General features: G+C 45.8%; 225 protein-coding genes, 6 tRNA genes, 1 other RNA gene and 1 pseudogene (1 of these 233 running past the window's edge). 140 read left to right on the top strand and 93 right to left on the bottom strand.

Annotation, left to right across the window (positions count from 1 at the left end):
• Positions 1–58 precede the first annotated feature (58 nt).
• The 5 genes from FD974_RS05565 to FD974_RS05545 all read left to right on the top strand — a co-directional run bounded on the left by FD974_RS05565 (position 59) and on the right by FD974_RS05545 (position 1,993).
• The gene (locus FD974_RS05565) at positions 59–439 is read left to right on the top strand and encodes a surface-adhesin E family protein (protein WP_215363144.1); all 381 of its coding nucleotides are present in this window, start codon (positions 59–61) and stop codon (positions 437–439) included.
• 14 nt (positions 440–453) lie between these two features.
• Positions 454–804 (top strand): hypothetical protein, encoded by a 351-nt coding sequence (locus FD974_RS05560; protein ID WP_215363142.1) that lies wholly within the window; start codon positions 454–456, stop codon positions 802–804.
• A 23-nt stretch (positions 805–827) separates the two neighbouring features.
• Positions 828–1,196 carry a hypothetical protein gene (locus tag FD974_RS05555; RefSeq protein WP_215363140.1) on the top strand — a complete coding sequence of 123 codons (369 nt, stop codon included), beginning with the start codon at positions 828–830 and terminating at the stop codon, positions 1,194–1,196.
• Positions 1,197–1,431: 235 nt separating this feature from the next.
• The gene (locus FD974_RS05550; protein ID WP_251374548.1) at positions 1,432–1,722 is read left to right on the top strand and encodes a BrnT family toxin; all 291 of its coding nucleotides are present in this window, start codon (positions 1,432–1,434) and stop codon (positions 1,720–1,722) included.
• On the top strand, positions 1,682–1,993 hold the full coding sequence (locus tag FD974_RS05545) for a BrnA antitoxin family protein (protein WP_215363136.1): 312 nt from the start codon (positions 1,682–1,684) through the stop codon (positions 1,991–1,993). The genes FD974_RS05550 and FD974_RS05545 overlap by 41 nt, the downstream gene beginning before the upstream one ends.
• A gap of 98 nt (positions 1,994–2,091) precedes the next feature.
• Here FD974_RS05545 and ffs read toward each other — a convergent pair.
• An RNA gene (gene ffs / locus FD974_RS05540) (signal recognition particle sRNA small type) lies at positions 2,092–2,189 on the bottom strand.
• Between the two features lie 32 nt (positions 2,190–2,221).
• Between ffs and dnaX the strand changes: the two genes are divergently transcribed.
• The 5 genes from dnaX (at position 2,222) to FD974_RS05515 (ending at position 5,507) form a co-directional block, all read left to right on the top strand.
• Entirely contained in the window at positions 2,222–3,886 is a 1,665-nt protein-coding gene (dnaX, locus tag FD974_RS05535; protein WP_215363133.1) for a DNA polymerase III subunit gamma/tau, read from the top strand.
• 60 nt (positions 3,887–3,946) lie between these two features.
• Positions 3,947–4,270 (top strand): YbaB/EbfC family nucleoid-associated protein, encoded by a 324-nt coding sequence (locus FD974_RS05530; protein WP_215363130.1) that lies wholly within the window; start codon positions 3,947–3,949, stop codon positions 4,268–4,270.
• 21 nt (positions 4,271–4,291) lie between these two features.
• Positions 4,292–4,906, top strand: a complete 615-nt coding sequence (gene recR / locus FD974_RS05525) for a recombination mediator RecR (protein WP_215363127.1) — start codon at positions 4,292–4,294, stop codon at positions 4,904–4,906.
• 113 nt (positions 4,907–5,019) lie between these two features.
• A complete protein-coding gene (locus FD974_RS05520) occupies positions 5,020–5,238 on the top strand; it encodes a ParD-like family protein (protein WP_215363122.1) in 219 nt (72 codons plus the stop codon).
• Between the two features lie 32 nt (positions 5,239–5,270).
• A complete protein-coding gene (locus FD974_RS05515) occupies positions 5,271–5,507 on the top strand; it encodes a type II toxin-antitoxin system RelE/ParE family toxin (RefSeq protein WP_256437841.1) in 237 nt (78 codons plus the stop codon).
• A gap of 49 nt (positions 5,508–5,556) precedes the next feature.
• Here the strand turns inward: FD974_RS05515 and FD974_RS05510 are convergent, their stop codons facing one another.
• Complete coding sequence (locus tag FD974_RS05510) at positions 5,557–5,763, bottom strand: hypothetical protein (RefSeq protein ID WP_215366894.1); 207 nt, start codon at positions 5,761–5,763, stop codon at positions 5,557–5,559.
• A gap of 10 nt (positions 5,764–5,773) precedes the next feature.
• On the opposite strand from FD974_RS05510, the gene FD974_RS05505 reads away from it, so the two are divergent.
• The 6 genes and pseudogenes from FD974_RS05505 (at position 5,774) to rlmD (ending at position 11,851) form a co-directional block, all read left to right on the top strand.
• Complete coding sequence (locus FD974_RS05505) at positions 5,774–7,294, top strand: TolC family protein (protein WP_251374547.1); 1,521 nt, start codon at positions 5,774–5,776, stop codon at positions 7,292–7,294.
• A 54-nt stretch (positions 7,295–7,348) separates the two neighbouring features.
• Positions 7,349–8,143: a 5'/3'-nucleotidase SurE gene (gene surE / locus FD974_RS05500; protein WP_215363117.1), complete on the top strand. Its 795-nt coding sequence runs from the start codon at positions 7,349–7,351 to the stop codon at positions 8,141–8,143.
• A gap of 29 nt (positions 8,144–8,172) precedes the next feature.
• Positions 8,173–8,796, top strand: a pseudogene (locus FD974_RS05495) (protein-L-isoaspartate(D-aspartate) O-methyltransferase); the annotation flags it as partial.
• Between the two features lie 17 nt (positions 8,797–8,813).
• Positions 8,814–9,563, top strand: a complete 750-nt coding sequence (locus tag FD974_RS05490) for a peptidoglycan DD-metalloendopeptidase family protein (protein ID WP_251374546.1) — start codon at positions 8,814–8,816, stop codon at positions 9,561–9,563.
• Between the two features lie 34 nt (positions 9,564–9,597).
• On the top strand, positions 9,598–10,419 hold the full coding sequence (locus tag FD974_RS05485) for a 3'-5' exonuclease (RefSeq protein WP_215363113.1): 822 nt from the start codon (positions 9,598–9,600) through the stop codon (positions 10,417–10,419).
• A complete protein-coding gene (gene rlmD / locus FD974_RS05480) occupies positions 10,412–11,851 on the top strand; it encodes a 23S rRNA (uracil(1939)-C(5))-methyltransferase RlmD (RefSeq protein ID WP_215363111.1) in 1,440 nt (479 codons plus the stop codon). Before FD974_RS05485 ends, rlmD begins: the two co-directional genes overlap by 8 nt.
• A 74-nt stretch (positions 11,852–11,925) precedes the next feature.
• Here rlmD and FD974_RS05475 read toward each other — a convergent pair whose 3' ends face one another.
• Positions 11,926–12,627, bottom strand: coding sequence for a Bax inhibitor-1 family protein (locus FD974_RS05475; RefSeq protein WP_215363109.1), 702 nt, complete (start codon positions 12,625–12,627; stop codon positions 11,926–11,928).
• Between the two features lie 304 nt (positions 12,628–12,931).
• Here FD974_RS05475 and ndk point away from each other — a divergent pair, with 304 nt between their 5' ends.
• The 15 genes from ndk to FD974_RS05400 all read left to right on the top strand — a co-directional run bounded on the left by ndk (position 12,932) and on the right by FD974_RS05400 (position 29,928).
• Positions 12,932–13,357 (top strand): nucleoside-diphosphate kinase, encoded by a 426-nt coding sequence (gene ndk / locus FD974_RS05470; RefSeq protein WP_215363107.1) that lies wholly within the window; start codon positions 12,932–12,934, stop codon positions 13,355–13,357.
• 77 nt (positions 13,358–13,434) lie between these two features.
• A complete protein-coding gene (gene rlmN, locus FD974_RS05465) occupies positions 13,435–14,574 on the top strand; it encodes a 23S rRNA (adenine(2503)-C(2))-methyltransferase RlmN (RefSeq protein WP_251374683.1) in 1,140 nt (379 codons plus the stop codon).
• Positions 14,575–14,587: 13 nt separating this feature from the next.
• A complete protein-coding gene (gene ispG / locus FD974_RS05460; protein WP_215366707.1) occupies positions 14,588–15,856 on the top strand; it encodes a flavodoxin-dependent (E)-4-hydroxy-3-methylbut-2-enyl-diphosphate synthase in 1,269 nt (422 codons plus the stop codon).
• Between the two features lie 9 nt (positions 15,857–15,865).
• Positions 15,866–17,224 (top strand): histidine--tRNA ligase, encoded by a 1,359-nt coding sequence (gene hisS, locus FD974_RS05455; RefSeq protein ID WP_371817135.1) that lies wholly within the window; start codon positions 15,866–15,868, stop codon positions 17,222–17,224.
• 60 nt (positions 17,225–17,284) lie between these two features.
• Positions 17,285–17,944, top strand: coding sequence for a tetratricopeptide repeat protein (locus tag FD974_RS05450; RefSeq protein WP_215363100.1), 660 nt, complete (start codon positions 17,285–17,287; stop codon positions 17,942–17,944).
• Positions 17,944–19,098, top strand: coding sequence for an outer membrane protein assembly factor BamB (gene bamB / locus FD974_RS05445; protein ID WP_215363098.1), 1,155 nt, complete (start codon positions 17,944–17,946; stop codon positions 19,096–19,098). The genes FD974_RS05450 and bamB overlap by 1 nt, the downstream gene beginning before the upstream one ends.
• Positions 19,095–20,459 (top strand): ribosome biogenesis GTPase Der, encoded by a 1,365-nt coding sequence (der, locus tag FD974_RS05440; protein ID WP_215363096.1) that lies wholly within the window; start codon positions 19,095–19,097, stop codon positions 20,457–20,459. Before bamB ends, der begins: the two co-directional genes overlap by 4 nt.
• Before the next feature lie 183 nt (positions 20,460–20,642).
• Entirely contained in the window at positions 20,643–20,885 is a 243-nt protein-coding gene (hfq, locus tag FD974_RS05435) for an RNA chaperone Hfq (RefSeq protein WP_215363093.1), read from the top strand.
• Positions 20,845–22,119, top strand: a complete 1,275-nt coding sequence (gene hflX / locus FD974_RS05430) for a GTPase HflX (RefSeq protein ID WP_256437832.1) — start codon at positions 20,845–20,847, stop codon at positions 22,117–22,119. Before hfq ends, hflX begins: the two co-directional genes overlap by 41 nt.
• On the top strand, positions 22,112–23,602 hold the full coding sequence (hflK, locus tag FD974_RS05425; RefSeq protein WP_215363091.1) for an FtsH protease activity modulator HflK: 1,491 nt from the start codon (positions 22,112–22,114) through the stop codon (positions 23,600–23,602). The genes hflX and hflK overlap by 8 nt, the downstream gene beginning before the upstream one ends.
• Positions 23,602–24,474, top strand: coding sequence for a protease modulator HflC (hflC, locus tag FD974_RS05420; protein ID WP_215363089.1), 873 nt, complete (start codon positions 23,602–23,604; stop codon positions 24,472–24,474). Before hflK ends, hflC begins: the two co-directional genes overlap by 1 nt.
• A gap of 19 nt (positions 24,475–24,493) precedes the next feature.
• A complete protein-coding gene (locus tag FD974_RS05415; RefSeq protein WP_215363087.1) occupies positions 24,494–25,657 on the top strand; it encodes an ATP phosphoribosyltransferase regulatory subunit in 1,164 nt (387 codons plus the stop codon).
• A gap of 40 nt (positions 25,658–25,697) precedes the next feature.
• On the top strand, positions 25,698–27,038 hold the full coding sequence (locus tag FD974_RS05410) for an adenylosuccinate synthase (RefSeq protein WP_215363085.1): 1,341 nt from the start codon (positions 25,698–25,700) through the stop codon (positions 27,036–27,038).
• A 105-nt stretch (positions 27,039–27,143) separates the two neighbouring features.
• Positions 27,144–29,357, top strand: a complete 2,214-nt coding sequence (locus FD974_RS05405) for a malate synthase G (RefSeq protein ID WP_215363083.1) — start codon at positions 27,144–27,146, stop codon at positions 29,355–29,357.
• 67 nt (positions 29,358–29,424) lie between these two features.
• Positions 29,425–29,928: a hypothetical protein gene (locus tag FD974_RS05400; RefSeq protein WP_215363081.1), complete on the top strand. Its 504-nt coding sequence runs from the start codon at positions 29,425–29,427 to the stop codon at positions 29,926–29,928.
• 121 nt (positions 29,929–30,049) lie between these two features.
• On the opposite strand, the gene FD974_RS05395 is transcribed toward FD974_RS05400, so the two are convergent.
• Positions 30,050–30,205, bottom strand: a complete 156-nt coding sequence (locus FD974_RS05395) for a hypothetical protein (protein WP_215363079.1) — start codon at positions 30,203–30,205, stop codon at positions 30,050–30,052.
• Positions 30,206–30,279: 74 nt separating this feature from the next.
• On the bottom strand, positions 30,280–30,771 hold the full coding sequence (locus FD974_RS05390) for a hypothetical protein (protein WP_215363077.1): 492 nt from the start codon (positions 30,769–30,771) through the stop codon (positions 30,280–30,282).
• 51 nt (positions 30,772–30,822) lie between these two features.
• Here FD974_RS05390 and FD974_RS05385 point away from each other — a divergent pair, with 51 nt between their 5' ends.
• The 7 genes from FD974_RS05385 (at position 30,823) to FD974_RS09790 (ending at position 36,843) form a co-directional block, all read left to right on the top strand.
• The gene (locus tag FD974_RS05385; protein WP_251374544.1) at positions 30,823–32,112 is read left to right on the top strand and encodes an MFS transporter; all 1,290 of its coding nucleotides are present in this window, start codon (positions 30,823–30,825) and stop codon (positions 32,110–32,112) included.
• A 21-nt stretch (positions 32,113–32,133) separates the two neighbouring features.
• Entirely contained in the window at positions 32,134–32,817 is a 684-nt protein-coding gene (locus FD974_RS05380) for a dienelactone hydrolase family protein (RefSeq protein WP_215363075.1), read from the top strand.
• Between the two features lie 41 nt (positions 32,818–32,858).
• Complete coding sequence (locus FD974_RS05375; protein ID WP_215363072.1) at positions 32,859–33,356, top strand: hypothetical protein; 498 nt, start codon at positions 32,859–32,861, stop codon at positions 33,354–33,356.
• 188 nt (positions 33,357–33,544) lie between these two features.
• Positions 33,545–34,021, top strand: a complete 477-nt coding sequence (locus FD974_RS05370) for a hypothetical protein (RefSeq protein ID WP_215363070.1) — start codon at positions 33,545–33,547, stop codon at positions 34,019–34,021.
• 409 nt (positions 34,022–34,430) lie between these two features.
• Positions 34,431–35,657: a TolC family protein gene (locus tag FD974_RS05365; protein ID WP_215363068.1), complete on the top strand. Its 1,227-nt coding sequence runs from the start codon at positions 34,431–34,433 to the stop codon at positions 35,655–35,657.
• A 137-nt stretch (positions 35,658–35,794) separates the two neighbouring features.
• Complete coding sequence (locus FD974_RS05360; RefSeq protein ID WP_215363066.1) at positions 35,795–36,175, top strand: hypothetical protein; 381 nt, start codon at positions 35,795–35,797, stop codon at positions 36,173–36,175.
• The gene (locus FD974_RS09790) at positions 36,172–36,843 is read left to right on the top strand and encodes a hypothetical protein (protein ID WP_305848951.1); all 672 of its coding nucleotides are present in this window, start codon (positions 36,172–36,174) and stop codon (positions 36,841–36,843) included. The genes FD974_RS05360 and FD974_RS09790 overlap by 4 nt, the downstream gene beginning before the upstream one ends.
• A 365-nt stretch (positions 36,844–37,208) precedes the next feature.
• Here the strand turns inward: FD974_RS09790 and FD974_RS05350 are convergent.
• Positions 37,209–37,295: transfer RNA gene (locus tag FD974_RS05350), tRNA-Leu, on the bottom strand.
• A gap of 143 nt (positions 37,296–37,438) precedes the next feature.
• Here FD974_RS05350 and rnr point away from each other — a divergent pair.
• Genes rnr through FD974_RS05335 form a run of 3 tightly spaced genes read left to right on the top strand, consistent with a single transcriptional unit; the run spans position 37,439 to position 40,839 of the window.
• Positions 37,439–39,832, top strand: a complete 2,394-nt coding sequence (gene rnr / locus FD974_RS05345; protein ID WP_215363064.1) for a ribonuclease R — start codon at positions 37,439–37,441, stop codon at positions 39,830–39,832.
• Between the two features lie 17 nt (positions 39,833–39,849).
• Complete coding sequence (rlmB, locus tag FD974_RS05340) at positions 39,850–40,614, top strand: 23S rRNA (guanosine(2251)-2'-O)-methyltransferase RlmB (RefSeq protein WP_215363062.1); 765 nt, start codon at positions 39,850–39,852, stop codon at positions 40,612–40,614.
• Positions 40,615–40,653: 39 nt separating this feature from the next.
• Positions 40,654–40,839 carry a DUF2892 domain-containing protein gene (locus FD974_RS05335; protein ID WP_215363060.1) on the top strand — a complete coding sequence of 62 codons (186 nt, stop codon included), beginning with the start codon at positions 40,654–40,656 and terminating at the stop codon, positions 40,837–40,839.
• A gap of 30 nt (positions 40,840–40,869) precedes the next feature.
• Here the strand turns inward: FD974_RS05335 and trxC are convergent, their stop codons facing one another.
• Both trxC and tal read right to left on the bottom strand, forming a co-directional pair.
• Positions 40,870–41,292, bottom strand: coding sequence for a thioredoxin TrxC (trxC, locus tag FD974_RS05330; RefSeq protein WP_215363057.1), 423 nt, complete (start codon positions 41,290–41,292; stop codon positions 40,870–40,872).
• A 28-nt stretch (positions 41,293–41,320) separates the two neighbouring features.
• Complete coding sequence (gene tal / locus FD974_RS05325; protein ID WP_215363055.1) at positions 41,321–42,289, bottom strand: transaldolase; 969 nt, start codon at positions 42,287–42,289, stop codon at positions 41,321–41,323.
• Positions 42,290–42,395: 106 nt separating this feature from the next.
• Between tal and rpiA the strand changes: the two genes are divergently transcribed.
• Positions 42,396–43,106 carry a ribose-5-phosphate isomerase RpiA gene (gene rpiA / locus FD974_RS05320; RefSeq protein WP_215363053.1) on the top strand — a complete coding sequence of 237 codons (711 nt, stop codon included), beginning with the start codon at positions 42,396–42,398 and terminating at the stop codon, positions 43,104–43,106.
• Positions 43,107–43,114: 8 nt separating this feature from the next.
• On the opposite strand, the gene FD974_RS05315 is transcribed toward rpiA, so the two are convergent.
• Together FD974_RS05315 and argA are read right to left on the bottom strand one after the other, a co-directional pair.
• Positions 43,115–43,396 (bottom strand): oxidative damage protection protein, encoded by a 282-nt coding sequence (locus FD974_RS05315; RefSeq protein WP_215363051.1) that lies wholly within the window; start codon positions 43,394–43,396, stop codon positions 43,115–43,117.
• A 42-nt stretch (positions 43,397–43,438) separates the two neighbouring features.
• Complete coding sequence (gene argA, locus FD974_RS05310; RefSeq protein ID WP_215363049.1) at positions 43,439–44,803, bottom strand: amino-acid N-acetyltransferase; 1,365 nt, start codon at positions 44,801–44,803, stop codon at positions 43,439–43,441.
• Between the two features lie 53 nt (positions 44,804–44,856).
• Here argA and hrpA point away from each other — a divergent pair, with 53 nt between their 5' ends.
• The 10 genes from hrpA (at position 44,857) to xth (ending at position 58,554) form a co-directional block, all read left to right on the top strand.
• The gene (gene hrpA, locus FD974_RS05305) at positions 44,857–48,894 is read left to right on the top strand and encodes an ATP-dependent RNA helicase HrpA (RefSeq protein ID WP_215363047.1); all 4,038 of its coding nucleotides are present in this window, start codon (positions 44,857–44,859) and stop codon (positions 48,892–48,894) included.
• 86 nt (positions 48,895–48,980) lie between these two features.
• Complete coding sequence (locus FD974_RS05300; protein ID WP_371817134.1) at positions 48,981–49,982, top strand: cytochrome D1 domain-containing protein; 1,002 nt, start codon at positions 48,981–48,983, stop codon at positions 49,980–49,982.
• A gap of 10 nt (positions 49,983–49,992) precedes the next feature.
• Complete coding sequence (locus FD974_RS05295; RefSeq protein WP_215363043.1) at positions 49,993–50,763, top strand: polysaccharide deacetylase family protein; 771 nt, start codon at positions 49,993–49,995, stop codon at positions 50,761–50,763.
• A 15-nt stretch (positions 50,764–50,778) separates the two neighbouring features.
• Positions 50,779–51,753 (top strand): sterol desaturase family protein, encoded by a 975-nt coding sequence (locus FD974_RS05290; RefSeq protein ID WP_215363041.1) that lies wholly within the window; start codon positions 50,779–50,781, stop codon positions 51,751–51,753.
• A gap of 28 nt (positions 51,754–51,781) precedes the next feature.
• Entirely contained in the window at positions 51,782–52,651 is an 870-nt protein-coding gene (locus FD974_RS05285) for an EI24 domain-containing protein (RefSeq protein WP_215363039.1), read from the top strand.
• Positions 52,644–53,504: a molybdopterin-binding protein gene (locus tag FD974_RS05280; protein WP_215363037.1), complete on the top strand. Its 861-nt coding sequence runs from the start codon at positions 52,644–52,646 to the stop codon at positions 53,502–53,504. The genes FD974_RS05285 and FD974_RS05280 overlap by 8 nt, the downstream gene beginning before the upstream one ends.
• 200 nt (positions 53,505–53,704) lie before the next feature.
• A complete protein-coding gene (gene glnA, locus FD974_RS05275) occupies positions 53,705–55,120 on the top strand; it encodes a type I glutamate--ammonia ligase (RefSeq protein ID WP_215363035.1) in 1,416 nt (471 codons plus the stop codon).
• 11 nt (positions 55,121–55,131) lie between these two features.
• On the top strand, positions 55,132–56,268 hold the full coding sequence (gene glnL, locus FD974_RS05270; protein WP_215363033.1) for a nitrogen regulation protein NR(II): 1,137 nt from the start codon (positions 55,132–55,134) through the stop codon (positions 56,266–56,268).
• Complete coding sequence (ntrC, locus tag FD974_RS05265; protein ID WP_215363031.1) at positions 56,265–57,716, top strand: nitrogen regulation protein NR(I); 1,452 nt, start codon at positions 56,265–56,267, stop codon at positions 57,714–57,716. Before glnL ends, ntrC begins: the two co-directional genes overlap by 4 nt.
• Positions 57,709–58,554 carry an exodeoxyribonuclease III gene (gene xth, locus FD974_RS05260; RefSeq protein WP_215363029.1) on the top strand — a complete coding sequence of 282 codons (846 nt, stop codon included), beginning with the start codon at positions 57,709–57,711 and terminating at the stop codon, positions 58,552–58,554. Before ntrC ends, xth begins: the two co-directional genes overlap by 8 nt.
• Here xth and FD974_RS05255 read toward each other — a convergent pair whose 3' ends face one another.
• The 4 genes from FD974_RS05255 to FD974_RS05240 all read right to left on the bottom strand — a co-directional run bounded on the left by FD974_RS05255 (position 58,555) and on the right by FD974_RS05240 (position 64,825).
• Positions 58,555–60,684 (bottom strand): M3 family metallopeptidase, encoded by a 2,130-nt coding sequence (locus FD974_RS05255; protein WP_215363027.1) that lies wholly within the window; start codon positions 60,682–60,684, stop codon positions 58,555–58,557.
• 62 nt (positions 60,685–60,746) lie between these two features.
• Positions 60,747–61,601 (bottom strand): bifunctional methylenetetrahydrofolate dehydrogenase/methenyltetrahydrofolate cyclohydrolase FolD, encoded by an 855-nt coding sequence (folD, locus tag FD974_RS05250; RefSeq protein ID WP_215363025.1) that lies wholly within the window; start codon positions 61,599–61,601, stop codon positions 60,747–60,749.
• A gap of 9 nt (positions 61,602–61,610) precedes the next feature.
• A complete protein-coding gene (locus tag FD974_RS05245; protein WP_215363022.1) occupies positions 61,611–62,258 on the bottom strand; it encodes a response regulator transcription factor in 648 nt (215 codons plus the stop codon).
• Between the two features lie 35 nt (positions 62,259–62,293).
• Entirely contained in the window at positions 62,294–64,825 is a 2,532-nt protein-coding gene (locus FD974_RS05240; protein WP_215363020.1) for a PAS domain S-box protein, read from the bottom strand.
• Between the two features lie 202 nt (positions 64,826–65,027).
• Between FD974_RS05240 and aceE the strand changes: the two genes are divergently transcribed.
• From aceE to lpdA, 3 genes are read left to right on the top strand one after another with little or no spacing between them, the layout of a single operon-like run.
• The gene (gene aceE / locus FD974_RS05235) at positions 65,028–67,724 is read left to right on the top strand and encodes a pyruvate dehydrogenase (acetyl-transferring), homodimeric type (protein WP_215363018.1); all 2,697 of its coding nucleotides are present in this window, start codon (positions 65,028–65,030) and stop codon (positions 67,722–67,724) included.
• Positions 67,725–67,737: 13 nt separating this feature from the next.
• Positions 67,738–69,048 carry a dihydrolipoyllysine-residue acetyltransferase gene (gene aceF / locus FD974_RS05230; protein WP_215363016.1) on the top strand — a complete coding sequence of 437 codons (1,311 nt, stop codon included), beginning with the start codon at positions 67,738–67,740 and terminating at the stop codon, positions 69,046–69,048.
• Positions 69,049–69,057: 9 nt separating this feature from the next.
• Positions 69,058–70,845, top strand: coding sequence for a dihydrolipoyl dehydrogenase (gene lpdA / locus FD974_RS05225; protein WP_215363014.1), 1,788 nt, complete (start codon positions 69,058–69,060; stop codon positions 70,843–70,845).
• A 37-nt stretch (positions 70,846–70,882) separates the two neighbouring features.
• Here the strand turns inward: lpdA and FD974_RS05220 are convergent, their stop codons facing one another.
• The 5 genes from FD974_RS05220 to FD974_RS05200 all read right to left on the bottom strand — a co-directional run bounded on the left by FD974_RS05220 (position 70,883) and on the right by FD974_RS05200 (position 77,125).
• Entirely contained in the window at positions 70,883–71,533 is a 651-nt protein-coding gene (locus FD974_RS05220; RefSeq protein WP_215363012.1) for a response regulator transcription factor, read from the bottom strand.
• Positions 71,534–71,551: 18 nt separating this feature from the next.
• Positions 71,552–73,816, bottom strand: a complete 2,265-nt coding sequence (locus FD974_RS05215; protein WP_215363010.1) for a nitric oxide reductase activation protein NorD — start codon at positions 73,814–73,816, stop codon at positions 71,552–71,554.
• 9 nt (positions 73,817–73,825) lie between these two features.
• The gene (locus tag FD974_RS05210; protein ID WP_215363008.1) at positions 73,826–74,629 is read right to left on the bottom strand and encodes a CbbQ/NirQ/NorQ/GpvN family protein; all 804 of its coding nucleotides are present in this window, start codon (positions 74,627–74,629) and stop codon (positions 73,826–73,828) included.
• Between the two features lie 85 nt (positions 74,630–74,714).
• The gene (locus FD974_RS05205) at positions 74,715–76,094 is read right to left on the bottom strand and encodes a ribulose-bisphosphate carboxylase (protein WP_215363006.1); all 1,380 of its coding nucleotides are present in this window, start codon (positions 76,092–76,094) and stop codon (positions 74,715–74,717) included.
• A 119-nt stretch (positions 76,095–76,213) separates the two neighbouring features.
• Positions 76,214–77,125 carry a LysR family transcriptional regulator gene (locus tag FD974_RS05200; protein WP_215363004.1) on the bottom strand — a complete coding sequence of 304 codons (912 nt, stop codon included), beginning with the start codon at positions 77,123–77,125 and terminating at the stop codon, positions 76,214–76,216.
• Positions 77,126–77,235: 110 nt separating this feature from the next.
• Between FD974_RS05200 and FD974_RS05195 the strand changes: the two genes are divergently transcribed.
• Genes FD974_RS05195 through ppc form a run of 10 tightly spaced genes read left to right on the top strand, consistent with a single transcriptional unit; the run spans position 77,236 to position 89,476 of the window.
• On the top strand, positions 77,236–78,297 hold the full coding sequence (locus FD974_RS05195; RefSeq protein WP_215363002.1) for a class 1 fructose-bisphosphatase: 1,062 nt from the start codon (positions 77,236–77,238) through the stop codon (positions 78,295–78,297).
• Positions 78,298–78,318: 21 nt separating this feature from the next.
• The gene (locus FD974_RS05190; RefSeq protein ID WP_215362999.1) at positions 78,319–79,191 is read left to right on the top strand and encodes a phosphoribulokinase; all 873 of its coding nucleotides are present in this window, start codon (positions 78,319–78,321) and stop codon (positions 79,189–79,191) included.
• A gap of 22 nt (positions 79,192–79,213) precedes the next feature.
• Positions 79,214–81,205, top strand: a complete 1,992-nt coding sequence (gene tkt, locus FD974_RS05185; protein ID WP_215362997.1) for a transketolase — start codon at positions 79,214–79,216, stop codon at positions 81,203–81,205.
• Positions 81,206–81,214: 9 nt separating this feature from the next.
• The gene (locus tag FD974_RS05180; RefSeq protein WP_215362994.1) at positions 81,215–81,874 is read left to right on the top strand and encodes an HAD-IA family hydrolase; all 660 of its coding nucleotides are present in this window, start codon (positions 81,215–81,217) and stop codon (positions 81,872–81,874) included.
• Complete coding sequence (locus tag FD974_RS05175; protein ID WP_215362991.1) at positions 81,871–83,055, top strand: phosphoglycerate kinase; 1,185 nt, start codon at positions 81,871–81,873, stop codon at positions 83,053–83,055. The genes FD974_RS05180 and FD974_RS05175 overlap by 4 nt, the downstream gene beginning before the upstream one ends.
• A gap of 17 nt (positions 83,056–83,072) precedes the next feature.
• Entirely contained in the window at positions 83,073–84,137 is a 1,065-nt protein-coding gene (fba, locus tag FD974_RS05170; protein WP_215362989.1) for a class II fructose-bisphosphate aldolase, read from the top strand.
• A gap of 20 nt (positions 84,138–84,157) precedes the next feature.
• Positions 84,158–84,871, top strand: coding sequence for an HAD-IA family hydrolase (locus FD974_RS05165; RefSeq protein ID WP_215362987.1), 714 nt, complete (start codon positions 84,158–84,160; stop codon positions 84,869–84,871).
• A gap of 27 nt (positions 84,872–84,898) precedes the next feature.
• The gene (gap, locus tag FD974_RS05160) at positions 84,899–85,909 is read left to right on the top strand and encodes a type I glyceraldehyde-3-phosphate dehydrogenase (protein WP_215362985.1); all 1,011 of its coding nucleotides are present in this window, start codon (positions 84,899–84,901) and stop codon (positions 85,907–85,909) included.
• A gap of 27 nt (positions 85,910–85,936) precedes the next feature.
• Entirely contained in the window at positions 85,937–86,632 is a 696-nt protein-coding gene (gene rpe, locus FD974_RS05155; RefSeq protein ID WP_215362983.1) for a ribulose-phosphate 3-epimerase, read from the top strand.
• A gap of 48 nt (positions 86,633–86,680) precedes the next feature.
• A complete protein-coding gene (gene ppc / locus FD974_RS05150) occupies positions 86,681–89,476 on the top strand; it encodes a phosphoenolpyruvate carboxylase (protein ID WP_215362981.1) in 2,796 nt (931 codons plus the stop codon).
• Between the two features lie 74 nt (positions 89,477–89,550).
• On the opposite strand, the gene FD974_RS05145 is transcribed toward ppc, so the two are convergent.
• On the bottom strand, positions 89,551–90,096 hold the full coding sequence (locus FD974_RS05145) for a phasin family protein (RefSeq protein WP_215362979.1): 546 nt from the start codon (positions 90,094–90,096) through the stop codon (positions 89,551–89,553).
• A 211-nt stretch (positions 90,097–90,307) separates the two neighbouring features.
• On the opposite strand from FD974_RS05145, the gene FD974_RS05140 reads away from it, so the two are divergent.
• Positions 90,308–91,195 carry a DMT family transporter gene (locus tag FD974_RS05140; RefSeq protein WP_215362977.1) on the top strand — a complete coding sequence of 296 codons (888 nt, stop codon included), beginning with the start codon at positions 90,308–90,310 and terminating at the stop codon, positions 91,193–91,195.
• A gap of 110 nt (positions 91,196–91,305) precedes the next feature.
• Positions 91,306–92,343, top strand: coding sequence for a serine hydrolase (locus tag FD974_RS05135; RefSeq protein WP_215362975.1), 1,038 nt, complete (start codon positions 91,306–91,308; stop codon positions 92,341–92,343).
• Positions 92,344–92,364: 21 nt separating this feature from the next.
• On the opposite strand, the gene FD974_RS05130 is transcribed toward FD974_RS05135, so the two are convergent.
• The 13 genes from FD974_RS05130 to FD974_RS05070 form a co-directional block, all read right to left on the bottom strand.
• Entirely contained in the window at positions 92,365–93,183 is an 819-nt protein-coding gene (locus FD974_RS05130; protein ID WP_215362973.1) for an IclR family transcriptional regulator, read from the bottom strand.
• 102 nt (positions 93,184–93,285) lie between these two features.
• Positions 93,286–94,320, bottom strand: coding sequence for a quinone-dependent dihydroorotate dehydrogenase (locus tag FD974_RS05125; RefSeq protein WP_215362971.1), 1,035 nt, complete (start codon positions 94,318–94,320; stop codon positions 93,286–93,288).
• A 9-nt stretch (positions 94,321–94,329) separates the two neighbouring features.
• Positions 94,330–95,076 carry an arginyltransferase gene (locus tag FD974_RS05120; RefSeq protein ID WP_215362969.1) on the bottom strand — a complete coding sequence of 249 codons (747 nt, stop codon included), beginning with the start codon at positions 95,074–95,076 and terminating at the stop codon, positions 94,330–94,332.
• Positions 95,073–95,810 carry a leucyl/phenylalanyl-tRNA--protein transferase gene (gene aat / locus FD974_RS05115; protein ID WP_215362967.1) on the bottom strand — a complete coding sequence of 246 codons (738 nt, stop codon included), beginning with the start codon at positions 95,808–95,810 and terminating at the stop codon, positions 95,073–95,075. Before aat ends, FD974_RS05120 begins: the two co-directional genes overlap by 4 nt.
• A 14-nt stretch (positions 95,811–95,824) precedes the next feature.
• Positions 95,825–96,385: an NUDIX hydrolase gene (locus tag FD974_RS05110; RefSeq protein ID WP_215362965.1), complete on the bottom strand. Its 561-nt coding sequence runs from the start codon at positions 96,383–96,385 to the stop codon at positions 95,825–95,827.
• 9 nt (positions 96,386–96,394) lie between these two features.
• Complete coding sequence (locus tag FD974_RS05105) at positions 96,395–98,233, bottom strand: bifunctional chorismate-binding protein/class IV aminotransferase (protein ID WP_215362963.1); 1,839 nt, start codon at positions 98,231–98,233, stop codon at positions 96,395–96,397.
• A gap of 23 nt (positions 98,234–98,256) precedes the next feature.
• Positions 98,257–98,832, bottom strand: coding sequence for a peptidylprolyl isomerase (locus FD974_RS05100; protein ID WP_215362961.1), 576 nt, complete (start codon positions 98,830–98,832; stop codon positions 98,257–98,259).
• A 70-nt stretch (positions 98,833–98,902) separates the two neighbouring features.
• On the bottom strand, positions 98,903–99,538 hold the full coding sequence (locus tag FD974_RS05095) for a 2-hydroxychromene-2-carboxylate isomerase (RefSeq protein WP_215362956.1): 636 nt from the start codon (positions 99,536–99,538) through the stop codon (positions 98,903–98,905).
• Positions 99,535–100,848, bottom strand: coding sequence for a replication-associated recombination protein A (locus FD974_RS05090; protein ID WP_215362954.1), 1,314 nt, complete (start codon positions 100,846–100,848; stop codon positions 99,535–99,537). Before FD974_RS05090 ends, FD974_RS05095 begins: the two co-directional genes overlap by 4 nt.
• Before the next feature lie 11 nt (positions 100,849–100,859).
• Complete coding sequence (locus tag FD974_RS05085) at positions 100,860–101,339, bottom strand: DUF3429 domain-containing protein (protein WP_251374543.1); 480 nt, start codon at positions 101,337–101,339, stop codon at positions 100,860–100,862.
• A gap of 36 nt (positions 101,340–101,375) precedes the next feature.
• On the bottom strand, positions 101,376–102,230 hold the full coding sequence (locus tag FD974_RS05080) for a 3-hydroxybutyryl-CoA dehydrogenase (RefSeq protein WP_215362952.1): 855 nt from the start codon (positions 102,228–102,230) through the stop codon (positions 101,376–101,378).
• 1 nt (position 102,231) lies between these two features.
• Positions 102,232–102,939, bottom strand: coding sequence for a glutathione binding-like protein (locus FD974_RS05075; RefSeq protein ID WP_215366695.1), 708 nt, complete (start codon positions 102,937–102,939; stop codon positions 102,232–102,234).
• Between the two features lie 46 nt (positions 102,940–102,985).
• Positions 102,986–104,188 (bottom strand): pyridoxal phosphate-dependent aminotransferase, encoded by a 1,203-nt coding sequence (locus FD974_RS05070; protein ID WP_215362950.1) that lies wholly within the window; start codon positions 104,186–104,188, stop codon positions 102,986–102,988.
• A gap of 67 nt (positions 104,189–104,255) precedes the next feature.
• Between FD974_RS05070 and yaaA the strand changes: the two genes are divergently transcribed.
• Together yaaA and FD974_RS05060 are read left to right on the top strand one after the other, a co-directional pair.
• A complete protein-coding gene (gene yaaA, locus FD974_RS05065; protein WP_215362948.1) occupies positions 104,256–105,032 on the top strand; it encodes a peroxide stress protein YaaA in 777 nt (258 codons plus the stop codon).
• Positions 105,033–105,043: 11 nt separating this feature from the next.
• Positions 105,044–106,255 carry a DUF2863 family protein gene (locus FD974_RS05060; protein WP_215362946.1) on the top strand — a complete coding sequence of 404 codons (1,212 nt, stop codon included), beginning with the start codon at positions 105,044–105,046 and terminating at the stop codon, positions 106,253–106,255.
• Between the two features lie 67 nt (positions 106,256–106,322).
• Here the strand turns inward: FD974_RS05060 and FD974_RS05055 are convergent, their stop codons facing one another.
• Positions 106,323–106,691, bottom strand: a complete 369-nt coding sequence (locus tag FD974_RS05055) for a hypothetical protein (protein WP_215362944.1) — start codon at positions 106,689–106,691, stop codon at positions 106,323–106,325.
• A gap of 12 nt (positions 106,692–106,703) precedes the next feature.
• On the bottom strand, positions 106,704–107,693 hold the full coding sequence (locus tag FD974_RS05050; RefSeq protein ID WP_215362942.1) for a malate dehydrogenase: 990 nt from the start codon (positions 107,691–107,693) through the stop codon (positions 106,704–106,706).
• Positions 107,694–107,839: 146 nt separating this feature from the next.
• On the opposite strand from FD974_RS05050, the gene FD974_RS05045 reads away from it, so the two are divergent.
• The 25 genes from FD974_RS05045 (at position 107,840) to FD974_RS04925 (ending at position 131,100) form a co-directional block, all read left to right on the top strand.
• Complete coding sequence (locus tag FD974_RS05045; RefSeq protein WP_251374542.1) at positions 107,840–108,583, top strand: GntR family transcriptional regulator; 744 nt, start codon at positions 107,840–107,842, stop codon at positions 108,581–108,583.
• Positions 108,584–108,726: 143 nt separating this feature from the next.
• The gene (sdhC, locus tag FD974_RS05040) at positions 108,727–109,146 is read left to right on the top strand and encodes a succinate dehydrogenase, cytochrome b556 subunit (RefSeq protein ID WP_215362938.1); all 420 of its coding nucleotides are present in this window, start codon (positions 108,727–108,729) and stop codon (positions 109,144–109,146) included.
• A 24-nt stretch (positions 109,147–109,170) separates the two neighbouring features.
• Positions 109,171–109,536 carry a succinate dehydrogenase, hydrophobic membrane anchor protein gene (gene sdhD, locus FD974_RS05035; RefSeq protein WP_215362936.1) on the top strand — a complete coding sequence of 122 codons (366 nt, stop codon included), beginning with the start codon at positions 109,171–109,173 and terminating at the stop codon, positions 109,534–109,536.
• 4 nt (positions 109,537–109,540) lie between these two features.
• Positions 109,541–111,319, top strand: a complete 1,779-nt coding sequence (gene sdhA / locus FD974_RS05030) for a succinate dehydrogenase flavoprotein subunit (RefSeq protein ID WP_215362934.1) — start codon at positions 109,541–109,543, stop codon at positions 111,317–111,319.
• Positions 111,320–111,335: 16 nt separating this feature from the next.
• Positions 111,336–112,040 carry a succinate dehydrogenase iron-sulfur subunit gene (locus FD974_RS05025; RefSeq protein WP_215362932.1) on the top strand — a complete coding sequence of 235 codons (705 nt, stop codon included), beginning with the start codon at positions 111,336–111,338 and terminating at the stop codon, positions 112,038–112,040.
• Positions 112,037–112,306 (top strand): succinate dehydrogenase assembly factor 2, encoded by a 270-nt coding sequence (locus FD974_RS05020; RefSeq protein WP_215362929.1) that lies wholly within the window; start codon positions 112,037–112,039, stop codon positions 112,304–112,306. The genes FD974_RS05025 and FD974_RS05020 overlap by 4 nt, the downstream gene beginning before the upstream one ends.
• Before the next feature lie 73 nt (positions 112,307–112,379).
• A complete protein-coding gene (gltA, locus tag FD974_RS05015; RefSeq protein ID WP_215362927.1) occupies positions 112,380–113,693 on the top strand; it encodes a citrate synthase in 1,314 nt (437 codons plus the stop codon).
• Between the two features lie 18 nt (positions 113,694–113,711).
• On the top strand, positions 113,712–115,121 hold the full coding sequence (leuC, locus tag FD974_RS05010; RefSeq protein ID WP_215362925.1) for a 3-isopropylmalate dehydratase large subunit: 1,410 nt from the start codon (positions 113,712–113,714) through the stop codon (positions 115,119–115,121).
• A gap of 10 nt (positions 115,122–115,131) precedes the next feature.
• A complete protein-coding gene (locus tag FD974_RS05005; RefSeq protein WP_251374541.1) occupies positions 115,132–115,341 on the top strand; it encodes a hypothetical protein in 210 nt (69 codons plus the stop codon).
• Between the two features lie 24 nt (positions 115,342–115,365).
• Complete coding sequence (gene leuD / locus FD974_RS05000) at positions 115,366–116,013, top strand: 3-isopropylmalate dehydratase small subunit (RefSeq protein ID WP_215362921.1); 648 nt, start codon at positions 115,366–115,368, stop codon at positions 116,011–116,013.
• A gap of 23 nt (positions 116,014–116,036) precedes the next feature.
• Positions 116,037–117,104 (top strand): 3-isopropylmalate dehydrogenase, encoded by a 1,068-nt coding sequence (leuB, locus tag FD974_RS04995; protein WP_215362919.1) that lies wholly within the window; start codon positions 116,037–116,039, stop codon positions 117,102–117,104.
• 38 nt (positions 117,105–117,142) lie between these two features.
• Positions 117,143–118,300 (top strand): aspartate-semialdehyde dehydrogenase, encoded by a 1,158-nt coding sequence (gene asd, locus FD974_RS04990; protein ID WP_215362917.1) that lies wholly within the window; start codon positions 117,143–117,145, stop codon positions 118,298–118,300.
• The gene (locus tag FD974_RS04985; RefSeq protein ID WP_215362915.1) at positions 118,300–119,685 is read left to right on the top strand and encodes a FimV/HubP family polar landmark protein; all 1,386 of its coding nucleotides are present in this window, start codon (positions 118,300–118,302) and stop codon (positions 119,683–119,685) included. The genes asd and FD974_RS04985 overlap by 1 nt, the downstream gene beginning before the upstream one ends.
• A gap of 6 nt (positions 119,686–119,691) precedes the next feature.
• A complete protein-coding gene (gene truA, locus FD974_RS04980) occupies positions 119,692–120,516 on the top strand; it encodes a tRNA pseudouridine(38-40) synthase TruA (RefSeq protein WP_215362913.1) in 825 nt (274 codons plus the stop codon).
• A gap of 34 nt (positions 120,517–120,550) precedes the next feature.
• Positions 120,551–121,225, top strand: coding sequence for a phosphoribosylanthranilate isomerase (locus FD974_RS04975; protein WP_215362911.1), 675 nt, complete (start codon positions 120,551–120,553; stop codon positions 121,223–121,225).
• Between the two features lie 28 nt (positions 121,226–121,253).
• Complete coding sequence (gene trpB, locus FD974_RS04970; RefSeq protein WP_215362909.1) at positions 121,254–122,447, top strand: tryptophan synthase subunit beta; 1,194 nt, start codon at positions 121,254–121,256, stop codon at positions 122,445–122,447.
• A gap of 38 nt (positions 122,448–122,485) precedes the next feature.
• Complete coding sequence (gene trpA, locus FD974_RS04965) at positions 122,486–123,283, top strand: tryptophan synthase subunit alpha (protein WP_215362907.1); 798 nt, start codon at positions 122,486–122,488, stop codon at positions 123,281–123,283.
• A 19-nt stretch (positions 123,284–123,302) separates the two neighbouring features.
• Positions 123,303–124,190, top strand: a complete 888-nt coding sequence (gene accD, locus FD974_RS04960; RefSeq protein WP_215362905.1) for an acetyl-CoA carboxylase, carboxyltransferase subunit beta — start codon at positions 123,303–123,305, stop codon at positions 124,188–124,190.
• Between the two features lie 5 nt (positions 124,191–124,195).
• Complete coding sequence (gene folC / locus FD974_RS04955; protein WP_215362903.1) at positions 124,196–125,521, top strand: bifunctional tetrahydrofolate synthase/dihydrofolate synthase; 1,326 nt, start codon at positions 124,196–124,198, stop codon at positions 125,519–125,521.
• Between the two features lie 3 nt (positions 125,522–125,524).
• Complete coding sequence (locus tag FD974_RS04950) at positions 125,525–126,325, top strand: SPOR domain-containing protein (protein WP_215362901.1); 801 nt, start codon at positions 125,525–125,527, stop codon at positions 126,323–126,325.
• Entirely contained in the window at positions 126,325–126,891 is a 567-nt protein-coding gene (locus FD974_RS04945; protein ID WP_215362899.1) for a CvpA family protein, read from the top strand. Before FD974_RS04950 ends, FD974_RS04945 begins: the two co-directional genes overlap by 1 nt.
• Before the next feature lie 4 nt (positions 126,892–126,895).
• The gene (purF, locus tag FD974_RS04940) at positions 126,896–128,434 is read left to right on the top strand and encodes an amidophosphoribosyltransferase (RefSeq protein ID WP_215362897.1); all 1,539 of its coding nucleotides are present in this window, start codon (positions 126,896–126,898) and stop codon (positions 128,432–128,434) included.
• A gap of 69 nt (positions 128,435–128,503) precedes the next feature.
• Positions 128,504–129,712 carry an O-succinylhomoserine sulfhydrylase gene (locus FD974_RS04935; RefSeq protein ID WP_215362895.1) on the top strand — a complete coding sequence of 403 codons (1,209 nt, stop codon included), beginning with the start codon at positions 128,504–128,506 and terminating at the stop codon, positions 129,710–129,712.
• Positions 129,713–129,740: 28 nt separating this feature from the next.
• The gene (locus tag FD974_RS04930; protein ID WP_215362893.1) at positions 129,741–130,361 is read left to right on the top strand and encodes a bifunctional 2-polyprenyl-6-hydroxyphenol methylase/3-demethylubiquinol 3-O-methyltransferase UbiG; all 621 of its coding nucleotides are present in this window, start codon (positions 129,741–129,743) and stop codon (positions 130,359–130,361) included.
• Positions 130,362–130,380: 19 nt separating this feature from the next.
• A complete protein-coding gene (locus FD974_RS04925) occupies positions 130,381–131,100 on the top strand; it encodes a Crp/Fnr family transcriptional regulator (protein ID WP_215362891.1) in 720 nt (239 codons plus the stop codon).
• Between the two features lie 64 nt (positions 131,101–131,164).
• Here FD974_RS04925 and FD974_RS04920 read toward each other — a convergent pair whose 3' ends face one another.
• The gene (locus FD974_RS04920) at positions 131,165–131,473 is read right to left on the bottom strand and encodes a high-potential iron-sulfur protein (protein ID WP_215362889.1); all 309 of its coding nucleotides are present in this window, start codon (positions 131,471–131,473) and stop codon (positions 131,165–131,167) included.
• 174 nt (positions 131,474–131,647) lie between these two features.
• Between FD974_RS04920 and FD974_RS04915 the strand changes: the two genes are divergently transcribed.
• The 7 genes from FD974_RS04915 (at position 131,648) to FD974_RS04885 (ending at position 135,655) form a co-directional block, all read left to right on the top strand.
• Positions 131,648–132,241, top strand: a complete 594-nt coding sequence (locus FD974_RS04915) for a rhodanese-like domain-containing protein (protein WP_251374540.1) — start codon at positions 131,648–131,650, stop codon at positions 132,239–132,241.
• A gap of 152 nt (positions 132,242–132,393) precedes the next feature.
• A complete protein-coding gene (locus tag FD974_RS04910; RefSeq protein WP_215362887.1) occupies positions 132,394–132,921 on the top strand; it encodes a YeeE/YedE thiosulfate transporter family protein in 528 nt (175 codons plus the stop codon).
• Position 132,922: 1 nt separating this feature from the next.
• Positions 132,923–133,489 carry a DUF6691 family protein gene (locus FD974_RS04905; RefSeq protein WP_215362884.1) on the top strand — a complete coding sequence of 189 codons (567 nt, stop codon included), beginning with the start codon at positions 132,923–132,925 and terminating at the stop codon, positions 133,487–133,489.
• A 22-nt stretch (positions 133,490–133,511) separates the two neighbouring features.
• The gene (locus FD974_RS04900) at positions 133,512–133,742 is read left to right on the top strand and encodes a hypothetical protein (protein ID WP_215366891.1); all 231 of its coding nucleotides are present in this window, start codon (positions 133,512–133,514) and stop codon (positions 133,740–133,742) included.
• A 5-nt stretch (positions 133,743–133,747) separates the two neighbouring features.
• The gene (locus tag FD974_RS04895) at positions 133,748–134,380 is read left to right on the top strand and encodes a hypothetical protein (protein ID WP_215362881.1); all 633 of its coding nucleotides are present in this window, start codon (positions 133,748–133,750) and stop codon (positions 134,378–134,380) included.
• Positions 134,381–134,393: 13 nt separating this feature from the next.
• Positions 134,394–135,371, top strand: a complete 978-nt coding sequence (locus tag FD974_RS04890; RefSeq protein ID WP_215362879.1) for a sulfurtransferase — start codon at positions 134,394–134,396, stop codon at positions 135,369–135,371.
• An 89-nt stretch (positions 135,372–135,460) separates the two neighbouring features.
• Positions 135,461–135,655, top strand: a complete 195-nt coding sequence (locus tag FD974_RS04885) for a DUF2892 domain-containing protein (RefSeq protein ID WP_215362877.1) — start codon at positions 135,461–135,463, stop codon at positions 135,653–135,655.
• Positions 135,656–135,688: 33 nt separating this feature from the next.
• Here FD974_RS04885 and FD974_RS04880 read toward each other — a convergent pair whose 3' ends face one another.
• Positions 135,689–136,798, bottom strand: a complete 1,110-nt coding sequence (locus FD974_RS04880; RefSeq protein WP_215362875.1) for an ABC transporter ATP-binding protein — start codon at positions 136,796–136,798, stop codon at positions 135,689–135,691.
• Positions 136,798–137,445: a molybdate ABC transporter permease subunit gene (modB, locus tag FD974_RS04875; protein ID WP_215362873.1), complete on the bottom strand. Its 648-nt coding sequence runs from the start codon at positions 137,443–137,445 to the stop codon at positions 136,798–136,800. The genes FD974_RS04880 and modB overlap by 1 nt, the downstream gene beginning before the upstream one ends.
• A gap of 119 nt (positions 137,446–137,564) precedes the next feature.
• Here modB and FD974_RS04870 point away from each other — a divergent pair, with 119 nt between their 5' ends.
• From FD974_RS04870 to mnmH, 16 genes are all read left to right on the top strand, one after another.
• Positions 137,565–137,906: a metalloregulator ArsR/SmtB family transcription factor gene (locus tag FD974_RS04870; protein WP_215362871.1), complete on the top strand. Its 342-nt coding sequence runs from the start codon at positions 137,565–137,567 to the stop codon at positions 137,904–137,906.
• A 40-nt stretch (positions 137,907–137,946) separates the two neighbouring features.
• Positions 137,947–139,347 carry a sulfite dehydrogenase gene (soxC, locus tag FD974_RS04865; protein ID WP_215362869.1) on the top strand — a complete coding sequence of 467 codons (1,401 nt, stop codon included), beginning with the start codon at positions 137,947–137,949 and terminating at the stop codon, positions 139,345–139,347.
• Positions 139,331–140,410 carry a c-type cytochrome gene (locus FD974_RS04860; RefSeq protein ID WP_215362867.1) on the top strand — a complete coding sequence of 360 codons (1,080 nt, stop codon included), beginning with the start codon at positions 139,331–139,333 and terminating at the stop codon, positions 140,408–140,410. The genes soxC and FD974_RS04860 overlap by 17 nt, the downstream gene beginning before the upstream one ends.
• Before the next feature lie 85 nt (positions 140,411–140,495).
• Complete coding sequence (gene soxY, locus FD974_RS04855; RefSeq protein ID WP_215362865.1) at positions 140,496–140,948, top strand: thiosulfate oxidation carrier protein SoxY; 453 nt, start codon at positions 140,496–140,498, stop codon at positions 140,946–140,948.
• A 55-nt stretch (positions 140,949–141,003) separates the two neighbouring features.
• Positions 141,004–141,312 carry a thiosulfate oxidation carrier complex protein SoxZ gene (gene soxZ, locus FD974_RS04850; protein WP_215362863.1) on the top strand — a complete coding sequence of 103 codons (309 nt, stop codon included), beginning with the start codon at positions 141,004–141,006 and terminating at the stop codon, positions 141,310–141,312.
• A 40-nt stretch (positions 141,313–141,352) separates the two neighbouring features.
• Positions 141,353–142,192: a sulfur oxidation c-type cytochrome SoxA gene (gene soxA / locus FD974_RS04845; RefSeq protein WP_215362861.1), complete on the top strand. Its 840-nt coding sequence runs from the start codon at positions 141,353–141,355 to the stop codon at positions 142,190–142,192.
• Positions 142,193–142,210: 18 nt separating this feature from the next.
• The gene (gene soxX / locus FD974_RS04840; protein ID WP_215362859.1) at positions 142,211–142,816 is read left to right on the top strand and encodes a sulfur oxidation c-type cytochrome SoxX; all 606 of its coding nucleotides are present in this window, start codon (positions 142,211–142,213) and stop codon (positions 142,814–142,816) included.
• 48 nt (positions 142,817–142,864) lie between these two features.
• On the top strand, positions 142,865–144,598 hold the full coding sequence (gene soxB, locus FD974_RS04835) for a thiosulfohydrolase SoxB (RefSeq protein WP_215366433.1): 1,734 nt from the start codon (positions 142,865–142,867) through the stop codon (positions 144,596–144,598).
• Positions 144,599–144,640: 42 nt separating this feature from the next.
• Positions 144,641–145,057, top strand: coding sequence for a DsrE family protein (locus FD974_RS04830; protein WP_371817133.1), 417 nt, complete (start codon positions 144,641–144,643; stop codon positions 145,055–145,057).
• A 20-nt stretch (positions 145,058–145,077) separates the two neighbouring features.
• On the top strand, positions 145,078–146,019 hold the full coding sequence (locus FD974_RS04825; protein WP_215366428.1) for an MBL fold metallo-hydrolase: 942 nt from the start codon (positions 145,078–145,080) through the stop codon (positions 146,017–146,019).
• Between the two features lie 59 nt (positions 146,020–146,078).
• Positions 146,079–146,396 carry a hypothetical protein gene (locus FD974_RS04820; RefSeq protein ID WP_251374671.1) on the top strand — a complete coding sequence of 106 codons (318 nt, stop codon included), beginning with the start codon at positions 146,079–146,081 and terminating at the stop codon, positions 146,394–146,396.
• Between the two features lie 18 nt (positions 146,397–146,414).
• Entirely contained in the window at positions 146,415–147,536 is a 1,122-nt protein-coding gene (locus FD974_RS04815; protein ID WP_215366425.1) for a YeeE/YedE family protein, read from the top strand.
• 12 nt (positions 147,537–147,548) lie between these two features.
• Positions 147,549–147,986 carry a YeeE/YedE family protein gene (locus FD974_RS04810; protein WP_215366422.1) on the top strand — a complete coding sequence of 146 codons (438 nt, stop codon included), beginning with the start codon at positions 147,549–147,551 and terminating at the stop codon, positions 147,984–147,986.
• A gap of 3 nt (positions 147,987–147,989) precedes the next feature.
• Complete coding sequence (locus FD974_RS04805) at positions 147,990–148,418, top strand: YeeE/YedE family protein (protein WP_215366418.1); 429 nt, start codon at positions 147,990–147,992, stop codon at positions 148,416–148,418.
• A gap of 50 nt (positions 148,419–148,468) precedes the next feature.
• Positions 148,469–148,813 carry a TIGR01244 family sulfur transferase gene (locus tag FD974_RS04800; protein ID WP_215366415.1) on the top strand — a complete coding sequence of 115 codons (345 nt, stop codon included), beginning with the start codon at positions 148,469–148,471 and terminating at the stop codon, positions 148,811–148,813.
• Positions 148,814–148,854: 41 nt separating this feature from the next.
• Positions 148,855–149,928 carry a tRNA 2-selenouridine(34) synthase MnmH gene (mnmH, locus tag FD974_RS04795; RefSeq protein WP_215366412.1) on the top strand — a complete coding sequence of 358 codons (1,074 nt, stop codon included), beginning with the start codon at positions 148,855–148,857 and terminating at the stop codon, positions 149,926–149,928.
• Here the strand turns inward: mnmH and FD974_RS04790 are convergent.
• A complete protein-coding gene (locus FD974_RS04790; protein ID WP_215366410.1) occupies positions 149,925–151,103 on the bottom strand; it encodes an acyl-CoA dehydrogenase in 1,179 nt (392 codons plus the stop codon). The genes mnmH and FD974_RS04790 overlap by 4 nt on opposite strands.
• 117 nt (positions 151,104–151,220) lie before the next feature.
• Between FD974_RS04790 and FD974_RS04785 the strand changes: the two genes are divergently transcribed.
• Complete coding sequence (locus FD974_RS04785) at positions 151,221–151,931, top strand: queuosine precursor transporter (RefSeq protein WP_215366407.1); 711 nt, start codon at positions 151,221–151,223, stop codon at positions 151,929–151,931.
• Between the two features lie 100 nt (positions 151,932–152,031).
• On the top strand, positions 152,032–153,639 hold the full coding sequence (locus FD974_RS04780) for an ABC-F family ATPase (protein WP_215366404.1): 1,608 nt from the start codon (positions 152,032–152,034) through the stop codon (positions 153,637–153,639).
• Here FD974_RS04780 and FD974_RS04775 read toward each other — a convergent pair.
• The 8 genes from FD974_RS04775 to FD974_RS04740 form a co-directional block, all read right to left on the bottom strand.
• Positions 153,636–153,890 (bottom strand): DUF1289 domain-containing protein, encoded by a 255-nt coding sequence (locus FD974_RS04775; RefSeq protein ID WP_215366401.1) that lies wholly within the window; start codon positions 153,888–153,890, stop codon positions 153,636–153,638. The genes FD974_RS04780 and FD974_RS04775 overlap by 4 nt on opposite strands.
• Complete coding sequence (locus tag FD974_RS04770) at positions 153,887–155,062, bottom strand: GNAT family N-acetyltransferase (protein WP_215366398.1); 1,176 nt, start codon at positions 155,060–155,062, stop codon at positions 153,887–153,889. The genes FD974_RS04775 and FD974_RS04770 overlap by 4 nt, the downstream gene beginning before the upstream one ends.
• A gap of 12 nt (positions 155,063–155,074) precedes the next feature.
• A complete protein-coding gene (gloA, locus tag FD974_RS04765; RefSeq protein WP_215366395.1) occupies positions 155,075–155,461 on the bottom strand; it encodes a lactoylglutathione lyase in 387 nt (128 codons plus the stop codon).
• Between the two features lie 90 nt (positions 155,462–155,551).
• Positions 155,552–156,346 carry a peptidylprolyl isomerase gene (locus tag FD974_RS04760; protein WP_215366392.1) on the bottom strand — a complete coding sequence of 265 codons (795 nt, stop codon included), beginning with the start codon at positions 156,344–156,346 and terminating at the stop codon, positions 155,552–155,554.
• Positions 156,347–156,401: 55 nt separating this feature from the next.
• Positions 156,402–156,686 (bottom strand): BolA family transcriptional regulator, encoded by a 285-nt coding sequence (locus tag FD974_RS04755; protein ID WP_215366389.1) that lies wholly within the window; start codon positions 156,684–156,686, stop codon positions 156,402–156,404.
• A complete protein-coding gene (locus FD974_RS04750; protein WP_215366386.1) occupies positions 156,683–157,231 on the bottom strand; it encodes a septation protein A in 549 nt (182 codons plus the stop codon). Before FD974_RS04750 ends, FD974_RS04755 begins: the two co-directional genes overlap by 4 nt.
• 26 nt (positions 157,232–157,257) lie before the next feature.
• Entirely contained in the window at positions 157,258–157,671 is a 414-nt protein-coding gene (gene msrB / locus FD974_RS04745; RefSeq protein WP_215366383.1) for a peptide-methionine (R)-S-oxide reductase MsrB, read from the bottom strand.
• A 40-nt stretch (positions 157,672–157,711) separates the two neighbouring features.
• Positions 157,712–159,178, bottom strand: a complete 1,467-nt coding sequence (locus tag FD974_RS04740) for a YdiU family protein (protein ID WP_215366380.1) — start codon at positions 159,176–159,178, stop codon at positions 157,712–157,714.
• Positions 159,179–159,232: 54 nt separating this feature from the next.
• Here FD974_RS04740 and FD974_RS04735 point away from each other — a divergent pair, with 54 nt between their 5' ends.
• Positions 159,233–159,715, top strand: a complete 483-nt coding sequence (locus FD974_RS04735; RefSeq protein WP_215366377.1) for a PaaI family thioesterase — start codon at positions 159,233–159,235, stop codon at positions 159,713–159,715.
• A 6-nt stretch (positions 159,716–159,721) separates the two neighbouring features.
• Here the strand turns inward: FD974_RS04735 and FD974_RS04730 are convergent, their stop codons facing one another.
• Positions 159,722–160,579, bottom strand: coding sequence for an NRDE family protein (locus FD974_RS04730; protein WP_215366372.1), 858 nt, complete (start codon positions 160,577–160,579; stop codon positions 159,722–159,724).
• 17 nt (positions 160,580–160,596) lie between these two features.
• Positions 160,597–161,598 (bottom strand): folate-binding protein YgfZ, encoded by a 1,002-nt coding sequence (locus tag FD974_RS04725; RefSeq protein ID WP_215366369.1) that lies wholly within the window; start codon positions 161,596–161,598, stop codon positions 160,597–160,599.
• 127 nt (positions 161,599–161,725) lie between these two features.
• On the opposite strand from FD974_RS04725, the gene mltG reads away from it, so the two are divergent.
• From mltG to FD974_RS04695, 6 genes are all read left to right on the top strand, one after another.
• Positions 161,726–162,700, top strand: coding sequence for an endolytic transglycosylase MltG (mltG, locus tag FD974_RS04720; protein WP_251374670.1), 975 nt, complete (start codon positions 161,726–161,728; stop codon positions 162,698–162,700).
• 5 nt (positions 162,701–162,705) lie between these two features.
• Positions 162,706–163,344, top strand: a complete 639-nt coding sequence (gene tmk / locus FD974_RS04715; protein ID WP_215366363.1) for a dTMP kinase — start codon at positions 162,706–162,708, stop codon at positions 163,342–163,344.
• Complete coding sequence (locus FD974_RS04710) at positions 163,345–164,493, top strand: DNA polymerase III subunit delta' (RefSeq protein WP_215366359.1); 1,149 nt, start codon at positions 163,345–163,347, stop codon at positions 164,491–164,493. It begins immediately after the preceding gene.
• A gap of 11 nt (positions 164,494–164,504) precedes the next feature.
• The gene (locus FD974_RS04705) at positions 164,505–165,290 is read left to right on the top strand and encodes a TatD family hydrolase (protein ID WP_215366356.1); all 786 of its coding nucleotides are present in this window, start codon (positions 164,505–164,507) and stop codon (positions 165,288–165,290) included.
• Positions 165,290–165,991, top strand: a complete 702-nt coding sequence (locus FD974_RS04700) for an ankyrin repeat domain-containing protein (RefSeq protein ID WP_215366353.1) — start codon at positions 165,290–165,292, stop codon at positions 165,989–165,991. Before FD974_RS04705 ends, FD974_RS04700 begins: the two co-directional genes overlap by 1 nt.
• Positions 165,992–166,067: 76 nt before the next feature.
• The gene (locus FD974_RS04695; protein WP_215366350.1) at positions 166,068–166,604 is read left to right on the top strand and encodes an ion channel; all 537 of its coding nucleotides are present in this window, start codon (positions 166,068–166,070) and stop codon (positions 166,602–166,604) included.
• A 9-nt stretch (positions 166,605–166,613) separates the two neighbouring features.
• Here the strand turns inward: FD974_RS04695 and FD974_RS04690 are convergent, their stop codons facing one another.
• The 4 genes from FD974_RS04690 to hyi form a co-directional block, all read right to left on the bottom strand.
• Positions 166,614–167,627 (bottom strand): DUF3108 domain-containing protein, encoded by a 1,014-nt coding sequence (locus FD974_RS04690; RefSeq protein ID WP_215366347.1) that lies wholly within the window; start codon positions 167,625–167,627, stop codon positions 166,614–166,616.
• Between the two features lie 7 nt (positions 167,628–167,634).
• Positions 167,635–168,222 (bottom strand): YqiA/YcfP family alpha/beta fold hydrolase, encoded by a 588-nt coding sequence (locus tag FD974_RS04685; protein WP_215366344.1) that lies wholly within the window; start codon positions 168,220–168,222, stop codon positions 167,635–167,637.
• Between the two features lie 3 nt (positions 168,223–168,225).
• Positions 168,226–169,122 carry a 2-hydroxy-3-oxopropionate reductase gene (locus FD974_RS04680; RefSeq protein ID WP_215364032.1) on the bottom strand — a complete coding sequence of 299 codons (897 nt, stop codon included), beginning with the start codon at positions 169,120–169,122 and terminating at the stop codon, positions 168,226–168,228.
• A 75-nt stretch (positions 169,123–169,197) separates the two neighbouring features.
• The gene (gene hyi / locus FD974_RS04675) at positions 169,198–169,986 is read right to left on the bottom strand and encodes a hydroxypyruvate isomerase (RefSeq protein WP_215366341.1); all 789 of its coding nucleotides are present in this window, start codon (positions 169,984–169,986) and stop codon (positions 169,198–169,200) included.
• Between the two features lie 158 nt (positions 169,987–170,144).
• Here hyi and FD974_RS04670 point away from each other — a divergent pair, with 158 nt between their 5' ends.
• From FD974_RS04670 to FD974_RS04660, 3 genes are all read left to right on the top strand, one after another.
• The gene (locus FD974_RS04670) at positions 170,145–170,741 is read left to right on the top strand and encodes a hypothetical protein (protein WP_215366339.1); all 597 of its coding nucleotides are present in this window, start codon (positions 170,145–170,147) and stop codon (positions 170,739–170,741) included.
• Positions 170,742–170,868: 127 nt separating this feature from the next.
• On the top strand, positions 170,869–171,597 hold the full coding sequence (locus FD974_RS04665; protein WP_215366336.1) for a M48 family metallopeptidase: 729 nt from the start codon (positions 170,869–170,871) through the stop codon (positions 171,595–171,597).
• A 77-nt stretch (positions 171,598–171,674) separates the two neighbouring features.
• Positions 171,675–172,733, top strand: a complete 1,059-nt coding sequence (locus tag FD974_RS04660) for a PolC-type DNA polymerase III (RefSeq protein WP_215366333.1) — start codon at positions 171,675–171,677, stop codon at positions 172,731–172,733.
• A 50-nt stretch (positions 172,734–172,783) separates the two neighbouring features.
• Here the strand turns inward: FD974_RS04660 and FD974_RS04655 are convergent.
• The 4 genes from FD974_RS04655 to gltX all read right to left on the bottom strand — a co-directional run bounded on the left by FD974_RS04655 (position 172,784) and on the right by gltX (position 174,590).
• Positions 172,784–172,860, bottom strand: a tRNA-Asp gene (locus FD974_RS04655).
• Between the two features lie 59 nt (positions 172,861–172,919).
• A tRNA-Glu gene (locus FD974_RS04650) sits at positions 172,920–172,995 on the bottom strand.
• A 34-nt stretch (positions 172,996–173,029) separates the two neighbouring features.
• A tRNA-Ala gene (locus FD974_RS04645) sits at positions 173,030–173,105 on the bottom strand.
• An 81-nt stretch (positions 173,106–173,186) separates the two neighbouring features.
• Positions 173,187–174,590 carry a glutamate--tRNA ligase gene (gltX, locus tag FD974_RS04640; protein ID WP_215366329.1) on the bottom strand — a complete coding sequence of 468 codons (1,404 nt, stop codon included), beginning with the start codon at positions 174,588–174,590 and terminating at the stop codon, positions 173,187–173,189.
• A 66-nt stretch (positions 174,591–174,656) separates the two neighbouring features.
• On the opposite strand from gltX, the gene FD974_RS04635 reads away from it, so the two are divergent.
• Positions 174,657–175,622, top strand: a complete 966-nt coding sequence (locus tag FD974_RS04635; RefSeq protein WP_215366326.1) for an Hsp33 family molecular chaperone HslO — start codon at positions 174,657–174,659, stop codon at positions 175,620–175,622.
• 13 nt (positions 175,623–175,635) lie between these two features.
• On the opposite strand, the gene ftsB is transcribed toward FD974_RS04635, so the two are convergent.
• The 4 genes from ftsB to FD974_RS04615 all read right to left on the bottom strand — a co-directional run bounded on the left by ftsB (position 175,636) and on the right by FD974_RS04615 (position 179,869).
• Positions 175,636–175,962 carry a cell division protein FtsB gene (gene ftsB / locus FD974_RS04630; RefSeq protein WP_215366323.1) on the bottom strand — a complete coding sequence of 109 codons (327 nt, stop codon included), beginning with the start codon at positions 175,960–175,962 and terminating at the stop codon, positions 175,636–175,638.
• An 18-nt stretch (positions 175,963–175,980) separates the two neighbouring features.
• Positions 175,981–177,267, bottom strand: coding sequence for a phosphopyruvate hydratase (gene eno / locus FD974_RS04625; RefSeq protein ID WP_215366320.1), 1,287 nt, complete (start codon positions 177,265–177,267; stop codon positions 175,981–175,983).
• Between the two features lie 67 nt (positions 177,268–177,334).
• Positions 177,335–178,198, bottom strand: coding sequence for a 3-deoxy-8-phosphooctulonate synthase (kdsA, locus tag FD974_RS04620; protein ID WP_215366318.1), 864 nt, complete (start codon positions 178,196–178,198; stop codon positions 177,335–177,337).
• 9 nt (positions 178,199–178,207) lie between these two features.
• A complete protein-coding gene (locus FD974_RS04615; RefSeq protein WP_215366315.1) occupies positions 178,208–179,869 on the bottom strand; it encodes a CTP synthase in 1,662 nt (553 codons plus the stop codon).
• A 325-nt stretch (positions 179,870–180,194) separates the two neighbouring features.
• On the opposite strand from FD974_RS04615, the gene acnB reads away from it, so the two are divergent.
• Entirely contained in the window at positions 180,195–182,780 is a 2,586-nt protein-coding gene (gene acnB / locus FD974_RS04610; RefSeq protein ID WP_215366313.1) for a bifunctional aconitate hydratase 2/2-methylisocitrate dehydratase, read from the top strand.
• Between the two features lie 77 nt (positions 182,781–182,857).
• Here acnB and FD974_RS04605 read toward each other — a convergent pair whose 3' ends face one another.
• From FD974_RS04605 to FD974_RS04595, 3 genes are read right to left on the bottom strand one after another with little or no spacing between them, the layout of a single operon-like run.
• Entirely contained in the window at positions 182,858–183,634 is a 777-nt protein-coding gene (locus FD974_RS04605) for a spermidine synthase (protein WP_251374669.1), read from the bottom strand.
• A 4-nt stretch (positions 183,635–183,638) separates the two neighbouring features.
• Positions 183,639–187,679 (bottom strand): phosphoribosylformylglycinamidine synthase, encoded by a 4,041-nt coding sequence (purL, locus tag FD974_RS04600; RefSeq protein ID WP_215366308.1) that lies wholly within the window; start codon positions 187,677–187,679, stop codon positions 183,639–183,641.
• A gap of 21 nt (positions 187,680–187,700) precedes the next feature.
• A complete protein-coding gene (locus FD974_RS04595; protein WP_215366305.1) occupies positions 187,701–188,381 on the bottom strand; it encodes an ABC transporter ATP-binding protein in 681 nt (226 codons plus the stop codon).
• Between the two features lie 90 nt (positions 188,382–188,471).
• Here FD974_RS04595 and FD974_RS04590 point away from each other — a divergent pair, with 90 nt between their 5' ends.
• Complete coding sequence (locus tag FD974_RS04590; RefSeq protein WP_371817130.1) at positions 188,472–189,056, top strand: arylesterase; 585 nt, start codon at positions 188,472–188,474, stop codon at positions 189,054–189,056.
• A gap of 5 nt (positions 189,057–189,061) precedes the next feature.
• Here the strand turns inward: FD974_RS04590 and FD974_RS04585 are convergent, their stop codons facing one another.
• The 9 genes from FD974_RS04585 to ispD form a co-directional block, all read right to left on the bottom strand.
• On the bottom strand, positions 189,062–190,525 hold the full coding sequence (locus FD974_RS04585) for a peptidylprolyl isomerase (protein ID WP_215366301.1): 1,464 nt from the start codon (positions 190,523–190,525) through the stop codon (positions 189,062–189,064).
• A 118-nt stretch (positions 190,526–190,643) separates the two neighbouring features.
• Positions 190,644–190,719, bottom strand: a tRNA-Val gene (locus tag FD974_RS04580).
• Positions 190,720–190,845: 126 nt separating this feature from the next.
• Entirely contained in the window at positions 190,846–193,278 is a 2,433-nt protein-coding gene (gene lon / locus FD974_RS04575) for an endopeptidase La (RefSeq protein WP_215366298.1), read from the bottom strand.
• Positions 193,279–193,456: 178 nt separating this feature from the next.
• A complete protein-coding gene (gene clpX / locus FD974_RS04570) occupies positions 193,457–194,821 on the bottom strand; it encodes an ATP-dependent Clp protease ATP-binding subunit ClpX (protein ID WP_215366294.1) in 1,365 nt (454 codons plus the stop codon).
• Between the two features lie 23 nt (positions 194,822–194,844).
• Positions 194,845–195,474: an ATP-dependent Clp endopeptidase proteolytic subunit ClpP gene (gene clpP / locus FD974_RS04565; protein ID WP_215366291.1), complete on the bottom strand. Its 630-nt coding sequence runs from the start codon at positions 195,472–195,474 to the stop codon at positions 194,845–194,847.
• Positions 195,475–195,507: 33 nt separating this feature from the next.
• Positions 195,508–196,845 carry a trigger factor gene (gene tig, locus FD974_RS04560; RefSeq protein WP_215366288.1) on the bottom strand — a complete coding sequence of 446 codons (1,338 nt, stop codon included), beginning with the start codon at positions 196,843–196,845 and terminating at the stop codon, positions 195,508–195,510.
• A gap of 57 nt (positions 196,846–196,902) precedes the next feature.
• A tRNA-Leu gene (locus FD974_RS04555) sits at positions 196,903–196,989 on the bottom strand.
• Between the two features lie 82 nt (positions 196,990–197,071).
• Positions 197,072–197,575 (bottom strand): 2-C-methyl-D-erythritol 2,4-cyclodiphosphate synthase, encoded by a 504-nt coding sequence (gene ispF, locus FD974_RS04550; protein WP_215366285.1) that lies wholly within the window; start codon positions 197,573–197,575, stop codon positions 197,072–197,074.
• 15 nt (positions 197,576–197,590) lie between these two features.
• A complete protein-coding gene (gene ispD, locus FD974_RS04545; protein WP_215366282.1) occupies positions 197,591–198,343 on the bottom strand; it encodes a 2-C-methyl-D-erythritol 4-phosphate cytidylyltransferase in 753 nt (250 codons plus the stop codon).
• Between the two features lie 23 nt (positions 198,344–198,366).
• Here ispD and mfd point away from each other — a divergent pair, with 23 nt between their 5' ends.
• Both mfd and serB read left to right on the top strand, forming a co-directional pair.
• The gene (gene mfd / locus FD974_RS04540) at positions 198,367–201,909 is read left to right on the top strand and encodes a transcription-repair coupling factor (RefSeq protein WP_215366279.1); all 3,543 of its coding nucleotides are present in this window, start codon (positions 198,367–198,369) and stop codon (positions 201,907–201,909) included.
• A gap of 8 nt (positions 201,910–201,917) precedes the next feature.
• On the top strand, positions 201,918–202,808 hold the full coding sequence (gene serB / locus FD974_RS04535) for a phosphoserine phosphatase SerB (RefSeq protein WP_215366278.1): 891 nt from the start codon (positions 201,918–201,920) through the stop codon (positions 202,806–202,808).
• A gap of 32 nt (positions 202,809–202,840) precedes the next feature.
• Here serB and FD974_RS04530 read toward each other — a convergent pair whose 3' ends face one another.
• The 7 genes from FD974_RS04530 to FD974_RS04500 all read right to left on the bottom strand — a co-directional run bounded on the left by FD974_RS04530 (position 202,841) and on the right by FD974_RS04500 (position 210,444).
• Positions 202,841–204,025 carry an acetyl-CoA C-acyltransferase family protein gene (locus FD974_RS04530; protein WP_215366276.1) on the bottom strand — a complete coding sequence of 395 codons (1,185 nt, stop codon included), beginning with the start codon at positions 204,023–204,025 and terminating at the stop codon, positions 202,841–202,843.
• 81 nt (positions 204,026–204,106) lie between these two features.
• Entirely contained in the window at positions 204,107–205,465 is a 1,359-nt protein-coding gene (rimO, locus tag FD974_RS04525) for a 30S ribosomal protein S12 methylthiotransferase RimO (protein ID WP_215366274.1), read from the bottom strand.
• Between the two features lie 2 nt (positions 205,466–205,467).
• Entirely contained in the window at positions 205,468–206,028 is a 561-nt protein-coding gene (gene phaR, locus FD974_RS04520; protein WP_215366272.1) for a polyhydroxyalkanoate synthesis repressor PhaR, read from the bottom strand.
• 115 nt (positions 206,029–206,143) lie between these two features.
• Entirely contained in the window at positions 206,144–206,884 is a 741-nt protein-coding gene (locus tag FD974_RS04515) for a 3-ketoacyl-ACP reductase (RefSeq protein ID WP_215366270.1), read from the bottom strand.
• A 23-nt stretch (positions 206,885–206,907) separates the two neighbouring features.
• Complete coding sequence (phaC, locus tag FD974_RS04510) at positions 206,908–208,539, bottom strand: class I poly(R)-hydroxyalkanoic acid synthase (protein WP_215366267.1); 1,632 nt, start codon at positions 208,537–208,539, stop codon at positions 206,908–206,910.
• A 104-nt stretch (positions 208,540–208,643) separates the two neighbouring features.
• Positions 208,644–209,420 carry a peptidoglycan editing factor PgeF gene (gene pgeF, locus FD974_RS04505; protein ID WP_215366264.1) on the bottom strand — a complete coding sequence of 259 codons (777 nt, stop codon included), beginning with the start codon at positions 209,418–209,420 and terminating at the stop codon, positions 208,644–208,646.
• Entirely contained in the window at positions 209,407–210,444 is a 1,038-nt protein-coding gene (locus FD974_RS04500) for an RluA family pseudouridine synthase (RefSeq protein WP_215366261.1), read from the bottom strand. Before FD974_RS04500 ends, pgeF begins: the two co-directional genes overlap by 14 nt.
• A gap of 20 nt (positions 210,445–210,464) precedes the next feature.
• Here FD974_RS04500 and FD974_RS04495 point away from each other — a divergent pair, with 20 nt between their 5' ends.
• Complete coding sequence (locus FD974_RS04495) at positions 210,465–211,337, top strand: outer membrane protein assembly factor BamD (RefSeq protein WP_215366258.1); 873 nt, start codon at positions 210,465–210,467, stop codon at positions 211,335–211,337.
• A gap of 43 nt (positions 211,338–211,380) precedes the next feature.
• Here the strand turns inward: FD974_RS04495 and alr are convergent, their stop codons facing one another.
• On the bottom strand, positions 211,381–212,505 hold the full coding sequence (gene alr, locus FD974_RS04490) for an alanine racemase (protein WP_215366254.1): 1,125 nt from the start codon (positions 212,503–212,505) through the stop codon (positions 211,381–211,383).
• A 50-nt stretch (positions 212,506–212,555) separates the two neighbouring features.
• On the opposite strand from alr, the gene lplT reads away from it, so the two are divergent.
• Positions 212,556–213,875, top strand: a complete 1,320-nt coding sequence (gene lplT, locus FD974_RS04485; RefSeq protein ID WP_215366251.1) for a lysophospholipid transporter LplT — start codon at positions 212,556–212,558, stop codon at positions 213,873–213,875.
• A gap of 5 nt (positions 213,876–213,880) precedes the next feature.
• Here lplT and FD974_RS04480 read toward each other — a convergent pair whose 3' ends face one another.
• Genes FD974_RS04480 through scpA form a run of 8 tightly spaced genes read right to left on the bottom strand, consistent with a single transcriptional unit; the run spans position 213,881 to position 222,981 of the window.
• Complete coding sequence (locus FD974_RS04480) at positions 213,881–214,429, bottom strand: DNA polymerase III subunit psi (RefSeq protein WP_215366248.1); 549 nt, start codon at positions 214,427–214,429, stop codon at positions 213,881–213,883.
• Complete coding sequence (rimI, locus tag FD974_RS04475; RefSeq protein WP_215366245.1) at positions 214,426–214,950, bottom strand: ribosomal protein S18-alanine N-acetyltransferase; 525 nt, start codon at positions 214,948–214,950, stop codon at positions 214,426–214,428. Before rimI ends, FD974_RS04480 begins: the two co-directional genes overlap by 4 nt.
• Positions 214,943–215,662, bottom strand: coding sequence for a tRNA (adenosine(37)-N6)-threonylcarbamoyltransferase complex dimerization subunit type 1 TsaB (gene tsaB, locus FD974_RS04470; RefSeq protein ID WP_256437840.1), 720 nt, complete (start codon positions 215,660–215,662; stop codon positions 214,943–214,945). The genes rimI and tsaB overlap by 8 nt, the downstream gene beginning before the upstream one ends.
• A 16-nt stretch (positions 215,663–215,678) precedes the next feature.
• Positions 215,679–216,143 carry a VOC family protein gene (locus tag FD974_RS04465; protein WP_371817132.1) on the bottom strand — a complete coding sequence of 155 codons (465 nt, stop codon included), beginning with the start codon at positions 216,141–216,143 and terminating at the stop codon, positions 215,679–215,681.
• 8 nt (positions 216,144–216,151) lie between these two features.
• Positions 216,152–218,176 (bottom strand): acetyl-CoA carboxylase biotin carboxylase subunit, encoded by a 2,025-nt coding sequence (accC, locus tag FD974_RS04460; protein ID WP_215366681.1) that lies wholly within the window; start codon positions 218,174–218,176, stop codon positions 216,152–216,154.
• A gap of 26 nt (positions 218,177–218,202) precedes the next feature.
• A complete protein-coding gene (locus FD974_RS04455; RefSeq protein WP_215366238.1) occupies positions 218,203–219,735 on the bottom strand; it encodes an acyl-CoA carboxylase subunit beta in 1,533 nt (510 codons plus the stop codon).
• A 10-nt stretch (positions 219,736–219,745) separates the two neighbouring features.
• The gene (gene meaB / locus FD974_RS04450) at positions 219,746–220,771 is read right to left on the bottom strand and encodes a methylmalonyl Co-A mutase-associated GTPase MeaB (protein WP_215366235.1); all 1,026 of its coding nucleotides are present in this window, start codon (positions 220,769–220,771) and stop codon (positions 219,746–219,748) included.
• Between the two features lie 14 nt (positions 220,772–220,785).
• Entirely contained in the window at positions 220,786–222,981 is a 2,196-nt protein-coding gene (gene scpA, locus FD974_RS04445; RefSeq protein ID WP_251374665.1) for a methylmalonyl-CoA mutase, read from the bottom strand.
• 96 nt (positions 222,982–223,077) lie between these two features.
• On the opposite strand from scpA, the gene FD974_RS04440 reads away from it, so the two are divergent.
• Entirely contained in the window at positions 223,078–223,716 is a 639-nt protein-coding gene (locus FD974_RS04440) for a GntR family transcriptional regulator (RefSeq protein WP_215366233.1), read from the top strand.
• A 65-nt stretch (positions 223,717–223,781) separates the two neighbouring features.
• Here the strand turns inward: FD974_RS04440 and FD974_RS04435 are convergent, their stop codons facing one another.
• Together FD974_RS04435 and FD974_RS04430 are read right to left on the bottom strand one after the other, a co-directional pair.
• Positions 223,782–224,126 (bottom strand): cytochrome c, encoded by a 345-nt coding sequence (locus tag FD974_RS04435; protein ID WP_215366230.1) that lies wholly within the window; start codon positions 224,124–224,126, stop codon positions 223,782–223,784.
• Positions 224,127–224,143: 17 nt separating this feature from the next.
• The gene (locus FD974_RS04430; RefSeq protein WP_215366227.1) at positions 224,144–224,509 is read right to left on the bottom strand and encodes a cytochrome c; all 366 of its coding nucleotides are present in this window, start codon (positions 224,507–224,509) and stop codon (positions 224,144–224,146) included.
• Between the two features lie 164 nt (positions 224,510–224,673).
• On the opposite strand from FD974_RS04430, the gene FD974_RS04425 reads away from it, so the two are divergent.
• Genes FD974_RS04425 through FD974_RS04415 form a run of 3 tightly spaced genes read left to right on the top strand, consistent with a single transcriptional unit; the run spans position 224,674 to position 227,231 of the window.
• Positions 224,674–225,531, top strand: a complete 858-nt coding sequence (locus FD974_RS04425) for a MoxR family ATPase (RefSeq protein WP_215366224.1) — start codon at positions 224,674–224,676, stop codon at positions 225,529–225,531.
• A 20-nt stretch (positions 225,532–225,551) separates the two neighbouring features.
• A complete protein-coding gene (locus FD974_RS04420) occupies positions 225,552–226,727 on the top strand; it encodes a VWA domain-containing protein (RefSeq protein ID WP_215366221.1) in 1,176 nt (391 codons plus the stop codon).
• Between the two features lie 45 nt (positions 226,728–226,772).
• Positions 226,773–227,231 carry a RidA family protein gene (locus FD974_RS04415; RefSeq protein ID WP_215366218.1) on the top strand — a complete coding sequence of 153 codons (459 nt, stop codon included), beginning with the start codon at positions 226,773–226,775 and terminating at the stop codon, positions 227,229–227,231.
• Between the two features lie 56 nt (positions 227,232–227,287).
• On the opposite strand, the gene parC is transcribed toward FD974_RS04415, so the two are convergent.
• The gene (gene parC / locus FD974_RS04410) at positions 227,288–229,660 is read right to left on the bottom strand and encodes a DNA topoisomerase IV subunit A (protein WP_251374680.1); all 2,373 of its coding nucleotides are present in this window, start codon (positions 229,658–229,660) and stop codon (positions 227,288–227,290) included.
• A 74-nt stretch (positions 229,661–229,734) separates the two neighbouring features.
• A protein-coding gene (locus FD974_RS04405) for a DNA topoisomerase IV subunit B (protein ID WP_215366215.1) crosses the window boundary here: on the bottom strand, positions 229,735–230,686 show its 3' end. Its footprint extends 1,037 nt past the window's final position; only the last 952 of its 1,989 coding nucleotides appear in the window; the start codon falls outside the window, past its right edge; the stop codon is at positions 229,735–229,737.

Below are 230,686 nucleotides of genomic sequence, written 5' to 3'. Positions count from 1 at the left end.
TTATTACGGAATCCATGAACTCTATGCAACAGCGCCCAACATTGTGTATTACCAAAGATTGAATGAGTTAAATGCCAGGTGGGAGAAGGTTGGAGAAACAGATGACTTTGCCGAATATTTGGATCCAGATCAAATCATCGCTAAGGATGATGCAATTTTTTATATAGTGGCTATGAGAAATTATTTTGATACGCAAAAAGGTGCCGAGGAATTGGATTACTTTTCAAAAATCTTAGAGGAGGAAATAGATTGCGTAAATCGCACTATTAAGCCTAAACAAGTCACTTTTTTTAAAGACAAATTAGCTAAAGGGGATTTTTCTGAGGGCCCTTTTGCGATGCGAGCAAAGGCATTTCATGTCTCTCCAAAGTCAGTCGGTAATAGAAAAATTGAATATGTTTGCAGTAATAAAGAAAACAAAGATAAGCAATTTATTTAGGAATAAACACATTTATGCGTGATTACACATTTTTTCAGGGCGCCCGTTTTTACATTAGCAATATTTTCAGAAGTGAGCGATTTGACGTAGATCGTCTTGATATGTCATGGGCCGATGATGAAAGGCCTGAATTTTGTAGAGGGCTACGGGTGATAGACCATCGCGAAGGTAATACAGAAATGGTTGATGGTGAAGAGGCTGATAGCTTGATTTATAGCCTGGCTTATATCAGCTCCAAAGATACAGATTCTGGGCCAGGAGTGGTTGATATCTATTTGTTAAATGCACTTAAAACAAAAGATTTTTTGGTGAGCAATCATGAAAAATTAGAAGTAGCAAAGCCTAAAGAAGATTTATTGCATTGATAGAAATAATTGATAAAGAGAATATGAGTAAATTGAACTGTAGTCCTGGTGATTTGGCAATTACTGTTAACTGTATTTGCCCAGAAAATTTGGGAAATATTGTGAAGGTTGTTGAGTACCTGGGCCTCAAAGATTGGGGCATGTCTGATGAGTCACTGCCTACATGGGAGGTTGAAATTCAGGTAGAGAATCGGTGGCTACTATATGAGCTAGATGGATATGCGCAGACCTCTAAGTCAGGGCCCGTCCCAGATCGCTGCTTGAGACGTATCGCCCCGCCAGATTTAATGGATGTTGATGAGGTGGACTTATCTAATTTGTTTGACAATGACTCTGATGGATCCTTGATGGTCGTAAGGCCCATCCATTTCCTACGCCCAAATCATCCCTAATAGCTGTTAAATCCCTTTCCAAACCTCTACGCTAAATCTTTCTGACTACCGGGGAGATTTGGAATGCAGGTTACTTTTGAGTGCACTCACAAGCAACAACGCTTATTTAGATTGGTGCTGGATTCCCGAGTAGTGCTTGTACTGCTGATCATCTGGATGATTTGGGGCATCCTGAGAGTGCTCCGCATTCTTTAATTGTTTGTTACTACAAATAATTACTTGAATGATCAATAATTTGTTATTACAATTAAATAATTCAATTGAGTTTGATCCCCAAAAGCGCGTTCAAACTCTTTTGGAGCGTGGTCTTGATTTTGCACGTGCTGGAGAGGTTCTTAGTCAAACTATCCATACATTTCAAGACTTACGTCAGAGCTATGGCGAATCTCGATTTATTACTTTGGGATTTTTAGATGGTCGATTGACTGTGGTGGTTTGGACTCAAAGAGGGTCAAGAAAAAGAATCATATCGATGAGGAATGCAAATGAGCGTGAAACGAAAGAATACAGCCGAGGAATGGATTGATCCTGATGATGCTCCTGAAGTAACAGCCGAGGATTTAAAGCGAGGTGTGTGGTCGATAGACGGAGAAGTCGTTTCCGAAAGAGACGGTCGAGAGGCCTTTGCCAAGAGGCTTCGCGGCAGACCAGTCGGAAGTGTGAGTAAGAACCCAAAGAAATTAACAAGCATTCGTTTGTCAGCAGAAGTCATCGAGCAATTTAAAGCTGCTGGATCTGGGTGGCAGACAAAAATTGATCTGGCCCTAAAGGATTGGTTGTTAACCCATCAACCTTAAATCACAACTATTGTTAGTAAAAATCTGTGCTGTTGCCAATAAGGCAATAAATGTTGCGATTTGAGCAATATGCTGAAGTAAAAAATCTACAGGGGAAGGTGGACGAGCCCGACCCCCGGCACTGACAGAATTGGGTTTGGCTGCTTCGTTCCCGACCTGACCAGGTTATCCAAACCGCCATGCGGGGAGGCCCGTCCAATTCCATTTTAGCTTGTTAGAATGGAGTCCATGACTTCATTGGCTTTAGCCCGTTTGTGGCGCCCTAAAACTTTCTCCCAATTGGTAGGACAAGACCATGTGGTTAAGGCCTTAACCCATGCCTTGGACCAAGGTCGCCTACACCATGCTTGGCTCTTTACAGGTACACGTGGGGTCGGAAAGACCACCATTGCCCGAATTATGGCCAAAGCCCTCAATTGCACTGGCGAAGATGGTCAGGGTCGCATGACTTCAGAGCCTTGCGGAAAATGCCCAGCTTGCCTAGAAATCGATGCAGGACGCTTTGTTGACTATATTGAGATGGATGCTGCGAGTAATCGTGGTGTCGATGATATTGCTGCCCTTTTAGAGAAAGCAGCTTATGCCCCAAGTAATGCGCGTTACAAGGTTTACATGATTGACGAGGTGCACATGCTCACCAATCATGCCTTTAATGCCATGCTTAAGACGCTCGAAGAGCCGCCAGAGCACGTCAAATTTATTCTAGCTACGACAGATCCACAAAAGATCCCGGTAACTATTTTGTCGCGTTGCCTGCAGTTCAACCTCAAGCAAATGCCGGTGCCACTCATTGTTGAGCATTTAGAAAAAGTACTCGCCGCTGAAAGTGTCGAATATGAAACCAATGCACTACGTGTTTTGGCAAAGGCGGCGCAAGGCTCAATGCGTGATGCTTTATCCCTAACGGATCAAGCCATTGCCTATGCTGCTGGAAAAGTCTCAGAAGAATCTGTGCGCGGTATGCTGGGTACTTTAGACGACGCCTATCTCATTCGCATTCTGGATGCCTTAATTGCTAAAGATGGCGCTACCTTACTGGCGATCTCGAACGAGATGGGTGAGCGAAGTATGTCTTTCTCATTGGCACTCGCTGATTTATCTAGCCTCATTCAAAAAATTGCTGCTGCACAAATCGTCCCTGAATCCGTTTTAGAGGATTGGCCAGAGGCAGCAGAGATTCGTCGCTTGGCTGATGCACTAACAAAAGAAGAGGCGCAACTCTTTTATCAAATTAGCATTACCAGTCGCCCCGATTTATCACTTGCTCCTGATGAGCAAACCGGCTTTGCTATGACGCTTTTGCGTATGTTGGCTTTCCGTCCCGGAAATGATGGCGTTAGAGCGGGTGGCAATAGCGCACCTCCAGTAGCCAGTGCTCCAAGACCAGCTAATACAACTGTAGCGGCGCCAGCACGTAGCGCTCCTACTGCCTCATCATCTGCTGCTGCTTCGGCTTCTCAGTCTGCAGCTCCAGCTGCCCCTTCAGCACCGGTCGCTGCTAGTGCCGCAGCTCGCCCTGACTGGCATGCCTTGATGCGCCAATTACCGGTTAAGGGTTTAGTGCAGCAGTTGGCCTTTCAGACAGAGTTACAAGACTGGAATGATGCAGCCACTGGGGTGCGTGCAACGATCGTGACACCTATGCCCCAACTCGCTTCAGAGGCTTCAGTAGCACGTCTTGCCGATGCGTTGACGGCTCACTTTGGCAAGCCTGTGAAATTGCTGATCGAAAAGGGTGAAGTAGAGGGCAAAACCGTAGCAAAAGTGGATGCCCAGATTCATCAAGAGAAAAGACAGAATGCAGAGCAAATGATTGCGCAAGATCCTTTTATTCTGCAATTAGAAAAAGAGTTTGGAGCCAAGGTAGTTGGTGGCTCTGTGAAGCCTTTGTGATGAACTCGCACTGACTTCAATGATTAATTAATAAACACGTATTCATAAGGAAATAAAGCGATGATGAAAGGTGGCCTTGCAGGTTTGATGAAACAAGCCCAGCAGATGCAAGAGAAGATGAAGGTGGCACAAGAGCAGTTAGCTGCCTTAGAAGTAACGGGTCAAGCTGCCGGCGGACTAGTGAAAGTCACCATCTCTGGTAAATATGAAATGAAGCGTGTACAAATCGATCCCAGCGCGATGGACGATCGTGAAATGCTCGAGGACCTATTGGTAACTGCCTATACCGAAGCCTTTAAGCAAGTAGAAGCTGCTAGTGCACAAGTAATGTCAGGCGCTACTGCTGGTATGCCGATGCCTCCAGGCTTTAAGTTGCCGTTTTAATTATTCATTGAAAAATCATTAATGGCACGCCATGAAGCTCCGCAAGATGCACTCGGTCGACTGATCGAAGCATTACGCGTTTTACCTGGTGTTGGCCCCAAGTCAGCCCAGCGTATGGCTTTTTATTTACTGCAGCATGATCGTAATGGCGCAGCGGTATTGGCTCAGTCACTTGGTGAAGCAGTTGAAACGGTTGGTCATTGTGCGCGTTGCAATACCTTCTCAGAGACTCAAATCTGTAGCACTTGTAGTGACGATCGTCGCGATCCTTCGCTGCTGTGTATTGTGGAAACCCCTGCTGACCAAGTGATGGTTGAGCAAACTTTGAGTTTTAAGGGAAACTATTTTGTCTTGATGGGGCGCATCTCTCCGCTCGATGGCATGGGTCCTAATGAAATTCATTTTGATCGATTGCTCAGCCGGATTGAGGTGCCTGATACCGGTGTACCGGTCAGAGAGGTAGTGCTCGCTACGAATTTCACGAGTGAGGGTGAGGCTACAGCCCATTACATTGGTGAAGTACTCAAAGCCAAAGGTATCAAAGTCACCAGAATTGCTAGAGGTATCCCTGTGGGAGGTGAACTTGAATATGTTGATGCAGGCACCTTAGCCAGAGCGCTGATGGATCGCCGATAAGCACCTAAGGTGCAGTTCCTTTTCTAACTATCCTATGTTTTGTGCTTATTGTAAAAAGGTTACTTTTTGCAACCTTTTGTATTAAATTGATCCAAGTTAAATGGAAGCTCATTATGGCAATAGCAATTAAGTTATCGGATGTATTGGTGGAAGATGCCAAGCCTTATGCTCAAGCAATGCATCGATCCGTGCCTAAGCAAATCGAGTATTGGGCCCGTTTGGGCAAGGTGGCTGAAGAAAACCCTGATCTGCCCATCACCATGCTTCAAGATATGCTGGTGAGTATTGAAGAGGTAAAGGCTGGAAATTTATCCCCTTATAAGTTTGGATGAACGTATTAACAACGCCCTGATTTGATAGGGCAATTAAGAAAATTTCACTAGCAGAGAAGCAAGCCCTTGATTCTGCAGTCAAGGCGATTGTCTCTGAGCCAGCTCTAGGTGAGATGAAAAAGGGTGATTTAACGGGTGTTCAGGTATATAAATTTCGATACCTAAGGCAGCAAATGTTGTTAGCCTATTCAGTTAGTCTTGATGGAGCCAAACTGGTATTAATGGGTTATGGAGTTCATGAAAATTTCTATCGAGATCTAAAGCGATAGGATCTTGGATAGTTCTCCAGAATCAACCGTCACTAATTGGGCATAAATTTTAGGTAAGTAAGCCTGCACCAAATGAATTTAATTCTTCAGCGCAGCCAATCTTTCCGGCAGGGTCAGTAGCTTGCCGAGTCAAACGATCTCGTATTCGCAAGAGCGAATTGGTGAGCTTTACTACAACGCTATAATCACCAAAACCCCCTGTAATCGATGGGAAATCTACCTTCGGGATGAAAAATAGCGTTTTTAAAAGTGTCAAGGCAGCTAATTTGGCTAACAATCTAGCAAAAGTGAATCAGCACTCTATTGTGGTGGGGCCGCGCTCCTTAAAGCGAGCTGCATTTGCTATTGCCGCAACGGCACTCGCACTACCACTGCATGCTCAAACAGTTACTCCTAATCTTCCTGGTCCAGCGACCGTCACTGTTCAGGCAGGTCAGGAGTCATCGTCTTTAAGTAATCCACCGAGCTTACGTGTACAAGCTAATGAAGTGCTGAAGCAGCCAGTGACAGAAGCTAATACGCCAAAAATATATACCCAAGGAATAGCATCTTCAGCTGAGCAGATGGATTTGCGTCAGCTGTGGCTAGCCCTAAAGCTAAACAATCCTCAGTTATCCTCTTTGCGTGAGTCTTATTTGTCTGCCAAGGCAACAGTGCCACAGATCAATGCGCCAGCCAACCCCCAAGTGGGTTTAGTGTGGTCTGGTATGCCACCGAATTCTCCGTTTGCATTGGGGGGTGCTAATGCCCCAAGTGCTACTTATCCTCAAGGTATTAGTAGCAATAATGGATTTTCTTTTGCACAACCATTTCAATTTCCAGGTAAGAAAAGTCTTGCCTCAGAAATCGCCAATACCAATGCTGAAGCTTTACTTGCGCAAAGCGAATCCACTTATTTGCAATTGGGGGCGCAACTATCCACCCTTTTTTACAGTGCTTTAGCTTATCAAAAAGAGTTGCAGGTATTAAAGAACGCCGCCATGCGTTTGGAGAAAATTAAAAACTTGGCTAAAGCGCGCAATAATAAACAGACAACTTCCAATGTTGAATTTCTCAATGCACAGGTTGCGCAAAATGCTGCTCTAGCCGATCAATTTTTGATTGAGCGTCAATTGCATGTTGCAATTAAAAATATTAATACACTCATCGGACGACACTCTCGTGAGAATTTGGTATTAGTGGGGAATATGCATCGCGCAATGACGATGCCTAGCTTACTAGAGCTGGAAGACTTTGCTGAAACCAATCATCCTTCATTAAAGAGTTCAGCGCTACAACTTGAGGCGGCGCGTAAAGGTGTTGACCTGGCTAAAAAGGCCTATTTGCCAGACTTCCAGGTGATAGGCTCCTCTTTTACTCCGCGCGGACCATTCTCTGCCAACAATGGGGCAATGTACTATCAGTTCGAGTTAGATCTCATTATTCCGCTGTATTTCTTTACTAAAGAAAAATATGGGGTAGAGCAAGCTCAGCGTAGTCAAGCGGCTGCCGAAGCGGGGAGCGTTTCTAGTCGTCAGCAAATCGTATTGGCAGTTAATAGTGCCTATGCCTACTATGATCAAGCCAGACGACAGGCACAATTTTTAAAAGAACGTCAGTTGCCTCAAGCAGGTGACGCTTATCAGGTTAGCTTGACCCAGTACTCCAATAATGGACGAGGTTTTAATGATTTACTCATCGCCCAAACCCAATTACGTAGTCTGGAAGTGCAACTGGCTTTAGCGGAAAGCAATCTCCTGCAAGCGCAAGCTGTATTGTTGGCTACCGCTGGTAAAGAGCCCTTTTAATTGTATTTAGGCGGTCCTATCTGATTCAGAGAGAGATAAAGGTAAAGTAGAGCTATGAACGAACCCCTAAAACAACCCCATATCCTCATTTCTAATGATGATGGATATTTAGCTCCTGGCCTCTTGGCTTTGGTCAATGCCATTCGACCATTGGGCAAGGTGACTGTTATTGCCCCCGAGCAAAACCATAGCGGGGCCTCTAACTCCTTAACACTTTCTAGGCCTTTATCGATTCATCGAGTGGCTGGTGGAGAGCGTGACGGCTTTTTATTTGTGAACGGCACACCAACTGATTGTGTGCATATCGCCATGACTGGTTTCTTGGATGAAAAGCCAGATTTAGTCGTCTCTGGAATTAATCAGGGTGAGAACATGGGTGAAGATACCCTGTACTCTGGAACGGTGGCAGCAGCCATTGAAGGGGTGATGTTTGGCGTACCCGGAATTGCTTTCTCACAAATCGATAAAGGTTGGAGTCGCATTGAAGATGCAGCAAAAGCTGCGCACGATATTGTTGCGCAAATGCTGGTCTCTAAATTAGCGCATTCAGAAGGCGTTGCTACTTTATTGAACGTTAATATTCCAAATCGCCCTTATGCGGATTTATACCGTTGGCGGGTCACGCGTTTAGGTAATCGTCATCACTCACAGCCAGTGGTCATGCAAAAAAGCCCTAGGGGCGAAGATATCTATTGGATTGGCGCTGCTGGCCATGCTAAAGATAGTTCTGAAGGTACGGACTTTCATGCGATTGATGAGGGTTGCATCTCCATTACACCAATGCAACTGGACCTAACGCACCATGCGCGTTTGGCTGCCATGCGTGAGAATGGTTGGACGCGCGGTTGAAGTCAGCGGCAGAGCGCAATGCCGGTCATCGGCAAGCTTTAGCGGCTAAAGTGTTAGCGGCCGGAGTCAAGCACGGCAAAACTTTAGAGGCTATTGCAACCGTTCCACGGCATGCTTTTATGGATGCTGGCATGCATCCCCAGGCTTATGAAGATACGGCATTACCCATTGGACATTCACAAACGATCTCCAAGCCATCGGTTGTCGCTCGCATGATTGAGTTATTGCATAAGCCCCGTCACAAACTGGGTAAGGTATTAGAGATTGGGACTGGCTGTGGTTATCAAGCCGCTGTTTTAAGCTTACTGGCAGATGAGGTGTATTCCATTGAGCGCATTCGTCCCTTGCACGATATGGCTAGAGCAAAACTGCGCCCATTTCGTATTAACAATCTACGCTTAATTTATGGCGATGGGATTTTGGGGTTACCGCAGGCTGCACCATTTGATGGCATTATTTTGGCGGCAGCCGGTTTGGGTATTCCTGACGCCTTATTAGATCAATTGGCGATTGGTGGCCGTTTAGTGGCCCCAGTAGCTAAAAATGAAAAAGAGCAGCAACTCATTATGGTTGAGCGAATGAGCTCCCAGCGCTATCAGAGGACGGTTTTGGACGAGGTCTTTTTTGTACCCTTACAATCAGGGGTAGTATGAAATCTCCCATATATTCAATGACTAAATACTTCTTATTGCTCCTTGCAGCTAGCGCCGTTCTTTTAAATACGGGGTGTTCGACTCCTCGTACTAAGCCTGCCAGTGTGATTGATCGCAGTGGAGGCGGCAATGAGCCAGTGCCTGCTGGTTATTACCGCGTTAAACGGGGTGATACCTTAGCGCGTATTGCTTTGGATAATGGTCAATCCCCTCGTGATTTAGCCCGCTGGAACAACCTATCCAATCCTAATTTGATTGAAGTAGGCGATCTCATTTTGGTCAGACCACCTGAAGGCAGCAAGATGACTGTCAAGCCAACTCCAAGGTCTTCTGGAGAAATGAGTAAAGGCGAGGTTTCAAAGGCTGAGACACCTAAAACAGAGGCTGCGAAAGAAGTTGTTGCTGAGCCAGGTATTCGTTTAGAGTGGCCAGCCAAAGGTAAAGTAGTTGAAGAATTTAGCGAAAAGACTAAGGGTATTGATATTGCTGGCAAGTTAGGCGAGCCAATCACTGCCGCTTCAGATGGTAAGGTGGTTTACGCGGGTAATAGTTTGCGAGGTTATGGAAATCTCGCGATTATTAAGCACGACAATACTTACTTAACGGCATATGCCCATAATCGCAATTTACTCGTCAAAGAGGGTGATGCGGTTAAAAAGGGTCAGAAAATTGCTGAGATGGGTGACACTGATACCAATTCAGTGAAGTTGCACTTTGAACTTCGCGTCAATGGCAAGCCAGTAAACCCAATGCCATACCTGCAGTAATAGCGTCCCGCTAAACTGCCCATTATTTTCTAGCATGGCAACCGTTCTCGTTTTTGATATTGAAACGATTCCAGATGTTGCTGGTTTGCGTCGCCTAGATGATTTCCCGGCATCAATGTCGGACAGCGAAGTGGCTAGTAAAGCGATGGCTGATCGTCTTGAGAAAACAGGCAGCGAATTTTTGCCCCTATATTTACAGAGAATCTGTGCGATTTCTTGTGTGATTCGTAGAACGACCAAAGAAGGTACTCCGCAAATTAAAGTGGGTACGCTGGGCACTGTACAAGATGACGAGAAGGTTTTAATACAAACCTTCTTTGAGTTGATTGAAAAATACACACCACAATTGGTCTCCTGGAATGGCAGTGGCTTTGATTTGCCGGTGCTGCATTACCGTGCGCTAGCTAATCACATTCAAGCTCCACGCTATTGGGAAATGGGTGAGAGTCAAGAAAATGACAGCCGAGAATTCAAGTGGAATAACTACATCAGTCGTTACCACATGCGCCATTTAGATCTTATGGATCTATTGGCTAAATTCAACGGCCGTGCAAATGCGCCTTTAGATGGCTTAGCTAAACTGTGTGGTTTTCCAGGCAAGATGGGTATGGACGGCAGCCAAGTTTGGCCTGCCTACCTCGATGGGAAACTTGAAGACATTCGGCGCTATTGCGAAACGGACGTCGTCAATACCTATCTCATGTATTGTCGTTTTCAGCTCTTACGGGGTGGTTTTTCACTGGCTGAATATGAAGAAGAAATTGCATTTGTGAAAACCTATTTAGAGGGTTTATCCAAAGAGCCCAATGGTGCACAGTGGCAAGAATATCTTTTAGGTTTTTCTCAGGATGCGTAGAGGAGAAAAGCCCATTCACCTAGTGGTGACTGAGCCAGTGATCGTAGAGGCTTTAGATTTAGACGCACAAGGCATAGCCCGTTTGGCTCCCAATGAAGAAGAGGCTGCCCAAGGTCAAAGTGGCAAAGTGATCTTTATTCAAGGCGCATTACCCACTGAACGCGTAACTTATGTAATCACCCGAGATAAAGCTCGCTTTAGTAAAGCCAAGGTTCTCGATATCCTCAAGCCTGCAGTCTTTAGGGCGCAGCCTAAGTGTGCTGCGTTTGGTGTATGCGGGGGATGTTCCATGCAGCATCTGGATATTCGAGCACAAGTAGCTATGAAGCAACGAGTGCTTGAGGATGATCTGAAGCATATCGCCAAAGTAGCCCCCGAAGAAATACTGCGCCCGATGGGTGGCCCCACATGGGAATATCGTCACCGCGCACGCTTAAGTGCGGTCAATCGCTCCATTAAAAAAGGCACGGTCTTAGTTGGCTTTCATGAAGGCAAGAGTGCCTATGTTGCGGATATGACAGCCTGTGAGATCTTGCCAAGCAAGGTCTCACAATTGTTGCCCGAGTTGCGTAAGTTAGTGATGGGTTTATCTATCGTCGATCGCATGCCCCAGATTGAAATCGCGGTAGGGGAACCTGAGGACCCGCAGTCTTCCGACCCCCAAAAACATCAGGCAGTTATTGCTTTGGTGTTTCGCACGCTCTTGCCTTTAACTCCAGCAGATGAGCAATTGCTCAGAGATTTCGCTGACCTACATCAGGTATGGATTTGGTTGCAACCAAAGGGTGTTGAAACTGTAGCACCGTTTTATCCCTTAACCGGAAAGCTTTGTTACCGCTTGCCGGAGTTTGAAATTGAGATGCCGTTTAAGCCTGCGGATTTCACGCAGGTGAATCACATGATGAATCGCGCTTTAGTCAGCAAGGCCATTCGCCTGCTAGAGGTCAAGCCTTCTGACCGAGTACTCGATTTGTTTTGTGGAATTGGTAACTTCACTTTGCCTCTGGCTAGAAAAGCAAAAAGTGTTTTGGGAATCGAGGGTTTAGAAAGTCTCACCATGCGAGCAAAGGAAAATGCTATTCATAATGGCCTGGCAGAGAAGGCAAGCTTTATGCGTAGTGATTTGTTCGAGGTGAGTGCAGAAACGATTGCATCATGGGGTCAAGCCCAACGTTGGTTGATGGACCCACCACGCGAGGGTGCCATGGAAATTTGTTTAGCATTAGCCCAGTTGCATCAGCAAAACAGCCCTTTGTTACCGACTCGCATTGTGTATGTGTCTTGCAATCCTAAAACGCTTGCTAGAGATGCGGATATCTTGTGTCACCAGGCTTCTTATGTGCTCAAGAGTGCTGGGATTGTGAATATGTTCCCGCACACCTCCCATGTGGAATCGATTGCAGTGTTTGAGCTTGAGTCTAGAAAGCAATAGAACAAGGTAGCAAAAAAAAGGCGCTACAAGAGCGCCTTTTGAGTAAAAACTACAGGACTAAAAATTTCTGATACTTAATCTCTATTACCGCCAGCAATGCCAAGCAATGCCAGTAGGTTGGTAAAGATGTTGTAGACGTCTAAGTAAATAGCTAAAGTCGCCATGACGTAGTTGGTCTCGCCGCCATTGATGACGCGTTGAACGTCAACCAATATAAAGGCGGAAAAAATCGCAATTGCCAATACCATCACAGTGAGCATCAGGGCGGGTAACTGCAACCAGATGTTTGCGAGAGAGGCTACGATCAAGAGCAAAACGCCAACCATCAACCATTTGCCCATGCCAGAGAAATCACTCTTGCTAACACTAGCAATGGTTGCCATGACAGCAAAGATTGACGCGGTGCCACCAAACGCCAGCATGATCAGTGTTGCACCGTTGCTGTAACTATTGAGGGTGTAACCAATCAAGCCGGACATCATGATGCCCATGAAGAAGGTGAAACCCAACAATAAGAGAACGCCTAAGCCGCTATCCTTGTTTTTTTGGATTGCCCAGAAGAATCCAAAAGCAATCGCCATAAAGACGATAAAGCCCAGGAATGGATTGCCGGCCATGAAGTTCAAGCCAAAGGCAACGCCTAACCAAGCGCCAATCACGGTAGGGACCATGGAGAGCGATAGCAGGGCATAAGTGTTGCGTAATACGCGGTTACGTATTTGCGGGGTGCTAATCGGACGAGATTGCCCAAAGCCGTAAGAGTTCAGATCACTCATATTGACTCCTTTTCAGTAATAATTTCTTGAGCCCACCAGGGGCTGTTGTCATTAAGTATAGACAAAAGAGGGTAATTTCAAGGGCTTGGGGCAAATAGAGTGAAAAAGACCACAAAGTGAGGGGTTATGCCCTGTAAATTCAATGGCTTAGCAGGGCTCAGATCAGGGTAAATACGGTCAGCCGATGTATAATTCGGGGGTCGCTGAAATCGTAGAGCGCTATCAGAATTGGCAAGGCAAGCCTTGTTGAGCCTTTTAAGCACTGTTTTGGCATAAACCTTTGAAATTACTACTGGAGTTTTGCATGGCTATTGAACGCACCCTTTCTATTATCAAACCTGATGCTGTGGCTAAAAATGTTATTGGCAAGATTTATGACCGTTTTGAATCTGCTGGTTTGAAGATTGTTGCTTCCAGAATGGCTCATTTGTCACAAAGAGAAGCAGAGCAGTTCTATGGCGTTCACAAAGACCGTCCTTTCTTCAAAGATTTGGTGAGCTTCATGATCTCCGGTCCTGTCATGATTCAGGTATTAGAAGGTGAAGGCGCAATTGCTAAGAACCGTGACTTGATGGGCGCTACTGATCCTAAAAAAGCAGACAAAGGCACAATCCGCGCAGATTTTGCTGACAGCATTGATGCCAACGCTGTTCATGGCTCAGACGGTCCTGAAACAGCTGCTGTGGAAGTTGCTTTCTTCTTCCCTGGCATGAATGTTTTCAATCGTTAATTTTTAATCCTATTTATACATAAGTAGGCGCATTGACCTCCCCGCGCGTAAATCTCTTGGATTTTGACGCTGACCAAATGGCAGCGTATGTCGCGGGGTTGAATGAAAAGCCCTTTCGGGCAAAACAACTCATGCAGTGGATTCATCAGCGTGGTGTTGCTGATATCAATGACATGAGTGACTTGGCAAAAAGCTTTCGCGCAACCTTGCTCGATAAAGCCCAAGTACTCTCCCTCCCGGTCATTAAAGACGAGCAAGCTTTTGATGGCACTCGCAAGTGGTTATTAGATGTTGGTGCTGGCAATGCTGTGGAATCGGTATTTATCCCCGAGGATGATCGCGGAACCTTATGCATCTCTTCTCAGGCTGGCTGCGCAGTGAATTGCCGCTTTTGCTCAACCGGGCATCAAGGTTTCTCCCGCAATTTAACTGCCGGAGAAATTATTGGGCAACTTTGGTTTGCTGAACATTTACTCCGCAATGATCCCAATGCAGTTCGTCGTGTAGAGGAATATCCAACGCCAGGTTGGGAGCATACCGGCCGAGTGATCTCGAATGTAGTAATGATGGGTATGGGCGAGCCATTACTCAATTACGACAATGTAGTGACGGCATTGCGCTTGATGCTCGATGATCGTGCTTATGGTCTGTCGCGTCGTCGCGTGACTGTTTCAACTTCCGGCGTTGTGCCGATGATTGACCGCTTGGCTCAAGATTGTCCGGTAGCTTTAGCGGTATCTCTACATGCTCCAAATGATGCCCTGCGTGATCAACTTGTTCCGCTCAATCAAAAATACCCTTTAAGAGAATTGCTTGCGGCATGCGAACGATATTTACCGTTTGCCCCAAGAGACTTCTTAACGTTTGAATATTGCATGCTTGATGGCATTAATGATTCTGATATTCAAGCTAAAGAATTGGTGCGCCTGTTGGCAAACATCAAGTGCAAAGTGAATTTGATTCCCTTTAATCCATTCCCTGAGTCGGGATTAAAGCGCTCCTCAGCGCAACGTGTGAATACTTTTGCCGGCATTCTTTTAGATGCAGGAATGGTGGCGACAGTGCGCAAGACCCGCGGCGATGATATTGCTGCAGCTTGTGGCCAACTGGCGGGTGACGTTGTGGATCGTACGCGAGTGCGTGAGCGTGCTGTGCACGATGGTGACATTGTGATCCCTGAGAAGCCAGTGCAGTGGCTCAATCGTTTAGATGATTAAACCATTAGATCAAATGAGTCATTCCACTAAAACGCTTCCCAATCTGCCTTTAGGTCCTGCGCCAAAAAGAGCAACTCGCCAAGCTAAAGTTGCTTGGAAAACCAACATCATTACTGTAGGTGGTGATGCTCCGGTGAGGGTGCAATCGATGACTAATACTGATACTGCGGATGCTATTGCCACAGCTATTCAAGTAAAAGAATTGGCGCGCGCAGGATCAGAGATGGTGCGTATCACGGTAGATACACCAGCGGCTGCCGCCGCGGTTCCTTACATTCGCGAGCAGTTAGACAAGATGGATGTATTGGTTCCCTTGATTGGTGATTTTCATTACAACGGCCATACCTTGCTCAATGACTATCCAGAATGCGCTAAAGCCTTATCGAAGTACCGCATCAATCCTGGAAACGTAGGCAAGGGTGCTAAACGTGATCCGCAGTTTGCGCAAATGATTGAGGCTGCATGCAAATATGACAAGCCCATTCGCATTGGTGTGAATTGGGGTAGCCTTGATCAAGATCTGTTGGCGAGCATTATGGATAGCAATGCAGCACTGGCACATCCAAAGACCGCCCAAGAGGTCATGATTGAAGCCTTGATTCAGTCAGCATTACAGTCGGCAGAAAAAGCCGTTGAGCTGGGCATGAATCCTGATCAAATTTTGCTCTCCTGCAAAGTGAGCAAGGTGCAAGACTTGGTGGCCGTGTACCGAGATCTATCACGCCGCTCAGATTACCCCTTGCATTTGGGTTTAACCGAAGCGGGTATGGGTAGCAAGGGCATTGTTTCCTCTACAGCTGCCATGGGCATTCTGTTGCAAGAGGGTATTGGTGACACGATTCGGGTTTCCTTAACACCTGATCCTGGCGCGCCTCGTGAAAACGAAGTGATTGTGGCTCAAGAGATTTTACAGACGATGGGCTTGCGTAATTTCACACCAATGGTTATTGCCTGCCCAGGTTGCGGACGAACTTCCAGCACCACCTTTCAAGAGCTAGCAGCCAACATTCAGTCCTATCTGCGTCAGCAAATGCCAGTTTGGAAAAAAACACACCCTGGCGTAGAGGAAATGAACGTTGCTGTGATGGGTTGCATTGTCAATGGCCCAGGTGAGAGTAAGCACGCTAATATTGGAATCTCATTGCCAGGAACTGGTGAAACACCTGCGGCACCCGTATTTGTGGATGGCGTTAAAGTCAAAACCTTACGGGGCGAAAATATTGCGCAAGAATTTCAGGTCATTGTGGATGAGTACGTGAAGCAACATTACGCGCCGAAGTAAGCAATCAAAATAACAATAAGTAAAAAAAATACAGCAGATAATCACACTATGACTGAACCAGTTAAAGCCCAAAAGATTCAAAAGATTAATGGCGTGCGCGGCATGAATGATCTTTTGCCAGCAGATGCTGCCCAGTGGGCGCATTTAGACCATGTTCTGCGTGATCTCACGCGTGCCTATGGCTATGAATTTTTACGCACGCCGATTGTAGAAGCGACAGCAGTATTTCAGCGGGGTATTGGTGAAGTAACCGATATTGTTGAAAAGGAAATGTACTCCTTTGAAGACCGTTTAAATGGAGAGCAATTAACTTTGCGCCCTGAAGGAACTGCCGCCTTAGTGCGCTCAGTTATTGAGAATAATTTGCTGTACGAGGGGCCAAAACGTCTTTGGTATACCGGGCCTATGTTTCGTCATGAGCGACCACAACGTGGCCGCTATCGACAGTTCCATCAATTTGGTATCGAAGCCTTAGGATTTGCTGGTCCTGATATTGATGCTGAGATTATCTTAATGGGGCAACGCCTTTGGGATGAGTTGGGACTCAAGGGTGTTCGCTTGGAGATTAATTCTTTGGGGCAAGCTAATGAGCGCGCCGAACATCGCGCTGCTTTAGTAGCTTACTTTGAGAAGCACCAAGCGCAGTTGGATGAAGATTCACAACGCCGTTTGCTGACCAATCCTTTGCGTATTTTGGATTCTAAAAATCCTGCAATGCAAGATTTAATAGAGGGCGCTCCCAAATTATTAGATTTTTTGGGTGACGAGTCTCTTAAGCATTTCGAAGCGGTTCAGGCTTTACTCAAAGCCAATAACATCCCTTGCAAAATCAATCCTCGCTTAGTCCGCGGGCTTGATTACTACAATCTCACTGTTTTTGAGTGGATTACTGAAGAGTTGGGTGCTCAGGGGACGATTGCTGGCGGTGGTCGTTATGACCCCTTAATTGAGCGTATGGGCGGTAAGTCCGCACCTGCTTGCGGCTGGGCCATGGGAATGGAGCGTGTTCTAGAGCTCATGAAAGTTTCGGGCTCTTTGCCGGAGCCACAGGCTCAATGTGATGTGTTTGTTCTGCATCAAGGAGGCGAGACCTTAACGGCTGCCATGATTATTGCTGAGCGCCTGCGTAGCGCCGGTATCGATGCCATCTTATTTTGTCCTCCAGACGGGCAATCAGCCAGCTTTAAGTCCCAAATGAAGAAGGCAGATGCCAGTGGAGCAGCTTATGCAGTCATTATTGGACCGGATGAATTGGCTAAAAATGAGGCTCAATTAAAGGATTTGCGTTCCAGTGGTGAACAAAAGGCAGTTGCCCTAGATAGCGTAGTGGAGGCAGTAATTGATGCCATCGTGGGCTCTACCGAATAGAATGAACTGATTGCCGAGTAAAGTCGTAACCCATTATTGAATTTATTAGCTTGGATTGACATGCCTTTAGACCTAGAAGAACAAGAACAGTTAGATCAATTAAAAGCCTTCTGGCAAAAATACCGCAACCTCATTACAGCCGTAGTGACGGCAGTCTTATTTGCGTATGCTGCCTATAGTGCTTATCAATGGTGGCGCGTTAGTCAGGCTGCTGATGCATCGCAACTGTATGAAACGATGGTGAGCGCGATTGAAAAGGGTGATAAAGATCAAACCTTGCGCGCAGCAGATGATTTGCAAAATCAATTTGCCAGAACGCCCTATGCCGCTATGTCTAGTTTGGTTGCTGCCAAAATTGCTTCAGATGCTGGTGATGCCACTAAGGCAACGAATTATTTGCGTTGGGCTTCCAAGAATGCATCGGATCAAGGTTATCTGGCTTTGGCGAAGTTGCGTTTGGTGTCCCAATTAATTGAGCTGGGTACAGAAAAAGATTTTGCTGAGGCTGATGCCATCCTGAATGAAAAACCCATCGCGGGATTTGAGGCGCTATGGTTAGAGCGTCGTGGTGATTGGTATTTAGCGCAGAAGAAAAATGCCGATGCTCGCAAGAGTTATGAGGCAGCCTGGAAGCAGTTAAACCAGAGTAAAGAGTTTACGGAAGAGGCTCGCCGTCTTCTGAAAGTGAAATTAGACGCAGTTGGAGGAGTTGCTCAGTGATGACCCATTGCAAACGTATAGCAAAGCTAGTTAGTACAGGCTTGATTATCGGTACTGCCGTGGTAGCTTTAGTTGCCTGTTCTGGTAACTCTCGTGTTCGCAAGCCCGCAGAGTTAGTGCCGGTTACGAATCAATTTGATTTACAGCCAGTTTGGTCTACCAGTCTAGGCTCATCTGAGCCCTTTAACTTTCATCCGACTGTGGTGGGCGACGCTGTCTACGCAGCTTCACAGAGTGGTAAGTTGTACAAGATTGATTTGATGAATGGCAACAAGATTTGGGAAGTGTCTGTACCAGAGCGTTTATCTATTGGACCTGGCTCTGATGGTCGTACTACTGCTGTGGTTTCAACCGAAGGCGATGTTTATGCCTACGACGATACTGGTAAGCAAATGTGGAAAGTCAGCGTGGGGAGCGAGGTATTAACCGAGCCTGTGGTTGCTGGTGGGATTGTGGTAATTCGTGCGCTAGATAACCGTTTTATTGGATTGGATGCGCAAACTGGTGCTCGTAAATGGACCTATCAGCGCCAGCAGTCAGCCTTATCGTTGCGAGTAGGTTATGGCATGTTGCCCATTGGCAATGAGGTGATTGTTACCGGCTTTGCTGGTGGACGTTTTGGCATGATCGCGATTGCCAACGGTGGATTGGTTTGGGAAACACCAGTGTCCTTTCCAAAAGGATTTTCTGAGATTGAGCGTTTAAATGACGTTACAGCCCGTCCTAGCATGGAAGGCGAGATCATCTGCGCGGTCTCCTATCAAGGGCGAATTGGTTGCGGCCAAGCGCGCACCGGTAATTTGATTTGGTTTAAAGATTACTCTAGCTACACAGGTACGGCCCAGAGTGCCAGCATGGTGTTTTCTGCGAATGAAAAATCTCATGTCACCGCATTTGCAACGAAAGACGGATCTCCAGTCTGGGAAAATACGCAGCTGACTTTTAGAGGGCTAGGTGAGCCTTTAGCAATTGGTAAAGTAGTACTGATGGGCGATGCGCAGGGTTATGTGCATGCGCTCTCACAAGCGAGTGGCGAAATGCTGGCACGGGTTCGTCATGACAGTAGTCCCATCACCGCCGCACCCATTGCGGTTGGCGGCCTCATCTTGGTTCAGTCTCAAGGTGGAAAACTAGCGGCGTACAGTCCAAAATGAATCCAGTAATTACTATTGTCGGTCGTCCCAATGTCGGTAAATCGACGCTCTTTAATCGTCTCACGCGTTCGCGCGATGCGCTAGTCGCAGACTTTTCGGGCTTAACCCGTGATCGTCACTATGGCAAGGGACGAATTGGTGAGCGTGCATTTATTTGTGTGGACACCGGTGGTTTTGAACCCGTTGCCAAGACAGGTATCGTGGCCGAGATGGCCAAGCAGACCAAGCAGGCTGTAGCTGAATCGGACATCATTATTTTCTTGGTGGATGGCCGTTTGGGTATGGCCCCACAAGATCGTGTTATTGCCGATTTTTTAAGAAAGACTGGCAGACCAGTCATTCTTGCCGTCAATAAGACAGAAGGAATGCAAGCTGGGGTTGTGACTGCAGACTTTCATGAGTTGGGTTTAGGTGAGCCATTTCCGATTTCATCTGCCCATGGTGATGGTGTGCGTGGCCTGATTGACGATGCTTTAGATTCACTAGGCATTCCTGAGCCTGAACTCGAAGAAAAAGAAAACGATCCCAATCGCCCCATGAAAATTGCAGTGGTGGGCCGCCCGAACGTGGGCAAATCTACTCTAATTAATAAGCTGATTGGTGAAGAGCGGGTCATTGCTTTTGATATGCCGGGTACAACCCGTGACGCCATTGAAGTGCCTTTTGAGCGCAATGGTAAGCCTTACATCTTGGTGGATACCGCAGGTTTGCGTCGTCGTGGAAAAGTATTTGAAGCGATCGAAAAGTTCTCTGTGGTGAAAACACTGCAAGCTATTGCCGATTGCAATGTGGTGATTCTGATGCTCGATGCCCAGCAAGATATTTCTGAGCAAGATGCCCACATTGCGGGATTTATTGTCGAAGCAGGGCGGGCCTTAGTGGTTGCTGTTAATAAATGGGATGGTCTTGATGCGTATGTCAAAGAGCGCGCTCGTTTAGAGATTGCCCAAAAGTTGCGTTTCTTAGATTTTGCAAATGTGCATCCAATTTCAGCGAAAAAGGGTACGGGTTTAAAAGAGCTCTTTAAGGATGTCGATGCAGCATATGCGGCAGCCATGGCCAAATTACCAACTCCGAAATTGACCCGGATTTTGCAAGAAGCTATTGAGCACCAGCAGCCTAAGCGGGTTGGTATGGGTCGTCCAAAACTGCGTTACGCCCATCAAGGTGGCATGAATCCTCCGATTGTGGTGATTCATGGAACTTCGCTCAGCGGGGTGACGGATAGCTATAAACGCTATCTTGAAGGCCGTTTTAGGGATGTTTTCAAGTTGCGCGGGACTCCTCTAAGAATTCAGATGAACACAGCTAAAAACCCATACGTTGATGCTGATAAGGGCAAGAAGAGCAAAAAGAAGTAAAAAGGGTTATAAAAGCAATAACGGTTAATTGGTTTAAGTGGGGATATTGGGGCTTGATTTTCATTCAATCTGCCCCCATATTGATGAGGTAGACAGCAAGAAGTAAGCAGTAGATTTAAGTAATTAAAAAAAGCAAGACTCCCAAGATATAAAAAAGCTTATAAAAATTCATTAAGGAGCGGTATGAACAACAGTAAAACTCAATTGCTTCAGGATCCATTTCTCAATGCTCTTCGCAAAGAGCATGTTCCTGTTTCGATCTATCTGGTGAACGGCATTAAGTTGCAAGGCAATATTGAATCATTCGATCAATATGTTGTGCTCTTGCGTAACACCGTGACGCAGATGGTTTACAAGCACGCCATTTCCACGATCGTTCCTGCCCGTGCAGTGGATTTCCGTACGGAAGAAATTAGCTCTGTATAAAACAGGTGTAGATGCCGCGCGTGCCGTCCTTGTTGGTGTAGATACAGGACGCGAGGATTTTGCAGACAGCATGGCTGAGCTCAGTCTCTTGGCCGATAGCGCTGGCTCTATTCCTGCAGCTAGCGTGATTGCACGGAAAGGGAAAACTGATCCTGCGCTCTTTATCGGCTCAGGCAAGGCAAATGAATTGCAAAAGGTGATGGAAGAAAACGGTGCAGAGCTTGCCATTTTCAATCATCCACTATCCCCAACACAGCAGCGTAATTTGGAGCGACATATTGGTTTTCATGTGATGGATCGCACCGGTCTGATTTTGGATATCTTTAGCCAACGAGCCCAAAGTCATATTGGTAAAACCCAAGTAGAGTTGGCGCAAGTGCGTTATCGCATGTCCAGATTAGTGCGCGCATGGAGTCACTTAGAGCGACAGCGTGGCGGTATTGGTGTGCGTGGCGGGCCTGGTGAAACCCAAATGGAGCTTGATCGCCGGATGTTGGCGACCAAAGCCAAGCGCCTAGAGAATGAGCTGGAAAAGCTCCAGCGCCAACAGCGCACTCAGCGACGCGCCAGAAATCGTAAAGATGTCTTCTCAGTTTCCTTGGTTGGATATACCAATGCTGGTAAATCCACTCTATTTAATGCCCTTACAAAGGCTGGGACTTATGCTGCTGATCAGCTATTTGCCACTTTAGATACCACTTCTAGAAAAGTCCATTTGGATGAGGTTGGGTCAATTGTGGTGTCTGATACCGTGGGCTTTATCCGTGAATTACCCCATCAATTGGTAGAGGCCTTTAGGGCCACCTTAGATGAAACGATCCATGCTGATCTGATCTTGCATGTGATTGATGCCTGCAGCCCCGTAGCCCGAGAACAAAAGGCCGAAGTAGAGGCGGTTTTGCAGGAAATTGGTGCCCAAGACATCCCCAGAATTGAGGTAATGAACAAAATTGATCAGATGCCGCAGACCTTTTACCGGGGAGCTGCTCTAGAGCGAGACGCTCAGGGTGTTCCTAGTCAGGTTTTTCTATCCGCCAAAACGGGTCAGGGCTTGGATTTATTGCGCACAGCCCTCGCAGAGTGCTCGCAAATGACTGATAGAATAAGGGTCGAACATAACCGTGCCAAGGTACAAATGGCCCCGGATGAGTTTTTAGCACCTTTACCTGAGCGACCAGAGTCTTCTGAATTTAACCCTATACCAACCCGAAAATATTCACCTAACGATGCCTAAATTTCTTGAGCTGTTTTCGGTCAATGACCCAGGCTGGGGTAATAGTCACCCCGGCAACGGATCAAAAGACGCCAAAGAGGGTCAAAGCTCTGACCAAGCCCCTAAAGTCGATCCCTCTAATCCAGAGGTAGATAGACCTGTAGAAACGCAACCTCAAAATCAGCCTGCTAGACCAAATGGTCCACCGGACTTGGATGAGCTATGGCGCGACTTTAATGATCGTATTGGTAATTTATTTGGCGGCAACAAAAAGCCAGGCTCAAGCGCTAGACCAAGTAATAAGCCAAACAGTTCCGATATTCCTCCGCCCTCTCAACGTGGCGGTGGTGGAGGTGGCGGCATGGGCGTTCCCAATCTCAATTTCAATAACCCGTTTAGCTCCAAAAACGGCATTCTTTTTGCATTTGGCGGCATCATTTTAGTTTGGCTCCTCAGTGGTTTCTACATGATTCAAGAGGGTCAGTCTGGTGTAGTGACTACTTTTGGTAAGTACGATTACACCTCCGGTCCCGGCATTAACTGGCGTATGCCTTGGCCAGTGCAGGCTGAGCAAACCGTGAATGTTTCTGGAGTTCGCTCTGTAGAAGTTGGTCGTCCCATTTTGATTAAGGCGACCAATCAAAAAGATTCCTCAATGCTTACTGAGGATGAAAATATTATTGACGTTCGTTTTGCTGTTCAATACCGCCTAAAAGATCCCACTGATTATTTGTTTAATAATCGCGATCCAGATGCAACTGTAGTGCAAGCCGCAGAAACTGCCGTTCGTGAGATCGTAGCGCGCAGCAAAATGGATACGGTTCTTTATGAGGGCCGAGAGAAAATTGCAATTGATTTAGCCGCCTCGATTCAGAAAATTCTGGATAGCTACAAGACCGGTATTTTTGTCACTAGTGTCACCGTGCAAAACGTTCAACCTCCTGAACAGGTTCAAGCAGCATTTGACGACGCAGTTAAAGCAGGGCAGGACCAAGAGCGCTTAAAGAGTGAAGGTCAAGCTTATGCTAATGACATCATTCCGCGCGCCAAAGGAACGGCTGATCGACTCATCCAAGAGGCTGAAGGTTACAAGGCGCGTGTTGTTGCGACAGCAGAGGGTGATGCGAATCGCTTTAAGCAAGTCCTGACTGAATACGCCAAGGCTCCCGGTGTGACTCGTGATCGTATGTACATTGATAGCATGCGCGAGATGTACAACAATGTCACCAAGGTATTGGTAGACACTACCAAGAGTAATAGCATGCTGTACTTACCTTTAGATAAGATCGTTGCCCAAGTTACTGCTGAAAGTGCACAGGTAGCTTCAGGTCAAGCAGCCGGTGCTACGCCTACTGGGTCAGTTACAGTTGGGGGCGCGACAGGTAATCCAGCCGCTCCATTTACTAATAATGCAACTTCAAGTTCTACGAATGCGCCAAGCTTTAGTGGCGCTGCTGAAAAACGTGATGGCTTGAGAAGTCGTGATAGAGGGGATGCTAGATAATGAATGCCAATCGTCTCTTAGCCGCAATTGCTGGCTTTATTGCCTTAGGGTTTGTTTTATCTTCAAGTATTTTTGTTGTAGATCAGCGCAACTTCGCCGTCGTTTTTGCTTTCGGGCAAATTGTGCGGGTGATTGAGCAGCCTGGCCTTCAATTTAAATATCCTGCACCTTTTGAAAGTGTGCGCTTCTTTGATCGTCGTATTCTCACGATTGATAATCCAGAGGCAGAGCGTTTTATTACTGCTGAAAAGAAGAATCTTTTAGTCGATTCTTATGTCAAGTGGCGCATTGTGGATCCTCGCAAGTTCTTCGTGAGCTTCAAGGGGGATGAGCGTTTAGCGCAAGACCGCTTGACGCAATTAATTCGTTCAGCTTTGAATGAAGAGTTCACCAAACGCACTGTCAGAGAGATCATTTCAGATCAGCGCGAACAGGTCATGGAAGGCATCCGCAAAAAAGTTGCAGATGATGCTGCAGATATCGGTGTAGAAATTGTAGACGTTCGTCTCAAGCGGGTCGATCTCTTGGCTGAAATTAGTGATTCTGTCTATAGACGAATGGAAGCCGAGCGTAAACGTGTTGCTAATGAACTGCGTTCTATGGGTGCTGCTGAGTCAGACAAGATCAGGGCCAATGCAGAACGTCAGCGTGACACGATCTTGGCAGAAGCCTATCGTGAGGCTCAGAAGATCAAAGGTGCTGGTGATGCCAAAGCAACTGCGCTCTATGCTGATGCATTTGGTCGTGATCCACAGTTCGCCCAGTTTTATCAGAGTCTTCAGGCATACCGTAGCTCCTTTAAAGACAAGAAGGATGTGATGGTGGTTGAACCTAACGGCGAGTTCTTCAAGTTCTTGAATAAGAAAAATTAAAAAGTGAATTTGGTAGATCATGAATCGTTGGTTACTTCCTGAAGATATTGCTGATGTTTTGCCAGCTGAGGCTCGCAAGGTAGAAACACTGCGTCGTGCAATTTTGGATTTGTACCAATCTTATGGTTATGAATTAGTTGCCCCGCCTTTACTGGAGTTCTTGGACTCTTTGTTAACTGGCACGGGCACTGATCTTAATTTGCAAACCTTTAAGCTAGTAGATCAGTTATCTGGACGTACCCTAGGTCTGCGGGCGGATATGACGCCGCAAGTAGCTCGGATAGATGCGCACCTACTCAACCGCAAGGGAATTACACGACTTTGTTATGCAGGCTCTGTAGCCCATGCGCGAACACCCGTAGGAAGTGCTGCCCGTGAAGAGCTCCAGCTGGGTGCTGAGATTTATGGCTGCGCTACTTGGGAAGCGGATTTTGAAGCAATTTCTTTATTGCTCAAAACATTAAATCTTGCGGGCCTAAATAAAGTCTATCTTGATCTTTCGCATGCTGGTGTATTGGCAGGAATTTTAGATGGGCAAAATCTCGCGAAAGAAGATGTCGCTGGAATGTATAGCTTGCTTCAAAGCAAAGATCGACCACGCTTGGCACAGTGGGCTCAGTGCTTGCCTGCCAAAACTATGCAAGCTTTGATGGCTTTAACGGAATTAAACGGTCCTTGTGCCCAAGTGTTAACCAGTGCAAAGAGTAAGTTACCTAAGCACCCAATCATTGATGATGCCTTGGCACAACTGGATAAGCTGGTAGCAGCAGTTGCTGGCTTATCTCAAGATGTTGAGCTCAGTATTGACTTGGCAGATCTGCGCGGTTATCAGTATCACAGCGGTGTGATGTTTGCTGCCTATGTTGATCAATTGCCGCAACCGATTGCCCGTGGTGGTCGATATGACCATGTCGGCCAAGCCTTTGGACGCTCACGTCCTGCAACGGGATTCTCGCTGGATCTGCTTACCTTAGCCAATCTTGCACCGATCGCAAAGCGCAAGTCAGCGATCTTGGCGCCATGGAGTGCTGACCCAGCCTTATCAGCTAAAGTTGCCGAACTGCGCAATGCTGGTGAAGTGGTGATTGAGGGTATACCGGGTGAAGCTGTAGAAACTGCGGAATATATATGTGATCGAGAGTTGATCAAACAAGCGAATGCATGGAATGTCGTCAAGAAATAATTAATTAACTGATTTTGTAATTACCTTTTGGATTTTCATTATGTCTTTAAAGCAAGAAGCTCATGGCCGTAACGTCGTTGTCATTGGAACCCAGTGGGGTGATGAGGGCAAGGGCAAGGTAGTAGATTGGCTGACCGACCATGCACAAGCCGTAGTACGCTTTCAGGGCGGACATAATGCGGGCCATACCTTAATTATTGGTGACAAGAAAACAATTTTGCGATTGATTCCTTCAGGAATCATGCATAAGAATGTGATTTGCTACATTGGTAATGGCGTTGTTCTCTCTCCAGAGGCGCTCTTTAAAGAAATTGGTGAATTGGAAGCTGCGGGTTTAGATGTTCAGTCTCGCCTCAAGATTTCAGAGGCAACCACTTTGATCCTGCCGTATCACGTTGCCATTGATCATGCCCGTGAGAAGAAACGCGGAGATGCCAAGATTGGTACCACTGGCCGTGGCATTGGACCTGCTTATGAAGATAAAGTAGCTCGTCGTGCTTTACGTGTACAAGATTTGTTTTACCCAGAAAAGTTTGCTGCGCAATTGCGTGAGAATTTGGAATATCACAACTTCATGCTCACAAACTATTACGGGGCTGAGCCAGTAGATTTCCAAAAGACATTAGACGAGGCGATGTCATACGCAGAGCGTATCAAGCCTATGGTGGTAGATGTATCAAGCGCCTTATATGCTGCCGAACAATCTGGGCAAAACTTATTATTCGAAGGTGCGCAGGGGACTTTGCTAGATATTGATCATGGTACCTATCCTTATGTCACCTCTAGTAACTGCGTTGCTGGAAATGCGGCTGCAGGCTCTGGCGTTGGCCCTGATTCATTGCAATACATTTTGGGTATTACGAAAGCCTATTGCACGCGTGTTGGTGCTGGACCGTTCCCTAGCGAGTTGTATGATTTTGATAACCCGGCCAAGCAAGACCCAGTTGGAGTTCGCTTAGCTGAAGTTGGTAAAGAGTTTGGCTCAGTCACTGGTCGCCCACGTCGTACCGGTTGGTTAGATGCGGCTGCATTGAAGCGTTCGATTCAGATTAACGGCTTATCGGGTCTTTGTATTACCAAGCTCGATGTACTTGATGGCTTTGAAACGATACGCTTGTGCGTTGGCTACAAGCTAGATGGTCAAAAATTAGATGTGTTGCCCCGTGGCGCTGAAGCGGTTGCCCGTTGCGAGCCGATTTATGAAGATTTCCCGGGCTGGAAGGGTACTACTTTTGGCATTCGTGAGTGGGATAAGTTGCCAGTAGAGGCTCAAAAATTCTTGCGCCGTATCGAAGAGGTGGCTGGCAAACCGATTGCCATGGTTTCAACAGGACCAGAGCGGGATGAAACGATTCTCCTGCAGCACCCATTCCAAGCTTGAGTTTTTTGAAGAAATTCTAAAAATGATGGATAATTTGTGCATAGCAATACCGCATTTTATTCGTCCTCAATATAAAAAAATTGTTTAAAAACAAAGGTTTACAACATGACCGCACGCACTACCTGTAACAGCCTTCAAGTGGCTACGCCCTTATATCGCTTTATCGAAGATAAAGTCTTGCCTGGAACAGGCATTAAAAGTGCGGACTTTTGGAAGGGTTTTGATGAGATCGTTAAGGATCTCACCCCTAAAAATGAGGCTTTATTAGCCAAGCGTGACCATTTGCAAGCTCAAATTGATGATTGGCATAAGGCTCATCCAGGCCCAATCAAAGATATGCCGGCTTACCGTCAGTTTCTAGAGAAAATTGGCTATATCGAGCCAGTTTCTGCAAAAGTTACAGCAGATACCAAGAACGTTGATGATGAATTAGCGCTCCAAGCAGGCCCTCAGTTGGTCGTTCCTTTGCTCAATGCCCGCTATGCTTTGAATGCTGCCAATGCACGCTGGGGCTCACTCTACGACGCTTTGTATGGTTCAGATGTGATCTCCGAAGAAGAGGGTGCTAGTAAAGCAGGTGGCTACAACCCTGTGCGTGGTGCAAAAGTAGTTGCATATGCACGTCAATTCCTGGATCAAGCTGTTCCGTTGGCAAAGGGCTCCTATCAAGATGTTGTTGCTTATTCAGTAGATGGCAATAAGTTGGCAGTCAAATTAAAAGATGGCAGTACGACTGGCTTAAAAGATGAGAAGCAATTCGTTGGTTATCAAGGCAACGTTTCTTCACCAAGCTCTTTATTGCTGCGTAATAACGGTATTCATATTGATATCCAAATTGATAAAACCAAAATCATTGGATTAAGCGACCCTGCTGGTGTGAATGATGTAGTGGTTGAAGCTGCACTATCAACCATTCTCGACTTAGAAGACTCGATTGCTGCAGTCGATGCCGACGATAAAGTGCTTGCTTATGAAAACTGGCTAGGTATTCTTAAAGGTACTTTGGTTGAAGAAGTCAGTAAAGGTGGAAAGACTTTTACTCGCGAATTAAATCCAGATCGTAAGTACACAGCAGCGATTGGTGCCGTGAATGCTAAGGACGGCATCGTAACTTTGCATGGCCGCTCACTTTTATTCTTGCGTAATGTCGGCCATTTAATGACCAACCCTGCAATTATCACAAGTGAAGGTAAAGAGATTTACGAAGGTATCTTAGATGCGGTAGTAACCGTATTAATCGCTTTATACGATATCAATCGTCCTGCAAGTCAGTCGATTGGTAATACACGCAAGGGCTCGGTTTACATCGTGAAGCCAAAAATGCATAGCGCAGAAGAAGTGGCGTTTGCTGGTGAACTTTTTGGTCGTGTTGAAAAGCTGCTGGGCTTGCCAGAGAACACAGTTAAGCTTGGCATCATGGATGAAGAGCGTCGCATGAGTGTCAACATTAAAGCTGCTATTGCTGCGGCAGGATCTCGTGTTGCATTTATTAACACTGGCTTCTTAGATCGTACTGGCGATGAAATCCATACTGGTATGCATTCTGGTGCTATGGTGCGTAAAGGCAAAATGAAAGTCAGCAAATGGTTTGGTGCATATGAGCGCCGTAACGTTTTAGCTGGTCTTGATTGTGGTTTACGTGGTCGCGCACAAATTGGTAAGGGGATGTGGCCTGCTCCAGATCTCATGAAAGAAATGGTTGAGCAGAAAATTACTCACCCACAGGCAGGTGCAAATACTGCTTGGGTACCATCACCTACCGCAGCAACTTTACATGCCTTGCATTATCACCAAGTCAACGTTGCTAAGATTCAGGAAGAGCTGGAGAAGCAAGATACTGCTGCTGAGTATGAATCTTTAACAGATGATTTGTTGACTGTGCCTGTTGCCTTATACCCAGACTGGACTAAGGAAGAAATTCGTGAGGCCTTGAACAACAACTGCCAGGGTATCTTGGGTTATGTGGTTCGCTGGATTGATCAAGGTGTTGGCTGTTCTAAAGTGCCCGATATCTACAACGTCGGACTTATGGAAGATCGCGCAACTCTGCGTATTTCTAGTCAGCACATTGTTAATTGGATGTTACATGGCATCATCAATGCTGCGGATGTTGATGAAGCATTGCAACGCATGGCTAGCATTGTTGATGGACAAAATGCCAGCGATCCTTTCTACAAGCCAATGATGCCCAACTATCAGGACTCGTACGCTTATAAAGCAGCACGCGATTTGATTTTCAAAGGTCTCGAGCAGCCAAACGGTTACACCGAGCCTTTGTTGCATGCATGGCGTCTTGAAGTGAAAAAAGCCAACGCATAATTGCTAGGCAATCTTTTGCTAATCGAGTGGATTTGTCGCAAGGCAAGTCCACTTTTTTCTTCTAGTGATGTTTAATTTCCTCAAACTCTTTTCTGGCTCACCAAGTGCAGTCCGACAAGGACTCCCTTTTGTTTTTAATGACGGAGGTAGGGCAGCAGCTGGCTACCTGGGGAATGCGGGAGATTGTGTAGTGCGTGCGATCGCAATCGCTACTGGTTTGCCGTATCAGCAGGTTTATAAGGATTTAGGGGATGCCAATGCTGGCTATGCCCAAACGCGTAATGATAGATTGGCTAAAAGGCTTCATGCCAAGGGCTCATCTCCAAGGAATGGCAACCATCGCAAGGTCTTTCATGATTACATCTTGAGCCATGGTTTTACTTGGGTGCCAACCATGCAGATTGGGCAGGGATGCCAAGTCCACTTACGAGCAAGCGAGCTTCCAAAAGGAGTTCTTATTGTTAAGGTTTCCAAGCACTTAAGTGCAATAGTTAACGGAGTTATTCAAGATACCCATAACCCTTCACGTGGGGGAACTCGCTGTGTATATGGCTACTACATCAAGCGCTAAGGTGGGCCTAGCTAAATCCTCTGAGATTTAGACCCCCAATAAATAAAGCCCCAGTAATTGTCTGGGGCTTTTGTCAATTTAGGTTAATTTCGACCTAAAAATAAGCTAAATCAGCCAATATTTACCAACTTCCGCTGGTTTTTCTAGTTTCTTGCTCTAGCTGTCTAGCTTCTGCAAGGGCGCTAGCCAAGAGGGCAATATAGTTTTTTAGGGCTACAAATGCCTTAAAACTAAAAAATGAAGGTTGTTGAATGCTAAGTGTGTTTGAGTGTGTCATAGAAAGCTCCTTAAGGGTTAACCCTAATGATACTCTCTATTTTTATATATTGTTAGCTTTTTGGCATAAATTGATTAGTCAACATCAACTTGGCCGTATTTCAGGTTCCAGGCGTTTTTGTAGGCAGTGGTCATGCCAATCATGATGGAGGTTGTCCATGCAAGTGAAAAGAGACCTGTGAAGGAGATAAAGAAGGCTAATGTTTTCCAGCCATCAGGAAGGTAATCGGATTCAAAGCCCGCTGTGGTGTAGCAACTGCCAGCAAAAAGGATGGCCCTGACTGGATCGCTAATGAGGTTAAGGCTAACGATCAATACGGACCAGAAAAGAATCTCTAAAACGTGTATTAACGCAATAAATGCAAATGACGCATAAAAATGAAAAAACACACGGTTGTATTGGCTCGTGGCTAAATTCTGACGAGTGAGTTTCTCAAAGCGCATGTAGACATGGTTAATTGCACTGCCATGAAAGAATAAAACGAAAAGGAGGCCCAGAGTCCCCCAAGCCGCATCTCTTAAAAAAGGCTCTATCGGAAAGTTGGCTAAGTCTGTTAGGGTATTCATTTAAAAGGTCAACGTGGGATGCTAAAGCACTCGAATAAGAGTGCGTTGATAATGACATATCCACCACATCAAGTAAAGAAAACATTGCCCAACCACCACATGCTAGGAGATCAACGTCATGAGCGTTTCTTCTTGTTCTCTCTAGCGGGAATCCAGTTCACCCATATTTTGGATTTCATGATCATGATGCCGTTGGGCCCAGAGTTTATTCGTGAGCTCAATATCAATACTCATGAATTTGGTCTATTACTCTCGTCGTATACATTTGCTGCGGCAATTGCTGGAATCTTTGCCACTTACTTTGTTGATCGATTCGAGAGGCGCATTCTCTTACTTAGTCTATACGGCTGCTTTATTGTCGCCACCTTGATTTGTGGCTTAGCACCAGACTATCACTCCCTTTTTGTTGCCCGTGCTTTTGCGGGTGCATTTGGCGGAATTCTCGGGTCGCTGGTGCAAACCATCATCGCTGATTCCATTCCTTTTGAGCGAAGGGGCAAAGCGCTTGGTACCGTAATGGCAGCCTTCTCAGTCTCCACTGTGGCTGGTGTACCCCTCAGCTTATTTTTAGCCAACAATATCCCTGTATTGGGTTGGCGTGCCCCCTTTATTTTTATCGCCTTGATTTCCACTCTGATTTTGTATTTGGGGTATCGCAACATCCCTAAAATTACTGGCCATCTTGATCATATTCATGAGGGTAGCCGCCTAAGCCAAATCTGGACGATCTTTTTTGCTAAACAGCATCTAAGGGCATTTGTATTTATGGGCTTCATTATGTTGACGGGGTTTTCTGTCATTCCCTATATTGCTCTTTATTTGACAGCCAATGTGGGCATTGATAATTCGTACATCTCTCTCATTTACCTATGCGGTGGGCTTGCAACTTTGCTCAGCTCTAGAATGATTGGTCATCTGGCGGATAAATATGGCAAGGTCAAAGTGTTTAGAGCTTTGGCGATCATCAGCCTAATACCACTATTGGTCACAACGAACTTGATGCCAGTTCCCTTATGGGTAGTACTGGTAAATTCCACGGCTTTCTTTGTGCTGGTTTCTGGTCGCATGATTCCAGCAATGGCCATTGTGAGCCAGGTAGTCGACGCCAAGATTCGTGGGACCTTTATGAGTTTGGTAGGGTCGGTGCAGATGCTGGCTTCAGGCTTGGCATCGGTCATTGCGGGTATGGTTGTGACTATTGGATCTGATGGCAAAATGGATCACTACAACCTCGTCGGATATGGGGCGGCAATCTGTGGCTTGCTTACTTTCTATTTGGTGGGATATATTCATAAGGACTCGCAACTGCCCAAAGTAGCAGGGCACTCTCAAACCCCTTAATTGATCGAAAAAGAAACGGTGATGATTACTTTTAATAGACCTGATGGACAATCAGTCAATGCCTATTTAGTTGAGCCAGCAAATGCAAAGGATGCCCCTGGCGTGGTGGTTATTCAAGAGTGGTGGGGCTTAGATGATGAAGTAAAAGCAGTGGCCAATCGTTTGGCTGAAGCTGGCTATCGCGCTTTAGTACCAGATCTCTATCGAGGTAAGGTGGCTCTGGAGGCCAATGAGGCAGAGCATTTAATGAATGGTTTGAACTTTGGTGATGCCGCTAGTCAAGATATTCGTGGTGCAGTTCAGTATCTCAAAGCTACTGGCAGTGCAAAAGTGGCAGTGACTGGTTTTTGTATGGGTGGCGCATTAACCGTCCTATCTGCAGGCTTAGTTCCTGAGTGTGATGGCACCATTGTTTGGTACGGTTACCCCCCATTAGAGTATGTGGATGCCAGCGCTATCAAAAAACCAATGTTGGCGCACTGGGCTTTACATGATGAATTCTTCTCAATTGCTGGGGTTGATCAACTCGAGGAAAAACTCAAGCAAGCTGGAGTCAATTATGACTTTGAGCGTTACGACGCTAAACATGCTTTTGCTAATCCTAAGTCGGAGCAGCGCAACATGCCGCCTCTCCAATACAATCCCGCTGCAGCCCAACTAGCCTGGCAACGAACTTTGGATTTCTTAAAGAAGAACATTGCTTAGTTTTTATTGACCAAGTTTACAAATACTGAACAAAAAGCCTCATGCATCTCTTTTCTGAAAACCTCGCTGTAGAAATCACTGCGTATTACCGTAACTTAGCGCTTGGCCATGGGGTGATTCCCAAGGTGTTTACGTTAGTCAATGCACAAGGCAGTCAATATCTTTTCTTTATTGATCATTTACCGCTGAAAGAGGATGAGGTTGATCAGTTTTTATCTTTTATCGTTCAAGAGCATGATGCAGTTTGTTATGCACGAGGGACCTTAGTGATTCTTGAAAAAGCAGATCAGCTCATTGAGTTTGCCGTGATTGACCAAGATGATGATCAAGCAATCGTATGCTCAGCTCAATTAACCAGAGATGTTGATGGCAAGCCAATTGGGCTGAGTGAATTTGAAAAGATCTTGGCACCTAAAAAGACGATCTTCTTTGGCGGCTTATTCAATCCAGTGACACTTTCTGCCGATAAAGCTGATGAGTTCGAAAGCCTTTGGGATGAGATGAGACCCAAGATCTTGCATCGAACGATGGGAATTTAAACGCCAGGCAGAAGAAGAGACATAAAGGCTGTTTGGCGAGCCATAGAAGAATGGCGGTGTGACAACTGCTATGCGTCGCTAGGATCCACGACCAAAGACATAACCCCATATGGCATCGCGAAAGACTGGGCGGGGAGTGGTGTTATATTCAGCATATCTACCCACAACCTCATTAAAAGATAATCACCATGAAACTCAAACCCCTGGTATTAATGATTGGCTTAATGCTTGCTCTAGCGGCGAATCAGGCTGCGGCTGAAGTCATTCTTTTTAAGGCTCACCAGGCTGAGCGTAATGGAGCGGGGGCGGAGGACAGTAATTCAAAAGACAAGACAACTCCGCCAAAGCCTGATGCAACCATGTCAAGCCCAGTGCCACCTGTGAGCGGGACTGCTAATCCGCAAGCGCCTAATGGCGCCACTAACCCGACTGCGATTCCGAAATCTGCTGTCGGTATACCGCCACCACCCATTCGCGTAGAGATACCCGGTCAACCGGGACAGTCTTCGATTCCGCAACCTGCTGTCGGTTTGTATCCGCCAGCCATTCGCTCATTGGATCCTCACCAAGTGCCTCCCATGCCAAAAGTAGAACATCAAATACAAAGAGGCACTCCAGCGGCAAATGTAGGGCCTGGACCACAGAACCCAAATGTCGGCAGATAATCCATAACAAGAGGCACGTAAATCAGGCTCAAATCACTATTGTTAGTTATTGGCTTGGTGCCTCTTCTTCTCGCGGCTCAATCGAATCGACCCTACAAAAATCTTCCTGACAGTGAAGAGTTTTATTCCTGGCATACCTAGGCAAGTTAACGCGCATCCACCTGCAACGGGCTATCTTCCAGAGGAATGGGCCACAACCCTAAGAAGTGATTAATCTAATCATGCAGATTAGACCTCATAGGCTCGGGGCAGGTCTTAAGCTTTGACCAGACCTCAATCTAATGTAGCTTGCATCCCCAGCAAATCCTCATAATCGCCCCCCAAATGCTCTTCGGGTAATGGGCTATAGCCGATTGTCAGCCATGCGTGATAATGGACTTATTCCTAATTCGTTTAAATATGCAGATTTATGTGCAAACCATTAATTCGTTTGTTAGCCACTCTTGGCCTCGCTGTATTTGCTAGCTTTTCTTTTGCCCAATCGTCAGTTTCTGGGCTAAATGAATACACCCCCATTCCTTTAGCGCAATATCTGCAAGTTGTTAAAGAAAATAATGCAATTATTGGCAATAGAAGGCTTAGTAAAGAAACTGCTGCCGCAATTAAAGATTCATTGGCCCTTTATCAATTTAGACCTATTATCAGTTATACAAAGGGAACTTTTTATCAGCAGGTTCCTTACACCCCATACACCAGTCCAACATCTAATACCTATGGAGTCAATTTCAATCTCGAAGGTTGGGGCAAAAGGGCTGCTAGATCTGAGTATGGTGATGCAGAAATTGGCAGAAGTGAAACCGATTACCTGGCTACCGAAGCAGATGTTCAAACTATTGCCACGCTGGGTTATATCGATGCCTTAAGAAATCGTTTGCTGTTTAACTCTTACGCTAGAGCAGCAAAAAGAATATCTACACTGCCAGTAAATGCGCAAACCAAAGACTCGACTCAATTTTTAAGTTATTACGAAAACGCAAGTGCTAAAGATTTGCAATTTACCTCCTTGAGTCTTTTGAACTATACCGGCGGCGCTTTAAAAAATCTTCCACTGCCTATTGGTAACTTAAATGTACGTCCACAGGCCTTTGAGCCAGATAAGCAAATCAATCAAGCGCTTATGAGTCGTTCTGACATATTAGTCTTGCAGGCAGCTATGAACTCAGCTGAGAAAAATATTAACATGACCAAAGCTAATCGCAATTGGGATGTAATGCCTTATGTTTCATACACTGCAACACCGCAGTACGACTCGGGCGGTTATACCTATGCCCCACAAAGCGGCTATTCTGCTGGTATACAAATACCTTTCCCAGTGAATAACTTTTTACAGAATGCCGATATTGTTCAGGCCTCTAATCAAAAGCTGGGTCTTGAACTACAGTTACGTGATCTCAAGGAGCAGGTTCGTGTACAAGTCATGCAGGCCTTGTTGCAGTACGAGTCCGCAAAGCAAATATTGGCTCAGGCAAATGATGGTTTGAATAGCGTTTCAAAAACTGCTGATCAATCGAGTGTAAAGGGCATTATGGATGTACGCGATAAGGAGGGGGCTTTAATTGATGCCCAGACAAATCATGTGAAGGCACTCGTGAATGTTTTGCGTCAATCTGGAAACTACAGTGCGCCTCCACTATGAGAAATATCCTTACCCAAATTCTGATACTCGCACTGCTCTCATCAAATAGTTATGCGAGCCCGCTAGTCGATAGAAATCGCCCAGATATCAGGCCAGACGTAAGGCCAGGACAGAGGGGGTCTATTGCCCAGGAGGCCATGGGCTCACCCCATAATCAGTTTTCGCTCTTAAACCCTGGGTCGAATCAGTCTGTCTTGGTGCGTAACAATATCCTCTTGCAACAGCAGTATGAAAATAATGTCAATTCAAACGGTTACATGACTTTTAATCCACAAAGCTCTTTGCCTGGTAGTGGAGCTACCACCTCCCTTGATGCAATGGCAAAACATTTATTGGAAACAAATGGTGGCAATGCCCTGCTTAATAGAGTTGCATCGGATCCATTTGCTTCAAAGATTGCGAAGAGTCAAACGCAGGGCATGGTATTTATTAAATCCGCCAATGAATCCCAAACGGGTTTGCTGCCAAATGTGATTAAACAAAGTAACAATGAATTACAACCAAGGGTAAGCAAATGAGATCAAAACTCTTCATCACTTCATTGAGCCTAATAGCGTCATCTACTTATGCTCAGCCATCAGTACCCTCTGTTGGTCTGCCGCCCCCAACAGTAAGAGCGGAAATGCCTCGTGCAGCAACACCATCTATGCCTCAACCAGCAATGCAAAGACCTGCAGAGGGCGCTCATCAGCCTGTCATGCCAGCGCTAGTTATTCCGCCGCCAGCATCTCAACAGAAAGTGGGGGGAAGTCAGGGTACGAATGACTGGTACTTCCCAACAACAAGCACTGCAGGTTCTGCGCCAGCTAGCTATAGCGGTGTAGGTCCATTACCCGCGAATGATGCAAAAGGTCCAGCTAGTGTTGGTGCTACTGGTGGTAATGGTGGAGCTGGAGGCGCTGGTGGAAATGGTGGTACTGGTGGACGAGCATTTATGGTGGGTACGGGCGGTAGTGGTGGAAATGCAGTACCACCTTTGTCCCCCATGTCCGGGAGCAATGTGAAAGCCCCCGTAGGTGTTGGTGTATCGCCGCCGCCAATGCCGCCCATTGAAATGCCTAGGCCCATAATCAATGGGGCAGAAATGATAAAAAATAATGACCGGACGCGCGTCATGAGCGGTGTTCCCGCCGAAAAGAAAATTGAAGGTGCCGAGATGCGCAAGACGAACGATGCGAATAAATGATTCTAAAAAAATTTGCAACCAATGATTGACTTGCTGAGGTAATAATATCTTTTTCAGTACGTGAATCATTGGATCCCATGCTTATATCTGGGCTTTTGTCTCGACTTTTTGGCAGCTAAAGAGGGTAGAAAGCCGTTTATTTAAAACTGCGTGAACTTGAAGTCTCGGGTTACCCCCTGAGAGTTCAGAAATGGTAAAAGGCACTAGCTGAATTTTTATTGATACCCGGATTTATTGTCCGCTTAAGAGGGGGTAAATCCGGATATTTGGTGGCTTCATTTGGGTTCAAAGCTAAGCACACCGAGATTGCATTAACCCTGACGGCCTGTATAATCAGGGTGTGGCGGATCATACATAAGAATAGATGGTGCCCAGGAAGGGACTCGAACCCCCACAACCTTACGATCGCCAGCACCTGAAGCTGGTGCGTCTACCAATTTCGCCACCTGGGCATGGCCTTATTATAAAGGTATGTGCCTATTGGCCTCTTTTCCAACCCCGTTCGGCTTTTTCCCTTCAGACCTAGTGGTTTGATACAGTAGCCTAATAAATTGTAATTATTGATATATAAGGCAAGTATTGCCGAAGGAATTAAATGCGTAAAGCAAAAGACTTGGTGCCACGAGAGGCTGACCGACTAGGTACAGTCCAGGGTCACCGAGATGGATTTGGATTTGTGATCCCAGATGATGGCGGTGAAGATATTTTTCTTTCAGAGAGAGAAATGTCACGCGTCATGCATGGTGACAGAGTCAATGTCAGAGTATTAGGAACAGATCGACGTGGAAGACCTGAAGGTCAAATCGTTGACGTCGTTTTACATGCTAATAAAGTTGTTATTGGTCGCCTCTTAAACGAGAACGGTGTTTTGATTGTTGCGCCAGAAGATAAGCGTATTGGTCACGATATTTTGATTCCACCTAAAGGGCAGGGCAACGCTAAATTAGGGCAGGTAGTCAGTGTTGAAATTATTGACTACCCTGATAGTTATCGTCAGGCGGTCGGCAGAGTAGTTGAAGTGCTTGGTGAGATTGATGATCCTGGCATGGAAATTGAAATCGCTGTCCGTAAGTATGGCGTTCCCCATGAGTTCTCAGCAGCTGTTAAAAAAGAAGCGAATGCGCTGCCAGATACCGTTCAGCAGTCTGATCTTGAGGGTCGTGTTGATCTGAGAGATGTACCGCTTGTCACAATTGATGGTGCTGATGCACGCGACTTTGATGATGCAGTCTATTGTGAGCCGGTGATGTATGGCAAGAGCAAAGCTTGGCGCTTGATCGTGGCGATTGCCGATGTATCCCATTACGTCAAGCCAGGTCAACCACTCGACGATGAAGGCTTACTACGCGCTACTTCCGTGTATTTCCCGAGAAGGGTAATACCAATGCTGCCAGAGAAGATATCCAATGGTCTCTGCTCTTTAAATCCAGGGGTTGATCGCCTCTGTATGGTCTGCGACTCTGTGGTGGATGCTAACGGCGTAGTGCTTGCCTATCAGTTCTATCCAGCGGTGATGCATTCTGCACAGCGTTTTACCTACGACACTGTTTGGGAAATTCTGTCTAATAGCAAAGGCCCTGAGGCAACCCGTTTTGCCCAGTTCCGTCCGCTATTAACCAATTTATATTCCTTGTACAAAATTCTGCTTGAAGCTCGTCATAAGCGCGGGGCGATTGAGTTTGAAACTACTGAAACCCAAATTATCAGTAACGAGCTTGGCAAGATTTTACGAATTGAACCACGCTTGCGTAACGATGCCCATCGTTTAATTGAAGAGTGCATGTTGACGGCCAATGTGTGCGCAGCCGATTTTATTGAGCAAAATAAGCACTTGAGTTTGTATCGTGTCCATGGTGAGCCTTCTGAGGAAAAGTTAGTAACCTTGCGTCAAGTACTTCGTACTTCAGGGCTATCTCTTGGCGGCGGTGAAAAACCAAAGCCCAAGGATTTTGCCAAGCTCATGCGTGAAATCAAAGACCGTCCTGATGCCAATATACTGCAATCCGTGGTTCTCAGAGCAATGCAGCAGGCGATGTATCAGCCCGACAATGAAGGCCATTTCGGTTTAGCTTATCCGGCTTATTCGCATTTCACTAGCCCAATTCGTCGCTACCCTGATCTATTAACGCATCGGGTAATTAAGGCAATCTTGGCGAAAAAGCCTTATGCGCCTGTCTTGCCGCCAAAGGTGCCTCTAAATCTAACTTTGCCTCGCAAGGGTAAGGGTCGTGAGAATGCAGTCAATGCTAAAAAATCACACCAAGATGCTAAGGACGCGAGCGCCAAGGGCACCCGTTTAGCTAAAGGTGCCAATGCTGCACTCCCGATTTGGGGTCAACTTGGTGTCCATTGTTCTTCAAATGAGCGCCGTGCCGATGAGGCTTCACGTGATGTGGAAGCTTGGCTCAAATGCTATTACATGCGTGACCATCTGGGTCAGGAGTACGCTGGAACCGTTACTGGCGTAGCTAGCTTTGGTTTATTTGTGCAGCTCGAGAGTTTGTTTGTTGAAGGAATGATTCACGTCACTGAACTGGGCGGAGATTATTTTCAATATGATGAAGCGCGTCAGGAGTTGCGTGGCGAGAGAACAGGTATTCGCTATCGCTTAGGTGATCGGGTTCATGTATTGGTAAGCCGTGTTGATCTGGATGCTCGTAAGATTGAATTTAGCCTAGTTAAATCGGTTGGGCTAGAGCCAGGTGGCACTACTAACCGTCGCCAAATTATTCTAGCCAGTGACACTGGTCGACCGAATAAAAAGGCTGCCCCTAAAAAAGGCCGTACCAGTAGTAAAGAGCCGCAAAAGCATGCTGGAGTGAATGTCAATGCCGCTAAGTCAGCTGGTAATTTAGGCGCCAATCAATCTAAAAGTAAAGCGGGGCGAACTGCAAGTAAGGTTGCTAAATCAGGTAAGCCAAATCGGCCTACTGGAAAACCAGCTGGAACTAAGCCTCCAGTGCGAACCACTAAAGCGCGTCGTAAATAATTCGAGATCAAGTAAAAATGAAGCAAATATTAGTCGGTTTTCATGCAGTACAGGCGCGCTTAAGGGTTGATCCCGACAGCCTGAAGTCAGTCTATTTTGATCCTAGCCGACGTGACCGCCGTATGGGTGATTTTTTAAAGCAGGCAGAAGAGATTCTAGGTGAGCGATTGCATGCTGCTGATGCGGAGCGCCTACATAAATTAACGGGACACGATCGCCATCAAGGTGTAGTTGCTTTGGCTGAGAAGATGACCGTAGCGCGAACTATTACTGAAGTGGTAGAGGATGCACAGGGTAGTCAAGATAAAGTGATGTTCCTAGTGCTTGATGGTGTTACCGATCCCCATAATTTTGGAGCATGTTTGCGGGTAGCAGATGGCGCTGGAGTTGATGCGGTTGTGATTCCTAAAGATCGCTCAGCATCGATTAATGCTACTGTAAGCAAGGTTTCTAGTGGTGCTTCTGAAGTGATGCCGGTTATTACCGTGACGAATTTAGTGCGCAGCATGAAAGAAATGCAAGATGCTGGAGTGTGGTTGATTGGTACTGATGATGAAGCGCAGAAGTCTATTTACGATCTCGATCTCACTGGCCCCATTGGTATTGTGATGGGGGCAGAGGGTGAGGGTATGCGTCGCTTAACGCGAGAAACATGTGATAAGTTAGTGCGCATTCCCATGCAAGGAGTTGTGGAAAGCCTGAATGTTTCTGTTGCTAGTGGCGTATGCTTGTATGAGGCGTTGCGACAGCGCTTACTAAAGACCGAAAAATCATCCACTTAATTTTTTATTTCTTTTGAATTTATTTACTGAGAGCTGATTATGAAATGCAATATTGGACACACTGATCGCGTAGTACGCATGACCGTTGGCGTCACGTTGATGGGCTTAGCAGGTTTTGGCATTACTGGTGCCTGGGCATGGATTGGAATCATTCCTTTAGTCACTGGAATGATTGGCAATTGCCCGGCGTACAGTATTTTAGGTATTAATACCGCTAAAAAGTAAGGGCGGTTGATTTATTGGCGGATAAGCTGGTTAGATGGCCAATTGATTAACAAACTGCTCTAGCTGGGCAGGGGGTAGAGCCCCGCTGACGCGATGCACTTCCTTGCCATGCTTAAAGCCAGCAAGGGTAGGAATTGAGCGAATGTTAAATTGCGCCCCAAGCATCTGTTCTGATTCAGTGTCTACTTTGACAAATAGCACCTGATTGGCATGTGCAATAGCGCTTGCCTGAAAGGTGGGGGCAAACATCTTGCAGGGGCCGCACCATGGTGCCCAAAAATCGACAATGACTGGCAGCGAAGTTTGGGAAATGAGTTCCGAAAAGTTAGCTGTCGTTGCGTTTATTGGCAAAGAGAGCAAGTCCTGCTTGCAAGCTCCACAGGTGGGGCTTTGATTAAGTTTTTCGGCGGGAACGCGGTTTCCCTTGGCGCAATGTGGGCACTGAATAATCATCTGATCTCCTTCATCTATTTCCTAAAAATCATGCACTCAAGAGCGCTTCTAACTTTTCAGTATCAACGCAAAAATTACGAATACCTTCGGCCAACTTTTCAGTAGCCATTGCATCATTGTTTAGTTGTAGTCTAAAACTGGATTCATCCAATTTCAACTGGGTGATATTTTCATCAGCCAAGGCTTTGCTCGCATTGGCGCTGCTTAACTTCTCAGCAACAATCATTGTGCTGTCTTGTAGTTCGCTTAAAAGCTCAGGGCTGATGGTCAATAGATCGCAGCCTGCTAGCTCTAAAATTTGGCTGGTATTGCGAAAGCTAGCACCCATAATTTCAGTATTGATTCCAAAGTGCTTGTAATAGTGAAAAATTCTTTTTACTGAAGTAACGCCAGGGTCATTCGCACCACCATGATTGGCATCATTCCAATTGGCCCCTAGTTTTGCTTTGTACCAGTCCGTGATCCGACCAACAAAGGGTGAGATGAGTTGCGCTTTGACCGAGCCACAGGCGGCAGCCTGCACCAAGGAAAATAGCAATGTCATATTGCAATGAATCCCTTCAGACTCCAAAGCCTTGGCTGCCTGAATACCTTCCCAGGTTCCAGCTAACTTAATGAGGACACGCTGACGATCAACACCGTGAGACTCATATAAGGCGATGAGATGTTTAGCTTTCTGAATCGTGGCGGCAGTATCAAAAGAAAGGCGTGCATCTACTTCGGTAGAAACTCTTCCCGGAACAATCTTGAGGATCTCGAGACCAAAGGCAACCAAGATATAGTCCGCAAGCTCGCTTGGTTTCATTCCTGGATGCGCAGCTTTGATTCTTTGAACGAGCGCTTGATAATTGGCCTGTTGAGCCGCCTTGAGAATCAAGGATGGGTTGGTCGTGGCATCTTGAGGCTGAAATTTCTGCATCCGCTCAAAATCACCGGTATCAGCGACAACGGTGGTTAGTTTTTTTAATTGCTCGAGGGTGGAGTGGCTAGATGTCATCAGATTTCGTAATTTCAGTGAAGATTAATCGCAATGTAGAACTCAATATCATATGATAGACGGGTAAATCATCATATTCCAGCGTAAAAGGGTAGGTTAGTAAGCTATGAATCAAGATCAACTAAAGCAATTGGTGGGTGAGGGAGCCAGAGATGAGGTGCTCAAGTTGCCTGCTGGGCAAATTCTCGGGGTAGGAACTGGCTCAACTGCGAATTGTTTTATTGATGCTTTAGCGCCCCATAAGGACCATTTTGCTGGAGCCGTATCGAGTTCTAATGCCACTACGGAACGCCTGCTTAAACATGGCTTCACAGTTTTAGATCCCAATGATGTGAAAGATTTGCCAGCCTATGTGGATGGTGCTGATGAAATTGATTCTGCCGGAAACATGATTAAGGGTGGCGGAGGTGCTTTGACTCGGGAAAAAATCATTGCTTCGATGGCTCAGCAATTTATCTGTATCTGTGATGCTTCCAAGCAAGTCCCTGTATTGGGCACATTTGCCTTGCCAGTAGAAATCATTCCGCTCTCAAGAGGTGTTGTTACTAGAGAATTGGAAAAGCTGGGCGGTACCGTGAGCTTGCGCCTGTCTAAAGAAACTCGGTCGGATTTAGGTCAAACCCCCAGTCAAGCTTTTGTGACTGACAATGGGGGGTGGATCTTAGATGTAGCTGGTCTCAGAATTAGCGATCCATTAGCGCTTGAAGCGCAAATCAATCAAATCGCTGGGGTGATCACGGTAGGTCTATTTGCCAAAGAGAAGGCGGATATTCTCTTGGTGAGTAATGCGTCAGGCGTCAGTCGCCTGACTTTCTGAACTAGAGATTATTTCGCTTCATCTGCTGGTGGAACGTAGCCTTGCGCAGTATCTGCGCCACCTTCAAAGAAATACTTTTCAACTTGCTTGAGAAGGTATTGACGTGCACGTGGATCTGCCATATTGAGGCGGTTCTCATTGATTAGCATCGTTTGCTGTTTTAACCAGGCAGCCCAAGCTTCTTTGGAGACTTGATTCCAAATCTTTTTACCAAGGTCGCCAGGCAAGGGAGCAAAGTCCATCCCTTCAGCTTCTTTATTGAGTTTGATGCATTGAACCATGCGTGCCATCTGTAATACCTTTCAAAATCTGTAAATTGCAAATAGAAATACTTAGAGGTCTTTAGTAAGAACCATTGACTTGCGATCCCAGTTATAGATTTGCTTTCTTTCTTCGGGCAAATCATCGACTGAGGCGCGCTTAAAGCCGCGCTTGAGAAACCAGTGCTCAGTTCTGGTAGTCAGAACAAATAATTTCTTAATGCCTTCTTGTTTAGCTCTCATTTCAACCCGCTTAAGAAGGCGCTCTCCATCCCCAGAACCTTGAACATCTGGATCGACTGCCAAGCAGGCAAGCTCTCCCACACCATTGGGGAAGGGGAAGAGGGCTGCACAACCAAACAGCACCTTGTCGTGCTCGATGACGGAAAAGCGCTGGATATCACGCTCAATAACGTCTTGACCGCGGGCTGCCAAGATACCTTCTTCTTCTAATGGGCTGGTCAATTGCAAAATGCCACCCACATCATCTTGATTTGCTTCACGTAAATTCTCAATATCGGAGGAGGCTAGCATCATGCCAATACCATCATGGGTAAAGAGCTCTTCAAGCAGTGCACCATCCTGATTGCAGGGTAAGAAGTGAACACGGCTAACGCCGGCCCGAATAGCCCTACCAGCAATGTTGAGCAGGCTCTTCATGCCAATATCCATATCCTTATGCTGAGCAATGTATTCATGTAATTGCGGCATCGATAATTCGGTGATGTAGTCGCCCTCATTATCCTTGAGGCCTTGATAAGGACTTAAGAAAATCAACTTGTCTGCTTTAAGTGCTGCTGCAGTAGAAGCGGCTACATCTTCAAAGGCGAGATTAAATGCTTGACCTGTAGGCGAGAAGCCTAAAGGTGATAACAAAACGATCTTATTACTATCGAGCGATAACTTGATAGAGGTGGAATCTACCTTGCGAACTAAGCCGGTATGGACATAATCGATGCCTTCAACGACACCAACAGGCATAGCAGTAATAAAGTTGCCTGAGATGACAGAGATCCGGGAGCCTGCCATTGGAGTATTTGGTAGACCGCGGCTAAAGGCGGCCTCGATATCAAGACGTAACTCACCAGCAGCTTCTTTGACGCACTCTAATGCGGCAGCATCTGTAATCCGATAGCTGTGCATTGCACTTTTGCCGAACTGGCTTTTAATATTTCTGAGAGTAAGTTGCTCTTCAATCTGAGGGCGAATGCCATGCACCAGCACAATTCGCATACCCATCGCGTGAAGCATGGCAATATCTTCAATGAGGTTCTCAAGGCCGATTTCTTGAACGAGTTCGCCTGCAAAGGCAATGACAAAAGTCTTCTCGCGAAAACTATGAATGTAGGGAGCAACGTCACGCAACCATCCTACAAACGGAAAGTTAGAGCTTGATATTTCAGGGTTTGAGGGCGGGTTTGGTGCGTTTGTCGGCATAGTGAGAAAATTATAGGGTGCAAGAGCCTATAAACCAACAAAAACTCAAATCCATGGCTGCGACTGTGCCTGCTTCCAACACCCCACGATCTCTAGAAATTCGCTTTCCTGAGGAGTTGCCTGTCTCTGGGCAGCGTCAAATCATTAAAGATGCCCTAGCTACTCATCAGGTGGTCATTGTTTGCGGGGAGACTGGCTCCGGAAAGACAACCCAATTACCAAAGATTTGCTTAGACCTTGGTAGAGGCACCATCAACGGCGGCCGACTCATTGGCCATACTCAGCCTCGGCGCATAGCCGCGACCGCTACAGCCAAGCGTATTGCCCAGGAGCTGGGTTCCCCGATTGGTCAGGATGTTGGCTACCAGATTCGTTTTGCAGATAAATCGAGTCAAACAGCTTCAATCAAATTAATGACCGATGGAATCTTGCTTGCCCAGACTCAGCGGGACCCGCTGTTGAAGGAATACGATACCCTCATCATTGATGAAGCCCACGAACGTAGCCTCAATATTGACTTTCTCTTAGGCTATCTAAGGCAGCTTCTTCCCAAGCGCCCTGATCTGAAGCTCATCATCACCTCGGCAACCATTGATGCTAAGCGTTTTTCTGAGCATTTTGCGATTGGCGGCAAGCAGGCCCCTGTAATTGAAGTGAGTGGCAGATTATTTCCCGTGGAGCAGCGCTACGCTCCCTTAGAACCCGATGCCAAGCCGGATGGGAAAAAGGAGTCTAAAGAAGTATTGGAAATTCCAGAAGCCGTTGCACAGGCAATTGCCAATGTCTGGCGCGAAGGAGCGGCAGGCGCTGGAGATGTTCTCGTGTTTCTTCCTGGTGAGCGGGAGATTCGGGATTGTGCTGAAGCTCTGCGCAAGGATCCTATTTTGCAGCAGCGCTTTCACCCCGAGATTTTGAGCCTATTTGCTCGCCAGTCAGTATCAGAACAAGAGCGTGTATTTAATCCGGGCAATGGACGCAGAATTATCCTCACTACCAACGTTGCCGAAACATCCTTAACCGTCCCCAATATTCGTTATGTGGTTGATAGTGGTTTAGCTAGGGTTAAACGCTACTCTTATCGCAATAAAGTCGAGCAATTACAAATAGAGCCAATTTCTCAAGCGGCTGCCAATCAAAGGGCTGGGCGATGCGGTCGTGTTGCAGATGGTATTTGTATTCGACTCTACAGCGAACAAGATTATTTAAGTCGCCCTAAATTTACTGATCCCGAGATCCTTCGCAGCTCACTAGCCGCAGTTTTACTGCGCATGAGTTCTTTGCGTTTACCAAAAATTCAAGATTTTCCCTTCATTGATAAACCCCTTGGTAGAGCCATTGCGGATGGCGTGCAGCTTTTAGATGAGCTAGGGGCAATCGTCTATGAGGATAGTGAAGTTGGTCAGGATAGGGATGAGGGCAAGCACTTTAAGTTAACCGCCATTGGTAAGCAACTAGCTGACCTTCCTCTCGATCCCCGTATCGGCCGGATGTTGCTTGCTGCAAAAGATCAAAACGCCTTACGCGAAGTGACCATTATTGCTTCAGCCTTGGCTACCCAAGATCCACGTGAGCGCCCCATGGAGCAAACTGCTGCAGCCGATCAAGCGCATCTCCAGTTTGCTGATGAGCGTTCAGAATTTCTGAGTTTTGTGAAATTATGGGATTGGTATCAAGATGCTTTAAAGCACAAACATAGCAATCGCCAATTGGAAGCTGTGTGCCGCTCTAAGTTTTTATCCCCAAGACGCTTGCGAGAGTGGCGCGATGTGCATGGTCAACTGCATACGATGTTGGGTGAGAAGGGGTGGAAAGAAAATGCTCTGGCTGCTACTTATGAGCAAGTACATTTATCTCTTCTTACTGGCCTTCTCGGTTATGTCGCGAAAAAAGAAGAAGATGAAAAGTCTCAAGAGCGCGGCAGTAAAACAGGTGGGTACATCGGTGCACGAGGAATTCGTCCATTTATTTGGCCAGGCTCTACTATTGGCAAAAAAGCAGGAGCATGGATCTTAGCTGGTGAGCTTCAGGAAACCAATCGCATGTATGCCAGAACGATTGCAAAGATTGAGCCGCAGTGGGTAGAAAAGGTCGCCGCACACCGTCTGGTGAAATCCTTGAGCGATCCCTTCTGGGATAGCCGCCAGGGTGAAGTCATGGCATTTGAGCGTGGCACTTTATATGGCCTGCCCATCTATCATGGACGACGAGTTCGTTATGAGTCTCACAACCCGGATGAAACCCGTGAGTTATTTATTAAATATGCTCTAGTACAAGAAGAGTTATTTGGACGCATGGATTCTCCAGCCTTAATGCGCGAAACAGAGGCGAGTGCTAAAAAACAATATCCAGGGTTCTTTGAATTTTTCTGGCATAACCGTAGGCTTATAAAGGAAATTGAGGCGCTTGAACACCGTTCACGTCGACCTGATGTGCTGGTAGATGATGAGCTGTTATTTGCTTTTTATGACTCGCGTATTCCAAAAGAGGTGCGCAGTAGAGAGTCGATGAAGGCCTGGCTAAAGCATACCAATCAATCTAGCGCTGACAACAAACCAAGTCCTGATTTGGAATTACGCCTTGCGAAAGCCGACCTGATGCGTCATGAGGCCGCAGGAATAACAGTAGATCGTTACCCCAAAAAAATGATGGTAGGTGGTGGCGAGCTCGCTTTGACATACCACTTTGAGCCCGGAAGTCCTAAAGATGGGGTAACACTCATTATTCCTCTAACGCTCCTTAATCAAGTGGATGGCCGACGTTGCGAATGGCTGGTTCCCGGTATGTGTGAGGAGAAGGTACAACTACTCCTCAAATCCTTGCCGCAGAAATTGCGCCGTCATTGTGTGCCTTTACCTGAGTATGCAAAATCGTTCTTAGAGCGTGCGCTCGAAGAAAAGCGGTTTGGAGTTGGAGACTTCTTGGATAGCCTTATCAGTGATATTCGTAAAGAACTTGGGCTTGAAATCAAGCGTACCGACTTTAGACCAGAATCTTTACCCCTGCATTTATCCATGAACTTTCGTTTAGTGGATGAGCATGGTCGTCAACTCGAGTTGGAGCGTAACCTTGCCAGGTTGCGTTCTGAGTACGGGCAAACTGCGAGAACTGCATTTCAGGCAATTGCCCAACAAGCCGCCCAAGAAGAGTTGGGAGTAGACATTGCACCTCCTAAATCACACCCATCGGCAAATAAGACGACGACTTCTGCAGTAAGAACAGTGGAGCAGGGTGGCTATCGCAGCTGGGACTTTGGTGAATTGCCCGAAACTCTGGAAATCCAAAAAGGAAATCGCACCCTTTTTGGCTATCCCGCTTTAGTGGATCGTACAGAGTTCTGTGACCTCGAAGTATTCGATGATCTTGTGGAGGCCCGCAAGCATCATTGGCAAGGCCTACGCCGTCTATTTGCACTCTCAAATAAAGATACTTTAAAAGCACTGCAAAAGCAGTTACCGGGCCTGCGTGAATTAGGACTGTTATTTATCAATGTCGGCTCGGTAGAGAGTTTGATCGAGCAAATTCTCAATCTTGCGCTTGAGCGCGCCTTCATGAATGATCCACTACCTACGAATGCCGAGCAGTTTGCAGAGCGATTGCAAGCAGGTAAGCCAAGACTGGCCTTAATTGCTCAAGAGCTTGCTAAACATACCCTGGCCTCCTTACAAGCTTATGCTGATTTACAGAAAAAATTGGCTCAAGCAAAGGCCGCATCACCGAATGCGTTTGTAGATATTCAGTCACAAGTGCAGGGTTTGGTATTTCCTAAAATGGTTGCCGATATCCCCTATGAGCAGCTGGTCCACGTCCCTCGGTATCTCAAGGCAATTGCCCTGCGGATTGATAAGCTAAGAGCTAATCCCAGCAGGGATGCTCAGTGCCAGAAAGATTGGGAGTCGGTTGCAAGACCTTGGCAAAAGCTGATTGGGGGAAATCGTGGTTCGGCTGCCTATGCCATCGAGCAAGACCAGGCGCTCATGGATTTTCGCTGGCAATTAGAGGAGTTAAGGGTAGCTTTGTATGCGCAAAAGCTCAAGACTCCTAGCCCCATGTCTTTAAAGCGCCTTGAAAAGATCTTGGCTAGCTTGCGATAAGTCAATGGGACTGCAAATAGAGGGGGTTTTGACCCCGTGGAATGCTTACAATGATGGGTATGCAAACATTTCTCGCTAATCAAATAATGGGCATTATTTCTACCTTTGCAATTTTTTCTTGCCTGGCTCTTCCCAGCCTCGCTTTTGCACAGACTAGTCCCGTATCTGTGTCAAAGGGTGAGCCTAAAATAGCTGTTGTACTCAATTCAGGTGAAGCAACGGTGAGTCTGATTGATATGCCTACTCGTACAGTAATCAAAACTGTTGCAGTCGGTAAAGAGCCGCATCACTTGATGTTGACCCCAGACGAAAAAACTCTATTAATTGCTAATGCTGCTGGCAACGACGTCGATCTCATGAATCCAGTGAGCGGTGAGTTGACCGGAAAAATCCCCAATATTATTGATCCTTATCAAATTGGCTATTCACCAAATCATAAGTGGTTTGTTGCCAATGGCAATCGCCTTGATCGGGTCGATGTTTATCAAGCGCAGGGCGCAGATCTGAAGTTGGCTAAATCTATTAAATTAGGAAAAACACCAAGTCATGTTGCGTTTACTGCTGATAGCAAAATTGCATTCATCACATTACAAGACTCGAATGAATTAGCGGCGATTGATTTAGATACTCAGGCCGTCCTTTGGAAAATGAGGACTGGTAAATTGCCTGCCGGGATTTGGATGACTCCTGGTGAGCAATATATCTTAGTTGGCCTGACCGGTGAAGACAATGTTCAAGTGATTGATTGGAAGAATCAGAAAGAAGTGAAGCGTATTTACACGGGTAAGGGCGCTCATAATTTCCGACCTTTGGGCGATAAAAAGCATGTCTTCTTGAGTAACCGGGTAGCCTCAACTATTAGCCTCATCAATATGCAGACGCTGGAGAAGGTGGGCGATATTACTGGTCTTCCAGCCGGTCCCGATGATATGGAAATTACGCCGGATGGTAAGACGCTCTGGGTGACCTTACGGTTTTCTAAAAAGGTTGGGGTGATTGATATTCCCTCAATGAAATTAATGACTGTTATTCCGGTAGGCAAGTCTCCTCACGGCGTTTTCTTCATGCCGCGTGCTGGTTGGGAATGATCGCCTCTTAATGCGTGTACGCCTTTCTTTTGCCTCTTACCTAACGATCGCATTCCTATCGATTTGGCCTTCGCTTGGACTCGCAGTAGAGGGATCCTGCCAAAAAACAATTTATCTCACTTTTGATACGGGCAATATGTCTGTTGCGCAGACAGTTGCTGATATCTTGAACCGTCAACAGGTCAAAGCAACTTTTTTCTTGGCTAATGAAAAAACTACTCAAGGTAATTTTTCGCTCGATGATGCCTGGAAGGGTTACTGGCAAGAGCGCGTGAAAGAAGGGCATCATTTTGGTAGCCACACCTTTGATCATGTGTATTTCATTAAAGATGGCCCCATTGGAGAGGTCTATGCTAAACCTCAGTTTGGTAGTAAATCTGGATCTACTCTGTTGTATAACGAAGCGAGTTACTGCCGAGAGATTCGCAGAGTGGACGATCGCTTTAAGGAGCTTACGGGGACGCATATCCAAAAAATTTGGCGTGCACCCGGTGGTAAGACTTCGCCGCGCTTATTAAGAATGGGTAGTCAATGTGGATTTGAGCATTTTGGCTGGAATCCAGCTGGCTTTCTGGGTGACGAGTTATCTTCACAAACGCACCCAAATAGCGTGCTGCTAGACCGAGCTACAAAGAATTTAGCTGATGGCGATATTGCTATGGCGCATTTGGGTATTTGGTCCCGAAAAGACCCTTGGGCTCCCGCAGTCTTGGAGCAATTGATCGTGAACCTTAAAAAACGTGGATTTTGCTTTGGAACGCTACCTAAACAGAATAAATAAGCCACAATATTAAGTATGGCGTTCAGCACTTTATCCTCCAGCATATCGGATGCGTACGCGCGTGTTCAAGAATTCATTTTCTCTGAAATAGTCTCTCCCATCCTATATCAATTCAACCTCATCGCTTGGGCAGAAGATGCATATGATGGCATTGACTGGTTTCTGTTTGGCTGCATGCAAATCTTGCTGATTTTTTTAATATTGCGCACTTGGGAAAGGGTGGCGCCTGCAGAGCCTCAAGAGCATTTTGCTAAATCGAGCAAAGCCGATGTGATTTACACCTTATTTCATCGCTTAGGAATTTTTCACGGACTTATTTTTATTGCTTTATCGGGATTCTTTTTTGAGATCGATGCGGTCTTGCATGATTTCCGTTTTGGCAGGCTGAATGTGGAGTCTTGGTATCCGCCCATTACTGCGATTCCATTAGTGAGTTTCTTTATCTACTTCGTGATGCTTGATTTTGTGGAGTATCTCTACCATCGCGCATCACATACCTTTCATTGGTGGTGGCAATTGCATGCACTGCATCATAGTCAGACTGTCATGACAGCATGGTCTGATGATCGTAATCACGTTTTGGATGACATCATGCATGCGGTTGTATTCGCTTTCTTTGCCCTCTTGTTTGGAGTATCTCCAAGCCAATTTATTATATTGGTGGTGCTTAGTCAGCTGATTCAAAGCTGGCAACATGCAAATATCAAAGTCAATCTTGGTCCATTACAGTATGTGATCGTATCGCCGATGTTTCATCGCTTGCACCATGCGGTTGGTTATGGTTATGAGTCACAAGGCAAGCCTGGTGTCTTAGGCGGTTGTAACTTTGGCGTCCTTTTTCCTTGGTGGGATATGTTGCTAGGCACTGCCATCTTCTCCAAGGAAGCATACCCAACCGGTGTTAAGAATTTATCGGTTTCCCACAATGTATTTCATCAGCAATGGCAATGCTTTAAGCATGCAGTTCGTGCATTTAAAGCAAAGCATTGATCAACCATAAGGTTTAGAGTAATCCCATATGGATAGTTTCCAACAAGTCTTTAAGTCCTTTGGACTTGCGATGGTCGGAACCATGCACCCTAAGATGCTGTGGTTTAGCTTGCGCCCATTTTTGATTGTGTCGATTTTATGGGGATGCTTAATTTGGTTGACATGGACCCCAGCATTAGAAGTTCTCGGTAACTTTTTAACCACCTCTATCTTTACGAGTTGGATTCAAGACGGTTTGATTTGGGCTGGCTTTGAAAACGCGAGAGCATGGATTGCACCATTATTTTTTGTGATGCTCTTGATCCCATTGATTTCTATTAGCTTATTGGTATTCATTGCATTTACAACGGTGCCAGCGATTGTGAATAAGGTGTCTCGTCAGACGGCTTACCAGGGTCTTGACAGAAAAAAGGGTGGCGGCCTTTTTGGTAGCTTCATGTATACGATTTGGTCGGCGCTGATTTGTTTGGCCTTAGTGATGCTGACGTTACCGGTTTGGTGGATTCCACCTTTGGTTGCTGTATTACCCCCATTGTTGTGGGGATGGCTAACCATGCGTTTAATGTCGTATGACGTGCTGGCTCAACATGCCAGCCCAGAGGAGCGTGACATATTGCTAGAAAAGTATCGGTGGCCTTTGTTATCTATGGGCATCATCTCGGGCATGCTAGGCGCTGTCCCCACTTTTTTCTGGGCAACATCGGCTCTGGCCTTGGTGTTATTTCCCATTGTGAGCTTTGTGGCGCTATGGGTGTATTCCGTAATCTTTGTTTTTGCCGCTTTATGGTTCACCCACTTTTTGCTAGACGCTCTAAAGGTTTTGCGAGAAGAGGAGCTCAGCAAGTCCTTAACTATTGAGTCTCGCGTGATTAATATGGAGTTGCCTTACGATGGTTGATGTGCAAAAAAACGTTTCGATTGATGCACCACAAGTTCCGATGCGTCGCTTTGGTTTGATTGTGATTGGCGATGAGATTTTGTCCGGTCGTCGTCAAGATAAACACTTCAGTAAATTAATAGAACTACTCAACGAGCGTGGGCTCAGTTTATCTTGGGCTAAATATGTCGCTGACGATCCGGAGCAGATCACGGCAACTCTGAAAGAAAGCTTTGCTAGTGGTGATGTGGTGTTTAGCACCGGCGGCATTGGTGCCACTCCGGATGATCACACCCGTCAATGTGCGGCACTTGCTTTAGGTACCACAACAGAGTTGCATCCCACCGCTCAAGAATTAATTGCAGGTCGCATTCAGTCTATGGCCGAAGGTGATCCGATTAAAGCAGACCTTTCTACTTCTGAGAATCAACACCGTTTCAAAATGGGTGAGTTTCCGATTGGCAGCGACATCATCCCAAATCCCTATAACCAGATTCCTGGCTTTCGTATTCATGAACACCATTTCTTGCCGGGTTTCCCGGTCATGGCGGCGCCCATGATGGCATGGTGTTTAGACGAGCATTACTCTGACTTATTTCATCGCGAGAATTGGGCTGAGCAAAGTTTTATTGTTCCCAAGGGTATTGAATCCACTTTAACCCCTCTCATGGAGCGTATTGAGGCTGATTTTCCTGGGGTGAAGGTCTTTAGTCTGCCTTCTGTGGGAGATGCTACTCGAGGAGGGGTTTACGCTCAACGGCATATTGAATTAGGCATCAAAGGTAATGCCAATCTTCTGGAGAGCGCTTGGACAGCTTTGCGAACAGGCACCCAGGCTTTGGGCTATGAAATTCATGATATCCCGCAATCCTAATATGCACTTTATTGGTGCATATTAACCAATTTTTAGGTTTTAGAGGGGTATTTCAGCACTTAAACAGTGCAATAATGGAAGTTCCCATTTGTTTGCTTCAGTAAATTAGATACATCCCAAGGGCATGTTTGATGCCTGGAATGAACAAGGGTGTACACCTTAAGTTTGTATTCCGAATTTAGTTAATAGAGGAGATTTGCATGACGAAGACCGTCGCCGATGTGATGAAGTTAGTTAAAGAGAAAGAATGTACTTTCGTTGATTTCCGCTTTGTTGATACAAAGGGTAAAGAGCAACATACCACTGTGCCTATCTCTGCCTTTGACGAAGATAAATTTGAGAGCGGTCATGCATTTGACGGTTCTTCTATTGCTGGTTGGAAGGGTATTGAAGCGTCTGACATGTTGTTGATGCCTGATCCAACAGCTTGCTATATTGACCCATTCTATGAAGAGCCAACTTTGGTAATCACATGTGATGTGATCGAGCCATCCGATGGTAAAGGTTACGATCGTGACCCACGCTCTATTGCTAAACGTGCTGAGTCTTATTTGAAGAGCACTGGCTTGGGTGATACCGCTTACTTTGGCCCAGAGCCAGAATTCTTTATTTTTGACGGCGTCCGTTGGGGTGCTGACATGCAAGGTTGCTTCGTTAAGGTAGATTCTGAAGAGGCTCCATGGTCATCAGGTGCCGAAATCGAAGGCGGCAACACTGGCCACCGTCCAGGTAAAAAAGGCGGCTACTTCCCAGTTGCTCCAGTGGATACATTCCAGGACATGCGTTCTGAAATGTGTTTGATCCTCGAATCTTTGGGCATTCCAGTTGAAGTTCATCACCATGAAGTTGCTGGTCAAGGCCAAAACGAATTGGGTACAAAGTTCAGCACATTAGTTGAGCGCGCTGACTGGACTATCTGGCAAAAGTACGTTGTTCAAAACGTTGCTCATGCATACGGTAAGACAGCAACATTTATGCCTAAGCCTATCGTTGGCGATAACGGTTCTGGTATGCACGTTCACCAATCTATTTGGAAGAACGGCGAGAACTTGTTTGCTGGTAACGGTTACGCAGGTTTGTCAGAGTTCGCATTGTTTTACATCGGCGGCATCATCAAGCACGCTAAGGCATTAAATGCGATTACTAACCCAGGTACAAACTCATACAAGCGTTTGGTGCCAGGTTTTGAGGCTCCAGTGAAATTGGCTTACTCAGCACGCAACCGTTCTGCTTCAATCCGTATTCCACACGTTTCTAGCCCCAAGGGTCGTCGTATTGAAACGCGTTTCCCTGATCCATTGGCTAACCCATACCTCTGCTTCTCCGCATTGATGATGGCTGGTTTAGATGGTGTTCAGAACAAGATTCATCCAGGCGAAGCTGCTGACAAGAACTTGTACGACTTGCCACCAGAAGAAGATGCAAAGATCCCAACCGTTTGTGCAAGCTTAGAAGAAGCACTGGCTGCACTCGATAAAGACCGTGAGTTCTTGACTCGTGGTGGTGTCTTTACTGATTCTATGATTGATGCCTATATCGCATTGAAGATGGAAGATGTCACACGTTTCCGTATGACAACTCATCCGATCGAATTCGATATGTACTACTCCCTGTAAGCGAAGGAGAGATGTTGAGCGCAGGTCTGTTGCGCAATTCGTTCAAAGGGGCAGCTTCGGCTGCTCCTTTTTTTCCGACATTGCTTGACCAAATGCCCAATGCCATCGTGGTATTCGAGGCAGAAAACCAGCAATTGGTTTATGTGAATCCAGCTGCAGAGTCGGCTTTAGATCTTTCACGTAAATCACTTGAGGGTCAATCTGTGCGCGATTTATTTGGCGATAACCCTTCATTAAAATCGATGATTGAAGAGGTTCAAGTAGGGCATGTGTCTGCACAGCGTCAAGAGATGGTGCTGCATTCATTGCCAGGAAGTATTCATCAAGACTCTATCCCGGCTCACGTGGTCATTGCCAGTCTTGAAGATCCTGCTTTGATCATGATGGAGTGGTTCCCAATTGATCAGCAGTTACGTAGTGAGCGCGATGAGCGTGTCACTCAGCAGGTAGAGGCCAATAAGCAGTTAATGCGTAACTTAGCGCATGAAATTAAGAACCCTTTAGGTGGCATTCGTGGGGCAGCGCAATTACTGGAGTTTGAGCTTCCTGAAAAAGGTTTGCGTGAATACACCCAAGTCATTATTAAAGAGTCTGATCGCCTGCAAACTCTGGTAGATCGCTTGCTCGCACCGCATCGTAAAGCGCATGCGATGGAGTCATTTAATGTGCATGAGGCTCTTGAGAGAGTACGCAGTCTAGTGCTAGCCGAATTCCCCAAAGGTCTGCGGATTATTCGCAACTACGATACCAGTCTTCCAGAAGTATTGGGTGACCGTGAGCAGTTAATCCAGGCCGTTCTTAATATTGCCCACAATGCTGCCCAAGCCCTTGCTGAAGAAATCCGTCAAGGCATTGCGCAGATTGAGTTAAAGACACGGGTAGCGCGTTCGGTCACCATCTCAAAGCAGCGCTACAAGATGGCAATGGACTTACATGTGATTGATAACGGCCCAGGTATTCCTGAGGATATCCGTGAACGCATCTTTTTCCCCTTAGTTTCTGGACGCGAGGGCGGTAGTGGTCTTGGCCTCACTTTAGCTCAAACGTTCGTACAACAACATCAAGGCTTTATTGCCTGTGACAGTCGCCCTGGGCGCACTGACTTTCATATTCAAATTCCATACCGTAAGCAGGAGAAAGTATCATGAAACCCGTTTGGATCGTGGACGATGACCAATCAATTCGTTGGGTGCTTGAAAAAGCATTAACGCGTGAAAATATTGCGCATAAAAGCTTTTCTAATCCCAATGATGTTTTAGATTCTTTAGATAAAGAGACGCCCGCTGTATTGATTTCAGATATTCGTATGCCTCGTGGTAATGGTCTTGATCTTTTACAGAATGTAAAGGAAACCCATCCTTTATTGCCTGTCATTATCATGACGGCCTATTCGGATTTAGATTCAGCCGTATCCTCATTGCAAGGGGGTGCATTTGAATATTTAACAAAGCCATTTGATATTGATAAGGCAATTGAGTTGATTCGCCGCGCAATGGAGCAAAGTGAGCGTAATCAATCCGGCAATAAAGAAGTCAATGGTTGGCGGCAGGACTCGACAGAGATTATTGGTCAAGCACCCGCCATGCAAGAAGTATTTAGGGCTATTGGACGCCTTGCCCAATCGCATTCCACCGTATTAATTACCGGTGAATCTGGAACTGGCAAAGAGTTAGTGGCTCAGGCTCTGCATAAACACAGCCCAAGAGCAAAGGGACCCTTTGTGGCCTTTAGCACTGCAGCAGTTCCTAAAGATTTATTAGAGTCAGAATTGTTTGGCCACGAGCGTGGCGCATTTCCTGGGGCATTAACTTTGCGCCGTGGACGTTTTGAGCAGGCCGATGGTGGGACTTTATTTCTTGATGAAATAGGGAGCATCCCATTTGATCTGCAAACACGTATTTTGCGCGCCTTAACTGATGGGCACTTTTATCGTGTTGGTGGCCAAGATCCGATTAAAGCAAATGTACGCATCATTGCCTCGACTCATCAAAACTTAGAGGCGCGGGTTGCTGCTGGAGCTTTTAGAGAAGATCTCTTGCATCGCCTAAATGTGATTCGTCTACGGATGCCTGCATTAAGGGAGCGTATTGAAGACATTCCGGTGCTGGCTCGATACTTTATGCTCTCATGTGCTAAATCCTTAGGCGTTGAACCGAAGAAGTTATCGGATGAAGTGCTGAAAGATATTAGCGCCATGCCATTTCCGGGCAATGTGCGTCAATTAGAAAACCTCTGTCATTGGTTAACTGTGATGACTCCCTCTAATGTGATTGGCGTCAGTGATTTGCCGACCGACATTCTGGCAGAGACTTCCGAACAACCCGTGATCTTGGAAGGTGAATCTTCTCCAGCTATTTCAAATGTTGCCAGAGTGTCCTCAGTAGATTGGGAGAGTGGCTTAGGTCGTTTGGCAGTCAAGATGCTTCAGGATGGAGAACAAGAGGTTTACGATGTGCTTTGCTCTAAATTTGAGAAGGCAGTTTTGCAGGCCGCACTAGAAGTTACAAGAGGAAGGCGAGTCGAAGCTGCCCAGCGCTTAGGTATTGGGCGCAATACGATTACGCGCAAGTTGCAGGAGCTTGGTATCGATGACTGATTCAGTGAGGATTGCAGCATGGAATGTGAACTCTCTTAAGGTTCGTTTGCCTCAAGTGCTTCAATGGCTACAAGATCAGGAACAAGCAAAGCAGCCTATTGATGCTCTATGTCTGCAGGAGCTTAAATTAACAGATGAAAATTATCCCCATCAAGCATTAGAAGATGCGGGTTATACAAGCTTAGTTGCTGGCCAAAAAACCTATAACGGCGTAGCCATTATTGTTCGTCGTGCTGCCTTAGCGCCAACGGCCACGGATACCGCCACCACTTTTTTAAAGCCAGTACGAAATATTCCCCATTACGTGGATGATCAACAGCGTATTTTGGCAGCTACCATCTGCTTTAAGGGTATGCAGCCCATGCGTCTTATTTCGGCCTACTTTCCCAATGGACAGTCGCTCGATAGCGATAAATTTATTTACAAACTCTCATGGCTTCAGGCTTTAGAAAATTGGCTTAAACAAGAATTAAATGAAAATCAGCGCTTAGCCTTATTGGGCGACTTTAATATTGCACCCACTGATAACGATGTTCATGATCCTTCTAAATGGATCGGGCAAAACTTGGTGTCCCCGCAAGAACGAGAGGCGTTTGCTCGGCTCATTAATTTGGGTATGCACGACTCTTTCAGAATGTTTGAGCAGGCCCCTAAAGCCTTTAGTTGGTGGGATTATCGGATGATGGGCTTTAGACGTAATGCAGGGATGCGTATCGACCATATATTGCTCAGTGATGCACTCAAGGATAAGTGCATCGCTAGCGTGATTGATAAGCAGCCTCGCACCTGGGAGCAACCCTCTGATCATGCTCCCGTGATTGCGCAGCTAAAGCCTTAACTATCCCGCTAACCCACCGTGGCGCAGTAGCGCATCAACACTGGGCTCTCGGCCACGAAAAGCCTTGAATGACTCGGCGGCAGGGCGACTGCCACCCACTTCTAGAATTTCCCTGCGATATCGTTTTCCAGTGTCTGCATCTAACACGCTGCCGGTTAGCTTGGCGGCCTCCTCAAAAGCAGAGTAAGCATCGGCTGATAGCACTTCAGCCCACTTGTAGCTGTAGTAACCCGCTGCATATCCACCGGCAAAAATATGGCTAAAGGTATTAATCCAGCGCGAGATTGCGGGCTGTGGAACGACATTAAAGTCTGCTGCAATTTCACGAGACACCTCAAGAACCGCAGAACCCTGCGCCTTCTCTGCATTAAAAGAGGAGTGGAGTCTCCAGTCCGTCAATGACATGACGATTTGACGTAAAGTCATTAAGCCATTTTGGAAATTTTTAGCGGCAAGTATTTTGTTAAACAGTTCTTGTGGCAAAGGCTTACCTGTATCGACATGGGCGGTCATTTTTTCAAGGACCTCCCATTCCCAGCAGAAGTTTTCCATAAACTGGCTCGGTAATTCAACGGCATCCCATTCAACGCCATTGATGCCTGATACACCTAACGCGCTGACCTGGGTTAATAGGTGATGAAGACCGTGACCACTTTCATGGAATAGGGTAATGACATCATCATGGGTGATTGTCGGAGGCCGTAGGACGCCATTGACTTTGACGGGCGGGGCAAAGTTACAAACTAAGTAAGCAACTGGGATCTGAATTTCACCATTGGGTAATTCTCTACGTCCGCGGGCATCATCCATCCAAGCGCCACCCCGTTTTCCTGGGCGGGCGTAAGGATCAAGATAGAAGTAGGCGCGGATATTGCCATCAAGATCTTTAACGCTAAATGATTGCACATCATCATGCCAACTAGGCAAGTCAGCTGCTTCGATGCGCACACTAAAGAGTGTTTGAATGACACCAAATAAACCATCCAAGACTTTAGGAAGGGGAAAGTACTGCTTGAGTTCATTCTCTGAGAAAGAGTAGCGCTCTTGCTTGAGTCGTTCGGCTACGAAGGCGTTATCCCAAGGCTCAACCCCATCTTCTAGTCCTAGAGTGGTTTTGGCAAATTGGCAAAGCTCATCCCAATCCCTCTGAGCAAAAGGTTTTGCCTTATGCGCAAAGTCTGTCAGAAAGAAGTCAACCTCTTGCACATCATTGGCCATTTTCGGCGCCAAACTCAAAGCGGCAAAGTTATCAAAGCCGAGCATATTGGCTTCTTCATGGCGTAAACGCAATTGCTCAAGCATGTTTTGGGTGTTATCCCAATCTAATTTACCTTGACTATATTGAGGGGCGAGTTCAGATGCCCGAGTCACATAGGCCTCATACATCAGACGTCTGAGGTCTCGATTCTCGCAATATTGCATGACTGGGTAATAGGATGGAAAGTGCAAGGTAAAAGCCCATCCCTGAAGATTCTTTTGCTGAGCTGTATCGGCAGCGGCTGCTTTTACATCTTCTGGCAGGCCAACTAGCTGAGCTTCATCAGTCACGAGATGTACAAAGCCATCTGTCGCATCTAAGACGTGATCAGAAAAGGCTTTCCCTAAATTTGCTTGCTCGTCTTGAATTTGAGCAAAGCGTGGCTTTAATTCATCTGAAAGCTCAGCCCCTCCCAGACGAAAATCACGCAATGAGTTTTCAATAACCTTTTTCTGTGCAGCACTTAAATGTTTGAACTCGTCACTTTGACCTAGTTTTTTGAACTTGTCATATAGGGCTAGGTTTTGACCGAGGCTAGAAAAGAAAGCGGTTACCTTGGGCAACATTTCGCCATAGGCGCTTCTTAATTCTGGTGAGTCGGCAACACTATTGAGATGAGAAATTACCCCCCAAGAACGCCCTAGGGCTTCAGTAGCATCTTCTAATGGTTCGGCAAGATCATTCCAGTGTGCGGGCGCACTTGGATCAACGGCATGATCAACCGCAAGCTGAGCATTTTCAAGCAAGAACTCAATGGCTGGCTTAATGTGAGCGGGATTGATTTCCCGGTAATGGGCAATGCCACGACCAAAAGAAATTAAAGGATTTTTTGCGAGTTCAGCAGAAGGGGTTTTATAGGTAGCATGTGTCATCCCTCTAGCTTAATGGACTGCACAATTTTTTGCCGAGAATTCAAAACCCGCGGACCAAAAGACTAGAGCTTGGCTGCCTTTTCAGCGGCTTCAAGGGTGTTCATCAGGAGCATCGTGATAGTCATGGGTCCAACACCTCCTGGAACTGGTGTAATCCAGCCGGCAACGTATTGAGCAGCATCAAAATCAACGTCACCGCATAACTTACCATCTGGTAGTCGGTTAATGCCAACGTCAATCACCACTGCACCATGCTTGACCATATCGCCCGTGATCATTTTAGGTTTACCAGTAGCTACAACCAAAATATCGGCATCCTTGGTGTGATGAGCGAGATCTCTGGTTTTACTATTGCAAATGGTTACTGTAGCGCCTGCTTGTAAAAGGAGCATCGCCATTGGTTTGCCGACAATATTGGAGGCGCCCACAATCACCGCGCGTGCACCACGTATGGGATAGTCAATGCTTTCTAGAATCTTCATGCAGCCATAAGGTGTACAAGGCTTGAACTCCGGTTGACCAACCATCAGAGCGCCAGCATTGGCAACATGAAAGCCATCGACGTCTTTTTCCGGGGCAATGGCCTCTAGAACTCTTTCAGAGGCAATATGTTCTGGCAAGGGGAGCTGTACCAAAATGCCATGTATAGCAGGGTCAGCGTTTAGGGTGGCAATACGGGCTAGTAATTCTTCTTCACCAAGGTCAACCGAATAGCGCTCTAGGACTGAATGAAAACCAACATCTTCACAGGCCTTCACCTTATTGCGAACATAAACCTGGCTGGCGGGATTATCGCCAACGACAATAACCGCTAGGCCTGGACGTCGATCTTTAGCAGTAACAATAGCGCCGCGGGCAGCAATTTCAGTGCGAAGCTTTTTAGAGAGAGCATTTCCATCAAGTAACTGTGCAGGCATGGCAAAAATTTAGTTAGGCTGTGGATCGGAAAGAGCGAGACGCAGAAGGTCGGCAACAGTATTGACGTTTAATTTCTCCATAATATTGGCGCGGTGCGCTTCAACAGTCTTAATGGAGATGCCAAGGTCATCTGCAATTTGTTTATTTAGGCGGCCTGCAACAATGCGCTCTAATACTTGACGCTCACGACCAGTGAGCTTGCTGAGCAAACTCTGAGTTACTTTTCTTTGGCTTGCTTGAGAGTAGTCAACACGCGCTTTTGCAAACATGCGATCAACCAAGGCACAAAGATCATTTTCCTTAAAAGGCTTTTCAATAAAATCGACCGCACCACGTTTCATTGTAGATACTGCCATGGAGACATCACCATGGCCTGTGATGAAAGCAACCGGCATCGGTAAGTTTTCACTAATTAAACGTTCTTGTAATTCAAGGCCAGACATACCGGGCATACGAACATCCAAAATAGCACAAGATATAGTGGATTTATCAGTGCTTTGTAAAGACTGCAAAAAACGTTCTGCGCTAGCATGACAACGAACTACATAACCATTACTCTCTAGCAACCAGGTCAAAGAATCACGCACTGCCTCATCATCATCGACAACATAAACCACTTCGGCTTGGTTTGATTTGGTGGCGGAACTGAGGTTCATATTTGCTCTCACAGAGAATTCACAAAGGTATAGGGTTAAATATTAGCTTGAGACCCGGGGGTTTCAAGAGGTAAGAGTATTGTAAAGCTGCAGCCGGAGCGCTTGGTATGTTCTGCATCCATGAGATTTTTGGCCCAAAGGCGACCTTGATGGGATTCGATGATAGAGCGGCAAATATTGAGGCCCATACCCATACCATCATTTTTGGTGCTAAAAAATGGCTCAAACATGCGTTCGATCACGGAATCTGCAATACCAGCCCCTGCATCGGTAACTTGGATGCGGAGCATGGCTGGAAATATGCTGGTGTCCAGATCGGCTGAAATCTTCACGGGAGGCGCTGACCAGCGCGAGGAGAGGGGGTAGGCTTCTCGTAGGCTGTCTAGCGAGTTTTTTAGCAAATTGACTAAAACCTGCAATATGAGAATGGGGTCTAGATCAACGTGCGGCAGATTGTCTGCTACTTCGGATTTAATGCTGAGGCGATGGCGATTTGCCTCAATTTCCACCAAACCTACAGCATCATTGATGATTTCACTAATGTCGCAGGATTTACGTTGTGGCTCACTACGTTTAACAAAGCCCTTGATGCGCTGAATGATGGTTCCCGCTCGGTGCGCTTGATTGGAGGCTTTTTCCAAAGCAGGAATGATGTCTTTTTGTAAGCTGGGTTCTAGCTGTCCCTGCAATCTTTTGGCGACACCCATACAGTAGTTGGAGATGGCAGACAGGGGTTGATTTAGCTCATGCGCTAAGGAGGAGGCCATCTCACCCATGGTGGTTAATCGACCTGTAAATTGCATGCGCTCCTCTTGTTGACGAGCCAGTTCGTCAGATTCAATTCGGATGGTGATATCAGTTGCGATTAAGAGTTGTGCCAAATGACCATCTACCCATGGTACGAAACGACGACGCACTTCATACCATTTTTGTTGACCCGTTGCAGAATCAAGTAGTTGAATTTCATTTGACTCGGATTCTTGTTGAGCAAAGACATTAATATTTTCTGTGCTGATTGAGTCGCTTATATTAAATTGTTGATTAGCTTGATTGATAGTAGTGTCTTGACCTGCCAACTCAAAGTGGCCTTGAGAACTATCACCAAATCGTTCGCGATAGAAACGATTGGCAAACAGGAGATCTCCAGTCTCGTTAGACACTACGGATACTGCTGCATCCAAACCTTCAAGTACGGTAATAAAGCGCTCTTGGGAGGCAGCTAGCTCCTCACGAATTTTTTTCGGCTCAGAAATATCAATTAAAGAGGTAACCCAACCAGCTTGCACACCCTTTTCATTAATTAAAGGCGCGATAAAGGTACGTGTTTGAATAATGCTGCCATCACGTCGGATAATCGATCCCTCAATACCAACCTTTTTTTCTTGGCTGTGCGTGAGATGCAAGGCTCTATTCATCTTCTCGGTGAGCTCGGCTTTTTGAGTCTCTGGCCAAAATGCAAAGGGAGGCTTTTGACCAATTAACTCTTCAGCGCTCCAGCCAGTCATCTCACAGAAGGCGGGATTGACATAGGTGATGCTGCGATTCATGTCATGCGCTCGAATACCTACTGGAGTTGAGTTCTCCATAGCGATACGAAAGTTAGTTTCTGTTCGTAAGTTTGCTTCTGCTTCTTGGCGAACCTGCATTTGTCTTAATACTGACCACAAACTCCAAATCACAAATGCGCTTAAGCCTAGGACGACCCCGATCAGCATGCGGAAGGTAAGGTTGGTAGCAGGGGGGTAAGTATCGATTCGCAAGCTCAGGTTTGGACTAAGCACTCCAATATCTAGACTGGTTTGATTGCTAAATGCGCGTTTCGGTGTATTTTTATCCGACGATATTGCGAGGACTTTTCCTTCATCCGTTAACAGGGTGAAACGATATTGCCCCTTTAGCTCACCAGGAATGATTTCTAACAGTGCTTGGGTTGAATACAAGACTGCAATACTTCCTTTGGTATCAGAGCCAGCAAGTTGTGGGACTGTTTGCCAAAAAACATGACGAATATCTTTGGCAACCGGGTCATTCGGTGGAACTTCTAAGGTAAGGAATTGACTATAGGCGGGACGAAGTGTTGCATTACTGAGCTCATTCGATTTACGTAGCGCCTCTTTGAGAATGGGTGCATTTTCAGGCTTATTAAACCAATTGGTTCTAGCGTTATTGTATGGAACTCTCCAGTCAATATGATTGTCCTTATTGATCCAGATAATTTGCACAATCTCATGATTGCTCTGCAATAGGTTTTCAGCTTGAAGTGTGACATTCGCACGATCTTTAAGAGATTCACCTGAATTGAGATACTCACGTCCAAGAGATTGAAAAATATCAGTGTTATTTGAGAAGCGCAATTGAATGCGCTGTTTTGCAAAAGAGAGCTCTCTAAAGAGCGCAGCTTCTTGCTGGCTTTTTTCTTGTAATTGAAGCGTGCCAAGGATGACGCCCATTACCGCTGTAAACAGCACAATGGCTAATAGCGGGGTGTAAACCAGCTTAAAACCCCGTATTTTTCGGAGCCATTTCACTGGTCTTAACTGCCAAAATGAAAATACGATTTTTCTCATGAATTCAGGCTATTTTGCCTGATTGAGTGCGGAATTTTGATTATTTACTGACGCTGACATTTTATTTGCGTCGCACCATAATTCCATATAGTGAGAAATATTATCATTATGTGGGATTTTGCTTGTTTACACCCATAGACCTTCCTAGAATATTGGCTATAGAGTCAATTACCTATACCGATGTATCTCATGGAGACAGAATATGGCCGCAGTTCCAGATCAATTTTTGGGTAGCGCAGGCAAGCAAGATGTAGACCCAGGTGAAACCCAAGAGTGGTTGCAAGCCTTAGATGGCGTAATTCGTAACGAAGGGCCAGAGCGAGCCGCTTATTTAATTGATCAGCAAATTTCCCATGCGCGTGTCAATGGTGTTAATCAACCATTTCATGCGGAAACACCGTACATCAATACGATCCCTGTAGAGCAGCAAGCCCGCTTACCAGGAGATCAGAACGTTGAGCACCGTATTCGCTCATACACCCGTTGGAATGCCATGGCTATGGTTTTGCGTGCCAATAAAGATACTAACGTCGGCGGACACATTTCTTCATTTCAATCAGCAGCCACTTTATATGATGTTGGCTTTAATCATTTCTGGCATGCACCGTCGCCTGAACATGGCGGTGACCTGATATTTGTCCAAGGGCATTCAGCCCCAGGTATTTATGCGCGCGCCTATATGCTTGGTCGTTTGGCTGATGAACAGCTCAATAACTTCCGTCAAGAAGTGGGTGGTAAGGGTGTATCCAGTTATCCGCACCCTTGGTTGATGCCGGATTTCTGGCAGTTCCCGACAGTATCTATGGGACTTGGTCCCATCATGGCGATCTACCAAGCCCGCTTTATGCGCTACATGCAAGATCGTGGATTTATTAAAGCTGAGGGTCGCAAAGTATGGGCCTTCTTAGGTGATGGCGAAACTGATGAGCCTGAATCACTTGGTGCCATTGGTATGGCTGGCCGTGAGAAATTGGATAACCTGATTTTTGTTGTGAACTGTAATCTTCAGCGTCTTGATGGACCTGTTCGTGGAAACGGGAAGATTATTCAAGAGCTCGAAAGCGAGTTCCGTGGTGCCGGCTGGAATGTCATTAAGGTAGTTTGGGGTGGTCACTGGGATGCGCTATTTGCCCGCGATAAAAAAGGTATCTTGATGCAACGCCTTGGTGAAATTGTTGATGGCGAGTATCAGACCATGAAGGCTAAAAATGGCGCCTATGTTCGTGAGAAAGTTTTCAATACGCCAGAGCTTAAGGCTCTAGTCAGCGACTGGAGTGATGAAGAGATTTGGCAGCTCAATCGTGGCGGCCATGATCCCCATAAGATTTATGCAGCCTTTCATGCAGCGGTAAACCACAAAGATCAACCTACAGTGATCTTGGCTCATACCATTAAGGGTTACGGCATGGGCGGTTCTGGTGAGGCAATGAATATTGCTCACCAAGCTAAAAAAATGAATGCAGATGATGTGCGTCGTTTCCGGGATCGTTTTGAAATCCCCGTAAAAGATGAACAGCTAGATGAAATGCCTTTGGTGAAGTTTGCTGAAGGAAGTCCAGAGCTCGACTATATGAAGGCGCGTCGTCAAGAGTTGGGTGGCTATCTACCGCAGCGTCGCATGAAGGCTGAGAGTTTGCCTGTCCCTGGATTAGAAGTCTTTGGTCCGCTATTGGAAGCTACTACAGAAGGTCGTGAGATTTCGACCACGATGGCTTTTGTCCGTATTCTCAATACGATTGTCCGTGACAAAGTGTTGGGCAAGCGGGTTGTGCCTATTGTTCCGGATGAGTCTCGTACTTTTGGTATGGAAGGCATGTTCCGTCAGCTCGGCATTTGGAATCAATTAGGCCAGCTCTACACGCCCGAAGATCATGATCAATTGATGTTCTATAAAGAGGATAAGACAGGTCAGATTTTGCAAGAGGGTATTAACGAAGCGGGTGGCATGTGTGATTGGATTGCTGCTGCAACTGCCTACTCGACGCATGGCGTGCCGATGCTGCCGTTCTATATTTTCTACTCGATGTTTGGTTTCCAGCGCATTGGTGACTTATGTTGGGCGGCAGGAGATATGCGTAGCCGTGGTTTCTTGCTTGGTGGTACTGCGGGCAGAACAACATTAAATGGTGAAGGTTTGCAGCACGAAGACGGTCATAGTCAAGTGTGGAGCGCCGCTATCCCTAATTGCATTAGCTACGATCCTTCTTTCTCATTTGAGGTAGCCGTTGTTATTCAAGATGGTATGCGTCGTATGTTGACCGACCAAGAGGATGTGTATTACTACATCACTCTCATGAATGAGAACTATGCTCACCCTGCTATGCCTAAGGGTGCAGAGCAAGACATTATTAAGGGGATGTATAAGCTCAAGTCTGTGGGCGATGCCAATGCCAAGTTGCGCGTGCAGTTACTCGGTTCAGGCACCATCTTCCGCGAAGTAATTGAAGCGGCAGATATTTTGCAACAGGACTGGGGCATCGCATCTGACTTATGGGGTTGCCCAAGCTTTACTGAATTAGGTCGTGATTGGAATGCGGTTCATCGCAATAACTTATTAAACCCAAGCGCAGCTCCTGCCTTATCTCATGTTGAGAAATGCCTAAAAGACACTACCGGTCCCATTATTGCGGCTACTGATTACGTACGCTTGTTTGCTGAGCAAATTCGTCCGGCAATTCAGCATATGGGTCGTCGTTATGAAGTCTTGGGCACTGATGGTTTTGGTCGTTCAGATACCCGTGAGAAATTGCGTGACTTCTTTGAGGTTGATCGCCGTTGGGTTGTATTAACAGCCTTGCGTTCTTTGGTAGATGCTGGTCAGCTTGATCGTCAAAAATTGGCCCAAGCAATTGAGAAGTATCAGATTGATGTAAGCAAGCCTAACCCAATGACGGTTTGATAAGAGATCCTATATGAGCCAATTAATTGATATTAAAGTTCCCGATATTGGGGATTACAAAGATGTGCCCGTCATCGAGGTCTTGGTTAAGGCGGGTGATCAGGTTGAAAAAGAACAGTCTATTGTTGTCCTCGAGTCTGATAAAGCAACCATGGATGTGCCTTCCTCTCACTCGGGAATCGTCAAAGAAGTTAAAGTAAAAGTGGGCGATTCGATTTCTGAAGGTGCAATTGTTTTAGTGTTAGAAGAGTCAGGTTCATCTGCGGCAACGCAAAGCTCAGCAAGTCCAGCGCCAACCAAGGTTGAAGTGGCTCCGGCTCCGGCACCAGCACCCAAGGTTGAGCCTCCGATTGTGCGTGCACCAGCGCCACCACCCGTGAGCAATACCCCTGTAGTGGTTGATCCAACAGCTAGTCATGCGAGCCCTTCAGTACGTAAGTTTGCTCGTGATCTGGGGGTGACAATTCATCACGTTAAAGGTAGTGGACCTAAAGGGCGTATTACCCAAGACGATGTGCAGGCATTTGTCAAAGCAGCAATGAGTGGTGGGGTTGGATCGGCCAGCAGTAGTTCGGGCGGAAGCTTGGGCGGCCTTAATCTCATTCCATGGCCAAAAGTGGATTTCTCAAAGTTTGGGGAAACCGAGCGTCAACCGCTTAATCGCATTAAGAAGTTAACTGCCGCCAATTTGGGTCGTAACTGGGTCATGATTCCAGCCGTTACTTATCATGAAGACGCTGACATTACAGACCTAGAAGCTTTCCGTGTATTGACTAATAAAGAGAATGAAAAGCAGGGCGTCAAAATCACCATGCTTGCTTTCTTAATGAAAGCCGCAGTAGCTGCTCTTAAGAAATACCCAGAGTTCAATAGCTCGCTTGATGGTGATGATCTCGTGTTGAAGAAATACTTCAATATCGCTTTTGCTGCTGATACCCCGAATGGTTTAGTCGTTCCTGTTATCCGAGATGCGGATAAAAAAGGTATTTTTGAGTTAGCTCGCGAGACTTCTGAATTAGCAGCCCTAGCAAGAGATGGCAAATTAAAACCCGAGCAGATGCAGGGTGCTAGCTTTACGATTTCTTCCTTAGGCGGAATTGGTGGAACGTACTTCTCCCCGATCGTGAATGCACCTGAGGTAGCTATTTTAGGTGTCAGTAAAGCTGCTATGAAACCAGTATGGGATGGTAAGCAATTTGTTCCTCGACTCATTTGTCCACTCTCCTTGAGCGCCGATCATCGTGTGATTGATGGTGCTTTAGCAACTCGCTTTAATGCTTATATTGCTCAGTTAATGTCCGACTTCCGTCGCGCTGCGCTCTAAAAGGAATATATGACTAAGCAAACTATTCTCGTGCCAGATATTGGCGACTACACCGATGTACCTGTCATTGAAGTGCTTGTGAAGGTGGGGGATGTGATTGAGAAAGAGCAAGCATTGCTTGTTCTTGAATCCGATAAAGCCACCATGGAAGTGCCATCCGATGCTGCTGGAACCATTACTACAATTTCTGTAAAAGCTGGTGATAAGGTTAGCAAAGGCAGTGCAGTAATGGAGATTGAATCCGCCGGGGCGACAGCTTCTGCCCCTAGTGCACCAGCTGTGCAGTCAACTCCAGTTTCTGCACCTGTAGAAGCACCCATAGCTGCGCCTGTCGCTGGTCAATATAGCGGTAAGGTGGATCATGAGTGTGAGCTGTTGGTTTTAGGTGCTGGACCTGGTGGCTATAGTGCTGCTTTTAGAAGTGCTGATCTGGGAATGAGTACGATTCTGGTTGAGCGCTACGCTACATTGGGTGGTGTTTGCTTGAATGTAGGCTGCATTCCTTCAAAGGCATTGCTGCATACGACTGCTGTAATGGATGAAGTGAAGACCATGTCTAAGCATGGCATTAGCTTTGGCGAACCCAAGATTGAAATTGATCAATTGCGTGCTTATAAAGATTCGGTAATCGCTAAATTAACTGGCGGTTTAGCGGGTATGGCCAAAGCACGTAAGGTACAAGTCGTTCGAGGCTTAGGCCGCTTCTTAGATGCCAATCATGTAGAGGTGCAATTAACTACTGGTAGCGGTCAAGACTTAAGCGGTCAAAAAGAGGTGATCCGTTTTCAAAAGGCCATCATCGCTGCAGGTAGCCAACCCGTGAAGCTGCCATTCTTACCAGAAGATCCGCGCATTGTTGATAGCACTGGTGCCTTATTGCTTAAGAGCATTCCGAAGCGCATGTTGGTGATCGGCGGTGGCATTATTGGTCTTGAAATGGCTACTGTTTATAGCACTCTGGGATCACGTATCGATATTGCTGAAATGATGGATGGTCTGATGGCTGGAGCAGATCGTGATTTAGAAAAGGTTTGGGAGAAATTTAATGCTGGCCGCTTTGAAAAGATCATGCTCAAAACGCGTGCCGCTAAGGCGCAAGTCAAACCTGATGGCATTGAAGTCAGTTTTGAGGGTGAAAATGCCCCTGCAGAACCGCAAACATACGATCTGGTTTTAGTGGCAGTAGGGCGCACGCCCAATGGCAAGAAAATTGATGCTGCAGCCGCTGGCGTGGTTGTAGATGAGCGCGGTTTCATAGCAGTCGATAAGCAAATGCGCACTAATGTGAGTCACATCTTTGCTATTGGCGATATTGTTGGACAGCCAATGTTGGCGCATAAAGCAGTACATGAAGGTCACGTTGCCGCAGAAGCTGCTGCTGGCGAGAAATCCTATTTCGATGCAAAACAAATTCCGTCAGTTGCTTATACCGACCCTGAAGTAGCTTGGGCTGGTCTGACAGAAGAGCAGTGCAAGGCGCAGGGTATTGCCTATGAAAAAGGGCTATTTCCGTGGGCTGCTAGTGGCCGAGCAATTGCCAATGGTCGCGACGAAGGTTTCACCAAACTCATTTTTGATGCGACAACAAAACGCATCATCGGTGGTGGAATTGTTGGCACTCATGCTGGTGATTTGATTGGTGAAGTTTGCCTAGCTATTGAGATGGGTGCTGATGCGGTGGATATTGGTAAAACCATTCATCCGCATCCAACCTTAGGTGAGTCGGTGGGGTTAGCAGCGGAAGCGGCGCTGGGTCATTGCACTGATTTACCACCAGTCAAGAAAAAGCCCCATTAAGAGGTTTTTTCTTTGACTTATCTAGGGCTACATCGCCCTAAGAAGCTTTTGCCCCTTTAAATTTAAAGATTAAATTTAATAGGTTGGCGGGCCTCTTTACTTTTAATTTATCCATAATATTGGCACGATGTTGCTCAACCGTCTTAATTGAAATATTTAACTCTTCACCTATTTGCCGATTGCTTTTTCCAGCAATAATGTGATCTAGAATTTCATTCTCACGCGATGTGAGGGTCTGAAATAATGCACTGAGCTCTGACTCTTGATTTAATTTATCGAGATCCTGCTGTGCTTTAGTCAGCATTTGCGCGACAAGATTGCATAACTCCTCATTTTGAATGGGCTTTTGAAGAAAGTCGAAAGCACCAAGCTTAATAGCCTCTACAGCTTGGGATACTTCAGCAAATCCAGCCACAAAAGAGATGGGCACTTTAAATCCCTGATCAATCAGTATCCTTTGAAGCTCTAGGCCAGATAGCCCCGCAAGTTTTAAGTCTAAAAGGATGCACCCCAAGTTACGCATATTATTCGCTGCAAGTGTGCGCAAAAAACCTTCGGCACTTTCATGGCAATAGACAATGTAATCATAAGCACTTAAAAGTAGTGCATAGGAATCACGTACAGTTTCATCATTATCAATAACATGAACAACAGCACCTTTATTGATAGCATTCGTCGTACGAAGCATATTGATAGCCTTCCTGATTTATTGAGTAAGCGTCATAAAGAGTTTGGTGAGCTGTTCGGGCAATCGTTCAAGACGATCAATTACCGTATATTGCTTTCCAAAAATACTGCCAACATATGTATCTGCATTTGAATCTAAATTAATACAGTAGGTATAAATCCCTTGTTGATCTAAATCAAGCACAGCTTTGCGTGCATCTTGTATTAATAATTGATCATCTTTCACATCAATATCAGACGGCTGACCATCAGTGAGTACGAGTAGTAATTTTTTATCCGACTTTTGATTTGACAGATAGTGTCCAGCATGACGAAGTGCAGCACCCATTCTGGTCGAATGCCTAGCCTTCATACCAGCAAGCCTACTTTTTACATCGTTACCCCAGGGTTCACTAAATCCCTTGATGTGCATGTAATTGACTTCATGTCGGGTATTGGAATTAAACCCAGCAATTGCAAGTGGATCACCCAAAATACTGATTGAGCTCGCGAGAATTGAAACAGACTCCTGACTAAGCTCAAGAATTGTTTGATCTTTTGAGGAAATTTTTTCATTGAGAGATTCAGACTGATCCAATAAGAGCATCACAGAAATATTTCGGCCATCTGTTCGGTGGCTAGAATTGATCCTTGGATCGGGTTGATTTCCACTTTTTAAATCAATGATTGATTTAATGGCAACATCTAAATCGAGTTCATCGCCATCCTCCTGATATCGAATTCGAACACGATTCTGAGGTTTTAATAAATCGATCAGACGTTTGAGTTTCTTTACTAGAGCCTGATGTTTTTCTAGAAGGCGATCAATGTAGCTTGCTTCGCCAGATGGGTGCAGCACTTCATACAGACTAACCCAGTCAGGCTTATAGGACTGGCTCACATAGTCCCACTCGGGGTAGTGTCGCGGAGGCAGGCTTTGAATTTCTTGATTTTCTGAGGATGATTTCTTTAGATCAAATTGCTCTTCATCATCACTGAGTTCATAGAATTTCCATAGATGACGATTATCGTCACGGTAGCTAATTTCAGTGTCTTTAAAGTAAGTATTGGGGAGTTGATCGCTCTGCAATCGAGTTTTTGCTACGTACGATAGTGCGATATTCAGAATATCCTCTGTACTAAGAGAATTAGTCGCTAATTTTTCACGGACCAGGCTGGAGTATTTCAAAATGTGAGTATCTGTATAGCCATGATTCTCATCGAGAATTGCTCTTGAAAGCATGGATAGGCGGTGACGAATACAGGATTGGGTTCTTACATCGCATTCCCCCTCAATCGGTATCGGGTGTAATGCCAGGAAGATATTTTTTAAACCGGGATATCGCCTGATTGCCAAATAATCTATACGTGCATCCTCAAGGTACTCAATCGCCATTCTTTGTAGCGGACTGTAATTATCTGCAAAAATGGCTGTACTCCAGCAACGGTGTCCGGCAATATGAGCTAAAGCTGCGCGATACCGATTAACTCCTGAAATGGAATCAAGATCCTCATAGACATCAGGCAAACGAATACCGGAATGGTCAAAGTAGGGCGCATGAATCGTTACATCGCTAATGCCGGTGCTGTAGGGAACTAAAAAATCATGGTCGTTCCATAGCCCCAAAAGATAAAGATCTAACTTGCGCGTATTGTCGACCAACAGAGTGCCATTGCGCTCTCGTTGCATCACTGCCTTACTGTCCGATGATTTGAGCTGGAAATAAGCTCGTTGATTATCTGGGTGATGGTGGTAGTTTCGAACTCCATAATCTACCCATTTCCTAAGCCCAGAAATACTCAAAATCGCTAGTAGTTGATGGGAATATTCAAAAAAATCGATCAAACTTGGGCTGGCATAGGTCTTGTGTATGCCATGAATTGAGGTGCTAGTGCGCTCCATTAAATCCAAAGTCAACGCAAGGTATTGCTTTAAAAGATCTTCGGAAGGAAGCCTTCTTGATATTGCTGGCAAAGACTCTATAAATGGGGTGATTGCATTGCCATTGGGCGATCTCCAAATGGTATGAATAGTTTTTTTGATGGGATCAAGAGAATGCTCTCCCAGGATGCTAGCTACTTGAGGCCAATTTTGTAAAAAAACCAAGATTGGCTCAACACCTCTACCCATCTTGCCCAAAAATCGAGCCTGCTCTAAATATTGCTCGATTCCTAAGGGGCTTAATACGGTCTTTGCCTCCTTAATACACTCTTCAAAGACATCATCAATTTGGGGGAAACGGCAGTCTAAGCGCTCTCTAAAAGCCTGTATCTCAGGCGAGATTGCAGTGTTGGAGGCCGACATATATTGTGGTTATGCAAAGATTGCAGTAATCGCATGTTCTAAAGTTGCGCTGATATCACTATCGTCTGTGACTGGTCGAACCAGGGCCATTAGACTGGCATCACGTGGATTAATCCCCAGCATAATGAGCTTGGCTGCATAAACGAGCAGGCGGGTTGAAATGCCTTCATCAAGTCCATGACCCTTGAGCTTGCGGGCAATGATTGCGATCTGACAAAGTTTTTCCGCAGTATTTAAATCTATTCCAGTTTCAGAGGTCACGATATTGGCCTCCACTTCAGCGCTCGGATAGTCAAAATCAAATCCTACAAAGCGTTGCTTGGTCGATTGTTTTAAATCTTTCATGAGGCTTTGATAGCCAGGGTTATAAGAAATCACCAATTGAAAATCAGGATGGGCTTCTATTAATTCCCCGCGTTTATCTAATGGCAGTTGCCTACGATGATCGGTTAATGGGTGTATGACTACGGTAGTGTCTTGCCGAGCCTCTACCACTTCATCGAGGTAGCAAATAGCGCCCATTCTGACGGCAGTGGTTAAGGGGCCATCAAGCCAGCGAGTGCCATCGGATTCGAGTAGGTAGCGTCCCAATAAATCTGATGCGGTCATATCCTCATTGCAAGCGACTGTAATCAGGGGCTTATTGAGTTTCCATGCCATAAACTCAACAAAGCGCGATTTTCCGCATCCAGTGGGTCCTTTAAGCATGATGGGTAGACGCGCTTGATAAGCGGCTTCGTATAAGGCTATCTCATTCGCCTGGGCTTGATAAAACGGCTGGCTTTTTACCTTGTATTGCTGTGCTTCTGACATATTGATCTTTCTAAATCACAAGGCCATTGCTGGCCTTGTGAGTTGCATAAGAAAAGAAAACTTGAGAGTTGCTAAGCTAAAAGAATTACTTGTGTACGCCTAGCTTCTCACGCCAGCCTGGGTAAAGCTTATCTGCATCACCCGGGAAGGATTCAAATGCACGAGCAAATTCTTTATGCTCTTTAGCGTATTCAATCGGGTCAGCACCCGCTTTCCAGCACTCATATGACTGACGCAGAGAAATAGCGCCATCTGCAGGAGAATCAATATGACCATAAGCGCCACCACCAGCAGTGTTAATCACATTGCCATGTCCTAAATTCTGGAAGAAGGCAGGTAAACGCAGGGCATTCATTCCGCCGGAAATAATTGGCGTAGTCGGTTTCATGCCATACCATTTTTGGTAATAGACAGGTCCTTGTGCCTCGTCGCGCTCAATCATGTAAGCGATATTTTTGTCATCGTTTTCACCTTCCATCTTGCCAAAACCCATCGTACCTACGTGGATGCCTGATGCACCTTGTAAGCGCGACATCTTCGCCAAAACAAAGGCAGTGTAGCCGCGCTTCGCTGAAGGTGAGGTGACCGCGCCATGCCCAGCACGGTGATAGTGTAAATATTGACCTGGATATTGACGACGCGCAGTTGTCACCATACCAGGACCGCCAACATAGCCATCTACTAGGAAGGCTACTTTATCGGCATCTGGCCCAAAAGTCTCCAGAATGTAATCGGCACGAGCGCACATTTCATAATGATCATCGGCTGTGATATTTGCTGAGAATAACTTTGCTTGACCAGTTTCGTCTTGAGCGCGTTTCATTGCATCAGCAACAAGCGGCATCACTTTCTTTAAGGGGCAAAATACTTGGTTGCCTTGTGGCTCATCGTTTTTGATGAAGTCACCACCTAACCAAAATTGATAAGCTGCCTTTGCGAAGGGCTCAGGACGTAGACCCAGTTTTGGCTTAATGATTGTTCCTGCAATATAGCCGCCATCCTTAATGGGGCGACCTAGAATGCGCCATAAATCAGAAATATCTTTTGCAGGGCCGTCAAATAGTTGAATGACTTTTTCAGGAACATAAAAATCATGAATTTTTGCATGTTCAATATCGCCCATGCCTTGATTGTTACCAATCGCTAAGGTTAAAAATGACACCAACATCATGCGGCCATCAGTAATATTGCGATCAAACAAATCAATGGGATATGCAATTCGCATATCTTCGGTAGCTTCATCAATGTAATACACCAACGCATCTACACCTCTGGTGAAATCATCGGTTGTGCTAACTTCAACGTTTGTGCCGGTTGATGATTCTGCGGCAAAGTGCGCAGCTGCTTCAAGATATCCATGCCCGGATTTGGGTTTCATCTTGTAAGCAACCAAGATATGTTTCCCATTCTTGATTAAGTCTTCCTCTTTAAGGCTTAAGTCAGCATAGCGATTCGATTGATCCATTTCTTATCTCCATTCGGTTGATTTAATGTCAGGAGCTAACCCCTTTGATCGAACTATACGAAGGAAATATCATAAGAAATATTCATTTATTTTTCTTAAAGCATAAGAAAAAACTTATATTAAGCCCAGACATTAATCCGTGGGCCGCCTTGCTCAATCACAAATTCCTTTAAGGCATTGGCTGCTGGAGATAGCTTCTTCTGAATCCGGTGGGTGATATACCAATGACCTACATGGGGCAGGCCAATGACATCTAGTAGGGCAATATGGCCAGTACCCATTTCATGTCGCACCGTTCGAAGAGATAGGAAGCTTAAGCCCATTCCTGCCATTACAGCCTGCTTAATGGTTTCATTACTGGGCATTTCCATGGCGATATTTAAAGGGGTTTGATTCTCTTGAAAGAGTCTTTCCATTGCCTGTCTTGTTCCTGAGCCCATTTCCCTGACCACAAATTCCTGATCTGCAAGGTCGCTAAATTTCAGTTGTTTGCGCCGAGAAAAAGGGTGACTAGGACTAGAAACAATCGCCATAGGATTGGTAACAAATGGAACTGCCACACAAGCCATTTCCTTTGGAACACGACCCATGATGACAAGATCAACCTCGTTTCGAGCAAGCATGGCCAGAATATTTTCCCGATTATCAATCTTCAGAATGACCTCGATACCGGGAAATAGCTTATGAAACTCCACTAAAAGCATCGGCACAAAGTATTTGGTGGTGCTCACAATACCCAAATAAATGACTCCACCACCTAAATTACGGTGACCGGCCATGATGGCCTCTAAGTCTTTTAGCTCCGACATTACCGTAAGAGCTTGGTCTAAAAATGCTTTGCCAGCGCTAGTCAGCTGAATATTTCTGCCTAAAGGTTCAATCAAAGGAATGCCAAAAACATCCTCTAACTGCTTGATTTGCATAGATATTGCTGGCTGAGTAACGAAGAGGTTATCAGCAGCCTTAGAGATGGAGTTTTCCTTAGCTACTTCAATAAAGGTATGTATTTGCTTTAGGGTGTATGGGCGCATTTCCCAATTATCAGCTAAACCTAATGAATAAGTAAATATTAGTGATTGGATTTTATGGTTTTCTATCACTACATTGATTTCATGACCACGTTATTGCAAGGGGAATTGGCATGCATTTAGGCCGGACTACATTATCAAAATTCTTAATCCAACAGCTCCAAGCTGAGGGGAAAAGCGATCTCGCAGCTTTGCTCGTAGATGTCGCAGCTGCCGTAAAAGCGATTTCCTCTATGACAGCAAAGGGTGGTCTCGCAGATATTTTGGGTAGTTTAGAGACGGAGAATATTCAGGGTGAAACTCAGAAGAAGCTCGATGTTCTCTCCGATCAAGCCTTTATTAATACTTTTCAACTGGGTGGCTTAGTTGCCGGTCTAGCATCAGAAGAAAACGATGAACCTATCCCCGTAACAGACCCTCAAAATCGTGGACCATTTCTAGCGGTCTTTGATCCCTTAGATGGTTCATCCAATATTGATGTGAATGTTTCAGTGGGATCTATCTTCTCCATTCTCGAGGCGCCAAAAGGTAGAGAGCCAGAGATGGGCGACTATCTTCAGCCTGGTACAAAACAATTGGCTGCAGGTTATGCAATTTATGGCCCTTCAACAATGTTGGTCATTACGGTAGGCAAGGGGACGCATGGCTTCACACTAGATCGTGAGGTTGGCAATTTTGTCTTGACCCATCCAGATATTCAAATTCCCGCAGATACCAGTGAATTTGCGATTAACACTAGTAATGAGCGTTTTTGGGAGCCGCCCATTCATCGCTATGTCATGGAATGTAAGGCTGGAAAAACGGATATTCGTGGTCGTGACTTCAATATGCGCTGGATCGCTAGTATGGTTGCGGACGTTCATCGCATCCTCATGCGTGGTGGTGTCTTCATGTACCCAAAAGATACAAAAGATGCAAGCCGTCCGGGCCGTCTGCGCTTGATGTATGAAGCCAATCCTATGAGTTTTGTGATTGAGCAGGCTGGCGGCTTGGGGTCAACCGGAAGAGCACGGATTATGGATGTGCAGCCAGAGAATATTCATCAACGTATTCCTGTAGTGGTGGGATCACGTAATGAAGTAGAGCGTATCGAGAAATATCACCGTGAATACGATAGTGGTGCTGATAGCCAATATTCATCACCCTTATTTAGCGATCGTTCCTTATACCGTTAATTTTTCCTAAAGGATTTAAGTATGTCTATTAAATTTCCAATTGTTGCAGTGACAGGCTCATCTGGTGCTGGTACGACAACGGTGATGAAAAGTTTCCAACACATCTTTAGGCGTGACGGTATTAAAGCCCAAGTCTTAGAGGGTGATTCGATGCATCGCTACGATCGTATGTCGATGCGCGAGCAAATGAAAAAGGAAATTGCTAGCGGAAATAATCACTTTAGCCATTTTGGTCCAGAGGCTAATTTATTGGCCGAACTGGAGGGTATCTTCAAGACGTTTGGCGAGACTGGATTGGGAAAGTACCGCAAATATATTCATGATGCGGCAGAGGGTGCTGAATTTAAGCAAGAGCCTGGAACTTTTACTCCTTGGCAAGAAATGGAGCCAGGAGCGGATCTTTTATTTTATGAGGGATTGCATGGTGCCTATGTTGGCAATGAAGCTAACGTTGCTAAGCATGTTGATTTATTGGTTGGAGTAGTTCCTATTATCAATTTGGAATGGATTCAGAAACTGCATCGCGATCAAAATATGCGCGGATACTCTCAAGATGCGGTGGTCGATACGATTTTGCGTCGGATGCCGGATTACATGAAGTACATCTGCCCCCAATTTTCAAAAACGCATGTTAATTTTCAACGCGTACCAACTGTGGATACATCTAATCCTTTCATTGCAAAAGATATTCCTAGCGCAGATGAAAGCATGGTGGTTATCCGCTTTGCAAACCCCAAGGGAATTGACTTTCCATACTTGATCTCCATGTTAGGGGGATCCATGATGACAAGACCAAACACGCTGGTGATTCCTGGCGGCAAGATGGGACTTGCAATGCAATTGATTTTCACGCCGATGATTCTGCGTTTAATGGATTTAAAGCGTCGGGCATAACCTCATTACTTAGAAAGTCTTTATGACCTCAATTACTCAAGATAGAAGATTAGCCAATGCAATCCGTTTTTTATCTATTGATGCAGTAGAAAAATCTAAATCTGGCCATCCTGGTGCACCCATGGGAATGGCTGATATTGCTGAAGTTTTATGGCGTAAACATCTGAAGCACAATCCTGCAGATCCACGCTGGCCCAATCGCGATCGTTTCGTTCTCTCTAATGGTCATGGCTCGATGTTGCTTTATTCTTTGCTTCATCTCACGGGTTACGCTGTCACCATTGAGGATATTAAGAAGTTTCGCCAACTTCATTCCATCACTGCTGGACATCCTGAAGTAGATATCACCCCTGGAGTAGAAACGACAACTGGTCCTCTAGGTCAAGGCATAGCAAATGCAATTGGTATGGCGCTAGCTGAAAAAATACTTGCAAAACGCTTTAATCGGCCAAATCATGAAGTCATCAATCATCGCACTTATGCGTTTATGGGAGATGGTTGTCTCATGGAAGGCATCAGTCATGAAGCTTGTTCACTAGCTGGTGTTTGGGGTCTCAATAAACTCATTTGTTTCTATGATGACAATGGGATTTCAATTGATGGTCATGTAGAGGGCTGGTTTAAAGACGATACTGCTATGAGATTTAAGTCTTATGGTTGGAATGTCATTGGCCCAATTGATGGCCATGATGCCAGTCAGATTCAAGACGCAATTACTTTGGCTAAACAACAGACAGCTAAACCGAATCTCATTATCTGCAAAACCACGATTGGTTGGGGCTCTCCAAATATGGCTGGTACCCATGATGTGCATGGGGCGCCATTGGGTGAGAAAGAAGCGGCTGCAACCAGAGAAAAATTGCATTGGCCATATGCTCCTTTTGAGATTCCGGCAGACATTCAATCGGCTTGGAGTGCTATTGAAGCGGGTCAAAGTGCCCAATCAGAATGGAATCGTCAATTTAGTAGCTATGCAAGCGCATTTCCAGATTTGGCTGCGGAATTTATGCGAGTTATGCGCGAGGAGTTGCCAAGTAATTGGGCTCAAACCAAATCTAGTCTTTTAGACTTCGCTAAATCGATTTCAGCTCCAACAGCAAGTCGCAAATCTTCACAGCAAGCGCTTGATATTTTAGTTGCTGGCATCCCAGAGCTTTTAGGTGGATCAGCAGATTTAACAGGCTCTAATTTAACTGCTGGAAAAACCAGTAAAGCCTGGCACACACATCAGGATGAAGATATTAACTACCTTTCCTATGGTGTGCGCGAGTTTGGTATGAGTGCCATCATGAACGGTATTGCTTTACATCGTGGCTTAATTCCTTATGGCGGTACTTTTGCCGTATTCTCAGATTACGCACGCAACGGAATGCGCATGAGTGCGTTGATGAAGCAAAGAGTCATCTATGTATTAACGCATGATTCTATTGGCTTGGGGGAGGATGGACCGACCCATCAACCGATTGAGCATGCATCCAGTCTTCGTTTAATTCCAGGCTTACATTTGTGGCGCCCATGTGATGGCTTTGAAACAGCCGTGGCATGGATCGAATCTATTGAGAGGAAAGATGGCCCGGCAGCGCTATTCTTATCCCGTCAAAATCTGCCACAGTATTCAGGTGAAAGAGTGCAGGCACACGATATTTTGAGGGGTGGATATATTCTTTCTGACTGCGCAGCTAGCCCAGAGGCCGTATTTATTGCTACGGGATCTGAAGTTAGCTTGGCCATGCAAGCCCAAGAAAAATTGCACGCGCTTGGTCGACATGTACGCATTGTATCGATGCCTTGCACAGCATTATTTGATGAGCAGGATGCCCAGTGGAAAGAAAAGGTATTGCCTAAAGGAATTAAGCGCATTGCCATTGAGGCAGGTCATCCGGATTTTTGGCGTAAATACGTTGGCTTAGAAGGTGAAGTTGTCGGTATCAATCGCTTTGGTGAGTCAGCCCCGGCACCGGCTGTATATGAGCTATTGGGCTTAACGGTTGATCGATTAGTTGCAAGCGTATAGGGGGTAATCATGGCTTTAGTAATGTACGATCTTGACGGCACGCTCTTAGATACTGCCACTGAAATTACCCAAGCAGTAAATCTCACCCTAGAGGATTTTTCTTGCCGTCATGTTGATGAGGCGGATGTTCGTCGTTGGATTGGTCATGGTACTGGCTGGCTAATGGAGCAGGCTTGGGCAGCTAATGCAGGAGATAAATCAGTGCCGTGGACTGAGGTCATGCATCGCTTCATGATTCATTATGGCAATACCGCAGGAACTTGTAGCCAGTTTTTTCCTAAAGTTATCGAAACTTTGGAGCAGGTGCAGTCCATTGGGGTTAAGCAAGCCATTATTACCAATAAAGAAACTAAATTTACCGAGCGCATCTTGCAGAAATACGATCTCAATCAATACTTTGATATGGTGATTTGTGGTGATACTTTGCCATTTAAAAAGCCTCACCCTGGTGTGATTGAGCACTGTATTCATACCCTGAATTCATCTCCAGGGCATAGTCTCTTTGTTGGTGATTCTGAAATTGATGTTGCTACCGCAAAAGCAGCTGGAATTGTGTGCTGGGCTGTACCTTATGGTTATAACCATGGGCGTCCAATCTCAATGTCTGATCCTGATCGTCTGGTAGAAGATATTTCTGATGTGCCTAATTACTTTCGGGGAATTCAATGAAATTCTTACGAATGACAGACATTGATTTAAAAGGTAAACGGGTTTTTATCCGCGCCGATCTGAATGTGCCACAAAACGATGTTGGCGTCATTATGGACGACACCCGTATCAGAGCATCGATCCCGGCAATTCAACATGCTTTATCTGAAGGTGCAGCAGTGATGGTGACTTCTCATCTGGGTAGACCGGTTGAGGGTGAGCTAAACCCAGAAGAAACGCTAGGCCCTATTGCATTGCGAATTGCAGATCTGTTAGGGCGTAAGGTTTCTCTTATTACAAACTGGGTCGAGAATGGCGTAAAAGTGAATCCTGGTGAGGTGGTACTGCTAGAGAACTGTCGTATTAATGTAGGTGAGAAAAAAAATGATGATGCGCTGGCAAAGAAAATGGCGTCATTATGCGATGTCTATGTAAATGATGCTTTTGGTACGGCGCACCGCGCTGAAGCAACAACCTATGGGATAGCACAATACGCTCCGATTGCTTGCGCCGGACCATTAATGGCAGCAGAACTAGATGCCTTAGGCTTAGCTTTTCAAAATCCGCAGCGACCATTGGTTGCGATTGTTGCAGGCTCAAAAGTTTCTACAAAGTTAACAATCCTAAAATCCCTTGCTGAAAAAGTAGATCAACTGATTGTGGGTGGTGGTATTGCAAACACTTTTATGCTTGCAATGGGTCTGCCAATTGGAAAGTCTTTGGCAGAACCTAATCTCGTTGATGAAGCAAAAGAAATCATGGCCATCATGGCTAAGCGAGGCGCTGAGGTTCCCATTCCAAATGATGTGATTGTTGCCAACGAATTTTCATCTCAAGCACGAGCAAACAAAGTCATGGCCGAAGAAGTTCAGTCAGATGACATGATTTTGGATATTGGGCCGCGAACAGCAGCTAAGCTTGCCATGATTATTTCTAATGCTGGAACGATCGTCTGGAATGGGCCTGTTGGCGTATTTGAGATTGAACAATTTGGCGGTGGAACCAAAATGCTGGCTGCCGCAATTGCCCATTCACCTGCATTTACGATTGGCGGGGGTGGAGATACGCTAGCTGCAATCAGCAAGTACCAGATTGCCAATCAAATTGATTACATATCAACCGGGGGAGGTGCCTTTCTAGAGTTCTTGGAAGGAAAAACCTTACCTGCGGTCGATATTTTAGTTAAAAGAGCAACCCAATAAATTACAGAGGTGTAAATATGGCATTAATTTCTTTAAGACAATTACTTGATCATGCGGCTGAACATCAATATGGAATTGCTGCATTCAATGTTAATAATATGGAGCAAATCCATGCCATCATGCAGGCGGCAGATGAGCTAGATAGCCCGGTTATTTTGCAGGCTTCAGCAGGCGCCAGAAAATATGCTGGGGAGGCATTTCTGCGCCTGATGGTGCAAGCTGCTGCTGAACAGTATCCTCATATCCCGGTGTGTTTGCATCAGGATCACGGATCATCTCCAGATGTATGCCAAATGTCTATTCGAAGCGGATTTTCGAGCGTCATGATGGACGGATCCTTAATGGCTGATGCTAAAACACCAGCTACCTATGACTATAACGTCGGTGTCACACGTCGAGTCGTAGAGATGGCGCATGCAGTAGGTGTTTCTGTCGAAGGAGAGTTGGGTTGTTTAGGCTCTCTAGAAACTGGAACTGCCGGTGAAGAAGACGGCGTTGGTGCTGAAGGCGTTTTGGATCACTCTCAATTATTAACAGATCCCGATGAGGCAGCCCGCTTTGTTCAAGAGACACAAGTGGACGCTCTAGCAATTGCCATTGGTACAAGCCATGGCGCGTACAAATTTAGTCGCCCTCCGACTGGCGATATTTTGGCAATTGATCGGATTAAGGCAATTCATCAACGCATCCCCAATACGCATCTAGTGATGCATGGTTCATCGAGTGTTCCCCAAGAATGGCTTGCCATTATTCGACAGTATGGTGGAGCAATTAAAGAAACTTATGGTGTTCCAGTTGAAGAAATAGTCCAGGGAATTAAAAATGGAGTGCGAAAAGTTAACATTGATACTGATATCCGCTTGGCGATGACAGGCGCAATGCGTAAATTAATGGCAGAAAAACCTGAAGAATTTGATCCGCGAGCTTTTTTCAAAGTGGCAACTGCAGCAGCAAAAGATATCTGCCGTGACCGTTTTATTGCCTTTGGTAGTGCTGGTCAAGCTTCGAAGATCAAAACAATTTCTTTGGACAACATGGCAGTTCAATATGCAAAAGGAGAGTTAGCTGCAATTGTGAACTAAGCAATTGTGACTAAAGCTAAATGATGCAAATTGACCTTAGTCCTTATGAATACATTTTATTTGATGTCGATGGCACCATGGCTGAGACAGAGGGCTTAGGGCATTTACCCGCTTTTAACGCTGCGTTTAAACAGTTTTCCATTCCTTGGCATTGGGATAGTCAAACCTATAAGGAGTTACTAAAAACAACCGGTGGGTTTGAGCGCCTCAAAGACTATCGACATACCATTGAGCAGGCCGGCAATAATGGCGCTTCTTGGCTCCCAGATGACAAGCTTCTGAAGCAAGTACACCTAGCTAAAAATCAGATTTATGCACAGCTTATGCAAGAGGGGGTTGTGGTAGCAAGGACTGGTTTGGTATGGTTTATCAATGAGCTTTCCGCTCACGGAAAGCGATGGGGTGTAGTGACCACAACTAGTCAGTCCAATTGGGATAGTTTGTGGAAGCAGGTATTGGAAAGTCAAATTTCAACTGAGCCAGCAGTGGTGATCTGTGGCGAGGATGTGCAGCTTAAAAAGCCAGACCCACAGGCATATCTACTAGCAATGAAAAAATTAGGGGCTGATCCAGGTTCCTGTATGGCTGTAGAGGATTCGGGCAATGGCCTACTGGCAGCTTGGAATGCAGGCATTGACGTACTTGTCGTACGAAGCCAATTTTTTTCTGATGGCGACTTTTCCCTTGCCAAAGTCATTGCTGATGACTTTTCTCAGTTGAGCCCTAGTTACTAATTTTAGTGTTGAAAGGTAAGAATACATATGACAATTAAAGTGGCAATCAATGGATATGGACGAATTGGGCGCATGATGTTGCGGGCAATTTATGAAGAGAAATTTAATGACATTAAAGTCGTAGCAATTAATGGTTTGGGTGGAATTGATATGAATGCCCATTTAACCCAATACGATTCTGCCCACGGTCGTTTTCCAGGCACCGTTGAGGTTGATGGTGATCACATGATCATCAACGGCGACCGGATCAAAATATTTTCTACACGCAACCCTCAAGAGACTCCTTGGGGTGAATATGATGTTGACGTAGTCCTTGAATGTTCCGGCGTATTCACGTCCAAAGAAAAGGCTATGGTGCACATCGAACAAGGGGCTAAAAAGGTATTAATTTCAGCGCCTGGAGAAAAGGATGTTGATGCTACGATTGTATATGGCGTTAATCATCAATCATTAAAGCCATCAGACATTGTTGTTTCAAATGCTAGCTGTACAACGAACTGCTTAGCTCCTATTGTCAAGCCGCTATTAGACAGTATCGGTATTGAGTCTGGCTTAATGACCACTATTCATGCATATACCAATGATCAGGTATTAACGGATGTTTATCATAAGGATATGCGTCGGGCACGTTCTGCGACGATGAGCATGATTCCTACTAAAACTGGCGCTGCTAAAGCGGTTGGACTTGTTTTACCTCAATTGCAAGGTAAGTTTGATGGTTTTGCTATGCGCGTCCCCGTCATTAATGTTTCTGTTGTTGATTTAACTTTTATCCCCACTCGCAAAACAAGTGCAGATGAAGTTAATGCTTTATTGAAAGAGGCCAGTGAGGGCTCGCTCAAAGGAGTGCTTGGATATAACACTTTGCCGCTGGTATCCATTGACTTTAATCATAATCCACTACCTAGTATTTTTGATAGCACGCAGACACGAGTATCCAAAGATGGTAATTTGGTCAAAGTATTATCTTGGTATGACAATGAATGGGGCTACAGTTGTCAAATGCTTCGGGCAACGAAAGCGTTGATGTCTGTTTAATAAGAGCATCTATATGGGGAAATTTCAGTGAGCAAAGACTACATCATTGCACCATCCATTTTATCTGCTGACTTCGCAAGATTGGGCGATGAGGTTAAGAATGTTTTGGATTCAGGTGCCGATTGGATTCATTTTGATGTAATGGATAATCACTATGTTCCCAATCTCACAATTGGCCCCTTAGTTTGTGAAGCGATTCGGTCATATGCCATTAAAGATGGCAAACCAGCATGTATCGATGTCCATCTAATGGTTGAGCCTGTTGATCGGATCATTCCTGATTTTGCTAAAGCGGGCGCCAATTTGATCAGCTTTCATCCAGAGGCTAGCGCTCATATTGATCGCACCTTAGGTCTTATTAAAGACTGTGGCTGTCAAGCAGGCATCACCTTAAACCCAGCAACACCCTTGAGTTACCTCGAGTACATTCTAGATAAAGTGGACTTAATACTCCTAATGTCTGTCAACCCTGGTTTTGGTGGCCAATCTTTCATTCCTTCAACCTTGGAAAAGTTGAAGTCAGTCAGAGGTATGCTGAATGCTTATGAAGCGAATGGAGGTAAGAAAATTCGTTTGGAGGTAGACGGGGGAGTCAATGCCAGCAATATTGCGCAAATTGCCCAGGCTGGAGCAGATACTTTTGTGGCAGGCTCTGCAATTTATTCAAAACCTGACTATAAGGCAGTCATAGATTCCATGAGAGAGGCGCTAAAGGGAATATAAAGACTATATTGAGTATAGAATTTTCTCTTACTCGGAGCCTTCTCTTAAATGATTAAATTAAACACATCAGAAGTTCCCTTGGTTGAGGACATTCGGCTTTTGGGAAAGATTCTTGGCGATATCATTCGTGAACAAGAGGGTGATGTCGTTTATGGCCTAGTAGAAAAAGTTCGAAAACTCTCGGTTTCATTTCATCGAGATGCTAATCAGAAAGCGAATCATGAGTTAGCTAAACTGCTCAAAGGCTTGAGCAGTGATCATGCGATGAAAGTTTTGAGGGCTTTTACTTACTTTAGTCATTTGGCTAACTTAGCCGAGGATCGTCACTACATTAGACGTCGCTTATCTTATGAGCGCATGGGAAGTTATCAAGACGGTAGCATTTCTATGGCTTTCAAAAAACTGCATGCTGCTGGGGTCTCTAATATGGAAATCTCCAAGACTCTTCAAGGCAGTTTTATTTCTCCTGTGCTGACAGCTCACCCTACGGAAGTTCAGAGAACGAGCATATTAGAAGCCGAAAGAGATATTGCGAATTTATTAACACTGCGTGATCAAATTAAAGAATCATCACGAGCAAATCATTCTGATAAAGACATCTTGCTCGTTAAAGAACTCAAGGCTAATGAAGAGCTTATCCGCGCTCGTGTACTGCAGCTTTGGCACACCCGATTGCTACGTTTTACTAAGCTTACTGTTGCAGACGAAATTGAAAATGCCTTGTCTTACTACGAGACAACTTTCTTAAAAGAAATTCCTAAGATTTATGCGCAGTTAGAAGATTCGTTGGAGGGTAACTCCGTTGCCAGTTTTCTGAAGATGGGTCAGTGGATTGGTGGTGATCGAGATGGCAATCCAAATGTCAGTGCAAAAACCCTCGAATATGCCATTTCAAGACAAGCTGAGTTGGTATTAAGACACTATTTAACTGAAATTCATTATTTAGGTAGAGAGCTATCTGTATCCGCCTTGCTTTTGAAGTTCCCTAAGCCGATGCGTGAATTAGCTGCTGCCTCTCCTGATGCGAATGAACATCGCCAAGATGAGCCCTATCGCAGAGCGCTTACCGGAATATATTCTAGACTTGCAGCCACTCTCAAGATGCTCACTGGTACTGATGCTGCTAGACATGCGATACCCCCTCAAAACCCCTATATTTACTCTGAAGAGTTTTTATCTGACCTAAAAATTATTGAGGATTCATTGGTTTCGCAGGGTGCAAAAGCCTTAGTTGATCGTCGTTTAAGAGGGTTAATGAGGGCGGTTGAGGTATTTGGCTTTCACTTGGCGACTATTGATTTGCGGCAAAGTTCTGATATGCATGAGGCCGTTTTGGCTGAGTTACTCAATGCGTCTTTAATCGAGAATAACTATTCAAGTTTATCGGAGTTAGATAAACAAACACTCTTGTTGTCCTTATTAAGTGATCCGCGGGGTTTACGTGTTGTAGGTCATCAATATTCTGATTTTTTGCTAGCAGAGCTTGCGATTTTTGAGATGGCCAAAAAGGTGCACCATACATATGGCGAGAATTCTATTCGCCACTATATTATTAGCCACACAGAAACAGTGAGCGATCTTTTAGAAGTATTACTTCTCCAGAAAGAGGTTGGTCTACTGCATGGAACTTTAGGGAAAAAAGCTTCGACTGACTTAATCGTTGTGCCACTGTTTGAGACCATCGAGGACTTACGAAATGCAGCCCCAATTATGCAAGCCTTTTACGCTCTACCAGGCATATTGAACTTGGTAAAGCGATCTGGTGCAGAGCAGGACATTATGCTGGGCTACTCTGATTCCAATAAGGATGGCGGTATCGTTACTAGTAACTGGGAGTTGTATTGCGCCGAGCTTGCCCTAGTGAAAGTATTTGAACCCCTCGAGTTGCAGCATGGTGTAAAGCTGCGTTTATTTCATGGAAGAGGTGGCACTGTTGGACGTGGTGGGGGTCCAAGCTATGAAGCTATTTTGGCGCAACCCCCCGGTACTGTCCGAGGGCAAATTCGTCTTACGGAGCAAGGGGAGGTTATTGGATCTAAATATGCCAATCCAGAGATTGGAAGGCGGAATTTAGAAACTTTGGTTGCGGCAACCTTGGAAGCTACTTTGTTGAAACCAAGCAAGCAAGCAAGCAAAGCCTTTTTAGATGCTGCCGCAAGTATTTCACAGTCCAGTATGAGCGCCTATCGTCGTCTTGTATACGAAACCCCAGGGTTTGCAGAGTACTTTTTTGATGCGACACCAATTCGTGAAATTGCGAAGCTCAATATTGGCTCTCGCCCGGCAAGTCGTAAGGCCGGTCAAAAAATAGAGGATCTCAGGGCAATTCCCTGGGGATTTAGCTGGGGCCAATGTCGTCTGACACTGCCTGGCTGGTTTGGTTTTGGCTCTGCCGTTCAGGAATTTATACATCGTGACAATGCTTCCGAGAAAAAAGCTGCACTAGCGTTGCTAAAAAAAATGTACAAGGAGTGGCCCTTTTTTAGGACCTTGCTTTCTAATATGGATATGGCACTAGCTAAGAGTGACTTAGCGCTTGCCTCAAGATACAGTGAACTAGTCCCAGATATTCGCTTGCGCAAGAAAATCTTTCATGCCATTGAATTAGAGTGGAATAAGACCGTAGAGGCGCTTACCCTCATTACGGGGGAGAAGGTGCGCTTAGCAAATAATCCAGCCTTAGCCCGGTCTATCCGCAATCGCTTTCCTTATATTGATCCTCTGCACCACTTGCAGATTGAATTGGTGAGACGCTATCGAGCCGGTAAGCATGATGAGCGAGTACAACGCGGAATACATATTGCCATTAATGGTATCGCAGCAGGTTTGCGCAATACTGGTTAGCGTAAAAATAGGGGGTATGCCATGACATACTGTCTAAAGCTATTCCCCCTTAAGTATCTGTAGATTTAATGCGCTTACTTTCTCTTGTTCGCAGTTTTGCTTGGAGCGCTAGTAGCCTTACTTGCATTTTGTAAATTACTTTGCGTAACTTCCATTGCTTGTTTTACTGCCTTTTGGCTCGTTTCAAATACATTTGTTGCCGAAGCGATAGCTTGCTTCATCGCTGTCACTGCAGCATCTGAACCGGGAGGGGCGTTTTTAGTCCAATCCTCCACCAATGCATTCATTTTTCTCTGACCCTCCTGAAACTCTTGCTCTGCAGATTTTGTAAAGCTAGCCTGAGTTTCATGAGCAAGTTCATATAGATGGCGGCTATAAGCCATGATTTTTTCTGCCATCGGTTGGACAGCTTCGGCTTGGTGTGCCAAAAGCTGTTGAATGTCTTTTACTTCGAGAGCCTTCTTGGCGCTGGACATGCTATCGCTTAAGCTTTGCTTAGCAATCTGCATATTAAGTTCCACTAATTTTTCAATACTCTGGAGCGCTTGGCTCGTTAGTCCACTGAGGGTTTCTAAATTGGCTTTATGTGCTGCAGCGATTTGTTCTGGTGTTAAGTTCATTTATTCCCTTTCCTTTGGACTATTAATATTTTGCGCCTACTTTTACTTTTTACTGGCTATTAGGAAATTATATTTTTTTCATATTGCATCGCAATAAATTATTAGGATCAACGGAATGGATGTCGGGTTTTTGTGAAGCAAGGGCACTTACCTTAAAAAGGCCTAAAATCGAAGATTAAGCAAAAAAGCCCATATTTTCAATAAGTTATTCATGACTTTGAAGTTAGAAAACCTCATCGCTCCATTATTTGTCCTCATATGGAGTACCGGCTTTGTGATTGCCCGTATGGCTATGCCCTATGTTGAGCCAGCCACGTTCTTGTCCTGGCGTTTTGCTGGGGTCTTGATGGCCATGGCCTTTCTGAGTTTTATCTGGAAAATGACTTGGCCAAGTTGGACGCAAATTGGGCATATTGCGGTAGCAGGCTTATTGCTGCAATTTGGTTATCTCATGGGCGTCTGGTTTGCTGTCTACTTGGGCATGACCGCAGGGCTGATAGCGATCATTGTTGGCCTGCAACCCATCTTGACTGCTTGGTTTGCTGCTTGGGTGTCTGAGACCGTTAGTGCGCGGCAATGGGTAGGTCTAGGGTTTGGTTTTGCTGGGGTGGCTTTAGTCGTGGCAGAAAAAATTGGCTTTGTCCAGATTCCTTTAGCTAGCTATGCGCTAGCGTTTGCCGCCTTACTATCCATCACTTTTGGCACCCTTTATCAAAAAAAATATTGTCCGGTATTTGATTTAAGGGCAGGTTCCTCTATTCAGTTTGGGGTTTCTGCCGTTCTGTGCTTTGCCTGCATGTTCTTCTTTGAATCGGGGGTCATGGTTTGGAATGCGCCCGTAGTATTTGCCTTGTTGTGGGCAATCTTTCCGCTATCCATCGGGTCGATTAGTCTGTTATTCATGATGATCCGAAAGGGCGCCGCAACCAAAGTCACTAGTCTTTTGTATTTGACACCCCCAATGACCGCAGCCTTAGCTTGGCTGATTTTTGATGAGCCATTTACGCTATTGATGGCAGGGGGTCTTGCACTGACGATGACCGGGGTAGTCTTGGTGAATGCTCGTCAAACTAGGCCTGTAGCAACTATCGCGGAGTAAGTTGACTATTTTTAATGATTATTTTGATGATTTATGGGTAATTAGCTCTTTCTAGTGCTAAAAGTTATTTATCATTCTGTATGTTTACAGTTTTAGAAGGCAAATTAGGGATGCGCTTGAAACAATTTTGGCTATTAGCGTTTGTGGGTTTGCTCTCTTGTGGTGTCACTATCTCTGCAAATAGCCTAGCTTCTTCAAATGATGCGCAAAGTAAGAAGTCTTCCAAGAATGCATCTAAGGTGGTGGTGAAGGTGGACTCCAAGAAGGTTGCCAAGTCTTCTAAAAAACCCAAAGCAGTTCGTACTACAGTAACGCGTTCTAGTAATCCCGCCCCTAGTAGACCATCCTTTGCTACCGCTTTAGGCTTACGTGGCCAGCATGATGATCTGAGTCTTAAGTCCAGCGTAGCCATGGTTGTTAATCAAGATACCAAAGAAGTGTATTTTGAGAAGAATCCTTCAGTCAGCTTGCCAATTGCATCGATTACCAAGCTGATGACAGCGATGGTCGTATTGGACTCTAACTTGCCTCTGGATGAAACCTTAGTCATTAATACGGATGATGTCCAAAGCTATCGCAATTCCAGATTATCTGGGGGCACGACATTAACCCGAGAAGAGGCTTTACTACTGGCATTGATGTCTTCTGAAAATCGTGCAGCCTATACTTTAGGTCGCAACTATCCTGGTGGTATGCGCGCTTTTGTGGATGCTATGAATCGCAAGGCAAGGGAAATTGGCATGACCCATTCTCATTTTGCAGATCCCACTGGACTACTCAGTGAAAACGTGGCTTCTGCTGAAGACCTGACTCGATTGCTTGGCTCTGCTTATCAATATAAAGTGATTCGTGATTTTTCTACCTGGCCTGATCTGACTATGATGGTTGGTAAACGCCCGCAAAAATTTGTGAATACCAATCGCTTAGTTCGCGCTGGCGATATGAATATTGGCTTACAAAAAACCGGATTTATTAATGCAGCGGGAAGATGCTTGGTGATGCAAGCCAAGGTGAACAACACGCCACTCTTGTTAGTATTCCTTGATTCCGTTGGAACGCAATCACGCTTTGCTGATGCTGTGAGGGTTAAAGACTGGTATGAGCGCATGCCAGCAGGAGAGCCTCAGCCTATTCGTCGCCTCATGTAGGCGGATTCACGCAGTAAAGAATTACGAGTGAGGTTCTATGGTTTTGGGTTTAAAGCCCATTCCCTTGGAGATTTGCAAGGCCGTATCTTGCAAGAGCTTTAGCCAATCTGACTGAATGCGGTCGGTAGGGGAGCTTAGTGAGAGGCCGGCAACTAGCTTTCCACTGTCATCTAAGATTTCTGCGGCAACACAGCTCACACCAAGCTCTAATTCTTCGTTATCGCGCGCATGTCCCATTTTTCTAACTTGATTGAGCTCTTCATCTAACTTGCCTAATTCAGTAATACTGTTACGCGTATGACCTGCAAGACCCGTGCGGGTAACATATGCTCTGACTTGATTGGGGTCATCGCTGGCTAAGAATAGCTTTCCAACAGAAGTTAAATGGAGTGGGGCACGACCACCGATAGCACGAACAACTTGCATGCCAGAGCGCTCGCTATATGCACGATCAATGTAGACGATTTCATCGCCTTGGCGAACCGAGAGATTGATTGTTTCACCAGTCAGCTTGTGTAAAGCCCTCATAGGGGCTTGAGCAGCTTCTCGAACAGATAGCCTGGCTTTGACTAAGTTGCCCAGCTCGAGCAGTTTGAGCCCTAGGCGATAAGTGCCACCATCGCCACGCTCTACCAGCCTGCAAGCCACTAAATCATTCAAAATGCGATGGGCAGTAGAAGGGTGTAATTCTGTCTCCTCCGCTAGCAATTTGAGACTGGTTGAATCCTCATGCAATGCCAGGGCATCGAGCAAATTCATCATACGATCTACTACCTGGATAGCAGTTTTGCCTGCTTCACCAGGTACTTTTGCAACTTTTGTAGATTTACCGGTAGTCATAATGTTTATTGTAGCCAATTTTTAAGCGAAATTGCACAATATGAAATCAAAACTCTCAGGGTGATGATTTGCCTCGCAAATACCCGGGGAATGACTAATGACTTACGAGGTTTTGAGTGCGTCAGCACACTGGGAGATGAGTTTGGGTCCCCGGTAAATTAGGCCGCTATAGAGCTGAATTAAGCTAGCACCAGCAGCCATCTTTTCTTTGGCATCTTGAGCCGACATAATTCCGCCAACGCCAATGATCGGAACTTCATTAGCTAAACGCTCGTTCAGTAATTTAATGATGTGCGTTGATGCTTGTCGAACCGGTGCACCAGATAATCCGCCAGCTTCATTGCCAAAGGGGAGGTTTTGTACCGCTTCTCGCGCAATCGTGGTGTTCGTGGCAATGATGGCATCAATACCAAATTCCAATAAGAGATCGGCAATAAAACCAATATCTTGACTGTCTAAGTCAGGTGCAATTTTGAGGAACAATGGTTTACGAACACTGTAGCGATCACTCAAGCTCTTTCGAGCAAGATCAACTGAAGCTAAGAGTGAACGCAACATTTCCTCACCCTGAAGGGCGCGAAGATTTTGTGTATTGGGCGAAGAAATATTAATCGTGATGTAAGCAGCAGTCTCATAGACCGCTTCCAGCGCGGTGACATAGTCACTTGCGGCATCTTCAATAGGTGTAGTTGCATTCTTGCCAATGTTAAGGCCAACAATCCCACCGTTTTGCCAGAATTCAGATTGACGCACTCTCTTAACGCAAGCATCAACGCCATCGTTATTAAAACCCATGCGGTTGATGATGCCCTGTGCCTCTGGCAGTCTAAACATTCTGGGCTTTGGATTGCCTGCTTGTGGTTTAGGTGTCACCGTACCAATTTCTAAAAAACCAAAACCTAAACTTGCCAAAGCATCAATATGCTGCCCATCTTTATCTAAGCCAGCGGCAAGACCGACTGGATTTGGGAAGGTAATTCCACAAATGGTTCGTGGGTCAGATGCCGGTTGATCAATGAAGCAACGCAACAGCCCCCAACGTTGAGCGCGATCAAGATTGCCTAGCGTAACGCGATGAGCCTCTTCGGGGTCTAGAGAAAAAAGCCAAGGGCGTAGAAGAGGGTAGCTATCGATCATAGATAGATATTATCGCGCAACGATAGCTTGCCAGTGATCATCGATCAAGCCTTCAATGGGCTGGAACTTGGCTTTATAAGACATCTTTTCGCTATTCTCAATATAGTAACCAAGGTATAGGTATGGCAGTTCTAGCTCAAGGGCCTGCCTAATTTGCCACAAGATGCTGTAAGTACCGTAGCTGGCAGAGGGGTTAGTAGTATCAAAGAAGGTGTAGACCGAGGAGATGCCTTGTTCAAGGATATCGATCATGCTGACCATGCGTAACTTGCCAGGATGGGTATCTTGCGGGCCATCCCGAAATTCAACAATCCGAGAATTTACACGACTTTGCAATAAAAACTGCATGTATTGATCTTGGTCATCGCGATCCATATCGTCATCAGCATGACGGGTCATTTGATATTGTTGATAGAGCTCATAATGCTCTTCTTGGTAACCTAGATTTAAAACTCGGATTTCAAGGCCTTGATGCTTTTTCCATGAACGGCGCTGGCTTCGATTGGCTTGAAACTGAGCAACAGGAATGCGGGTTGCGATGCATGCGCGGCATTCATCGCAATAGGGGCGATAGGTATATAAGCCGCTGCGACGAAATCCTGCATTGACTAACTCCCCGTACAAATCGGCATGAATTAGATGAGACGGTGTGGCTACTTGCGAACGCGCAATCTTTCCCGGTAGATAGCTACAGGGATAGGGTGCAGTTGCATAAAACTGCAAGGTTGTTAAAGGAAGCTCTTTAAGCTGTGTCATAACCAGTGACTCAGTATCTCTTTATTAAAAGTCCAAGGTAGCTCTATATTAGTTTGCTTTAGCGCATTGTGCAGATGATTTAAAAAGACCTCTCGTGACAGGGGTGCAGCCCCGAGTGAACGTAGGTGTGCAGTTTCTTGCTGGCAATCAATCATCGCTATAGCATGCTCTGTGCACCAAGCACAAAGCGCGGCTAAGGCCAGTTTAGAGGCGTCCGTTTGATGGCTAAACATGGATTCACCGAAGACCATGCCGCCAAATGCAACACAGTACAAACCGCCAATTAGTTGTCCATGATCAACAATAGCAATGCTATGGGCGTGACCCTCGTCATGTAGCTTCGTGTAAGCATCCATGATTTCGTGGGTAATCCAAGTGCCATCTTGATCTTTCCTTCTGGCAGTCGCGCACGATCGAACAACCGCAGCAAAATCATGATCAACTTCTACGGATTTACGGGGGTCGTTTAGAAAATTTCTGATGGTCTTTTTGAGAGACTCATGGCATTTGAAGTCTGCAGGTTTAAGTACCATGCGAGGATTGGGTGACCACCACAGCACTGGTTGATTATCAGAGTACCAGGGAAAAATCCCCATTTGATAGGCTCTAGAAAGTTGACCGGGGTAAATGCGCTCACTCACCGCAACCAATCCTGGAACGCTTGGATCTGGATCGGGTGATAGGAGTGGATTAGGAAAGGGATCCTGAGCGCCTAACCAGGCAATATTGCTCATGAATGGGCGCCTAATTAAATCTTTTCTGTGGGGAGGACATCTCTTGTCCTGACGCTGATTTGTGCATCAGCATGCAGTAAGCCCGCAGCGCGATCAGCAAAAAACCATTCTAGAGTTTGCTTTACTGTCGGAAAGGCGAGCTCTTGCCAGGGAATTTCATGTTCATAAAATAGCGCCACCTCAAGACTCTCTTCTCCCGCATAAAAATATGGGGTATGCATCTGAGCTAAATAAAAGAGGTGAACTTGCTCAGCATGGGGCACATTTAATAAGGAATAGAGTGGACCAATTTCCACTATCGCACCAGCTTCTTCTTGAGTTTCGCGTGCAGCACCAGCGCTGGTACTCTCGCCTAGTTCCATAAAACCTGCAGGCAGAGTCCAATAACCGTGACGTGGTGCTATGGCCCGCTTGCACAGTAAAACCTGTTCTCCATAGACCGGAATGCTACCGACTACATTGCGCGGATTACAGTAATGAATCATCCCGCAGGATTCGCAGACATGACGCTCACGCGAGTCATCCGCCGGAATTTTCACGGTGATAGGTGAAGCGCAATTGGAGCAAAACTTCATGCTTGCTTTCTATAAATAGGCTGGGATAACGCCACGTAATGCATTAGTGAGCATGATAGCCTTCGCATTCTTCACATCATTAATAGTAAGGTTAGCTTCATGGGCATTTCTCTGGGGATCGCTCAGAATGATGGAGCGCATCACCCCAGGTAATACGCCAGCATTGAGTGGTGGTGTAAGCCATTGATTGCCATCAGCAGCTTGAATAAAAATACTACTTCTCCCACCTTCAGTGACAAACCCTTTTTCATTGATAAAGAGGGCATCAAATCCCCCTAGGGATTGTGCTTTTTGCCATGCCATATCATAAGCATCCCTAGCGCTAACTTTATGTTGTAGCAATACATTGCCAGAGTGCATGATCGCATCCTCTGGATTAGAAAGAATATCGCTTGCCCAAAAAATTCTTACTTTTTCCTCTAATGCTGCTAGTGCTGATAATTGCCATGTCACAGCACCTTTAAAATCGACATCGACTCGTAAACGGTATTTGCTAGACTTGTCACATGAACTACATGCTGCATAAATAAGCTCTTTGACATGATCTCTTGATAAGGCAATTCCAAGAGCTAGTGCAGAGTGTTGCAGACGATTAAGGTGGCGCTCAATATGGGCAGGCTCACCATTCACAATCAGAATGGTTTCAAACAGGCCCACCTCACTGGGTAGTTGGCACAGGAACTTGGCCTTGATCTGACATTCTTCCCATTCTTGCTGTGCCTGAGAGTCGATCGTAATTCCAGCACCCACGCCTAGAGTAAAACGAGAAGCCTGCGTCTGGATATCACGTTGAATTTCAATCGTGCGAATAGGCACGCTCAGCGCAAAATCACCGCTAGGATCTAACCAACCCAAGGCGCCACAGTAATAGCCGCGATCAGATGGCTCAAGCTCTTGAATAATTTCCATGCTGCGCTTCTTGGGTGCCCCTGTTACTGACCCACAGGGAAAAACGGCATTGAGGATGTCGAGCAATTGAATCTGCGGCTTTGCTTGTGCCTGAACGGTGGAAGTCATTTGCAATACATCACCATGTCTTGCCACTTGGAATAGGTGCGGCACACTCACTGTCCCTGGCAAAGCAAGTCTGCTCAAATCATTACGCAAGAGATCAACGATCATGACATTTTCAGCTTGATTTTTAAGGTCTTGACAAAGCTGGTCTGCAGATTCGCTTAAGGCATTGGCCGTGCCTTTCATGGGCATGGCTGTTAAGGTTTGCCCATTGCGCGCAATAAATAACTCAGGGGATTGAGAAAGAATATAGTTTTCGCCATCTTCAATATAGGCACCAAATCTTCCTGGCTGACGTTCTCTTAAACGCTGATAGAGTGCTAGCGGTTCACCATAGGTATCGCCAGTAATGCGATAGGTATGATTAATTTGGTAGCAATCACCACTCTTAATATATTCATGAATGGTAGCGATGTCTTGAGCAAATTTCGCTTCGTCTAGCGAATTGGATAGATTGGCAATCCCCGAGGGTTTAGGCGTATTACTTGATTGAGTAAGTTGATTGTTTAAAAATGCGTCAACTTGCTCTTTGCTTAATGCCTCATAGGAATCAAATGACCAAGCCTGAATTAGGGGATGATTTAAGTGCGTAGATAAACTATTTTCACGGCTTGGCAGATGATGAATGAGGCGACCAAGTTCATAGGCAAATGCGACTACTACGAATTTGCCTTGATGAAGTACCTCTTGGATCTCGAGGAGGCATTGCTCAATGAGCCTCTTATTATCTGCATCGCAATGAGAGGCTGTAATGCTCCAGCTGCGTAACGGATCCTGATAGAGTCGACTCGTCGGCTGTATTAGGGTGCTCTGAGCATCATCGAGCAGAATCATGGTCTTGATTGCTGGAGTAGCACTTACTTCAGAACAGTTGCTGATTCGATAGTGACTGTTTTGCTTGGTACATCGGCCATACGCCCCATTTTTGGTGCGCTTGCAACCATCGTTGGCACTTTACGAATGTCATCAATCGTTTGCGTACCAGAAATTACTTTGCCAAACACGGTGTAGCCATTACCCATAGCATTGGGATAATTGAGGCCTTCGTTATCTTTGACGTTGATAAAAAACTGGGCAGTAGCTGAGTCAGGGTCAGAAGTGCGAGCCATTGCAATGGTGTACGTTTGATTCTTCAAACCATTTTGAGCTTCAGATACTACTGGTGCATTAGTGGGTTTTTGAACCAAGTCTGGAGTAAACCCACCTCCTTGAATCATGAAGCCATTAATAACGCGATGAAAAATGGTGCCGTTATAAAAGCCGCTATTGACGTAGTTCAAAAAATTAGCAGTCGTCTTTGGTGCCTTCACAGAGTCAAGCTCAACTACGAAATTACCCATAGTGGTTTTGAATTCCACTTTAGGTCCAGCAAATGCGCTGATGCTACTTAAACAAGTAGCGGCAAATACGAGGGCAGCAATGATATTACGCATGATGTAAGTCCTTGTGATAAATAGAGAGTTCTTTGAATGCATTGTATTGGGATGAAAGAGCTTATGCTGCTTAGAGTCCAAAAGGCATATTTTTGGCCCGCAAATAGGTGGGCTCCTCAAACATCCCGGGTCTAGCTAGATAGTCTAATGCCCAGTCAATCGTATCAAGACCCCAAAAGCATTGCTCATTGATAACCAGTGCAGGGACCCCAAATGCACCATCCTCTTTAGCTAAATGAGTATTGGCTATCAGTTTTTCTTTAGCCATTGGACTATCCGGCTTAGGGGTTTGGATAGGTAAACCCAAATATTCACAAAACTGAGGCCAGGATAAATTGGGATCCTTGCCCTCTAACCAAACATAATCAAAGGCGCGCTCCACCATCTGCCAGTTGGCATTTTCTTGTGCCAACAAACGCTGAGGTGCAACAGTCAGGAATGGATGATGTTCTGGAAACCGAAATGGTATGCCCAATTTTTCGGCTAGCCAAACGCAGTATTGATAGGTGTGTGGGCGTTTTGCAGGAATCTCTCCAGGCCCCCGATTATCGGTTGCCCTAAAAAGTCCCCCTAGCAAGATTGGGATTGGTTCAATCTCAATTTGATCAGAAAGGCGGTGACGCTGTTTGATATAAAAATAGGAAAAGGGCGAAATGATGTCGTAATAGAGTTTGGCCTTGGGCTTGCTGATATTGTTCGGGCTCATTTTGACTTTGAATCTACATCGAGTTTGCGTAAGAAGGCCATCTTTTCGGCTATTTGTGCTTCAAGTCCTCGATCAACCGGCTCATACCAATGCGGCTCTGCCATGCCTTCTGGTAAATAGGTTTCGCCTGCGGCATAAGCATGAGGTTCATCATGTGCATAGCGATATTCTTTACCGTGACCTAATTCTTTCAGAAGCTTAGTCGGGGCGTTGCGCAAATGATTCGGAACAGGCTTAGTCTGATCATTTGCAACATAAGCTCGAGCAGCATTAAACGCTTTATAACTGGCATTACTTTTGGCTGCTATCGCGAGGTAGATTACAGCTTGACCTAGAGCGAGCTCACCTTCTGGCGAGCCAAGACGTTCATAGGTTAGTGCAGCATCATTTGCCAGCTGCATGGCGCGCGGATCTGCCAGTCCAATATCTTCCCAGGCCATGCGAATAATGCGTCTGGCTAAATAGCGTGGATCTGTACCGCCATCAAGCATGCGACATAGCCAATACAGTGCAGCGTCTGGATTTGAGCCTCGAACCGATTTATGCAGAGCAGAGATTTGATCGTAAAAGTGATCCCCCCCTTTATCAAAGCGCCGCGCTTGAATGGTCAGGGCATTTTCAATAAAAGCTTGATCAATATTGGTCGTTAAAGAATTGGGTGCGGAAAGCGCATTACGTACCTGCTCAATAAGGTTAAGGAGACGGCGGGCATCTCCATCAGCATGGGTAATGAGAGTCGTGACAGCAGCTTCATCAAAAGTAAGCTCAGGCATTGCACAAGAACGTGCGCGCTCAAATAATTGCTTGAGCTCTTCAGTGCTTAAGGATTTGAGTACATAAACTTGTGCCCGAGAAAGAAGTGCAGAGTTGACTTCAAAAGAGGGGTTTTCAGTCGTGGCACCAATAAAGGTAAATAGTCCAGACTCTACATGCGGGAGCAATGCATCCTGTTGGCTTTTATTAAAGCGATGAATTTCATCAACAAACAAAATAGTTTGCTTGCCTTGTTCAGACATATTGCGTTGGGCTTGTTCGATGGCCTCCCGAATTTCTTTTACACCAGCCAGTACCGCTGAAATTGCAATAAATTCTCGATCAAACGCCTTGGCCGATAGCCTTGCCAGTGTAGTTTTACCGACACCAGGAGGGCCCCATAAAATCATTGAATGGGGCTTGCGAGCGGCAAATGCCAGTTGCAGAGGCTTGCCTGTTGCTAATAGGTGCGCCTGTCCAATCACTTCCTCTACGACGCGAGGGCGTAAAACCTCAGCTAAAGGGGCTGGTGGATCTTGATCAAAGAGCGTACCCATGTGTGCTGGGATTAGTCCTGTAGAAATAACATGACTAATGCGGCCCACACTAAACAGCTCACTGAGACGATAGTCAGTCGGTTGCGGATTCGCATAAAGGCACCGCAAGCTTCTTCACTTGAAAAATAATATTGATAGGTCTCTTTATCAATATTGCGTTGAATGATCAGTGCTGATGCCAGAATTAATAGGCCTACTGGAATGTAAATATGTAGAGCGACCCAAGCCACCAGCGCAGGAACCACTCCCCAGATCCAAGCGTTACGATCTTCCCAGCGATCGCCTGGAGGATTTTTTCCGAGGGTATGAAGATTCGCACCCCAGTGCAATGCGCCCATAAATGCCGTGATGACCGCCCCATAACCAGCTAATGATTCAGCGCCTAAATAATTAAGGGGAGTTGGCGCCAATTGAACAACTAAAGCAAGTACAACAAAAGGAATTAAACCTGCATAAGATAATTTAATGACAAGAGGGGGCAAGGGGTTCACGATACTTCTTTATGGATGAGGTTAAGAAAAAATAAGTTACTGGTCGTATTGATAAACGCCGCGACCCGTTTTGCGGCCAAGATAACCAGCAGCCACCATTTCACGCAGGAGAGGGCAGGGACGATATTTGGAGTCACTAAAGTTTTCAAAATAGACTTCCATGACGGCTAAGCAGGTATCAAGACCAATGAGGTCAGCCAATGCGAGTGGACCAATCGGTTGATTGCAGCCCAGCTTCATGCCCGCATCAATATCTTCTGGGCTGGCAAGGCCTTCATACAAAACAAAAAAGGCTTCATTAATCATGGGCAATAAAATCCGGTTCACTACAAAACCTGGCGAATTTTTAACCGTAATAGGCTCTTTACCAATTCGCTTAGCCATCTCAATAATGGCGGCATGGGTGGCATCGCTCGTTTGTAAACCTCTGATGACCTCTACTAAAGCCATGAGTGGAGGGGGGTTAAAGAAGTGCATGCCAATAAAGCGTTCGGGATGAGAGTCGAGGGCAGCTAGCTTGGTAATCGAGAGTGAAGATGTATTGGTGGCAATGATCGTTTCTGCACTAACGATCTCGTCGACTTGCTTCAAAATCTTTTCTTTAATAGCTTGATTTTCTGTCGCAGCTTCAATCACCAATTGCAAACCCCTGAGGTCTGCGTATGAAGTGCTTCCTTTAATGTGTTTTAATGCGGCCGCTTTGGATTCATTGGTAAGCGTTTCTTTCTTGACCAAACGATCTAAGCTTTTGGAAATTTGCGCAAGCCCTCGCTCTACGGCAGCATCATTAATGTCAACCATCACTACATCTAGGCCAGCGACTGCGCATACTTGAGCAATGCCATTACCCATGGTGCCCGCGCCGATAATGCCGACTGATTGAATCTTCATGCTATTTCCTTTTTTGATACTGAGTTGAACCAAACAATTGCTCTCTTGCCTTGTCATCATGCAAGGGCTTGCGCAACGCTGTTAATACTTCAACGCCACGCTTCACCGCAGGACGGTCACCCACCATTTCAAACCAGCGCTTGAAATGGGGATAGTCATTAATATCGATGCCTTGATTTTTCCAATTGCGTGTCCAAGGAAAGATGGCAATATCCGCAATGGAGTACTGCTTTCCAGCAATATAGGCATTATCTTTCAGTTGATGATCTATGACGCCATAAAGACGCTTTGCCTCATTGGTGTAGCGATTGATCGCATACTCAATCTTCTCAGGGGCATAAATGCGGAAATGGTGGTTTTGTCCTAATAGCGGGCCCAAGCCACCCATTTGGAACATCAGCCACTGTAGAACCTCATATTTACCCCGCACGGATTTGGGTAGAAACTTTCCCGTCTTGGCGGCGAGATAGAGCAAAATCGCACCGGATTCAAAAAGGTGTATCGGTTTTCCATCTGGTCCCTGTGGGTCAACAATGGCTGGAATCTTGTTGTTTGGGCTTATCGCCAAAAACTCTTTTTTAAATTGGTCGCCAGCACCAATATCAATTGGATGGGCAATCCAATCTTTGCCCAATTTATAACCACACTCTTCGAGCATGATATGCACTTTATGGCCATTTGGTGTAGGCCAACTATAGACATCGATGATGTCTTTTTTATGTGTTGTAGTGGTCGCCATATTTTTCCTTAAAAAATTACAGTGCTTGTAGTCTGTCAAGTGCAGTGTGAAGAGTTTTCTCTTGCTTTGCAAAACAAAAACGGATCACGCCAGATTCTTTAGGCTGATCATAAAAAGCAGAAACAGGAATGGCCGCCACACCAATCTCCGTAGTAAGCCATGCGCAGAAATCAGCCTCCCCCAATTTAGCTTCGGGAATTTGCAAATTGGAATAGTCAACGCATTGAAAATAGGTTCCGGGGGAAGGTAGCAGTGTAAAGCGCGTATTTTGCAAGCCTGCTCTAAAGTAGTCACGCTTAGTTTGATAGAAGGCGGCGAGATCTAAGTAATGGCGAGGCTCTTGCAAATACTTTGCCAAACCATATTGCATCGGAGTGTTCACTGTAAATACATTGAATTGGTGTACCTTACGAAACTCTTTCATCATGCTAGCGGGGGCAGCTACATAGCCTACTTTCCAGCCAGTGACATGGTAGGTCTTACCAAAGCTTGAAATCAGAAAGCTTCGTGCGGCTAACTCTGGGTGACTTGCTACGCTTTGGTGCAGTTTCCCGTCATAGACCATGTGCTCGTACACCTCATCACTCAATATCAGAGCGTTCGTATTTCTGACTAACTGAGCTAACTGGTCTAAATCAGATCTTTGCCACACCATCCCCGTTGGATTGTGGGGTGTATTAATAATTACCAAGCGCGTTTTATTGCTTATCGCTTTAGCTAATGCATCCCAAGGAATCTCATAAGAGCTAACGCGGCCATCTGTATCTCGTTGCGCTATTAAAGAGACCGCAATTGTTTTTCCACCGGCAAGCTCAATCGATGGTCGATAGCTGTCATAGGCTGGCTCAATGATGACAACTTCATCGCTTGGGCTTACACAAGAGAGTATGGCGGTAATAATTCCCTGTGTGCCACCTGCAGTGATGGTGATTTCCGTATCAGCATCATATTGATGACCATAGAGGGCCAGATTCTTTTTTGCCACCTCTTGGCGTAATGGTGCAATACCAGCCATGGGCGGGTATTGATTGTGATCAGCTAGCATGGCGGCGTTGACATCTGAAATCAATTGCCTATCGCAAGGAAAGTCTGGGAAGCCTTGGCCTAAATTAATTGCCTGATGCTCTGCAGCTAGCGCTGACATCACGGTAAATACCGTTGTTCCAACCTGTGGAAGGCGGCTCGGGAACTGCGGGGTATTCAGTGGTTTTTGATCCATTTGGTGGTTTAGGGCAAATATGATGGGTAGTCGCTAGAATGGAAGTAATTCATACTGAAATTGTGCCATGCTGATCGTTCTTTCACCTGCTAAATCTCTTGATTACAAAACCCCCGCCAAGGTTAAGGCGCCAACTTTGCCTGAGTTTGTCTCAGAATCGGCCAAGTTGATTGCCGATCTGAAGAAATTAGCCCCCCAAGAGGTAGCTGATCTCATGGGTTTATCCGACCAGCTGGCCGCCTTAAATGTGGGTCGCTATCGTGATTGGTCCAAGAAGTTCACTGAGGAAAATAGCAAGCCTGCAATTTATGCTTTTGATGGGGATGTTTACGATGGTTTTGACGTCAAATCACTCAATCCCAAGACGGTTGAGTTTGCTCAGGACCATATTCGTATCTTGTCCGGTTTATATGGCGCCTTAAGGCCTCTCGATTTAATGCAACCCTATCGCCTAGAGATGGGTACCGCATTTAAGAATGCCAGAGGTAAGGACTTGTACGCTTTTTGGGGTGAGCGGGTTACCGAATCCCTTAAAAAAATCCTCGAAAAGCAAAAGAAACCCGTTCTGCTTAATTTAGCTTCTGAGGAATATTTCAAGGTGCTACAACCCCAGAATCTCGATTGCCCAGTCATTGCCCCGGTTTTTCAGGATGAAAAGGATGGTAAGTACAAAATTATTTCTTTTTATGCAAAGCGCGCAAGAGGTTTGATGGCGCGTTACGTTGTTGAAAATCGCATTACAGATCCTGCCGATTTGAAAGGTTTTAATTTAGATGGTTATAAATACTATCCATCCGAATCCAAACCAGAAAAACCAGTCTTTAGACGTTCACAAAGAAAGTAAGAGAAGGCTTTATGGCTGTTCATCGTACGAAATCTTCGCAGCGTACATCTCCAGATGTTGAGCGACTTGTTGCGGATGCGATTTCATTGGCGGCATCAGGCAGTCAAATTGAAGATCGTTTTTGGGAGAGCCGTCTGGATGCACGTTTATTGCGATTGTTAAAAAGTCAAAATCAAAATGTGATTGATGCTGCCTTAGATCAAACCTTTAGAATTAATACGGTTGCTTTTGAGGTGCTTGCCGATTGCGCAGAAACCTTAGCTGAGTCTATTACGATGGAGCACGAAGGTCAGAGTTGGGATGTTTTACTGTTGGCTTTGCCCATTGTGGCGCACACGCGCTATCAGATTCCATCAGGGGCTTTGCCAGTCAATGTGATTGAGGCAACAGCAGCAGCCTTGCAGAGCTCGATTGCCTCACTAGATACTCGCCTGGCCATCATTCCCTGGCTTTACAGCATAGATCAAATGCCGCATTCTCATTGTCAAACGCGTTTGCTAACAGAAGCTTTAGCCACGGCTGCCATTTCTTCAAGTGAGGTGAAGTTAGAGCTACGTGATATGTCTGAGACTATTGCCGTTCTGGCTGACCCGCGTTTCATCATTGCCGCTATTGCTGCGCCTAGTGGTACGCCGCTGTTTCGTTGGCAGGCTGAAGCTCCAGTACGACAAGAGCGGGGCGTGAGTTTAATTGGTTGGCAAACTGCCATGCATGATCCGATTGCTAATCTTTTACCGGGATGTGAATTTGAATTGCTATTGCCAGAGGCGTACTTCACCAATTGCCGTCTAGCAGATAAGCATGTCAGACCTTTGAGTATTCGTGCAGCAGTCAATTTTTTAGAGAGTACTCTGGGTGTATTACCTGCAGGACTTTCTTGCGTGGTTGGGGCATTTGGTGAAGAGCAGGCTGATGAATACCGTATCTCATTTGGCTTAAAGGGTTCCTCAGAGGTCGTTTATGGCGTTATTTGGCCGCTTTATGATCGTGAAAGTGTTGCCAATGACGCATTGAATGATTTGGCGGATGACGAGAGTCCGATGAAGAAAATTACGGATGCTCTTCATGATGCTGGGGTTGATGATGTGTTTCGGCATGCCATGCTATTTGATCCAGAGCTATGTGATGATTGTGGAGCACCTTTATTTCCAGATCGCTCGGGTGAAGCGGTACATGCTGAAATGCCGGATGACGCCCCTACACAACAGCCACTATTTCATTGAGATTTTTTTGCCAAAGAAAAAGCCGAGGAATCCTCGGCTTTTTTCATGCTGCAGTAAAACTGTTGAACTAGTTTTGCACAAACGGTTCTGCATCAGCAAACAGGTGAGGTAACTTGCCTGTTTTCATTTCTGCTGTTTGACAAAAATCTGCAAGACGAGTCCCAGACTTAATATTAAAAAGCATAGCCTTATTACCGAGTACCACTAGGTCATGTCCACTGTTAGTATTTTTATAACGCAAACTACCAGGCAAAGAATTTTCACGAACCAGCTCAAAAGTTTTGGATTGCCAAGTTAGGCGAATCTTTTCTATTGTCCCGGTCGTATTAAATTGTTTGCTATCGCTGCAAGTCCATGTCGATACTGCCTCACTTGCATTGGCTGTGCCAATAAAGCCAGCAGCCATCATGCTTATGAGGAGAAGGGTACGCTTCATATATTCAAATCCTTATGAGAGAAGGTGTTTAACGCCTGCTTGCTCTTCAAGCAATTCGTTAAGAGTGTGATTCATGCGCTCACGTGAGAACTCATCAATCTCTAAGCCCTCGACCATTTTATATTCGCCATTTTCACAAATGACTGGATAGCCGTAGATGACTTCTGCTGGAATGCCGTATTCACCTTTAGAAGGAATACCCATAGTGACCCATTTGCCATTCGTGCCCAGAACCCAGTCACGCATGTGATCAATGGCTGCATTCGCTGCAGAAGCTGCAGAAGACAAGCCGCGGGCGTCAATAATGGCTGCGCCACGCTTACCAACGGTTGGAATGAAAACATCTTTATTCCAAGCGGGATCGTTAATGCTGTCTTTGACAGACTGGCCATCAATCGTGGCAAAGCGATAGTCAGGATACATAGTCGGGCTATGGTTACCCCAAACAACCAATTTTTCGATATCAGCAACTGGCTTATTAAGCTTATTAGCAAGCTGTGACAGAGCGCGGTTGTGATCTAAGCGAAGCATCGCAGTAAAGTTCTTCGCAGGAATATCTGGAGCAGATTTCATGGCGATATAAGCATTGGTGTTTGCAGGGTTGCCAACTACTAATACCTTTACGGTCTTCTTAGCAACTGCATTGAGGGCTTTGCCTTGGGCTGTGAAGATTTGGGCATTTGCTGAGAGCAAATCTTTACGCTCCATACCAGGGCCACGAGGACGTGCGCCAACCAATAGGGCTACATCAATGTCTTTAAATGCGGTCATTGGGTCAGAGTGAGCAGTCATACCAGCCAATAGCGGGAACGCACAGTCCTCAAGTTCCATCATGACGCCAGCCAACGCTTTTTGTGCTTTTTCGTCTGGAATTTCAAGTAGCTGGAGGATTACAGGCTGATCTTTACCGAGTAAATCGCCATTAGCGATGCGAAAAAGTAGGGAATATCCGATTTGACCGGCTGCGCCGGTGACCGCGACGCGCATTGGGGCTTTTGCCATTACTAATAACTCCAGTTGAGGTTAATTAATTGAAATCTTTTCTATTATCCATTCAAGTGTAGGGACTTTCCATTTACACTGTCAATCATGTCTTATATAAGATATGAAATAGAAGTATTATTTTATCGAATTGATGTTGTGCCGGAGTGAATTTGAGCCTCATTACTGAACCTACTGCCTCTTTTAGCCCTCTTTATGAGCAAATCAAAGCCATGATTTTGGCTAGTTTGCAAGCTTCTGAATGGCTTCCAGGCGATGCCATTCCCAGTGAAATGGAGCTTGCCGCACGGTATGCCGTCAGTCAAGGCACTGTTCGCAAGGCCATTGATGAGCTTGCAGCGCAAAATCTTCTAGTACGCCGGCAGGGTAAAGGCACCTTTGTAGCCACCCATCAAGAAGAGGATTGGCAGTATCGTTTTTTACGCCTAGAAACAGACTTAGGCCAAAAATTACACCTGAAAAACCAGTTTTTAGCTTGTGAGCGCATTCAGGCTGATGCTTATAGGGCTGGCTTACTGAAATTGAAGGCCGGCGAAACCTTGATCCGCATTGATCGCGTGCAAAGCTCCAGTGGCAAGCCCATCGTTTTTGAAGAAATTTGGCTACCGGAAGCACGCTTTCAAGGCTTAACGCTTGAGGCACTCAATAACTGGCCAGGGCCGGTATATGCCTTTTACGAAAGTGAATTTGCCACGCACATGGTCAGGGCCGAAGAAAAAATCAAGGCAGTTCTTGCTGATGACAGTCTTGCAAATCACCTACACCTACCAGTTGGTACAGCGCTACTCTCAGTGGAGAGGGTGGCCTTTACCTATGGAAATAAACCCGTTGAAATTCGGCATGCTCGATATGACACTTCTGAGCAGCACTACGACAATAAATTGAACTAAGCAGTACACTCAATAATCAGTAAAAACCATTAAAAACCCCTTAAAAACGCTAAAAATCCCCCAAACGACCCTAGGTTTCCAATAGAATATGTTGCAACACAACAAAACCTCCTTGAACCTCCTCCAAAACAGAGAGATTGCCCATGGTTGATGCCCAGCAAGATGTAAAAAGTGCCAAACCGGTTTATCGGAATATTGGCTTAGCCCAACTCATTAAGTACCGTTTGCCGTGGGCTGGAAAGGTGTCGATTCTGCACCGTATCAGCGGGGCAGTATTGTTTTTGATGTTGCCATTTTTACTCTATCTTTTTGATCAGAGCCTGGCTTCGGAGTTGAGCTATCAGCAGTTTCAGGCAATCATGAGCCATTTCTTGGTAAAGATCATTTGCCTCGGTCTAATTTGGGCCTTTTTGCACCATTTCTGCGCGGGTATTCGTTACCTGCTGCTTGATCTCGAAATTGGTGTTGAGAAGGCAGATGCCAATCGTTCTGCAATCGTCGTATTTTTCTTAGGCCTCGCATTAACTGCAGTAGTTGGTCTTAAATTGTTTGGCCTGTACTAAGCGCCTCTTATCTAAGGAAATCTCATGCCTATTTATCAAATTGGACCAAAGCGTTTAGTAGTCGGAGCGCACTACGGCCTAAAAGAATGGATTATTCAACGGGTTACTGCCATTGTGATGGTGGTGTTTACCGTCATTTTGCTAGTGGACTACGCCATTACTGGTAGCGCAACTTACGAAGGCTGGGCGAGCTTATTTAGCAACCAGTTCATGAAACTCTTAACGCTTTTAGCGTTCATTAGTTTGTTCTATCACGCATGGATTGGTATTCGTGATATCTGGATGGATTACATCAAACCCGTCAGCATTCGCTTAACACTGCAAGTGTTAACTGTTTTGTATCTTGTGGCCTGTGCGGCCTATGCCGTTCAAATTTTGTGGAAAGTGTAAGTCGATGACTGCGATTAAAAAAGCATTGCCACGCCGTCGTTTTGATGCGGTGATTATTGGTGCCGGTGGTTCCGGTATGCGCGCTTCTTTGCAATTGGCTGAAGCCGGATTAAATGTTGCGGTATTAACTAAGGTATTCCCAACACGCTCACATACAGTGGCTGCACAAGGCGGTATTGGTGCCTCACTGGGCAATATGAGTGAAGATAATTGGCACTATCACTTCTACGACACCATCAAAGGTTCTGATTGGTTGGGTGACCAGGATGTGATTGAGTTCATGTGCCGCGAAGCACCTAAAGTGGTTTACGAGCTTGAGCATTTTGGCATGCCATTTGACCGTAATCCAGACGGCACCATTTATCAGCGCCCGTTTGGTGGTCATACAGCGAACTATGGTGAGAAGCCAGTGCAGCGCGCTTGCGCCGCAGCAGATCGCACCGGTCATGCCATGTTGCATACCTTGTACCAGCGCAATGTGCGCGCTAAAACCAATTTCTTTGTTGAGTGGTTGGCATTAGACTTAATTCGTGATGACGCTGGCGATGTTGTTGGTGTGACTGCGCTTGAAATGGAAACCGGTGAGGTTTATATCCTCGAAGCCAAAGTTGTCATGATGGCTACTGGCGGTGCTGGTCGTATTTGGGATGCCTCTACAAATGCCTTTATCAATACTGGTGACGGTATGGGTCTGGCAGCTCGCGCTGGCATTCCATTGGAAGACATGGAGTTCTGGCAATTCCACCCCACTGGCGTAGCTGGTGCAGGCGTGTTGTTGACAGAAGGTTGTCGTGGTGAAGGCGGTATCTTGCGCAATAAAGATGGTGAGCGTTTCATGGAGCGCTATGCACCAACGTATAAAGATTTAGCGCCACGCGACTTCGTATCACGTTGTATGGATCAAGAAATCAAAGAAGGGCGCGGTTGCGGTCCTAATGGCGACTATGTTGTCCTTGACTTGACCCACATTGGTGCCGAAACCATCATGAAGCGTTTGCCTTCTGTTTACGAGATTGGTATCAACTTTGCAAACGTTGATGTAACCAAAGAGCCAATTCCAGTGGTGCCAACCATTCACTATCAGATGGGCGGTATTCCTACGAACATTAATGGTCAAGTGGTGGTGCCGGCTAATGGTAAGCACAATGAGATCATTAACGGCTTGTACGCTATTGGTGAGTGCTCATGTGTATCCGTTCACGGTGCGAACCGTTTGGGCACAAACTCATTGCTCGACTTACTCGTTTTTGGTCGTGCAGCTGGAAATCACATCGTTGCAATGGATCTCAAGAATCGCGAGTTCAAGCCATTACCAGCTAATGCTGGAGAGCAAACTATGGCTCGCATCGCAGCATTGGATAACTCTACTTCTGGTGAGTATGCGCAAGATGTTGCGAATGATATTCGCAAGACTATGCAAAAGTATGCTGGTGTATTCCGTAATCAAGAGTTGATGGATGAGGGTGTACGTCAAATGGCAAAGCTGACTGAGCGTGCTAAACATTTGTGGGTTAAAGATAAATCACAGATTTTTAATACCGCTCGTATTGAAGCATTGGAAGTGGCCAATCTGATTGAAACCGCGAATGCAACCATGATCTCGGCTGCAGCTCGCAAGGAAAGTCGTGGTGCACATTCACACGACGATCATCAAGAGCGTGATGATGCCAACTGGATGAAGCATACGCTTTGGTATAGCGAAGGCAATACGCTTTCCTATAAACCAGTTGTATTACAGCCATTGACTGTCGAGTCCTTCCCACCTAAAGAACGTACTTTCTAAGCGAAGAGAAATAAAGATGAGTGATATTCGTATATTTGAAATTTATCGTTACGATCCAGATGTCGATGCAGCGCCGCGCATGGAACGCTATGAGTTAGAGCTTACTGGCGAGCGCATGTTGCTTGACGCTTTGATTTCTCTCAAGAAACAAGATGAGACGATCTCTTATCGCCGTTCATGCCGCGAGGGTGTTTGTGGCTCTGATGCGATGAACATCAATGGTAAGAATGGTTTGGCATGCTTGACTAATATGCTGACCCTACCAAAGGTGATTACATTACGTCCATTACCTGGCTTGCCGGTAGTGCGTGATTTGATTGTAGACATGACCTTATTCTTCAAGCAATATTTGTCCATCAAGCCTTACTTGGTGAATGACAATCCGGCTCCTGAAAAAGAGCGTTTGCAGAGCCCTGAAGAGCGCGAAGAGTTAAATGGTTTGTATGAGTGCATCTTGTGCGCTTCTTGCTCAACCTCATGCCCATCTTTCTGGTGGAATCCAGATAAGTTCGTTGGCCCTGCTGGCTTGCTTCAGGCTTATCGCTTTATTGCTGACAGTCGTGATCAAGATACTGCGCAGCGTCTCGATAATTTGGAAGATCCATATCGTTTATTCCGCTGCCATACCATCATGAATTGCGTGGACGTATGTCCTAAGCACTTAAATCCAACCAAGGCGATTGGGAAGATTAAAGAATTGATGGTTCGCAGGGCAGTATGACCCTGAGTAATGCAGAGTTATATCGTTTAAAAAGTGATGCCCGCAGGGGTTTACTGGAGAATGATTTAATTCTGCAGCGTTTTTTTGAGCGTTACGGTGCTCAATTAAGTGCAGATGAGGGAAAAGTGCTCAGTCAGTTGTTTGCACTGGAAGATAATGACCTCATGGATTTGCTGATTGGTCGAAGGGATTCGGTTGCAGCATTAGAGGATGAAGCAAAAACAGCTTTATTTAAAACGGTTTTGCAAAAGCTGAGAGAGCGGTAATTCAGCTTTTCATGTAGTAGCAGTGAAAATGCATAGAGTATTAATCATCAATTTGAATGACTAAGGATTAAAAATGATTGAATCGGATATCAAGGCAAAATTATCGTTCTCAGACGGCACACCGGATATTGATCTGCCAATTTACAAAGGCACTATTGGTCCTGATGTCATCGATATTCGTAAGTTATATGGCCAAACTGGAAAGTTCACCTACGATTCAGGCTTCCTTTCTACAGCATCTTGCAACAGCAAGATTACCTATATTGATGGTGATAAAGGTGAATTACTTTATCGCGGCTATCCCATTGAAGATTTAGCGCATAACTGCGATTTCTTGGAAGTGTGTTTCTTGCTCATCAATGGTGAGCTGCCAAATGCCAAAGAGAAAAAAGATTTTGAAGAAATGGTGATGCACCACACCATGGTTCATGAGCAGATGCAATTTTTCTTACGCGGTTTCCGTCGTGACGCGCATCCAATGTCCGTATTAACTGGCTTAGTTGGCGCCATGGCAGCTTTCTACCATGACGAGATTGATTACAGTGATCCGCATGCTCGTGAAGTAGCTCAAATTCGCTTGATTGCTAAAATGCCGACGCTAGTTGCAATGGCTTATAAATACTCTGTAGGTCAGCCATTTATCTATCCAGATAATGCCCTGTCTTATACAGCGAACTTCATGCGTATGATGTTTGCTACTCCTTGTGAGCCATACAAAGTGAATCCAGTATTAGTGCGCGCGCTTGATCGGATTTTCATTTTGCATGCTGATCATGAACAGAATGCCTCCACTTCAACAGTGCGCTTGTGCGGTTCATCAGGTACCAATCCATTTGCTGCAATCTCTGCTGGTATTGCATGCTTGTGGGGCCCGGCTCACGGCGGCGCTAATGAAGCTTGCTTGCAGATGCTCAGTGAGATTCAGGCGAATGGTGGCGTGGACACTATCGGTGAATTTATTGCCCAAGTTAAAGATAAGAACTCTAGCGTTCGCCTCATGGGCTTTGGCCATCGTGTGTATAAGAACTTTGATCCACGCGCCAAATTGATGCGTGAAACCTGTCATGAGGTTCTCAATGAATTAGGTTTGCAGAATGATCCATTGTTTAAGCTGGCAATGACTCTTGAGAAGATTGCGCTTGAAGATGAGTACTTTGTAAGCCGTAAACTCTATCCAAACGTTGATTTCTACTCTGGTATTGTTCAGCGCGCATTAGGCATTCCAACTGAAATGTTTACCTGTATTTTTGCGCTAGCAAGAACAGTGGGTTGGATTGCTCAATGGGAAGAAATGATTACTGATCCTGAGTACAAGATTGGCCGTCCACGTCAGCTGTATGTTGGAGAAACTTCACGTAAGGTTCCTAACATCTCTGTTCGTAAATAAGAGCTTTAGAGGAATTACATGTCACGTACGCTTTACGATAAATTGTGGGATGACCATGTCGTCTATTCAGAAGGTGATGGCACGGCCACGATTTATATTGATCGACAGCTATTGCATGAAGTTACTAGCCCCCAAGCATTTGAGGGCTTGAATTTAGCTGGCCGTCCTGTATGGCGTATTTCTGCAAATTTAGCGGTTTCTGATCACAACGTTCCCACTACTGATCGATCGCAGGGTATTGCTGATCCGATTTCCAAGCTTCAAGTGGATACCTTGGATCAAAATTGTGATGCCTTTGGTATTACGCAATACAAGATGAACGATACCCGCCAAGGGATCGTGCATGTGATTGGACCAGAGCAGGGTGCAACTCTGCCGGGTATGACGGTCGTTTGCGGTGATTCACATACCAGCACGCATGGCGCTTTTGGGGCCCTGGCTTTTGGTATTGGCACATCAGAAGTTGAGCACGTACTGGCTACGCAAACTTTGCTCATGAAAAAGAGCAAGAATATGCTGGTCAAAGTAGATGGTCGCTTACAGCCTGGCTCTACTGCTAAAGATATTGTGTTGGCTGTGATCGGCAAGATCGGTACAGCAGGTGGTACAGGTTACACCATTGAGTTTGCTGGTGAAGCTATTCGTAATTTGTCGATGGAGGGTCGCATGACCCTTTGTAATATGGCGATTGAGGCAGGCGCTCGCGCTGGTTTGGTTGCTGTCGATGAAACTACTATTGAATACATCCAAGGGCGTCCTTATGCTCCGACAGGCGAGGCACTGCGTCATGCTCTGCAATACTGGCGAACATTGCATTCAGATGCTGATGCAAAGTTTGACGCTGTAGTCGAGTTACGCGCCGAAGAAATCGCTCCTCAAGTTACTTGGGGCACCTCACCAGAAATGGTGCTAGCGATTAGTGAGAGAGTCCCTGATCCCGAGAAAGAACGGGATCCTAATAAGCGCCTTGCAATGGAGCGCGCACTGGAATATATGGATCTCATTCCAAATACACCTTTAAGCAATATCTCAATTGATAAGGTGTTTATTGGCTCTTGCACTAATAGTCGTATAGAAGATATTCGTGCTGCCGCTAAGGTTGTAGATCGCCTTGGTAAAAAGATTGCACCGAATGTGAAATTGGCAATGGTAGTTCCTGGTTCTGGCTTGGTAAAAGCACAAGCAGAACGTGAAGGCCTAGATCGCGTGTTCAAAGCTGCTGGATTTGAGTGGCGTGAACCTGGTTGTTCAATGTGTTTAGCTATGAATGCGGATCGCCTTGAGCCGGGTGAACGTTGTGCTTCGACCTCCAATCGAAATTTCGAAGGCCGTCAAGGTAACGGTGGCCGCACCCACCTAGTTAGCCCTGCTATGGCAGCTGCTGCTGCAATTGAAGGGCATTTTGTTGATGTTCGCAAGATTTCATAAGGGAAATACTGTGTCTAAGTTATCTTCACTCACAATCATTAAGAAATTAGCCATCGTAGGCATCGCTGGTCTTTTTATTGCAGCCTGTGCCAACACCATGGAAGGTGTAGGAAAAGATCTCCAAACCATGGGCAACTCTATGGGTGGCAATAAAAATACAAACACTAGCAACCAATCCCAGACTCAAGGGAAAGATGTTGTAGTCACCCCTGTTAAATAAGTTGTGAATTAGTAGAAGATCATCATGGAAAAATTTACGGTATACAAAGGCTTAGTTGCCCCCTTAAACCGGGAAAACGTAGATACCGATGCCATCATTCCCAAACAATTTTTAAAGTCCATTAAAAAAACGGGCTTTGGTCAAAATCTGTTTGATGAATGGCGTTATTTAGACCATGGTGAGCCAGGGCAGGATTGCAGTATCCGTCCCGTTAATCCTGATTTTGTTTTAAACCAGCCGCGCTATCAGGGTGCTGGAATTTTGTTGGCTCGCAAGAACTTTGGCTGCGGTAGCTCCCGTGAGCATGCGCCTTGGGCGCTAGACCAATTTGGCTTTAGAGCCATTATTGCGCCTAGCTTTGCCGATATTTTCTTCAATAATTGCTTTAAAAATGGTCTCTTGCCGATTGTTCTCACAGAACTTCAGGTTGATCATTTATTTAATGAAACCTTTGCTTTTAATGGCTATCAGCTGACGGTTGACCTGGAGCAGCAGCAGGTGATTACCCCCGATGGGACTGCCTACAGCTTTGATGTAGCTCCCTTTAGGAAGCATTGCCTTCTTAATGGTTTGGACGATATTGGCTTAACCCTGCAACATGCAGATAAAATCAAGGCTTACGAAGCGGAGCGCATCTTGAAGATGCCTTGGCTTGCAACCCAATTGCCGTAGTTTTATAGAGTTAAAGGCCTTTCATGAAAATTGCAGTCCTACCGGGCGATGGTATCGGCCCGGAAATCGTTGCTCAAGCTGTCAAAGTGCTCAATGCACTTGGCCCTAAATTTGATCTCGAGACAGCACCAGTTGGTGGTGCAGCCTATGATATTGCAGGTCATCCTTTACCGCCAGCTACCTTAGAACTCGCTAAAAAAGCAGATGCCATTCTGTTTGGTGCAGTGGGTGATTGGAAATACGACGCGTTAGCGCGCGAGCTGCGTCCTGAGCAAGCTATTTTGGGATTGCGTAAACACCTTGAGCTATTTGCCAACTTTAGACCGGCGATTTGCTATGACGAGCTCACAGCAGCATCAAGCCTCAAAGCTGAAATTGTTGGCGGTCTCGATATCTTGATTATTCGTGAGCTCAATGGCGATATTTATTTCGGTCAGCCACGCGGTATTCGCACTTCAGAGTTGCCATTATTTAAAGGCGCTCGTGAAGGTTACGACATGATGCATTACAGCGAACCAGAGGTTGAGCGTATCGGACGCGTTGCTTTTGAAGCTGCTCGTAAGCGTAGCAAGAAGGTATGTAGCGTTGATAAAGCGAATGTATTGGAAACCTCACAACTGTGGCGCGAAGTGATGATTCGGGTTGCTCAAGATTACCCTGATGTGGAGTTGTCTCATATGTATGTTGATAACGCTGCAATGCAGTTGGTTAAAGCTCCCAAGGCCTTTGATGTGGTAGTTACCGGCAACTTGTTTGGCGATATTCTGTCAGATGAGGCAGCCATGCTGACAGGCTCAATTGGTATGTTGCCATCTGCTTCATTGGACAAAAACAATAAAGGTTTATATGAGCCAAGCCATGGCTCAGCCCCAGATATTGCTGGCAAGGGGATTGCAAATCCATTAGCAACAATTTTGTCCGCCGCAATGATGTTGCGTTACTCATTAGGTATGCCTGCTGAAGCGGATCGTATTGAGGCTTCCGTACAAAAAGTGTTATCACAAGGATTACGCACTGCTGATATTTATACCGAGGGTACTCAAAAAGTGTCGACTGTCGAGATGGGTGACGCAGTCGTTGCGGCGCTGTAATACATATTCACATACTTTAATTTAATAGATAGTTCATCATGGCAAATGCAAAAATACCATTGGTAGGTTTAGTTGGTTGGCGCGGAATGGTCGGCAGTGTTCTCATGGAGAGAATGTTGGCTGAAAAAGATTTTGACCTCATTGAGCCAGTATTTTTTAGTACTAGCCAGGCTGGCGGTGAAGTACCGTTACTCAATGTCAATAAAGTAACTAAAAATGAAAATACCTTGCAAGATGCCAATGACATCAGTGCATTATCTCGCTGCGACATTATCTTGACCTGCCAAGGTGGTGACTACACCAATGAGATCTTCCCAAAACTGCGTGCTGCTGGTTGGCAAGGTCATTGGATTGATGCTGCTAGTGCTTTGCGCATGAAGGATGATGCCGTCCTGATCTTAGATCCTGTAAATCGCCCTGTAATTGATAAGGCTTTGGCTTCTGGAGGTAAGAATTGGATAGGTAGTAACTGTACAGTGAGCTTAATGATGATGGCGATGGGCGGCCTAGTTAAAGCGGATATGGTGGAGTGGATTAGCGCCATGACGTATCAGGCAGCCTCTGGCGCGGGCGCACAAAATATGCGTGAGTTGCTCCTGCAAATGGGTGCTCTGCGTGATAGCGTAGCGACAGAGTTGGCCGATCCCTCTTCTTGGATCTTGGATATTGATCGCAAGGTAACGGAGACTTTACGTTCGCCTGATTTTCCGAAGAAAAATTTCCGCAATACACCTTTAGCGGGTAGCTTAATTCCTTGGATCGATGTTCCGGTTGAAAATGGCCAAACCAAGGAAGAGTGGAAGGGTGGTGCTGAGTTCAATAAGATCTTGGGTCGTCCACCATTTAGAACTCCCGGTAGCATTCCAATTGATGGCCTCTGTGTTCGGGTTGGTGCAATGCGCTGCCATTCTCAAGGCTTAACCGTCAAGCTGAAAAAAGATATTCCCCTCAAAGAAATTGAAGAGATTTTGGCTGGCGATAATCAATGGGTCAAAGTGGTCCCGAATGATCGTGAAATGACAGAACGTGATTTATCACCAGCTGCAGTGAGCGGAACTTTGACAGTGCCAATTGGTCGTTTACATAAATTAGCAATGGGCCCTGAGTATCTTGGCGCATTTACAGTGGGTGACCAGCTGTTATGGGGCGCTGCTGAACCACTGCGCCGTATGTTGCGCATTTTGCTTGAGCGTTGATGTTGCGTAAGAGCCATATTCAGTTTGCAAAACTCCTTTGCTTGCTTTGGCTTAGCTGGTCATTTTCTGCCGGTGCGATTTCCTTAGGTTCTCCAAAATTATTATCAAAACCTGGCGATCCTCTCAAGGTTGAATTTGCCATTAGAGTTGGTGAGGATGAGCAGTCTTTATTAGATAGCCTGAGTATCAATGCGTCTAATGCAGCACTTTACGAGCGTCTAGGGATTTCTCGCAAATTATTAGAGTTCAATCCCCAGGCGATGATTTATCGCAATCAGCAGCAAAAGCTGATGGTGTTGCTAGAAACTGTTGAGCCCGTTCCGATTGCTGAAGACCCCTTTTTAGACGTATTACTCAACCTCAAGTGGTCCGCTGGAAGCACCACTAAAACCTATACCTTGCTATTGGGTGATGTGCAAAAAATTTCAGTTCGATCCGGCCAAACTTTGTCGGAGATTGCTGCTCAATTGGCACCTCAGTTAGGCGATGTAACGCTTGATCAAACCATGATGGCTTTATTCAAAGCCAATCCCGATGCTTTCGCTAGTGGCAGCATTAATCGATTAGACGCAGGGGCAGAGCTTACCAAGCCAAGTCAAGCCTTATTGCGCTCGATTAGTCCGGCTCAAGCTAATGAATTTGTTGCTGAATCAAATGCGCAGTGGCTAGCTGAACAAGAATCTAAGGGGGCTAACTTAGCAACTGTAGCCCCAGCGAAGAGTTCAGTTGCGCCTGCGCAAGATCGTCTCAAGATCGGCTCTAGCGTCGACAGTAGCGCACAAGAGCTTCGCTATGCTGAAGAGTTGGTGGCTCAAGAGCGTGCATTAGAGCAAACTCGCGCTCGCGTTGCTGAGCTAGAAAAGAATATTGCTGATCTACAGCTCCTGTTGGATCAAGCTAAAGGAAAGTCTCAGAATCGGCCTGAACAGGGCACAACCAATGGCATGAGCACTTTTGCACCAATATTACTTACCTTGGTATTAATGGCTGTTACTGGTTTATTGCTATGGTTTCTGGCAAAGAATGCGCGCCGTTCTGAAGTCCATGATTATTCAAAAGCCAGCTCAACCAAGACTGCTACTCCTGAATCTCATGCTGACTCAACCCATGCGATACCAGAGCGGACCAAGGCTTTGTTTGCCGGTATTGATTTAGAACTTACTCCAAGTAAAAACGCTCCTGTTCAGCAGCAAAAAGTATCTCATCCAATGGCTGATGCTTTAAGGGTAAAGCTTAACTTAGCTAAGGCTTATATAACCATCGAAGATTTTGCTGCGGCAAGAAAATCGCTTGAAGAAATTGTCTCTATTGGCTCTGACATTGATCCAGCAATTACCTTGGAAGCACAAGGTCTATTGCTCGGCTTATCTCAGCGAAACTCCTAAAGCAAGATGCGTATTGCTTTAGGTCTCCAATACGATGGCAGTCTTTTCTCTGGTTGGCAATCTCAGCTTAAGCAAAAGACAATTCAGGATGAATTAGAAAATGCATTAGCCCAATTTATTGGGATAGAAAAGCTGGGATTAGATCCCGTGCGCGTTATTACCGCAGGAAGAACGGATGCAGGAGTACATGCTTTAGGTCAGGTAGTGCACTTTGATGCCCCTGTTGAGCGTGAATCATTTTCTTGGGTGAGGGGGGTAAATTCATTTTTACCATCTTCTATTGTCGTGAATTGGGCACAGCCAGTCTCAGAAGAATTTAGTGCTCGTTACTCTGCCTATCAGCGAACCTATATTTATGCATTGCATGCTGGTCCGTATCGCTCGCCAATGGCTGATGCTAGGGCGGGGTATTTAATGTTACCTGCTGATCGGTGGTTTGATATTGAGGCAATGAAGCAGGCTGCTCAGTGTTTAATCGGGGAGCATGATTTCACTTCCTTTCGATCCTCTGAGTGCCAAAGTAAGACGCCAATTAAAACAATCCACTCAATAGATATTTATGGCGATCAACCTTGGCTGTATTTCAAGATCACCGGAAATGCTTTTTTGCACCATATGGTCCGTAATTTAGTGGGATGTTTTTTGCAAATCGGGGTAGGTAAGCAATCTGCCCAATGGATGCAAGCATTACTGGCAGCGAAAGACCGCAGTCTAGCGGCCCCAACATTTTCTGCGGCAGGGCTTTATCTGACAAAAGTTACCTATCCAGAAGACTTCAATATTCCTCAGCCCTACTTGATTAATTCTTGGTTACCAAAATACCTACTTTAGGTATTAGAGGCATTTAAGGCTTATTATTTCTAGCATGGGCTTACTCAATTACTCAGCAGGGCGTACCAGAGTCAAAATCTGTGGTCTCAAGACGCCTGCTGACATTGACGCGGCTGTGGCAGCTGGGGTCGATGCCGTAGGTTTTGTTTTTTACCCCCCAAGTCCACGGGCCGTTACTCCCAATATCGCTGCTTCTTTGATAACCCGCTTACCTGCCGGGGTTGATGCTGTTGGCCTAGTAGTAAATGCCTCAGATGCCCAATTTGAGGCCATTAGAGCGGTTGCACCGATTACTTTATGGCAATTTCATGGGGATGAGACCCCAGAGGACTGTCAGAGGCTTGCGGCTGGGCAACCCTGGATAAAAGCGGCGCGTATTGGGGCGCAGTTCCCTTTTGAGGATTTTTCCCTACAATATGGTCAAGCAAATGCCTTTTTGCTCGATGCCCTAGTTGAGGGCTATGGAGGAGGGGGCGTTCCCTTTGATTGGCAAGGAATACCACAAGCATGGATAAGCGCAAACGCGCCTCAGGTCGTTTTGAGTGGTGGGTTGAACGTTCACAACGTGGGCGAAGCGATTGCTCGTCTGCATCCATGCGCGGTTGACGTCTCAAGTGGCGTAGAAATCAGCAAGGGTGTAAAAGATCACGCCCTGATGAAGCAATTTATTCAAGCAGTGCGTGCAGCCGATGCGAATGCATCACCCTAATTTGCTGTAAACAATCTAAGAGGTAACTATGTACGATAAGCCAGATGCACGAGGACACTTTGGTCCTTACGGTGGTGTATTTGTTTCAGAGACATTGATGTTTGCATTAGATGAACTCAAAGCAGCTTATGCGAAGTATCAATACGATCCAGAATTTTTAGAAGAATTTCATTACGAACTAAAACATTTTGTCGGCCGTCCATCGCCTGTCTACCACGCTAAACGCTGGAGTGAAATATTAGGCGGCGCGCAGATCTACCTTAAGCGTGAAGATTTAAACCATACTGGCGCGCACAAAATTAATAATGTGATTGGTCAGGCGATGTTGGCTAAGCGTATGGGCAAGCCGCGCATCATCGCCGAAACAGGAGCTGGTCAACATGGCGTTGCTACTGCAACCATTTGCGCGCGTTTTGGTTTGGATTGCACGGTTTACCAAGGATCTGTTGACGTAGCTCGTCAAGCCCAAAACGTTTTCCGTATGAAATTGCTCGGTGCCAAAGTAGTGCCGGTTGAGTCGGGTACAAAAACACTCAAAGATGCGCTCAATGAAGCGATGCGTGATTGGGTGACGAATGTTGAAAATACTTTCTACATCATTGGCACGGTTGCAGGTCCTCACCCTTATCCGATGATGGTCCGAGATTTTCAGAGCGTGATTGGTGAAGAGTGCAAAGTTCAAATGCCGGAGATGACTGGACGTCAGCCTGATTTTGTTCTAGCTTGTGTCGGCGGTGGATCTAATGCCATGGGTATTTTCTATCCCTACATTGATTACCCAGAAGTTCAACTGGTTGGCGTTGAGGCAGCTGGCCATGGCCTCGGTAGCGGTCTCCATTCAGCAGCGCTATGCGTTGGTAAGCCTGGCGTATTGCACGGTAATCGGACCTATTTATTACAAGATGAGAACGGGCAAATTTCTGAAACGCACTCCGTTTCTGCTGGCATGGATTATCCAGGCGTTGGTCCAGAGCATGCCTGGTTGAAAGATTCAGGCCGTGCTGACTACGTTGCCATCACCGATGAAGAAGCACTCCAAGCATTTCATGATTGCTGTCGCATTGAGGGCATCATCCCAGCTTTGGAGTCATCGCATGCGATTGCTTACGCCTGTAAGTTGGCCAAGACACTGCCAAAAGATAAGACTATTTTGGTCAATTTATCTGGCCGTGGTGATAAGGATATGCACACCGTTGCTCAGGCTACTGGCTCTGAGGGTTAATTTTTTACCTTCAGCCTTTTTATTTACTCTGAACTTTTATGTCAAAAATTACCGCTCTATTTAAAGAATTAAAAGCCAATGGTAAGAAGGGTTTAATTCCTTTCATTACTGCTGGTGACCCAGATCCAGCATTAACCGTCGAGTTGATGCACGCACTGGTCAGGGGTGGTGCTAATGTGATCGAACTGGGTGTGCCTTTTTCAGACCCCATGGCTGATGGGCCGGTAATTCAACGCTCTTCCGAGCGTGCATTAACCCAGGGCGTTACATTGCGCAGCTGTTTAGAAATGGTGCGAGAGTTTCGTAAAAATGATGCCAATACGCCAGTTGTTCTGATGGGTTATGCCAATCCGGTTGAGCAAATGGGTGCAGAGCGCTTTGCTACCGAGGCTAAAGCTGCAGGGGTGGATGGTGTTCTGGTGGTGGATTACCCGCCAGAAGAGTGTGTTGATTTTGCTGCAAGAATGCGGGTAGCGGGGGTAGATCCGATTTTCCTTCTAGCGCCCACGTCATCCCATGAACGCATCAAGGAGGCTGCCAAAATAGCTTCTGGTTATATCTATTACGTGTCTATGAGGGGGGTAACTGGGGCATCCCATCTGAATACCCAGGATGTAGCCAGCATTATTCCTAAAATTCGTGAAGAAACGGATATTCCCATTGCCGTTGGTTTTGGTATTAATGATGCCCAAAGCGCCCGTACGGTGTCTAAAACTGCGGATGCGGTGGTAATTGGTAGTCGGATTATTCGTCTTTTGGAGGAGGCTGGACCAGGCCAGGCAGTACAATCACTGGAAACCTTTATACGTGAAATTCGCGTTGCTTTAGACAGTTAATACCCTGGATGGAAAACGAATGAGCTGGATCGATAAATTACTCCCTCCCCAAATTCAGCATACCGATCCTGCAAATCGTAAGTCGGTTCCCGAGGGTTTATGGGTAAAGTGCCCTGGTTGTGAAACGGTTCTGTACAGCACTGATATTGAGGCCAACTTATCCGTATGTCCGAAATGCAGTCACCATATGCGTATTGGTGCGCGCCAACGCCTTGATAGTTTGCTAGATCCCAAGGGTCGTTATGAGATTGGTGCTGACATCTATCCAATTGACCCACTGAAATTTAAAGATTCAAAAAAATACCCCGATCGCCTAAAGGAGGCTACAGACGCCTCCGGAGAGTCCGAGGCCTTAATTGTGTTGGGCGGCAAGATCGAGAGCATTCCTGTTGTCGCTGCATGTTTTGAGTTTCAGTATATGGGTGGATCTATGGGCTCCGTAGTTGGAGAGCGTTTTGCTCGCGGGGTTCAAGAAGCGATTGCTAAAAAGTGTGCGTTTATCTGTATCACTGCTACTGGTGGCGCTCGTATGCAAGAGAGTTTGCTCTCATTGTTTCAGATGGCTAAAACCAATTCCATGCTGACCTTGCTGTCTAAAAAAGGTCTTCCGTACATCAGTGTTTTGACAGATCCAACTATGGGTGGTATTTCAGCGAGCTTTGCCTTTATGGGTGATGTCGTGATGGCAGAACCAAAAGCCTTAATTGGTTTTGCTGGCCCACGCGTCATCGAGCAAACTGTTCGAGAAAAACTTCCTGAAGGTTTTCAACGCTCCGAGTTTTTAATGCAAAAGGGTGGCATTGACATGATTGTTGATCGCCGTCAAATGCGTGCTGAAATTGCTCGTTTGTTGGCTTTGCTGCAGCAACTTCCTGAGCCTGCGATTGCGGGTGGCGCAGCCGTTTAACGCGCTTGACTACCCCAACTCAGCCCCCCGTTCTATTTAATAGCCTAGAGGCTTGGCTTAAGCACCTAGAAACTGCTCACCCAGTCGGTATCGATATGGGTCTAGCAAGAATTGGTCGAGTCAAAGAGGCTCTTGGCCTGCAATTTGATTGTCCAGTAATTACCGTGGCTGGTACCAATGGCAAGGGCTCAACTTGCGCATACCTCGAAAGCATTTTGTTGGCATCTGGCTATAAAGTGGGATGCCACATGTCACCACACCTCTTGGTATTTAATGAACGCGCTCGGGTTAATGGTGAAGAGGTTAAGGATGGTCTTTTACTGAAACATTTTGAAGCTGTAGAGCGAGCTAGAGTTAGTCTTCCAAACCCACCAACACTCACTTATTTTGAATTTACGACCTTAGCCATCATGCATCTATTTGCGCAAGCCAATTTAGATGCGGTGGTCTTAGAAGTGGGTATGGGTGGTCGCTTAGATGCTGTCAATATTGTGGATGCCGATTGCGCCATAGTAACCAGTATCGATATAGATCATGCTGACTTTTTAGGCGGGACGCGCGAAGTAATCGCCCTTGAAAAAGCTGGTGTTTTTCGACCTGGTGCCATTGCAATTTGTGGTGATCCTGTTCCGCCGCAAACTTTGATTGATTACGCTGAAAAACTCGGCTGTGACTTATGGCTACAGGGTCGTGACTTCAATTTTCAGGGGGATAAGCAACAGTGGGGCTGGGCGGGGCGACAAAAACGCTTTAGCGGCTTAGGTTATCCAGCTTTACGGGGCGCAAACCAGATCTTAAATGCCTCCGCGGTGATTGCTGCCCTCATGGCATTGCATCAACGCCTGCCGGTAAGCGCTCAAGATATTCGCAATGGCTTTGCCTTAGTGGAGTTACCAGGCCGCTTTCAGGTTCTGCCGGGTCAGCCAACGGTGGTATTGGATGTGGCGCACAACCCGCATGCAGCCGCAACCCTGGGTCAAGGCCTCGATAAGATGGGCTATCACCCTTATACATTTGCTATTTTTGGCGCAATGGCAGATAAGGATATTTCCGGGGTAATTAAGCCCTTGCTTGATAGCGTGGATTTTTGGTTTTGTACGGATTTGCCAACGCCTAGGGCGGCTAGCGCTCAAGATCTAGCCCTCAAGCTTATGGAGCTTGGTGTGGCCGAAAAAAATGGTGCAGACGGGGGGATAGAATGCTTTCCTGAACCAGCTTTAGCCTATCAAAAAGCGCTATCCAAGGCAGGCGAGGGTGATAGAATTGTCATCTTCGGATCCTTCTATACCGTTGCCGGCGTAATGGCTTATCGAAACAACCAGGCGCATTGATCCATGATTCGTTTATCGAAGCTTTTTAAGCGAAACCCTGAGACTGATAACCTTAATCAAGGTTCGGTGAGGGATCGTCGTACCGTTAATAAATTAGCCCCGCGTAGTTTTCAGAGGGCTCAAGAAAGCGAAGAGCTCGCTTTAACTGAAGATCCAGAACAGCAACGTGCTCGTCACCGTTTAATCGGTGCTGCCGTATTGGTTGCAATAGCGGTAGTGGGATTGCCTCGCATCTTAGATGACAAACCCAAGTCTTTTAACAACGATATCGCAATCAATATTGTCACTAGCCTACCAAGTCCTACACTCAATTCACAAGCGCAAGAAGAAAAATCTAAGCCTGTCGTTGCTACTGAATCGGCGCCAAAAGAGACCGAAGCTTTAGCTGCAAAGTCTGCGCCTTCAGCAGCTATTGAGCCTAAACTTGAAGCTAAGCCAGAAATCAAATCAACACCAGCTCCCGCTAAAGGGTCGGTTATGGGATTGGCTGCGGGTGAGGAAGTGGTTGCTCCACCTTCCCCTAAGGCATCTAGTGAAGAAATACCTAAAAAATTATCTGCTTCTGGCAAGTTTGTAATCCAGATCGGCGCCTTTGCTTCTGAAGAACGTGCCAAGGGCTGGATTAGCAAAATGAAAGAGCAAAAAATTCCGAACTATGTGATTAATAAAACCAGTTCGGATGGCACCAAACTCTATGTTCTACGCGCTGGCCCTTTTACTGATAAAGAGGTAGCTGAAGTTGCTGAGAAGAAGGTCAAAGCTATGGGCCTGACTCCTCGCCTTGTTGAGGTTGGGGCCAATTAATGGAATTCTTATCCACCCTCAATTTAACAGCGGTGGATTATTTCACCCTGGTCGTGCTTTTGGTATCCGCACTCATTGGTATCTCTAGGGGGTTGTTTAAAGAGGTCCTGGCACTTGCTTCCTGGTTTATTGCTGCGTGGGTTGCTTACCATTACACCAACTATCTTGCTACTGAATGGCTCTCCAGTTTTCATATGGATGAGCTCTTAAGTTTGGGCGTGAGCTTTCTCATACTCTTTATTTTGACTTTGATTATTTGTGGATTGCTCGGTGGAGTTATTCAGAAGATTATTCTTTCTGCTGGCTTGAGTCTGACTGATCGTTTTCTAGGTTTGGTGTTTGGCCTGCTGCGGGGTGGCTTGGTTGTTATAGTTGCCGCTACGCTTGCCGCCTTAACACCTATTCCGCAAAGTGTTGCATGGCAGAAAGCCATCACCCGGCCTGCTATTGATATGGCAACGGGGCTGATTAAAGGCTGGTTGCCTGCAGACTGGGCAAAAAAATTAGGTGATGCAATGCCTAAAATTACACCAACGATTACACCTTCATTAACAATAGGGATCTAGGCTTATGTGCGGCGTCGTCGGAACTGTTTCCCATACTCCTGTTAACCAACTTCTTTACGATGCATTGCTGCTGTTGCAACATCGTGGACAAGATGCAGCAGGTATTGCAACGATGAATGGTAATTCATTCACTATGCACAAGGCCAATGGCCTGGTGCGTGACGTCTTTAGAACACGTAATATGCGTAGTTTGCTCGGTAACGCTGGGATTGGCCAAGTGCGCTATCCCACTGCGGGCTCTGCAAGCAGCGAAGAGGAGGCTCAGCCTTTCTACGTTAGTGCGCCGTACGGCATTATCTTGGCGCACAACGGTAATCTCACGAATGCACCTAGCCTCAGGGTAGAGATGGCTTATCGTGATCGTCGTCACATTAATACCAGCTCTGATACTGAGGTATTACTCAATGTCCTGGCTGACGAATTGCAAAAAGAAACTAACAGCGCTGCTTTAGATGAAGGGGCAATGTTTAATGCGGTCACCGAAGTCACCAAGCGGGTTAAAGGTTCTTATGCTGTTGTATCTCTGATTGCAGGCTACGGTTTATTAGCGTTTCGGGATCCATTTGGAATTCGTCCGCTCTGTATTGGTCGGATTGACACCCCCAAAGGTCCAGAGTGGATGATTGCATCTGAGTCTGTTGCACTTGAGGGCTTGGGCTTTACTTTTGTTCGTGATGTCAATCCTGGTGAAGCTATTTACATTGATATCGATGGTAATTTTTATTCACGTCAATGTGTTGCTGATGCCGTATTAACGCCTTGTATTTTTGAGTATGTCTACATGGCTCGCCCAGATTCCACGATTGATGGCGTCACGGTATATAACGTACGTATGCGTATGGGTGATTATTTGGCAGAGAAGATTCGCAAGGAAACGATTCCTGGTGAAATTGATGTGGTGATGCCAATCCCTGACTCCAGTCGTCCTGCAGCAATGCAAGTAGCTAAGCGTTTGGGCGTTGATTACCGTGAAGGCTTCTTTAAAAATCGCTATATCGGTAGAACGTTCATCATGCCTGGCCAGGCCGTGCGTAAAAAATCTGTACGCCAGAAACTCAATGCCATGCGTATTGAGTTCAAAGATAAAACGGTATTAATTGTCGATGACTCGATTGTTCGCGGCACAACCTCATTTGAAATTGTGCAAATGGCTCGGGAGTCTGGTGCTAAGAAAGTGATCTTTGCTTCTGCTGCACCCCCAGTACGCTTCCCGAATGTCTATGGTATTGATATGCCAACCCGCAGCGAGCTAGTTGCATATGGCCGCACAGATGAAGAGATTAATAAGATGATTGGCGCAGACCAGTTAATCTATCAGAGTATTGAAGATATGAAGCAGGCCGTTAAGGATGTCAATCCCAATATTCAGAACTTTGAAGCCTCCTGTTTTGATGGTCACTACATTACCGGTGATATCAATGAGTCCTACTTAGATGCACTTGAAGCTGCTAGAAATACCTCTGAAGCTAAAGCGGATCGTCAACGAGACTCCAGCGATTTTGCCCGTTCACAGCTTCATCTCCATTTGGCTACTGAAGATTAAAAACAACAGCGGAATTACCTGGATATGCGGGTCCAAGTGAAATTCTGAATTCGGTGTCAAAATAGCAGGATGAAGAGCAAAACACCCCGCCAAAAACCCGATTTTTCAAAGCTGGCGCCTGAGACTATTGCAGTGCGCGCCGGCACACGCCGAACTGCCGAGTATCAAGAACACTCTGAGGCGTTATTTTTGACTTCAAGCTTTTGTTTTGATAGTGCTGAATTAGCAGCAGATGGATTTGCCCATGCTGATCAAGGCTTTATCTATTCCCGCTTTACCAATCCAACGGTGAGTATGTTTCAGGATCGTCTTGCTGCACTTGAAGGCGGAGATGCGTGTATTGCGACTTCTTCAGGTATGGCTGCAATTCTGACGATGGCTATGTCTCATCTGCAAGCGGGCGACCATGTGGTTTGCTCACGCTCAGTATTTGGTGCAACGATTCAATTGTTTAGCAATATTCTGGGGCGCTTTGGTATTACAACCACTTATGTGGATCTGTCAGATTCCAAGGCCTGGCAAAATGCGGTTCAAGAAAATACCAAGCTATTTTATTTAGAAACGCCATCCAATCCACTAACTGAGATTGCCGATATCAAGGCAATTGCTAAGATAGCAAAAAAGGCGAAGGCGCTTTTTGCTGTGGACAACTGCTTCTGCACTCCAGCATTGCAAAAACCACTTTCACTTGGGGCTGATGTAGTTATTCATTCAGCAACGAAGTACTTGGATGGTCAAGGCAGGGTAGTTGGTGGTGCGATTGTGGGTAGTAATGATTTCATTATGGGCAAGGTATTCCCATACGTGAGAACTGCTGGCCCAACACTATCAGCTTTTAACGCCTGGGTGTTTTTAAAAGGTCTAGAAACCCTTGAACTACGCATGAAACAGCAAAGTCAAAATGCTTTAGCACTGGCTCAGTGGTTAGAAAAGCAAGCCGGAGTGGAGCGTGTTTATCACCCCGGTCTGAAGTCTCACCCTCAACATGCATTAGCAATGCGCCAACAAAAAGCAGGTGGTGCTATTCTTTCCTTTACCTTGAAGGGTGGAAAGAAAGCTGCCTTCAAACTGATCAACCAGACTAAGCTTTGCTCTATTACCGCTAATCTGGGTGATACTCGTAGCACCATTACTCATCCTGCAACCACTACGCATTGCAGGGTCAGCCCTGAGGCACGTAGAGCTGCCGGCATTACAGACGGTTTAGTACGTATTGCTGTTGGCCTCGAAAATATCATCGATTTAAAAAACGATCTTGTTGGTGGTCTTAAGAAGTAAGACGCAGTAATCATGAAAAGGTTTATGAATGAGTTTTTCTGATGCCGCCCAATTTTGGAATGAACGCTTTAATCAAGAAGAGTTTATTTTTGGAAAAGAGCCGAATGAGTATCTTGTACAGCAAGCAAAGATCTTTTTAAAACCTGGAAACCAGGTTCTTTGCATTGCTGATGGAGAAGGGCGAAATGGAGTGTGGCTTGCCAAACAAGGTATGTCAGTCACAGGTTTTGATGTATCTGATATTGCGCTAGCCAAGGCCAAGCAGTTTGCAAAAGAAAATCAAGTTGAGGTCTCTTATAGCTTGTCTGACTCGGATGGGTTTGATTGGCAAGATCAGTTTTATGATGCGGTTATAGCAATATTCATTCAATTTGCTGACCCCAAAATGCGCGCTCGGATTTTTAAGCAGGCACACCAATCTCTTAAGCCGGGTGGTATTTTAATTCTTCAAGGCTATACCCCTAAGCAACTCGAATATAAAACTGGCGGCCCATCATTAATTGATCATCTCTATACCGAAGAAATGATTCGTGATCTGGCTAAAGATTTTGAAATTCTGGATCTCTGCTGCTATGAAAAAGAGCTCTCTGAAGGTGCTAGGCATACTGGAATGTCAGCTCTTCTAGGTTTGACTGCCAAAAAATGCTAATTTCTTTTGCTAGAGTGCAATGAAAACAATTGAAATTAAAAGTGCATGGCAGGGTAATAGTGATTGCCTATCTTGCTCGATCAGAAGCTCTGCGCTTTTTGCGGAACTGAACGAAGAGGATTTCTCAAAGATTCATGAGCCAATTGATGACTTGCGCTTTGAGTCCGGCTCTCAAATTTATGGTCAAGGTGAATCTGCAAACCATTTGTTTACTTTGCGCGAGGGCTATATCAAGCTTTTGCATGTCAATTCTGATGGCTCTGGACGAATTGTCCGTTTAGTTGTTCCAGGGGATTTGTTTGGCATGGAGGCATTGCTTGAGGAGCGCTATGCGCATTCGGCTGCAGCCTTATCCAATGTCCATTTATGTCGCATTCCTAAGCCCATTATTCAGAACTTGGGTGAGGAGTCTCCCAGATTGCACCGGCAGATTGTTAAAAAATGGGGTGAAGCACTATCTCAATCCGAGTCTTGGTTTTCAGAGATTAATACCGGACGTATTGAGTTGCGTCTTGCCCGTTTCTTTTTACGTTTAGCGAAAGAGGGGGATAGCGGTCTCGCTATTGCACCATTATTTAAGCGGGAAGATATGGGCCTCATGATGGATGTTAAGTTTGAGACCATTAGTCGTGCTTTAGCCTCGATGGCTGATCTAGGTTTAATTTCTAACGTGAGTCGCTTAAGCGTACAAATACCCAGCATTGAAAAATTACGTCAGTTTTCCTTAGCGGGAATGTAAGGTGCAGTTTAGATAAAGCAAAAAGGCTGCCGGAGCAGCCTTTTTTAGATTGAAGCTAAGTAACTTAAGCTTTTTTAGCGTAAGCAGAGCACCAGCCTTTAGCAGCAACTTGCTTGGTACCAAACAAAGAGCAACCACCAGCAGTTGCAGAGCCTTTAGGCTGCCACAATGCACAGTTATCACACTCTTGACCAGCAGCATACTTAGGATACTTGGCTTTATCTACAGAAGTAGCAACTGCTTTGTAACCCAAAGCAGCAGCTTGTGGATCAGTTTCAGAAACCATTGCTTGAGCTTGAACTTTACCGTTCAACGCTAGGGTGCAAGCACCAGCAGCAGACAAAATCATAAATTGGCGACGACCGTTTTTCATTTTTCTCTCCAGAGTGAGTTGTTAAGTCTTAAAAACATTAATGCGTGTACTGATAATAAGTCTGCCTAATATTTGGGCAATAGGGGTTTATCAGTATGAATTTAAACCATATTTCCTATGTAGGCGCCTTATTATGCATGAATACGCATTAATGCATATGACCCCCAAATTTTTATGAATAAGGTTTTTATGAAATACTTTTTATCCCTTGGTTTAGCGCTGTTTTCTACTCTTGTCTCAGCTCAGTCAGACTCTGCACCAGAACTTTTGCAGATTATGGAGAAATCAACCAAATTCACTGTGAACACCTCAAAGGGCCCTGTTGAAATTACCCGTGTTATGACGCCTTGTGCAAAAAATAAAGGCTGGTTGCAACCAATTGTGCCTATCAAGGGGGTTGTACCCGTAGATGAAATTGATATTTTGAATGCCTTAAATGACAAGGATTCTCTCGTTGTAGATATGCGTGTTGTGGATGATCGCGTCAAGGGCACCATTCCTGGATCAGTGGGCATTCCATATACAGAAGTAGCAATGCGCATGGATGAGCTAGGATGTAAGAAGCCTGCAGCTGGTTCTACTAAGTGGGATTGCTCTAAGGCGAAGAAGGTATACGCATTTTGTAATGGACCAGTTTGCCCCCAAAGTCCGATGGCCATGGCCGCAATGGTTCGCGATGGATTTCCAGCTACCAAAATTTACTACTACCGTGGCGGCATGCTCGATTGGGATGCGCTTGGCCTAACTACTATTAAGGGCGAGTTTTAAACTAGCACCTCTCAGTTCGCAATTAAAGAGGAGCTTCGGCTCCTTTTTTCTCGTTAATCATCCAATCTTCGTTGCATTTTTTATCTTGAAGCCTTATATTAGAATATAATATACTTAAATATATATTATCTAGTTCTTAAATAAAGGGTGACATGAATCAACAACAAACAACTCAAAAACCAGATGCTTACTGGAATCCACTACTAGCAGGCGTTTTGCTGGGCTTGGTATTGCTAGCAACATTTGTCGCAACTGGGCATGGTTTGGGTGCTACAGGCTTTACCACACGCCTTACTGCTTGGCTCGGTATGAATATTGTTCCGGCGGCAACAAGTGCTAACGAATACTTGGGTGGCATGGTTGAGGAGGGCAAGCCCTTAAGCTCTTGGATTACTTGGCAGGTGATTGGCGTTGCTCTTGGCGCGCTGATTTCTGCGTATCTTGCACACCGTATCGCATTCAAGATGGATGGCGCTAAGTTCCTAGGGGGATCAAAAAGACCCTTTACTGCCTTGTTTGGCGGCATCTTAGCTGGCTTTGGAGCTCGTATTGCAGCTGGCTGCACCAGTGGTCTTGGTTTATCAGGCGCAGCCGTTCTTAGTTTGGCTGGCTTTACCTTTTTATGTACATTTTTTGCAACAGGCTTAATTGTGAGTCGCTTTATGAAGGCGGAGAAATAAGATGTCAGAAATCATTTCAGGATTATTGCTTGGCGGCGCATTTGGCTTTGTATTAGAGCGTGCTGGGTTTGGCAACCCCAATAAATTGACTGGACAGTTTAGATTGAGTGACTGGTCAGTATTTAAAGTGATGTTTACAGCAATCGTATTAGCATCTATTGGTCTAATGGTTTTGGAGCAAATCGGCTACCTCTCGAGTGGTGATTTATTTATTCCACCAGCGTTTCTAGGTGCAGCTGCTCTTGGCGGTGTCTTGGTTGGCGCAGGGTTTGCAATTGGAGGATATTGCCCAGGAACATCAGTAGTGGGTTTAATGTCTGGCCGTATTGATGCTGCTATTTTCCTAATTGGACTATTGCTAGGAACGGTTATTTTTGCAGGCGTATTTCCAGCGATTGAATCATGGACTTTCTTCGGAGAATTCGATAAGGCTGATGCCTTGCCACAGTTATTAAACGTATCGAGTCTATCAATCAATATCGTGATGATCATCGCTGCAATTGCAATTTATATCGGGGGAGCTTGGATGGAGAAAAAGTTTGGCGGCCCCGTATCTTCACAGTCTTAATTCATTTTCTAAAGGAAATTCAATGTCTAAAAAATCTACTGTTGCAGCTTTAGCGTTTGCTTTGGCGGGTTTATCTGCTGCCCCAATGGCATCTGCAGATACACCTAAAAATCCTACAAGTTCAGAGCAAAAAACACCTTGCGCGCCAAAAAAAGAGGCCTCTAATCCATGTGGCCCTACAAAGAAGCGCGCATCTAATCCATGCGGTCCATCGAATCCATGTGGGCCTAAGAAACGTAAATCAGCTGACTAATCTTCATGTTGATTGAATCCACGCTTTGCTTGGCCGCTCAAGAAATCGCGACTATCCAGTCGCGATATGCCAGCAATGGCTTGAGCTTATGCAATGTTGCATTGTGTGGATCCGAGCAATTTAAAGAGTGGGAGCATTACCCTAAGAATGACCTTATCGATGGACAAAGCGGTTATGAGTTTTACTATCATGCTCATTCCTCAAATGAGATGCCTGATGGTGAGCATGGCCACTTTCATCTTTTCAAGCGTGATGACCAGGTGGCCAAGCAATTTCACCATCTAATTGCCATATCGCTTGATCAAAAAGGTTTGCCTGTACGTATCTTTACTACCAACCAATGGGTTACTGGTGAGCAGTGGCTATCGGCTGATCAGACAGTCACTTTATTAAGAGATTTTGATATGGCAGTAAAAGGGCGGATGGCACCATTGTCACGCTGGGTTAGTGCTTTTACAAAGCTGTTTTATTCAGATATGAAAGAACTCATCATTCAACGAGATGAGGTGATGAGCGCTTTATCAAGCAAGTTAGGCAATCGTGAGGTTGCCTATAGTGCTAGAGATCATCATGTATTAACTGAAAAAAAGATTGATTTATTAAATCGTCTTTCCGAGCATTTATCGATTGTTCATTAAAGAGGGAATCACCATGAAAAAAATCCAAATTGGATTGCTGGTATTGCTTAGTAGCTTAATTGGCTTAGTTCAGGCAGTAACTTTGCCTGGTCCAGTAGTCAGTAGCGAGTGGCTTGCAGCGAATAAGGCAGAAGTTCAGATTCTAGAGGTCAGGGGAGATGTAGCAAGCTTTAAAAGAGCCCCTGAGTTTGAGCTGAATAAAAAAACTGGTAAGCAGGTATTAGTAGAAGTTGGCGGACATATCAACGACTCTTCTTTATTGGATTTTAAAAAGGTACGCGCTGATCGCATGATTGACGGTAAAAAAATCAAATACCTCATTCCAGAAAAGGCTGATTTTGAGAAGCTAATTCAATCCGTTGGCATTAACGCAAATAAACCGATTGTTTTGGTTCCTGTTGGCGTTGATATGTCTGACATCGATGAAGCCTTACGTGCTTATTGGCAATTCAAAGTCTATGGCGAAGATAATATTGCAGTCCTTGATGGTGGGATGGCTGGTTGGCTTGCGGAAGGTAGAGAGTTCACTACAGCGCCGGTCAATAAAGCGCCTGGTAACTGGGTTGCAAAGGCTGAGCGAAAAGAGTTGATTGCCAACTCTAACCAGGTCGCCAAGGCCTCCGAGACTGGTGATGCAACCTTAATTGATGCAAGGCAGCCGGTGCAGTTTTTTGGCTTAAGTAAGCGCGACTACGTTGGTGCTTATGGCCATATCGCCGGCGCAAAAGATTTTGCTCCAGAGTTAATGGCTAAGCCTGCAAAAGGCGCTTTGTATTTCTGGGACAAAAACACCTATAACAGCTTATTAAAAGCAAATGGCATTAACGCATCCGCACCTGCAATTAGTTATTGCAATAGTGGTCATTTGGCATCAGGCGGTTGGTTCATTATGTCCGAGCTCGTTGGCAATAAATCTACCTCACTCTACGATGGCTCTTTATATCTTTGGACACTAGAAGGTCGTCCGTTAGTGGGAGTTTCTTTGAATTAATGTTGTTGGAATACCTGCTCTAAATAAGAGCAGGTTTCTTTTTCTTTTTAATAGTATTACTTGAATCACTTAACCTTGAAGGATAAAAAATGAAAACCAATGTTGGCGGTATTGATCGCATTCTCCGTATTGTTGTTGGCCTGGTATTAATTGCTTTAGCAGCCACTGGTACTGTTGGCGTATGGGGCTGGATTGGCATTGTGCCTTTAGCAACTGGATTGTTCAGATTCTGCCCAGCTTATCCAATCTTGGGTATCAATACTTGCGGGAAATGTAGCAAGTAATTAGTCAGTATTTATTTGTACTCACAATTGCCATTAATGATCGGTAAATAATCTAGGATCGTTTATCGGTCTTAATGGCATGATGTGAATTTGGGTCGAATCTAATTCAATAAAAATTTGACCATCTCGTTGAATATTGAGGCGCTTGAGCTCTGCTATCGAAGCCTCCCAATTCATCACTTGAGAGCTAGCGAGTATTTCTAATTGCAACACTGCAATTTGTCCGATGCTGCTAATTTGTTTTACGGTGGCAGGAATTCGTGAATGGCCCGCGTCGACGTGGACACTTAAACCACTTTGCGGAATTACCCAAGCTACTGGTGCACCTGGGGGAATCTTTCCTTTATCAATTACCTTAAATGCATGATCACAACCATGCCAGGTGAGGTGACCCGCTGTAAATATCCCATTAAACATATTGCTAATGCCGACTAGCTCCGCAACCCGAGAATTTCTGGGGCGCTGAAATAGGGCTTGGGGATGAGCGGTTTGTAGGCTGATACCTTTATCAATCACCGTAATTTTGTCTGCCAATAAATCAGCTTCGCGCAAGTCATGCGTTACTAACAAAATCGGAATAGCTAAGTCTCTACGCAGTTCAGCAAGCGTTTTGTATAGTCCTCGCCTAGTCGGGGTATCGATTGCAGAAAAAGGTTCATCCAAAAGTAGGACTTTGGGCTGACGTGCCAACGCTCTGGCTAGTGCGACACGTTGTTGTTGTCCGCCAGATAGTTGACTTGGCATCCGCTGCGCCAATTCTGGAATGCCCATACGTTCCAACCATTGCAAAGCAAATGTTCTGCGCTCTTCTGGGTTGGGTAGCTGGTTGTAAATGGGGATGGCAATGTTATCTACTGCATTGAGGTGGGGGAAGAGGGCATATTGCTGAAATAAGAACCCACAAGACCTATGGGCGGGAGTCAGGGAGACCTTGGACCCCTGCGAGCCTTCGCTTTTAAACCAAGTTACCCCATCGCATTCTATTAGCCCCTGCTGTGCTTCTCGCAATCCTGCAATCATGCGTAAAACCGTTGTTTTGCCACTCCCAGAAGGGCCGACTAAGGCATGAAGCTCCCCAGGCGCACACTCCAATCTCACTTGGATAGGCATTGGCGAGATTTGCGAAAGTTTGACTTTAAGCATTATTTTGGCCCCCGATGCGCAGATCTTCGACCAAATACCCCATAACTAATGCCAATAGCTAGCAAAGAGATTCCCAACAAGAAGAGGGATAGAGAACCAGCGCCAGTGGTATCAAAGGCCTGAACTTTGTCATAGATCGCAATTGATGCTGTTTTGGTTTCCCCAGGAATAGCGCCGCCAACCATCAAGATGACGCCAAACTCACCCAAGGTATGGGCAAATGTGAGAGCAGCTGCGCCAGTGATGCCTCTCCAGCTTAAGGGCAGGTCAATAAGCCTAAAAATTTGCCATTTACTAAGACCGCTTACTTGGGCTGCCTCGCGAATTTCGGGGTTAATTGCCTCAAATGCTCTCTGGATGGGCTGAATGGCAAAGGGGATGTTCACAATCAAGGAGGCTACCAAGATCCCGGTGAATGAAAATACTAGCGGAATGCCAAGAAAAGTCTTCCCACTAAAGGTAAGCAAAAAGTAATAACCCAGGACGGTAGGGGGTAAAACTAACGGTAAGGCCAATAATGCTTCTGCCCATGGGCGAGATTTATCTAGCTTAATGAGTTGATAGGCGACCCAGATACCAAGCGGCAGCATGAGGGCAACCGTCCAAAAAGCTAGCTTGAGCGAGAGAAAAATTGCATCCGTATCCATAGGCAAATTGTATTGCCTCAACAGCATAGGGTATCCCACTATTGGAGCTGTAAGGGCTTGGGTGTCAAATATGCGTGTTCGCGCATATAATGCACGCTTTAAGATATTTAAAAGTACACGTGAAAAGCAAAATTCAAGTCCAGAAGGCTGTCAAAAACCTTACTCCAAAACAAATGGAGAACCTGTTTAGCACCATGGCAGGATATTTTGGCGTCCTTTCTGAGCCTACCCGTTTGCGCATTATGTACGCTGTTTGTACTGGCGAGAAAACAGTTTCCGAAGTAATCGAGCTGTGCGGTTCCAGTCAAGCTAATGTTTCTCGGCATTTAGTAGCACTTTTTAAAGCAGGTATTTTAAATAGACGTAAGCAAGGAGTAGCTGTTTACTACTCGATTGCTGACAATGACACGGTTGAAATGTGTCAAATGGTTTGCAGTCGGTTGGCTCAAGGTTTGCATTAATTTTTTTGATAGCGATACTTTTTTAACAAGCAGGATTTAAATGACTAATAAACAGATTGAAATCAGCGCACAAGATATCAGCGCGATTGAGAAACCACGTGATCGTGCTCGCTTAGTAAAAGCGCCGGAACACTTTGTTTCTCAAGAGTTGATTGCTGACATTAACGCAAATGGTCTTGATGAGAAGCGCCGTGGATTCTTGCGCAAGGGCTTCATGTCGGCAATTGGTGGTGCCGCAGCCGGCCTGTCCGCTCCATTGGCTATGGCTGCAGTTGAAGGTGACCCAGCGATTTTGGAAAAGCAACCTTGGCAAACTACCCTGGGTAAAAACGTTGCAACGATGCCATACGGTATTCCTTCTATTTACGAATCCAATTTGATTCGCCGCGAATCACCTGGTTTGACACGTGTTTCTGCTGCTTCTGTAGCGTTTACACCATTGCAAGGCCTCTTCGGTACGATTACTCCAAACGGCTTACATTTTGAGCGCCACCATCAAGGTTGGTACAACTTGAACCCAGAGACCCATCGTTTGATGGTGAATGGTATGGTGAAAAATGCTCGCGTGTTCACCATGAGTGATTTGATGAGAATGCCTTCAGTATCTCGCACACACTTTATCGAGTGCGGCGCCAATACTGGTCTTGAGTGGGGTAACGTTGCTGTTCCAACAGTTCAGTACACCCATGGCATGCTCTCATGCTGCGAATTTACTGGCGTTCCATTAAAGGTCCTCCTCGAAGAATGTGGAGCAGATCTGAAAAAGGGCAAGTACATGTTGGCCGAGGGTGGTGATGGCTCAGGCATGACTCGTACTATCAATCTTGAGAGCTGTCTCAATGACACCATTGTTGCTTGGTCGATGAATGGCGAGATGTTGCGTCCTGAGAATGGCTTCCCATTACGTTTAGTTGTACCGGGTGTTCAGGGTGTGAGCTGGGTTAAATGGTTGCGTCGTTTAGAAGTTGGCGATATGCCTTGGAATGCTAAGGACGAAGCTGTGCACTATATCGAGCTCATGCCTGATGGTATGCACCGTCAATATGCTTCTATTCAAGAATGTAAATCTGTAATTACCACTCCATCTGGTGGTCAGCAGTTGCTTGATAAAGGTTTCTATAACGTTAGCGGTATGGCTTGGTCTGGTCGCGGCAAAATCAAGCGTGTTGATGTTTCATTCGATGGTGGCAACAACTGGCGCACTGCTCGCCTTGAAACGCCGATTTTAGATAAGTCTATTACCCGCTTTAATATTGACTGGGTGTGGGATGGCTCTCCTGCCATCTTGCAGTCGAGAGCGATGGACGATACAGGCTATATTCAGCCAACCATCAAAAAGTTGCGTGATGTGCGCGGTACAAGATCGATCTATCACAACAATGCAATTCAATCCTGGAAATTAGATTCAAATGGCGAGGTCAGCAATGTACAAGTTGGATAAATTAACTGCTCGCATTGGTTTTGCAGCGCTTTTAGTTTTAGGCGCTCACAGTGCGATTGCGCAATCAGATTCTGCTAAATACCCAGGTATTGGTCGTCATGCAACGATGGCTGAAGTAGCGGCATGGGATATCGATGTTCGTCCGGATTTTAAGGGTCTACCAAAAGGATCTGGTTCGGTTCAAAAAGGTCAGGAAATTTGGGAGGCTAAGTGTGCCAGCTGTCATGGAACGTTTGGTGAGTCCAATGAGATCTTTACACCGATCGCTGGTGGAACAACCAAAGATGATGTGAAAACGGGTCGTGTTGCTTCGTTATCAGATATGAAGCAGCCGCAGCGCACAACCTTAATGAAGGTGCCTACAGTTTCTACTTTGTGGGACTACATCTATCGTGCAATGCCTTGGAATGCGCCGCGTTCATTAACACCTGATGACACTTATGCATTGGTTGCTTTCATTCTCAGTTTGGGTGAAATTGTTCCGGATAATTTTGTATTGAGTAATACCAATATTGCGGAAGTAAAGATGCCAAATCGCAATGGTATGACTACAAAGCATGGTTTTTGGAACGTCACTGGTAAACCTGATGTCAATGGCAGCTCTTGCATGAAAAATTGTGTTCAATTCGTTCAAATCGGCTCAACATTGCCTGACTTTGCTCGTAATGCACATGACAACATTGCCGATCAAAACCGCATGTATGGCCCATATCGCGGTGCTGATACAACCAAGCCACCTTTGGCTAAGTTGCCTGGCCCTACAGGTGAAGGCCTAAAGCATGCTGCTGATACCCAATCCTCAGCCAAGAAGGGGCCTGCAGCGCTCTTCCAAAGCGAGAATTGTGCTGCATGTCATGCGCCTAATGCCAAGCTTGTTGGCCCATCAATTGCTGATATCTCTAAGAAATACGAGGGTCAGAAGGGTGCAGTTGAGCAACTGATGGCGAAGGTAAAAGCGGGTGGTGCAGGTGTTTGGGGTTCTATTCCGATGCCGCCACAAGCCCAATTGTCTGATGAAGATCGCAAGACTTTAGTAGTTTGGATGCTTTCAGGTGGTAAATAATTGCTAAATTAGGTAGTAACCTGAATGTAATAATGCAAAATAGGTAATAAATTCACATAAGCAAAGATTAAAAAAGGAGTTTCTTATGAATGAGCAGCGTCGTAGTCTAATGAAGTACTCAGCAGTATTTGGTTTGATGGCCTCTGCAGGCCTCATCAGCGTGGCACAAGCACAAGAGTGGGATAAAGCCGCTTTTGAAGGCAAGGGCATCGATGATGTATTCAAGATCTTGGGCGCTGGTAGCCCTGACAAGTCATCTGCTGTGACTTTGAACGCTCCTGATATTGCTGAAAATGGTGCTGTTGTGCCTGTAGGCATCACTGCAACTGTTAAGGCTGAGCAAATGGCTATTTTGGTTGAAAAGAATCCAAGCTCATTAGCAGCTCAGTTCTTTATTCCAGCCGGCACAGACTCATTTGTAACTACCCGCATCAAGATGGGTCAGACATCTAATGTTTACGGTTTAGTAAAAGCAGATGGCAAATGGTTGATGACCGTTAAAGAAGTGAAGGTTACTTTAGGTGGTTGCGGCGGTTAATACCGAATCCAACCAAAAAATTATTTCATTAAACACAGAATAAAAGAGGAACAAAATGGCTGATCCAATGCGCGTTAGAGCTGCTGAGAGTGGTGGTACTGTAGATGTAAAAATCTTGATGAAACATGACATGGAGTCTGGTCAGCGTAAAGACGCTTCAGGCAAAGTAATTCCAGCTTGGTTTATCAGCACAGTTAAAGTTACCGCTAATGGTAAAGATGTATTTAATGGTCAATTCGGTCCAGCGGTTTCTAAAGACCCATTTTTGAACTTTAAGTACAAAGGTGCTAAGGGTGACAAGATTGTTGTTACTTGGAACGATAGCAAAGGCGACAAGCGTACTGATGAAGCAACTGCTTCTTAATTCATTACGTTATTAATAAAACTATAAAAAAAGGGTTACCATGAAGACACGTATCTTATACGGCGTAATTATTGGGATATTTGTGGCGCTACAAGGCTGTTCAGCGCCTACAAAGAATGAGGCTTCTGCTTCTGCTCCAGCTGGTGGAGCTCCTACCGATGAAATTGAAAAATATCGTGCAATGCTCGCCGATGGTAACCCTGCTGATTTGTATGAGGCAGCTGGTGAAGACATTTGGAAAAAGCCCATGGGGCCTAAGAATGTTTCTTTACAAAAATGTGATTTGGGTATGGGCCCTGGTGTAGTTAAAGGTGCTTATACACAGTTACCAAAGTACTTTAAAGATACAAATCAAGTGCAAGATTTGGAGTCTCGTCTGATTACCTGTATGAGCAAGTTGCAGGGATATGATGCAAACGAGATCATTAAGGCTGGCTTTAGCAAAGGCAAGCGAAAAGATCTTGAGGCTGTAGTAGCTTATGTAGTGGCTGAATCTAAGGGAATGCCGATCAATGTAGTTGCTAAGCACCCTAAGGAAAAGCAGGCTTACCAAATGGGTAAAGAATCATTCTTTTACCAAGGTGGCCCAATGGATTTCTCCTGTGCATCATGCCACGCGTCTAATGGCAAGCGAATTCGTTTACAGGACCTGCCTAATTTAACTGTTGAGAAGGGTGCTGCTTTAGGTTGGGGTTACTGGCCGGCATACCGTGTATCTAGCGGTACCTTCTGGACCATGCAACGTCGCTTAAACGATTGCTACCGTCAACAACGCTTCCCAGAGCCTATCTACATTTCTGAAGATACCATCGCAGTCTCCATGTATATGGCTGTGAATGCTAAGGGCGGAACTATGAATGCACCAGGACTGAAGCGTTAATCGCTGGAGATAAATAATATGAAAAACAAATTATCAATTTTGGCGTTTACGCTCCTAGCTGTAGCTGGTACTGTTAGTGCTGCTACCCCTTTTGAAAAAATGATGTCTAGCAGCTTTCAGGCTAAAGGACAGGCTGGTTTAGATCGTTTAGATCAAGATGCAGCTCAAAAGTTTTGTTCAAACCCTGTAAACCTCGATGGTGGTGGTGATCCTAAGACTCGTGAAAAGATTCAAAAGGAAAATATGGCCACTATTAAGCAGCCATCCGACGGGAAATATCTGGGTGACTGGAAGAGCGGTGAAAAGATCGCGCAAAGTGGTCGTGGTGCAACTTGGTCTGATAAGGCTGGATCTGTAAATGGTGGTGGTTGTTATAACTGCCATCAAATCAACATTAAAGAAGTCTCCTATGGAAACATCGGCCCATCTTTATGGAACTACGGCAAGCTAAGGGGCTACTCTAAAGAAGTTGTTGAGTACACCTGGAATCGTATCAATAACTCCAAGGCCTATAACGTATGCAGCAACATGCCACGTTTCGGTCATTTCAAACTCTTAACTGAGAAGCAGATGCAGGATGTCATGGCTTTATTACTTGACCCTGAATCACCCGTTAACAAATAACACACAACAAAACGGGCCGAAAGGCCTGTTTTCTTAACAGGATTAAATATGTCATTAAATCGCCGTGAATTTTTGCAGGCACTTGCTATCGCTTCTGCTGGTGGAATGAGTTTGCAATCCAATTTTGCTCAAGCCCAAACTACTGCGCAAAAATTTTATGAAGTGCCAAAATTTGGTAATGTCCACTTTTTGCATTTCACTGACTGCCATGCGCAACTATTGCCTGTGTACTTCCGTGAGCCTAACGTCAACTTAGGAATTGGCGCTCAAGAAGGCAAGATGCCGCACTTGGTTGGCGAGTATTTCTTAAAGGCGAACGGTATTGCCCCTAATACCCGTGATGCACATGCGTTTACGTATTTGGATTTCGTAGCTGCAGCACAAAACTACGGCAAGGTTGGTGGTTTTGCGCATATGGCTACTTTGGTTAAGCAAATCAAGGCAAGCCGTCCTGGTGCACTCTTGTTAGACGGTGGTGATACATGGCAGGGATCTGGTACCGCCTTGTGGACTAACGGTCAAGATATGGTTGACGCTGCTTTGGCTTTGGGTGTTGACGTGATGACGCCTCACTGGGAAATGACGCTTGGTGAGAAACGCGTTATGGAAATCGTTAATGGTGATTTCAAGGGCAAAGTCTCATTCGTAGCTCAAAATATTAAGACCTCTGACTTTGGTGACTTGGTATTTAATCCCTATGTCATGAAAGTACAAAATGGTATTCAGGTTGCCATTATTGGTCAGGCATTCCCTTACACCCCAATTGCAAACCCACGCTACTTTACCCCTAACTGGACCTTTGGGATTCAAGAGGAAAACCTACAAAAGACCATTGATGAAGTCAAGGCAAAAGGGGCCAAAGTTGTCGTGCTTCTCTCGCACAATGGCATGGATGTAGATTTGAAATTGGCTTCTCGAGTCAGCGGTCTTGATGCAATTATGGGTGGCCACACACATGATGGAGTTCCTATTCCAGTCAAGGTAAAGAATTCTGGCGGCGTTACCTTGGTAACGAATGCTGGATCGAATACTAAGTTCTTAGGCGTGCTGGACTTCAATGTAAAAGGTGGTAAAGCAGTCGATTTCCGCTACAAGCTATTACCAGTCTTCTCGAATATGATTCCAGCCGACCCTACGATGTCTAAGCTGATTACCAAAATCAGAGCACCATATGAAGCTAAATTGACTGAGAAATTGGCCACAACCGATGGACTCTTATATCGCCGCGGTAACTTTAACGGCAGCTTTGACCAATTAATCTTGGATGGCTTGATGGCACAGAAGAATGCAGAGATTGCATTCTCACCCGGTTTCCGCTGGGGCACTAGCTTGCTTCCAGGTCAGGCCATTACCCGTGAGCACCTCTTGGATCAAACAGCAATCACTTATCCGTACACCACAGTTAGCAATATGAGTGGTGAGACGATCAAAACGATTCTTGAAGACGTTGCAGATAATTTATTTAACCCTGATCCTTACTATCAGCAGGGTGGCGACATGGTTCGTGTTGGCGGTCTGCAGTACACCATTGACCCAGCTGAATCAGCTGGTAAGCGCATTACTGATATGCGTCTTAACGGTAAATCGATTGAGCCAAGCAAGATGTACAAGGTCGCTGGCTGGGCACCGGTTAGTGAAGAAGCTAAGAATGCTGGTGGCGAGGCTATTTGGGACGTCATTGAGCGTCACTTGCGCGACGTGAAGGTTGTTAAGGCTGTCAAGTTAAACGAGCCCATCATTAAGGGTGTTGCTAATAATCCCGGTATGGTTGCCCTTAAATAAATCCTTAAAGGAGCTGTAATGATTTCACATTTAAAACTGGCAATGGCATCAGTTATCACTGCAGCTTTCTTTTTGACTCCAGCCGTTGTTATTGCGGCTGGGCCTACTGAGGTGGTCTATCACATCGATGATGCAGATGAGCAAGGAATTAAAGGTCTTCGCAACATTCGTAATCACTTAGATGTTTCGCCTGAAACAAAAATCATTGTTGTGACACATGCCAATGGTGTAGACATCATGCTTGAAGGTGCAAAAAATAAGAAAAATGGCATGGAATATGCGCCACTAGTTTCTGCTTTGAAGTCTCGCGGTGTCAAGTTTGAGGTTTGTGAAATGACCTTGAAGAACCGTAAGCTGAAAAAAGATCAGTTTGTTTTAGATACGGATTTCACCCCCTCTGGTGTCGTGCGGATTGCGGATTTACAGTATCAGAACAATTTTGCTTACATTAAGCCCTAAGACTTATTTTGAAGAGCGGCATGCGCCTTGGACTACTTACCATCCTGTTTTTGATTGAGGTTTTATTTACTCAGTCTGTTTTTGCTGCCTCTGATAATGTTGTACTTAAGCCTGTTCAGGTTGCTCCCAATACCTATTTTGTACAAGGGCGACCTGAGATGGGTAATAGCGAAAACCAGAATTTTATTTCGAATGCTGGTTTTGTAGTTACCCCCAAAGGCGTGGTGGTGATAGACGCTCTTGGCTCACCAATTCTGGCTAAAAAGTTACTGCAAGAAATCAAGAAGGTCACTTCTCAAAAAGTGGTAGCAGTCATTGTGACTCACTATCACGCGGATCATGTCTATGGTTTGCAAGAGTTTAAAAAAATCGGCGCAAAGATTTACGCTCAAAATCAGGGCATTGATTATTTATCTTCTGAAACGGCTAAACAACGTTTAATTGCTTCAAGACAGGACTTTGCTCCCTGGGTTAATGACAGCACTAAATTAATCGCAGCTGATGTTTGGATTGACCAAAGTAAGGTAATTACGATTGGTGGTGTTCAGTTTCAGATTAGCAGGGTGGGGCCAGCCCATGCGCCCGAAGATCTCATCATCTATATTCCGTCAGAGGGTGTTCTATTTGCGGGTGACCTGGTTTTTCGGGGTCGAATTCCATTCGTGGGTAATGCCAATAGCAAAGGCTGGCTCAGTGCTTTAGATGAAATTGAGCGATTAAAGCCCAAAACCATTGTTCCTGGACATGGTGCTCACTCGATTAAGCCTCAGGAAGATATTGCGTTTACCCGTGATTATTTGAAGTATTTACGTCAATCCATGACTAAGGCCGCCATTGAAATGGATCCCTTTGAGGAGGCTTATAAACAGACGGATTGGTCGGAATATGACGGGATGCCCTTATTTAGGGCTGCCAATAGGATGAACGCCTATAACGTTTACCTCTCAATTCAGGCCGAATAAGACAGAATTATCCGCAGGGCCTTAAAATAGTCCTTTACTTAGCTAAAGGACTGTTTTTTATGAAAATATCCCTGATCCAACTAAGCCTGTCCCTATTTGCGATCTTCGGCATGCTCAACTACGCAGTTGCGGCGCCAAACCTTGCCAATGGCAAGAAAATTGATCAAGAGAAGTGCTATGCCTGCCATGCTCAAAAGACTGGTTTTGGTAATGGGGACATGATCTATACACGCGCTGATAGCAAAGTAAAGGATTTGCCTAAACTAAAATCCATGGTTGCCATGTGCAATACCGAATTGCGCTTAGACCTTTTTCCCGAAGATGAGGCAGACGTTACCGCCTATTTGAATAAACAGTTTTACAAATTTAAACCTTAACTTTTTAGAGTTTTTGATATGGACGTAGTAGATATCGCATCAATTAGCAAGTCTGTTTTATGGACAACGTTTGCCATTACATTTGTCTTGGGTGCAGTAATGCAGAAAACTGGCTTCTGTAGCATGGGAGCCATCTCCGATATCTTCATTATGTCTAGTTGGGATAGGTTGCGTCAGTGGTTCTTAGCAATCGGGGTGGCGATTGTTGGCTTTGCTTTGATGTCTTATTTTGGTTGGATTGACCCTCTTAAAAGCATGTACACCAGCAACAAGCTGTTGTGGTTATCTGCTTTGGTTGGAAGCGTGCTTTTTGGTTTGGGCATGGTTTTATCGTCTGGTTGCGGTAGTAAAACTCTAGTTCGAATTGGCAGCGGAAACCTTAAATCGATCATCGTTTTTATAGTCCTGGGATTAACGGCCTATATGACGATGAGAGGTTTTTTAGGTGTCATCCGTTTAAATACCTTGGACACTGTTTTTGTTACCCTGAGCACTCCACAAGATCTGCCCAGCATCATTAGCGCTAGTACGGGCATGGCTAGGTCTGGCCTGCATCTTGCGCTGGGTTTAGTCATTGGCTTCGCATTTATTGCCTACGCTTTATCCAACAAAGCCTTTTGGTCTGCTGAAAATGTATTGGCTGGCGTATTAGTTGGTCTCGCTATTTGTGCTATTTGGTGGGTATCTGGAAGTCTGGGTCACCTAGCTGAAGATCCCAACACTCTCGAAGAAGTATTTCTAGTGACTAATTCAGGTCGTATGGAAAGTCTTTCGTTTGTAGCGCCTTATGCTTATTCGCTTGATTGGCTGATGATGTACAGCGATACCTCAAAAGTATTGACTGTTGGGATTGTTGCTGTTGTTGGCATGATTTTGGGTTCAGCTGTTGTTGCGCTGTTAACAAAAACATTTCGCTGGGAAAGTTTTCGTAACACTGAAGATACCGCCAATCACTTAGTGGGTGCTAGCCTGATGGGCTTTGGGGGCGTTACTGCATTAGGATGCACTGTTGGCCAAGGATTGAGTGGCATTTCAACGTTGGCACTGGGATCATTTATAGCCTTGCCGGGCTTCATTATTGGTGCATACATAGGCTTGCGTTATTTGCAGATTCGCCTTGCTCCTAATCCTTGCAGTTAATAAAAGGTCACCATGCAAATTGATTGGATCGCTTTTACCCCTGGACCCGCATTATTAGGCGGCATGATATTGGGAATTGCTGCTGCTCTATATGTGATTTTGCATGGTCGCATTCTGGGTATTAGTGGAATTGTTTCTGGGCTTTTGCGCCCCAGAAAGGGTGATTGGACTTGGCGCTTAGCATTGTTAGGTGGAATATTGACTGCGCCACTGTGGTCCGCTCTCTTGTTTGGCATGCATACCATCACCATCATTGATGCAGATTGGATTGCAATTGTGATTGCAGGCCTCTTGGTTGGTTTTGGGGCCCACTATGGTTCTGGTTGTACAAGTGGTCACGGTATCTGTGGCCTGTCCAGCTTATCCCCCAGATCACTTGTGGCAACGCTCTCTTTTATGGCCGCAGGATTTCTTACTGTCTATGTCATTCGACATCTCTTGGGAATCTAAGTGATGAGAAGACATTTCAACCTTCTTAGCGAATACCTCATTGGAGTTTTATTTGGTTTTGGGCTCATTATTTCTGGAATGAGTAATCCACAAAAGGTGCTCAATTTTTTAGATATCACTGGCAACTGGGATCCCTCATTAATCTTTGTGATGGGTGGCGCTGTAATTGTTGGCTTAGGTGGCTTCTACCTTGCATCGCGAAGAAGTGAAGCATTTTTTGGCGGCGTTTTTAATATGCCTACCCAAAGAGATATTTCCCGACCCTTGATTATTGGCGGTTTAATTTTTGGAGCGGGATGGGGTATCGCAGGGTTTTGTCCTGGTCCAGCCATTGTGGCTTTAGGGGCAGGGCACTTAAAGGCTTTAGTCTTCGTCATTGCAATGCTTTTGGGTATGCACATTTCCAGTCGCTACTTTAGTGCTGTCAAATAGCAGTCTGATTTAGAATAAGGGCTATTCTTTTTCCTTTTTTCGAGGTTTAAATGAGCCTTCCTGTTTCTTGCCACACCTCTCAATTTGGTACTCTTGGTCAAATCGAGCCATCTGATTTAGCGCAAATCGCTCAGTTGGGTTACAAAAGCGTTATTAATAATCGCCCTGATTTTGAAGGTGGTCCAAGCCAACCCACCAATGCAGCCATTGCGGCTGAGGCAGAGCGTCTCGGGCTTAACTATGTGTACTTGCCAGTGGTTCCTGGTGCTGTGACTCCTGACCAGGTCGTGGAGATGGCTCGACTCTTGAAAACGCTTCCAGGTCCAGTATTAGCCTTTTGTCGCTCTGGTGCGCGCTCTACAAATCTGTATCAAATGGCTCTTCAGGTTCGATAGCTTCACAGGTATGGGTATCTTGACTGTCGTTGGGGTTTTGCTTGCATAACAGCAATCCCTATATTTTTCCAGTTGCCAATCTTTCGGAAAATCTCCGACAATTTGATGCCATCATTGATGTTCGCTCTCCCGCAGAGTTTGCTTTAGACCATATCCCCGGCGCCATTAATTTACCGGTCTTAAATAATGAAGAGCGGATTGAAATCGGCACTCTTTATAAACAGGTCTCTCCATTTGCTGCGAAGAAATTAGGTGCATCTTATGTCTCTCGTAACATTGCACGCCACTTGGAAGAATATTTAATTGATTTTCCAAGAGAGTGGCGCCCGCTGATTTATTGTTGGCGTGGCGGCGAGAGAAGCGGGGCGTTTACCCATATTCTCAATCGCATTGGCTGGAAAGCAATGCAGTTAGAGCATGGCTATCAGGGTTTTAGACGAGTAGTCATTGATGACTTGGAGGAGGCCGCAAAGTCGTTTCATTTTCAAGTCATTTGCGGCATGACAGGCAGTGGTAAGACGCGTATTTTGCAAGAGTTGCACGCGCTTGGAGCACAAGTCCTCGACTTAGAAGCCTTAGCAATTCATCGTGGGTCTGTCCTGGGTAACGAACCTGATATTGAACAGCCCTCACAAAAAGGTTTTGAAACCAATTTATGGGCCGCCTTAAATAGGCTAGACCCTGCAAAAATTGTGTTTGTTGAGTCAGAGAGTAAGAAAGTAGGGGGCCTGCATATTCCAGATGCCCTGATGGAATCGATTCGCAATGGCAGGTGTATTGAGTTGCGATCTGATACTGCTACTCGCGTCTCCTGGCTAATGCGTGAGTACCATCATTTTTTATCTGACCCAGAAAGCTTCAAGAATAAATTGGCTTTATTGACCTCGCGCTATGGAAAGGTTCAGATTGCCAAATGGGATGATGCTATTGATTCAGGCCGGTTTGCGCAATTAGTCGAGGAGTTGCTGGTGCTGCATTACGATCCCTCCTATCAATCATCGATAGTCAGAAATTTTCCCAACTATCAAGAAGATTGTTTTGTCACGCTTAATAGTGACAGTGATGATGCTTTTACTCAGGCGGCAAAAAACATCATCACTCAAGTTGGCGCTTAACTAAAAGCCTGAATGCCCGTTTGCGCGCGCCCTAAAATTAAGGCGTGAATATCGTGTGTGCCCTCATAGGTATTGACTACTTCGAGGTTCATCATGTGGCGAACCACGCCATACTCATCAGAGATACCATTACCACCATGCATATCTCTTGCTAGACGAGCTACATCTAAAGCCTTACCGCAGGAGTTGCGTTTCATCATCGAAGTAATTTCTGGGGCAGCAATATGTTCATCTTTCATGCGACCTAAACGTAAGCATCCTTGTAGGGCCAAGGTGATATCCGTCTGCATATCAGCCAACTTCTTTTGAATCAGCTGATTAGCCGCTAAGGGGCGACCAAATTGCTTACGATCTAAGGTGTACTGACGCGAGGCATGCCAGCACCATTCAGCAGCGCCCAATACGCCCCAGGCAATGCCATAGCGAGCAGAGTTAAGGCAAGTAAAGGGGCCCTTGAGTCCGGTAATTTCAGGAAACTCATTCTCGTCTGGAACAAATACCTCATCCATCACGATTTCACCGGTAATGGAGGCTCTTAAGCCCATTTTTCCGCTGATTTTTGGAGCTGATAAGCCCTTCATGCCTTTTTCAAGGATATAACCCCGAATGAGACCCTCATCATTTTTTGCCCAGACCACAAAGACATCTGCGATTGGAGAATTGGAGATCCACATTTTGGAGCCAGTTAAGGAAAATCCACCAGGCACCTTTTTGGCTCGAGTAATCATGCCGCCAGCATCAGAGCCATAGTTTGGCTCTGTAAGGCCAAAGCAACCAATCCACTCTCCAGTGGCCAGTTTAGGTAAGTATTTTTGCTTTTGAGCGTCACTACCAAATTCATTGATAGGAACCATCACTAACGAAGACTGAACACTCATCATGGAGCGGTAGCCAGAATCAACACGCTCGATTTCTCTGGCGATGAGTCCGTAAGAAACATAATTTAAATTGGCGCCACCGTATTGTTCTGGAATCGTAATACCCAAGAGCCCCAACTCTCCCATCTCCCGAAAGATGGATGGATCAGTCGTTTCATTTCGATAAGCGTCATGGATTCTGGGCATGAGACGACCTTGAGCATATTCAGCGGCCGCATCGCGAACCATGCGCTCTTCTTCAGTCAGTTGTAGGTCGAGAAGTAGGGGGTCTGCCCAATTAAAGGTGGCTTTGCTCATCTTGTAATGCCTTCCATTTGCTAATGTAATCTCATGCCTGCAGGTATTGCAGAATCCTTATATCCTTTCCATTATCTCTTTATTTCACACCTTTTACCTAGACCACCCACTGATCCCATGAGCGAGGCAAGAAGCCACCACCGTTACTATGATTTGCTTTTGGCGACCTTTGTTGTTGTGTTGCTCTGTTCCAATTTCATTGGGGCTGGTAAGGTGGCGCAGCTAGATCTACCGTATTTTGGCAACGTCATTTTTGGCGCTGGAATTCTGTTCTTTCCAATTGCCTATCTTTTTGGCGATATTCTGACTGAGGTTTATGGCTATGCCTATGATCGTCGTGCTGTATGGATGGGATTTGCCGCTTTAGCTTTTGCTGCCATCATGGCGCAAATTACGATTGCACTTCCTGTTGCGCCTGGCTCTTATATGGCTCAGTACCAGCAGGGAATGGAGTTGGTTTTTGGTAACTCATGGCGGGTCGTAATTGCCTCCATGCTGGCTTTTTGGTCTGGTAGCTTCATCAATGCCTACGTCATGGCCAAAATGAAGATTTGGACCCGTGGCCGTTTTTTATGGATGCGTACGATAGGGTCCACAGCGGTAGGGGAGCTGATCGATTCTTCACTCTTTTATTTCATCGCTTTTTATGGAATCTGGTCAACACATGAGGTTATTGCAGTGGCACTAGCCCAATATGTTCTCAAAACAGCTTGGGAAGTGCTGGCAACCCCCTTAACTTACTGGATTATTGGCTTTCTCAAGCGCAAAGAGGCTGCCGATTACTATGATATTCATACCAACTTCACGCCATTTAGGGTGAAAGTCTAATTTAGGGCTTTATTGCCAACAAGCCGTTAAAATAGGGATCTTTGCTGGCAATTTTGCGCAAAACCTATTGAATTTTCCTATCAGAAAGTAAGACCCATCCGTGCTGTCCGCATCCAATATCACTATGCAGTTTGGGGCAAAGCCCCTGTTTGAAAACATCTCCGTGAAGTTTGGCGGCGGTAATCGTTATGGCCTCATTGGTGCAAACGGTTGCGGCAAATCTACTTTTATGAAGATTTTGGGTGGCGAACTCGAGCCAACCAGTGGAAACGTCAGCTTAGATCCTGGTATTCGCCTAGGAAAGTTGCGCCAAGATCAGTTTGCCTATGAAGATATCCGTGTTCTTGACGTAGTGATGATGGGTCATGAAGAGATGTGGAAGGCTGCGGCTGAGCGTGATGCCATCTACGCAAATCCTGAAGCTACCGATGAAGACTATATGCGCGCCGCAGAGCTTGAAGGCAAATATGCAGAGTACGGCGGCTATACGGCTGAAGCTAAGGCAGGCGAATTGTTGCTAGGAATTGGCATTCCAATTGAGCAGCATGATGGCCCAATGAGCAATGTTGCACCAGGTTGGAAGTTGCGCGTATTGCTTGCTCAAGCACTGTTCTCTGATCCGGATGTTTTATTGCTTGATGAGCCAACCAATAACTTGGATATTCACTCGATTCATTGGTTAGAAGATATTCTGAATCAAATTAAGAGCACGATTGTCATCATTTCCCATGATCGTCACTTCTTAAATGAGGTGTGTACGCATATGGCCGATATGGACTATGGAACACTGAAGGTATATCCAGGAAATTACGACTCGTACATGTTGGCATCCGTTCAGGCAAGATCACAACAACTTAGCAATAACGTCAAAGCGAAAGAAAAAATTGCTGAATTGGCCGCTTTCGTGGCGCGATTCTCTGCAAATGCTTCCAAGGCACGTCAAGCTACTTCTCGTCAAAGGCAGCTGGAGAAAATTGAAATTGTTGAGGTCAAACCTTCATCACGTCAGAACCCCTTTATTCGCTTTGACACCGAGAAAAAACTTCACAACATGGCCGTTGAGTGCAATGCACTAACTAAGGCTTATGACCGCACCATCTTTAAGAACTTTAAAATTGCTATTCGTGCTGGTGAAAAGATTGCCATCATTGGGCAAAATGGTGCAGGCAAGACAACACTCCTAAAGACCATCTTAAGCAAACGTTTTGATGGTATTCCTGCAGATAGTGGTGATGTGAAATGGGCAGAAAATGCGAATGTGGGTGTGATGCCCCAAGATAATACTGAGATGTTCGCTAAGGATGAACTGCTGATGGATTGGATGAACAACTGGCGCAACACTGGCGATGATGATCAAGTCATTCGTGGGACATTAGGCCGACTACTATTTTCAGGTGATGACATTGGTAAGTCCGTCAAAGTTCTCTCTGGTGGTGAGAAGGGCAGAATGATTTGGGGTAAATTGATGCTCCAAAAATATAACGTTCTGGCAATGGATGAGCCAACCAATCACATGGATATGGAATCGATTGAGAGCTTGCAGATTGCGCTTGAGAAATTCGATGGCACCTTAATCTTTGTTTCCCATGACCGTGAATTCGTCTCGGCTTTAGCTAACCGCATCTTGGAAGTGAAGATGGATGGCACTGTCGTGGATTACTCAGGCACCTACGAAGAATATTTACGTAGCCAAGCTCTAGCTGGCTAAGTACCTTCTTTATTTTGACGCTGGAAGCGCATAGCAGTGCCATCAGCACGGATGCGTTTCCACACGACTTCTTTTTCTTCCTGGGAAAAGAATACCCAATTACTCACTTCGCCAAGAGTGCGACCACAGCCTTGGCATATTTCATCGTAAAGGGTTGTGCATACACCAATGCAAGGTGAGTCAGAGGCATCATCTCCTACGGCTAAGGAATTTGCCCCATCTTGCTTGGCGGGTTGATTAGCGGAAGTCATGGCTGTACTGTAGTCGATTTCAAGGGATTATGCTGTTCGAGTTCATCAACATAGGCTGCCACTCCATGCCGCTCACGTTTCAAGAAATTACCAACAGCTTTTGAAAAGCCGGGGTCAGCAATCCAGTGGGCTGAATGTAGGGTAGTCGGTAGAAAGCCTCGAGCCATCTTATGCTCGCCTTGGGCGCCGCCTTCGAAAGTCTGGATTCCTTCTCTGATGCAGTATTCAATAGCTTGGTAATAGGCAACCTCAAAATGAAGCAGAGGAATATGTTCAATAGCCCCCCAGTAGCGACCAAAGACCTGTGAAGCATTGCGATCAACTACTAATAGAGAAGCGGCAATTGGCATGCTTGATCGACAAGCTATGATCAAATGCAGATGCTCCGGCATTCGCTTTGCAATTTCCTGAAAAAAAGATTCAGTCAGGTATGGCGAAGAGCGTCTTTCCAAATAAGTATTGGCATAGCATTGATAAAAGAAAGACCAATCTTCTAAAGTCGCTTGCGACCCGCTAATATGGCGATACTCCAATTGATGATGTAGCAATTGAGCACGTTCTCGCCGAATATTTTTACGGCGTTTCATTGTTAGAGCCGCTAAAAAATCGTCAAAATTTTGGTAGCCTTGGTTATGCCAATGAAACTGCACAGAATCACGCAACATAAATTCTTGATCCTCCAATACTGCAATCTCATCGGGGCTTGGAAACAAAATATGCGCAGAAGATAAGCCGTTCTGTTGTACTAGATTCTTCAGGCTACTTAGGAGCAGGCTAGATATAAGCTTGTCATCATGATCTTTGGCAACCAAAAGGCGCGCCCCTTGCACGGGCGTAAAGGGGATGGCAACAAGGGCCTTTGGATAGTAATTGAGACCATTTTGTTCGTAGGCCTGTGCCCAGGACCAATCAAAGACAAATTCCCCATAGGAGTGTTGCTTGAGATACATTGGCATGGCGCCAACGACCGATCCTTCGCCATCCTCAATAATAAGGTGGGCAGCTTGCCACCCCGTATTGCCACCAATGCAATCGGTTGCTTCTAGCGCCTCTAGAAAGGCGTGCTTTAAAAAAGGATTTGCATCGTTGGGCAGGAGTGCATTCCAGCTTTCTTCAGTCACCTCTGAAATACTGTGAATAATGCGTGCTTGATAAGCCTCTTGCTTAGTCACTATAAAAACTAATTAGCGCTGAATGAGTTCAATCTTGTAGCCATCGGGATCTGTGACAAAGGCAATAATAGTATCGCCGCCCATAACGGGGCCTGCCTCTCGAGTTACATTTCCACCAGCAGCCTTAATCTTTTCACAGGCAGCATAGGCATCTGGAACGGCAATAGCAATATGGCCATAGGCAGTTCCCATTTCATAGCTTTCCACACCATGGTTATATGTCAATTCAATTTCAGCTTGACCATCGGCATTGCCCTTGCCAAAGCCCACAAAGGCCAGAGAGTATTTTTGCTCTGGGCGCTCTGTAGTGCGTAAGAGATTCATCCCCAGCACTTGCGTATAGAAATTGATCGAGCGGCTCAAATTGCCGATTCGTAGCATGGTATGTAGGATCATCATAGGAATAAATATAAAGCCAATTCTTATTTTCTGTTGGGAATAAAAAACCCAGGGTATTAGCCTGGGTTTTTGGGAGAAATAAAGGCAACGTTATTGAATTTTGGCCTTCGCACGTAATTTTTTCATCATTTCAGCAAACTTTGCTTTTTGCCAGTTTTGCTCTGATGCAATCATCTGAATTAACTGTTCCTTGATCTCTTCCATGCTTGGCGCTTTCAAATCACGCTCTTCGTCCAGCTTAATAATGTGCCAACCAAACTGCGATTTAACTGGCTTATCTGTAGTTTGGCCAGGCTTTAATTGAACCATTGCTTTAGAGAACTCAGGGACAAGAGATTGCTCGCTTACCCAACCTAAATCACCACCTTTTTCAGCGGAGCCAGGATCCTTCGATTTTGCTTTGGCGATATCCGCAAAGTTTCCACCAGACTTCAACTGAACAATAATTGCTTTAGCATCAGATTCTTTTTCGACCAGAATATGCTCTACATGGTATTCCTTGCCAGTGTATTGGGCTTTTACCTGTTCATAAGCAGCCTTTAGTTCGGCCTCATCTACGCCTTCTCTTTGAACATAGTCTTCATAAACCGCAGCAATGAGAACAGCCATTTTGGCTTGCTCTAGCTGATCACGAACCGATTCTTTTTGGGTGATGCCGCGATTATTGGCCTCTTGCAAAACCAACTCGCGTGTGACGAGCATTTCTCTACCCTGATCCCGTACCTGAGGTGTATCAGGTTGATTAGATTTTTGAATGAGCTTATCTAACTGCGCTTTAGGAATAGGTTTGCCATTAACAATGGCGGCATTCTGTGCAAAAGCAAGGGAAGAAAAAAGGCAGGTGCTGAGAGTGCCTAGGGCGAGTAATTGGCGAATATTTAGCATGAAGGTCAAGTGTTGAATGGGTGAATTAAGCCTTCATTTTAAAGCAAGCGGGAGCTTAAGGGGTGTATTCAGCAGGGCTCATTGCCTCAATAGTGAGCGCATGAATCGCTTGCGGAAAATGGCTACTTAAGGCGGCATAGATGGCACGGTGGCGTTTGACTGAATTCATCCCCTCGAATTGAGGTGAAACGATTCGAATCTTAAAATGCCCGCCGCCACTAGCAGCTCCAGCATGGCCTGCATGCAGATGGCTCTCATCTTCGATTTTGAGATCTAAAAGTTCAAAGGCGCTTCGTAAGTCTGCCTCAAAAAGCTGCATTCTCTCTTGATTGATTGTCATTCTGCAGGATGCTCCATATGACGACTAAGCCAAACACCTTGAAGAATAATGAAAATGAGGAGAAGGCCGGTGCTTCCAAACAGTTTGAAGTTCACCCAAACTTCCTCAGAAAACTCAAATGCGATGTAAAGATTTAGTGCACCCATGAAAAAGAAAAATACAGCCCAAGCCATATTGATTTGATGCCAGACAGACTTGGCGCTTTGCTCTTTTAGGGTGACCTGTTTACCCATCAGAACTTGAATCCAATTTTTGTTAAAGAACTGGGCGCTGACAAAAAGAGCGCCTGCAAAAAGCCAATAGAGGGCGGTAGGCTTGAGCTGGATAAATGTTTTGTCATGTAGGAAGATCGTCAAACTACCAAATACGATAATCATGACTAGACTGACCCATTGCATGGCATCAATCTTGCGATGGCGATAGTAGACCCAGAGTATCTGGCCAATCGTGGCCACCATGGCAACAATCGTTGCGGTATAAATATCACCAAATTTAAAGGCGATAAAAAAGAGAATAATGGGAAAGAGGTCAAATAGAAATTTCATACTCACATTATCCAGTTATTTCTAAATTACTCTTTATTACTTAATTTGGCATTTTCAGAAGGCTCAAATTGCAAGGACGCAGAATTAATGCAGTAGCGCAGGCCTGTTGGTTGTGGGCCATCATCAAACACATGTCCTAAGTGAGCATCACAGTTCGTGCAGCGCACTTCAGTACGAACCATGCCATGGGTAAAGTCACGAACTTCGGTAATTACATTGGCGTTATCTGGCGCGTTATAGCTAGGCCACCCACAGCCGGCATCAAACTTTGTGCTCGATTGAAATAGTGGCGTGCCGCAACAGATGCATCTGTAGCGTCCATCATCCCAATGATCCCAGTACTTACCAGTAAACGGGGGTTCTGTTGCCGCTTTTCGGGTAACTCGATATTGGGTGTCAGTCAGCGTCTCTTGATATTCGCGGTCAGTTTTTTTAGTCATGGATAAATATTCCTATTAAAGGCGTTTGCGCTCTATACATCTAGGATGAGCAACTCACTGCTACAGGGTTTAAATCGGGTGAGGGCGGTAAAGCATAGATACCGCACTCCAATTGCTCATCATATGGCCTGGAGAGGATTTGCAAAAGCTTAGTCACCTCGGAGAAGTCGTCGCCTTGCGCTTTTTCGATAGCGGCTTGGGCTAGATGATTTCTGAGTATATATTTTGGATTGACTTGATCCATGGCCAATTTTCTTGCGGCATCATCTAGTGCCTCAATCTGAAGGCGCGCTAGATAATCCTGAAACCAACTATCAATTCCATCTCGATCCAGAAAATCATTCCTCAGAGCAATGTCCTTAGGTGACATACTCTTTGGAATGCAGCTCAATGAACGAAAGAAGCTTGTGAAATCTATTCTTGAATCATGCATTGCTTGAAGCAATCTTTCAATCAGCTCAATATCGCCATCTTGTTCAGCAAAGAAGCCTAATTTATGACGAAATAAGTGTTGCCATTGACTGGCGTATTCAATCGGAAAGTCTTCAAGAGCGCTTCTTAGAAGTGCCTGAGCATCCTCAGCAGAATAATCTAATTCAACCAGTGGGAGCATGGCGCTAGCTAAGCAAGCCATATTCCAATGCATGATCTGTGGCTGTCGATGATAAGCATATCTACCAGCATGATCACTATGGTTGCAGATGTGATCAATTTCAAAATGATCTACAAATCCAAAAGGACCATAATCAATTGTGAGTCCTAGTGCACTAATGTTGTCACTATTTAGTACGCCATGACAAAAACCAACACTTTGCCACTTAGCGACTAGTTGCGCGTTTTTAAGCGAGATGGCTTTAAATAAACTTAAGTATTGATCCTGGTTCTTGGCACATTCTGGATAAAAATGGGTAAGCAGTAAATCAGCAAGTTCTTTTAAGCGAACTATATTCTGCGTAGCTGCAAAGTGCTCAAAATGACCGATTCTGATAAAGCTGGGAGCAATCCGTGAGCATATGGCTGCAGTTTCCATCGTTTCTCTGCGTATGGGCTGCTTAGATCCAACTATAGCCAGTGCTCGACTAGTTGGAATGCCTAATGCATGCATGGCTTCGCTACAAAGGAACTCTCTAATGGAAGAGCGCAGGACGGCTCTGCCATCACCCATTCTGGAATATGGTGTTCTTCCCGCCCCCTTGAGCTGAAGTTCCTGACCGTGAATATCGCCCAGCAAAATAGCGCGTCCGTCACCAAGCTGACCGGCCCATACCCCAAACTGATGGCCGCTATAGACGGTAGCAAGTGGGTCTGAGAATTGGATGCTATCTACTGATAATGTATTACCTGCCAATAGTTGCAGCCATTGCGGGTCCTGTGGCATTCCTGCGTCATTGAGTCTTAAGCCAATCAAATCTGCAGCACTTCGGGAAAGTGCTACCCAATAGGGGGCGGGCAGGGGAGACGGTGAGATAACGGAACAAACGTCATTACCGCGCATAGTAAATGGCATTTTTGTATTCTATGAGGAATTCACATCTATCGCAGAACCCTCTAAAATGACCCTATGACAAATAAAGTAACGCTCAATCCAGCTACTCAGCTAGCTAACCTCGGTGAAGAACTTAATGTTCCTTTCTTAAAGCTCTTGGGAGTGCGCTGCCTCAGTGCTGAGATGGGCAAAGGTGAAATCCTTTTGGCTCTCAAGCCTGAGCACACCAATACCTGGGATGTGGCCCATGGCGGTGTTTTGCTCACTCTGATGGATGTAGCAATGGCGGTAGCCGCTCGCTCTGGTGATCCTGATGATCGCAGTGTTGTTACTGTTGAGATGAAGAATAATTTTATGCAAGCTGCCAATGGCATTTTGCGCGTTAAGGCAGATACAGTCAGAAGAACTGCCACCATGGCTTTTTGTGAAGCAAAACTCTATAACGATCAAGGTGAGATTTGCTGCATGGCAACTGGTACCTTCCAATACCTCAAGCGCTTAGCAACTAAAAATGCAGATGGTGAGCGTGTGATTAAACCCGATGGGCGACAGCGTTAATTCAGATCAAGCGGGAAGATTTGATCCTGGGCTAGTACTCAAAGCGCCTGTGACAACATCATGGCCAACTGTGCCATTGGCATCAAAGCGTCTTTCGACCATTTCAAATTGACCATCTTTACGTACTCTGAGTATCGTACTTGATCGTGTTCCGTAAGAAGGTGTTCTGATAAATGCTGCTGAGAGTGCTTTTTCCCAGTCTTTATTGACACCGGTATTAGGCAACTCTTGCGGATTCGCCTCATGCGTATCTGCTAAGACACGTAAATAATGATCGGCATTCTTTAGTTCGCCACTATCCATCGCTAAGGCTTGAGCAAAAGCGGCAACACGGTGATTCACCTTGGGCCATGGAGTGTCAAGCATTGCATTGGATAAACCATATACGCCAGCATCAAGTGCAGTCTTGGGGAATACTTTTCTAGGGCGAATATTTTGTCCCATCATGAGACGATTGCTTACCCAATGCATTTGGGCATTATTGGGATCACTTAAATCAGCCATCAGCAAATTAAAACCGTTGTACTGGTCAAATCGTTTGGCATGTTCATCAATAAAAGCCCCGGGCTGATGATCTCCAGCAAGATAACGCAATGCAAGCTCGCCACGTGTTCTAGCATCAGGATTTTTTTCGCTAGGAGCTCTCACATTGGTCAGCGCTGCAAAACGACCTGTTTTAGTAAAGCCTAACCATGTGCCTGGGCTACCCAAAACATCTGCACGATCTCTACCTGCAAGAATATGTGGGTACTCTGGCCACCATGCGATACCCTCAGTATTCCTCTCATAGAATTCATCACGATTAGCAGCAACTACCAAGGGGTAGTCAGGGTGTGATTTCCAGGCGAAAAGAATGAGACACATAATAGATTGGAAGGATCTTAGATTTCAATCAGAGGATAGGGCAGCGATTCAATTTGTAACGTAGGGCCGTTAGGGCTTCCTAGATGAATTTCGCCTGCCTCCAAGGCCTCCAGCTTGCATTCAAGCTGGAAATTGATTCTTGATCGATCGTACGCATCTTGTGCGGCTAACACAACCATTCCACAGGGTTGATTGCTGTCACTGGAATGAAACAGCTCGCAAGCAGGCTTTGCCATACTTGAGGCTTGCGCAGTATTCTCACAATTGGCTAATTGCAGGCGCCGCTTTACTGCACCCCGGTACTGACTTCGGGCTACTATTTCTTGGCCTGGGTAGCAACCCTTCTTGAAGTCGACACCAGCAACAGACTCAAAATTGATCATTTGCGGCACAAATTGTTCTTGGGTGGCCATAACAATCCGAGGAATCGCGCTCAATATTTCTAGGGTATTCCAATACGCCAGACACTGAGAATCTGCATCACTATTTGGAATGGTATTTTTAGGGTACGCAATTAAAGTGCGCTCAAATGATTTGTCTGCAGCAAGTACAGAAGGAAGTTGGAGAGCAAAGCTGTCCTTTTGTTGAGTCTGCACTGAATCCAATGGAAGGCTTGTATAGGCCCCACATACATCCCAATCATTGGAGGCATCGATCACCTTGACTTTAGAGCGTAAGACATACATCGAGAGTCTCTTAGCAATAGTGGCCGCAATATCTCTTGATATAAATAAGGCAAAGCGGTCTTCAGATTCTGCAGATTGAGGGAAAAGTCCAAGCCAAGCGCTAGCTAATAGGCGTCCTTTAGGGTTGCAATAACCTACTAAACGGACATCATGTCCATGGGCTATTTCACCAGCAATAGTGCGTTTTAAGCCTAATACTGAATTACTCAGCTGACTTTGCAGCAAAGTAGCCGCATCCGGTCCTTCAACCAGGATGAGGCCCCACTCTGAGAGGGGGGCTAAGCCCTGAGTAGAAGCGGCTGTGGAGGAGGGTATTTGAGCTGAATTTGTCATGAGCTTTTATCATAGCCTGATGCACAAAAACTTTCAGAAAAGAAATCTATTTGTTGGCAAGGGCAAAGAGAGGCCCTGGTACCGATATTTGATATGGGTGGCTTTCTGTATTGGCGTTTTTTACAGCATGCTTTTTCTTTGGCCAGTTGTCCCGTCGGCTTCAAATGATGGAGATGTAAACCCCACTAGCTATAAGGCCAAGATCGCTCCCCAATCAGGCATATCGGCCATCTCCCGACAACTCTCAGAACAGGGTATCTCTAGCAATAGATTCATTGTGCAAATGGCCGCTAGGGCACTGTTTGTTAGTACAAAACTCAAGCCCGGAACTTACTTATTTCCGCTCCGAGCCAGTCTTGGAAGTATTTTGCTGCAAATGGCGAGGGGTGACCGAGTACGTGAGAGCATCACGATTATTCCTGGCATGACCATCTGGCAAGTAAGAAACCTCGTCGATAAGCATCCATCCCTCATTCATCAAACCAAAGGTTTGAGCTCCAAAGAGCTATTGCAGATGCTCAATCTTACTTATCCTAATGATGAAGGCCTATTTTTTCCAGATACCTATATTTTTGATCCAGATGATGCTGATATTGCAATCTATCGGCGTGCGTCCCAGGCGATGCAAAAACAGCTTTCTCAGGCATGGGGGAGTAGACCTCAAGGAACGCCTCTAAAAACCCCATATGAGCTGTTAACACTTGCCTCCATTATTGAGAAAGAAACTGGGCGTGCAAGTGAGAGGCCATTGGTAGCTGCAGTATTTATTAATCGACTTAATTTACAGATGCCCTTACAGACTGATCCCACTGTAATCTATGGAATTGGGCCCCAATTTGATGGAAATTTGAGAAAAGCCGACTTGCGTAAAGACAGTCCCTACAATACCTATATGCGTAAAGGTTTGCCTCCCACTCCAATAGCTATGCCCAGCAAAGAATCACTCTTTGCGGCAGTTAATCCAGCTCAAACCAACGCGATTTATTTTGTAGCGCGTGGTGATGGAAGTAGTCATTTTTCTAGGACTCTAAAAGAGCATGAGAGCGCAGTAGATCAATATCAGCGTAAACGCAAGCCATCCAATCAACCTTCTTCTCAGTAAGCATCATGAACACATTATTCCCAGGTTATTTCATTAGCTTTGAAGGTATTGATGGAGCTGGCAAAAGTACCCACATTGATGCTTTTAGCAAGCTGATGCAAGAACGCTACTCCGATCGAGAAGTTGTTGTTACTCGTGAGCCTGGTGGCACTCCATTGGGTGAAAAATTACGCGCACTATTACTTGAGGCGCCAATGAATTTAGAAACCGAGGCATTGTTGATGTTTGCCGCACGTCGCGAGCATATTGCCCAGGTTATTGAACCTGCCTTGCGGCTGGGCAAGATTGTCATCTCCGATCGTTTTACGGATGCAAGCTTTGCTTACCAGGGTGGCGGTAGAGGACTTAGCCTCGCTAAGTTAGATGATTTAGAACGGTGGGTACAGGAAACTTCAGATGGACACCTGCTTCAGCCCAACATCACCTTTTTATTTGATTTACCAGGCGAGATCGCTCAGGCACGAAGATCCAAAGTGCGTGTACCTGATAAATTTGAACAAATGGATTTAGGCTTCTTTGAAAAAGTTCGCCAAGAATATTTGCGTCGAGCTAAAGCGGATCCTAGTCGATTTTATCTTGTGGATGCCACCCAAACTCCTGAGCAAATTTGGTCCGAACTTCAAGCTCTCAAGATCAAACTCTAAATGAGCATTACTTCATTCGATCAGATTCAATCAAAGACAATTGCCCCTTGGTTAGAACCCATTTGGAATGCAATCGATTTAGGTTCATTGCCAAATGCAGTGTTGATTCATGGCCAATCAGGCATTGGTAAGTTTCAATTTTCGATCGAGTTAGCGAAAGCGCTATTGTGTGAGGGCAGCTCTAATCAAGCTAAGCCTTGCAATCATTGCGAGGCCTGTCATTGGTTTTCTTCAGGCAATCACCCTGACTTTATTGCCTTAGTTCCAGAGACGCATCGCAAGCTTTTGCCTCATGGTGACTTGGATGTAGATACTGACTCTCCGAAAAAGGCCAAAAAAAATCTGGACGATAGCGATGCAGATTCTGGCGATAAAAAAGAGAAAAAAAATATCTCCATCGAGGAGACGCGAAGTGCAATTGAAGGGCTATCAATAGGCTCGCACCGAGGTGGTAATCGCGTTATCTTGATTTATCCCCTTGAAATGCTGCGTTCTGATGCGGCCAACACACTGCTCAAATCCTTGGAAGAGCCACCTAGCAACACAATCTTTATTTTGCTGGCAGATCGCCTTGATCGCGTTCTTCCCACCATTCGCTCTCGCTGCCGTTTGATTGCAGCACCAAGGCCTGATCGCCAGACGGGTTTGCAATGGCTTGAGGAGCAAGTTAAAGCCATTCCAGAATTAAAAACTAAAAGTGCTGATGTGGAGTCTATCTATGATGAGCAGGGCGGGGCGCCTTATGCTGTTTTAGAATCACTAATCGCTCGCCATCATCAAGATGATAAAGATGAGCTATCGATTTCAATCGCAGCATCACGTCACTTATTACAATCCTTAGCGCAAGGAAGCAATATCCAATGGCTTGATGCAGCTGAGAAAATTCAAAAAGCTAAATACTCAGTCATACTAGCAACCATGCAGCGCTGGATTTCGGATCTGCAAAGTGTGACTCAGTCAGGTTACCCTCGCTTTTATCCAAAGCATGAAGCGCAGATGAGAACTCTTGCTGCGCAGATTCGCTTACCTAAGTTACTCCGTCTTTGGAAAGCCTTAACGCTTGCAAGGCGTCATGAAAATCATCCATTAGCCACCCGAATTCAGCTAGAAGCACTGCTTTCCCAATACCAACAGGTATTTGAAGACTAAAATAGAGGTCTATGTTTATAGACTCACATTGCCATCTCGATTTCCCTGAATTTCAAGCCCGTTTGCCAGAGGTTTTGGCCAATATGGCTGCCTGCAAAGTGAGTCATGCATTGTGCGTTTCTGTCGATATCCCAGATTATCCAAAGGTGCGTCAGTTGGCTGAGGAGCATTCGCATCTTTATGCGTCGGTTGGCGTTCACCCGGATTATGAAGATACCCCTGAGCCTTCGCTTGAGTTTTTGCTTGCTGAGGCCAAACATCCCAAGATTATTGCGATCGGGGAAACTGGCCTGGATTACTACCGCATGGGTGATCGCAGTTATGACTCAATGGAATGGCAAAGAGAACGTTTTAGAACCCATATTCGGGCTGCAATTGCCTCTGGGAAGCCGCTGATCATCCATACACGCTCAGCTTCTGAAGATACCCTCAGAATTCTCAAAGAGGAGGGTGCAGATCAAGTTGGCGGGGTGATGCATTGCTTTACTGAAAGCACTGCAGTTGCAAAAGCGGCCATGGAAATGGGCTTCTTCATCTCATTTTCAGGGATTGTGACCTTTAAGAGCGCCAAGGACCTTCAAGAAACTTGCAAGCAAGTTCCCCTGGATCGCATGCTGATAGAGACTGATTCGCCGTATTTGGCACCCATTCCTTATCGCGGCAAAACAAATGAACCCGCGTGGGTATCCAAAGTTGGTGAGTTTGTAGCTAATCTCAAAGGAGTCTCAGTTGAGGAGCTTGCTAATAAGACAAGTTCTAATTTTTTCCAATGTTTTCAATTAAATAGAGCAATATAATGAGAAGTTCACTTAAGTTAAAACGTCTTGTCTTATGCACCTTGATGGCTGCTAATAGTATTGTTTTTGCCCAAACAGCTAGCCAAATTGATGATTTCACTAAGGCAGCTAAGTTTGATGATGTTTCTGAAATTCAGGATTTACTCAAGGCAGGTGTTAACCCAAATGCGATTGATCCAAAGGGCAATCCAATGCTCATTGTGGCTATTCGCGATAAGTCCATGAAAGTAATTGATTTTTTGCTAGCTAACCCAGCGATAAATCCCAATTTAGCCAATAAGAGCGGTGAAACTCCACTCATGATGGCCTCTATTGAGGGTGAGCTTCCAGTGGTTAAAACCTTAGTCTTGGACAAGAAGGTAGACGTCAATAAGACCGGTTGGACACCATTGCATTACGCTTGCTCAACCGGAAAGCTTGAAGTGGCTCAATTTCTGGTTGCCAATGGCGCCAAAGTCAATGCGCTCAGTCCGAGTGAAACAACCCCATTAATGATGGCTGTGAGCTCCGGAAACGATGAGCTCATTAAGTTTTTGCTAGATAAAGGTGCGGATCTTAAGATGCGTAATCATGAAGGCTATACGGCAATTGATGTTGCAGAGTTATTTAGTAAAGACGACATCCGTGATGGCTTAAAGTCACGCTGGGAAAAGGTCTACAAACAGCCATATCCTGGTGGCCCAATAAAGACTCCTACCTAATCACCATATATGCTTACTGCGTATAATCATTATTATGTCAAATAAGAAATAAATCTAGAAACTCTTGGTAACGACAATGACATTTACTGACTTATTAGAAAGGCTTCCAGGCCTAAACTCCCTTCCCAGTCTTGGCACTCTCTTTGCTGAGATTAATGCGGATGTAGGCAATAGCGATATTGTATTTTTGCTAGTTCTGGCTTGTTTGATGCTGACTATTCATGGAGTCGCCGTTTTAGTGATAGCAGGCATCTTTCACTGGGTTGATAACAAGTTAGAAAACAAGCAGGTTTATGGTGCTAACTTTTTATCGTACTTCATCGCCATATTATTGATAGTCGGCATACATCTTCTAGAAATCATTGCTTGGGCCTATATCTGCATTGGCTTGCAAGTTTTTCCAACTAACCTCCAGACTCTCTATTTTGCTGGAGAGATGTATACCACCGTTGGTTTCGGAGATTACACACTGGTTGAGCGCTGGAAAATCATTCCCATCATCATTTCATTTAGTGGAATATTTGCGGTATCACTCTCTGGCGCCGCTCTTTACACGATGATGGGCGCCTTACTAGGAAAGCCTCAAAACCCCAAATCAGGTTCGGGGTTTTAGGCCGATCAGTTAGTCAATTAGCTTAGAGCGGTCAATAGGCGCTCTTTGCTTAAAGACTAACTCCAGCACCCGTCCATTTGATTCTAGTGAGCGCATTCTGCCGGGTAGCCAATCCAAATCTTTTGCTAACCAAATATCGACTTGTCGTTTATAGGGGCTGCTTTCGCGCTGCATCAATGCATAGTGGCGATTGATTGACTTACCAAGGCTCGGTATATCCTCTGAGTCGTTTTCACCGTAGCTTTTAAATTGCCACATCTCCAAGGTATCGTAATCGACTACCGGAATGCCGCGAATCGACCCTGCCTCATCAATTTTGTCACTGCCATTGAGCAGCGATGCCAATTGAAACATCAGGCTAAATCGATCTTGCGTACCAGGAATAATTTCTGGAGTGTGATCAGGCTTTTCTGAGAAAAACATTTTTCCACCACCCTGACCATCGCGATCGAATCGAGAATATCTTGGCGGCTTATCACCGCGCTTAGTCCAGTAAATTGCTGGAGCAATTCCATAAGCATCGACTGAGCCACGGGATTCAAATACAAAAGGGCCTACGACTGCATAAGGGATATTGATATAAAGACGATATTGATTGCCTTCTGTAATCCAATCAAGTTGTGCCGTTTGGTAAAGCTGCCCATCTACATAAGCATCAAAATAATATGTGCCAGATTCAGGCAATTGAAAAGCTTGACCTGATTGATCTCCAAGACCACCCTGCTTTCCTTTGCCATCGCCGTCACCATCGGGCAATGGATCCGCTGAGATTGCATTGGCACTCTTGGGTTGTGCGCGTTTCTTAGGAGCACTAGAGAGCTGAATTTTCTGCGGCGGCTCCACACGTAAATCTGTTTTGATAATGAGATCTTCCGATATTGGTGGCGCACTACTAAACGAAAGAAACGGTAACCCGAAAAATAAAATCAGGTGCCCCAATATTGAGATAAAAATAGCTGCTAAGAGAATCCATAAAGATGTTCTCCGGCCAGCAGAATTGAAGTGAGATGCAAATGCAGTCAAGAAAAGACTAGCTCTGTATAAAGTCCATTACTGCAGGTAGATGGTCAGCATAGTCGGCAATGCCATGATCACTACCTTCTAGCACCAGTTGTTTTGCACCTTTGTAAAAGGCCACCATTTCTTTCCAGTCTAGTAGTTCATCACCTTTGGCAGCAATTAAAAAATAGCGCTGGGGATCGGAGATTTTCTCTACTTGTAGCGCTCGTAATTCATCGATGTACTGAGCTTTAAAGTCAAAGGGCTTATCGCTATCGTATTCAGTCATCATGCCAACATGGGGTTCTAACTCGCGGGCTGCATATACCGCTGGATTCAGAGCAATTCCTTTGCACTGATATTTCTCAGCTAAATAGTTAGTGTAAAAGCCACCTAGGGACGAACCAATAATGATGATGTTATCTGCATCAGATTGATCGATATGGCTTGTCACCATGTCCATGCTTTGCTTTGGAGATGCTAATAACTGCGGACAATACCATTCGTAAGAATGATCTTTGCTAGTAAGCGCACTTATGGCCTCCCCCGTCATCACTGCTTTTGAGGAACGCGGTGATGAGCGAAAGCCGTGTAAATAGACTAGTAAAGTTTTGCTCATCTCCTACCCCTTATTCCCCATCTCAAAGTTCGCTAGCTTCTCTAGGGCTTTGACCATGGCAGAGTGATCCCAGGCTTTGCCACCATGGGCACTGCAGGCATTAAAGAGTTCTTGAGCCGTAGCGGTATTGGGTAGTGATACGCCCAAGGCTTTAGCACTACTGAGTGCCAGACTTAAATCCTTTTGATGCAGCTCAATCCTAAAGCCAGGATCAAAGGTGCGATTGATCATGCGCTCACCATGCACTTCGAGTATCTTGGAGCTAGCAAAGCCGCCCATCAGGGCTTGCCTTACTTTGGCTGGATCAGCCCCTGCTTTAGCAGCAAAGACTAAGGCTTCGGCAACCGCTTCAATATTGAGCGCGACGATGATTTGATTGGCTACCTTGGTAATTTGACCAGCGCCATTGGCGCCAACTAAGGTAATGTTCTTGCCCATGAGTTCAAAAATGGGTTTGACCTTAGCAAAGGTCGCCTCACTAGCGCCCACCATGATGGTGAGGCTCGCTGCCTTTGCCCCTACTTGGCCACCGGAGACGGGAGCATCGACATACTCACAGCCTAGCGCATTAATCCGCTTCGCAAACTCTTGGGTGCTAATCGGGGAGATTGAGCTCATATCAACGACGATCTTGCCAGCGCTCAAGCCTTGGGCAATGCCTTGATCCCCAAAGAGGACTTTTTCCACATCAGGGGTATCCGGCAGCATGGTGATGATGATGTCAGCTTGGCGCGCTACTTCTGCTGGGCTAGCGCAGACAATCGCTGCACTATTGGCTAGCTCTGGGGGTACTTGGCTACGGGTATTGACATACACCTCATGGCCGCTAGCGACTAAATGGCCTGCCATTGGGGCGCCCATAATGCCTAGTCCTACAAAACCCAGTTTGAGCTTACTCATGGTGTCTTCCTTGATTGTTGTTATTGGTGTACTGGCTGCTTGTGCAGCGCCTAGTTAGCCATCATCTTACGGTATTTAGGCGTTGGCTTGGTCGTAAGGGCCCATCCAAGACAGGCCTGCTTCTGTGGTTTTGAGGGGCTTGTACTCACAACCAATATAGCCCTCATAACCGAGGCGATCGAGAAGCTCAAACAGGTAGGGGTAATGGATCTCCCCGGTACCAGGTTCATGGCGCCCAGGGTTATCAGCTAACTGGATATGGCCAATCCGGTCCAAATACTGCTCAATCGTTTTACCCAACTCCCCTTCCATGCGCTGGGCATGGTAGATGTCGTATTGCAAGTAGGCATTGTGAGCACCGACGGCATCTAACAGTGCAATGCCTTGGGCGGTCTTATTGAGATAAAACCCCGGGATATCAAAGGTATTGATCGGCTCAATCAGGAGTTTAAGGCCGACTTTATTGAGCTCGCTAGCTGCGTATTGCAAGTTGCCGACCAAGGTATCGTGGACTAACTGGGGATTGGCGCCTGCCGGGGTAATACCCGCTAGGCAGTTGAGCTGGGGAACCCCCAAAATCTGGGCGTACTCAATGGCTTTAGCTACCCCTAAGCGAAACTCAGCTACCCGATCAGGATGACAAGCAATCCCTCTCTCACCGGCTTCCCAATTACCGGCTGGTAAGTTATGCAAGACCAGTTTGAGGGCATTTTGATCTAAAGCGCTCTTAATATCAGCAGCAGCAAAAGCATAGGGAAAGAGAAACTCTACTGCCTGAAAGCCGCCTAACTTAGCAAGCGCAAAGCGCTCTAAGAAAGGCTGCTCATTAAACAGCATAGTGAGATTAGCAGCAAAGCGCGGCATGGGGGTCCTTGAAGAAATTTAAAAATCCATTTGATCTTAACAAAGATGATGACGAGCCACACGCGCACTAAACAGCGTTCCGCAAGGCGACATGAAAGCAGATTTAGGCAAAAAATACGCTAATATGATCATAGAAATAGTCATTAATAAGGAAAGTTATGAAAATGAAGTTCATCCCCCTCACCTTAGTTGCTTGCGCCCTACTTACTGGCCCCGCTATTAGCATGGCTCAGTCTGATGGATCTAAGCCAATGGTTATCGATGCTGCTGTAACGGATACCGTGTATCAGTTATATGAAGGCACTGTTACTAAGATCGATAAAAAATCACGCACCATTTATTTTAAAAATAATGAAGGTGAATCTAAATTTATAGCTGGTCCAGAAATTAAGAATTTTGACCAAATTAAAAAAGGCGATCGCTTAAATGTGAATTATGAGCTAGCAATGGCTATTGAGCTCATCAAAACGAAGAGTGATGGCATTCGCAGCAAGGTTGAAACTGCCTCCGAAACTACTTCCAAGCCAGGTGAAAAGCCTACCCGCTTGATTTCCAATACAACAACAATCATCGCTGATATCGTTGCTGTTGATCGTGCTAAGAAGCTGGTATCTGTAAAAGGGCCTAGCGGAAAAGTAACTACTGTCACTGTTAAAAATCCACAGTTACTAGCAGATGTAAATGTCGGCGAGCAGGTTAAAGTGGTGTATTACGATGCCATGGCTGCATCGATTACCACTCCTAAGAAGAAGTAATTTGTTGTAGAGGCAAGGATTGAATTTGAGAATTTATTTTTATTTAAGCCTTGCCTTCATCACCCTGCTATCGGGCTGCGCCAATACTACGAGGCCAGGTGCAGTAGGAGTTAATAGATCCCAATTTATGATGATCTCTTCAGCAGAAGTAGATCGCCTTTCTGCAATCAGTTACAACGAGCAGAACCAAAAAGCCAAACAGAAAAATGTCCTAGTAACATCCGGCCCCACTTATGATCGCTTGAAATTCATTGCGAATCGCTTGATTCCGCAAACCGAAGCATTTCGGGATGACACTAAGCAATGGGATTGGCGACTGAGTTTAATAGATGCCCCAGTATTAAATGCCACTTGCGCACCGGGTGGCAAGATTACTTTTTACACCGGTATTATTGAGGAGCTCAAGCTCAATGACGATGAAATCGCCGCCATCATGGGTCATGAGATTGCGCATGCACTCAGAGAGCATGGTAGAGAACGCGTATCTCAAGCCATGGCGCAAAATCTTGCAGTAAATGTAGCCATGGCTGCTGCCGGAGGCTATGGCTCAGCTGTAAGCGCCGCCAATCAGATGGCGCACTATGTTTTCGTATTACCCAACTCTAGAGAAAATGAATCTGAGGCTGATGCGATTGGGCTTGAGCTAGCAGCACGTGCTGGATATAACCCAATGGGCGCTATCACGGTTTGGCAAAAAATGATTAAGGCCACTAAAGGTCAAAGCTCCCCAGAGTTTTTATCAACCCACCCTTCTGGTGAAACGAGAATCGAGCAGTTGACAGCATTAATGCCTGCGGTTGAGCCCCTTTATAAGGCCGCTCCAAAGCCTCCTCAAAGTAATCAAAAGAAGATGTAATACTGGGGTCGAGTACATTTAAGCGTAAGAGATTGATTCTGTTTCAACAAATTGCGCTACATATTAAGGGGTAAGTCTTGGAAAAACTAACAGCTCGGCAGCGTTATGTCATTGCTAGCATCGTGTTATGTGCATTAATGGCAGGACCCTTTATCGTTCTGGGTGCGTATGCCTGGTTCGAAGGAGTTGAGGAACACCGTACTATCTTTCTACAATATTTTCAGCAACTTTTCCCTCTTGGAGTTGCCCTCACCTTGGGCGCATTAATCTTGGGTTTTGTGGTTCTCAATCGACTGTTTAATACTTATGTCACTGGTATTGCCGCTACCTCAGAGCGCTTAAAAGTCATGCTCAGTAGTAATCGAGAGTTACGACTTGAACTTCAAGGGCCACCAGAGTTGCGTGAAGTTATTCGTGCCATGAATCGCTTGGCTGATCAACGGGATCACAAGATTGATGAGATTGAAGCGAAAATTAAAGAGCAGATTTCTCTTTATCAATCACTCTGCGATAGATCTGCAGATGCTTCACTGCTAGATAGACCATTGGCTAGCCTGATTTACACCGCGTTTGATACTGAAACAACAGGCTTGCAACCAAGTCATGGTGATGAAATTATTCAGATTGGCGCACTCAAAGTTTCTAATGGAAGTATTCATACAGATGAGACCTTTGAAGCTCTCATTGACCCAAGACGCTCAATTTCTGCTGAGAGCATCAAAATTCATGGAATAACCCAGGCGGAGGTTGAAGGCAAACCTACGATTGATCAAGTATTACCCAGTTTTTATCAGTTTTGTGAAGGCAGCGTTTTGCTTGGTCATAACGTTGCATTTGATATGCGGTTTCTACAATTAAAAGAGCAATCAACCCACATTATCTTTAAGCAACCCGTTATTGATACGCTCTTGCTTTCGGCAGTAGCCTACCCAAATCAGCCGCTGCATAGTCTTGAATCTAGTATGGCGCTCTTAGGGGTACAAATTGAGCATCGTCACAATGCCTGCTCTGATGCAGTCGCTACCGCACAAGTATTTTTAAAGTTAGTTCCCCTGCTTGAAGAACGCGGCATTATTACGCTTGGACAGGCTATTGAGGCGTCAAAGAAAACAACTTACGCAAGACTCTCTTACTAAGCGAAAGAGGAAATAAAAAAGGACCCCAAAGGGCCCTTAATTACTGTAATTGGCGGAGCGGACGGGACTCGAACCCGCGACCCTCGGCGTGACAGGCCGATATTCTAACCAACTGAACTACCGCTCCAATACAACGAGTGCTACTTGTGTCACTTACTGCTACTACCCACAACTAGCCAAAATATTTGGCGTCCCCAGGGGGATTCGAACCCCCGTACTCACCGTGAAAGGGTGATGTCCTAGGCCTCTAGACGATGGGGACCTGGACTACAACTAATACCGCTATTCTAAATGCTTGGTGGAGATAAGCGGGATCGAACCGCTGACCTCTTGCATGCCATGCAAGCGCTCTCCCAGCTGAGCTATACCCCCGTAATCTCGCAATAAAACCACAAGACATTCAAAACAATCCAAGATTTTATCCTATTTTTGTGCAGACGCGCAAATTCTGGATTAGACGACCTTGGAGAGCCGTTTTACTACCTCTTCTTTCCCTAAAACCACCATTACCGCATCGATGGCTGGGGTCTGAGTTGTCGAAAATAAAGCATAGCGAACTGGCATAGCCAATGCTGGCATTTTAATCTCATGCTTGGCTAAAACCTCTTTAAAAGCCGCTCCATAAGCCGCCTTTGAATGCTCGGCAGATTGCAGGGCTGAAATTAAATCCTTTAATGCCGGAACAATTTCTTGCGGAATATTGGCTGCAATTTGCTCTGGGCTATGGGTAGGTGCTCGCAAGTAAAACAGCTTTGCACCTTCGGCAATTTCAAGCAAGGTATTGGCGCGATCTTTAAGCAATGCCACCACCTGAACAAAATCAGGACCCTGCTCTGTATCGATTCCTAACTCATGGGCAAATGGTTTTGTAGACTGGGCTAAGTGCACCGGATCTGCTTGTTGAATATATTGATGATTGAGCCACAGAAGTTTTTCTGGATTGTGCTGCGCTGGCGATCTGCCCAAGCTATCGAGATCAAACCAATTGACAAACTGTTCCTTGGTAAACACTTCAGCATCACCATGAGACCAGCCTAAGCGAGCTAAGTAATTTAGGATGGCTTCGGGCAAGTACCCTGCTTTTTGATAATCGCGCACGCTCATTGCCCCATTACGCTTACTCATCTTCTCACCAGAGTCATTTAAGACTGTTGGTAAATGCGCATAGACCGGAGGTGTGCCGCCTAAAGCCCTCATGATATTGATTTGACGTGGAGTATTGTTGACGTGATCATCGCCACGAATCACGTGAGTGATTTTCATATCTAGATCATCGACCACCACGCAAAAGTTGTAAGTAGGAGTTCCATCAGGCCGAGCAATCACTAAATCATCGAGCTCATCATTGCTAATTTCAATTTGACCCTTGACAGCATCTTGCCAAATCACAGAGCCACCAATCGGGTTTTTAAAGCGAATCACAGGCAAAACGCCTTCTGGAATTGCTGGCAGGGTTTTGCCAGGCTCTGGACGCCACAAGCCGTTATAGCGCGGCTTTTCTTTTTTAGCCATCTGCTGATCACGTAGCTTGTTAAGCTCTTCTTCGCTCATATAACAAGGATAAGCAAGGCCACTATCGAGCATTTGTTTGATAACCTCACGGTAGCGATCAATGCGCTGCATTTGATAGATTGGGCCCTCATCTAGATCCAAACCAAGCCAAGCCATACCTTCAATAATCACATCTACCGCCTCCTGGGTAGAACGCTCTAGATCGGTATCCTCGATGCGCAATATAAAGTCACCCTGATTGTGGCGAGCAAAAGCCCAAGGATAAAGAGCGCTGCGAAGGTTGCCCAAATGGATAAAGCCCGTGGGACTGGGGGCGAAACGTGTACGTATATGCATAAATAGCATTATCTCAGGTTGGACTTTGTACTCACAAAATAGCGGCTTTACTTAAAAAAGTGGATACTTTCACCTATGAATGAACTCCTAGTCTTTATGTGTGATGGCGCCCCGGTTCGTGGGGAAATTGTCTCAATCAGTAGCGCCTGGCAAGCCGTCCTCGAGCGGCGCAATGATCCTCCGGCTGTAAAGCGCATTTTGGGGGATTTTGTTGGTGCAGCCACCCTTTTGAGCGCAAGCTTGAAGTTTGATGGCACCCTGATTATTCAGGCGCAAAGTCAAGGACCTATTTCGCTTTTGGTTGTGGAATGCAAGTCTGATTTGAGTATGCGCGCTACGGTAAAGCTATCCATTGAGCCTGACACTATTGATCCTGATGCGAGTCTGGGCGACTTATTGGATGCCCAAAATTCTGGGCGATTAGTCATCACCCTCGACCCTGCTGATCGTCAGCCTGGTCAACCCCCTTATCAAGGTATTGTGGCTTTACAAGAACATCGTGGCACGGTCATTAAACCTGTAACGAGTGCTGCAGAAGCAATCGCACTGTATATGCAAAATTCAGAGCAATTGGATACGCGGATTTGGCTTACTTCTAACGATACTCATGTTGGTGGTTTATTACTGCAACGCCTACCAGATTCAGGTGGGCATGCTCATCTCGACCCACAAGTTGCTGCGGAAGGCTGGAATCGCATCCAAGCACTTGGCGAAACCATTACCGATGAAGAATTATTGACATTGCCGCCGCAAACAATTTTGCGCCGCTTGTTTTTAGAAGAGTCTGCAGAAAATGGAGTTCGGAGTTTTCCGGCTAGACCAATTCAGTTTGCCTGTCGTTGCTCGCGAACCAAGGTAGCAGACGTTCTACGGATGTTGGGTGAGCAAGAGGTTGAAAGCATTCTTGCCGAGCAAGGCGCTGTTGATACAGAATGTGACTTCTGTGGAAAGGCGTATCACTTTGATGCGGTTGATTGCCGCCAAGTTTTTAAAACTGAATTGCTTGCCGATGCGACAAGGCCGCCCTCAAAAGGACATTAGGCGAGACAACATACTATCGCTTTGTAATTACTGGCTTCTCTGCATCTGCGGTATTGCTCGCTGATTTTTCGATTGGCAGAATTTGAACGAAGAATTCACCTTCTTTAATCATGCCATGCTCAACCCGCGCACGCTCTTCAATCGCCCTAGTACCCTCTTTTAAATCTTTCACATCACCAGTTAACTTGGCATTACGCAAGCTAAGTAAACTATTTTTAGCCTGCTGTAATTCCAGTTGTTTTTCCATTTCATAAACCTTGAGCCATCCACCCTTCCCCAACCATAATGGGTACTGTATTGCGATAAGCAATAACAGCATTGAGTAGATGACTAAGCGCATACCGAAACGAAAAAGAAATTAACGCTTCAGGTTATAGAAAACAGACTTTCCTGGGTAGCTTGCTACATCACCCAAATCTTCTTCAATGCGCAGCAGTTGGTTGTACTTTGCAATGCGATCAGAGCGTGACAAAGAGCCAGTCTTAATTTGTCCAGCATTCGTACCCACTGCAATATCGGCAATCGTGCTGTCTTCTGTTTCACCAGAGCGATGAGAGATTACTGCTGTGTAATTGGCTCGCTTAGCCATCTCAATCGCCGCAAAGGTCTCAGTCAAAGTGCCAATTTGATTAATCTTAATCAGAATCGAATTAGCAATACCCTTCTCAATGCCTTCTTTGAGAATTCGGGTATTGGTAACAAATAAATCATCGCCTACTAACTGAATCTTTTTACCCAGTTTTTGAGTGATATCGGCCCAACCATCCCAATCACTCTCATGCATGCCATCTTCAATCGACACGATGGGGAATTGATCTGCCAAGTTACCAAGGTAATCAGAAAACTCGCTCGAAGTCAGCTGGAGGCCTTCGCCAGACAGATGGTATTTATCATCTTTATAGAACTCACTTGCAGCGCAATCCAAAGCCAAGAGGACATCTTCACCCGCTTGATAGCCAGCACCTTCAATGGCTTTCATGATGGTCTGTAGACACTCTTGATTGCTCTTGAAGTTGGGAGCAAAGCCACCTTCATCACCTACAGTGGTAGGCATACCTTGAGAGCCGATAATTTTCTTGAGCTCGTGAAAGATCTCAGCGCCGCAACGCAAGGCTTCGCGAAAGCTCTGCGCACCAACAGGCATAATCATGAATTCTTGAATATCCAAGCTGTTATTGGCGTGTGCACCGCCATTGACGATATTCATCATTGGTACAGGCAATTGCATGCCTCCAGAGCCGCCAAAGTAACGATATAAAGGCAGGCCAGCCTCTTCAGCAGCGGCTCGCGCAACCGCCATAGAAACCGCTAGAGTGGCATTAGCACCCAAACGTGCTTTGTTATGGGTGCCATCCAAATCAATCAGAGTGTGATCTAGGAATGCTTGTTCGCTAGCATCTAAACCTAAAATGGTTTCCGCAATTTCTACATTGATATTTTGTACTGCTTTCAGAACCCCCTTACCGAGATAGCGCTCTTTGTCGCCGTCACGTAATTCAATTGCTTCACGTGAACCAGTAGAAGCCCCTGAAGGAACAGCAGCCCGGCCCATGACGCCAGATTCAAGTAAAACATCGCACTCTACTGTGGGGTTACCACGGGAATCCAAAACTTCTCTACCAATAATGTCAACAATGGCGCTCATGCACCCTCCTCAATATAAAAATAAATTTTGTTACAGCATCCGTTGAATAGTGATTCAGCAAAATGGATTACTTAAAACTGTCTTCTAAAAATGTTCCGGAGCGCTTCACCACAGTATCAATTGCTACCAAGGATTCAAGCAGTTCTTTCATGCGATGAAGTGGCACCGCATTAGGGCCATCAGATAGCGCCTTTGCAGGGTCTGGATGCGTTTCCATAAATAGTCCGCTGATACCAACCGCTACAGCAGCGCGCGCTAGTACGGGTACGAACTCACGCTGACCACCACTAGCATTGCCTTGACCACCAGGCAACTGGACGGAATGCGTTGCATCAAACACTACTGGAGCATGGGTCTCACGCATGATGGCTAAGCTACGCATGTCAGAGACCAAATTGTTGTAACCAAATGAGGCGCCGCGCTCGCAAACCATAAATTGGTCAGGAAGGTTTTTCTCTGCAGCAGCTGCCCTAGCCTTTTCAATGACATTGAGCATCTCATGGGGAGATAAAAATTGCCCCTTCTTGAAATTGATCGGCTTACCGCTCTGAGCACAAGCTCGAATGAAATCGGTCTGTCTGCATAAAAATGCAGGGGTTTGCATCACATCAACTACTTTTGCCACTGGCTCTATTTCGCTAACATCATGAATATCAGTGAGGACTGGGACGCCAATTTCACGCTTCACTTTAGCCAAAATCTCGAGCCCTTTTTCCATACCAAGACCTCGGAATGAAGTTCCTGAAGAACGATTGGCTTTATCGAATGAAGATTTATAGATAAAAGGAATCCCCAGAGAGCTCGTGATCGCTTTTAATTCACCAGCAATATCTAAGGCAGATTGCTCTGATTCAATCACGCAGGGGCCTGCAATCAGAAAGAAGCGTTTATCCAAACCAATATCAAAACCGCAAAGCTTAAATGAGCTCATGATATTTCCTTAGGCAGCTTGTGCAGTAGTAGCGTCTTGATGGATCAATGACGCTTTAATAAATGCGGAGAACAAAGGATGTCCATCGCGTGGAGTGGATGTGAACTCCGGATGAAACTGCACACCAAAGAACCAAGGATGCATTGAACTTGGCAGTTCCATCATCTCTGGCAGGGATTCATTTGGGGTTCTAGCAGAAATAATGAGGCCTGCTTTTTCCAACTTTGGCACATAGGTGTTATTGACTTCATAACGATGACGATGACGCTCGTTCACTTCAGCACCATAAATCTCATGGGCTAAGGTGCCATCCATGACGGGGCAACGTTGTGAACCCAAGCGCATGGTGCCGCCAAGATCGGAATCATTGGTGCGTTTCTCAATACGACCTTCGCGATCAACCCACTCAGTAATCAAAGCAACCACTGGGCTATCAGTATTAACATCAAACTCAGTGCTATTGGCATCTTTGATATTGGCCACATGACGAGCAAACTCAATCACGGCTAACTGCATCCCTAAGCAAATACCAAGATAAGGCACGTTATTCTCACGGGCATAACGAATAGCAGCAATCTTGCCTTCAGTACCGCGCTTACCAAAGCCGCCGGGAACCAAAATAGCATCAAGACCATGAAGGCAATCGACACCATCTTTTTCAATGACTTCAGAATCTATGTAATTGATATTGACGCGAGTATGGTTATGGATACCGGCATGACGCAGTGCTTCAATCAGTGATTTATAAGACTCGGTTAACTCGACATACTTTCCAACCATGCCGATAGTGACTTCATGTTGTGGATTGGCTAACTCATAAACCAGTTTTGCCCAAACAGATAAATCAGCAGGCTTTGCCTCAATTTCGAGCTCGCGGCAAATCAGATCATCCATTCCTTGAGCTTGTAGCATCTCAGGAATCTTATAAATTGTATCAACGTCCCATACAGAGATTACTGCCTCTTCACGAACGTTTGAAAATAAGGAAATCTTCGAACGCTCATCTTCTGGAATGGGTCGATCAGCACGGCATAACAAGACCGTAGGCATGATGCCAATCTCACGTAACTTTTGCACAGAGTGTTGAGTAGGTTTGGTTTTTAACTCACCTGCACTGCTGATATAGGGCACTAGCGTGAGGTGAACGAAAGCACAGCTGTGTTTTGGCAGGCGAATACTCATCTGACGCGCTGCCTCTAGGAAAGGTAAAGATTCAATATCGCCCACCGTTCCACCAATTTCACAGATGGCGATATCTGCATTGCCATCATGACTCGCTTTTGCACCACGTTCTACAAATGCTTGAATTTCATTCGTAATATGGGGAATGACTTGAACAGTCTTGCCAAGGTACTCACCACGTCGCTCTTTGCTGATGACCGATTCATAGATCTGGCCAGTAGTGAAGTTATTGCTTTTACGCATTTTTGCAGAGACAAAGCGCTCGTAATGCCCGAGGTCAAGATCGGTCTCAGCACCATCTTCAGTAACAAAAACTTCACCATGTTGAAGTGGGCTCATTGTCCCAGGGTCAACGTTGATATAAGGATCTAATTTTAGGAGGGTGACTTTCAGGCCGCGGGATTCAAGAATCGCGGCAAGCGAGGCAGCTGCGATTCCTTTCCCTAAAGAAGAAACCACACCACCAGTGACAAAAACGTATTTGGTCATCGCTTAAGCTCTGTTGGAAAAAGTAATTATAACGATAGCTGCTTGGCTTGAAAAAATTTCCATCTAAGCCAATGGCTTACAAGAGTTTGCCGAACATGGGCTATTTTTTCTCAACACCAAGTGCTCCCAAATGCTCCAATCCCCCCACTTTTTTTAGGCTCATAAAGGCATTTTGAGATAGTTTTTACTGATTTCAGGTTTTTTTTGAGAAATTTGGGGAATTAAGTCTTATATAAGACATGATTTCCGAATTACAATACAAGGAATGGGGTGAAAAACCCGTAATTGCTGTAATGTCGATAACTCTTACCCAATAGGAAACACGATGCTAGAAGCCTATAACGCCCAAGTAGCCGAGCGCGCCGCCCTTGGAATTCCTGCCCTCCCACTGACAAAAGACCAAACTGCCGAGTTAGTAGGTTTACTCAAGAACCCGCCAAAAGGTGCTGAGGCAGAACTATTAGAGCTTATTACCCATCGTGTGCCAGCTGGTGTTGACGAAGCAGCAAAGGTAAAAGCAGAATTTTTAGACGCGGTAGCTAAAGGTACCGTCAAATCCCCACTGATTTCTAGAGTGAAGGCAACTGAGCTTTTGGGCACCATGCTTGGTGGTTACAACATCAAGCCATTGGTCGAGTTATTGAGCGACTCTGAGTGCGCCGCAACTGCTGCTGCTGCGCTTAAGAAAACCCTCCTCATGTTTGACTACTTCCATGACGTCCAAGAATTAGCTGAAAAAGGCAACGCCCAGGCTAAAGAAGTAATGCAAAGCTGGGCAAATGCGGAGTGGTTTACAAGCCGCCCTGCCGTTCCAGAGAGCATGAAACTCACGGTTTTCAAAGTCACTGGCGAAACCAATACCGATGACCTCTCCCCTGCCCCAGATGCATGGAGTCGACCTGATATTCCTCTGCATGCCACCATCATGCTCAAGAATCCACGTCCAGGCATCGAGCCAGACGAAGTAGGTGTTCGCGGCCCAATGAAGCAGATTGAAGCGCTACAGAAAAAAGGCAATCAAATCGCTTATGTTGGTGACGTAGTTGGAACTGGCTCTTCACGTAAATCTGCTACCAACTCTGTGTTGTGGTGGACTGGTCAAGACATCCCATTTGTTCCTAATAAGCGTTTTGGTGGCGTATGTTTAGGTACCAAAATTGCACCCATCTTCTTTAATACGATGGAAGATGCTGGCGCCCTACCAATTGAGCTCGATGTATCCGATATGAACATGGGCGATGAAATTGAGTTGCGTCCATACGAAGGCAAGGCATTTAAGAACGGTAAAGAAATTGCTTCCTTCACCTTAAAATCCCCAGTGATTTTGGATGAAGTCCGTGCTGGTGGGCGTATTCCATTAATTGTTGGCCGCGGCTTAACCGCTAAGGCGCGTGCAGCGCTTGGTTTGCCAGCCTCTACTGAATTCCGTGTACCAGTTAGCCCACCAGACAACAAGAAGGGCTTTAGCTTGGCTCAGAAGATGGTTGGTCGTGCCTGCGGCTTGCCAGAAGGCCAAGGCGTTCGTCCTGGTACTTACTGCGAGCCACACATGACAACTGTAGGTTCACAAGACACCACTGGACCAATGACGCGTGATGAATTAAAAGATTTGGCTTGCTTGGGCTTCTCTGCCGACTTGGTAATGCAGTCCTTCTGCCACACTTCTGCTTATCCAAAGCCAGTGGATATTCGTACTCACCATGAGCTGCCAGCATTTATGACTAACCGTGGTGGTGTTGCCCTGCGTCCAGGCGATGGCGTCATTCATAGTTGGTTGAATCGTTTGTTGCTGCCTGATACCTGTGGTACCGGTGGCGATAGTCATACTCGCTTCCCGATTGGCATCTCTTTCCCAGCAGGCTCAGGCTTAGTTGCTTTTGCTGCTGCTACAGGCGTGATGCCTTTGGATATGCCAGAGTCCGTTTTGGTTCGTTTCAAAGGCAAAATGCAGCCAGGCATCACTTTGCGTGATTTGGTGAATGCCATTCCTTTGTATGCCATCAAAAAAGGTTTGCTCACGGTTGAAAAACAAGGCAAGAAGAATGTGTTCTCAGGACGAATCCTCGAGATTGAAGGTTTGCCGGATTTGAAGGTAGAGCAAGCATTTGAATTGTCAGATGCTTCTGCTGAGCGCTCTGCTGGTGGTTGCGCAGTGCAGCTCAACAAAGAGCCCATCATCGAATACATGCGTTCTAACATCACCTTAATGAAGTGGATGATTGCGAATGGCTACGAAGATAAGCGTACTTTAGGTCGCCGTATCAAGGCGATGGAAGCATGGATCGCCAAACCTGAATTGCTCAAGGCCGATGCAAATGCTGACTATGCAGAGATCATTGAAATCGATATGGACGAAATCAAGGAGCCTATCCTTGCCTGCCCTAACGATCCAGATGATGTCAAATTCCTCTCTGAAGTTGCCGGTGAAAAGATCGATGAAGTCTTTATTGGCTCTTGCATGACTAATATCGGACACTTCCGTGCTGCTGGTAAGGTGCTTGAAGGCAAAACCGATATGCCTACGCGTTTGTGGATTGCCCCTCCAACCAAGATGGATCAAATGGTTCTGACTGAAGAAGGCTACTATGGCGTGCTAGGCCGCACTGGTGCCCGCATGGAGACTCCAGGCTGCTCACTATGCATGGGTAATCAAGCGCAAATTCGTAAGGGCTCTACTGCGGTTTCAACATCTACTCGTAACTTCCCTAATCGTTTAGGTATTGATACTCGCGTGTATCTAGCTTCTGCAGAGCTTTCCGCCGTTGCAGCGCTCCTAGGTCGTATCCCAACCATGCAAGAGTACCTTGATCAATTGGGCGCTTTAAATGCCAATGCAGAAGAAGTGTATCGCTACATGAACTTTGACAAGATCAAATCATTTAGTGATGTTGCTGATACCGTTACGGTCTAAGCATTCAATCCCATGAGTTTGGGGTAAAGAAAAGGCGATCAACAGATCGCCTTTTTTATTGCTTATGGATTATTTGCTCAAATTGAGAGTTTATTTTCTTGATGGGCATTCTCTCGATTTAAACCTGCTGCCCAGGTATTGGTCGGAAGGCCAGTCTTTTCCATGATTAGCTTGGCGCGCTTAGAGACCTCTTTCCACTCCACATCTAATTGCGGACCTTTGAAAGCAATCGCTACGACATTGCAATCATGAGATTCCGGAAATAACAACACGCGATTATCAAAGGCTTCGCAGATGTTATTGAGGTTGACATCAAAACTCTTATGACGTGAAAACAGATTCACTGTTAAGACGCCTGGGGATTTGAGGATGTCATAACAACCCTTATAAAAATCCAAAGAGCTTGCTGAGGGACCATCGCAAATCGCATCATAAAGATCTACTTGAACTGCATCAAAGTAATCTTGATACTTGGGGCTTTGCACGAATTCCTTGGCATCTGTCTGGAGCGTTTCTAGCCTGCGATCATCACCTGGTGTCATAAACATACTCCGCGCTGAAACAATTACTGCAGGGTTGAGTTCAACGACCGTGTTCTTTACTGCCGGACAGTAACGATGGGTAAATTTAGTCAAAGCACCAGTTCCAAGACCGAGTTGCGCTACCCGCATGCCAGGTTTAGTTTCTAAAAACAGTAGCCAAGCCATCATTTGCTGGTTGTATTCCAGATAGATTTCATCTGGATCACGAATACGCATGGCACCTTGAATTAACTCGGTACCGAAATGGAGGTATCGAACCCCACCACTCTCAGAAAACGTGACGGGCTCCATCGCCATAGATGAATCTGACATTAAATTACTTTGCCCAGACCCTAGCATTGCGGAATAAGCGCATCCAAGGGCTAGCGCCGTCAGGGTTATCCAACCATTCCGGTGGACACCAACTCATCTGTACGGCTCTAAATACACGCTCAGGATGCGGCATCATGACTGTAAACCGTCCATCGGGTGTCGTTACGCCCGTCAATCCACCTGGCGAGCCGTTGGGGTTCATTGGATAAGTTTGAGTAGGATTGCCTTGGTGATCAACAAAACGCATCGCTGCTAAACCCTGCTGCTCAATAGCTTCTAGATTTCCTTGTTGGCTAAAGTTGGCAAAGCCTTCACCATGGGCAATCGCAATTGGCAAATGACTTCCGGCCATGCCCTGGGTAAAGATTGAAGGTGAAGACATCACCTCAGCCATGACTAAGCGCGCCTCGTATTGCTCAGACTGGTTACGAGTAAATTTAGGCCAGTTTTCGGCACCAGGAATAATGCCTGAGCTACCAGCAAGATTGCTCATCATTTGGCAACCATTGCAGACGCCTAAGGCAAAACTGTCTTGACGATCAAAGAATGTAGAGAACTGGTCGCGCAATTGGCTATTAAAGAGAATCGTTTTCGCCCAGCCCTCGCCTGCGCCCAGTACGTCGCCATAACTAAAACCGCCGCAGGCAACCAGCCCACGAAAATCATCTAACTTGGATTTACCGGAAAGCAAGTCAGACATATGAACATCATAGGCATCAAATCCAGCCCAGTTCATGGCGTAAGCCATCTCAACATGAGAATTCACGCCCTGCTCACGCAATATGGCAACTCTAGGTCTAGCATTCTTATTAATAAATGGCGCTGCAATATCGTCCGCAAGATCAAATGTCAGCTTAGGTGACATTCCAGTATCGGCAATGTTGTCGAGGAGAGCAAACTCACTATCAGCACAATCTGGGTTATCGCGTAAGCGAGCAATCTGATAGCTGGTATTTGTCCACATCTTCTGGAGCACTTCACGTGGCTCTGCAAAGATGTTCTTAGCGTCACGCCAAATTTCAATACGGCCATTGGTGTTTGGTTTGGCAATCACATGACTGTAGGCGCTTAAGTTCAATTTACGCAAAACAGCAAATACCGCATCACGATCAGACTTGCGAATTTGAATTACGGCACCAAGCTCTTCACTAAATAAAGCGCGCATGGTTTGATCATGACGACGACCAGAAACTTGCTGTGCCCAGTTCTTAGCATCACCCCAGTCAGCCTCTTGACCAACATCAACGGCAATCATGTCGACGTTAATGGAAACACCACAATGAGAGGCAAAAGCCATCTCGGCAATACAGGCAAATAGACCGCCATCAGAACGATCGTGATATGCCAACAATTGATCTGCCTTACGCAATTCAATAATTGCATTTGCAAGCGCCTTCAGATCTTCAGGATGATCTACATTAGGAGCTGACTTACCAGATTGATTGAGAACCTGAGCCAGAATACTTCCAGCCATGCGGTTCTTGCCACGACCCAAATCAATCAAAATCAATTCAGTTTCTAGAGCAGCTCCAGACTCATCTTTGAGTTTTAGCAAAGGTGTTGTAGTTTTACGAACATCCTGAACTGCAGCAAAGGCTGAAATAATGAGTGAGACTGGAGAAATCACTTTCTTGGATTGATCACCCTCTTGCCATGAAGTTGCCATAGAAAGCGAGTCTTTTCCAACTGGAATAGAAATACCTAGTGCTGGACATAAATCTATACCAATCGCTTGAACTGAGTCATACAGCTTGGCATCCTCACCGGGTGAACCGCAAGCAGCCATCCAATTAGCAGATAGTTTCACATCTTCTAGGCGGGCAATATCTGCAGCCAATAAATTGGTAATAGCTTCACCAACAGCCATTTTGGCTGCAGCAGGAGCATCAATCACGGCTAATGGCGTGCGCTCACCCATCGTCATTACTTCACCGCGATAGCCCTTGTAATCCATCAATGTGACTGCACAATCGGCTACGGGAACTTGCCAGGGACCTACAAATGGGTCACGGGCATTTAAACCACCAACAGTTCGATCGCCAATCGTAATCAAGAAAGATTTACTGGCCACAGTTGGCTGCTGAAGAACCCATGCAACACATTGGGCAAGATCAGCATCAGTGACATTTAACTCATCAAACTCTTGCAGAACACGCGTGACATCGCGATGCATCCGTGGCGGCTTGCCAAGCAAGACTTCCATTGGCATATCGATCGGCATGGCTGCATCGGTACCGGCAACTTCTTTGCTATCGCTTAACTGAAGTTGACGCTCGGCAGTTGCCTCACCAACCACAGCAAAAGGGCAGCGCTCGCGCTCACAAATTGACTTAAAGAGCTCTAGGTCTTTAGCTTCAATTGCCAGAACATAGCGCTCTTGAGATTCATTGCACCAAATCTCAGCAGGACTCATACCACTCTCTTCAAGTGGAACTTTGCGTAATTGAAATTGTGCACCTAAGCCAGCACCATCTGCTAGCTCTGGAAATGCATTAGAAATACCACCAGCACCCACATCATGAATAGAAACAATCGGATTATTCTGGCCCATAGCAATGCAAGAGTTAATGACCTCTTGTGCACGGCGTTCCATCTCAGGATTACCCCGCTGAACGGAGTCGAAATCTAAATCTGCAGTGTTAGTCCCAGTTGCAACTGAACTGCCGGTTGCCCCACCCATACCAATACGCATACCAGGACCACCCAATTGAATAAACAAGTGACCCGCTTTAATTTGCTTTTTTGCTGTATGGATTGAATCAATGTTACCGATGCCACCCGCAATCATGATGGGCTTGTGATATCCACGACGCACACCTTCTAAGGTTTGCTCAAATACGCGGAAGTAGCCACCCAATATGGGGCGACCAAATTCATTATTAAATGCAGCGCCACCAAGTGGTCCCTCAATCATGATTTGTAAGGGTGTCGCAATGCGATCTGGCTTGCCATATTTCTCTGACTCCCACGGCAAATCTGTACCGGGAATGTTCAGATTCGAAACAGAGAATCCCGTTAAACCCGCTTTGGGTCTGCCACCAATACCGGTAGCGCCCTCATCACGAATCTCGCCACCAGCACCGGTAGAGGCACCAGGGAATGGTGCGATTGCTGTTGGGTGATTGTGTGTCTCAACCTTCATTAAGGTATGGACTAGACGCGTGTCTTTTTCATATCGATGTTCTTGACCTTTTGGCGACCAAGTTTCTGACTCAGCTCCGACCATTACTGCTGAGTTATCGGAGTAAGCTACGATAGTTCCTTCAGGTTGAAGCTGATGCGTATTGCGAATCATCGCAAATAGGGATTTCTCTTGATCATCACCATCAATCGTCCAGCTTGAATTGAAAATCTTATGGCGGCAATGTTCGCTATTTGCCTGCGCAAACATAATGAGCTCAACATCGCTCGGATTACGCTCAAGACGAATAAAATTCTCAACGAGATAAAGCACTTCATCTTCAGATAGCGCCAACCCTAACTCTTGGTTTGCTCTATCTAAGGCAGCTCTCCCCTCGGTGAGAACTGGGATGCGCACAAATGGTTGATCAGGTAGGGATTGATACAAGGCGCTGGCTTCATTAACATCAGAAATCACAGCTTCAGTCATCCGATCATGAAGCGCTGCCAATACCAATTGCTCCTCTTGTGCACTGAGAGATTTTTTACTTTGCCACGCATATTGAACACCGCGCTCGATGCGAAAAATATCTAAGCCACATTGACGTGCAATATCTGTTGCTTTACTAGCCCACGGAGAAACTGTGCCAAAACGCGGGATAGTGATTGCCGTTTGCTTAGAAGCACCCTTACCAAACCAGGACTTAGCTTCTTCTTGCAACTCAAAAGGCTGACCATAGGTCAGCAAACTCTCTAGAACCTCCCTACTTTTGGCGCTCAGTTCGGACTCAGACCAAATGAAATGGAGATACTGAGCCTGAATAGACTCAAGTTGAATTCCTTGGGCGGCAAGCGAGGCTAAAAGTCGCTGTTGGCGGAAGGCTGAAAGGGCATTTGCCCCGGGCAAGCAACAGAATGAAGACATCCTCAGATTATAAGGTTTTGCTTAAACCAGGCGACCACCCTGTAGGGTTAATTGACGGCTACACCTGGAAGCCAAGGCGGGATCATGGGTTACCAAGACCAAAGTGGAAGAATTTTCCGCGTTTAACTCAAAAAGGAGCTCAATCACCCGATTTCCACTGGCTTCATCTAGGCTTCCGGTCGGTTCATCCGCAAACAAAATAGCCGGTTGATTCACAAACGCTCTGGCTAAAGCAACCCGCTGCTGCTCACCCCCTGAAAGCGTTTTAGGAAAGTGATTGAGGCGATGTCCAAGGCCGACCTTCTCCAGCCAAATTGCAGCCTTAGCTTTCGCTGTAGCAAGATCCATCCCAGAAAGCTCGAGTGGCAGCATGACATTTTCCAAGGCATTTAATTGGGGGAGCAGCTGAAAGGACTGAAACACAAAACCCACAAATTGCCCTCTTAACTGGGCACGACCGTCCTCATCCATAGTGGATAGATTTTGACCCATGATTTGGACGTGACCACTAGAAGGCAAATCTAAGCCAGCCAGCAAGCTTAGTAAAGTACTTTTACCCGAGCCCGATGTTCCTACAATCGCAACACTTTCACCCTGCCGAATAACAAAGTCAATATCGTGCAAAATACTTAAATCCCCGTCGACAGTCTTTACTCCCTTAGCAAGATGGTGGGCGACGATGGCTTCTATTGGTGTATTCATGTGGAATCTTTTTAAGATCAATTAATGCGAGATCAGCCTTTCAATATCAAAAGGACATTAATGCTGTTAACAGGCATATTTTGCCTGTTTATGAGCGTTCCCACTTGGTCGCAAACCAAACCGCTCATTCTGGTGCTGGGTGATAGCCTTTCTGCAGAGTATGGGCTCCCACGAGGAACGGGCTGGGTTGGTCTATTAGAAGCCCAATTAAAGAAGGATGGCAGCCCGGCTAGTGTTTTTAATGCCAGCATCAGTGGAGAAACAAGTTCGGGTGGCCTATCTCGTCTACCGGCGCTTTTAGATGCCAAGAAACCAAGCATCGTCATGATTGAACTTGGCGCCAATGATGCATTACGTGGCTTACCAATAGCCGAAACAGAATCCAACTTGCGAAAAATGATCACCATGAGCAAAAAAGCAGGCGCAAAGGTACTGCTCTTTGGCATGCAAATTCCACCCAATTATGGACAAACTTATACAGGCCAGTTTAAAGCGCTCTACTCTTCCCTAGCCAAACAAGAAAGGGTTGAGTTAATTCCATTTTTCCTGGAAGGCGTTGCGACTAGATCTGATTTATTTCAGGCGGATCGCATTCATCCTAACGTAGATGCGCAAACCATTCTTTTTAAAAACGTATGGGGCGTAATGGCCCCATATCAAAAGCTATTACAGTAAATTTTTTAGCTTCCCGAACTGTTGCTTGGTGCCTTTAATGGATTGATGACTTTTACATCAGCACTATTGCGCCAGTAACTCATAAACCCTGCAAATTCTGATTGCGCAGCAAGTGCTTGTATCTGCCCTGCCTGGGCTTTAAGAATCTTCGGATCTGAATTACTTGGTTGGCGCACTTGATCAATTCGGTAAATGGTCATACCTACACCTGGATTAGAAACCGAGACAAGTGCAGGCAATTTGTCTGGACTGACAGTCATTACCTGATCGAGCGATGGGCCAAGCAGATTGCCTGGCTTATTACGAGAAATCCAAACTGGACTCGCAAACCCGCTGGCATTCTTTGGGTCCTTCTCCAGGGAGGCTAATTTCTCATTAGCTGCTTCGATGGCCAACTTTTCAGCCGCGCGTTGAATCACTTGACGTTTGACTTCAGATGAAACCTGCGCAAACGGTAAAACTTGAGCGGGATGTAATGTCACTACGCGGGCAGAAACAAAAACGCCTGGTGAGATTTGAACCGCTTCGATATTGCGTTTGTTATTTCGTGCCTCATCACCATAGAGTGCTTGCACCACTTTAGGATTGGCTAAGGGATGGTCTTTTGAAACGCCAGTGGCACCGCTACGAGTGACTCCCTTTTGCGTTTGAATGCTTAACTTCAATTTATCAGCTGCTGGCTTCAGACTATCCGACTGGTCATAAGTCATATTGGCAAACAAATCGGCTTTCTCGCTAAAAACTTTAGGATCTTCTTTGGGATCGGCCTTTAGAACAATGTATTCCACATCCAGGTATTCTGGCTGCTCAAACAATTTAGCATTGGCTTCATAAAAAGCCTTGAGCTCATCAGCACTTGGATTTACCTTAGATGAATAATCCTTAGCATTAAATTGCAAGGCTTGAACTTGTCTCTCGGTTTCGTATAGTGAAGAAACAATTCCGGCCAATTTAGGGTTGGCTAACTCAGTCCTTGCAACAGAATTCACCAGCTGTGCAATCTTGAGTTCAAAACTTTGGCCCGCATAAAACTGCTCTTCATTCATGCCATTATTTCCTAGCAGTTGCTTAAAGCGCGCATCATCAAAGGTACCGTCTTCGCGATACAGGGCACGAATTTGAGGGATCTTCTGCAGGCTGCTGACCAATTCTTTTTTGCTTACTTGTAAACGCAGATCATTGACCGCAAAACCTAAGATGCGCTGTTGCAGTAACTCATTTAAGATCGCCTGGCGAAATGGTAGGCTTTGTGCGATTTGAGCATTTCCGCCAACACGCTCAGCCTGACGTTTAGCCGCCATATCCACCTCTTGCAAGGTAATGGGGTTGCCGTTTACTTTGACTAAATCAGTCTCCTTGTCCATGAATTCGGAATAGCTTGAAATTCCAAATAAAGCGAAGGAAGGAACAATGAACAGCAAGAGTGCAAACTGCAAAATTTTACGGTGCTTACGTACAGAATCAAACATGAGTTAATTACCAAGAAATGAGTTGATACTGATAGTGTACTGGGCGAAGGCCTTGGGTGGCCAGAGAGCCAGAAGCTGGGGAAAAAACCAGCAATACTTTAAGAGGTATTTGGGAAACTGGTGGGCGCTGACGGGATCGAACCGCCGACATTCTGCGTGTAAGGCAGACGCTCTACCATCTGAGCTAAGCGCCCCAAATTAATACAGACGAGATTGTAACCTAGAGTGAAGGTCAGAAGGAATTCTTCATCGGATTCGAGCAGAAAAATGACTCAAATCAAATGAAAAATCCCTTTCTTTTCAAGCAATATCTAGTGCTATCAGTGCTTTAGAGCCTCTCCTGAAGACAGTTTTTCAGTAGCCTTGCTAGCCTCGGCAGCCTTTTTAGCCAACTCTTCTGGGGTTGGGTCTGGCAAAGCCTCTGGTTTGCGCTCTAACGCAAGATCTAAGACCTTATCAATCCAACGAACCGGAACAATTTCAATCGCATTCTTCACATTATCCGGAATATCAATCAAATCCTTTACATTCTCTTCCGGAATCAAGGCCAACTTGATGCCACCCCGATGCGCAGCCAATAGCTTCTCTTTGAGGCCGCCAATTGGCAATACCTCACCACGCAAAGTAATTTCACCAGTCATTGCAACATCAGATCGAATCGGAATGCCTGTAAAGACAGACACCAATGCAGTCGTAATCGCAATGCCTGCTGAGGGACCGTCTTTCGGTGTGGCGCCATCTGGGAAGTGAATATGAATATCCTTCTTCTCAAAAGCCTCATCAGCAATGCCCAGAGTCCTCGCTCTTGAGCGCACAACTGTTTTAGCCGCTTCCACCGACTCTTTCATGACATCGCCAATAGAACCTGTACGAGTGATGACACCCTTACCTGGCATTACCGCTGCTTCGATGGTGAGCAGATCTCCGCCAACCTCTGTCCAAGCCAAACCAGTCACCTGGCCAACTTGGTTTTCTTTAGCAGCTAAACCGAAGTCGTACATTTTGACGGAGAGGAACTTCTCAAGGTTGTCAGCATTCACGGTTACTGGTGCAGCTTCTTTCTTGAGTAGTAAGAGTTTGACCACCTTACGGCAGATCTTGCTAATCTCACGCTCAAGAGAACGCACACCCGCTTCACGAGTGTAGTAACGAATCATGCTGCGAACAGCACTTTCCTCTATCTTGAGTTCATCTTTCTTGAGGCCATTATTTTTAATCTGTTTAGGGATTAAATAATTCGTCGCAATACTGGTTTTTTCATCTTCGGTGTAGCCCGCAAGACGAATAATCTCTAAGCGATCCAGTAATGGACCAGGGATATTCAAGGAATTAGATGTCGCCACAAACATAACATCAGATAAATCAAAGTCAACCTCGACATAGTGATCTTGGAATGTGTGGTTTTGCTCTGGATCTAAAACCTCTAGCAAAGCACTGGCAGGATCGCCGCGGAAATCCATACCCATCTTATCCACTTCGTCCAAGAGGAATAGTGGATTGCGCACGCCCACTTTAGTCAGGCTGGTCAAAATCTTGCCAGGCATCGAACCGATATAGGTACGACGATGCCCACGAATCTCAGACTCATCACGAACGCCACCTAAAGCCATACGGACAAACTTACGATTGGTAGCACGCGCAATCGATTGACCTAGGGAAGTCTTACCAACCCCAGGGGGGCCAACTAAACACAGAATTGGTGCTTTGACACGGTCAACGCGTTGTTGAACTGCGAGGTACTCCAAGATACGCTCTTTAACCTTATCCAAACCATAGTGATCCTCATCTAATACTTTTTCTGCATTCGCAAGATCATTATTGATTTTGGTTTTTTTCTTCCAAGGAAGATTAACTAAAGTATCGATGAAGTTGCGGATCACTGTAGCTTCGGCAGACATTGGTGACATCAGCTTGAGTTTTTTCAACTCAGACTCCGCTTTTTTCAAAGCCTCTTTAGGCATACGGGCAGCCTTGATGCGCTTCTCAAGTTCCTCGAGATCTGCACCCTCTTCGCCCTCACCCAATTCTTTTTGAATCGCTTTTACTTGTTCATTGAGGTAATACTCACGCTGACTCTTTTCCATTTGACGCTTCACACGCCCACGGATACGTTTTTCGACTTGCAGGATATCAATCTCGCTTTCGAGATCAGCCAAGAGACTTTCTAAACGCTGCACGACGTCTGTCATCTCTAGCAAGCGCTGTTTCTGCTCAAGCTTCACTGGGAGATGCGCGCAAATCGTATCGGCCAATCGACTCGGATCATCAATGCCACCCAAGGAAGACAGAATCTCTTGTGGCACTTTCTTATTGAGTTTTACGTACTGATCAAATTGCGCCATGATGGCGCGACGCAATGCTTCAGTCTCATGAGCATCCAAAGAACTCATTGGTGTAGGGGTCGCTTCGCAGGAGAAAAATCCCTGACTATCTTCGACTTGACTCACTTCAGCTCGCTGCACACCCTCTACCAATACTTTCACTGTGCCATCTGGCAATTTAAGCATCTGGAGAATATTGGCTATACATCCGACCTCATAGAGATCCTCGACGGCAGGCTCATCCTTAGCAGCTGTTTTTTGAGCTACTAGCAGGACATTTTTGCCAGTTTCCATGGCAGCCTCAAGGGCTTTAATCGATTTAGGGCGACCGACAAATAATGGGATCACCATATGCGGAAACACCACCACATCCCGTAAAGGGAGCAAAGGCAGTTGAATGGGTTCAGAGGGTAATAATAAGTGGCCAGGCATGGGGCAATTCCTCCAAAATAGTCATTCCGTAAAATTCATTAAAAATGTCGTACCACTAGATACAGACATATTTCATGAATAGGATACTACCTATATGGGTGCCCCGAAGTGAAAAACAAGGGGTTAAAGTGTCAAAAAAGAGCAAAAACCCTGTGAAAACAGCAAAAAAAGCTAAAAATTAGGCTTTTTTGCTGATTTCTGCAGATTCGTCGCCTTGTTTGTAGACCAAGATGGGTTTACCCCCCTCGGCAATAGTGCTTTCGTCGATAACGACTTTTTGCACATTTTTAAGGGATGGGAGGTCGTACATCACATCCATAAGGGAACCCTCAAGAATAGATCTTAGGCCCCGCGCACCCGTTTTGCGAGCAATCGCCTTTTTAGCGATGGCAGATAAGGCTGCTGGGCGAACCTCTAACTCAGAACCTTCCATGGTCAGCAAGGCTTGATATTGCTTAACCAAGGCGTTCTTAGGTTCAGTCAGAATTTGAATTAATGCGGTTTCGTCTAGTTGCGCCAAAGTCGCCACAACTGGCAAACGACCGATTAATTCTGGAATTAAGCCAAATTTAATTAAATCTTCAGGCTCGACCTCAATTAACAGATCACTCACACCCCGATCATCTTTTCCAGGCACAGCTGCATTAAAACCGATGCCTGTTTTAGCAGTACGCTGTTGAATCACCTTTTCAAGGCCATCAAAAGCACCACCGCAGATAAATAAGATATTGGTCGTGTCGACTTGCAAGAAATCTTGATTTGGGTGCTTACGGCCACCCTGAGGAGGCACAGAAGCCATAGTGCCTTCAACCAGCTTTAACAGCGCTTGCTGAACACCCTCGCCGGATACGTCACGAGTAATAGATGGGTTGTCAGACTTACGCGAGATCTTATCAATTTCATCAATATAGACAATGCCGCGCTGTGCTTTTTCTACGTTGTAATCACAAGCTTGCAAAAGTTTTTGAATAATGTTTTCAACGTCTTCACCAACATAACCTGCTTCGGTCAATGTGGTGGCATCCGCCATGACAAATGGCACATCGAGCATTCGCGCCAATGTTTGAGCCAATAATGTTTTGCCTGAACCTGTTGGTCCAATCAGCAAAATATTGCTCTTTGCCAACTCCACACCATCAACCATTGCCTTGGCAGGAACTTTAGACTCTTTTTTATCTGCACTCGCCTCAACAGGTTTACCGTCTTTATCGAGCTTCTCTTTTTTAGGCTTAGGTAAATACTGTAAGCGCTTGTAATGGTTGTAAACCGCAACTGCTAAAGTCTTCTTCGCGTGATCCTGACCAATCACATACTGATCTAAATTCTCGCGAATTTGATGAGGTGTTGGTAAGGAGTCATCGCCGTCTTCTTTAGGAAGCTTGGCTAATTCTTCTTGAATGATGTCAGTACATAAATCAATGCACTCATCACAGATAAAAACGGAAGGACCCGCAATCAGCTTTTTAACTTCATGCTGACTTTTTCCACAGAAAGAGCAATACAGAATTTTTTCTGGGCTATTAGTAGTAGTTGTATCGCTCAAAATAAATATTCTTGGTGAGTGTATTAAGGACGCTTATCAATCACTTTATCGATTAAACCGTACTCCATCGCCTGCTCGGCAGACATGAAGTTATCACGGTCAGTATCTTTGGCGATGGTCTCAATAGATTGACCAGTACGATCGGCCAAGATCTTATTTAAGCGTTCGCGTAAGTAGAGAATTTCACGAGCTTGGATTTCAATATCCGATGCCTGACCACGCGCACCACCTAAAGGCTGGTGAATCATCACGCGTGAATTTGGCAATGCATAACGCTTACCTTTCTCGCCAGCACACAACAAGAACGCACCCATACTGGCAGCCATACCCATACACAAGGTACTTACGTGTGGCTTGATAAATTGCATGGTGTCATAGATCGCTAGGCCAGCAGATACGGATCCACCGGGAGAGTTGATATACAGAGAGATTTCTTTGTCTGGATTCTCGCTCTCAAGAAATAATAGCTGGGCAATGACCAAGTTAGCAGTTTGATCATTTACTTCGCCAACTAAGAAAACAACGCGTTCTCTGAGTAGGCGAGAGTAAATGTCATACGCCCTCTCACCTCGACCAGAGGTTTCAATCACCATAGGAACTAAACCCAAACCTTTGGGTTCTAAATTCTCAGACTGGAAATCATTCTGGCTCATGGGATCAGACCTTTATGTAGTAAATACTGAATCTTAATTAAGTTTGCTGAGCTCTTCGAAGGTAACCGCTTTATCAATTACTTTAGCCTGGGAGGTGAAGTACTTGATCACGTTATCTTCAAGAACCAAGTTCTCGATATCTTTAAGACGACTTGGATTGCTATAGAACCAACGGACTACTTCTTTAGGATCTTCATAAGTAGCGGCTTGCTCATCAATCTCAGCTTTGATTTGGTCTGCAGTTGCAGCTAAATTTTGTTGCTTGACTAAATCACTGAGGATCAGGCCGAGGCGAACACGCTTAAGCGCTTGCTCTGCAAAGATATCCGCAGGAATCGGCGCATCTTTCGCATTCGGGACACCACGTTGCATGAGGTCTTGACGCGCAGACTCAACCAAACGCTCCTGCTCTTGCGCAACCAACGTTTTGGGTGCATCTAATTCGCATAGGCTGTTGAGCTTGTCCATTACCTCACCTTTTAATAAAGAGGTAGTGCGGCGCTTGGTTTCACGCTCTAAATTCTCTTTTACTTCTTCGCGCATCTTGGCGACACCACCTTCGGTAACTCCTAATGACAATGCAAACGCATCATCAACTGCAGGAAGGTGCGGCCAGTTCACAGACTTCACGGTGATCGTAAATTCGGCTGTTTTACCAGCAACATCTTTACCGTGATAGTCAGCTGGGAAGCTTAATGGGAAAGTTTTGCTCTCACCTGCTTTGAGTCCTAAAGTAGCTGCCTCAAATTCTGGGAGCATACGACCTTCACCGAGAACATATTCAAAGTTCTCAGCCTTGCCACCAGCAAACTCAACGCCATCGATCTTGCCTACAAAGTCGATAACAACTTGGTCACCAGCTTGAGCTGCAGTATTTGCGCCGCCATCACCATGAGGACCTGCTTCACCACGTGGGTGGTAATGCACTTGCTGCTTACGCAATACATCGAGAGCACGATCAATCTCTGCATCAGAAATATCGGTGGTGTATTTAGTCACTTCAGCTTTGCTGAAATCGCCAATTTTTACTTCAGGCAGAACTTCAAAAAAGGCGTCAAACACAATCTTGTCTGCATCCAATTCGCTCTTAGGATCTAAGCGAGGCTGACCAGCTAAAAGAATATTTTCTTTTTTCGCTAAATCAAAAAAGAGTTCAGAAGCTTTATCGAACTGCAACTCAAAATCGACTTGCATTCCATACTGTTTTTCAACCATGCTCTTGGGCACTTTTCCTGGACGGAAGCCGGGGGCTTTCATGGTCTTGCCTAATTTAGCCAATTGGGCTTCTCTTGCCTTAGCCAAATCGGCACGAGCGAACTCTAAGGTCACTTTGCGGTCTAACTGACCTAAATTTTCTATCTGCACAGCCATTCTCGTCTCTTAATTGAAAATCAGAATATGTGAAGCCCAAGCCAAGTAGCAATCTTGTGGTGCGAGGAGGGGGACTCGAACCCCCACACCATTTCTGGCGTCAGGACCTAAACCTGGTGCGTCTACCAATTTCGCCATCCTCGCGCGAATTCCGCAAACGCTACCGAGCTAGAACTTCACTCTAAAGACCGTAATTCTACAATGCTTAGTGGTTTTGGAGGATCTTTTAGGCCTTGTAGAGCAAAGCTACCGCATGAACGGCAATGCCCTCACCCCGCCCTAAATGGCCTAGGGATTCATTTGTTTTGGCCTTGAGGTTGACATGGCTTGGGGTAACAGCCAAATCTGCCGCAATATTGCGCACCATCTCAGGAAGAAAAGTTGCTAATTTAGGCTTCTGACAGATGATGGTGGCATCGACATTTCCCACCTGAAAGCCTGCAGCTTGAATCTTTTGTAAAGCACTTCTCAGCAAAATACGGCTATCCATATCCTTAAACTGGGGGTCGGTATCTGGAAAAAGCTGGCCAATGTCATTAAGCCCTGCCGCACCAAGCAAAGCATCGGTTATGGCATGCAAGAGTGCATCCGCATCTGAGTGGCCCAAAAGCCCCTTCTCGCTGGGAACATGAACTCCACCGAGAATTAACTTTCGATCTACCACTAAAGCGTGCACATCATAGCCTTGGCCAATTCGAAATTGCGGAATATGAGATGCACTTTGGGTCATGTGAAGACTGTATCCTTATTTTTGCGAAGATTGCAATATCACTTGCATTAAAGACCAATCGGCCGGATGGGTTACTTTGAAATTACGAGTCGCCCCTTCTACTAATATTGGCTTTATCCCAGCAAGTTCCATGGCACTGGCCTCATCAGTAATATCGGCTTCCTGTCGAATACCGTCTTCAATAGCGTCATGCAATGTTTTTAAGCAAAACATTTGTGGGGTCTGAGCCTGCCAGAGATGGTCTCTCGCAACCGTCTTTTGAGCGCGAATTGGATTGCCGGCGATAACCAAGGTGCCATCGGATAACTTTAAGGTGTCTGCAACCGGCATTGCCAGCAAACCACCCTCACCACACTCGCTCACTACGCCAATGAGCTTTTGAATCAGCTCGGGAGTAATTCCAGGACGGGCTGCATCGTGCACCAACACCCAATCTGTTTCTGGAATGCCCGCCTCAAGCATTGCTGCCAAGGTATTGCGTACTGTTTCTTGGCGAGTTGGGCCGCCAGTGGGTAAGCAATGCAGGGGTTTAGCAGTATTAGACAACCCTCCCAGAATGGGGTTATTGATAAATCCAGGGCTCACACCAACCCAAATAGAGGCAATTTGTGGTGTCTTGATAAATGCATCGATGGCGTAAGAAAGCATTGGCTTGCCTGCTAATTCCTGAAACTGCTTTGGCAAAGCTCCCCCAAGACGAGAGCCTGTCCCAGCGGTAGGTAGCAAGGCATGGCATTGGGCTTGGGTTGATGAATTTGCGGAAGGCATACCTGATTCTATAATGAGCCTAGATGTCAGACGCATTAAAACTGGTACCCCCCATACCCGCACCCCGGGCTGGGCAGCGCTTTACCTTTTCGGGGCTGGTTGGCTCAGCAGATGCTGCCCTCATTGCCCAATCTGCCCTTCGCTATCGATCTGAGTTTTCTGTGATGGTCGTTTTTTGCGCACAAGCCCAAGAAGCCCAACGTCTATTGGAAGAAATTCCAGCGTTTGCCCCACAACTGAAGACTCGTCTTTTGCCTGACTGGGAAATTTTGCCCTATGACCATTTCTCACCACATCAAGATTTGGTCTCTGAGCGACTTGCCACCTTATATGAATTACTAAATGGCAGCTGTGACATTGTGTTGGTGCCAGTCACAACTGCGCTCCAAAAGTTAGGTCCGCCTGCATTCTTATCGGGACATACCTTTTTCTTCCGTCAAGGCGACAAACTCAATGAAGCGGCATTAAAACTGCAACTGCAACAGGCTGGGTACGACCCTGTAAGTGCTGTCATGCGTCCAGGTGAGTACAGCATTCGTGGTGGCTTAATTGACTTATTCCCCATGGGATCAAGCCTGCCCTATCGCTTAGATCTTTTTGGCGATGAGATAGAGCAAATTCGCGCCTTTGACCCAGATACACAAAGAAGTTTGTATCCAGTTAAGGAAGTGCGTTTATTGCCTGGCCATGAATTTCCCTTTGATGATGCATCGCGCACTGCCTTTCGGGGTCGTTGGCGCGAAGTATTTGAAGGCGATCCAACCCGTTGCTCTATTTATAAAGATGCCAACCTGGGAATCCCGAGTGCCGGAATTGAATCTTACTTACCGCTCTTTTTTGAAGAGACCTGCAGCGTATTCGATTACTTCCCACGTTCTGGTGATCCCGTTTGGATTGTTGGCACAGGCAATCTAGAGGAAGCCATTAAAAGCTTCTGGAAGGACACACTTTCTAGATATGAATTTTTAAAGCACGATCTTGATCGACCCATTCTTCCGCCTAGCGAGTTGTTTCTGGATGTTGATCAATTCTTTAGCGCTGCTAAGCCCAATGCGCGTTTAGTTCTTGAAAAAGAAACTAAAGATACCCCGCAATTTTTAGCCGTGCCCGATCTGGCAGTTCATCGTCGTGATGCAGATCCCATCAATCGTTTACGTGCACTGGTGTCGCAAGAGAAAGTGCGAATATTAATTTGCAGCGATAGTGCTGGTCGTAAAGAATCCATACGGCAGCTATTCGAAGAGAGTAACGCGGTTGCAGGCCAAAATGGCAAACCACTCTACCCATTAAAGCCAGAAGGATTTGATGGAATAGCTGACTTTATGAAGAGTGGCTCACTCTTTGGTTTAGTGACGGCCCAATTATTTAACGGCTTTACTTGGCCAGCTGAAAATCTGATTGTTGTTACAGAAGCTGAATTATTTACTACCACTGCTCGTCAGCGCCGTAAGGGTAAGGATAGCGAAAGTGCTGATCCGGACATGCTGTTCAAGGATTTATCTGAGCTGAAGATTGGAGATCCAGTCGTTCATTCAGATCATGGCATTGGCAGATATCAGGGGTTGGTACTACTGAATTTAGCGCCGCCAAAAGAAGAGCCCATCTTTGAAGAATTTTTACACTTGGTCTATGCCAATGAGGCTACCTTGTATGTGCCTGTTCAGCAATTGCAAATGGTTACACGCTATGCCGGCTCTGATCCTGATTCAGCGCCACTTCATCAATTGGGTTCTGGTCAATGGGATAAAGCTAAGCGTAAAGCAGCACAGCAGATTCGGGATACTGCAGCAGAGTTATTAAGTCTATATGCGGCACGCGCAATTCGTAAAGGCCATGCTTTTGAATTCTCAGCACATGACTATGCCGCCTTTGCTGAGAGTTTTGGATTTGAGGAAACACCGGACCAGGCCAATGCCATTGCTGCAGTCATTGGAGACATGACCAGCGGCACACCTATGGATCGTTTGGTTTGCGGTGATGTAGGTTTTGGCAAAACAGAAGTTGCATTACGCGCTAGCTTTGTAGCGGTCATGGGCGGCAAACAAGTCGCTATTCTAGCGCCAACAACCCTTCTGGCTGAACAACATGTCGCAACTTGGAAAGACCGTTTTGCAGACTGGCCAGTGCGTATCGTTGAGCTCTCACGCTTTAAAACCACCAAAGAGATTAATACGGCATTGGAAGCCATTGCTAAAGGCGAGGCTGACATCATCATCGGCACCCATAAGCTGCTCTCCAAAGAAACTCAGTTTGCCAATTTGGGATTGGTGATTGTGGATGAAGAACACCGCTTTGGCGTGCGTCAAAAGGACGCTTTGAAGGCATTGCGGGCTGAAGTCGATATTCTGACCTTAACAGCTACCCCCATTCCGAGAACCTTAGGCATGGCTATGGAAGGGCTTCGAGAATTTTCGATTATTGCTACTGCCCCACAAAAGCGTTTAGCCATTAAGACTTTTGTGCGTCGTGAAGGCGATGGCGTTATTCGGGAAGCGGTGTTACGAGAAATCAAACGTGGTGGTCAAGTCTATTTCCTGCATAACGAAGTGGAGACCATTCAGAACCGTAAGCACGCATTACAAGAACTGATTCCGGAAGCGCGCATAAGCGTGGCCCATGGACAAATGCATGAACGGGAACTCGAATCTGTCATGCGGGAATTTGTGACGCAAAGAACCAATATATTGTTGTGCACGACCATCATTGAAACAGGTATTGACGTACCTAGCGCCAATACCATCATCATGCATCGTGCAGATAAATTTGGCTTGGCACAATTACATCAATTGCGTGGTCGCGTGGGTCGCTCACACCATCAAGCCTATGCCTATCTTCTGGTTCCTGATCCAGAAGCCCTCAGCAAACAAGCGCAGTTACGACTCAATGCCATTCAAGCCATGGAAGAATTAGGTTCTGGATTTTATTTGGCTATGCATGATTTGGAAATTCGTGGTGCTGGTGAAGTTCTGGGTGATAAACAATCCGGTGAGATTCATGAGATTGGCTTTCAGCTGTATACCGAGATGCTCAATCGCGCAGTTAAATCTTTGCGAAGCGGAAAAGAGCCAGACTTATTGTCCCCACTGCAAGCTACCACTGATGTTAATTTAGGTGTTCCCGCCCTATTACCCAATGACTACTGTCCCGATGTTCATGAGCGCTTATCCTTGTATAAGCGTTTTGCAGGCACTGATGATTTTTCAGAGCTCATGGGATTGCGCGAAGAATTGGTTGACCGCTTTGGTGACTTGCCAGATCAAGCAAAATCTTTTTATGAGACCCATCGCTTGCGCCTTGAAATGACTGGTTTTGGTATCAAGAAAATCGATGCTACGCCTGCTTCAATTCAAATCCAATTTATACCCAATCCGCCGATTGATCCAATGAAGATTATTCAGTTAATTCAGTCATCAAAACATATTCAACTCAATGGTCAAGATAAGCTTAAAGTTCTCCCCCTCAAAGAACGGGATTTTGAAAAATTAGAGCAGCGCCTAGACCATATTCGAAAAATACTTCGTAGCCTTAATGAATCCGCTATGCTCACAACAGCTCAGGCAAGTTAATTATTTATATGACTACACCCCTTACTCTCGTAGCTTTGTCGCATGAACCGATCAATCCTGCCCTGCAGTCTGGGCTAGAGCATCATGCGAAAATTTTAGGTCTTCAGATAAGTTGCACCCAAAGCAATACAGCGCATCAACCCTACTTTTCACAACGTTGGTCATGTAATAAAGTATTGATGCCAGAAGCACGCATCGCGATGCGTGAGATCGCCACTCATTACCAGGCTGATTTGGCGTTTCTATCTGAGGGGTTTAAACCTCAAGATATCAAAGTATTGGCAATGGATATGGACTCCACCCTAATCAATATTGAATGCATTGATGAAATCGCAGACTTCACTGGCAAAAAAGCGGCAGTATCTGAGATTACTGAAGCTACTATGCGTGGTGAGATTAAAGACTTTAAAGAAAGCTTGCGTAGACGAGTGGCCCTACTAGAGGGTATCTCTGCAGAGGTTCTAGAGTCAGTGTATCAAGAGCGTTTACGCCCCAATCCGGGCGCAAAAGAATTGCTTGCAAATGCAAATGATCTTGGGCTCTACACCCTATTGGTATCTGGTGGCTTTACTTTTTTTACCGAGAAGCTGCGCCTAGAGTTAGGTTTTAAGCAAACTCAAGCCAATACCTTAGAAATCATTGATGGCAAACTGACCGGCAAAGTATTAGGCGATATTGTTGATGGCACAGCTAAAGCGGCCTATCTCGAACAAGCTTGCATCAAGATGGGTTGCTTGAAAAAACACTCTATCACCATGGGTGATGGCTCTAATGATCTGCCAATGATGCATGGCTCAGGCATTAGCATTGCCTACCGAGCTAAGCCTATCGTCAAAGAAAAAGCCGACGCGGCTTTTGACCGAGTCGGCTTAGATGCTGCTTTACTGCTCATCGACTAATCAGCGATCAGCAGTAATCTGAGGTGCTATTTTTAGAGGCGCTCAAAAATGGTTGCAATGCCTTGACCACCACCAATACACATCGTTACCAAAGCGTATTTACCTTGCACGCGCTGTAACTCATGGATAGCTTTAGTAGCAATTGCCGCTCCAGAACAACCAATTGGATGACCTAATGCAATCGCACCACCGTTAACGTTGGTTTTAGCAGGGTCTAATCCGAGACCTTTAGTGACAGCCAATGCTTGAGCTGCAAAAGCTTCGTTAGACTCAATGACATCAATTTGATCTAACTTCAAGCCAGCACGTTCCAAAGCGATTTTGGTTGCTGGAATTGGGCCTTCGCCCATGATGTGATTTGGCACACCAGCAATTGCATAAGAAACTAAACGAGCGATTGGTTTTTGACCAGCTTTCTTTGCAGTTTCAGCATCAGCCAATACAAAGAATGCAGCGCCATCATTAATACCAGAGGCATTACCAGCAGTCACACTACCGCCATCTTTCTTAAAGACTGCCTTCATCTTCGCCAATGTTTCCATGGTGGTGTCAGGCCTGACATGCTCATCGGTATCAAACACAACATCACCCTTACGGGTTTTGATAGTGATTGGAACAATTTGAGACTTAAAGCGACCTTCTTTGATGGCGTTAGCAGCGCGACGATGGGATTCTACTGCGAGGGCATCTTGCTCATCACGGGTGAGCTTCCACTTCTCTACCAAGTTCTCTGCAGTAACACCCATATGGCCTACGCCAAATGGATCAGTCAATACTGAAACCATCAAATCAATCATCTTGGTATCGCCCATGCGAGCGCCACTGCGCATTGCTGGTGAACCATACATGCCTCGAGACATAACTTCGACACCGCCGCCGATACCATAATCGCAATCACCCAACATGATGGCTTGCGCTGTAGTGACAATAGCTTGCAAACCTGAGCTACATAAACGGTTAAGAGCCATTGCTACTGACTCCATTGGCAAGCCCGCTTGAATGGATGCGACACGCGCAACATAGGCGTAGCGATTATCCGTTGGAATCGTATTACCAACGGTCACGTAATTAATTAATGCGGGGTCTACTCCTGAGCGTGCAACCGCTTCTTTCATGACCATGCCGCCGAGCTCACTAGGCTCAAGGCTGCTGAGTGCACCACCAAAACTTCCAATCGCAGAACGAACTGCACTTAAAACAACGACATCACGACTCATCACAATCCCCTTTACGAAGCCACTTTATGGCTCAATGAACTGCCCAAAAATAGACCCAAGATCCATTTTGTATTCCAATAATTAAGTTTCGGCTATTAGGTCATGCCCTTGGGAGTTAATAGCTGTAACTTTAATGATATCCCCAACTCGGTAACGTTTCGAGGGCTTTGTGGGCGGTAAAACCCGTACTAAACCATCAATTTCAGGGGCATCGCCCGTTGAGCGGGCAATTCCGCCAGATTCATCAACGCTATCTATGATGACTTGAAGACGTTTGCCTATTTTTTTGGCAAGTCGCTTAGTGGATATTTCTTCTGCCTTGGCCATAAATCGCGCACGCCGCTCTTCACGGACAGCATCAGGCACAGGGTTTTCTAATTGATTGGCAGTAGCACCATCGACGGGCGAATAAGCAAAGCAGCCTGCTCGATCAATTTGAGCCTCATCTAAAAAATCAAGCAAGTATTGAAATTCTTCTTCAGTCTCTCCTGGAAAGCCAGCAATGAAAGTGCTGCGAATCACTAAATCAGGACAAGCTGCTCTCCACGCAGAAATACGCTCAATGTTCTTTTCACCGCTTGCTGGACGCTTCATGCGTTTGAGTACATCTGGATGGGCATGTTGCAGCGGTATGTCTAGGTATGGCAATACACCATAACCATGATCAGAAAATTCCGCCATTAAAGGCAGGATGTCGTCAACATGGGGATAGGGATAAACATAATGTAAGCGCACCCATGCTTGATGCTCTCTAGCAATTTGATTGAGTGCATTGACCAAATCAAACATGCGCGTCTTGACTGGTTTGCCATCCCAAAAGCCGGTACGGTATTGAATATCAACACCATAGGCGCTGGTATCTTGAGACACCACCAATAGCTCCTTGACACCAGACTCAAATAATTTCTTTGCTTCAAGCAATACCTCGCCAATCGGTCGCGATACTAGATCGCCGCGCATGCTCGGAATGATGCAAAAAGTGCAGCGATGATTACAGCCTTCAGAAATCTTTAGGTAAGCGTAATGCTTAGGGGTTAACTTGACGCCAATGGGGGGTAACAAATCCGTGAAGGGATCATGAGGCTTTGGAAGATGTAGATGAATGGCCTGCATTACTTCAGCAGTGGCATGAGGACCGGTAACTGCAAGCACTTTTGGATGGATACTCTGAATGAGATCGCTGCCATCGGCATTCTTGCGAGCTCCTAGGCAGCCAGTCACAATGACCTTGCCATTCTCGGAGAGTGCTTCACCAATAGCGGCTAAGCTCTCCTCGACTGCGGAATCAATAAAGCCACAGGTGTTCACGACAACTAAGTCGGCACCAGAATAATCTTTGGCAGTTTCGTAACCCTCGGCACTTAACTGCGTGAGAATGAGTTCAGAATCAACTAAGGCTTTAGGGCAACCTAAAGAAACAAAACCAACTTTACCCGCCACAACTACTCTTTTTCAGTCTTAGCTGCTGGAGGTGTAAATGGAAATCCCCCAAAAATCGCTGGAGAGTTTTGCATCTGCTCTTGCATCTTGACAAACAAATCTTTGCTTTGCTCCATGTAGTTACCCATGAGACCTTGCATCATTGGGTTTTGGAGATTCATCATCTTGGCCCAAGCTTCTGGAGTACTACCAGCACCCAAGCCTTGGGTCTGATCGCCTAGCTTGTTATGAATATCAACAAAGGACTGCATCGTCTTTTCTAAATAACTACCCATTAAACCCTGCATGGAGTTGCCGTAGAAGCGAATGATTTGGGAAAGCATTTGCGTAGAAAAAACAGGTGCGCCACCAGCCTCTTCTTCCAAAATGATTTGCAACAAAATATTGCGAGTGAGGTCATCATCTGTTTTAGCATCCACTACGCTAAAGGGATCGCCAGACATCACTAAATTTTTAATATCGGCCAGCGTCACATAGGTGCTGGTTTGGGTGTCATATAAACGACGATTGGGGTACTTCTTAATCAGACGGGAGTCACCAGTCTTTTTTGAACGCGTAGCCATTATGTTTTCCTAACTCTTGATACTGCAATGCAACATCGGCATAGTTTATCCCTAGTTTGACCTAAAGGTAAATATGCCGATGCGCGTACTACCAAAACTGCGATTTTGAGGCGTTTTAGCCAGTATGTAGCCCGCCATTTAAGGAGAAGTCCGCACCAGTTGCGTAGCCACCATCCATTGAGGCAATCCAGCAGCAGATTGAGGCAATCTCTTCAGGAGTACCCAAACGCTTCACCGGCACCCCAGCAACAATCTTCTCTAGAACATCTTCGCGAATCGCTTTAACCATATCCGTTCCAATATAGCCAGGAGAAACCGTGTTCACCGTCACACCTTTGGAAGCCAGTTCTTGTGACAAAGCCATCGTAAAGCCATGCAAACCTGCTTTTGCAGTTGAATAGTTCGATTGGCCAAACTGACCTTTTTGACCATTCACAGAAGAAATATTGATAATCCGACCCCAACCATTGTCTGCCATACCGTCAACTACTTGCTTGGTGACATTAAATAGTGAATTGAGATTAGTATCGATCACAGCTTTCCATGCATCTGGAGTCATTTTGCGGAAGACGCTATCACGGGTAATACCAGCGTTGTTTACTAAAACATCAACGCGACCAACTTCTGCCTTAACCTTATCAAAGGCAGCTACAGTGCTATCCCAATCTGAGACATTACCTTCAGAGGCAATGAAGTCATAGCCCAAGGCTTTTTGCTCCGCAATCCAGCGGTCTTTGCGTGGTGAATTTGGACCGCAACCAGCGATCACCTTAAAGCCATCTTTGGCTAAGCGTTGACAAATCGCGGTACCAATTCCACCCATACCACCGGTTACATATGCAATCTTTTGAGACATGTGATTCCCCTTATAAAAACAAATTATGGAGCTGCTGTTACTTTTTCTTTCACGTACTTACCAGGCGCAGCTTCTAGTTTTTTGTATCGTGCATTACCGAACGTTTTGCTAGCTTGAATTCTCTTGCCACCAAATTGCTCTAACCATTGAGCGTAGTTAGGCCACCAACTACCCTTAATATCTTTAGCTGCAGATAACCACTCATCTGCAGTTTTTGCCAACTTATTATTTTCAAAGTAATGGCGTTTATTTTTTGCAGGCGGATTAATCACACCCGCAATATGACCTGAGGCACCCAAAACAAAACGATTCTTACCCTTGAGAATGTGCGTTGATTCATATGCAGATTTCCAGGGCACGATATGGTCATCATGCGATGCATAGATATAGGCTGGCACAGTAATTTTGCCAAGGTCAACTTTTTCACCGCAAACAGTTAACTTGCCAGGTTTAATTAATTCATTCTGTAAATAGGTATGTCGCAAATACCAGCAATACATTGGTCCTGGTAGATTAGTAGAGTCACCATTCCAATAGAGCAAATCAAATGGCGGCGGCGAATTACCCTTGAGGTAGTTCTCTACTACATAATTCCAAACCAAATCATTGGGGCGCAAGAAAGAGAAAGTATTACCAAGCTCTAGGCCAGACATCATGCCGTAGTGACCGCCCTCACCACCAATGGTGGATTCTCGAAGCTTGACCATACCTTCATCAATAAACACATCCAGAATGCCAGTATCGCTAAAGTCTAGAAGGGTTGTAAGCAGAGTCAGGCTAGCAACGATATTTTTCTTGCGAGCAGCCAGTACAGCAAGCGCTGTAGCGGTTAAGGTTCCACCAACGCAAAATCCCAGCACATTAATTTGATCAACACCGCCAATGTCTTTGACAACCTCAATTGCCTTGATGACACCCTCGCCTACATAGTCGTCCCAAGTAATCTGAGACATGGAGGCATCAGGATTTCTCCAAGATACGAGGAAGACGGTATGGCCCTGCTCCACCATATATCGCACAACGGAGTTATCGGGTTGTAGATCTAAGATGTAGTACTTATTAATGCATGGTGGCACCATTAAATAGGGGCGCTCAAATACTGTCTCAGTCAATGGTGTGTATTGGATAAGCTCAAACAAGTCATTACGAAACACCACTTGACCTGCGGTAGTCGCAATATTCTTACCAACCTCAAATGCAGTTTCATCAGTTTGTGAAACCTTACCCTTTTTTAAGTCGCCAAGAAGATTGACTATGCCATTTTGTATTGACTGTCCTTGGGTGCTAATAATGTTTTCAAGAACCTCTGGATTGGTAGCAATGAAATTCGAAGGTGATAAAGCATCAATCATTTGCTCTGTAGTAAAGAGAATCTTGACCTTCGTTTTTTCATCGGCATCAACTGCTTTTGCAAGCGCAAGTAAATGTTTTGAATTTAATAAATATGTTGCCGCAATCGTCTTACTCCATGACGAATGCCATGCCTTCCCAGAAAAGCGGCGATCTTTTACTTCAATGGATTCTGGATTAGTAGCAAGATGTGCTAATTCGGTGAAATATTCTTTTTGAATTTCTGCCAACCGCTCTGGCGGAATTAACGCCATATGGTGGGGCGCTAAAGCCGGCGCAACCCCGGTATTCATACCTGAAAACATAATGATCTCGTAAAGTTAATCAATTCATTCTCCTGCTATCAGGGCAATAGAGTTATACGCACTAACCCTAGCCCTAGAGCTAATTACATGATAACTCTTTGATATTACGTCGAAGAAATCCAAATAAACGATGCAAAACGCCCAGTGACGCCATCGCGACGATAGGAAAAAAAGCGAGTTGAATCTGTAAAGGTGCAAAAACCACCGCCCTCAATATTGCCAATTCCCAAACTTTGTAAACGCGCTTCAGCCAAAAGATAGAGGTTGGCTAGATATTTGCCTGGAGCATTCTGCAAAGGAATGAAGGCCTTTTGGATCATTGCCTCCCCTTGAGATTGAAAAGCTTCCCTTACATCTTCACCAACCTCAAAAGCGTCGGGTCCAATGGCCGGACCCATCCAGACACTGATTTCTTGAGCAGTTAAACCAGGTGAAAGAGAGCGCATCTCACGGACCGTATTTTCTAACACACCACTACTGAGACCTCTCCAGCCAGCGTGGGCAGCTCCCACCACATCTCCCCGCTTACTCGTAAATATCACTGGCATGCAATCGGCTGTCAAGATCGCCAGCACTTCATTGGCTCTGTTGGTTACAGCAGCGTCAGCCTCAAATGGTCCTTGATCTTGAGCTAATCTTGATACTGGAGTGCTGACATTGTTTCCATGCACTTGCTTTAACCAAACTGGATCGGCAGGTATCAATGATTTCAACAGCATGCGATTTTGCAAAACCCGTTCTGGGTCATCCCCAGCATTCATGCCCAGGTTGAGCTCATTAAACGGTAGTTCACTTACACCGCCTAAGCGTGTAGTCGTAAATGCCTCAACAGACTGCGGGTGTTCCCAAGTCGGCTTAATTACAAAATTAGCGTTGATCATTCTTAATTGAGGCAAGCAATGCCTCTTCTCTGGGAAGATCATCCACACCCATTGCGACCAGCGGCAATAATTGCTCTAAATCCTGGGGTGGCAATCTAAACCAGGTCATTAACTCTGCAGTGACTGGGTGTTGCAAACTCAGTGCATAGGCATGCAGAGCTTGACGCTCAAATGGCAAAGATTTGGCAACGCCAGGGGTTTTCTTCCGATAGACCGGATCGCCAAGCAAAGGAAATCCCAGGGATTCCAAATGCACCCGAATCTGATGGGTTCGCCCTGTTTCCAGCCTACATTCCAATAAAGCCACAGGGCTGTCCTGAAAACTCCCTTTAGCCAATCGCCTAAAAACCGTTGCTGCCGGTTTGCCTTGAGCAACGCCCGCAGCCATTTTTAAACGGTCGCGTTGATCTCGACCAACCGAGGCCAACACTTTTCCTTGCGAGGGAGCATCACCCCACACCCAAGCTAAATAGCGACGACCCACAGTGCGCTCTTGGAGCTGTCTGACTAAGGCTGTTTGGGCAATATCAGTGCGGGCAACCACCATTAAACCTGAGGTGTCCTTATCCAACCGGTGGACAATCCCCGCTCTTGGTAGCAGTTTTAGCTCTGGATAATGAAATAACAAGCCATTAAGGAGTGTTCCGGACCAATTTCCAGCAGCGGGATGAACCACCAGTCCAGGCGGTTTATTGATCACGATGATCGCTTCGTCCTCATAAACCACTTCTAGAGGAATATTTTCTGGAGCAAAGGCATATTGCTCGGGCATCTCTTGGGGGTAGACCTTAATACTTTCCCCGCCCCTGAGTAAATGGCGGGATTTAGTCACTTTTCCATCCACCGTGACAGCCCCAGCCTCAACCCAGGCTTTAAGACGATTTCGTGAATAGTCAGGCAAAGCGCTTCCAAGAAACTTATCCAAACGCTCTCCAGAAACCTCTTGGGGAATTTCTAGGGCAATAAAGTCCTCATCATCGATATAATCAATAGGATTCGAATCGGGAGTATGCGGCAATGCCACGCTTAAAGAGCCTTTTAGTTATGTCGGACGTTATTACAGACGCCAGTTTAAGGCTTGCCGCCCTTGTGCGGTCATCTTCGCAAAAACTCAGTAGAAGTCTGATTCTCTGCACTAGCGCAGCGGTTTTAGTTCTTGGTGGTTGCGCTGGTGCTGATGGGCAGAAAGATGACACTGATATTTGGTCAGAAACTAAGCTTTACTCAGAGGCCACTGAAAAACTGAATGACGCCGATTTTGCCAAGTGCGGTAAGTATTTTGAAAAGTTAGAGGCCCGTTTCCCATTTGGCCCTTATTCACAGCAAGCCCAAATTAATGCCGCATATTGTTACTGGAAGGGTCAAGAGCAAGCCCAAGCTCAGGTGGCCATTGATCGATTTATTAAATTGCACCAAGGTAGTCCTAATTTAGATTACGCCTACTACCTGAAAGGCTTGATTAGTTTTAATGATAATTTAGGTTGGCTCGGTAAATTTACTGGTCAAGATCTTTCTGAACGTGACCCTAAGGCAGCAAAAGAAGCATTCGAATCATTTAAGGTGGTTGTAGAACGTTTTCCAGATAGCAAATACGCACCAGACTCCCTCGACCGGATGCGTTATATCGTCAATTCCCTGGCCGAAGCGGATGTGATCGTGGCGCGTTTTTACTATCAACGTGGCGCCTACCTTGCTTCTGCAAACCGCGCTCAACTGGTCATTCGTGACTATGACCGTGCGCCTGCCGTAGAGGAAGCACTCTATCTTCTGACTAAATCCTACGAAAAGCTTGGAATGGTCGATTTAAGCAATGACGCCGCCCGTGTCTTTAAACTCAATTTTCCTGACAGTCAGATGCTGGCAACTGGACAACGCGTCCAAAAAGAGCGTCGCTGGTGGCAAATCTGGAATAAGTAAGACACAGCAAAGTCAATTAATCAAGGCTCACTTGGTCAATTGCTTACTTAATACTTACCGGTACGCGGGGCGCTAAAGCGCAAATTAATTCATAGCCAATCGTGCCGCTCATTTGCGCGACATCATCCACCGGTATCTCTCCACCCCAAAGCTCAACAGCACTACCAACCTTGGCATTGGGGGCCTCTCGTAAATCAATAGTCAGCATATCCATGGATACTTGCCCTGCAATTGGGCACACGACATCATCATAGTCAGGACCTGCACCCTGCACCCATACTGGAGTCCCATCTACCGCATGGCGCGGATAGCCATCGGCATAGCCACAAGCAATGACACCAATACGCATATCTTCTGGGGCCTCAAATCGACCACCATAACCTACGTGATCACCCTTCTTTAATTCCTGAATCTCGATAATTTCACTACGCAGTTGCATGACTGGGAGCAGCTCAGAGCGGGCAATATCAGCATAAGTACCTGTTGGTGAAACCCCATACAGCATGATCCCAGGACGAATCCAATCTCCCAAAGCATTGCGATGCCAAAGAATCGCCGCTGAATTAGCTAAAGATGTTGGCGCTTCTAATCCAGCAATGGTGGACTCAAAACATTCCACTTGCGCACCCACCGATGGCGAGCGATCAACTTGATCAGCATTAGCGAAGTGGGTCATGTGGTGCATGTGATAACCCGCAGCGTGCAAACGGTGGTAAGCATCACGGTACTGTTCTGGCTTAAATCCAAGACGATTCATGCCGGAATTAAGCTTTAAAAAGAGATTAATGGGGTGGCCAGAATGATTCGAGTAAGACTCAAGCCACTCAAGCTGTTTTTCATTATGAACAACCATGTCACAGCGTAATTGAACTGCCGTCTCCAACTCTTCTTGATGGAATAGCCCCTCCAAAAGCAAAATACGCCCACTCCATTTGTGGTCTCTAAACCATTGGGCATCTGCAATATCCAAAAGTGCAAAACCATCGGCAGATTCAAGGCCTTTTAAGGCAGCCTCTAGCCCATGACCATAGGCTTTTGCCTTAATCACAGCCCAAATTTTGGATTCTGGGGCAAGCTCTCGAATTCGGTTTAAATTATGGCGAAAGGCCTCGGTGTCGATAGATGCCAAAATTGGTCTATTTACCAGGTGATTAGCTGTTAAACCCATATCAACCCCTCCTTTCATGTTTTAATTGATGTAATGACTAGATTGTACGAATGAACCGTAGTTTTTACACCATTATGGCGGCGCAATTTTTTTCGTCGCTGGCTGATAACGCACTGCTGATTGCGGCAATTGCGCTTTTGGTCCAACTCCAAGCTCCCGCTTGGATGACCCCGCTACTCAAATTATTTTTTGTACTTTCCTATGTCTTGCTTGCTGCATTCGTAGGCGCTTTTGCTGACTCCCGCCCTAAAGGCAATGTCATGTTCATTACCAACACAATCAAATTTGTTGGTTGTGTAGTCATGCTGTTTGGTAGTCACCCTTTGCTTGCCTACGCCATTGTTGGTCTTGGTGCAGCCGCCTATTCACCAGCAAAGTACGGTATTTTGACTGAGCTTCTCCCTCCAGAAAAACTCGTTGCTGCCAATGGCTGGATTGAAGGCCTAACTGTCGGCTCCATCATTATGGGGACCGTACTTGGAGGTGTACTCATTAGCAAGTCCGTCTCCCAGAGTCTCCTTTCGTGGGATTTACCCTTTCTAGATACCAGTATCGATACGGCTGCCGAGTCTGCCATCATGATCATCATGCTGATTTATGTCTTAGCAGCATTAATTAACTTGCGCATTCCAGATACCGGAGCACGTTATGAGTCCCAAAAAACCAATCCCATTGAGTTAATCAAGGATTTTTCAGTCTGCTTTACTACTCTCTGGAATGACCGCTTAGGGCAAATCTCTTTGGCAGTTACCACCCTCTTTTGGGGTGCTGGCGCTACCTTGCAATTTATTGTGATTAAGTGGGCCCAAGTTGCCCTGCATATGTCTCTATCACAAGGGGCCATTTTGCAGGCCATCTCCGCATTTGGTGTTGCCGGTGGTGCTGTTTGGGCTGCCTGGAAAATTCCATTGCGCAGCTCTCTTAAGGTATTGCCCTACGGAATCGCCATGGGTCTAGTCGTTTGCATTATGGCTGTTTATAACTCTGACATGCTGCCACAGACTACGCTTTTTAAAATAGGTGCAGCAGAAGTCACACTCAATTTATTGCCAGCGTATTTCTTACTCATATTGGTAGGATGGCTAGCGGGTTACTTTGTGGTGCCGATGAATGCCCTACTCCAACATCGTGGACATGTCCTCATGTCAGCAGGCCATTCCATTGCCGTACAAAACTTCAATGAGAATATTTCCGTTCTCATGATGTTGATGATTTACTCAGGATTGATTTGGCTAGACGTACCGATTCAGTTTGTGATCATCGGATTTGGTGTTGCTGTGAGTCTGATTATGTGGCTAGTGATTAAGCGCCACAAGGCCAATCAAGCTGAATATGACTCGATGCATCTCATTGGTGAGCATAAGCACTAAAGGCACTAAAGATTTTGCAAGACTGATTTAGCGAGTAATACATCCTGCCAAAACAAGGCCTTATCTTTAGGTCTAGAAAGCAAATGGCTAAGATCAAATGTGGCTATTAATGGAAGTTCTTCAAGTCCTTCATCACTCATAGCTAAGATGGTTTGTCTCAATTGAGGCAAAGCATCTCTCTCACCGGATAATTTTTGCGCCACTGAACCACCTAAAGCGATTGCCACTATTGGCATGCCATCCTGAGGCAAATCCTCTGGGTCAATGAGCTCATTCAGATTCTTCCAAGACCACTCTTGAGCACTTAAACCCAATGCCCGAATAATATTCTGCATCAATTGCTCAGAATCACCTTGCGGTTTGCTTCCAATAAACCACCACATCCCGTTCGGGACTCTACTATCGGCGGTTGCCGGAGTTTGTGATGCGGAGCTACCCTCTACTAAATTTTCAGATTGAAAATCGGCAACAAATGCAGTGCCTACCGCATCGCGGGAGGTCCATTGGGTAATGCCCATCTCTTTTAAAAAAGCAGAGTGTGTGTTGGTGTTCATGTCTCTAGCTTAATCGATTTAGCCATAACAAGCGCATCCTCTCGTGCGCCAGAGCCAGGTTCGGCAGGGTAATAGTTCTTACGCAAGCCAATCTGTTCATATCCCAGGCTTTGGTATAGCTTTAAAGCACTAGCATTACTGGGTCGCACTTCTAGGATAATTCTAGGCATCCCTTGCTGTGCAGCCACACCCTCAATAGCCCCCATCATTCGTGCGCCAATACCTAGCCTACGCAACTGAGGCGACACTGTAATATTCAAAAGATGCAACTCATCAACGGCGGGAAACAACACACAGTAAGCCCAGAGAATTTTGGGATCCAAAAAACTACCGGCAACACACTCCCCTATTTCTGGGCGAATACAATAGGCCCAATGACCTGCCGCTAATGAATCCGAGAAATTGCCCTTCGTCCAGGGATGAAGATGGGAGATAGATTCAATAGAAAGAACTTCATCCAAGTCAGCGCTAGTCATCGGCATGAACGAAAGTTCAGCGCCACGCTCCAAATCCTTATCCATGCTGCTGACTGCGCTCTTGGGCAGTAAATGCCACCTTATTGCGGACATATAAAGGCTCGAGTAAATGAACGTCCTGTTGCAAGCCTTGAGCCCACATCTGCTTGGCACAAGCCAAAACACCAAGTGCATCGACGCCAATCGATCGATTTAGACGTGCGTCAGATAGACAAGCATACTGCGCACCAAGCAACCGTTCACCAAACTCATTAATCGCACTACCAGCAATATACTCAATACCATCAAGCTCTACCAACTCTGGAGTACTCAGTTGGATCTCACCCAAGCGCTGGGGTAATGCATTTATCTGCACTTGATAGCGAGCCCAATAAACTTCACCCATACGCGCATCCACTGCCACCATAAAGATATGAGATTGTGATTCCAAAAAATGGGGGGTAAGCACCAGTTGTGATGCAATGGCATCTAAGCTAGCCACTGGCAATACTGGTAACTTTTTGGCAATTGCCAGACCTTGGACAACAGCTACGCCTAGGCGAACCCCTGTAAATGCTCCAGGTCCAATACCTATGGCAACAGCATCTATATCGGTGAGCGTGAGAGACTGCTCTTGTAGCAATTCATCGACCCAAGGCAATAGCAGTTGACTTGCGCCAGCCGATACTTTTTCGTGACGACAAACGCTCTGGTCAGCTAAAGATAAAGCCACCGAACACCACGCCGTGGAAGTGTCGATGGCCAGTATATGGGTCAATTTGCGCTCTCTATAACTATGAACTTAGGCCCGCAATGATATCTGGTGGGGCTTGCACTAGCTCAATCAGTACACCTTCACCACATAGCGGAAACTCTTCATTGCCTTTAGGGTGGACAAAAGTAATGTCATAGCCTGCTGCACCTTTACGAATTCCGCCAGGCGCAAATCGCAGACCTTGGGCAGAGAGCCATTCCACAGCCTTGGGAAGATCATCAACCCATAAACCAATGTGATTTAAAGGGGTTTGGTGAACAGCTGGCTTCTTTTCGATATCAAAGGGTTGCATCAAATCAACCTCAATCTCGTGAGCCCCTTTACCAATGGCGCAAATATCTTCGTCTACGTTCTCACGCTCGGATACAAAAGTGCTTTTATAGTCAAAGCCTAATAAATCAACCCAAAGTTTGCGAAGACGCTCTTTATTCTCACCGCCAATGGCTACTTGTTGAATGCCTAGAATTTTGAATGGCTTAGTCATCATGCGCCTTACTCAAAACGGATAATAAGTTGATCAACAGCCAAACTCTCACCCACATTGGCACAGATCTCTGCGACAACACCATCTTGGGCTGCAACCAGTGTGTTCTCCATTTTCATGGCTTCAATGGCTGCTAATTTTTGACCTGCAGTAACTTGCTCTCCAACTTTCACAGAAATATTGGTTAGTAAGCCGGGCATAGGAGACATGACCAATTTAGACGTATCTGGTGGAACTTTAACGGGCATGCGGCGTTGTAACTCTGCACCTAAGGGGCTCAAAACCATACACTCGTAATGTGCGCCATCCAATACAAGGGCATATTTAACGCCCTTACGCTCAACTTGTGCCGTGATCTTGCTGGTGCCATTAATCGTAGCGCGCAAACAAATCTCACCCGGTCTCCAATTGCTGACGATATCGTAGCGACTGACGCCATCAGATTCCTCGATGTAGACAGAATAAACACCCTCTTTTAACTCTATGCGAATCGGAATTTCTTGAATATTTTCGCTAGAGCCCACACGACTGCCTGTTACTACCACAAACTTCTTTGCAATCGTCATTTCATGGCCAGCTAGCTGACCATCAATCATTTGAATGTGCTCGAGATAGCGATAGCGCATAAAAGCAGCCAAAGCAGCCAATCGTTTTGAGTCAGATGGTTGTACAGAGTCCTTCTTAAAACCCTCTGGATACTCTTCAGCGATAAAGCCCGTTGTGAAGTCACCTGAAACAAAACGCGGATGCTGAAGTAATGCAGCTTGAAATGGAATATTGGAATGGATGCCGCGAATCACAAAGTCATTGAGCGCGCCACGCATCTTTTCAATCGCTTCAGCACGATCTTTGCCATGCACAATCAATTTTGCAATCATGGAGTCGTAATACATGGGGATCTCTCCGCCTTCATAGACTCCAGTATCAACGCGCACCCCATCGACCGCTTCTGGCGGACGATATTTGACGAGACGGCCCGTAGATGGCAGGAAGTTTCTAAATGGATCATCCGCATTGATACGGCACTCCATTGACCAGCCATCGAGCTTGATATCTTCTTGCTTAAATGCCAATTTTTCACCGGCAGCAACCCGAATCATTTGCTCAACAAGGTCAAGCCCTGTAATACCTTCGGTAACAGGATGCTCAACCTGCAAACGGGTATTCATCTCCAGGAAGTAGAAAGACTTATCTTTACCAACCACAAACTCGACAGTACCCGCAGATTGATAGTTCACTGCTTTAGCCAAAGCAACCGCTTGTTCACCCATCGCCTTGCGCGTGGCTGGATCAATAAAGGGTGACGGCGCTTCTTCAATAACCTTTTGATGGCGACGCTGAATAGAGCAATCACGCTCGCCAAGATAAACCACATTACCGTGGGCATCCCCCAATACCTGAATCTCAATATGGCGTGGACCCTCAACAAACTTCTCAATGAAGATGCGATCATCGCCAAAGCTATTCATCGCCTCTGTTTTGCAAGCAGCAAAACCTTCGGCAGCCTCTTTATCATTAAATGCAACCCGCAGACCTTTACCACCACCACCAGCAGATGCCTTAATCATGACCGGGTAACCGATACCTTGAGCAATCTTGACCGCTTCTTCGGTCGTATCAATCGCTTCGTTATAGCCAGGAATGGTGTTGACCTTAGCATCTAAAGCGAGCTTCTTGGATGCAATCTTATCGCCCATGGCGGCAATGGACTGATGCTTAGGGCCAATGAAAACAATACCTTCTTCTTCGCAGCGCTTTGCAAACTGCTCATTCTCAGATAAAAAGCCGTAACCTGGATGAACTGCTTCAGCACCCGTATCCTTACACGCCTGAATAATACGATCCATCACTAAATAGGATTCACGCGAAGGGGCTGGTCCAATACAGACCGCTTCATCAGCCATTTGCACATGACGCGCCTCTTTATCGGCCTCAGAGTAGACGGCAACCGTCTTAATGCCCATCTTCTTGGCAGTTTTCATCACCCGGCAAGCAATCTCACCGCGGTTAGCAATCAAAATTTTCTTAAACATTTTCGTAGTCATGATGTATCGGCGCCTTACAGAGGAATATTGCCGTGTTTACGCGCAGGATTAGTGAGTTCTTTATCTTTCAACATCGCCAAAGAACGTGAAATACGTTTGCGAGTTTCATGGGGAAGAATCACATCATCGATATAGCCACGACGACCTGCCACAAATGGATTTGCAAACTTAGCTTTGTATTCCGCTTCGCGCGCTGCAATTTTTGCCGGATCCGATTTTTCTTCACGGAAAATAATTTCAACAGCACCCTTGGGCCCCATCACTGCAATTTCTGCAGAAGGCCAGGCAAAGTTCACATCGCCACGCAGATGTTTTGAAGCCATCACGTCATAAGCACCACCATAAGCCTTACGGGTAATCAAAGTTACTTTAGGCACAGTGCAATCCGCATAGGCGTATAACAACTTCGCGCCATGCTTAATAATGCCGCCATATTCTTGGGATGTACCAGGCATAAAACCAGGCACATCAACTAAGGTGATAACTGGGATATTAAAGGCGTCACAGAATCGAACAAAACGAGCCGCCTTAATGGATGCCTTGATATCTAAACAGCCTGCTAGCACCAAAGGCTGATTAGCTACGATACCGATGGAGCGACCTTCCATGCGCGCAAATCCAATCAAGATATTTTTGGCATAGTCAGGCTGCAGCTCAAAGAACTCGCCATCATCCACAATCTTCTCAATCAGCTCTTTCATATCGTAGGGCTGATTTGGATTACTAGGAACTAAAGTATCTAAAGAAAAATCAGGCTCTTCAGTGCGCATCGCCCCATTAATCATAGGAGGCTTCTCGCGATTAGAGAGTGGGAGATAGTTAAAGAAACGACGTAGCATCATGATCGCATCTACATCATTATCAAATGCCAAATCACACACGCCAGAAATGGTTGAATGCGTTACCGCGCCACCCAACTCTTCAGCCGTTACGTCCTCATGCGTCACGGTCTTCACTACTTCTGGACCGGTTACAAACATGTAGGAGCTGTCTTTCACCATGAAGATAAAGTCAGTCAATGCTGGGGAATACACTGCGCCGCCTGCTGAAGGCCCCATGATGAGGGAAATCTGAGGAATCACACCAGAAGCAGTGACATTACGCTGGAAGATTTCAGCATAGCCGCCCAGGGAAGCGACACCCTCTTGAATACGTGCGCCACCAGAGTCATTTAAACCAATAACCGGAGCGCCCACTTTGAGCGCTTGATCCATGATCTTGCAAATCTTTTCTGCATGAGCCTCAGAAAGGGATCCACCCAATACCGTGAAGTCTTGTGAAAATACAAAGACTAGACGGCCATTAATCATTCCATAACCGGTAACAACACCATCACCAGGTACAGTCTGATCAGCCATTCCAAAATCGTGGCAACGATGCTCTACGAACATATCCCATTCTTCGAAGGTTCCGGCATCGAGCAAGAGCTCAATGCGCTCTCGTGCGGTTAATTTACCTTTTGAATGCTGAGCAGCGATGCGCTTTTGCCCGCCACCCAATCTGGCGAGTTCACGCTTTGCTTCAAGCTGTTGAATGATTTCCTTCATAACTACTCCCTTAGAAAAATTCATGCCCCATTGCCTCGAGCAAACGTCGCGCGGCAACTGAAGCAGCCATGGTTCCTTGATTTACCTGGGCACTTAAGTCAGGTAATAATGTTTGTACTGCTGGATGATTGCGAAAAGCATTCTTAAGGCCGGCATCAATTCTGTCCCACATCCATGCGCCTGCCTGCTGTTGACGACGTGATTGCAGCTTGCCATTGGCGTTCTGGAGCTTTTGAAAATGCAGAATTTTTTCCCACAGTTCAGGAACACCATTTCCTTGCAATGCGCTTAAGGTCATCACTGAGGGATGCCAATACTCTTGGTCATGCGAAGCATGGTCGGGATTGCCTTGGAATCCCAGCAATCTTAAAGAGCTGGTAATAAATAGTTGCGCCCGCATTGCTGCATCAGGATCAATATCCACCTTATTAATCACGATGAGGTCGGCAATCTCCATCACACCCTTTTTAATCGCCTGAAGATCATCACCAGCATTAGGTAGCTGTAAGAGTAAGAACATATCTGTCATGCCGGCCACTGCAATTTCACTTTGACCAACGCCCACTGTTTCAACAATCACTACATCAAATCCTGCAGCCTCTGCTACTAACATCGCTTCACGGGTCTTCTCAGCCACACCCCCTAAGGTGCAAGATGATGGGCTTGGACGAATGAAGGCGTTATCCAATACCGATAATTTCTCCATACGGGTTTTATCCCCCAGTATCGAGCCACCAGATAAGCTAGAAGATGGGTCAATTGCTAGGACCGCAACACGATGACCTTTTTCAATGAGATATAAGCCGAGCGTTTCAATCAGGGTGGATTTACCTACTCCTGGCACGCCGGAGATTCCCAAACGAAAAGATTTGCCAGTTTTGGGCAATAAGGTATTGAGAACATCATCCGCACGCTTGCGATGATCCATGCGGGTTGACTCAAGCAAGGTAATGATCTTTGCCAATGCCCGTCGCTGACGCAGCGATGGTGCACCGGTGAGATCATTCACCAGAACTTGGTCAGCAGCTTCAAGCATACTCAAAGCCTAACTTAAGTAGGCTTTACAGATTTACGAATCTGCTCAAGAACATCCTTTGCAGAAGCGGGAATAGGCGTACCTGGACCGTAGATACCTTTCACACCAGCCTCATAAAGGAACTCATAATCCTGGCGTGGGATGACGCCCCCGACGAAAACAATGATGTCATCTGAGCCTTGTTTTTTAAGCTCAGCAATAATCGCAGGCACCAATGTCTTGTGACCAGCCGCTAAGGTTGAAACGCCCAAAGCATGGACATCATTTTCAATTGCTTGGCGCGCACACTCTTCAGGCGTTTGAAAGAGTGGTCCGATATCCACATCAAAACCGAGGTCAGCATAGGCAGTAGCAACAACCTTGGCACCGCGATCATGACCATCTTGACCCAGCTTGGCAATCATCACGCGTGGACGACGACCAAAATCTTTTGCGAAATCAGCGATCTCGACTTTGAGTTTTTCCCAGCCTTCCGCTGAGTCATAAGCAGCTGCATACACACCGGTCACCTTTTGAGTATCGGCGCGATGGCGCCCGTAAACTTTCTCCAATGCATCAGAAACTTCGCCAACGGTAGCACGTAAGCGAATCGCTTGAACCGCCAACTCCAACAAGTTGCCGGTATTGTCTTCTGCAGCTTTGGTCAAAGCCTCTAGTGCTGCCTCAACCTTTTGGCTATCGCGCTTAGCCTTAATCTCTTTCAAACGCGCTACTTGACTCTCGCGAACCTTATCGTTGTCGATCATTAAGACATCAACAAGATCTTCTTTACCAAGCTTATATTTATTGACACCAACAATGACATCGGATCCCGAATCAATCTTGGCTTGTTTCTCTGCAGCAGCAGCTTCAATCTTGAGCTTTGCCCAGCCACTCTCAACGGCCTTCGTCATACCGCCCATGGCGTCGACTTCTTCGATGATTTCCCAAGCCTTATCAGCCATCTCTTGCGTTAAGTTCTCCATCATGTAAGAACCTGCCCAAGGATCAATCACGCTAGTGATATGGGTTTCTTCTTGGAGAATGAGTTGGGTATTACGCGCAATGCGGCTTGAAAATTCGGATGGTAGTGCAATCGCTTCATCGAAAGAATTCGTGTGCAAAGATTGAGTACCGCCAAACACCGCTGCCATCGCTTCTACGGTAGTACGGACTACGTTGTTATAGGGATCCTGCTCCGTTAAAGACCAGCCTGATGTTTGGCAGTGCGTGCGCAACATCAATGACTTTGGATTTTTAGGCTCAAACGACTTCATGATGCGCCACCACAAAAGACGAGCTGCGCGTAGCTTTGCCACCTCTAAATAGAAGTTCATACCAATTGCAAAGAAGAAAGAAAGGCGTCCAGCAAAGCCATCTACATCCAGACCTTTTGCGAGCGCAGTTTTTACATACTCTTTGCCATCGGCCAAAGTGAAAGCCAGTTCTAGTACTTGATTGGCGCCAGCCTCTTGCATGTGATAACCCGAAATAGATATCGAGTTAAATTTAGGCATGTGTTTCGCGGTGTATTCAATGATGTCGCCAATAATGCGCATGGAAGGCTCAGGCGGGTAGATATAGGTATTGCGCACCATAAACTCTTTCAGAATGTCATTCTGAATTGTTCCCGATAGCAATTCTTGTTTAACGCCCTGCTCTTCGCCTGCCACGATGTAACCTGCCAGCACAGGCAAGACAGCACCATTCATCGTCATCGACACAGATACCTTGTCTAATGGAATGCCATCAAACAAAATTTTCATATCCTCTACAGAATCGATTGCAACACCCGCCTTACCAACGTCGCCAGTGACGCGCGGATGATCTGAGTCATAGCCACGATGTGTCGCTAAGTCAAAAGCAACGGATACACCTTGACCGCCCGCATCAAGAGCTTTGCGATAGAAGGCATTGGATTCTTCTGCAGTAGAAAAGCCAGCATATTGGCGGATAGTCCATGGACGAACGGAGTACATCGTTGCCTGTGGACCGCGCACAAATGGCTCAAACCCTGGCAATGAATTGGTGTACTGAAGGCCATCGACATCTTCAGATGTATACAACGCTTTTAAATGAATGCCATCTGGCGTTTTCCAACCTAAGCGGTCTACATCACCATTGGGCGCAGACTTTTGCGCTGATTTTTTCCACGCCTCTAAATTACTTTCTGGCACCTTAGGCCAAGTAGCAGATGACTTAGATGCAGACTTATTTTTATTGGCACTCATAAAGCACTCCTGGTTGGCTTTATTACATTGTTGCTAAATTTGTAGGGCTATTTTGCTTGACTTTTTTTTATTTGTCTAGATACTGTATACATAATTATGAATACAAAACTAATCAATCGGCCGCTATACGAGGATGTTGCAGAGCGTCTCCGTGAGCAAATATTTGCGCATGAATTAGCCCCTGGAAGCTGGCTTGACGAGCAAAGTCTGGCTCTACAGTTTGGGATCAGCCGCACACCCATGCGAGAAGCCATCAAGGTTTTGGCTTCAGAAGGACTAGTCACTACCAAAATGAATAAAGGTGCCTACGTCACAGAAGTTGACCGACGAGATCTAGAGCAAATTTTTACAGTACTCTCCCTCTTAGAGGGTCAAGCAGCAAAAGAAACCGCATTAAAGGCTAGCGAGGAGCAGTTAACCGCTTTAGACAACCTCCATCACCGCTTAGAAAAAGCAGCTGCCGATAGAGATATTGAGCAATTTTTTGAAATTAATGTGAAATTTCACGACATGATCCAGGACATTGCCGGCAATAAATGGATGAATGGCGTCATTGTTGATTTGCGCAAGGTTCTTAAACTGCAACGCCGTGACTCTCTGAGTCGCAGTGGACGACTCCTGAGCTCTCTCACCGAACACCGTGAAATACTCCAAGCAATCCTGAAAAGAGATGGTGTTGCAGCTGAGCTAGCGATGCGAAAACACCTAGCACGCGGCTTAGAAGCAACAAAATAAATCTTTATAAAACAATGGCTTAGGTAATTAACCTAAGCCATTAGATTTAATACCTGAAGGTTAGCTTATTTCTTAACTACAAAGTTTCCAGGTAATTTAGAGATATAAGCAGCCATATCCTTCAAATCAGCATCCGTGAAATTTTGGACCTGTGAGGACATTACTGCGTTATTGCGGCCATACATAGCATTACTGTTGCCCACTTGATATGCACGCAAGGCATAGTACAAGTAATCAGCATATTGACCAGCTAATTTTGGATAAGCGGGCAAGATTGGGGTATTTAAATTAGCGCCATGGCATGAACCACAGTTAGCCTTTTCTACTAAAGCCTTGCCCTTTTCAACATTGGCAGCTTGCGCAATACCAATGCTGGATAACAACATGGCGGTAATGAGTGCGAATTTCATAAACATGCCTCTAAATATCACTTCAATGGGTTATTCGGTGAGCTGGCAGTTTGCACAGCATAGTATTCGCCAAGATCAGCCATATCTTGATCAGATAAGCTGGCAGCAATAGAACGCATCGTTGGATGCTTTCTTTCGCCTTTCTTATAGGCAGCTAATGAGCTCGCGATATAGGCAGCATTTTGGCCGCCCAACATGGGCACTTTATAAACCAAAGGATAGTCAGCGCGATAGTCAGGAATAGCATGGCAACCAATGCAAAGCCAGACCTTGCCTTGACCGGCCTGGGCAGAACCTTTGACGTCTTGAGCTTGGGCTGATAAGCCAGTGAGAGCCAAACCAGCACAAACAGCCAATTGGGTAAAAATGTGGTGTTTTTTCATAGAAATCATTATTAACAGTTTGATTTAGATCAATTTGCAAAGAGTATAGCGGAGACTGGAAGCTTCCCCCCTATCTGACACCTAGAAATCAGTGAAAACACTGAAATTTGTCGTCTATTTACCTATACTGGAGCGCAATTTCTATCCTTAAAGTACGGAACCCCATGACTACAGCACAAAACCGATTTGATGGCTCTCAATCCTATGTTGCCACGGAAGATCTCAAGCTGGCGGTCAATGCGGCAATGAAGCTTGAGCGCCCTCTCCTAATTAAAGGTGAGCCAGGGACCGGAAAAACCATGCTGGCGGAGGAAGTGGCAGCAGCCCTCAAGATGCCTCTGATGCAATGGCATATCAAATCGACTACTAAGGCTCAGCAAGGTTTATACGAATACGATGCCGTGAGCCGCTTAAGGGACTCTCAGTTAGGCGATGAAAAAGTAAAGGATATCCGCAACTACATCATCAAAGGAGTGCTTTGGCAGGCATTTGAAGCGAATGAACCTGTTGTCTTATTAATTGATGAAATTGATAAAGCGGATATTGAGTTTCCCAATGATCTCTTGCGAGAAATCGATCGCATGGAGTTTTATGTTTACGAAACGCGCGAGCTGATTAAAGCAAAACACCGTCCTTTAGTCATCATCACCTCCAATAATGAAAAAGAATTGCCCGATGCATTTTTGCGTCGTTGCTTCTTTCATTACATCGCATTTCCAGATGCCACAACCATGCAAAGTATTATTGATGTTCATCACCCCAATATCAAACAGGATTTATTAGAGGCTGCTTTAAAGTCCTTCTATCAAATTCGTTCACTGCCCGGCATCAAGAAAAAACCATCCACTTCGGAACTCATCGATTGGCTCAAACTCTTGTTAGCAGAAGATATTCCGGCGCAAGCGTTGCATAGCAATGATGACAAAGTGGTGGTGCCACCTCTACATGGTGCACTCCTGAAGAATGAGCAGGATGTTCATTTATTTGAGCGTCTAGTGATGATGAATCGCAATAACCGCTAAGCCTTTTTTCGCGCCATCTCATGCTGATTGAATTTTTCTTGAGCTTAAAAGAAGCCAAAATTCCGGTTTCTGTTCGAGAGTTCTTAAGTTTGCTCGATGCCTTAAAGGCCGGAGTCATCGAACCTTCCATCGATGAGTTTTACCAGTTGGCACGGATGACCTTAGTCAAAGATGAGCAATACTTTGATCGCTTTGATCAAGTTTTTGGGGCCTACTTTCAGGGTATTGAAAAGATTATCGCCCTAGCCCCTGATATTCCTGCGGATTGGCTAGAAAAGAAATTACAAAGAGTACTGAGCGCCGAAGAAAAAGCAGCCTTACAAAAATTAGGCGGCCCACAGGCACTGCAAAAACGCTTGCAAGAGCTCATGAAAGAACAAAAGGAATGGCATGGTGGCGGCAAAAAATGGATTGGAGCTGGCGGCTCTTCTCCATTTGGTCACAGTGGCTACCATCCAGAAGGTATTCGTATTGGCGGTGAAAGCGCTGGCAATCGCACTGCTATCAAAGTCTGGGAAGCTCGAGAATTTAAAGACTATGACAGCGACTTGAGTCTAGGTACCCGCAACATCAAAATGGCTTTGCGCCGTCTTCGCCGCTTTGCAAGATCGGGATCCCGTCTTGAGCTTGATCTCGATAAAACCATTCACTCTACAGCTGCTAATGCGGGGATGCTTGATATACAGATGCGGCCAGAGCGGCATAACCAAGTCAAAGTATTGCTATTGATGGATGTGGGTGGGTCTATGGATGACCATGTGCAGCGGATATCGGAATTATTTACTGCAGTCAAAACTGAATTTAAGCATCTTGAGCACTATTATTTTCATAACTGCGTGTATGAACATCTATGGCAAAGTAATCGCCGTAGACGTGATCAAGTTACCAGCACTCAAGATGTCATCAACAAGTATGGGTCAGATTACAAGCTGATTTTTGTGGGTGACGCGACCATGTCGCCTTATGAAATACTCAGCCCCAATGGTGCAGTTGAGTACAACAATCGAGAATCTGGCGCAACCTGGATACATCGCCTCACTGATCATTTCCCCCACTACGCCTGGCTCAATCCAGAACCAGAATCCATTTGGCAATATCGACAATCCATTGAAATCATGCAAGGCCTCATGAAAGATCGTATGTATCCCGTCACCATGAATGGACTTGAGGATGCCATGCGCCAACTTTCCAAGTAAGATTTATCAATTCCCATTTTTCTAACTCTCACAGACTTCTACACCATGACCAATCTTATTAGCGATCGTCTCAAAACTTTAGGCATTGATTTACCGCCTCCTGGACCTCCTGCAGCAGCCTATGTCATGGCAGCGACAACTGGCAATACCGTCTTTTTATCTGGGCATATTGCTAAAAAAGATGGCAAGCCTTGGGTTGGCAAGCTCGGTTTAGACATGGACACTGAAACTGGCAAAGCAGCTGCTAAATCCATTGCAATTGATCTGATTGCCACCTTGCAAAATCACCTTGGGTCACTTGACAGAGTCAAGCGCATCGTCAAGGTCATGGGCTTAGTCAACTCCACTTCAGAATTTACAGAACAGCACTTGGTAGTGAATGGCTGCTCAGAGCTCCTCTTTGAGGTATTTGGGGAGGCTGGTAAGCATGCTCGTAGCGCTTTTGGTGTGGCTCAGATTCCACTGGGCGCTTGCGTTGAAATTGAATTAATCGCTGAAATTTAAAGGTTCAAGAGCCTAGTGAAAAAACTCACTAGGCTTTGAAGCATTTCAATACAAACTTAATTTGCTTTGAGCTTGCCGTCTTTGAGGCGAGGTTCCACGAAATGGCCTTTGCGAGCACGATTGCCAGCAAACGATTTCAGGGTTTTTGCATCAAGACTCAACTCGGTTGGCTTACCTGCGCGTCCAGCACCAGAGTAAGTGGCGCCGTCAGGGCCGACTGCGATAGCCGATGCCAACTTCTCTTTGTCATCTAAGCCCATCAAAATCACACCTTTACCACCTGTAGGTAAACGCTTAAGTTCATCGAGCGGGAATACCAGCAACTTAGAACTCTCAGAAAGACAAGCAACTTGCTTCATACCTGCAGTGACTTTAGCTGCGCCAAGAGGAGCATCTCCACCTGGGAATTTGCTATCAATCCCTACAAACGATTTACCAGCCTTATTACGGGTAGTCATGTCAGCGACATTGGCCAAGAAACCATTGCCTGCTCTGGTTGATATCAGCACCAAATCATCCGCTTGACCAGCATAGTAGGCAACCATTTGCGAACCTGCTGCCAAGTTCACAAAGCTGGTTAATGGTGAACCATCACCACGTGCACCGGGTAATTCGCTAACCGCTACGGTATAGACTCGACCATCACTACCAAAGCCTTGCATCACGTCAATGGTGCGGCACTCAAAGGTGGCATAGAGAGCATCACCCGCTTTGAAACCAAACTGGGTGGCGTCATGTTCATGACCTTGCCGAACCCTCACCCAGCCTTTCTGAGAAACAATCACTGTCACCGGCTCATCGAGCACCTTCGTTTCAGCAACAGCACGCTTATCTTCCAATATTAAAGTGCGGCGATCATCGCCAAACTCTTTCATGTCCGCTTCAATTTCTTTGATGATGCGCTTACGCAAAACAGTGTCGCTTTGCAAGAGACCTTCTAAGTCCTCGCGCTCCGATTTCAGCTCTTTTAATTCTTGCTCGATCTTGATGCCTTCTAAGCGAGCCAACTGACGCAAACGGATATCCAAAATATCTTCTGCTTGGCGCTCGCTAAGCTTAAATTCTTTCATTAAATCAAGCTTAGGCTCATCGCTATTGCGAATAATCTTAATCACCTTATCAATATTCAGAAGAACGGTAAGGCGCCCTTCCAAAATATGCATCCGGTCTTTGACTTTATTTAAGCGATGTTGCGTGCGCCGAGTGACGGTAGCAACCCTAAACGAAATCCATTCAGAAATAATTTCTTTTAAGCCTTTTTGACGTGGACGACCATCCGTGCCAATCATCACCAAATTCATTGGGGCATTGGATTCAAGCGAGGTATGCGCTAACAAGAGGTTGACGAATTCATTGACGTCAATATTCTTGCTCTTAGGCTCAAAGACCAAGCGTACGGCTGCATCTTTACTGGATTCATCGCGCACACCATCTAAGACATTCAAAATAGTGGACTTCAGATTATTTTGTTCAGGCGTTAAGGTCTTTTTACCAACCTTCACCTTCGGGTTTGTAATTTCTTCAATCTCTTGCAATACCCGCTGGGAAGATGTGGATGGTGGCAACTCATTCACAATCACTTGCCATTGACCACGTGCCAATTCTTCGACAGACCAGCGTGCTCTAACCTTGACGCTACCTCGGCCAGTTTCATAAATCTGCGCTATTTCTGCTGCAGAAGAAATAATTTGCCCACCACCTGGATAGTCTGGGCCAGGCATGATCTCCAACAATTCTGAAGTACTCATCTTCGGAGACTTCATTAAGGCAATCGCCGCGCTTGCTACTTCACGTAGATTGTGTGAAGGAATCTCGGTAGCCATACCCACAGCAATACCTGATGCTCCATTTAGCAATACAAACGGTAAGCGCGCTGGCAACAGCTTCGGCTCTTGGAAAGAACCATCATAGTTTGGAGCGAAATCGACTGTACCCTCATCAATTTCACTTAACAGCAGGCTGGCAATCTTAGTGAGTCGTGCTTCGGTATAGCGCATCGCTGCAGCACCATCACCATCGCGTGAGCCAAAGTTACCTTGCCCATCAATCAGTGGGTAGCGCAATGAAAAGCTTTGCGCCAAGCGTACTAATGCGTCATAGGCTGACTGATCACCATGCGGATGAAATTTACCCAAAACGTCACCAACTACACGGGCACTCTTCACGGGCTTAGCATCAGCGCGCAAACCCATCTCACTCATTGAGAACAGAATGCGGCGCTGTACAGGCTTTTGACCATCCGATACGTCAGGCAATGCGCGACCTTTAACCACGCTAATGGCGTAGTCAAGATAAGCACGCTCCGCATAGACAGCGAGCGTTAGGCTATCTTTATCATCTTCATTGAGCTCAATGACTTTGGGGTCATGCGGATCTTTAGGTCCACCTACCTGAGGAGCAATGGGCTCATCCACTTCAACGATGTTCATTTCAATCGGTTCGCCTGCGAATAAGTCCGCTTGATCGTCTGAACCAGTACCGCCTGGAGTTTTTTTAGTCGCCATTAAATATCCGCCTCTACTTCGTTGCCGCGCTCTTCTAGCCAATCACGACGCGCCCCGGATTCGGATTTACCCATGAGCATATCCATCGTTTTGATTGTTTCATCTTCAGTCCAGCTACCTAAAGTCACTGGCAGTAAACGTCGAGTGTCTGGATTGAGGGTGGTGTCCCATAGTTGTTCTGCACTCATCTCCCCCAAGCCTTTAAAGCGGGAGATTTGCCAAGCAGACTCTTTCACGCCATCTTTACGCAACTTATCTTCAATGGCTTGCAGCTCATTAGCATCCAAAGCATAAATTTTCTGAGCCGGCTTTTTGCCACGCGCTGGTGCATCGACTCTAAACAGAGGTGGCCTTGAAATATGTACATGACCTAACTCAATGAGTTTAGGGAAATGTTTATAGAACAAAGTCAGCAGTAATACCTGAATGTGGGCGCCATCGACGTCCGCATCAGACAAAATACACACCTTGCCATAGCGTAAGTTCGATAAATCTGGATTGTCATTAGCGCCATGGGGATCTACACCAATCGCTACTGCGATGTCATGCACTTCATTATTGGCAAATAGGCGATCGCGCTCTGCTTCCCAGGTATTGAGCACCTTACCTCGTAGTGGCAAGATCGCTTGATACTCTTTATTACGCCCCATCTTGGCTGAGCCACCCGCAGAGTCGCCCTCTACTAAGAAGATTTCGTTTAAGCCAGTATCTTGGCTTTCGCAATCAGTCAGCTTGCCCGGAAGAACCGCAACCCCAGAGGATTTTTTCTTCTCCACTTTTTGACCGGCACGCGTTCTTGCCTGAGCTTGCTTGATGACTAAATCAGCAAGCTTACGACCATAATCCACATGCTCATTGAGCCAAAGCTCTAAGGCAGACTTGCTATAACCAGAAACCAAACGGACCGCATCTCTCGAGTTCAGACGCTCTTTAATCTGCCCTTGGAACTGA

The organism is Polynucleobacter sp. es-EL-1, assembly GCF_018687975.1.
In the GTDB taxonomy this organism is placed as follows: domain Bacteria; phylum Pseudomonadota; class Gammaproteobacteria; order Burkholderiales; family Burkholderiaceae; genus Polynucleobacter.
This window is presented reverse-complemented; position numbering and strand designations above follow the sequence as displayed.

Excerpts from the sequence above, each read along its gene's own strand:
- FD974_RS05545 (WP_215363136.1), top strand. The coding sequence starts at position 1,682 with ATGAGCGTGAAACGAAAGAATACAGCCGAGGAATGGATTGATCCTGAT.
- purF (WP_215362897.1), top strand. The coding sequence starts at position 126,896 with ATGTGCGGCGTCGTCGGAACTGTTTCCCATACTCCTGTTAACCAACTT.
- aceF (WP_215363016.1), top strand. The coding sequence starts at position 67,738 with ATGAGCCAATTAATTGATATTAAAGTTCCCGATATTGGGGATTACAAA.
- tkt (WP_215362997.1), top strand. The coding sequence starts at position 79,214 with ATGACCTCAATTACTCAAGATAGAAGATTAGCCAATGCAATCCGTTTT.
- FD974_RS05055 (WP_215362944.1), bottom strand. The coding sequence starts at position 106,691 with ATGAAGCGTACCCTTCTCCTCATAAGCATGATGGCTGCTGGCTTTATT.
- FD974_RS05050 (WP_215362942.1), bottom strand. The coding sequence starts at position 107,693 with ATGGCAAAAGCCCCAATGCGCGTCGCGGTCACCGGCGCAGCCGGTCAA.
- pgeF (WP_215366264.1), bottom strand. The coding sequence starts at position 209,420 with ATGATCAACGCTAATTTTGTAATTAAGCCGACTTGGGAACACCCGCAG.
- FD974_RS04665 (WP_215366336.1), top strand. The coding sequence starts at position 170,869 with ATGATGATCTCTTCAGCAGAAGTAGATCGCCTTTCTGCAATCAGTTAC.
- FD974_RS05555 (WP_215363140.1), top strand. The coding sequence starts at position 828 with ATGAGTAAATTGAACTGTAGTCCTGGTGATTTGGCAATTACTGTTAAC.
- tal (WP_215363055.1), bottom strand. The coding sequence starts at position 42,289 with ATGACATCTAGCCACTCCACCCTCGAGCAATTAAAAAAACTAACCACC.
- trpB (WP_215362909.1), top strand. The coding sequence starts at position 121,254 with ATGTACGATAAGCCAGATGCACGAGGACACTTTGGTCCTTACGGTGGT.
- FD974_RS04685 (WP_215366344.1), bottom strand. The coding sequence starts at position 168,222 with ATGAGCAAAACTTTACTAGTCTATTTACACGGCTTTCGCTCATCACCG.
- FD974_RS04670 (WP_215366339.1), top strand. The coding sequence starts at position 170,145 with ATGAAAATGAAGTTCATCCCCCTCACCTTAGTTGCTTGCGCCCTACTT.
- clpP (WP_215366291.1), bottom strand. The coding sequence starts at position 195,474 with ATGAGCCAGAATGATTTCCAGTCTGAGAATTTAGAACCCAAAGGTTTG.
- FD974_RS05475 (WP_215363109.1), bottom strand. The coding sequence starts at position 12,627 with ATGAGTGATCTGAACTCTTACGGCTTTGGGCAATCTCGTCCGATTAGC.
- FD974_RS05385 (WP_251374544.1), top strand. The coding sequence starts at position 30,823 with ATGACATATCCACCACATCAAGTAAAGAAAACATTGCCCAACCACCAC.
- FD974_RS05380 (WP_215363075.1), top strand. The coding sequence starts at position 32,134 with ATGATTACTTTTAATAGACCTGATGGACAATCAGTCAATGCCTATTTA.
- FD974_RS04800 (WP_215366415.1), top strand. The coding sequence starts at position 148,469 with ATGAGCCTTCCTGTTTCTTGCCACACCTCTCAATTTGGTACTCTTGGT.
- FD974_RS05095 (WP_215362956.1), bottom strand. The coding sequence starts at position 99,538 with ATGAGCCCGAACAATATCAGCAAGCCCAAGGCCAAACTCTATTACGAC.
- FD974_RS05520 (WP_215363122.1), top strand. The coding sequence starts at position 5,020 with ATGGCAATAGCAATTAAGTTATCGGATGTATTGGTGGAAGATGCCAAG.
- kdsA (WP_215366318.1), bottom strand. The coding sequence starts at position 178,198 with ATGAGCTCATTTAAGCTTTGCGGTTTTGATATTGGTTTGGATAAACGC.
- FD974_RS04910 (WP_215362887.1), top strand. The coding sequence starts at position 132,394 with ATGAATCAACAACAAACAACTCAAAAACCAGATGCTTACTGGAATCCA.
- FD974_RS05405 (WP_215363083.1), top strand. The coding sequence starts at position 27,144 with ATGACCGCACGCACTACCTGTAACAGCCTTCAAGTGGCTACGCCCTTA.
- FD974_RS04700 (WP_215366353.1), top strand. The coding sequence starts at position 165,290 with ATGAGAAGTTCACTTAAGTTAAAACGTCTTGTCTTATGCACCTTGATG.
- FD974_RS05360 (WP_215363066.1), top strand. The coding sequence starts at position 35,795 with ATGGGCTCACCCCATAATCAGTTTTCGCTCTTAAACCCTGGGTCGAAT.
- leuB (WP_215362919.1), top strand. The coding sequence starts at position 116,037 with ATGAAAATTGCAGTCCTACCGGGCGATGGTATCGGCCCGGAAATCGTT.
- bamB (WP_215363098.1), top strand. The coding sequence starts at position 17,944 with ATGACCCATTGCAAACGTATAGCAAAGCTAGTTAGTACAGGCTTGATT.
- FD974_RS04615 (WP_215366315.1), bottom strand. The coding sequence starts at position 179,869 with ATGACCAAATACGTTTTTGTCACTGGTGGTGTGGTTTCTTCTTTAGGG.
- FD974_RS05135 (WP_215362975.1), top strand. The coding sequence starts at position 91,306 with ATGCGCTTGAAACAATTTTGGCTATTAGCGTTTGTGGGTTTGCTCTCT.
- FD974_RS04755 (WP_215366389.1), bottom strand. The coding sequence starts at position 156,686 with ATGACAATCAATCAAGAGAGAATGCAGCTTTTTGAGGCAGACTTACGA.
- FD974_RS05400 (WP_215363081.1), top strand. The coding sequence starts at position 29,425 with ATGTTTAATTTCCTCAAACTCTTTTCTGGCTCACCAAGTGCAGTCCGA.
- FD974_RS05195 (WP_215363002.1), top strand. The coding sequence starts at position 77,236 with ATGCATTTAGGCCGGACTACATTATCAAAATTCTTAATCCAACAGCTC.
- FD974_RS04415 (WP_215366218.1), top strand. The coding sequence starts at position 226,773 with ATGACCAATCTTATTAGCGATCGTCTCAAAACTTTAGGCATTGATTTA.
- FD974_RS05090 (WP_215362954.1), bottom strand. The coding sequence starts at position 100,848 with ATGGGTACGCTCTTTGATCAAGATCCACCAGCCCCTTTAGCTGAGGTT.
- FD974_RS05245 (WP_215363022.1), bottom strand. The coding sequence starts at position 62,258 with ATGAACCTCAGTTCCGCCACCAAATCAAACCAAGCCGAAGTGGTTTAT.
- lon (WP_215366298.1), bottom strand. The coding sequence starts at position 193,278 with ATGCCTGGCCACTTATTATTACCCTCTGAACCCATTCAACTGCCTTTG.
- trpA (WP_215362907.1), top strand. The coding sequence starts at position 122,486 with ATGTCAAAAATTACCGCTCTATTTAAAGAATTAAAAGCCAATGGTAAG.
- FD974_RS04425 (WP_215366224.1), top strand. The coding sequence starts at position 224,674 with ATGACTACAGCACAAAACCGATTTGATGGCTCTCAATCCTATGTTGCC.
- FD974_RS04925 (WP_215362891.1), top strand. The coding sequence starts at position 130,381 with ATGAAAACAATTGAAATTAAAAGTGCATGGCAGGGTAATAGTGATTGC.
- FD974_RS09790 (WP_305848951.1), top strand. The coding sequence starts at position 36,172 with ATGAGATCAAAACTCTTCATCACTTCATTGAGCCTAATAGCGTCATCT.
- tmk (WP_215366363.1), top strand. The coding sequence starts at position 162,706 with ATGAACACATTATTCCCAGGTTATTTCATTAGCTTTGAAGGTATTGAT.
- FD974_RS05105 (WP_215362963.1), bottom strand. The coding sequence starts at position 98,233 with ATGATTCTGCTCGATGATGCTCAGAGCACCCTAATACAGCCGACGAGT.
- msrB (WP_215366383.1), bottom strand. The coding sequence starts at position 157,671 with ATGACTAAAAAAACTGACCGCGAATATCAAGAGACGCTGACTGACACC.
- FD974_RS04705 (WP_215366356.1), top strand. The coding sequence starts at position 164,505 with ATGTTTATAGACTCACATTGCCATCTCGATTTCCCTGAATTTCAAGCC.
- FD974_RS05220 (WP_215363012.1), bottom strand. The coding sequence starts at position 71,533 with ATGCTTCGTACGACGAATGCTATCAATAAAGGTGCTGTTGTTCATGTT.
- FD974_RS05200 (WP_215363004.1), bottom strand. The coding sequence starts at position 77,125 with ATGCGCCCATACACCCTAAAGCAAATACATACCTTTATTGAAGTAGCT.
- FD974_RS04785 (WP_215366407.1), top strand. The coding sequence starts at position 151,221 with ATGAGCGAGGCAAGAAGCCACCACCGTTACTATGATTTGCTTTTGGCG.
- FD974_RS04920 (WP_215362889.1), bottom strand. The coding sequence starts at position 131,473 with ATGAAAAACGGTCGTCGCCAATTTATGATTTTGTCTGCTGCTGGTGCT.
- FD974_RS04895 (WP_215362881.1), top strand. The coding sequence starts at position 133,748 with ATGTTGATTGAATCCACGCTTTGCTTGGCCGCTCAAGAAATCGCGACT.
- meaB (WP_215366235.1), bottom strand. The coding sequence starts at position 220,771 with ATGCTTGAAGCTGCTGACCAAGTTCTGGTGAATGATCTCACCGGTGCA.
- FD974_RS04890 (WP_215362879.1), top strand. The coding sequence starts at position 134,394 with ATGAAAAAAATCCAAATTGGATTGCTGGTATTGCTTAGTAGCTTAATT.
- eno (WP_215366320.1), bottom strand. The coding sequence starts at position 177,267 with ATGAGCGCCATTGTTGACATTATTGGTAGAGAAGTTTTGGATTCCCGT.
- tig (WP_215366288.1), bottom strand. The coding sequence starts at position 196,845 with ATGGCTGTGCAGATAGAAAATTTAGGTCAGTTAGACCGCAAAGTGACC.
- rnr (WP_215363064.1), top strand. The coding sequence starts at position 37,439 with ATGCGTAAAGCAAAAGACTTGGTGCCACGAGAGGCTGACCGACTAGGT.
- leuC (WP_215362925.1), top strand. The coding sequence starts at position 113,712 with ATGTCACGTACGCTTTACGATAAATTGTGGGATGACCATGTCGTCTAT.
- glnL (WP_215363033.1), top strand. The coding sequence starts at position 55,132 with ATGTTGAGCGCAGGTCTGTTGCGCAATTCGTTCAAAGGGGCAGCTTCG.
- ispF (WP_215366285.1), bottom strand. The coding sequence starts at position 197,575 with ATGACCCAAAGTGCATCTCATATTCCGCAATTTCGAATTGGCCAAGGC.
- FD974_RS05295 (WP_215363043.1), top strand. The coding sequence starts at position 49,993 with ATGCGTGTACGCCTTTCTTTTGCCTCTTACCTAACGATCGCATTCCTA.
- der (WP_215363096.1), top strand. The coding sequence starts at position 19,095 with ATGAATCCAGTAATTACTATTGTCGGTCGTCCCAATGTCGGTAAATCG.
- dnaX (WP_215363133.1), top strand. The coding sequence starts at position 2,222 with ATGACTTCATTGGCTTTAGCCCGTTTGTGGCGCCCTAAAACTTTCTCC.
- soxX (WP_215362859.1), top strand. The coding sequence starts at position 142,211 with ATGAAAAACAAATTATCAATTTTGGCGTTTACGCTCCTAGCTGTAGCT.
- asd (WP_215362917.1), top strand. The coding sequence starts at position 117,143 with ATGGCAAATGCAAAAATACCATTGGTAGGTTTAGTTGGTTGGCGCGGA.
- soxC (WP_215362869.1), top strand. The coding sequence starts at position 137,947 with ATGACTAATAAACAGATTGAAATCAGCGCACAAGATATCAGCGCGATT.
- FD974_RS05020 (WP_215362929.1), top strand. The coding sequence starts at position 112,037 with ATGACCCTGAGTAATGCAGAGTTATATCGTTTAAAAAGTGATGCCCGC.
- sdhD (WP_215362936.1), top strand. The coding sequence starts at position 109,171 with ATGCCTATTTATCAAATTGGACCAAAGCGTTTAGTAGTCGGAGCGCAC.
- FD974_RS04730 (WP_215366372.1), bottom strand. The coding sequence starts at position 160,579 with ATGTGTCTCATTCTTTTCGCCTGGAAATCACACCCTGACTACCCCTTG.
- FD974_RS05285 (WP_215363039.1), top strand. The coding sequence starts at position 51,782 with ATGGATAGTTTCCAACAAGTCTTTAAGTCCTTTGGACTTGCGATGGTC.
- argA (WP_215363049.1), bottom strand. The coding sequence starts at position 44,803 with ATGCCGACAAACGCACCAAACCCGCCCTCAAACCCTGAAATATCAAGC.
- FD974_RS04950 (WP_215362901.1), top strand. The coding sequence starts at position 125,525 with ATGATTCGTTTATCGAAGCTTTTTAAGCGAAACCCTGAGACTGATAAC.
- glnA (WP_215363035.1), top strand. The coding sequence starts at position 53,705 with ATGACGAAGACCGTCGCCGATGTGATGAAGTTAGTTAAAGAGAAAGAA.
- soxA (WP_215362861.1), top strand. The coding sequence starts at position 141,353 with ATGAAGACACGTATCTTATACGGCGTAATTATTGGGATATTTGTGGCG.
- ndk (WP_215363107.1), top strand. The coding sequence starts at position 12,932 with ATGGCTATTGAACGCACCCTTTCTATTATCAAACCTGATGCTGTGGCT.
- acnB (WP_215366313.1), top strand. The coding sequence starts at position 180,195 with ATGCTAGAAGCCTATAACGCCCAAGTAGCCGAGCGCGCCGCCCTTGGA.
- FD974_RS04420 (WP_215366221.1), top strand. The coding sequence starts at position 225,552 with ATGCTGATTGAATTTTTCTTGAGCTTAAAAGAAGCCAAAATTCCGGTT.
- FD974_RS04900 (WP_215366891.1), top strand. The coding sequence starts at position 133,512 with ATGTCTAAAAAATCTACTGTTGCAGCTTTAGCGTTTGCTTTGGCGGGT.
- FD974_RS05175 (WP_215362991.1), top strand. The coding sequence starts at position 81,871 with ATGAAATTCTTACGAATGACAGACATTGATTTAAAAGGTAAACGGGTT.
- FD974_RS05415 (WP_215363087.1), top strand. The coding sequence starts at position 24,494 with ATGAATCGTTGGTTACTTCCTGAAGATATTGCTGATGTTTTGCCAGCT.
- FD974_RS04595 (WP_215366305.1), bottom strand. The coding sequence starts at position 188,381 with ATGAATACACCAATAGAAGCCATCGTCGCCCACCATCTTGCTAAGGGA.
- FD974_RS05025 (WP_215362932.1), top strand. The coding sequence starts at position 111,336 with ATGAGTGATATTCGTATATTTGAAATTTATCGTTACGATCCAGATGTC.
- leuD (WP_215362921.1), top strand. The coding sequence starts at position 115,366 with ATGGAAAAATTTACGGTATACAAAGGCTTAGTTGCCCCCTTAAACCGG.
- sdhA (WP_215362934.1), top strand. The coding sequence starts at position 109,541 with ATGACTGCGATTAAAAAAGCATTGCCACGCCGTCGTTTTGATGCGGTG.
- FD974_RS05390 (WP_215363077.1), bottom strand. The coding sequence starts at position 30,771 with ATGAATACCCTAACAGACTTAGCCAACTTTCCGATAGAGCCTTTTTTA.
- rlmD (WP_215363111.1), top strand. The coding sequence starts at position 10,412 with ATGCGTAGAGGAGAAAAGCCCATTCACCTAGTGGTGACTGAGCCAGTG.
- FD974_RS04935 (WP_215362895.1), top strand. The coding sequence starts at position 128,504 with ATGAAGAGCAAAACACCCCGCCAAAAACCCGATTTTTCAAAGCTGGCG.
- sdhC (WP_215362938.1), top strand. The coding sequence starts at position 108,727 with ATGGTTGATGCCCAGCAAGATGTAAAAAGTGCCAAACCGGTTTATCGG.
- FD974_RS05080 (WP_215362952.1), bottom strand. The coding sequence starts at position 102,230 with ATGAAGATTCAATCAGTCGGCATTATCGGCGCGGGCACCATGGGTAAT.
- accD (WP_215362905.1), top strand. The coding sequence starts at position 123,303 with ATGAGCTGGATCGATAAATTACTCCCTCCCCAAATTCAGCATACCGAT.
- FD974_RS05290 (WP_215363041.1), top strand. The coding sequence starts at position 50,779 with ATGGCGTTCAGCACTTTATCCTCCAGCATATCGGATGCGTACGCGCGT.
- FD974_RS04880 (WP_215362875.1), bottom strand. The coding sequence starts at position 136,798 with ATGCTTAAAGTCAAACTTTCGCAAATCTCGCCAATGCCTATCCAAGTG.
- soxB (WP_215366433.1), top strand. The coding sequence starts at position 142,865 with ATGTCATTAAATCGCCGTGAATTTTTGCAGGCACTTGCTATCGCTTCT.
- FD974_RS04680 (WP_215364032.1), bottom strand. The coding sequence starts at position 169,122 with ATGAGTAAGCTCAAACTGGGTTTTGTAGGACTAGGCATTATGGGCGCC.
- FD974_RS04740 (WP_215366380.1), bottom strand. The coding sequence starts at position 159,178 with ATGCCATTTACTATGCGCGGTAATGACGTTTGTTCCGTTATCTCACCG.
- FD974_RS04790 (WP_215366410.1), bottom strand. The coding sequence starts at position 151,103 with ATGAGCAAAGCCACCTTTAATTGGGCAGACCCCCTACTTCTCGACCTA.
- FD974_RS05145 (WP_215362979.1), bottom strand. The coding sequence starts at position 90,096 with ATGAACTTAACACCAGAACAAATCGCTGCAGCACATAAAGCCAATTTA.
- mltG (WP_251374670.1), top strand. The coding sequence starts at position 161,726 with ATGCTTTTTCTTTGGCCAGTTGTCCCGTCGGCTTCAAATGATGGAGAT.
- FD974_RS05315 (WP_215363051.1), bottom strand. The coding sequence starts at position 43,396 with ATGGCACGCATGGTTCAATGCATCAAACTCAATAAAGAAGCTGAAGGG.
- alr (WP_215366254.1), bottom strand. The coding sequence starts at position 212,505 with ATGGGTTTAACAGCTAATCACCTGGTAAATAGACCAATTTTGGCATCT.
- serB (WP_215366278.1), top strand. The coding sequence starts at position 201,918 with ATGACTACACCCCTTACTCTCGTAGCTTTGTCGCATGAACCGATCAAT.
- ispG (WP_215366707.1), top strand. The coding sequence starts at position 14,588 with ATGAGTCATTCCACTAAAACGCTTCCCAATCTGCCTTTAGGTCCTGCG.
- FD974_RS04695 (WP_215366350.1), top strand. The coding sequence starts at position 166,068 with ATGACATTTACTGACTTATTAGAAAGGCTTCCAGGCCTAAACTCCCTT.
- rlmB (WP_215363062.1), top strand. The coding sequence starts at position 39,850 with ATGAAGCAAATATTAGTCGGTTTTCATGCAGTACAGGCGCGCTTAAGG.
- FD974_RS05370 (WP_215363070.1), top strand. The coding sequence starts at position 33,545 with ATGAAACTCAAACCCCTGGTATTAATGATTGGCTTAATGCTTGCTCTA.
- FD974_RS05180 (WP_215362994.1), top strand. The coding sequence starts at position 81,215 with ATGGCTTTAGTAATGTACGATCTTGACGGCACGCTCTTAGATACTGCC.
- FD974_RS05335 (WP_215363060.1), top strand. The coding sequence starts at position 40,654 with ATGAAATGCAATATTGGACACACTGATCGCGTAGTACGCATGACCGTT.
- parC (WP_251374680.1), bottom strand. The coding sequence starts at position 229,660 with ATGAACATCGTTGAAGTGGATGAGCCCATTGCTCCTCAGGTAGGTGGA.
- hyi (WP_215366341.1), bottom strand. The coding sequence starts at position 169,986 with ATGCCGCGCTTTGCTGCTAATCTCACTATGCTGTTTAATGAGCAGCCT.
- FD974_RS05450 (WP_215363100.1), top strand. The coding sequence starts at position 17,285 with ATGCCTTTAGACCTAGAAGAACAAGAACAGTTAGATCAATTAAAAGCC.
- FD974_RS05060 (WP_215362946.1), top strand. The coding sequence starts at position 105,044 with ATGGCTGTTCATCGTACGAAATCTTCGCAGCGTACATCTCCAGATGTT.
- FD974_RS04495 (WP_215366258.1), top strand. The coding sequence starts at position 210,465 with ATGTCGGACGTTATTACAGACGCCAGTTTAAGGCTTGCCGCCCTTGTG.
- FD974_RS04860 (WP_215362867.1), top strand. The coding sequence starts at position 139,331 with ATGTACAAGTTGGATAAATTAACTGCTCGCATTGGTTTTGCAGCGCTT.
- aat (WP_215362967.1), bottom strand. The coding sequence starts at position 95,810 with ATGAGCAATATTGCCTGGTTAGGCGCTCAGGATCCCTTTCCTAATCCA.
- fba (WP_215362989.1), top strand. The coding sequence starts at position 83,073 with ATGGCATTAATTTCTTTAAGACAATTACTTGATCATGCGGCTGAACAT.
- hflK (WP_215363091.1), top strand. The coding sequence starts at position 22,112 with ATGCCTAAATTTCTTGAGCTGTTTTCGGTCAATGACCCAGGCTGGGGT.
- FD974_RS04830 (WP_371817133.1), top strand. The coding sequence starts at position 144,641 with ATGGCATCAGTTATCACTGCAGCTTTCTTTTTGACTCCAGCCGTTGTT.
- FD974_RS05255 (WP_215363027.1), bottom strand. The coding sequence starts at position 60,684 with ATGACACATGCTACCTATAAAACCCCTTCTGCTGAACTCGCAAAAAAT.
- FD974_RS04750 (WP_215366386.1), bottom strand. The coding sequence starts at position 157,231 with ATGAAATTTCTATTTGACCTCTTTCCCATTATTCTCTTTTTTATCGCC.
- FD974_RS04930 (WP_215362893.1), top strand. The coding sequence starts at position 129,741 with ATGAGTTTTTCTGATGCCGCCCAATTTTGGAATGAACGCTTTAATCAA.
- trxC (WP_215363057.1), bottom strand. The coding sequence starts at position 41,292 with ATGATTATTCAGTGCCCACATTGCGCCAAGGGAAACCGCGTTCCCGCC.
- FD974_RS04585 (WP_215366301.1), bottom strand. The coding sequence starts at position 190,525 with ATGTTTGATTCTGTACGTAAGCACCGTAAAATTTTGCAGTTTGCACTC.
- FD974_RS04805 (WP_215366418.1), top strand. The coding sequence starts at position 147,990 with ATGAGAAGACATTTCAACCTTCTTAGCGAATACCTCATTGGAGTTTTA.
- truA (WP_215362913.1), top strand. The coding sequence starts at position 119,692 with ATGCGTATTGCTTTAGGTCTCCAATACGATGGCAGTCTTTTCTCTGGT.
- FD974_RS04760 (WP_215366392.1), bottom strand. The coding sequence starts at position 156,346 with ATGCTAAATATTCGCCAATTACTCGCCCTAGGCACTCTCAGCACCTGC.
- FD974_RS05165 (WP_215362987.1), top strand. The coding sequence starts at position 84,158 with ATGATGCAAATTGACCTTAGTCCTTATGAATACATTTTATTTGATGTC.
- soxZ (WP_215362863.1), top strand. The coding sequence starts at position 141,004 with ATGGCTGATCCAATGCGCGTTAGAGCTGCTGAGAGTGGTGGTACTGTA.
- purL (WP_215366308.1), bottom strand. The coding sequence starts at position 187,679 with ATGTCTTCATTCTGTTGCTTGCCCGGGGCAAATGCCCTTTCAGCCTTC.
- FD974_RS04885 (WP_215362877.1), top strand. The coding sequence starts at position 135,461 with ATGAAAACCAATGTTGGCGGTATTGATCGCATTCTCCGTATTGTTGTT.
- mfd (WP_215366279.1), top strand. The coding sequence starts at position 198,367 with ATGTCAGACGCATTAAAACTGGTACCCCCCATACCCGCACCCCGGGCT.
- gloA (WP_215366395.1), bottom strand. The coding sequence starts at position 155,461 with ATGATGATCCTACATACCATGCTACGAATCGGCAATTTGAGCCGCTCG.
- FD974_RS05485 (WP_215363113.1), top strand. The coding sequence starts at position 9,598 with ATGGCAACCGTTCTCGTTTTTGATATTGAAACGATTCCAGATGTTGCT.
- FD974_RS05375 (WP_215363072.1), top strand. The coding sequence starts at position 32,859 with ATGCATCTCTTTTCTGAAAACCTCGCTGTAGAAATCACTGCGTATTAC.
- hflC (WP_215363089.1), top strand. The coding sequence starts at position 23,602 with ATGAATGCCAATCGTCTCTTAGCCGCAATTGCTGGCTTTATTGCCTTA.
- FD974_RS04455 (WP_215366238.1), bottom strand. The coding sequence starts at position 219,735 with ATGAAGGAAATCATTCAACAGCTTGAAGCAAAGCGTGAACTCGCCAGA.
- FD974_RS05205 (WP_215363006.1), bottom strand. The coding sequence starts at position 76,094 with ATGGATCAATCGAATCGCTATGCTGACTTAAGCCTTAAAGAGGAAGAC.
- accC (WP_215366681.1), bottom strand. The coding sequence starts at position 218,176 with ATGTTTAAGAAAATTTTGATTGCTAACCGCGGTGAGATTGCTTGCCGG.
- hfq (WP_215363093.1), top strand. The coding sequence starts at position 20,643 with ATGAACAACAGTAAAACTCAATTGCTTCAGGATCCATTTCTCAATGCT.
- aceE (WP_215363018.1), top strand. The coding sequence starts at position 65,028 with ATGGCCGCAGTTCCAGATCAATTTTTGGGTAGCGCAGGCAAGCAAGAT.
- rpiA (WP_215363053.1), top strand. The coding sequence starts at position 42,396 with ATGAATCAAGATCAACTAAAGCAATTGGTGGGTGAGGGAGCCAGAGAT.
- FD974_RS05100 (WP_215362961.1), bottom strand. The coding sequence starts at position 98,832 with ATGCGTAATATCATTGCTGCCCTCGTATTTGCCGCTACTTGTTTAAGT.
- FD974_RS04635 (WP_215366326.1), top strand. The coding sequence starts at position 174,657 with ATGAATGAACTCCTAGTCTTTATGTGTGATGGCGCCCCGGTTCGTGGG.
- FD974_RS05560 (WP_215363142.1), top strand. The coding sequence starts at position 454 with ATGCGTGATTACACATTTTTTCAGGGCGCCCGTTTTTACATTAGCAAT.
- FD974_RS04975 (WP_215362911.1), top strand. The coding sequence starts at position 120,551 with ATGGGCTTACTCAATTACTCAGCAGGGCGTACCAGAGTCAAAATCTGT.
- modB (WP_215362873.1), bottom strand. The coding sequence starts at position 137,445 with ATGGATACGGATGCAATTTTTCTCTCGCTCAAGCTAGCTTTTTGGACG.
- FD974_RS04735 (WP_215366377.1), top strand. The coding sequence starts at position 159,233 with ATGACAAATAAAGTAACGCTCAATCCAGCTACTCAGCTAGCTAACCTC.
- FD974_RS04480 (WP_215366248.1), bottom strand. The coding sequence starts at position 214,429 with ATGAACACCAACACACACTCTGCTTTTTTAAAAGAGATGGGCATTACC.
- FD974_RS05070 (WP_215362950.1), bottom strand. The coding sequence starts at position 104,188 with ATGGATCAAAAACCACTGAATACCCCGCAGTTCCCGAGCCGCCTTCCA.
- FD974_RS04440 (WP_215366233.1), top strand. The coding sequence starts at position 223,078 with ATGAATACAAAACTAATCAATCGGCCGCTATACGAGGATGTTGCAGAG.
- phaC (WP_215366267.1), bottom strand. The coding sequence starts at position 208,539 with ATGTTTTCAGGTATGAATACCGGGGTTGCGCCGGCTTTAGCGCCCCAC.
- surE (WP_215363117.1), top strand. The coding sequence starts at position 7,349 with ATGAACGAACCCCTAAAACAACCCCATATCCTCATTTCTAATGATGAT.
- FD974_RS04820 (WP_251374671.1), top strand. The coding sequence starts at position 146,079 with ATGAAAATATCCCTGATCCAACTAAGCCTGTCCCTATTTGCGATCTTC.
- FD974_RS04905 (WP_215362884.1), top strand. The coding sequence starts at position 132,923 with ATGTCAGAAATCATTTCAGGATTATTGCTTGGCGGCGCATTTGGCTTT.
- gltA (WP_215362927.1), top strand. The coding sequence starts at position 112,380 with ATGATTGAATCGGATATCAAGGCAAAATTATCGTTCTCAGACGGCACA.
- FD974_RS04915 (WP_251374540.1), top strand. The coding sequence starts at position 131,648 with ATGAATAAGGTTTTTATGAAATACTTTTTATCCCTTGGTTTAGCGCTG.
- FD974_RS05130 (WP_215362973.1), bottom strand. The coding sequence starts at position 93,183 with ATGACTACCGGTAAATCTACAAAAGTTGCAAAAGTACCTGGTGAAGCA.
- xth (WP_215363029.1), top strand. The coding sequence starts at position 57,709 with ATGACTGATTCAGTGAGGATTGCAGCATGGAATGTGAACTCTCTTAAG.
- gltX (WP_215366329.1), bottom strand. The coding sequence starts at position 174,590 with ATGCTATTTATGCATATACGTACACGTTTCGCCCCCAGTCCCACGGGC.
- FD974_RS05300 (WP_371817134.1), top strand. The coding sequence starts at position 48,981 with ATGGGCATTATTTCTACCTTTGCAATTTTTTCTTGCCTGGCTCTTCCC.
- FD974_RS04815 (WP_215366425.1), top strand. The coding sequence starts at position 146,415 with ATGGACGTAGTAGATATCGCATCAATTAGCAAGTCTGTTTTATGGACA.
- FD974_RS04775 (WP_215366401.1), bottom strand. The coding sequence starts at position 153,890 with ATGACTTCCGCTAATCAACCCGCCAAGCAAGATGGGGCAAATTCCTTA.
- ntrC (WP_215363031.1), top strand. The coding sequence starts at position 56,265 with ATGAAACCCGTTTGGATCGTGGACGATGACCAATCAATTCGTTGGGTG.
- FD974_RS05120 (WP_215362969.1), bottom strand. The coding sequence starts at position 95,076 with ATGACACAGCTTAAAGAGCTTCCTTTAACAACCTTGCAGTTTTATGCA.
- FD974_RS04430 (WP_215366227.1), bottom strand. The coding sequence starts at position 224,509 with ATGAAAAAACACCACATTTTTACCCAATTGGCTGTTTGTGCTGGTTTG.
- FD974_RS04590 (WP_371817130.1), top strand. The coding sequence starts at position 188,472 with ATGAGCGTTCCCACTTGGTCGCAAACCAAACCGCTCATTCTGGTGCTG.
- FD974_RS05490 (WP_251374546.1), top strand. The coding sequence starts at position 8,814 with ATGACTAAATACTTCTTATTGCTCCTTGCAGCTAGCGCCGTTCTTTTA.
- FD974_RS05280 (WP_215363037.1), top strand. The coding sequence starts at position 52,644 with ATGGTTGATGTGCAAAAAAACGTTTCGATTGATGCACCACAAGTTCCG.
- soxY (WP_215362865.1), top strand. The coding sequence starts at position 140,496 with ATGAATGAGCAGCGTCGTAGTCTAATGAAGTACTCAGCAGTATTTGGT.
- FD974_RS05365 (WP_215363068.1), top strand. The coding sequence starts at position 34,431 with ATGTGCAAACCATTAATTCGTTTGTTAGCCACTCTTGGCCTCGCTGTA.
- FD974_RS04945 (WP_215362899.1), top strand. The coding sequence starts at position 126,325 with ATGGAATTCTTATCCACCCTCAATTTAACAGCGGTGGATTATTTCACC.
- ispD (WP_215366282.1), bottom strand. The coding sequence starts at position 198,343 with ATGCCTTCCGCAAATTCATCAACCCAAGCCCAATGCCATGCCTTGCTA.
- ftsB (WP_215366323.1), bottom strand. The coding sequence starts at position 175,962 with ATGCGCTTAGTCATCTACTCAATGCTGTTATTGCTTATCGCAATACAG.
- ppc (WP_215362981.1), top strand. The coding sequence starts at position 86,681 with ATGATTAAATTAAACACATCAGAAGTTCCCTTGGTTGAGGACATTCGG.
- FD974_RS05530 (WP_215363130.1), top strand. The coding sequence starts at position 3,947 with ATGATGAAAGGTGGCCTTGCAGGTTTGATGAAACAAGCCCAGCAGATG.
- FD974_RS04810 (WP_215366422.1), top strand. The coding sequence starts at position 147,549 with ATGCAAATTGATTGGATCGCTTTTACCCCTGGACCCGCATTATTAGGC.
- FD974_RS05215 (WP_215363010.1), bottom strand. The coding sequence starts at position 73,816 with ATGTCGGCCTCCAACACTGCAATCTCGCCTGAGATACAGGCTTTTAGA.
- FD974_RS04710 (WP_215366359.1), top strand. The coding sequence starts at position 163,345 with ATGAGCATTACTTCATTCGATCAGATTCAATCAAAGACAATTGCCCCT.
- FD974_RS05110 (WP_215362965.1), bottom strand. The coding sequence starts at position 96,385 with ATGAAGTTTTGCTCCAATTGCGCTTCACCTATCACCGTGAAAATTCCG.
- FD974_RS04725 (WP_215366369.1), bottom strand. The coding sequence starts at position 161,598 with ATGACAAATTCAGCTCAAATACCCTCCTCCACAGCCGCTTCTACTCAG.
- FD974_RS04985 (WP_215362915.1), top strand. The coding sequence starts at position 118,300 with ATGTTGCGTAAGAGCCATATTCAGTTTGCAAAACTCCTTTGCTTGCTT.
- FD974_RS04465 (WP_371817132.1), bottom strand. The coding sequence starts at position 216,143 with ATGACTAAGCCATTCAAAATTCTAGGCATTCAACAAGTAGCCATTGGC.
- FD974_RS04530 (WP_215366276.1), bottom strand. The coding sequence starts at position 204,025 with ATGAGTCGTGATGTCGTTGTTTTAAGTGCAGTTCGTTCTGCGATTGGA.
- folD (WP_215363025.1), bottom strand. The coding sequence starts at position 61,601 with ATGCCTGCACAGTTACTTGATGGAAATGCTCTCTCTAAAAAGCTTCGC.
- FD974_RS05210 (WP_215363008.1), bottom strand. The coding sequence starts at position 74,629 with ATGTCAGAAGCACAGCAATACAAGGTAAAAAGCCAGCCGTTTTATCAA.
- FD974_RS05395 (WP_215363079.1), bottom strand. The coding sequence starts at position 30,205 with ATGACACACTCAAACACACTTAGCATTCAACAACCTTCATTTTTTAGT.
- recR (WP_215363127.1), top strand. The coding sequence starts at position 4,292 with ATGGCACGCCATGAAGCTCCGCAAGATGCACTCGGTCGACTGATCGAA.
- lplT (WP_215366251.1), top strand. The coding sequence starts at position 212,556 with ATGAACCGTAGTTTTTACACCATTATGGCGGCGCAATTTTTTTCGTCG.
- FD974_RS05140 (WP_215362977.1), top strand. The coding sequence starts at position 90,308 with ATGACTTTGAAGTTAGAAAACCTCATCGCTCCATTATTTGTCCTCATA.
- rlmN (WP_251374683.1), top strand. The coding sequence starts at position 13,435 with ATGGCAGCGTATGTCGCGGGGTTGAATGAAAAGCCCTTTCGGGCAAAA.
- FD974_RS05125 (WP_215362971.1), bottom strand. The coding sequence starts at position 94,320 with ATGATCGATAGCTACCCTCTTCTACGCCCTTGGCTTTTTTCTCTAGAC.
- FD974_RS04825 (WP_215366428.1), top strand. The coding sequence starts at position 145,078 with ATGCGCCTTGGACTACTTACCATCCTGTTTTTGATTGAGGTTTTATTT.
- phaR (WP_215366272.1), bottom strand. The coding sequence starts at position 206,028 with ATGGCTACGCGTTCAAAAAAGACTGGTGACTCCCGTCTGATTAAGAAG.
- FD974_RS05410 (WP_215363085.1), top strand. The coding sequence starts at position 25,698 with ATGTCTTTAAAGCAAGAAGCTCATGGCCGTAACGTCGTTGTCATTGGA.
- lpdA (WP_215363014.1), top strand. The coding sequence starts at position 69,058 with ATGACTAAGCAAACTATTCTCGTGCCAGATATTGGCGACTACACCGAT.
- hrpA (WP_215363047.1), top strand. The coding sequence starts at position 44,857 with ATGGCTGCGACTGTGCCTGCTTCCAACACCCCACGATCTCTAGAAATT.
- FD974_RS05190 (WP_215362999.1), top strand. The coding sequence starts at position 78,319 with ATGTCTATTAAATTTCCAATTGTTGCAGTGACAGGCTCATCTGGTGCT.
- FD974_RS04605 (WP_251374669.1), bottom strand. The coding sequence starts at position 183,634 with ATGTCAGATTCATCTATGGCGATGGAGCCCGTCACGTTTTCTGAGAGT.
- FD974_RS04515 (WP_215366270.1), bottom strand. The coding sequence starts at position 206,884 with ATGTCTCAAAAGATTGCATATGTAACCGGTGGTATGGGTGGAATTGGT.
- rimI (WP_215366245.1), bottom strand. The coding sequence starts at position 214,950 with ATGGATAAGGATTTGGAGCGTGGCGCTGAACTTTCGTTCATGCCGATG.
- scpA (WP_251374665.1), bottom strand. The coding sequence starts at position 222,981 with ATGAGTGCCAATAAAAATAAGTCTGCATCTAAGTCATCTGCTACTTGG.
- FD974_RS05240 (WP_215363020.1), bottom strand. The coding sequence starts at position 64,825 with ATGAGAAAAATCGTATTTTCATTTTGGCAGTTAAGACCAGTGAAATGG.
- FD974_RS04435 (WP_215366230.1), bottom strand. The coding sequence starts at position 224,126 with ATGAAATTCGCACTCATTACCGCCATGTTGTTATCCAGCATTGGTATT.
- gap (WP_215362985.1), top strand. The coding sequence starts at position 84,899 with ATGACAATTAAAGTGGCAATCAATGGATATGGACGAATTGGGCGCATG.
- yaaA (WP_215362948.1), top strand. The coding sequence starts at position 104,256 with ATGCTGATCGTTCTTTCACCTGCTAAATCTCTTGATTACAAAACCCCC.